Below are 230686 nucleotides of genomic sequence, written 5' to 3' on the forward strand. Positions count from 1 at the left end.
CATTTTCCAAACTAAAGTTGCTAGTATCATTGTAAAAATTAATGCTATTGGACATATCTTATGTCCAGGTATTTTAAATACCCCAAGCGCTACCATAAGTAATACTATTGGTAATAATGCAATTATAAATTTTAAATAAATATCCATTAGTTTCCCTCCTTGCAGTATACTATCCAAGTGGTATGACCAATTTCAATTTTAATTGTACTCCTATATTCTTTTAATTTCTAGTATAGTTAAATATTTAACAGGTTATTTTGAAAACGTATTCTAAAAAAATGAAGTAGATTACCATAGATAACCTACTTCACTATTAATTGTAAATAATTTATAAACAGATTTTTAAAAACTACTTTGTTATTTTTTTAACATTGCATATTCCTTTATTAAATCAAAGTGCTCTTTCATTACTTTATAAGCTTTATATCCATCTCTCTCTGATATTGCCTCATATATTCTTTCATGTAAAGTTAGTAATTTTTCTCTGTTTTCTTCACATTCTAGTATATTTTTTCTTGAATAAGTTATGAACTCATCCATTAAGTCAGAGATTATGTTAAGTAAATTTGTTATTAATGGATTATCTGCTGCCTTAACTATAGTGTAATGGAAGTCCTTATCTATTAATGCACTATTTTTTTCTTGATCAGTCTTTCTAAATTCGTCTTTTATATTCTTTAATTTTTCTAAATCTTCATCACTTATTCTTGAAGCAGAAAGCATTATAGTAGATAACTCTAATACTTCTCTTAATTCATATATATCAAGTGGTGAACCTTTCTCAAGCATAAACATTATTGATAATGGTTCTAAAAATAAATTTTCAAAATCATCTTTTATGTAATTTCCTGATCCTTGTCTGCATTCAATTAAACCAATAACCTCAAGTGATCTCATAGCCTCTCTTATTGAAGCTCTACTTACGTTTAATTTTTCTGCTAGCTTTCTCTCTGTTGGTAATCTATCACCTTTTTTTAATTCTCCGCTTTCCACCATACTTTTTATATGTTCAACTATATCTTCATAAATCTTCTTATTCTTAACTGAGTTATCCAAAAACTTTTCATCTCCTCTCTACTTACTATCTTTATTATAAGACAATATTTCTCTTTGAACTATTAATTTTCAATTTGATAAGATTAACAATTAATTATTATTAAAAAAAATTTTTCATATCTAAAAACAAGATTAATCATTTATTCTTATTTTTTCAAAATTGCACTTATTTTTTACTAATTTTTCTGTTCCATCTTTGCAAGCAATATCATAATATTCAACTTTTTTATTTATTTTTTGAAGTTCTTCTTTTAACTTAGCTATTTCATTTTCTATATTATTTTTATGTTTATTTACTATTTTTCTTCTAACTTCTAAAGTTGAATCTCCTTCTTTTTTTAACTCCATATAAGTTTTTATATCTTTTATATGCATACCTGTATTTTTTAAACAACATATTGTTAAAATCCACTCTAAATCTTCACTTGAAAAAACCCTATTTCCTGAATCATTCCTTTTAATTATCGGTAGGAGTCCTTCCTTTTCATAATACCTAATTGTATATGCCGGTAAGTTAGTTTTCTCTGATACATCTTTAATTGTATACTTCAAATCTACCCCCTCCTTAATTATAATTACTATCATAATATATTATATTACGTGTATTTATAAGTCAATTATAGCCTTTTCATTTACAATTATTTGAATTTAATTAATATATTTTTTTATAATAACTATCAATACCTGTTTTTAAATTTTATAAAAAGGATAATTCATTACCGAATTATCCTTTTTACATATTATATTTAATTCTAAAAGTTAATATAATATTATGACATCCCTATAATCATACCTATTATATAAGGTACTAACCATATAAACCATACTGCTATACTAAACTTATGGAATATTGCTTTCTTCTTTTCATCATTTTTATATAGGACCCAAGTTGCCCATACTGCATGGAATAACATTAATATTATTGCTAATGCTCCTGTTATACCATGAATAGCAAGTTGAGTTGATGAAATTGACATATTTCCTGTTCCTGCAATACTCTCCATAGTCATTGTACCTGTAGTATCAAATAATAAACCTATCCAAAATACAATTACATGCCACTTTTTTAAAGTATTAGCTTTTCTCTCTGACCATACACCTATAGTATAAAATATTAAAGCTAAGGTAATTGTAATAATTGCAAATATTAATTTTCCACTCATTTTAATTTTCTCCTTTAGTCTTACTTATTCTTTAATTTTATTTCTTAATTTTATTAAGTTACTTTTTACTTCTACAATTTCTTCTTCTGTGAAGTTTCTAAATATTTCATCAAAACTTTTATTAATATCATTTCTAAATTTTTTAGCAAATTCCATTCCTTTATCTGAGAAAGTCACATAAGTATTTCTCTTATCATCTTCATTCTTAATTTTTTTAACATAGCCGGCTTCTTCTAATCTTTTTACTATTCCTGATACCGTTCCTTTAGCTAAAAACATTTCGTCACATAACTGTGATATAGTAACTTGTCCATTATGAGCAATTAATTTTATAACCATAATTTGTTGATTAGTAAATCCACTTTCTTTTAAATTTTCACTAACTATCCCCATAGTATTTGCATATATCTCTTTTATAAGCATTGCTATCTCAAAAGAATCGTATTTCATATTTATATACCTCCAAAATTTAATTGCTATATTTAATTTTAGTATTTTCAAATTTTAATGAACTTATTAAGAAAAATACTCCTGCCATAAACAATGCAAATCCTAATCCCATATAAAATGTTCCTATATAAACAGGATTAATTAATTTTAAACTCCTTATAGTTATTCCAAAGGAAATCATAAATCCCATTATTAAATAACTCTTTATATCAAAAAATGAAAATATACAATGTTTTTCTAATTTACTATTCACAATTCTAGTAGTATGTTTTTTAAACATTTTACTAAAAATAAACTTAAAGAATATATAAAATATAACAGCTGCAAATATTAAACTAATAATCCATTTTCCATGATTACTTTGTATATCTTCACCACCTAAAGTTAATACTCTAAATCCTGCAAACATCCAAACAATTCCTGCAATCAATAATAAAGTTCTTTTATTTACCCTAAATATATATTTTTTTAAATCCATAATCTCATCTCCTAAACCTTCAAATTCGTTCGCACGCAAACAAATTAGTTTCTATGCAAACTATATTATTCCTTTTATTAGACTTTGTCAATAGAATCTTTTGTTTTTATTCAAATAAAAAAAGAACGTCTAACTCTAAATAAACGTTCTTCCTTTACTCTATATTTAATTTAATTGAACAAAATAAAAACCATAAATAGATTTTTAATTATACCTAATCTATCTATTGTCTTAATATTATCTTATTATAGTGCACCCTGTAAAATTTTACGGCTTAAATCTAAAGTTACTATTCCATCTTCTCCAATAGCACTCATTTTATGCTCTTCTAATTGCTTAACTAAATCATCTATACTACTTTCATCTACACCATAATCTGAAAGTCTAGTTTTTATACCAAGACTTTCAAAGAATTCTCTTGTTTTAGAAATAGCTAAATCTATTCTTTCTTCTTCTGTTCCTGATGTTATATTTAATACTCTTTCTCCATATTGAAGTAATTTTTCTTTCTTTTGTTCTCTCATTACATTCCAAAGAGAAGGTAATATTATTGCTAAAGTTCTACCGTGATCTATTCCAAACTTTGCAGTAAGTTCATGTCCTATCATATGAGTTGCCCAGTCTTGTGGAACTCCAGCTCCTATTAATCCATTTAGACCCATTGTAGCACACCAAACAAGATTTGCTCTTAAATCATAATCAGTTGGATTTTCTATTGTTTTTGGTCCGATTTCTATTAATGTTTTAAGTATTCCTTCTGCAGTTCTATCTTGGAATCTTCCGTCCACTGGATATGTTGCATATTGTTCTAATACGTGTATAAATGTATCTACAACACCATTAGCTACTTGTCTTTTTGGTAATGAGAATGTTAATGTTGGATCTAAGAATGAGAACTTTGGAAATACTAATGGATTTCTAAAGCCTCTTTTACCAATAGATGAGTTTATAACTCCACCACAATTCATTTCTGAACCTGTAGCTGGTAGTGTAACTACAGTACCAAGTGGTAATGCTTTAGTTAAGTCATAAGCTGCCATTCTATCTCTTAATAAATCTAATGCATTTTCCCCATCATATTGTGATGCTAATGAAACAAATTTTGTTCCATCCATTACTGATCCACCACCAACTGCTAGTAAAAAGTCTATATTTTCTTTTTTTACTACTTCTACAGCTTTCATTAAAGTTTCATATCTTGGATTTGCTTCTATTCCTGAGAATTCAATAACCTTACGGTCTTTAAGCCCATTTAATACCTTATCTAAAGTACCAAACTTTTTAACACTTCCTCCACCATAAAGAACTAAAACCTTAGCATCTTTAGGGATTAAATTATCTAATTCTTCTAAACGGTCTTTACCAAATACTATTTTAGTTGGATTATAAAAATCAAAATTATTCATTTAAAGTTCCTCCTCAGTATAAATCATCTATTTTTTCCCATAGATTATATTATTTAAAATTAGTATAGCCCTTAGAGTATACTTTAAGTCAAGTGTTTATATTTTAAATAGTATTTATATTATTTTTTATAAATTTGTATAGCTCATCCCCAATTTCATTTAAAGAACTATTTTTAGTTTTTAAAAACCATAATGCTGGACTTATTGTATCTCTATCTTCTATTGCAGGTATTAATTTTATATCTCTTAAATTATTGTAAAAATCATTTATTATTGCATATGAAGGACCAAAGGAAATTGCCATATTTTCATCTATACTATTTATTATGGATGCAAAATTATTTGTCTTAAATAATATATGAGCTGATTTACCAGTTTTATTTTCCATATGACTTATATAATTTAATAAAAACTTATCTTCATATATTGCTATAGGCTCATTTATTATAGTTTCATAATCTAAAACATTATAGTTTGCTAGTTGTGATTCTTTATTTACTGAAAAGTAAAATGACCCATCTACTATTTTTTTCATATTATAGTTTAAATTATGATTTTCTATATTATCTGAAAAAGCAAGTAATGAAAAATCGTACTTTTCTTCCCTTAATGCTGCTATTAAGTTTTGAGTATTTTGTTCATCAATTGAAACTTGTATAAATGGAAATTCTCTTTCTAAAAACTGAATTGCTTTAATTAGTAAATAATTAATACCTGGAATACACCCAATATTTATTTTAAGCTTTGGAAAACTATTTTTATTATTTACATATGTAAAAATATCTTGTTTATTTTCTAAAATTATATATGCTTTTTTTATTATATATTGACCTTTTGTAGTAGAAAATTTTCCTTTTTTTGAACGTTCAAATATTGTTACTCCAAGTTCTTTTTCTAAAGACGAAACTGCTTGACTTACTGCTGAAGTAGTTAAATGTAGTCTATTTGCTGTTCTTGAAAAGTTTTTTTCCTCAGATAATGTAGTTATAATGCTGAGTTGTTCAAAATTCATATTATATTACCTCTTTGTTAAGTTTTACTTAACTAATAGTTAAGTTATTTTAATTTTACTTAATTATATCATAGATGTAAGATTATATTATAAATTGAATTTCTTTAGGAAGTGATTAATATGTGTACAAGTTTAACTTTAAAAACAAAAGATAATAATCATCTACTTGGTCGTAATATGGATTTTGCAATTGAACTTAATCAATCAGTTCATTTTATTCCAAGAAACTATACTGTAAAAAATATTATTGATAATTCAAATAAAAAAACAAAGTATGCTTGCTTAGGAATGGGTTCTATTTTAAATAATAATCCTGTATTAGCTGATGGATTAAATGAAAAAGGATTAATGTGTGCAACACTTTACTTACCTGGATATACAGAATATGAAAAAGAACTTTTAGAAAATAAAGAAAATGTTGCGCCTTATGATATTGTTCTATGGATTTTATCAAGATTTGAATCTATAGAGGAAGTAAAATCAGCTTTAAAAAATTTAAATATTGTTGATTCTAAACTTTCACTACTTGGTATAGCACCACCTCTTCACTGGATAGTTTCAGATGGTTCATGTAAAAGTATTGTTATTGAGAAAAATTCTAATGGATTAGATGTACTTGATAATCCTGTTGGTGTTATGACAAATTCACCAAATTTTAATTGGCATCTAACAAATTTAAAACAATATATAGGCATAACTCCTAACCAACTTTCTAGTACTAAATTTGAAGATTTAACTTTAAATCCACTAAGTCAAGGAACTGGAACTTTTGGACTACCAGGAGATTTCACATCACCTTCACGTTTTGTTAGAGCTTGCTATTTAAAAGACAGTATTACAAATATAGATACTGAAATAGATGGGGTAACTGCAATGTTCCATATATTATCTAATTGTAGTATACCAAAAGGAGCTGTGAAAAAGTCTAACGGAAGTGAAGATATAACTTTATATACTTCTGTAATGTGCTGTGAAAGTGGAACTTATTATTATACTGATTATGACAATAGCCAAATTACAGCTATTAATATTTTTAAAGAAAATCTAGACTCTGAATCCATAAAAACATACCCTTATAGAAATAAACAAGCGATTTTTATGGAAAATTAAATTTTAAAGTAAAAAACAACTCATATATTCTTACATATATGAGTTGTTTTTTATTATTTATTTTGAACTATTTAATAAATCATTTAAAGCATCATAGGAGAAATCTATTATTTCACCACATCCTACTTTACTTCTCTTTAAATCTAAACAAATTTCTGAACTATATTTTTCTCTAATTCTTGTCATAAGCTCTCTTGAATATGTTCTAGCTTCATTTTCTTCAATCTTACTATTTCTCCCCTTTATATATCCAATTATTAAAACTGACGCATTTACAGCACCACATAGGCTTCCGACAGTTACGCCTGTCCCCATTCCACTTCCTAATGCAACTGGTATATCTGTACTATGCTCTTCATTATATGACTTTATTATTGCCTCAGCACATGTATAACCTTGTTTATGATATTCTGACGGTTTTGTCATCTTCTATTCTCCTCCTAGCATTCTAATATATATCTATATAATATTCTTTTTTTATTTTTCTGTAAATTTATATATACATATAATGAACTTTACGTATTATATAAAGGTTTTTTACTTATAATATAGAAGTATATTGTTAGAGTATATTTTAGGAGGTTTTTTTATGTTTTCAATTATGGTAATAAAGGTTTCAACAAGAAATAAGATTGCACCAACAGTTCAAGAGATTTTAACTAAACATGGATGTATTATAAAGACAAGACTTGGAATTCATGAAGCAACAAATGATACATGTTCTAGAGCTGGATTAATTATTTTAGATCTTCTTTCAGATAATAAAGAGGATATTGATACTTTAAAAGAAGATTTAAATTCATTAGATGGTGTATGTGCTAAAGTAGTAGAAATATAATATTTAAATAGTTTAAGGGGATGTTTTTAAACATCCCCTTTTTAAACTTATTATAAAACTGAATTTTCAGCAAATTTCCCTATTACATCTGCTGTAGGTTGAACATTAACAAACGCATCTGGATCTATATCTAATACATTCTTTTTAACAAAAAATAATTCATGTTTTGATATAACTGTAACTATTGCAGTTAACGGTTCTTTAGTATATCCACCATATAAATTTGGATTAACTGTTACACCTCTTGTATGTCCTTTTATTAAACTTTCAACTATTTCTTTTTCTTTTTTAGTGAATATTGTAACTGTTAATTTATATTGTTGAATATAAAATAAATCCATTATTTTTGTTGTTGCAAAAATAGCAACCAAACTATATAATGCAAGTTCCCATCCATACATAATTCCTGCAAGAGATACAATTACTCCATTTAATAAAAATCCAAGTTGTCCAACAGATTTTCCTGTAAGCTTTTGAACAACTAATACTATAATATCTGTTCCTCCTGTTGAAAAACCTGCCCTAAAGCAAAGTCCAACTCCAGCGCCAGTTAAAAGTCCTCCAAAGATAGCAGCTAAAAGTGAATTATCTGTAATAACTGCATTTGGAATTATTCTTATAAATAATGATGATGAAAGTATTGCAAGTAAAGTATAGAATGTGAATTTCTTTCCAAGTTTTCTCCAAGATAAATAAACAAGAGGTAAGTTAATTACTAATACCCAAGTTGATATATCTATATTAATATTTAAAAAATCAGTTCCAATTGATGATAATAACTGTGATAAACCTGTAACTCCACCTGAATAAATATGTGCAGGTGTTAAAAAGAAATTAATACCTATTCCTGCTAAAAATCCATATAGTAGTATAGCAATTATTCTGTATAATATTTTTTTATTCAAATTAGCGCCTCCTCTAAAAAACTTTTTAATTAATATATAAATATTTACTTATAATACATTAATTTCTGATATTATAACAGTATTTTCTTTATTTTGCTAATATTATTTTTTCTTTTTATTATTTTTCCTTAAAATCTTAAATATTATAAAAAAATATAATACAATTTATTTTTTACTAAATTATATATATTTATCATTCATTATAATGGTATAAGTTACAAATTATTCATGATATAATTATTTTAACATTTTATCTAAGGGGGATTTTTTTATTTATGAAAAAGAAAATAAGTATTTTTGTTATGTCTATAGTAACATTTTTAGTTATAGTGGCTTGCATAACTCAAACAATAAAATTAAATAAATTTGAGAAAACAATAAACTCTACTTTTACTAACGATTTAAAAAGGTTTATATCAATAGACTTTTCTAAGATTACTGACAATAAAAAAGCATATAATATAGCTCTTTCATCTATATCTAAAGCATATTCTATGAGCTCCTTAATAGACGATAAATTTAGTGGATATGATGATGAAACACAAGCTGAAAGTTTGAATGTATTAATATCTAGATTACATGATGCTACATTAAACTACGATACTTCATTTTTTGAAAAGCTTTCAAACAAAGAAAATATTGAGTTATTAAATAAATTAATTAAAGATCCCTTAGATAAAAATACTATAAAAACTGCTTATCATAATATATTTAAATAATACTTTATAGTAATAAAATTGATTTAACTAGCTTTTTCTAAAAAACATTATCTTAATTTAAAAATATAAAAAATATGATATAGATTAACTTCTAATTAATAAAAAAACTTGTGTATTTCTAAGTACACAAGTTTTTTATATCATCAACATTTATCATTATCTTTTTTTTTCTATATTATATATATCTTTTGAAAGTTTCGCTATTTTTTCTGGATCTTCTCCTTTACTATAAACTACTAATATGTATGGTGACTTCGTATAAACAATCCCCGTATCATGTATGTACTCCTCATTATCTCCAACCTTATGTGCAACTTTCTCATAAGGAATATATTTATCAAGCCTATCGTGGAATTCAGTATTTTTCATCCATTTAATTATCTCATTGTAAATAGGATTTTTATCTGGATTTTTATATAATCTTTCTAGTAAAAGAGCTTGAGTTCTAGCAGTCAAATAATTATTTCCCTTTTTTCTAGTTACATTGACTGTATTTTTTATATAATCATCTACTCCATTATATTTTATCCACAACATATTAGTTGCAATATTATCAGAATGTTCTATTGCTAGTTTCATTAATTCCTTACATTTTATTGGTTCTTTTAATTTCTCTCTTTCATACTGTAATACACCAGTCCCACTTTCATCACACTTTGGTGTATACATTATGCTAGCATTTTCATCTACTTTACCTGCATGCATTAAATCAGCTACTTTCATCACTAATGCTACTTTTATAGTACTTGCTGCAATATAATTTTTATTATCATTTTTCATGCTAACTTTTCCAGTACTCAAATCTTCAAAAAATACTCCCATATCCGTCCCTTTTGTATCTCTCTCAATTACATCTTGTATCTGTTTATCTATATCTTTAAATCTTTCACTATCATTATTAGTTTTATTTTCTGATTTTGTTTCTTTTGCCATTACTTTATTTGCATCAACTGATTTTTTGTTATTAATTTTTTTAATTTCATAAATAGAGCTTGTACCCAAAATTGCTAATGCTAATATAATAATTATTGTTCTTCTAGTCTTACGCTTCATATTCAAATGTTATCTTTTCCTCTCTATGTTTATTTTATTAGTATATAAAACAACATACCTTTTAAGTCTTTTATAATTATATCATTTCTATTATGTTTTTTCTAAAATCCAAATTATATTTTTCATTTTCCTAAATAACCCATATGTTTTAGCTACTCTCTAAAATACTAATTTTTCCTTATATTATTATTCATCAAAACTTCAAATAATATATATAGTAACTGTATAAGATATAATATAGAATTATTTTTAATAAATATTGAGAGGAGTAATTATATGGAAAAAGATTTTTATGAAATTCTAAAAAATAGACGTACTTACTATGGTATAGGTAAAGATTCTAAAATATCAGATGAAAGAATTGAGGAAGTTATAAATGCAGCTGTAAAATACACACCTTCTGCATTTAATTCTCAAAGTGCTACTGTAGTTATTTTATTTGGAGAAAATCACGATAAATTGTGGGATATTACTAAAGAAACTTTAAGAAAAATTGTACCTGAAGATAGCTTTTCTTCTACTGAAAATAAAATAAATTCCTTTAAAAATGGTCATGGGACAGTTTTATTTTTTGAAGACACTAGCATAACAAAATCTCTTCAATCACAATTTGAACTTTACAAAGATAATTTCCCTGTATGGGCAGAACAATCAAATGGAATGCTTCAATATGTTGTTTGGACATCACTAGAACACGAAGGACTTGGGGTATCACTTCAACACTATAACCCCCTTATAGATGAAGAAGTTAAAAAGACTTTTAATATTCCAGATGATTGGAAGTTAATTGGCGAAATGCCTTTTGGTAACCCAACAGCTGAACCTGATGGAAAGAGTTTTAGACCTTTAGAAGAACGTATAAAAGTATTTAAATAATATAAAAAGACATTTGCTATAAAATATAGTAAATGTCTTTTTATATTATCCACAATCTATTTCTAAAAAGGTTTATTTATTAACATACTTTGCTAATAACTTTATAAAATTATCTAACTATTACTGATACACCATCAGGTATTAATGCAACCTTTGCATCTCTTCCTTTAAGTTTGTAAGCTTTATCTAATGCTTCTTCAAAAGTATATGCATGATTAATGTGCATACTTTCTATCATTTTAGGATCACACATATCTGTAACTATAAATACTGTATACTTATCAAGTATTCTAGCAAGTATTTGGAACTCCCATTGATCTGGTACAGTCTCATTTCTAGGCACTTTTGCTATTCTATCTAAAAGCTCTCTAGGTGATGTAGCATTTGCTAGATTATCATAAAATGATTGTCCACCATGACCATCTTCACAAGCTGCTACCATGATTATTACTCCACCTGGATTACATGTAGCCTCAGCAGCAGTCATTCCTTTTACTGCTTGATATATATTTTGATCTAGAGGATGACCTCCATTGGTTACTATTGCAATATCACAATCTACCTTTTTAACTTCTGAAAGTTCAAGTACAAATTTACATCCTTCCTTATGTGCCTTTTCACTATCTCCTGCAAAAGCATTTATAACTTTCTTTTCACTATCTATTACAACATTTAATATGAATGCTAAATTAGCCTTTTTAGCTGCATATAACATATCCTTATGGATTGGATTATGACAAAGCTTACCTGTTCTTGCATGTGGGCTTGATATAAATTCTCCACAATGATTTGCCATTATAGTTGTTGCAGATGCTACTCCTGGTAATATGCTCTTTCTTCCTCCTGAAAAGCCTGCAAAGAAATGAGATTCTATAAATCCTTCCGCAATAAGAAGTTCAGCTTCCATTGCATACTTATTTAAAACTAAATCTCCACCTGATGGAAGTTTTCCCACATTTACTAACATATTTTCATCTGTTGATACATGAATAATTATATTTTCATTTTCTACTATTTCTTCCCCAAACTTATTTATAAGTTCTTCTCTTGTAGTAGGTCTATGGAAACCTGTAGCTATTAATATTTTTATATCTATATCTGGATTCACTTCTCTTATCCTTCTTAAAAGAATAGGCATTGTAACTTTACTTGGTACAGGTCTTGTGTGGTCACTAGTTATTATAACCATGTCCTTTTTTCCCTTTACTAAGTCTTCTAATCTTTCACTTCCAATAGGATTATCTAAAGCTTTTTCAACTATTTCTTGCTCTGTTAACTCAGTCTTATATTCATCAGCCTTAGATTCTAGAACTCCAGCAAGATTGTTATCATCCACTTCTATACTCATCATTTTAGTATGATATGGTATTTTAAAATTTGCCATATTAACAACTCCTTATCATTATGTATTTTTATATTAAATAAATTTTATGGGTATCTTATTAAAGTTTATTTATCATACTTGCAGTGTAAGCCGCACCAAAACCATTATCTATATTAACAACAGTAACTCCACTAGCACAGCTATTTAGCATTGTAAGTAATGGAGCTAGTCCATTGAAATGAGCTCCATATCCAACGCTAGTTGGTACAGCTATTATTGGTTTATCTACAAGCCCACCAACTACACTAGCTAAAGCACCTTCCATTCCTGCAATTACTATTAAAACCTTTGCACCACGCAAAATATCTAGCCTATCAAACAATCTGTGTATACCTGCAACTCCAACATCATATACTCTCTCTACTCTATTACCAAATATCTCACAAGTAACAGCTGCCTCTTCCGCTACTGGTATATCAGATGTTCCAGCAGTTACTATTGCTATATACGAATTAGTAACTTTTTTAGTGGATCTTTCTATGGTTATTGTTCTTCCAAGCTCATTAAATTTAGCATCGCTACATATTGAAAGAACTGCATTATACATATCTTCATTTGCCCTAGTTGCTAATATACTATTATTTCTTAAAAGCATATTTTCAATTATTCCAACAACTTGTTTTTTAGTCTTACCCTCACAGTAAATAACTTCTGGATAACCATTTCTTAGTTCTCTATGATTATCTATCTTTGCATATCCTAAGTCTGTAAAGGGTAATGTCGTAAGCTCTTCTAAAGCATCATTAATAGAAACTTCATCTTCTTTTACAGCTTTAAGTAAATTCTCTAAAGATTGCTTGTCCATATTTCTACCTCTATTCCTCTAATTTAAACTACCAACCTTATATCCTTCTATATCTAATGTTATATATTTATATCCAAGAGACTTTAATTCTAGTGCTATAGCTTGTAGAATCTCTTTATCTAAAATCTTTTCAATATCATTTGGTTGAACTTCAATCCTTGCAAGTTCCCCGTGATTTCTAACTCTAACTCCTTTAATTCCTAATGATGAAATAAACACTTCTGCTTTTTCTGTTTTATCTAATTTCTCTTCTGTAATTTCATCTCCAATTTGTAATCTAGTTAATAAGCAAGCATAGGCTGGCTTATTCCAAGTTGAAAGATTCAACTCTTTAGAATATTCTCTTATATCATCTTTTTTAAAATCTAACTCTAATAATGGACTTTTTATTTTTAGTTCCTTTAAAGCTACCATCCCTGGTCTATAATCACTCTCATCATCTTTATTAGTTCCATCAATTACATTATCTATTCCAAGACTACTTGCTTTTTCTATAATTTTAGAAAAAACTTTTTTCTTACACTTGTAACATCTATCCTTTGGATTAAATTTAATTTCTTCTATAATAGGCATGTCTATAATTATATGTTCAATTTCTAGTGAAGATGTTAGTTTCTTTGCCTCTTCAATTTCCCATTTTGGAGTATATGGAGATGAAATTGTTATTGCAATAGCATTTTCTTTTAAAACATCTTTGCATACTTTAACAAGAAATGTACTATCTACTCCCCCTGAAAATGCTATAGCTACTTTTCCTAATTCTTTTATATAATTCTTTAAGTTATTCATTTTATTATGAGACTCATATTTAATATTTAAAGATTTATTATCGGAATATGATTTTATTGCTTCTCTTCTAACTTCTCCTAATGAAACACATCTTGCTTTGGCTATCTTTTTACAAACATCATATTCTGGCTTTACATTTGATACTTTTCCTTTATAGAATGCCACCTTAACTGGCACATCTCCAAATTTACTTTTAATAATTTTCTCTTTTCTCTTTAACTTATCTCTTACTACTTCATATTGTCTAAGCCCTATTGTTGATGAGTTAAGAAAAATTATTTTCTTTAGCTCGTCTAAATTTTTATTGTTGCAAATAACTGATAATTTATATGCAGGTCTTCCCTTTTTCATAAATATTGGTGTATAAAATACATCTAATGCACCCTTTTGAAATAATCTTTCCATAAGAAGTTCAAATTCTTCTCCTATCATATCGTCAATGTTGCATTCTACTACATATTCTTTTGAAGAAGTTTCTTTATTCTCACCAATAATTACTCTTAAGACATTTGGCATATTTACGCCATCTTTATAGCCTAACCCGTACCCTATATTTTTTATTTCTATATCTTTTTCATATGTAAACTTAGATGCAAGTGCCTTTAATATAGCTGCACCAGTTGGAGTGGTTGCTTCAAAAGGAGCATTTTTAGCAACTATAGGAACATCTTTTAATATTTCTGCTGTAGCTGGAGCTGGAATTGGCAGTATACCATGTGCACACTTTAAAGTTCCATATCCTACTTCTATTGGAGATGATATTATTAAATCCACCTTAAAATAGTCAATACAAATAGCCGCACCTACAATATCAACTATAGAATCTACTGCTCCTACTTCATGAAAATGAACTTCATCTATATTTTTGTTATGTACCTTACCTTCAGCTATAGCTACTTGATCAAATATTCTAAATGCTAACATTTTTATATCATCATTTAGATTTGAATTTAAAATAATATCTTTTATATCTTTATAACTTCTACCATGGTGATGATTATGATGATTTTCTAAGTTATTGTGTGAAATGCTATCATCTACCATTACACTAGTTCCCGTTATCCCTTGTTTTACTGATTTCTTTATACTAATTTTAAATTCATCTTTTATACTCAGTTTACTTAACTCATTTATTAGATATTCACTAGGTACTCCTAAATCAACTAATGCTCCTAGATTCATATCTCCACTTATTCCTGAAAAGCAATCATAATATAATATTCTCATATTGGTATGACCTCCTATCATTATACCTCGATTATATACGTAATCGTTATCATTGTAAAACTTAGTAATTTATTCTAATTAGCCATTACAGACTGCTAATCACTAATATAGTAAATGTAGTAGGATTATATATATTTTTTCTATCATCTTTAAATTTAAAAAAGGACTCTTTCACTAATTGAAAAAATCCCTTTATCAAAAAAATTAAAACTATATATTTATTTTTCTCCATTAAATATATCAATAAGATTTAAGTTTTTAACTCTTTCCTTAACTTTATCTGTATCAGTAGTATATAGACCTGTTTCCTTCATTCTTTCAAAATATTCAGCACCTGAAAAAGTTGGTCTTTCATATAGATCACCTTCTTCTATTTTATCATTTGCATATGCAATAATATCACCAGTAGTTAATTCTCTTGGCAATTCTAATAATTCATTTCCCTTTAAATATTGTGCTGCATTAAATCCTGCTAAAGCTCCAGTTGTCATTGCTTCTGTGTGACCAACAAAGAATCCAGATTTTTCACCTGCACAGAATAAATTTTCTATTCCATCCACTCTCATCTTATTATCTCTTTTAGAAGCTGCAAGATATCTTATTGAATTTCCATTACCAGCTGCTATTGGATCAATGTATGTTGCATTTTCTAGCCCCTTAATTTTTCTTAATTTATCTATAGGATAATGTGAAGTCATTAACTTTATATGACCTGTATCTAATAATATAACATTTTCTCCAAAAGCTAATGTTGCATATTGCTGACATACTTTATTCTCTAACTTTTCTAAATGTATATCCTCTTTTGGTATAGGAATAATAGCCACGCCGTCTTTCTTTAAAGTTTCAAGTAAATCCTCTGATAATGAATCTCTAGATATTTCACAAGACCCACTCATTGCACCACTTAGTCCATTTTTTCTTTTTCCTACTATATCTTTTAATCCTGCTTTCTCACTTATACTTACTCTTGAACCAAAGCTTGGGCATCTAAGTGTACACATTGCACATCCATGTCCATACTTAACACAATTAGGCATTGAGCCAGTAGACCCAGTAGTTTCTATAAATACATCTCCACTTACTATACTTTTATCAGATAATATTATAGATTCTATTTTATTTTCATTCTTTTTAACATCTACAACTCTGCTTTTAAAAAATATCTTTACACCTTTATCTAAAAGATATTTTCTAACAATAGGTTCTGCCTTTCCTACATCACATAACCAAGCATGTTTATGTCCTGGAAATTCCATATTTTTATGAAGTACAATTGAATCCATAACTTTAATAAATTCACCAGCACCAAGATTTATTAATTCCTCTGCTGCTGTAAATCTACCGTTATTTCTCATAATTCCACCCACATTACCTACGCCTAATAATAAATCTGTTCTCTCATATAACTCAACATCTACTCCACATTTAACTGCCTGAAGTGCTGCTTGGCATCCAGACCATCCACCACCTATAACTATAACTTTCATACGTACTCCCTTTCACTTGAATTTTTATAATTTTATATTATTCAATTATTTTAATTAATTTCATATATTATTAAAAAATACTAAAATGGAGTGAAAAATTTGGATTATAATATTTTAATAGGTGGTAGTGCAGGTCAAGGTATGGATACTGTAAGTGACTTCCTTGAAAAAGCTTTAAAGAAAAAAGGATTATATGTATTTTCTAATAAAGATTATATGTCAAGAGTCAGAGGTGGGCATAACTATACTCAAATAAGATTTGGAGTATCAGCTCCAATATATTCTCATAAAAATGACTTAGACTTAATTTTAGCCCTAGATGAAAATACTGCTATTTCTCATATAAAAGATTTAAAAGAAGATGGAAAAATAATTGTTGATGAATCAATTAAATTTGACGATAAAAGAACACTAAAATTACCATTACTAAAAACTGCTACTACCCTTGGAATTTCACGTGGATTTACTTCTGTAGCTGCTGGAGCAATACTTAAATATTTTTCATTACATGGTGATGTTGATGAATTATTTAGTAAAAAATTAAAAGAGCCAATAAGAAGTAAAAATATAGAAGCAATACATCTAGGTTATGACTTATTAGATTCAAAATATGTACTTAAGGGAAAAGATTTATCAAATCATATATTGATAAATGGCAATAATGCAATTGCCCTTGGCGCTATTGCTGGTGGATTAGATTTTTATTCTGCATATCCTATGACTCCAGCTACAAGTGTAATGACTTATTTATCTAAAAAGCAAAAAGATGTTGGTATAGTAGTTGATCAAGCTGAAGATGAAATAAGTGCAATAAACTTTGCTATTGGTGCTTCATATGCTGGTGCTCGTGCAATGACTGGTAGTTCTGGTGGAGGTTTTTCTTTAATGGTAGAATCATTAGGATTTGCAGGGATAGCTGAAATTCCATTAGTTGTTATAGATTCTCAAAGACCAGGTCCAGCTACAGGACTTCCTACTAGAACAGAACAAAGTGATTTAAGTTTTATTTTAACAGCATCCCATGGAGAATTCCCTAGAATTGTATTATGTGCAAGAAATGCTGAAGATGCTTTTACTCAAACTATTAAAGCTTTAAACCTTGCAGATAAATATCAAACTGTAGTCTTCTTATTAACTGATCAATACACTGCAGACTCTAATGTAACAATTCCTATGTATGATTTAAATAAAGTCAAAATAGAAAGACATATTTTATCTGAAGAAGATATTGTACCTTCCGAAGAATATAAGAGATATAAAGTTACTGAAAGTGGAATATCCGAAAGATTAATACCTGGAAAATCAAAGAATCAAGTTGTTATAGTGGATAGTGATGAGCATACTGAATCAGGACATATTACAGAGGCAGCCGAAGTTAGAAATGCTCAAATGGAAAAGAGATTTAGAAAATTTACTTCAATTGAAGATGATTTAGATGAACCTGAATATTTTGGTGATGAGGATATTGATATTCTTCTTGTAGGATGGGGTTCAACTTATGGTGCATTAAAAGATGCAGTAAGACTATTAAATGATAAAGGTGTTAAAACAGGAGCTTTAAGCTTTGGAGATATTTATCCTCTTCCAAAGAAAAAGCTAATTAAATATAAAAATAAAGCAAAAAAAATAATTAATGTTGAACAAAACTTTACTGGACAATTAGGTAAATTGATAACTCAAGAAACAGGTATTTTGATGGATTCTAGTATATTGAAATACGATGGTCGTCAAATAATAGGTAGTGAAATTTCAGATAAATTAGAAAAGGAGGACTTTTAGATGATAGAATTAAAATCATTTAACAGTAATGATGAAAATACTTGGTGTCCTGGTTGTGGTAACTTTGCTATATTAGCTTGTATAAAAGAATCTTTATATGAATTAGGATTATTACCTGAAGAAGTAGTTATGGTGTCAGGTATAGGTCAAGCTGCTAAAACTCCTCATTATTTAAAAGCAAATGTTTTTAATGGCCTTCATGGTAGGGCTCTCCCTCCAGCTCAGGCTATTAAAATTGTAAATAAAAATCTTAAAGTTATTGTAACTTCTGGTGATGGGGATGCTTATGGAGAAGGGGGTAATCACTTCTTACACAATATTAGGAGAAACGTTGATATTGTTCAATTAGTTCATAATAATCAAATCTATGGATTAACAAAAGGACAAGGTTCTCCTACTACAGCAAGAGGACAAAAAACTTCAATGCAATTTGATGGTACTTACACTGATCCTCTAAACCCATTAGCATTAGCTATAAGTTTAGGTGCAACTTTTGTAGCTAGAAGCTTCTCCGGAGAAAAAGAGCATCTAAAAGAAATTTTAAAGAAAGCTATAAATCATAAAGGTTATGCTTTAATTGATATTCTTCAACCTTGTGTTTCCTTTAATAAAATAAATACTTTTAAATGGTATAAGGATAGAGTTTATAAACTAGATGAAACGTATAATCCTAAAGATAAGATTGAAGCATTTAAAAAGACACAAGAATTTGGCGATGATGGTATTCCAATAGGAATATTCTATATTGATGAAACAAAGAAAACTTATGCTGAATCTCATCCTGTATTAAAATCTGGATATAACCTTATTGATAGACAATGGAAGCCTACAGATGCACAAAAATTACTAGATGAATTTTTATAATTAACATTCTAATTTTAAATAAAGGCAGCACTTATGTGTTGCTTTTCCTTTATCCAATATTAATCATAATTTCATATTTTTCCAAAAAGTACTTTACCTGTCGTAGTAATTATGATATTATATAATTACTACGACAGATAAAGTAATCGAAAGGAGAGTTTATATTGATTAGTAGTGATATTATTCGTGGTTACAATGACACAATAATTTTAAGCATTCTTCTTGAAGGAGATTCGTATGGTTATGAGATATCAAAAAATATAAAATCTATTACTGACGATAAATATATAATAAAAGAAACTACACTCTACTCTGCTTTTACTAGGCTTGAGAAAAATGGTTATATTGTATCATTTTATGGAGATGAGACTTTTGGCAAACGTCGTAAATACTATAAGATAACTAAACTTGGAATAGAATACTATAAAGAAAAATGTAATGAATGGAGATTAACTAAAGATGTAATAAATAAATTCATAAAGGAGTTAAATTAAAATGGAAACTATAATAAATTATCTAGATACCATGTTCTTACCATTACCTAAAACATCTGAAGTTATTAAAATAAAAAATGATCTTCTATCTAATATGGAAGATAAGTATAACGAATTAAAATTAGATGGAAAAACAGAAAATGAAGCTATCGGAATTGTAATATCTGAGTTTGGTAATATAGATGAATTAATAAATGAATTAAATATCCCTATTAATAATACTAAAGATAATAATTCAAATTCTGAATATCCGATTTTAGAAATTACAGATGCTAATATGTATTTAAAAGATAGCAAATTTTCATTTTTTCTTATAAGTATAGGTGTATCCCTTTGTATAATGTCTGGTGCTTTATTGATTCTTCTTTCTACCCTTATAGAGGAAAATATTATTTTAAGTGGATTTTCCGAAAACTTCCTTGATGCAGTAATAATAGTTCCGCTATTTATTTTAATTGTTCCTGCTATTGCTCTTTTTATTTATTCTGCTTTCAAACTTGAAAAATATAAATTTATAGAAGACGGAAATTTCATGCTTTCTTCTAATAGTAAACTTATCTTGAAAAACCAATATGGAAAAATAAAGCCAAAATCAATAATCGCAATTATTATAGGAGTTTGCCTTTGTGTTATATCTCCTATTTCTATAATTTTAGGTAGTATTATTAGTGATATGGCTTCAAATTTTGGAGTAGTTATATTGCTATTTATAGTTGGAATAGCTATATTTTTATTTATTAATGCTGGTTCTTTAATTGAAACTTATAAAAAGTTATTACAAATTGATGAGTATAGTGTAGAGAAGCGTAAATCCAATAAAATTATCGGAACTGTTGCATCAGTATTTTGGCCTATTATAATATGTGTTTATCTATTTATAAGCTTTGTATATGGGAATTGGCATATATCATGGTTGATATTCCCTATAGCTGGTATTTTATTTGGTTCATTTTCTGCTGTATGTAATATATTTAGTAAAACTAAATAACTAATTTTTTTGTTTTATCAAAGTAGATATTCAATTAAAGGGTATCTACTTTTATTTATTAATACATTATTAAAAGAATCTTTATTGATATTTTTATTAAAGAGGACTGTAATAAAGGTATGGACAGAAAAAGGAGTTGTTGAACATGAGTAATTTAAAAACATTATATGCAAACTGGAGAAAAAGTCATAAAAACACTTGCTATATTGCAGCTAATGATCCAGAAATAAAAAGAGACTTTGCAAAGTTTGCTAAGCTTGAAAAAGAATTAGAAGATAATGAAATGTTAGAGCTTGAAAAAGGTTATAATAAAGAACATAAATAATAAAAAGAGTTAGGTATAAATTTTTACCTAACTCTTTTTTATTATATACCTTAATTTAAATACATATTACTATTTAATACGTTTATAACCAAACTATTTATAGTTGCAGATATTATTGCAACTACAAATACATTTTCTAAAATATACATAAGTGACGCTATAACAACTATAGATATAATAAATTCAGCTACTTCTTTTTTAAATTTACTTAATTTCATATTGAGATTAAATATATTTTTCTTCTTCGTTATATTATTCCATATGTTTGCCCCTATAAAAAATACTACTCCATAACTTATTATGAAAATTAAAAATTCCATATTCCCCTCCTTTTATTCATATTTATATTATATAGAAAATTTCATCATTTCTCCTTATTTTATCATGTATTTTTTTACATATGTGTATATATATTATAATATTAATTTTATTTTCACAGAAGTATTTTTTTAAACTTTTCTATTTTAATTTAAAAATTCTATATAAAATTATGTACTTTGTTATAACATTTAGTATATATAATATATCTTAATTAAATAAAATCTCTAAGGATTATTTATATCCTTAGAGATTTAGATATTATTTCATTTTTCTAAATTATTATTATATTTATAGTACTTCTTATATCTTGTTTTAGGTATTTCACCTATTAATACACCTATATTTCCATTCAATATTAAACTACAATCTACATCTCCAACATATATTTCATTATATTCAATTGATAAAAATGTTAGTCTACCTTCTCTATACACATCAATTACCTTAAATTCTTTTAATCCATATTCATAACTTTTTATAATTATTTTTATTCCCTTAGTCGATAACCAATCGATTTTACCATCTTTCCGTCTTGGCATATTAGTAACTATTTGACCTTTTCCCATATTTTAACCCCCATAATTTTACAATCCACTTAAACCCTTTTTATATTATACTTTATTCAAATATTTCTTTGAATAGCACAGATTTGTTTTAAGTAAGTCTCATTAAATTTTATAATATTGAACTTATATAATCTGCTGCTCTAACTACATCCTTAGTTGATTCTTCATTAAGTGAGAATCTAACTCTTATTGGGAACTTAACATCAATCATACCAGTTGTTTTTATTATTGAAGATGTACTTAAGACATTAGCGTTAGTTTCATTTAAATAGTCTTGGATTATTTCAATAGGTTCTCCACTCCATCCAAATGATCCAAAGGCACCTGCTACCTTGCCTTCTAAATTCATTTCAGATAATTTCTTCAATATATTTTCAATTGAACCTATTAAGTCACCATATTTTGTTGATGTACCAAATAGTATTGCATCTGACTTTTCAATAGATTCTAAAATTTCTTTTTCATCACTCTTATCTGCATTAAATATAGCTACTTCTATTTCTTCTGCTTCAAATTCTTCCTTTAACTTTTCAGCGATTCCTTTTGTAGCATTTCTCATTGTTGTATAAACTATTGTAGCCTTCTTACCCTTTTTAGTTTCCTTACTCTTTTCATCATATATTGAAATGTATTTATCAATATTTTCATCTAATATATATCCATGTGATGGTGCTATCATATCAATATCTAAATCTTTTACTATAGAAATCATAGGTCTTACATACTTTCTATGTGGTGACATTATAAGATCATAGTATACAGTGAATGCTTCTGTAATATCTGATTTAGTCTTGCTTACAAAGTGTTCCTTTGCAGTTAAGTGTGTACTAAATATGTCGCAAGGGAATAATATCTTATCTTGAACGCAGTAAGTAATCATTGTTTCTTCTGTATGAAGATATGGAGTCATTCTAAATAATAATGTTTTTCCTCCAATATCAAGGGTATCCCCATCATTTACAACTAAGAAATTTCTATCATGTAATTTATATAATTCCTTTAAATGATAAACAGCTTTTTCACTACAAACTATAGTTGCATTAGTAGCTTGTCTTGCTAGTCCACCTAAAGCTCCTGAATGATCTGGTTCTGTATGATTTATTACTATATATTGTATATCTTTTAAATCAATAAGTGATTTTAAGTTTTCCATGTATTCTTTTGTATATATTAAATCTACTGTATCTATAACTGTTGGCTTTTCTGTTTTTAATAAATAACTATTATATGTAGTTCCATCTTCTAATATTAATCTATGGAATGGTACCTTTCTATCATCTATAACTCCTACTGAATAAATATCGTCTTTTAATTTAATTTCTCTATTCATTACTATTCCTCCTATGTTAAGCAAAATTTATTTGCGTCTTCATCAATCTTATGTGCTTATTATATTTTAAATTTTTTCGCTTTTATGTGATTCAAAACATAATTAGGAAAATAAATTTTTTTAATCCAAATCACATAAATCTACTATTTTAATTGATAATATTTACTCATACAAAGCGAAACGAAAATATTAGGAGTTGATTTTTAATGAAGAACTTAAGATTAGAACAAAAATTAGGAGATATTGTTTCTGAATATCCAGGAGCAGCAAGAAAATTTAATGAATACGGAATAGACTACTGCTGCCACGGAAACAGAAGCTTAATAGAAGCTTTAAGTGATATAGATGTAAATAATAATGAATTTATAAATTCATTAAATAAAGATTATAATGATTTTTTAAATTCAAATGAAGTATATGTAGACTGGAGAAAAGAAGATCCAAGAGACTTAATGAACCACATTGTTGAAGTACATCATAACTTTACATTTAATATATTAAAAGAATTAGATGAATTAATTTTAAAAGTAACAAGAGTTCACTACAAACATGCACCAGAACAATTATTAGTTGTTCATAAATTATTTGGTGAATTAAAAATAGATTTAGAAGAACATTTAACAAAGGAAGAAAATGATTTATTCCCAATGATAGCTGAATATGTAGAAACTAAAGATCTAAAAACTAGAGATAAAATATTTGAATATATTGGAATAATTGAAAGCGAACATAGAGGAGCAGGCCATATATTACAAGACTTATACAGAGAAACTAATGGTTATAAATTACCTGACTGGGCATGCACAAGCTTTAAGTTAGTATATATGAAACTTCAAGAATTAGAAAAAGATTTATATGTTCATATTCATAAAGAAAATAGTATTCTATTTGAAATGATCTAATACGCACTCCCCTTAAACTTTAAATAAGTTAAAATATTAAAAAATCCAACAAATTTAATTTGTTGGATTTTTTTATTCATCATACGTATTATTTAGGTTTAATATTATTTTCATCCCAAAAACAATAATTGCTATAGTAATACAAAATGCAAGTAATACAGGCAAATTAAATATAATATTTACTCCATAAATCTATCCTTTATAAACTTAATCATCTCATCTTTATTTTTCTGTAATTGAGGAATCCTATTAACATTTGCTCCTGACGGATGTGGGAATCCTTTAAGAATTTGATTCTCATTTATAATTCCCTCTTCCTCTAATTTCACTAAAACTTCTTCAACAGCTCTACCTAATGGTACTAATAATATATCTTTAAAATTATCTAAACTTCTAAGTTCTTGTATAAAATTTTCATACACATACTTCATTAAGAAATCACTTTTTATTAATTTTGGTGTGTGTCCTGAATAATTTTGTTTCTTTACAAATACTGAGTAAGGAATTAATGATACAGTATGTAATAAATAATCCTTTTCTTTAAATAACTCTGAAGTACTATCTATTTTTAATGCCTTATTTAGTTCTATTTCATCTAACATACTTATTATATTTTTTCTTAAAGTTCCACTAAATCTTCCTGCTACTTTACATTTGTATTGAATAAGTTCTATATCATCACTTTTCTCTAATTCCTTTCTTGCAGTAGCTATTGCTGTGCTCATTTGTTGAAATCCTGGAGTTATTCCTATAATAAAAACTTTTGCCTTAGGATTAACATACTCATTATGGGGTGCATAATAAATTTCTATATTATCTTTTTTATCAACTAAAAAATCATCTACTAATAACTCATCTTTTGTATATTTATCTTTTAAAGGTAAGCTTTTAATTGATTCTTTGTAATCATATAATGTCTTTTTCATACTAACACCTCTAAATAATATTCTTATATGCTATTTATAATTACTATATAAATTTTAATCTAATATTTATTTTGTACTATTTTAATATTTGCTTTATCTAATATTATTATAATGTATTTCCAATATTAAAATATATATAAAACAGGCCCACATTAATGTAAGCCTGTTTTCCTGTTTTATAATAAAATAAATTTTATTTATTAAATTATTATACCTTCAAAATGGTCCATTTCATGTTGAATAATCTGTGCAGTAAATCCAGTAAATATTTCTTTATGCTTCTTAAACTTTCTATCAAAATATTCTACTTCTATTGTTTCATATCTCATTGTTTTTCTAAAACCTGTTAAAGATAAACAGCTTTCTTCTGTTTCATAACTATTCTCTTTCTTTAATATAACTGGATTAACCATAGGTACTATAATATTACCTACACTAAATACTAATATACGTTTTTTTATTCCTATCATATTAGCAGCCATGCCAACACAATGTTCTAAATTTGCTCTTAACGTATCTACTAAATCATCAATTACTGATATATTCTCTTTAGTTGCAATTTCTGATTTCTGTCCTAAAAATAATATATCCTTTACAACTGGTTTTATCATATTTATTCCAACCTTTCTATTTTTCTTACTATTAGTCATATAAATATTTATTTTACCTTCTTATTCTAAATAATAAAACTATTCCTTAACATATATTCAGATTATAATTTATATCCTATATATCTTCAAGCTACATACATCTTCATAAAATTATGTATCAAGCACTATAAAAAAATTTCATAAATCCACCAAATTTAAATTTCAATATTAAATCGTATAAACTCTCTCATATTTTATATAATGTTCGTCATTTTTTCTATAAATCATATTGAACACTTATATTTTATATCTAGATGAAATATAAATCTAATTAAAATTCTATTTTTTAACGTAAATCTTGCATAAACTAAACAAAATGAAAGATTGTCGTCAACCAACTTGCATGTATTTTGAAATTTTTTCAAGTTTAATTTCAAAATACATATATTAAACTATATTTTTCAAAAAATATAAGGATTTTTTTGTCGTTTTATGTTATACTGTAGTCTGTAAATTGAAATTTTACATATGTAATTCTTGCATATATTTAATCTAATAAAATTCATAGAAATAATTTTTGTAAATTACATACTACTGAAAGGGGCTATTAATCAAATGAAAAAATTAGGACTAGCATTCCAAATTATACTAGGGCTTATACTAGGTATTATAGTTGGGGCTGTTTTTTATGGTAATCCGGTTGTCACTTCATATCTACAACCATTTGGCGATATTTTTATAAGATTAATTAAAATGATTGTCGTTCCTATCGTCTTTTCATCACTTGTTGTTGGTGTTGCTGGCGTAGGAGATATTAAAAAAGTTGGAAAAATTGGTGGAAAAACAATACTTTATTTTGAAATTGTAACTACCTTTGCTATTATAGTAGGCTTACTTGTAGCTAATTTAGTTCATCCAGGAAATGGAGTAAATATTAGTAACCTTGCAACTACTAGTATTGATAAATATATGCATACAGCAGAGACTGCATCTAGTCATGGATTTATGGATACATTTATAAATATTGTTCCAACTAATATTTTTGAATCTCTTTCAAAAGGAGATTTACTTCCTATTATTTTCTTTTCAGTTATGTTTGGTTTAGGTGTAGCTGCAATTGGAGAAAAAGGAAAGCCTGTTCTTGCAATATGCCAAGGCGTAGCTGATGCAATGTTTTGGATAACTAATCAAATTATGAAACTTGCACCACTTGGTGTATTTGGTTTAATAGGTGTGACAGTTTCTAAATTTGGATTAGCATCTTTAATTCCTTTAGGGAAATTAATCATTACTGTTTATGGCGCTATGATTTTATTTGTATTTTTTGTTCTTGGATTTGTAGCAAAAATGGCAGGAACAAGCATTATATCACTTATAAGACTTTTAAAAGATGAACTTATTTTAGCTTTCACTACAGCAAGTTCAGAAGCAGTTTTACCAAAGTTAATGGAGAAGATGGAAAAGTTCGGATGCTCTAAGGCAATTACATCTTTTGTTATTCCAACAGGATATTCATTTAATTTAGATGGATCTACCTTATATCAATCTATTGCAGCACTTTTTATTGCTCAAATATATGGAATCCATCTGCCACTTTCTGCTCAAATTAACTTAGTACTTGTATTAATGCTTACTTCAAAAGGTATGGCAGGTGTTCCAGGTGCATCCTTTGTTGTATTACTCGCAACTGTTGGTTCTGTAGGAATCCCAGTAGAAGGAGTTGCTTTCATTGCAGGTATAGACCGTATTGTTGATATGGCAAGAACTGTTGTTAATGTACTTGGAAACTCATTAGCTGTTGTTGTTATATCTAAATGGGAAAAAGAATTTGATACTGAAAAAGAACAAAAACATATTGAGTCAGTTAGTAAGATAGCATAGTTTTAATAATAAAAAGATAGAAGCTAATTTTAATCAGACTTCTATCTTTTTTTATTTTTTAAATTTCATCTATTACTGAAAGATATAAATTTGCAAAATCTTCTTGTTCTATTAATTTATATTTTATTTCTGTATTTATAAGAATTTAGTGAATTACCCATTAAAAATTCTTACAAAAACAAAAAGCCCTGTACTTTACAGGGCTTTTTAATCTATATTATTTTGCTATTAATTTTCCAAATTCAATACATCTAGCTTCATCTTCACCTTCTGGTAATTCTTTAACTGTTAAGCCTTCACCTATAAGTTCTGCACCGTATGATTCAATTCTTTCTTCTAAATCTTTCATCCATGCGCCGTCACCCCAGCCCCATGAACCAAATAATGCAACCTTCTTACCATTTATATTACCTTCTAGTGATGCTACAAAAGGTTCAACTTCTGTTTCTTCAAGTTCTTCAGCCCCATATGCTGGGCTACCAAATATAATAACTTCTTCATTCTTTAAATCATCAATAGAAACTCCTGATAATTCAACTAATTCTGCACTCTTTCCGCCTTCTTCAATACCCTTTGCAATTAGTTCTGCCATCTTTTCTGTATTTCCTGTTTGACTCCAATAAATTACTTTCATCTTTCTTCTCTCCTTTTAAACATCTAATTTAAATTTATAACAACTGCTTTTGGTCTAGTCATTGATTCAATTGAGTATCTTATTCCTTGTGTTCCCATACCAGAATTCTTAACTCCTAGGAATGGGAAATGGTCTGGTCCTCTTTCAGTCTTATTATTAACTTGCACAGTACCAACTTCTAGCTTGTTAGCTATATAAAATGCATCATTTATATCTTGAGTAAATACTGAACTTTGAAGTCCATATTCTGATTCATTAGCAATTTTTATAGCTTCATCACTATCTTTAACTCTTATTATTGGTAACACTGGTCCAAATGGTTCTTCCCAAGCTACTCTCATATCTAATGTTACTTTATCTAATAAAGTTGGAGTAATTAAGTTGTCCTCTCTTTCTCCACCTTTTAATATAACTGCTCCCTTTTCTGTTGCATCTTCAATTAATCCCATAACAAAATCTGCTGATTTTGAATCTATTAGTGGTACTACATCTATGCTTCCTTCATTTGAAAGAGGATTTCCTACTTTTAAGTTTTCTATTTCTTTAGATATTTTATCTACTAACTTATCTGCTACATTATCTAAAACTAAAACTCTCTTAACTGCTGTACATCTTTGTCCTGAGTATGAGAATGCTCCTTTTACAATATTTTTAGCTGCTAAGTCTAAATCCGCATCTTCTAAAACTATTGCCGCATCTTTTCCTCCAAGTTCCATAAGAAGTGGTTTCATAGTAGTTATTTTTGATATTCTTTGTCCAACTTCTGTGCTACCAGTAAAGTTTACAAAGTTTATATTCTTATGAGATACTACATAGTCTCCTATTTCACTACCTCTTCCTGTAACTGTATTAATAACTCCTTCTGGTACACCTGCCATATGGAATATTTTTGCTAAGTATAATCCACTTAAAGCTCCTTGAGTTGCAGGCTTAAATACTACAGTATTTCCTGAAACTATAGCTGGTGCTATTTTAGAAGCTGCTAAGTTTACTGGATAATTAAATGGAGATATTGCAAGTACAACTCCAACTGGTTCTCTATTTACAACTACAACTTTATTTTTCTTATATCCTGGGAAGCCATCTCCATTAATACTTTCCCCTTTAATACTTTTAGCTGTATCTGCTGTAAACTTTATAAAATCTACTGTTCTAACAACCTCTGACTTTGCACTAGCTCTATCCTTACCAATTTCCATTACCATAAGATCAGTTAATTCTTCTTGGTTTTGAAGTAATATATCTGCTGCCTTATATAAAATTTCACATCTCTCATTTAAAGGCACATTATTCCATTCCTTTTGTGCTACTTTAGCACCTTCAATTGCTTTATCAACATCTTCCTTTGACATAGCTTTAACTTTTCCAATAACGCTGTTATCTAATGGAGAATTTATCGTAATTAAATTGTCTTTATCTAAAATCCATTTACCGTTTAGTAAATTCTTAAATGTATTATCATTATCTTTTATTGTATGTATCATATTTATCCTTCCTTTTATAATTTTCTTCTTAAGTTAAATAATTATGTTTTGCTAAAACTTAATTTATGAGTTAATTATAAATAGCTTTTAATATTAAAAATATGATTCAAAATAAAAAATGAAAAGTTATATATAATCTCTTAATCCATCTTCATCCAATATAAGTATTTGCTTTATTTTTACTATCTTTATTAATCCTTCTTCTTCAAAGCTTCTAAGTTTTCTACTTAAAGTTTCTCTAGTTACACCAACACAATTTGCCATATCTTCTCTTGATATTTGTATATTAATTTCTTTTTTATCAGAGTTTATATTGCCGCTCTTTTCTAATAAATCTATTAATAAGTATGCTACTCTTGAATCAGCATCATTTGTTGCTAAATTTTGTGCTAGATTTTCAATACTATCTAATCTTTCTCCAACACTTTGTAATAACTTTATTCCTATTTGAGGATTTTTCATTATTATATTTTTCATTTCTTCATTACTAAGACTACATATTTTACAATCTTTTATTGCCTGAGCATTAAAGTTATGTATAGAACTATTTACTAAGTTAAGCTCTCCAAAGAACTCTCCTTCTGATAAAATATGTAATATTTGTTCTTTACCTTCTTTTGTATATTTATATAATTTAACTCTTCCTTCATTAATAAAAAACATATTATTTGCTACGCTTCCTTCAGAAAATAATACTTCACCTTTTGAATAGCTATTATGATTAATACTATTTACTATTTCTGAAAGCTCATCACAATCTAAATTTTCAAATATAGGAACCTTACTTGCACAGTATTTTCCTCTACAATTATTACAACAATTAGTACAATTATTATTCATATTAATCACCTTTTCATAAGTTATTTTTGAAATCACATAAAGAGTAATTAGTTTAATTCTAATTACTCTTTACCTTTAATTATATACTTTATTTAATTTTAATTAAGTGACATATATTACGATACTATTTTGTTATATCAGTACCTGCATCAAACATCTCAAAGTTTATGTCATCTTTATTTATTCCCATAGATATTAGATTTTTATACACACTTCTCATAAATTCTGTTGGACCACAGAAATAGAACTCACTGTCTTTTTCTAAATTTTCTTCCATCCATTCTCTGCTCATTCTTCCAGATATATATTTAGAATTATCTTTTTCTTCATTTACTCTTGTATAAAATATTGTACTATTTATGTTACTATTTTCATTACATAACTTTTCTATTTCATCTTTGAAGCTGTGATTTTCTTCATTTTGAGTACTGTATATTAATTCTACTTTTTTAGATGTATTAGCTGCCTCATATGCCATAGTTAACATTGGTGTTATTCCTATTCCTCCACCAATTAAAACAACATTTTTATTATTATCTTTTAAATAGAACTTTCCAAGTGGCATAGTTATCTCAATAGTATCTCCAATTTCAACTTCATCAACTAACTTCTTGCTAACATATCCATTTTCTTCTCTCTTTATGCTAACTCTATAAAAATCATCTTTATGATTCATAGATAAAGTATATTGTCTTGGGGACGTATATGTATTATCTTTATTTTTAACTCTTATTGCTATAAACTGACCTGCTAAAAATTTGGGTAAATTTTTATTATCTATATCTTTTAAATAAAAGGAATATACATCTTTACTTTCCTTAACTTTATCTACAACTTTAACTTCTTTAAATCCCTTCCATTTTAATTGTTCCATCTTTATGTACCTCCAAAATTATATTTTATATTCACATAACTATGGCATAATTATATCTATAGGGAGAGAAATATAATGTGATTTAAAATAAAAAACTATATAAAACGCCTTGGTACATAATTCCTTTTATATAAGTTTTATTTCTAAAAAATTATATATTATTTCTTAACATAATAGGACTATAAGAAATTTTCTTAAAACATTTCTCTATTTAATTTTAAATATTATGCTTGTCCTAATTTACATACTTACATTCCTACCTTTATATAAAACTGGTATTGCTGCTGCTATAAGTATCATCCCCATAAAAGCTGGGGCAGAATGACCAAGTATTATATAAATTTGCCCTCCAATTATAGGCCCAATTATTCTTGCTAAAGCCTGAATAGATTGGCTACCTCCTTGAATTCTTCCTTGTTCACTAGAGTCCACAGACTTAGAGAGCATCCCATTAAATGAAGGACCAAAAATTGAATCGCCAAAAGCAAATATAAACATTCCGACAATAAGAAAAGGATAGAATGAAAATAAAGCAGATGATGCAATAAGACTGTAACCTATAATTTCAGAAACCATTCCAAGAATTGCTATTTGTTTATCACTAAGTTTTATCAAAAGCCTTGGCATTATGAACCCTTGTGAAATTATGTCTTGGAAGCCCATAATTGAAAACATAAGTCCGATTAGTGCCGGTTTCCAATTGAAAGTATCCATTGTAAATTGTGAAAAAATTGCCTGTAAAGATCCATTTGGTATCCAAAGTAGGAAAGCTGATACAAGTAACCTTTTTAAGTTTTTAATTAAAAGTATACTTGCAAGTTGTGTGAATGGATTTAGCCTTACAAAGGTAATCTCTTTCAATCTATCATTTTTGTTAAGACTCTCAGGCATATATAAGAATCCATAAACCACATTCACTAAAGTTACTATTGCGCCAAAGTACATTGGTACAGAATAACCAAACTTAGCAAGTAATCCACCTAGGGTTGGACCAATTATGGTTCCTACACCTACAACAGCACTTATCCATCCAAAGTATTTAGTTCTCTGATCCCTAGGAATGATATCTGCAAAATATGCAAAGATTGTACTTATACTTCCGCCTGTTATACCTTCTATTATTCTCCCAACAAATAGAACCCATAGAGCTCCTCCCGTACCAAAAATTAAGTACCCAATTGAAGATCCTAAAAGACATATTAAAAGTAATGGACGACGACCATATTTGTCGCTTAACGCTCCAAGTCCTGGAGCCGCCAAAAACACACAAACTGCATAAACAGATGTAAGCAGTGTAACAACTATAGCTTGTTCTCCTGCATTACTTGTATAAGACTGTACTAAGAATGGTACGACAGGTGTAATAATACTGAAGCCTATTCCGCAAAGGAACACAGAAATAAGACCAAATATTAAAGCATGTTTATCTACGGCTTGCTCTGAATTTTCTTTATTACATGATTTAAACTTGAACATCTAAATTCTCCTTCTAAAAATTATTTTGTTTCCTTGTTAACAAAAATATACCGTAATTTTGTTTCCTTGTCAACAAAATTATAACAATAAAAATACAGCCTACTCTTAATAAAGTTTGGCTGCATGTGTTTTAATTTTCAATATTCAAATTTATTTCAACTTAATATCTATACCCTGTTTCTTTATTTCTTCATCCAAATGTCTACTATACTTTTCCACGAAATTAATCATACTATCAAGCTGCTCTTCTGTTACTTCTTCAAATACGACTTTATCACGTTCTTGAAATTCTTTGTGCAGCTTATCATGGATTTTATTAATTTCCTTACCTTGTTTAGTAAGCCTAAAATAAATTTCTTTTTTGTTATCTGGCTTCTGATAGCTTTCAACAAATCCTTTTTCTATAAGTTTTTTAGTTATTTTACTCATGGCACTTCTAGTCATATAAAAGGACTCTGCAAGTTTTGTAACGTTAGAATCTACGTTTTTTCCGATATATTCGATACAATGTACTTCAGAAGGCTTATATTCCTTAAGACGTTCTTCCATTTTAGGCTTATTAATCCAAGCAATCTTATTAAATAAGTCTCTAAAACCTACCATTACCTGTTCTTCTTTGTTCATGGTCTGTCCTCCCATCTGTTTGTGCATTAACACTATTATATTAAACTTTTGTTTCTCTTTCAACGATATTAAAATAACGCTTTTTATCCATAAAAAATTCCAAATAAAATCCTCCTTAGATTAAAATTATATAATCTATAAGGAGGATTATATATTTGTTATCTTACATCAAACATATATAGTGATTGAGTTAAGAAATTATCTTTTTCATCTTCATATATTAAATATATACTATGAAGATATTTATCAAAGTTTGAAATATCAAAAGAAATAACTCCATTTTCATCTACTAATTCATCTAAAGATAAATCCATAGCTTCATCACTTCTATTACTTTTTATAACTATTTCTTTTGGTTTTAATTTCTCACCATTTCTGTTTAATACTTTATAATCTAAAGTTATTTTATTATCTTTTACATAAAGCATACCCTCTGTTATTATTTGAAGGTTTGCATTTAAATTAGTTAACTTTTTAAGCTCCTTAAGTGGTGATAAATCTTTTATCTCATTATATGATATATCTAATGATTCTAAGTTTTTAGCATATTCTAATCCTTCTAAACTTGAAATCCACTTATTTGAAGCTGATAGCTTTGTTAATTTATACATATCACCGATAGTTATATTATCACTTGATAGGTTAAGCTCTTTCTTTATAACATCTTTAAGGGATTTATCTTTTATAGTTATAACTTCATTTAAATCTACCCTATTTTCTAAATTGGTTATTGCTTTATTTAGTTCTCTAATCATGGAATCTATCTCATCTTGATTACTTATTTTATCTTCTAGCATAACTTCTGCTTTATTTAAAGCTTCTTCTAATACCTTAAATGATTCTTCAGTATACTTATCTTTTTCATAATTCTTAGCTTCTTTTACTAATGATTCTAATTCTTCATAATTTCCCTTTATATCATTTGCAAAATGAAGTTTAGCATCTCCCCATGTAGCATGATCTGATCCATTTCCGTTTCCACCATCTTTTACTACAAGTTTTAATTCTTTAGCTCCATTTATATCAACTTCCACATATTTTTGAGGATCTCTAGAGTTCATTATTCCACTATCAAACTTCTTTTCACCATCTATATATACTTCAAAGCTTATTGATCCAACACTTCCGTGCATTTCTCTATCCACACCAACATATGAGCTAAAGTACGCATAGTCTTTATCACTTAAATCATATACTATTGTAGAAGTAGCATGAGTACCTATTCCTCTCTCATAAGAAATAGCTTGCCCTTCTTCACCTGTTAAAGTTAATTTATTATTATCAACAGATTTATCTTTATTAACAGTTTTCCATCCTGAATTTGCAGACTTCCAATCATAATCTGTTAAGTATCTGTAATCCTTCATATCAACTACTGATATAGTTCTAGTTTTGATTACTTCATTACCATCACTATCTATAACTTTATAAGTCATTTTGTACTTTCCTGTTTTATTAAAGTTTACTTTACCAGTTACTTCAACCTTTGAAGTTATATCCCCATCCTCTGCATCTATTGCGCTATATTCTTGCTTTAAGTCTATTTGTTGTCCAACTTTAGTTGATACTGATTCTGGTATAGTTAGATTTGGCTTAGCGTTTGTTATTAAGAATTTAGCATCTGCAAAATCTCCATGATCGTATGCATTTCCATTACCACCATTATCTATAACAAGCTTTAATTCATTAACTCCTTTTAATGGAACTCTTACAAATTTAGCATCATCAGCCCACTTCATAAGGCCACTATTATATACTTCCTTACCATCCGCAAGTACTTTAAATATAATACTTGAGTTATTTTGTTTTTCGATATTTCTATCTACACCTACATAGCTTTCAAAATACTCATAATTTTCACCTTCTAAGTTATATACTATTTCAGCATTTGCATGAGTACCAATACCTTTATCAAATATCTTTTCTTCACCATTTACACTAAGTTTAATCTTAGCTCCAGTTGATGCTAGATCTTTTCTTACTTCTCCATAATCAGTTCTTGCTGACTCCCAATCTAAATCACTTATATATCTAGAATCACTGTAAACAATAATAGTTCTTTTTTCTGCTATTTCATTTCCATCACTATCAGTTACTCTATATGTTATAGTGTATTTTCCTGTTTTATTTACAGTAAAATTACCTTTATCAACTATAATCTTTTTAGTTATATCACCATCTTCTTGGTCATTAGCACTAACGCCTAACATTACATTAAAGTCACTATTTAACTTAACATATGATACTTTTTCTAAGCTTAATGTTGGGAACTTAGCTATTATAATTTCTTCAGCTTTCTTTAAATCTTCTTCAAATAACTTAGCTGCTGGATGTTCTTTAACCTCTTCTCTTAGAGCTTGTACTTTTTCTAAAGTATTATAATTTTCACTAACTTCAGTTTTAGTGCTATCAGTAAATAAATCATTATTTACCTTATCTGCTAAAGTGTCTTCTCTATAGAATGCCATTTCCCCTATACTTGCCCAATCTTGGTTAGCTTCTATAAATTTGAATTTAACTCTTCTTGCATTTGTTTTAGATATATTAAATTCAACAACATCATTAACATTTCCATTATACTGACCTTTACCTGCTAGTATAAAATCATCACCTTCTGCTTCTGTAGAAATATATATTTCAAACTTCTTAGCAAATCCTTTTCCACCATTTCTGGCTGCAAAAGCCATTCTACTTATTTCAGTTGTTTCTCCTAAATCAAATATAACTTCATTTTTAAATGAACTACTATTTGGCTTCCCAGTTTCCCAATGAGTATTACGATTATTATCTATAGCATATTCTATAAAGCTATTGAAGTATCTTCCACCATTATTAGTTACTGAAACTATTGGTATTTTAAATTGTTCATTGTACTCATTTAGATTATCAAATTGTCCATATTTTGATTTAACAACTGAAAAATCTTCATATACTGTAATATAAGCTTTCTTTTCTACTGTATTATTATCACTGTCAGTTACCTTATATACAACTTCAAATCTTCCTATTTTACCCTCTTTATATGAATTTGATATTATTTCTATATTAGAAGTTAAATCTCCATCTTCTGCATCCCTTGCACTAACCCCTTCTTTAAAATCTACAGTCTCACCAATTTTATAAATCTTATCCTTAGCAGTTATTCTAGGTTTTGCATTATTTGTAGTTAATTTAGGATTAACTATTATTCCATGGTCTGAAGTATTTCCATTTCCAGAATCAGTTACTTCTATTATTAACTCCTTAACTCCTGAAACTGGAACATCTATTCCAACTAAGTTATCAACATGCTTTAAAACTGAAGTTGATGCTAAAGTTTTACCATCACCTATAATATTGAATGTTATACTAGAGTTATTTTGTGCTGGTATTCCTACATCTACACCAACTTGTGCTACAAATCTATCATATTCTTTACCTTCTAATGAATATATGATTTTACCATTTGCATGTATACCAAATCCTTTTTCAAATTCTTTTACTTCTCCATTTACTCTACCTTTAATATTGGTATTTCTTCTTGGAGATCCCCATTGAGTTTCAGCAGAATTCCATTCAAAATCTGATAAATAATCATACTCACTTACAACTTGGACTTTAAGTTTTTTTGTCTTTGTATCACCTTCATCAATTACTTGATAAGTTACATCATACGAACCTTTTTTTGATGTATTAACATCATTTTTAACTATTTTGATTTTATTACTTATATCATTTCCTTCATAATTATAAGCTTTTACATAATCTAATGGATTAAAGCTTTCATTAAGAGCTAAAATAACATTTGATTCTACATTAATAGTTGGAGCATGTAAATTTAAATCATAAGGCTTACTAGCATTTAACTCATTATCATAAGCTACTACTGTATAATTATGGTTTTTACCTAAAGTAGCTTTTCTATCAGTAAAACTATTTGTTGATGTAAATCCTATTGTTTCACCATCTCTAAATATTTCATAACCTATAACATTATTTTTATTTGCTTCATCTATTGAAAAATTAAGCACTACCTCATTGTTATTTACTATTTTTGCATTTGCTTCATATTTAACATCATCTGTAAATACTCCACCTTTATTTAAATACATTCTATCATTTGCATACCATAATTTCTTAGATGGTTTAGGATACTTAGATGTATATTCTTTAGTTTCTTCCCACACATCCATTCCATGTCTTGCAAAATGTTCAGATAAATCTAATTTTAATACATCTGATGCTACTTTAACCCATGCATTATGCTTGTTATCCCAGTCTCCTCCACCTATATTTTTACTTCTAAATTCTTGTTCGAATTTTGGCCAGAATGTTTCATCATATAGTTGTAACTGCCATAATGGAGCTATATGAGATAATAAAGTTATATCACTTTCAGGATAATACTCATTATTAGAATAATCTTCTAGAGCTACCTTTGGTAATATATTTTTTTCCCATAAATTTTGTTTAGTTATCCTAGATGTTTCACCTTTTATTCTTTCGAAATGAAGCGGAAGTATATTATTTGTTACTTCTCCTATACTTCTATTATTAGTATCAAAGTTGTGGCCCATTTCGTGCATTAATCCCCAGCCTGTATTTACATCTAATACTGCACCTTGCTCAGCTTTATTGAAACCTGTTATTCCATTTCCAGCATTCATAAAGCCTCCATTATCTAACCATTTAACCATAGTTATATACCTAAAATTAAAGTCAGAATTAACCTCACTAGAGCCATCAAATCCCCAGAATTTCATAGTTTCTTTAATTACTTCATCACTTTTATTTGCAGTTTCACTTGGTAATTTATTATTTTTCTTAAACCAGTCTAGAGCATACGTTGCCTTCACATTTACTAATGTTTTATCACTAAATACATCAAATACATCTGGAAGATTCGGATCTTCATTTAATAGTTCTACATAATTTTCAAGATCTTTCATAACTTCTTCATCAGTGTTAACACCTTTTATATAATTAGGGTATGTTCTTGCTCCTTCTATTCTGATCTTAGGTTTTCTTCCTTGTTCTTCAGGTGTGTATGGATTATTTGTATAAAATACTCCTGCTTTTGAAGTTTCTGGTCTTAACTCTCCAGTTGGTAATTCAGGTACTGTTATTACATTTCTACCTTTATTTAAATTTATAATAACTTGTCCATTATGTTGGCTATCCATTTGCTTAAATACTAATTGCGGTGTTGGCTTTCCATCTTCCACATCAACATAAACATTTATTACTTCTCCTGATTTTGCAGCATATCCTGTTGGTTGCCAGTCTTGGAAGTTCCATACCTTTCTCTTTTGAGATTCTTTAATAGAATTCCCTCTACTTTCTAGTTCCCAAACAGATGCTTCTGCTTTTCCTGGCTCATTTACGATTTTCTTAGCTAAATTTATAATAGTTATAAGTTCATCTTCTAATGGATGCCCTTTAACTTCTTTTGCTAGACCATCTAACTTTTCTATTGTGTTATATTCATCAGATACTTTAGTCATTAAAGTGTCTTCAAACAGGTTGTGTACTTTATCATTTAATTCATCTTCTTTATATAGAGATATCTCAGCAGCAGTTGCCCAATCTTCATATCCCTTTGCATACACAAATTTGACTCTTTTAAATTCAGTTGGGTGAAATTTAAATTCTAATGTATCTTGTGTTGCACTAGTTGCACCCTTTGATACTAATTTAAAATTATCTCCCTTAGATGTATTTGATGCATATATTTCAAACTTTTCAGGAAATCCTCTATTTGTTCCTAAAGAAGCTTTAAACATTATTCTATTAAGCTTTATAATTTCTTTAAGTTCTATAATTACTTCATTTTTGAAAGTATCTGTATTTTGCTTGCCTGTATGCCATCTTGTATTTATATCACCATCTATTGCATTCTCAATAACTAAGTTAGAATAACGACCACCATTATTACTTATTTTATTTATTTTATCAGAAGGTACTTTGAACAGATTTTCATATTTTTTAAGTGTCTCAGCATCTACATTAAAACTCTTTATTTTAGCATCATTATAAATTATTTCACTACTATTTAGTATTGTGATAGCATTCTCTATATCTTCTTTGTAGTCTTCATAAAATGGATGCTTTTTTGCTTCCTCTTCTAATGCTTTTATTTTTTCAATAGTATTAAATTCTTCACTTACAGTGCCCATTGTACTATCTGTAAATAATCTATCCATTTTTTCTGCTACTTTATCTTGAGTATATAGACCAAATTCTGCTACACAAGCCCAGTCTTCATAACTTTTTTTGAATACAAACTTAACTCTCCTAAATTCTGTAGGATTAAATCTAATTTCTATAGAATCTTGTGTTACTTTTGATGATCCACTTGATACTAATTCAAAAGTATCACCTTTAGTAGTTCTTGATGCATAAATATCAAATTGTTCTGCAAACCCTCTATTAGTTCCGCGAGGTGCAGTATATACTACTCTATTTAATTTTGTTAATTCATTTAACTCTATTATTACTTCATTAGTAAAGCCTTCACTATTTTGCTTTCCAGAATGCCATTTTGTATTTATATCTCCATCCATTGCCTTAGTTATAGCTTCACTTGCATATTGACCACCATTTGTAGTTATTGATTTTACTTTACTCTTTGGCACTTTATAAATAGCATCATACTTAGGAAGTACCTCACTATTCATATCTTTAAATTTAGATACTTTTGCATCAGTATAAGTAACCTTATTATTTTCTACAATTAACTTTGCATTTTCTATATCTTCTTTAAACATGTTATATAACGGATGATTTTTCACTTCCGCATCTAAAGCATTTATCTTTTCTATACTATTAAATTCTGCACTAACTTTACTCATTGTTTCATCAGTAAATAAGTTCTTCATTTTATCACTTATTTTATCTTCTTTATAAAACATAAATTCTGACGCTGAAGCCTAATTTTCATTAGCTTTTGTAAACTTAAACTTTATTCTTTTAAATTTTGTATTATTGAATTTAATTTCTACCGTATCTCCAGTAGACCCTGTATACTCGCCACTGCATACTAATCTAAAATCATCACCATCATCAGTAAGTGATCCGTAAATTTCTAACTCCTTAGCAAAACCTTTACCTTTAGCTGATGACTGCCTTGCTGCATATACTATTCTGTTTAAAGTTGTCTCTTCCTTTAATTTAAATACTACTTCATTTGTAAATTCAGAATTATTTGGATTTCCTGTTTCCCAATGCGTACTAAAATTTCCATCTATAGATTTATCAATAGTTGAATTACTATACCTACCACCATTGTTTGTTATAGATTCAATATTAGAGTTATCCATTTTGAAAACATTATCATAAGAACCTATATTACTGTTATTTAACAGTTCAAATTTACTTATAGTTGCTTTAGTAGATTTAGTTTCTACTATTGCAGTTACCTTTTTTGATACTTCATCAGCTAAAACCTCTACTGATGGTGCTGAAAAATTAATAATTACTACTGATGCTATTAAAGCAGCTATTTTCCTTTTATTCATCTTTACCCCCTGATTTTTACTACCGTCAGAAATACATTAAAAAAAGTTACTCTTTTAGAGTAACTTTAATATTCTACTTATTAATAAGTATTTTTCATATCACTAAATATTTAATGAATGTACTAATACTAATAATTAAAAAACAAAAAGTATAATGTACTCTTTGGCAACTGGCTGACATAATTATAAACCTTAGTCCCTATAGCTTTGCGTCTTTAGGTTTCCCTAAATTTGCCTATTAAATTTATATATTTAACATATTATCACCATTTTAGTCATATATCAACACTTTTGTAAAATTATACGATTTATTATCAGAATTTGATAAAAAAAATGGCATGATTTTAATTATAAAATATTTTTTAAGCATATGACACTCTTTGCAAAGAACATCTTGTTTATTCTTTTCCTCAAAGTGGCTTTTATGTTATTGATAGTATAATAAGAGAAGAATATTTATCTTTCTCAAGGTATCCTACAAGTTCTAACTATACTTTCCAAAATCCCGTTTCTAAATGGTAATGATCCAAATCTATGAAGAAGTGCTACGCCTTGCAAAAGAATAATGAAATATCTAATAAAAAGAATAAAAAAACACATAAATAGCCATAAAACTATTTATGTGTTTTTAATATTTAAATCACCAATAATATTCTAAAAAATTATTTTTTAAATTTATTTAATCTTTCTTTAGTTTCTAATCTGTTAGCCCACATTTCTTCTTCTGTTTTATATCCTCTTACCTTTGCTTGATCTTTAGTATATTTTCTTCCAAATATAAGATCTAAAATATGAATTGAATCTTTACCAGCAGCTTGCATAGTTCCTCTACATGAACCACAGTAAGTTACTATATTATCTTGATTAAAGTCATTAGCTCTTCTAGTGTATACTCTCTCGTATAACTCTGGATTTGAGCTACATACCATTCCACCAACACCACAGCATCTAGTGTTTTTACCATTTCTTTCGACTTCTTCCCAATTGTATCCTAACTCATCTAAAATCCATCTTACACTTTCATGATGTGAAGTTACATCTCTAGTTACACATGAATCATGTATGTTAAATATAACATCTGAACCTAATCCTACTCCTTTAGCCTCTGCTGGAATTCCTATTAAATCTTTCATTAAATCCCAGTAAGCTATAACTCTTTGATTCTTAGCTGTCTCGCTGAAAACTTTGTAACATGATGGACAAACAGTTATTATAACTTCTGCTCCCATTTCATCTAATATATCTACAGCTTTTTTATTTCTTTCTTCATATCTTTCTTCTTCACCAATTAAGTAAGTTACTTTACCACAACATTGAAGTAATGCCCCAACATTTTCTTCTCCTAAAGAATCTTTTAAATGTCTTAAAACATTTTCTACGCCATCTGGAGTATAAGCTGGTACTGTACATCCTGGTACAAATACATATTTAGTTTTCTTCTTAGCTTTTTTCTCTTCTTTTACTTTGTCAACTGAAGTAGCTTCAACTGTTGTACAGTATTCTTCTGAGCACTCTTTTTCTTGAGCGTCATCACTTACCTTTAATGATTCTAATGGTGTTATTCCACCATTTTCTTCAGAAAATGCTTCTTTTATAGCTCTAAAGTTCACTTTTAAATCTAACTCTTTTGGACATTTTAATGTACATTGGTTACATTCATTACATGAATATGCTATCATATCATCCATATTCTCATAGCCTTTTTCTAAATACTCTCTAAATAAAGCTTTTGGACAATCTGTGTAGTCATTAAGCATTATACATTCTTTCATACAAAGCTTACATTGACATTGTCTACATCTATCCGCTTCTCTTGTAGCTTCTTCTTTAGTATACCCTAAAGCAACTTCATCAAATGATTTAATTCTTTCTACTGGATTTAACTCTTCCATATCTTCTCTCTTACCAGTTATTGTTGCCCAATCAGTTGGCATTTGTAACTTAGTTTCATAAGTCCAAGTATCTTTTAACTCTCTTCCTTCTGTTAAACTTTGTCCATTTAAGAATCTTATAACAGATTGAGCAGCTCTTCTACCAGTAGCCATAGCTTGGATAACTATTACTGATTCACCTGAAGCATCTCCTGCTAAGAATACTTTCTCATTTGAAGATGATTGTAATGTTTCTTTATTACATTCAAATGTAGTGTTTGGTCTTTGAACTAATATATCTTTAGCAAATCCTCCTTCAACACCTTGACCTATAGCAAATACTATCGTATCTACTTCTATTTCACTTGTAGCTTCATCATCAAATTTTGGAGCAAATCTTCCATTATCATCGAACATTGAAAGACATTTTTTTAATGTTACTCCTGAAACTCTTCCATTTTCATCTATATGTATATTTTTTATAGCTTGAGCATGATTAAATTTTATTCCTTCTGCTATAGCGTCTCCTATTTCATGGTTTGATGATGCCATGTTATCAAAGCTGTCTTCTAAGCATATTGAATAAACTTTCTCAACACCATTTATTCTTAATGAAGTTCTAGCACAGTCCATAGCAACATCTCCGCCACCTACTACTAATACTACTTTGCCAGCATTTTCTACATTTCCAGTTAAAGATGCTTCTTTTAAATATGAAGCTGCACTAAATATACCTTCAGCATCGAAATTTTCTAAACTTCTATCGACCCTTCCTTGATGTTTACCAACAGCAACAACTACACTATCAAATTCATTAACTATATCACTAAACTCTTTATCTTTTCCGATTTCACAATTTAATTTAAAGTTAACACCTAACTTATCTAAGTAGCTTATTTCATGCTCTAATACTGTTCTTGGTAATCTGTAAGCAGGAATACCTACTCTCATCATACCGCCTCTAACAGGTAGTTTTTCAAATACAGTAACTTCGCATCCTTCTTTTCTTAAATCCAAAGCTGCTTGTAATCCTGAAGGACCAGCACCTATAACGGCAACTTTCTTACCATTACTCTCTTTTATTGAAAGATCCCAATCCTCTTCTTTGTCAAAGTTATCTGCTGCATATCTTTTTAATGAAGCTATTGCCATAGGGCTTTTTCCTTCATTCCATTTACATTGCTTTTCACATGGATGTGCACATATTCTTCCTAGAGTTCCTGGTATGAATAGTTTCTCCCTTATAACTTTTATAGCTTCTTTACCTTTTTCTTCTTTTATTAATCTAACATATTCTTTAACGTCAGTATGCATAGGACAAGTTGCAACACAAGCTGCTACCTCTTCACCCATACAATTTTCAACTATCTTTTCCATATTAGCCACGATTTCTTTTTTTAACATTGCCATTCCTCCTATATCGTACTAACTCTCATCTTATGATGTTTTGTTAAAAATTCTTCAATCTCTATATATTAATCAAGGGGTAGAATTTTAATAAAAACTAACCTTCTACACCCTTATTGATTACAAATTACTTATCATATTTATTTTTTATAATTACTCTTTTTTTCTAAATGTCTTTGGATCTATTGCGAATATGAATACACCTAAGACTATTACTATTCCCCATATTGCTAATGATGGAGTTATTTTATCTCCAAATAATAATGCACTGAATATTATTGTCCATAATGCTGCGGTACTGTTTAATGCAGTACCCATTGCTGCTCCTATTAAATCAACAGCTTTATACCATGAAAGATAAGTTATAGCCCCTAATATAGCGATTCCAGCATATTTAAATACTAATCCTCTTGAAATTATTTGACCAGCTAGTGGATATCCACCTATTAATGGTAAAACTATCACTGCATATGAAACCATTGAAATAAAATATCTTAAACATAAGAACTGTTGAGGTGATGCTTGTATATGATCTTCACCTTTTATATGCTTCATAGCAAATCCTATGATAACACCTTCTAAAGCCCATCCTAATACAGCTATTACTGCAAATAATATACCTTTAAAGAATGTTGGTGGTACATTACCTGATGGATTAAATCCTAACATGAATGATCCTAATAAACTAACTGCTATACCTATTACTGCTCTTAATGATAATTTTTCTTTAAGTATGAAATAAGATAATATTGCTCCTACTCCAGGATAAATAACTGAAATACTTGATGCATATGGTGCTGTAGCATATTTAATTCCTAATAAGTAAGCACTCATACCTATTGGTGAACCAACTAAAGCTGCTATAGCTGCTGCTTTACCTTTTTTAGTTTTAAATAGTAAATAGAATACATGTTTAAATTGCTTTCCAAATATTAATACCAATGCAACCCAAACGAAACAAAAACTTTCGTGGAAGAATGCAGTTACTAATGGTGAAAACTCAAAACTTATTTCTGAAACACCTTGTGCTAAAGCGAAAACTTTGTCTGTAAATATTTTATCCATACCTACTCTACCCATTAATACTCCATCAAGACCCCAAGCAAGACCAACTAAAATACCAAACATAAGACCTTTTTGAAATTTTCTTTTGTTTACTTCCATAATTACATTCCTTTCTTCTTTGTTATAAATTTCACTTTTTAAACTTTCAACTATAATTCTTATAGCAATTATCATGCCAAATTTATCATTAGCACTCAATACATTGAATTTGTTAATTTTTTATTTTTTAAAACTGCTTTCCATACGCAAACGAGTAATCATTTTGCTCATATTTTTGTATCTTTTATGAGCATTGTCATCATTTTTGTCACTTTTAATATTCCATTTAATTTATTATTTGCCATATTTTTATCAAACATTTTTTAATTTTATCTTTTAAGTTAATGTGTTAAAATTAATCTCAAATAGTAAATTTATAAAAAAGGAGTATATTACTATGAATATAAATTTTGAAAAACTATTTTTATTAGAGAGCATAACAAATCACACTCCACTTGGATTAATTTTTATATCACCAGAAAAAAAAATAGATTTCATTAACAAAAAAGCTAAGTCTTTTTTACACAGTAACTGTAAGTCAGTTGAAACTATTGATATATTTTCATTTTTCCCTCAATTAAGTGCACTTATTGATAATTTCTTTTCAAAAAAGGATAATAAAAAAGATGTGCTTGTAACTTCTTTAAATGGTAATAAATATAACCTTGACATTTATCCTATATATAATAAAGATATCTTTATGGGTTGGCTCTTAATTCTAAAAGACTTAAAAGAAATAATAAATACAGTAAACAAATATTCTAACCAAGAAGCTGCCTACACATTTAATGATATAATAGGTGAAAGTTCACAGTTAAAAAAGGTTTTAGAAGATGCTAAACTTATCGCAAAAAGTCCATCAACTGTACTTATTACTGGTGAAAGTGGTTGTGGTAAAGAATTGCTTGCTCAATCAATTCACAATGCTAGCAATGTTTCAAATGGTCCTTTTGTCGCATTAAACTGTGGAGCTATTCCTAAAACTTTAATAGAAAGCGAACTTTTTGGTTATGAAGAAGCCTCCTTTACAGGATCTAAAAAAGGTGGGAAACCTGGAAAATTTGAATTAGCAGATGGTGGAACTATATTTCTAGATGAAATATGTGAAATGCCAATAGAGATGCAAGTAACACTTCTTAGAGTTATTCAAGAAGGAGTAGTAACAAGAATAGGCGGAAAGACTCAAATACCTATAAACGTAAGAATTATAGCTGCTACAAATAAAGTTTTAAAAGAAGAAATTAAAAAAGGGACTTTTAGAGAAGATTTGTATTATAGGTTAAATGTAATGCCACTTCACCTTCCCCCTTTAAAAGATAGATTAGGAGATGTTCCTATTTTAATAGATTATTTTTTAAATATAAAAAGTCAAAAATTGCACAAAGAAATTCCTCATATAAGTCAAAAACTTTATAAAAAAATGATTTCTTATTGTTGGCCTGGTAATATAAGAGAGCTTGAAAATTGTGTTGAAAATATAGTAAATCTAAATGGTTCTACTTCTTATGAAATTAATTTTGATGAATGTCACTGTCTTAAAACTGATAATTTAGGTAATCCTATTAAAATTAGTACATCAAATTCATCTGAAAATTATGATGAAGATTCAGTTAAACCATTAATAATTTTAGAAAAAGAAGCTATAGAAAAAGCTCTGTGTGTATTTGATGGAAATATAACCAAAGCTTCTAATGCTCTTGGAATTAGTAGAAATGCTCTATATAACAAAATGAAAAGATATGGAATAAATAATTAAGTTACTTAAGTAATATTTAATTTATATTTAAATATAGGACTTATAAATATTAAAGATATTTATAAGTCCTATATTTTTTTACCCTATATAATATTTTTATTTATCTCATCTATTTTCTTTAAAAGCTTATTTCTTACTTCTATATCATCTCCAAATAATTCTATTATAGTTCCAACTGTTCTAAATGGATCCTCTGTTAGAATTCTCTTATCTTCTATCATTCCATTTTTAACTATATAGTCTACAATTAATTTTATAAAATGTATTTGTGAACTATTTAGACTTTCATTATTTAGAAACTCTGAAAACTCCTCTAAAGCTGCATTTCTATCAAGCCCTGTTATCTTTCTTACAAGCTTTGCAACTGGGGTATCTTTAAATTCTCTTTCATAATCTGACTTTGTTCCAAGCTCATTAAACATTATATTTTCTAAGTGTTCTAAATCTTCCTTAGTTATTTTTTTGTTATTTCTAATTTTGTATATTACTAATTCATCTTGATGCTCTTTTAAATAATACTCTACTTTCTTTTTATAATTTTTTAAGTCATTTACATTATACATTGATGTATTAGTTTCTTCTGCAATTATCATATCTTTAAATTTAGTATAATATATTTGTTGCTTGTCTTTTTCGAGATATTTTATAAGTTCTCTTAGTGCTTGTCTTACTTCATCTATTTCAAATATATCTGCCTTTTCCCAAAACTCTTCTGTCATAACTTTTTCTATTATATATTTCTTTTCTTTTATTTGTGGTATTGTTCCAAGCTTTGAAAGATTTTCAGCTGTAGTTATAACTGACTTTATTCCTCTTGTTGCATTTGTTCCTTGTAAATATGCAAGTTGTATAGAATACATAACTAAATCAAATCTTTTTGCAAGTTCATCATCATTTTCTGATGGTATAACCATTGCAATGTGTTTTTTTAAATCTTGTACAGATTCTGTTGTAAGAGCTTCCCACTCTTTTTCTTCTTTATATTTATGAACATACTTTAAAACCATTTTTACAAGGAAATTATCTTCATTTAGACTTTTTATCTTTTTTAGATTTTCTTCTACTAAAGATTTTCTTAAATTAATATAATCTGTATCTGCATATTGAATACTTTGAAGTTCTTTTATTATATTTATCTTTACATTAAATAATCTTTCTGTTAATGAAGCTCCTTCACTTCCATCAAACCCTTTAGGATTCATTCTAAAAAACTCAAAGTTATTACAAAAATCCATTATTAAGAATTCCTCTTTATCTTCTCCTATTCCTAAAAGATCCGGACAAAGTCTTGTTCCTCTTCCTATCATCTGCCAGAACTTTGTTTTACTTCTTACCTTTTTAAAGAATACAAGATTTAATATTTCAGGTATATCTATACCTGTATCTAGCATATCAACCGAAACTGCTATTTGAGGCATCTTATCTTTATCTGAAAAATCATCTATTAAAGTATCAACATAATTAATACTATAATCTATAACTTTAGCAAAATTTCCTCCCTTTTCTGGATATAAAGTGTTAAATCGTTCTACAATAGCTTTTGCATGTCTACTATTTTTAGCAAAAATTATAGTTTTTCCAAGCTTATCTCCACCTTCTATTTTTAAACCTTCAGTCATAAGCTTATTTAAAACCAAATCTATAGTATCTGCATTAAATAGCCACTGATTAATGGCAGTATTTCTTATTTCTTTATCAACACTTTCATCATCATCAAAGGTATTTTCAAACTCTTCTTTTTCATCCTCTGAAAGCTCATCATACTTTATTCCATCTTCCATTATTTTAGATTTAACCTCAATAGTTGAGTAATCTACTAAATATCCATCATCAACTGCTTTTTCATACTCATAAGCATATGTCGGAACCCCATTTTCTAGTTTAAATACTTCATAAGTATTTTTATCTACTTCATCTTTTGGGGTAGCTGTAAGTCCTACTAAAAATGCATCAAAATACTCAAATATAGCTCTAAACTTTCTATATATACTTCTATGTGATTCATCTATAATAATTAAATCAAAATGTCCTGGAGTAAATAACTTTTTACCTGACTTAGATTTTGTATCATCTATAGCATTCATCATTGTAGGATAAGTAGAAAATATCATTCTTGCTTCTTCTGGATTATCTCTATTATCTAAAAGGTTACATAAAGATAAATTAGGTAATAGCTTTGAAAAATTATTCTTAGCTTGCTTTACAAGAGCTTTTCTATCTGCAAGGAATAATACATTTTTAACCCAATTATGTCTTGAAAGTACATCAACTAAAGAAATAGCAGTTCTTGTCTTTCCTGTTCCTGTTGCACAAACAAGAAGCATTCTTCTCCTCCTGTTTTCCATTGCTTCACATACATTTATTATTGCTTCTTTTTGATAATATCTATTAGATATTTCATCTTTAATATATAAATCTTTAAGTGGAAGTCTACTGTTTCTTCTATCTATTAGAAGTTGTAGTTCTTCTTTTTGATAAAAACCAAAAATTCTTCTTTCTGAATATCCATTATAGTCATCCCAAATAAATGTATCAAATCCATTAGTAAATAATATAATTGGCCTTTGTCCACTTTGTTTTTCTAAACAATCAGCATAAAGCTTTGCTTGTTGTTGTCCTACTTTAGGGTCTTTAGAAGTTCTTTTAGCCTCAACTACAGCAAGGGGCTTACCATTATCTCCATAAAGGACATAATCAACATATCCAACTTCAGATTGATTTAACATTCCAGCTACTTCTACTTCTTCTCTTATATCCTTATTAAAATCCCATCCTGCAAGTTTTAACTCAACATCTATGTATCTTTTTCTTGTTTCATATTCATTAATTTCAGTTACATTAAAATCATTTTTTCTACTATTGTCTTTTCTTTTACTAGTAAGTTCTTCTCTAAGTTCTTCGTTTTCTTTTCTAACTTCTTCTATTTTTTTATCTTTAGCACTTAATTTATCATATAGCTCTTGAAGTTCCTGTGCTCTTATTCTTTTACTTGAACCTTCATCTAATAAATCTTCATCAAATTGTTTTTCTATATATTCATCAGAATAACAATAATCTAAAAAGCTTATAAAATTGAATAAATTATTTAATGATAAAATAGCTTCTTCTCTCTTTATGTTTGAATTAGTATGAACTGCTACATTTCCAAGCTTAATAATATATTTAATCATTCTAAATAAGTCATACCCTACAATATCCATAAAACTATTATCATGAATTAATGAACTAATATTATCTTGATAAGGTATATTTAAATCATTATCAAAACTATACATCCATTTAACTGCAAGTTCTAATGCTCTTCTTGATAAAATAGCAGTTGTAGAAGGACTTATTAAAATACTTTTTTCTGCTTCTAAACATGCAAAGCTAAAACTATCAAATATCTTCTTATTTTCTAAAAACTCAAAATTTCTACACATATATAAAATCTCCTTTTGATAGAGTTGTTATCATAATTATAAAAACTTTTATCCTATAAATTCCTAATAATAAAATTATAACAACTTTAATCTCTATATGGTAGATATAAAAAAATAGATAGGTTAAATTTTACCTATCTATTTAATATAATATGAATTCATTTAATTTTACTTTGATTATTTAAATATAATTTCTAGTCCTCTATCACAAAGTCCAAAACTTTCAACTTCATATTCACTATATAATGCTCCAACATCTGATTTTATAAATACTCTAACTTTAAAATCCTTAAATCTTTCATAAAATTCCTTAGAGTATTCAATTCCATCTGCACATAATAAGGCTCTATTCTCTTTATAATAAATATAATTTAATTTTCCCCCATTTTCATTTAAAGCTTTTTCATTAATAAATAATCTAAGTTCATCTTCAATAACTCTATACCATTTCATATAGCCTTTACATCCAGCTACTTTCTCTTTCTTTAAAGGCTCTCCTATTTTTCTCATATTTTAATTCTCCTTTTATTTAATTAATCTTCTTTAAATAATTCTCCTTTAAAAGCTTTTTGCATTAAAGAATTGAAGTTATCTTCTAATTCTTTTAAACTCTTTTCCATTTTAAGTTTCAATTTGTCTATTTGCTTAACAAAGTCAGCAAATTGATTTTGAAGTTCTATTGGTGGTAAAAATATTTTTAATTCTTCTCCATACTGTTTTGCATTAATATTGGGTTGAGCTACAATCTTTCGCTTTGACTGCACCCAATTTTCATAATAATTTGTTTTAGTAAAGAAATATAAAAAGTCTGGATTTATTATTGTTATATTAGGCACAAATCTAATTAAGTACCCAGCAAATAAACACTCACCATATACTTCTTTATATCTAAAACTCTTCCCAACAGTTGCCCCTGTTCTTGCAAAAAGCATATCTCCATCTTTTAATTTATACTTTTCAAATTCATCTAAATTTTCAACTGTAACTTTATTTTCGTTTAAATATCCATTGTCATTTATATCAGTTATTCTAATATATCTCGGTTTTCCTTCAATATACTCAATTGAAGGTGAGCCAGAACCATATTCACCCTTTTTAATAGAAACTTCATTTAATGTTTTTACTTCCCATCCCATATTATTTAAATTTGGGTCACCAAACATCTCGATAAATTTCGATTTAATTACTTCATATAAAGCTTCTATTTGCTCTTTCCTTTGATCTATTAATTCTTGTGCTTTATCTAAAACATCAACTATTTTTTTTTGATTATTCACATTACAATATGGTATTTTTATTTCGTTTAATTTACTTTTATTTAAAGTTGCTCCCATTACAGCTCTATCTGTATTAGTAAAATTCAATGTCTTTAGTGCATAATATAAATATTCTGGCTTTATTATAGTTTTGTCTTTTATCGGAAAATTAGCTATAGCTTCGTTAGTAAACATATTTTCCTTTAAAATAGCTATTTTACCTATAGATAATTTAAAACTCATAATAACTGTATCTTTAGGCACTATTCTCATATTAGCTTTATCTACTGCTAACTCAGTTATTTCTTCTTTTGATGTATATAAATACTTATCTTTTAAGTCAGATATAGATAGCCATTTATAGCCTGCCCCCCAATACTCTTGCTCGATCTGTTAAGTTATATGAACATTGATTCTCTCAACCTTAGGAAATACAATAAGTTTGCAAAGACTAAATTACCCCCTAGAAAAGGAGAGAGAAAACAATGAACAAAACAAATATTAGATGCCCTCGTTGTCACTCTAATAAACTATATAAATTTGGTTTTGACAAACAGGCTAATCAAAAATATCAATGTAAAAAATGTAAGCGCCAATTCATCGCTAGCGATGGTGATGGAGTTCCTAAAATGAAGTATCCTAAGTGTCCAAAGTGTGATAAAGGAACTTATTTACATCATTCTTACAAACACTATAATAGATATAAATGTAATAATAAAAAATGTAATCATATTATTGTGCAACATCATAATTTTAATATTGATTCACCATCTAGCGAAGCTATTACCGGGGCCCTTTCTATGAAAGGAATGCGATTCCCATTACAAATTATTATTACAGCACTAACATTATATTACTTGAACAATACATCAACTAGAGCTATATCTCAATTTCTTATGAACACCTTTAATATAAAAGTGTCTCATGTAACTATCGCTAACTGGAGCAATAAATTTGCTCCATACTTTAAACTCAAAGCAGATAACTTTAAACAACAAGTAGATTTGCAATCTGACGATTGGCACGCTGATGAGACTGTTGTTTTTATTAACGGAGTAAAACATTATTTATGGTTAGTTATAGACTCTGAAACGCGATTTATAATATCTTTTCATTTAAGTAGATATAGAAATGAAAGCTCTGCTTTTTCTCTGATCAATGAAGCTAAAAAATATGGTTCACCCTCTAACCTAATTACAGATAGATGGCCAGCTTATAACGAAGCGATAGCTACGCTATTACCGGAAACAAAACATGTACCAGTTAAGCCAATGTCTAGTGATATAAATAATAATCTTATAGAATCTTTTAATAAGACTTTTAAAGCTTGGTATAAGTCCAAAAAAGGATTTAACTCATTTGAAAAAGCTAATAATCTTATTTTTATGTTTATATTTCACTATAATTTTATAAGAATTCATGGGTCGTTAAATAACCTTACTCCCGCTGAAGTCGCTGGCTTCTCTAGTGATAATTTATCTAGGCAATCTTGGTTTATAGCTGCTTAATTTATTAAGAATATCTTTGATTAACCTGCTTGAAAAATTATATTTTGCAGGTTTATTTGCCATGCGCAAATATAGTCAAACTTATATAATTTTCAAAGAACGAGAAAATCTATGATTTATTAAGCTATTTTTTCATAACAACTTAACAGATTCCTCTTGCTTATTTCTTGATGGTGTTTTTCCTATATTTATCTCACATAACTCATTTAACTTTCTATACTCCATGTTCTACACCTCAAGCATTCTTTCTAATTCTTCTAAACCTTCTTTTATTTCTTTTTCAAGTTCTCTAACTCTTCCTAATATTACTTCTGGTGCATCATAATGAACTTCTTCATATACTATTTCTTTATATTTATTTATTGATAGATCATAACTATTCTTTGCTATTTCCTCTTTAGTTACAAAGAAGCTTTGCTCAGTTCTTTTTCTCTCATCTTCATTATCAAGATTATTAAATCTTTCTACTATATCAGGTATATCATTTTCTTCTATTTCATTTCTCTTATCATCAAGTGAGAATCCATCTGCTTTCATATCATAAAACCATACTTTATCTGTTCCACCTGTTCCTGTTTTAGTAAATATCATTATAGCAGTACTTACCCCAGCATATGGCTTAAATACACCTGAAGGCATACTTATTACTGCTTCTAATTTATGATTTTCTACTATTTCTTTTCTTATATCTTTATGTCCTTTAGTTGAACCAAATAAAACTCCATCTGGAACTATTGAAGCACATCTTCCACCTGTTTTTAATATTCTTAAAAATAACGCTAAGAATAATAATTCTGTCTTTTTAGTTTTAGTTACCTTTAAAAGATCTGCTGATACTGCCTCATAATCTAAGCTTCCTTTAAATGGAGGATTCGCAAGTACAAGTGTAAATTTTTCACTGTCTGTATTAACTTCTGATAGTGAATCTTTATATTCAATGTTAGGATTATCAACTCCATGAAGCATCATATTCATAGCACCAATTCTAAGCATAGTTCTATCTATATCAAATCCATAAAACATTGCATTATTAAAATGTTCCTTTAAGCCTTGAATCAAAAATAAATCACTATGATTCTTTCTTAAATATTCCTGTGAAGATACTAAAAATCCTGCACTTCCCATAGCAGGGTCAACTATTATATCTTCCGGTGTAGGCTTCATTAATTTTACTATCATGTCTATAATGTGACGTGGTGTTCTAAACTGTCCATTAGTACCAGCTGTAGCAACCTTTGATAGTAAATATTCATAAAGGTCTCCCTTTGTATCATTTTCTTTATTAAATTTTATATTACTAATTCCATCAACTATCTTTGAAAGCATAAGTGGAGTTGGTATTTTAAATATAGCATCTCCCATATATTTAGCATAAGCTGATTCTTTATCTCCATGTAAACTCTTTATAAAAGGAAATACTTCATTTTGTACTATAGTATACATTTTCTCTGTATCACCTTCATTTGAAAACTTACTCCATCTTAAATACTGTTTATCCTCTGGAAATGTTCTATCAAAATCTATCCCTAAAATTTCCGCTTCCGCTTCTTTATTCTTTTCAATATCATCTAATCCTTTTATAAATAAAAGATAAGTAAATTGTTCTATAACTTCTAATGGATTAGTTATTCCTCCAGTCCAAAACGTTTCCCAAATCTTATCTACTTTACTTTTTAATTCACCAGTTATCATTAATTTTATTCCCCTTTACATTTTTCTTTTGATATAAAATAATTGTACATTTTTTATATTTTAAATATCCTAAAATTGCATAAACCAAAAAGAGATTCAAGTCTTTAATGTAAACTTGATATCTCTTTTAAATAATTTATTTGCTTAATTTAACTACTACTTCTCCATGAGGAGTGTTAGGGAACATATCCTTAACTCTTGTTCTTTCTATCTTATATCCATGAGCCATAAGATCCTTTAAATTATCAACTAAAGTCTTAGGATTACATGAAACATAAACAATTTCCTTAGCATTAAACTTAATAACATATTCTAAAGCTTTAGGACTTACACCACTTCTTGGTGGATCTAAAATTATAATGTCTGGCTTATCTTTAACTTCTTTTATAGTTTCAGCAACATCACCAGCTATGAAAGTGCAGTTATCAAGACCATTAAGTTTTGCATTTTCTTTAGCTGCTTCTACAGCTTCTTCTATAAGCTCAAGTCCAATAACTTTCTTAGCTTTAGGTGCAACTATTTGACCTATAGTTCCTGTACCACAATAAAGGTCAAATACAACCTTATTATCTGAATTTCCCATAAACTCTCTAACTATACTATAAAGCTCTTCTGCTCCTTTAGTATTAGTTTGGAAGAATGAAAATGGTGATATTTTAAACTTTAATCCTAGAAGTTCTTCCATTATATAATCTTTTCCGAAAAGTACATTAACCTTTTCTGGAATTACAGCATCTGAGAATGAATTGTTCTCAGTATGAAGAATAGAAACTAATTCACCTTTAAAATCTAAGCCTTTTATAATATTTGTCCATTCAGTTAAATCAAAATCTACTTGAGTTGTTGTAACTAAATTAACTAGAAGTTCTCCAGTATTTTTAGCTTTTCTTATAACTAAATGTCTTAAGTATCCTTCTCTTTTCATTACTCTATAGTAAGGAAGGTCTTTTCCTCTAAAGTACTCTACAGTAGCATTTATAACTTTTCTGAAATCTTCATCAACAAGCTTACATTCATTAACTGTTATAATACCAAAACTTTGATTTCTCATATGCATTCCAAGACAAAGTTCTCCACCTTTATATTCATCACCAAAAGTGAACTCCATCTTGTTTCTATATTCAAACTGATCTACGCTTCCTACAACACCTTCATATTCTCCAGTTGTAACTTCAGCATTTTTAAATAGTTCTAAAACTTCATCACTTAATAACTCTAATTGCTTATCATAGCTTAAGTGTTGTGATGAGCATCCACCGCATATTCCAAAATGAGGGCATTTAGCTTCAATTTCATATGGTGCTTTCTCTACAACTTCTATAAGTTTTAAATCAGCATAGTCAGCTTTCTTTTTCTTAACTCTCCCTTTCACTGTTTCACCCGGGAAAGCATTTTTAACATAAATTTTCTTACCATCAAAACTTGATATTCCAACTGATGGGAATTCAGTTTTTTCTATCTTAACTGTTATTTCATTTCCTCTTCTCACTGTATGTTTTCTCCTATCACTTCATTTTATTGTTATTAATTTGCTTATTTTATTGCTAATATTCTCTTACCAAGAGTTCTCTTATTCTTTCCTTCAAATATTGGTCTATATAATACATTTAATATACCAAAAATTATAAGAAGAATTCCTGTTGGCTCCTCTACCATGTATCCAATGAAACCTATTAAAAAGTCGAATATTACTAATAAAAGAGCTGATACACCAATTAATATTGCTTGATCTAATAAACTTGCAAGTAATTTTTTGAAAAATGATGGATTAGAATCAATTTGATCTACTTCATCTAATTCCTCTTCTAAAATTTCCTTTTCTAATTCCTCGCCATTTAATAAATCTTTTATAGTGTTTTCATCTTTTTTACTCATTATAATCCTCCTAAAATTTTACTTTATACCTTCACTAGGAGCTTTCTCAAATTCATAGATCTTAGTTGAAAGAGTATATACTATGTAATCTTTGCTTACTGCAAACTCTTCTTCTAATCCATTTATAGAATCTTTTACAACTCCTTCTGATTTCTCACCCTTAATTATATCCATGATTTTGTTATTTATATCTTTATAATCCCTATTAGGAACTTTTGTCATTATTTCTGCATATTTTGCGATTGAAGTATCCCCTAAATTAAAGTTATTATCTTTTATTGCACCTTCACCATCAAATTTTAAAGAAAGTTTCATTTGTATTCTTCCATACTCTTGTGCCTTTCCTATAAACTGTGATTGAAATTGCATACTTTCAAGTCTATTATTTTCTGGATTTTTATTATCTAAATATATTGATTTTACATTAGCTGTATTACCATTAATATCTTGAACCTTTTCATCCTTTTGGTATTCTAATCCTAAGCTCTTAGTTGTCTCTTCTACTTTACCCATTAACTCATTTGTCTCTTTATTAAAGTCATCATATGTAAAGTCTCTAATCCAATCTCCCTTTAGATCTTTAAATTGTTCTTGATCATCTATATTTAGCTCTACCTTCTTAGCTGTATCTTGTTCCTTTTTATCGTCCTTTTTACTGCCACAACCAGCTAATGAAAATACTATAGTAGTTGCAATTAATACTGCTATGGTTTTCTTAACCATCTTCATTACCTCCTAAAAATACCCCTTTTTATTTAAATTTCTTCATATTCTTTAATTATAACACTCAAACTTGTATTTTTACAATGTACATAATTATGGATATCTTTTTATACTTAATTATTATAACTAACTTATATATTTAAATTATAATAATTCCCTTACAATTTTATAAGTTGTAATTTTTTTCTAGAAGGTAACTTAATATAACTTAAATTGATATAAAATCTTTTATCTTCTCAAAAGTTGCTTCTCCAAATCCACTTACATTTTTAATATCTTCTATACTTTTAAATAATCCATTTTCTTCTCTATACTTAATTATTGCATTAGCTTTAGATGGACCTACCCCATTTAATTCATTTAGCTCATTTACATCTGCTGTATTTATGTTTACTTTAGCATCTTCCTTTTTAGAACTACTATTTGTTAAGCTATTAGTAGATGCACCTACATCATTACTCAAATCATCAACATTTGGAATGACTATACATTCGTTTTCTTTAAGTTTCTGTGCTCTATTTATAGTGTCAAGATTTGCTTTATTTGTAGTTCCACCTGCTTCATTTATTAAATCTAATATTATACTTCCATCATTAACATAATAAACTCCAGGCTTCTTAACTTCTCCTTTTATATCCACTGCTATCTTTTTATCTTTTAAAGGTATTTCCTCTTTAGCACCTTTATCTTTACTTTTCTCTTTTTCTATTTCTCCTTCATCAACAAACATACTAGATGTATCATTCTTTTTTAAAGTATCTCTACCATCTGTTATATAAATTGTAAATGCAACAGCACCAATTACTAATGCTATTAAAATTAATCCAATTCCCTTTTTATCAACTCTCATAATTATCTCTCCTAAATTTACATTATTCTGAATTATTAACAATTTTTAAATTTTTTATCCACTTTGTATAGATAATAGATGTTTTTTTTGTTAAAATAAAAAAGTCTAAATATCACTTTTAAAGGAGCGCATATGAAGAAGAATTTTAAATTTTGGGTAAAATTATTATTTCCCCTGTTTATTTTTTATAATTTAATATATATAGGTGCTAATGCAGCAACTAATAATCCACCAGACATCAATGCTGAATCAGCTATTTTAATAGATGCTAATACTGGAGATGTATTATATTCTAAAAACGGAGAAAAGACACACTTCCCTGCATCAACAACTAAAGTTTTGACCGCTCTTATTACTTTAGAGCATACTAACTTAAATGATGTTGTAACAATTGGTAAGAATCCACCATTTGCAAAAGGAAGTTCAATAGGATTAAAAGAAGGTGAAAAATTTAAAGTAGAGACTCTTTTAACTGGTCTTTTACTTGAATCTGGAAATGATTGTGCTGAAGCGCTAGCTGAGCATGTTGGAGGTTCTATAGAAAACTTTGCTAAAATGATGAATGAAAAAGCTAAAGAACTTGGCTGCACTAATTCAAACTTCGTAAATCCAAGTGGTTTACCAGATAATAATCATGTAACTACAGCTCATGATTTAGCTTTAATAATGCAGGCTGCACTAAAAAATAATGATTTTATAAGAATATCTCGTCTTATATCAGTAGAACTCCCTGCAAGTAATTTAGATGGTCAGAAAAGATGGGCTAATAACCACAATTATTTAATAAATCCTAACTCAAAATATTTTTATAAATATGCTCTTGCTGGAAAAAGTGGCTATACAGATGTAGCGAGACATACTTTTATAATATCTGGTGAAAAAGATGGTCAAAGATTAATTGCTGTTTTCTTAAAAGCAGAAGATAAGAATAAAAATTATGAAGACATGGCTAAATTATTAGATTACGGCTTTAATAATTTTGAAAATATAAAATTATTTTCAAAAGGTCAAGAAATAGATAATATTAAAATAAATAAAGATACTAATATTCCTTTACTTATAGATAGAGATGTCTTTGCAACAGTTAAGAAAAATGAAGCTAATTCTATTAAACCAACAATTAACTACGATTTACCTAAAAATATAGGTAAAATGACAATAACTAAAGGTGAAGAGTTAACTAAAGGAACTATTTTATTAAATGGAAATGAAATAGGAAAAGTAACTTTAGTAAGTGGTGCATCAAGAGAATATTCTTCAAAAGTTGCAGTTACTGAATTCTTAAAAAGTAATGCTATATTAGTTATTTGTATATCTATTTTAGTTCTTATATGTATTTTAATACTTATAAGAATATATATAGTTAGAAAAAGACGTAAAAAACTTGCCTTCAAAAAGAGATGGCAACATTTAAAAAATAGAAGAAGATATTAATACAAAGGAGATGACTTTATTAAAGTCATCTCCTTTGTATTAATAAATCTAATATATTTTATAGCAAAAATAATCTAACATAAATTTTTTACATAATTTTTTAAACTGCAAAATATAATTATAATAATTCCTTATTTAAGTAATAAGGAATTATTACGAGCTACTTATTCTATTTTTTATAGGGAGGTTATATTTTGTCTGTGATTCAATGTTATATTTTTATGCTATTTATTCTTGGAACTATGTTTTTAATAAAAAGATATATGGGAGATGACATCTTAGGTAAAATGTCTTGCATATTTTTATCAGTATTTGGATTGATATTTGCATTTTATAATCTATTTATACTTCATTTTGAATTTATACATCTTTTAGAAAAAGCTAGCAACATATTAAAATAATGTTTAACATATTAAAAAGGTTGTCAATTAGACAACCTTTTAATATGTTAAATCCTTAAATATACAAAAACTAATTCCTATTTAAATACCATAACAAAGGAAATTAACAGCATAATAGATATAGATGTACATCCAAAAATAAATATAAAATTGCTACATTTATTAATTAAAATTACTTTAGCATGTAAATTTAATGATTTAAGTATTCCTTTTATAAAAGTAAATAATCCACATACGAAAACTATCATAATTAAACACTTTAAATTTATCATATTCATAGCTATAGCAATATCTAGCTTATTCATAACATCACCTCTCCATAAAATATATGATGATATTTAATAAATTAATCCTTTTTCTTTTAAATAATTATGTAAATTATTTTACCCTATAAAATAATAAAGAGTACAATCACTTGTACTCTTTATTTAATATATTTATTTTAATTTTTCAATTAATTCTTTAAAGTCATATGGAAGGTCAGCTCTTAAACTTAATTCTTTACCACTTCTTGGTGATATAAAGTTTAATCCATAAGCATGTAATGCCTGCCTTTTTATTAGATGAAGCTCATTATCTCCATCACCGTAAATAAAGTCTCCATAGATTGGATGTCCTAAATGTGATAGGTGAACTCTTATTTGATGTGTTCTTCCTGTTTCAAGAAGACATTCAACAACATCTCCACCATTAAAGCTTTCTAGAACTTTATAGTGAGTTATACTTCTTTGTCCTCTATCATCTACAACTCTTTTTATGCTATCGAATCCATCTTCAGGTTGTGGTCTGTATATTGGAAGATCTATAGTACCTTCCTTTTCTTTTAAATGTCCATGCACAATTGCAATATATCTTTTTTCCATTTCGCTTCTTTGTAATGTCATATGTGCATATTGACTTTTTGCAATTACTATAAGACCAGATGTATTCATATCTAATCTACTAACAAGTCTTACAATATGGTTTTTACCACATTCTCTAAAATAATTTATAACACCATTTGCAAGAGTTCCTGATTGATGACTTTTTGTTGGATGAACTACCATAAAAGGCTTTTTATTTACAACTAGTATATCATCATCTTCATATACTATATCTAAATCCATCTTTTCTGGTACAATGTCTTGTTTTTCTTCTCTATCAAGTAAAACTGTAACCTTATCTCCAGTTTTAACTCTTAAGTTCATCATTGCAGCTTCACCATTTACTAAAGCTCTATTTTCCACTGCTACTCTTTTTATAAATCTTGAAGATAATTCAAATCCTTCTTTTAAATAGTGTCTAAGTTTTATTCCATCGTATTCTAATGGTACACTTTTTTCTAAGGTACTCATACTATCTTATGTCCTCCTATATAAAGATTTAATAACTCTTTGCATCACTTCCTAATATAATTATTACATCATAACTTGGAGATGCAAATTTTGATTCTATATCATCATAATTAGTTATTGAAGTGAAATCTTTCTTAAGCATACTTTTGATGTTATTATCATCAACCATAATTACACTTTTCTCTCTAAGTGAATCAGTATTACCAACATCTACATTAGTGTATCCTAGTTGCTTAAGTTGTATTTGATAAGTCGCTGCAAGTCCGCTTATCTTTGTTCCATTTAATATTTTAATTCTAACTTCTTCTGGTTTCATATTCTTTGTGCTATCTGATGACTCATGTAAACTTCTAATAAGTCCTTCATTAGCTGATTTATCAAATATGAAGTAAGATTGACCACCTATCATCTTAGCAGATCCTTTTATAGTTTCCATAGATACATTACTTGGTTTTAAAAGAGCTGCCTTTAATGCATATTCAAATATTCTTTTACCTGACATATTAGTTTCAACATTTTTCTCAACCACTTCTAATATTTTAGGCATTTTAAATATTATTGATGGACTAGTACATTTTTTAACTACTTGCTCTAAAAATGCATGTTGATTTTTTATTCTATCTATATCTCCATTTGGAAGACCAGTTCCGTCATTATTTTTTCTCCATCTGAAGAATTCTTCTGCTTTCTTACCATCAAGCTGTGCTACTTCGCCTTTCTTGAACTTAATTCTAAGATTTTGTGATTTATCTGTGTAGTCCATATTATTTTCAATTTTCATACTAACTCCACCTATAGCATCTATAAAATCTCTAAATCCAGCATAGTTTATTTTAGCTAAGTAATTTATTTTTATATTTAAAAGATTTTGTACTTCTGTTATAACTCTCTTATCTCCTCCAATTGGATAAGCAGCATTCATCTTCCAATTACGTCCGTTTATCGTAATTAAAGTATCTCTTGGTATTGAAACCATCTTAACTTTCTTAGTCTTAGGATTAAAGTTTATAACCATCATAGTATCCGTTCTCTTTTGAGACTCATCACTTGGATTATCTATATTACCAACATCCATTCCAAGTAATAATATATTTACTGTTTGATCCATTGGAACTTCAACTGGAGCTGTCATATTGTCTGTACTTATATTGTTAATAAGCTTAGCTACTCTAAATCCAAATATAACTACTATTGCTAATAAAGCTATTAATACTATTTTTAGTATTCTTTTAAAAGTACTCTTTTTCTTCTTTTTCTTCTTTTTTATATTTTTATTTGGTTTATCATTAATTCTTCTTCTTGGATCATTAATTGGTCTATCATCAATTCTTCTTCTTGAATCATTAAGAGGAATAGATTCTGAACTTAATCTTCTTCTAGATTTCCCCGTATTCATTTCTTCATTTCTTTGAGACATTCGTCTTTTTCTTCTTATACGTTCTTCTCTGTCAAGTTCGGCTCTTCTTCTCCTTGCCGAGTTGTTAGAGTTTCTATCATCAGTCATCTAACTTATACCCCCATATCCCTTAAGTATTCTAAATATTATTCTTCTCAATAATTAAATAATTTCTAGCTTCAATTGTATTTTTATCTACAATTTGTTCTTTATCTAAAAGATATCTTATTGTGTGTTCCATGCCCTTAAGAACTCCTAAATCTAAATTCTCTAAAACCGCTTTTCTTATACTATCTACTCCACTAAATACTCTTGATGGTTCAATCATATCAGAAATATAAATAATCTTTTCAAGTTTAGTCATATTTGGTCTTCCTGTTGTATGCCATCTTGCAGCCTCTAGTACTTCTTCATCATTTATATTAAACTCTTCTTTAGCAATTATTGGTGAAACAATAGCATGCCAAAGTTCTGGTGTTTTTTTCTCATCTAATGTTAATTGTATATTGTTCTTTTCTATAATATTTAATAACTGCTCTTTTGTTAAATTCTTTCCAGCATCATGGCAAAGTGCAGCAAGCTCTGCTTTTTCTTCTGATACTCCATTTAATTTAGCTAACTTTTTAGCTGTAGATACTACACCTAATACGTGCATATATCTTTTTTCTTTTAAATTCTTTTTTAAATAATCATAAATATAAGTAATTTCCATATTAGTTCCTTTCACTATAGATATTTTCCTTCTCTATTAAGTTTATCACTCTTTTAGGTACAAAAAAATCTATTCTTTTTCCTTCTGAAATTCTTTTTCTAATATCGGTTGATGAAATTTCTAAATCTAATATATTTAAAAATATAATTTCCCCATTATATTTTTTCTCTGCTTTTTTCTTCTCTTCAATTAAATCTTCTTCTTTGAAACCAGGCCTTGTAAAAACAACAAATTTACATAAAGAAAAAATTTCACTTACGTTTTTCCATTTATCTAGATCAACAAGACAATCAGCTCCTGTTATAAAATAAAGCTCTACATCATCTTCTTTAAAATGTTCTAACGTTTTATAAGTGTAACTTAATTCTTTTTTCTCAATTTCATATTTTGAAACCTCAAAATCCTCAAAATCCTTAATAGCTTCTAAAACCATTCTATACCTTAAAGAAGCCCCCGTTATATTTTTATTGTCTTTATGTGGGGGACTTCCATTTGGTATAAAAATAATCTTATCTAAACCTAGCAGTTCTTTTGCTTCATATGCTATGTAAAGATGCGCATTGTGGATAGGATCAAAGGTTCCACCTATAATCCCATACTTTTTCATGCTACTTATTTTTAATATTCTTAAATTTTCTAGGTATTTCTATTTTTGGTTTCTTTGAAGATCTTTTATATAGAACTATCTTGCTTCCTATTGCTTGAACGCCTTCACATTTTAGTTCATTGCATATATAATCTGAAGCTTCTCTTGCTTCTAATCCGCTATTTTCTAAAACTTTTATTTTTATAAGTTCTCTTTTTTCTAGAGCTTCTTTAACTTGGTTTAAGAAGCTAGCTTCTATACCATTTTTACCTATTTGAAATATTGGTTGCATATCATTAGCAAGCCCTCTTAAATATGCTCTTTGCTTTCCTATTAGCATACATTACCTCCTAAAATACATATTCGAATTCAAAGTCGTTAAGTCTAACCATATCTCCATCTTGAATTCCAAGTTCTCTTAATTCATCCATAACACCCTTGTTCTTTAATACTTTATGGAAGTATCTTAAAGAGTCCATGTCATATAAATTAACAGCATCTAATAATCTATCAACGAAGCTTCCTGAAACAACAAATACTTTATTGTTATCTTCTCCATCTTCAATGCTAATTTCATATGTGAATCTTTTCTCTTCTGGTATATATCTTTCTTCATCAGCTATTTCAAGTCCAGTTATTGGAATTTCCTTAAGCATTCTAGCTGCTTCTTTTAAAACTTCATCAACACCTTCTCTTGTTGCTGCTGACATTTTGAATACTTTGTCATATCCTAATTCATTTAATTTCTTTTTGAAATCTTCATATACTGATTCATCAAAAAGTAAATCTGTTTTATTAGCTACAACTATTTGTGGTCTATCCCAAAGTTTTACTGAGTACTTTTTAAGTTCTTCATTTATCTTTAAGAAGTCTTCAAAAGGATCTCTACCTTCTATTCCTGAGATATCAACAACATGTATAAGAAGTCTAGTTCTTTCAATGTGTCTTAAGAACTCAAGACCAAGACCTACACCCTCACTTGCACCTTCAATAATACCTGGGATATCTGCCATAACAAATGGTTCTATACCTTCTGTTGCAACAACTCCTAAGTTTGGTTTTAAAGTTGTAAAGTGATAGTTTGCTATCTTTGGTTTAGCCTTTGTTGTCATAGATAAGAATGTTGACTTACCTACATTTGGGAATCCTAAAAGCCCAACATCAGCTAATAATTTTAATTCCAAAATGATGTTCATCTCTTCACCTGGCATACCTGGTTCTGAGAAGTTTGGCGCTTGTCTTGTAGGTGTACAGAACTTGCAGTTCCCTTTACCACCTCTACCACCTTTTAAAAGAAGGTATTCATCATCTTTTTCTGAAAGGTCACAAATTATTTTGTTACTTTCAGCTTCTCTTATTATTGTTCCAAGTGGAACACTTATGTAAAGATCTTCTCCATCTCTACCATAGCACTTTGATGTACCACCATTTTCACCTGGCTGTGCTATAAATTTTCTTTTATATTTAAAATCCATTAATGTAGTTATTCCAGTGTCTACTTTAAAGATGATACTACCACCTTTTCCGCCATCTCCACCATCTGGTCCTCCAAGTGGAACATACTTTTCTCTTCTAAAAGAAACTGCTCCGCCTCCACCTTGACCAGATTTTACAAATATTTTGGCTTTATCTATAAACATATACTCACCTCTCCTTGTGCAAAATCTACATATTCATATTATTCCATATAAATGAATATTAAGTCGGTATATTCTAAAATATTTTCTTCATTATATCACAAACATATTATAATAAAACAATAAAAAAATTACAAAATACTATAATATAAGATATCCTTTAATTTTTTCCATTTAAAAAGCACCCATAAATATGGGTGCTCTTTATGCTTTATCTAATAACTATTCAGCTATTTCTTCAACGTTTATTGGATAAACAGAAGCTTTCTTCTTGTCTTTTCCAACTCTTTCGAACTTAACAACTCCATCGATTTTAGCAAATAGAGTGTCATCCTTACCTCTTCCAACGTTGTTTCCTGGGTGGATTTTAGTTCCTCTTTGTCTTACGATGATGTTTCCAGCTAAAACGAATTGTCCGTCTGCTGATTTAACACCAAGTCTCTTTGACTCAGAATCTCTACCATTCTTTGTACTACCCATTCCTTTTTTGTGGGCGAATAATTGAAGGTTCATTATCATCATGTCACTACACCTCCTCTTTCACTAATTTTATATATTCTCTACGTTTATTACATCCAAACATTTGATCCAAGCTAGAAATAACACTTTCTAAACTTTTCTCGAAGGTTTTAAGTAAAACCTGTGATTTAGCTAGTTCTTCTTCTGAAAAATCAGATAAGTCTAGCTTAAGGTATCCGTCTGCAATCTCGTAAGTACAGTTAAGTTTTAAAACTTCATCTATACCTATAAGAACACTTTGTGATAGGACTGAAACTGAGTTACAAACCATATCAAAAGCTTCCCCTACTAGTAAGACATCATTATTAAAATCTCTGTCTTCTGGCATTGCGTGACTATCAATGACGAAACCTAATATTTTATCTTCTTTGAAATTAATCTTTGCTCTAATCATATGACTATGCTTCGATCTTTTCGATAACTAACTTAGTGTAAGGTTGTCTGTGACCAGCTTTTCTTCTGTAGTCCTTTTTAGCCTTATACTTGAATACTGTTACCTTCTTAGCTTTTCCTTGTGCTAAAACTTTAGCTACAACTTTAGCTCCTTCAACCATTGGCTTTCCAACTGTTAAAGTTTCTCCATTTGATACAGCTAATACTTCTGTTAATTCAACTTGTGATTCAACAGCTGCGTCAAGCTTTTCAACGAATAATACGTCTCCTTCTTGAACTCTGTATTGCTTTCCTCCAGTTAATACTACTGCGTACATTAAAAAACACCTCCTCATAACGGTCTCGCCACTATGGGTACAGAATGTTAATTCTGTTTATAAAAAACCCTATCGTGAGCGGTTTACCTACCTATCTTATCATATCCTACATTTTTTGTAAAGAAATTTAATTAATATTTTTCTATGTTCTTAACTCTGTAGTTTTCTAGGTTTTCTTTTTGATTTTTAAAGATTAAAGGCTCTATTTTATATCCATTAATTCCATCTAAGTAATTTAAGAATATTTCCTTATCTAATCCTCCAATATTTTTTAAGAAATTAAATAAGTCACCTTTAACTCTTTCTTTATAAATGCTATCAAGTTCTATATAAAAACTTTCAATAGTATTATCTTCTACTGATCTTAAAATATCATTTTTTATTAAATCTTCTATATAAGATAATTTAAGTATATTTCCACTACCTTTACATAAATCACATTTTTCTTCTATAGAGTCATAAATACTTTTTCCTCTACGTCTTCTTGTAATTTGCACTAAATCTAGTTCAGTAAATGGATATATTTTGCTATTTCCTTTATCTATTTTAAGACTTTCTTTTAAAGCTTTCATAACTTCAAATCTATGACTTTTATCTCTCATATCAATAAAGTCAATTAAAATTATTCCGCTTAAATTTCTAAGCATTATTTGCTTTCCAATTTCTTTTGCAGCTTCAACATTAGTTTGAAGTATTGTTTTTTCAAGACTTCTTCCTTTTATATTTTTTCCGCTATTAACATCTATTACATACATAGCTTCAGTCTTTTCAATTACAATATCTCCACCACAGTTTAATGTAACTTTATTATGTCTAAGCTTTAATATCTCTTTTTCTATATTATAATAATCAAAAAGAGTTCTAAGGCCTTCATACATTACTAAGCTAACATTTTCTTCTCCATCTATACATGAAGATACAAATTCATAATCTTTTATATTATCTACATATATCTTTACATTACCTTTAGTAATGTTATCTTTTAAAACTTTATTTAAAGAAATATCTTCACCATATACTTTTCCAAGTTCTGTACTATATATAAGTTTTCTATTTGTTTCTTCATATATTTCTTTAAGTTTTTCCCTTTCTTTTTTAAGAACTTCAATTGGAACATTTGCTCCTTCAGTTCTTACAACTATATTGATACCTTCTACTTCTTCAAGTTCTGCAAGTATTAGCTTTTTCTTAACTTCGTCAGTTATTCTTTTTGAGAAAGATATATTAGTTTCTCCATGAGTAAAAACTAAATATTTTCCTGGTATGCTGTACTTATTAGTAACTTTTGCTCCCTTTTCATTTAAAGGTTCTTTTAAAACTTCAACTAAAAGCTCATCACCTTTTTTGATGTTTGTTCTTTTAAGCTCTTCACTAAAGTACATGTAGCCTTCTTTTTCAAGTCCTAAGTCTATAAATAAAGAATTTATTGCAGGAACTATATTTTTAACTCTACCTTTATATATTTCTCCAGTAGTTGGTTCATCAGTCTTTTCTTCAATAAAGCACTCTTCTAGTTCATTATTAAGTTTAACTGCAATTCTTAAAGATTTATCTCTTCTTTCAATAAAAATCTCTTTCATTAATTAAACACTTCCTATACACATTGATAAAGAGGCACAAATGTACCCTCTCTCATTAAATACATTTCTTCTCTCTTTATAGGAACAAAAGCATCTTCGTTATAGTTAGTTGTGTTATCTTTTATTGCTTTAACAAAAAGGTCTGGCGATAAATGTTCTCTACTACCTGAACTTATAAGTACATTAAATACAGCCTCATTATCCACAGTCCAATACTTAAGTTCATGTACTAAAGGTTTTATGTCAACTTCCTTTTCACCTTTTTTACTCTTTTTAAGCATTACCCATTCTTCTTTATCTAAGAAAGCTTTAAGCTCTTCTTCAAATTTTGATATATCATTATATTGGATCTTTATTGTATACCTTGCTGCATCTATAAGTGCCATAGCTTGAGGTAATCTTTTTACATTTGGAATTATTTCAATACCTTTTGCATTTATAAATTTAATCCCACTTGCTGTACATTCGTTTAATTTATTTATAATTTCTTCTGGATCTCTCTCTTCACTGAATACTACATCCATATATTCACCGCTTGAATATACTCCAACTGAAAGAGGTTGTGCTAGTGAAAGTGACATATGAGGATTGAATCCCTTTGAATATTCAACTGGTAAACCTGATCTTCTTATAACCTTTTGAATTGTTCTCATTAAATCTAAATGTGATATGAATTTTATATTTGCTTCTTTAGTAAATTTAATTAGATATCGCACCTTTAAAACACTCTCCTTCTTTAAAGTTTACGTTTATACCACAACCTGTACATCCTTTTCTACAGTTTTGAGTAAGTTCTTCATTTTTAGCTTTTTCGTTTTCTATAACTAAATAATCTCTATTTACTCCTATATCAATGAAGTCCCAAGGTAATATTTCATCATAGCTTCTTTCTCTATAAGTGTAGAAATCACCATCTACATTACATTCTTTAAGAGCTTCTTGCCATGCATCAAATTTGAAGTATTCTGACCATCCATCAAACTTACAACCTTTTTCAAATGCTTTAATTAAAACATCACAAAGTTTTCTATCTCCTCTAGCAAATACAGCTTCCATATATGAAGTTTTTTGAGCATGATAGTTATAAACTATGCTTCTTGATTTTATTGATTCTTTAACTGCTTTTATCTTTTCAGTTACAACTTCCATTCTTTCCATTGGCGCCCATTGGAATGGAGTAAATGCTTTTGGTACAAGAATTGAAGTACTTACAGTTATTCTAAGACCTTTATTTCTAACATTCTTTGGAACAGCATAATATTCATCTGCTATTTTATTTGCAAGTTCGCCTATTCCTGCACAGTCTTCTATTCTTTCATAAGGAAGACCTATCATGAAGTAAAGCTTAAGTGTACTCCATCCTGATTCAAATGCACTTCTTGAGGCTTCAAGAATTCTTTCTTCTGTTAACCCCTTATTTATTATGTCTCTCATTCTTTGAGAACCTGCTTCTGGTGCAAATGTTAAACCTGTTTTTCTAACCTTTTGAATCTCTTTTATTAAATCAACTGAGAATGCATCAATTCTTATTGAAGGTAATGCAATACCAACTTTATTCTTTTCATGCTCTTCCATTAATTCTTGTGTAAGATTTTTAATATCTGAATAGTCACATATACTTAATGAAGCAAGTGATATTTCTTGATATCCTGTTGATTTAACTAAGTTTCTTGCTTGTTCTACTAATGTTTCTCTAGTCTTTTCTCTAACTGGTCTATAAATCATACCAGCTTGACAGAATCTACATCCATTAGTACATCCTCTTGATGTTTCAAGAACTATTCTATCGTGAACAACTTCTGTATAAGGTACTATCATATCTTCTATTGGGAAATCTACCTTATCAAAATCTGCAACAATTCTCTTCTTTACAACCTTTGGAACATCATCATATTTTGGTGTAAATTCTTTTATTGTTCCATCTTCATTGTAAGTAACATCATATAATGAAGGTACATATATTCCTCTTATTTTTGATATTTCTCTTAAGAATTCCTTCTTCTTACCCTTTGTGCCTACGTACTTTTTATAAACATCAAGTACGTCATTCATCATTTCTTCTCCTTCTCCAAGTTCAAAGAAATCTACTATATCATATAAAGGCTCTGGGTTATATGCACAAGGACCACCTGCCATTACTATTGGCTCATCTTCTCCTCTTTCTGAAGCTCTTAAAGTAATACCTGACATATCAAGCATATTTAAAATATTTGTGTAACTCATTTCATATTGAAGAGTAAATCCTAATATATTAAATTCTTTTAATGAATCTTTACTTTCTAATGCATATAAAGGTACATTGTTCTTTCTCATTTCTGCTTCCATATCTGGCCATGGAGCAAACACTCTTTCACAATATGTATCTTGTCTGTTATTTATAGTATGATAAAGTATTCTTGTTCCTAAGTGAGACATTCCTACTTCATAAACATCTGGAAAACAAAAAGCAAATCTTATATCTACTTCTTTTGGATCTTTTATTATTTGGTTAAGCTCTCCCCCAACATATCTAGCTGGTTTCTCAACTTTACATAAGATGCTATCTGAAATTTTATTCATTAATCTACATCCTCCTAAAATTTAGTCTAATATATAAGGCTAAATCAAACCCGATATATACATCCCTATATTCTAGCATAAATTAAAATTTTGTTCTACTCTTATTAAAATACTAAAAAGGTAGAATAAACAAACTAAATTTTACAAATTAAATCTAAAAATTTTAACTTATAAAAAGTTTTTATTATCCTACCTTTAAAGGTTTAATTTATATTATTTTCATTAGAAATATTTATATATTCCTCAAGATTAATGTTTCCATAATTTTTAAGTGCTTCTAAAAGCTCATTTTCAGAAATGATTTTTAAAACTTTAAGCTCATCATCTAAAATATAAAATACATTAAATTTACTCTTATCAACTAGTCTCATTACATTAAGCAATTCATTTTTATAATAAACAGATACCGTTCTATTCTCAATGAAATCATATTTTTTAAGCCTTCTTCGCTTTCTTATCATATCACCCATTACTATATACATAGTAATTTTCATCTCTAGAACAGTTGAATATATTATAAGCCCACTAATTAGGATTAAACTTATATTCACTTTATGTAATAATATTGATACAAAAAACATCACAATTAAAATACTTGCTATAAAAAAACTTAAAATTTCAACTATCTTTTTACTTCTCTTATAAATAATATATTTAGAAAGTATTATTTCTAAAACTCTTGCTCCATCTAAAGGATAGGCTGGAAATAGATTGAATACAAAAAGTCCTAAGTTTATACCACATGCCATATTAAATATATCTATATTAGTTAATCTAAAAATTATATATAATATAAATGATAGAAATAAATTCATTAACGGTCCACTTAAATATAATATAAGTTTTTCATTTTCTGAAAGCTCTTCTATATCTGAAAGCTCTGCATTTGCACCTGTTATTCCAATCTTTAAGTTATATAATTTACATCCAAATCTATTTCCAAAAAATATATGTGTAAACTCATGTAATATTATCGATATAATCCCTATAAAAATTTCACTTTGAAAACTTATAGCAAGTACTAATAACATCAATTCTATTACTATCACTTTATATGACTTCATAAATATAAAACCTCAAATTCTTCTTTTTACATAATTTTATTCCCCTTTAAAATCAACATAATTACCAGGCTCTTTAAATTGCCCCATATATCTTATCTTAAATTCTATTTCATAAGTATCATTTGATACCTTACTACTTTTTCCTATACATGTTCCTTTTTCAATTTTGTCTCCAGTTTTTACTGAAGGATTGTTTATAAGTTCATAATAACTTTCCACACCATTTTCATGGTCTATTATAATTAAGTTTCCTTTGTCTAATTTTTTAACCTCTTTTACTTTTCCATCACAAGTTGCAAGTACATCTTTTTCTTCTTTAGTTTTTATAGATACACCATCTTCAATTTCTTTCACTTCCCCAGATGATAAAGGATTTATAAAACTTTTATTTTTTTTAGCTGCATCATCTGCTATGTCTTTAAAATTATTTTTTAAGTTATTAAAAACTTCTACTACATAAATATCTTTTATACTTTCTATGTTTAAATCCATTCCTAGTATAGGCTTTTCTTCATTACTCATTTCTTTAAATGTGGCATATACATCGTTTCCTTCTTTATAAGGTGCATATTTAAGACACATCATAATTAATAATAATGCTAATGCCCCTGTAGTCTGAGTTAAAAATATATAAGAAAAGCTTCCTTTATTCTTCCTCCTTCCCCCTGTATTATAGCTTCTACTATATCCACCTAAATTTGAATTTCTAGGTGGATCTTTTTTCTTACCATGTTTTTTGAGTATTCCGTCATAATAACTTTCATATTCTCTTCTATAACTTCCCATTTCTATTATCTCCTTGTTCTTTTACTATTTTATTTATATTAAAAAAACTTTAAATTTATGAGAACTTTAATAGAACACAAAAAGGTAAGTTAGATATTATATCTAACTTACCTTTTTAATTTTAGAATCTGATTTTCTTTCTTCTCATACCTACATTTAATATTAATCCAATTGACATTATTGTAGTTAAAAGAGAACTACCTCCGTAACTAATAAGTGGAAGTGTGATACCTGTTATAGGAACTAGTCCAATAGTCATACCTATATTTTGTAATAATGCAAATAGGAAATATGATATTAATCCTACGCATATTATTGAACCAAATATATCTTTTGATGTTCGGGCTATAGTTATCATTCTACTTATCAATAATCCGTACAATAAAAGTAAGAATAATACTCCTATAAGTCCAAAGTGTTCTGCAATAGCTGCAAAAATAAAGTCTGTTTGCACTTCTGGAACATGTTGAGATGCATAACCTGTACTTGCATCATTTGCTAAAGATGGAGTATTACCTAAAACTCCTCCAGAGCCTATTGCAATTAAAGACTGACTAAGATGGTAACCCGAACCTGACATATTAGCTTCTGGATTCATAAATGATGTAATTCTACCTTTTTGATAATCTTGAATTAATCCTGAATTCCAAACTATTATTATTCCAAGGAATAAGGCAAGTAATCCTCCGCCAATTACTCTTCCATCAAGTCCAGCTACATAAAATATACCAAGAACTATAAAGAATGATACCATTGTCATTCCCATATCCGGTTGAACTATTATGAAGACAACTGGTACTGCTGCATAAAATACAAGGGTAAAGAAATTTTTTAAATTATTTATTTCTAAATCCATCTCCTCGAGCTTTTTAGCGAGCATCAGTATCATACCAATCTTAGCAAGCTCTGCTGGTTGGAGCGAAACTGGACCAAAAGTAATCCATCCCTTTGCTCCCCCTCTAACTGACCCTACAAATCTAGTTAAAATAAGAAGTCCAACTCCACCCCAATAAAATATTGGTACATAGTTATAAAGAACTCTATAATCAATGGCCATAAATATATATAGAGCTACAAGTGAAACAATAAACCATATAAATTGTTTAGTAGCAAAATTTTCACCTTTTTTTGCAAGATATATGTTTAATATACCAAATAGTACTAGCAATATAGTAGAGATTAATAATACTTTATCTATATCTCTAATCTTTTTAAAGTCTAACTTATATTTGTTATAAGTACTCTGTCTATCGAACAATAAGTCACCTCGTAACAAAATCTTTCACCTCCTGAAAAACCTGTATTTTTATATTATATCTTATTATCTTTTTATTCTCTATATAAAAACATCTTATCCTAAAAAAAATAATAAAATTTTAATAAAAAATTATATAAAATAAGTAAAGGGGATGTTTTTATAACTTCCCCTTATGCATGTATGTTATATTAGATTTTTATATGTTACTGTGTCTTACTGCCCTTTTATATTCTTTATTGGAATACTAGCAACTAATGATGATGCTCCTTGACCTTCTTCTATTTCACTCTTGCTTACAGATAATTCAACATCTTCAGCTTCTATTTCTACGTACTTTGAAATAACCTCTAAAATTTCCATTCTAATCTTTTCTAAAGTTTCAGCCGGAAGATCTCCTCTATCATGAATAAGTATTAGTCTTAATCTATCCTTAGCAACATCTTTTGGCTTAGGTTTACTACTTGTAAAACTACTAAAGAACCCCATCTCAAATACCCCCTACTTACGTTTGAATAACTTCATTATAGATCCAAAAAGACCTTGTGGCTCTTCACTTAAATCCATAATAGGTACTTTTTCACCAGTTATTCTCTTTGCTATATTTCTAAAAGCTTTTCCTGATTTTGCATTTTCTTCTAGAACTATAGGTTCACCTTTGTTTGTTGAAACAGTTATTTCTCTATCATCAGGTACAACTCCAAGTAATTCAATTGATAAAGTTTCAATTATATCACTTACATCAAGCATGTCCCCTCTTTGAGTCATTTCATGATTCAATCTATTCACTATAACTGAATGATCTTCAAGACCTTTAGCATCAAGTTTTCCAATAACTCTATCAGCATCCCTAACTGATGTTATTTCAGGATTTACTACAACTATAGCTTTATCAGCTCCTATTACTGAGTTTTCAAATCCTTGTTCTATTCCTGCTGGAGAATCTATTAACACATAATCAAATTGTTCCTTTAATTCTTTAACAAGCTTTAGCATATCTTGTGCACTTATATCGTCTTTATCTTTAGTTTGAGCTGTTGGTAGAAGACATAGATTTGGGAATCTTTTATCTTTAATTAAAGCTTGCTTTAATCTACATCTACCTTCTATAGCATCAATAATTGTATATACAATTCTATTTTCTAATCCCATTAATACATCTAAATTTCTAAGTCCTGTATCTCCATCTACAACTACAACCTTTTTGCCTAGTGCAGCTAAAGCAGTACCAATATTTGCTGTTGTAGTAGTTTTACCTACACCACCTTTTCCTGATGTAATAACAATAGATACTCCCATTTAACAATCCCTCCATGTTTTAATAAATATATTTATTTGGTAAGTATGGTTCCACAATTATAGCTCCATCTTTTACTTTCGCAACTTCTGGATATTCTGGCTCTTCTGAATCATCTGGCGATAATGTTACTATATTAGATATTTTTAAAATTTCAGGTTGAAGACTAAATGCTGCAATAATAGCTTTAGTGTTTCCATTTGCACCTGCACTAACATTTCCTTTTATAGCCCCTAAGACTATAATATTTCCAGCTGCTGTTACTTCAGCACCACTATTTATATCACCTATAATAACTATATTACCATTATACCTTATACTTTGTCCGCCTCTTACTGTCTTTCTTAAAAATTTTGTTTTTCCTTCATAGACACCTGAAAAAGTCTTCTTTTCCTTTTCTTTTTCCTTCTCTTTAGCATTATCATCTTGCCATATGATATCTTCTATTTCTATCTCCTCAAACAAAACTTTTTTTAAATGTTCTATGTCTTTATCGTTTATTAAGTTTAAACTTGTATTTATAGTTAATGTTGATTTTCTATAAAAGCGCTTTCCCTTTGATAGCCTTGCTATTAAAAGATCTAGCATTTCTGTAAAATCACTAAATTTATGCATATTTATTTCAGCAATTAAACCACTTTTATTTCCTTTTATAATTATTCTCTCATCCATCATTGGTTCCCTCCACCAATATTTGTCACTGTACATTATTCTACAAAACACAATAAAATCCTTTATTATTATATCATTAATATGTAAGTATTTGTAGATTTACTTTACTTTTAATATTAAAAGCGACATAAAGTACTTATTTACTCTATGCCGCTTTTTTTCCTGTCTTCTAATAATTATATATTATTGATTTTGAGCCTTATCTTTAGCTTCTTTTGCCTTATCTTTATCTTTGGCTTGATCTTGTTTCTTTTTATCTTTGTTCTTTTCTGCTTCTTCTTTTGCCTTCTTTTCTGCTTCTTCTTGTGCTTTCTTTTGGCTTGCCTCTGAGTTATCTTTTGGTGCCTTTAGAACATATTTCTTAAAGCTATCAGATGTATAATTTTTCTTTAATAATTCATCTTTAAAGTAGGCTTCATATGTTGCCTTAGCAACTGGTGCTGTATATGAACCGTGACCACCATCATATATAACTCCAACAAATGCTATTTCAGGATTATCAACAGGAGCAAAGCTGACATATGTTGCATATGGTGCTCTACCATACTCTCTTTGTGTATTTGAGTAATCGGCTGTACCTGTTTTACCTGCTGTTTGTATTGGGAATGTGCTAAATACTGATGATGCTGTACCGCCTTCTTCGTCATTAGCTCTTCTCATACCTTCCTTTATTGCATTTAATGTTGATTTACTAATATCTATTTTATCAAGAACTTTAGGCTTAAATTGTTCAACAACATTTCCTTGTACATCTGTTACACTATCAACTAAATGAAGTGCATATCTAGTACCACCATTTGCAAGTGTTGAAATATATGCTGCAAGTTGAAGTGGAGTATAATGGTTTATACCTTGACCTATAGCTGCGAAAACAAGCTGTGCAGGTGATGTCATTTCTGAGGCTTTATCAGTTACAACATATCTCGCAATACAGTTTGCAACTATTGATGCTTGATCATTTATACTTACACTTTTATTATACTTAGCTTCATATTTTTTTACATTTTCCTTGTATTTATCAGAGTTTTCCATTATACCTTTTACATCTGGTAATATAGATGCTGCAAACTCTGTATCCTTTGACTTTGGTTTATCTGTTCCAACAGCTTCAAATCTTTCTTTTATTTTATTCTTTAAATCTATTTTTAAAGCCTTTAATTTTTCTGAGTCATCATCACTACGTGAAAAATCAAATGGTATAAATCTTTGGCTATTACCAGAATACATTGCTTGCATTGATCCACTTGGATTTTCCTTTTCTAAGAAATCAGCAAGCTCGAAGTTTGCAAGACTTATCATACTTGATTTCATAGATTCAAAGTTATATGTTTGACCTGTTGTATTTTCTTCTATTTCTATTCCAGTTGAAGGATTTGCCTTACTATTTGGATCAACACCAAGTCCTAATTTCCATGCATATTTAGCAATTGCATCTAACGCATTTATATTTGCTCCTTCTTTCATATAAAGTCTATATGCAGTTTCATAGAAATAGAAGTTACATGATACTTGAAGCGCCTTTTCAACATTAGTTGGTCCGTGAGAACCTCTGCTTTGCGTATATATCCAACAATGTGGTGCAAAACCATCACCAAACACATCCTTATGAGTATTAAATATACCTGTAGCATTTATAGGATTAGTTGGCGTTATAACACCTTCTTGAAGTCCAGCTAATGCTGTAACTGGTTTAAATATAGATCCTGGAGGTAATGTACCAAGTGTTGCATAATTATAGAATGCTCTTGGATATAAATCATATGGATCTGTTCTATAGCCATTTTTATCTTTAGGGAATAATTGATCTAAAGATTTTTTAGCTCCAGTTCTCTTTATAAATTCTTTACCAAACTCTTCAAAGTTAGGTGCGAAATATTGCTCTGTTTGTTTTTTAGTAAGTTGTCCAGGTATCGCAAAAAGATTTGGATCAAAGTCTGGATAACTTGTAAGAGCAATTATCTTACCAGTTTTTACATCAACTGCAAGGGCTGCCCCCCTTGTTGCATTAGGGAAGTTTTGTCCTTCACTATCTTGATTTTTTGTTCTAACTTGATTTATTGTATCTTTTAATGCTTCTTGCATAGCATATTGAACATTTTTATCAATTGTTAAGTTAACATTATTTCCTGGGTAAGACTCAAGTTTAAATAACTCTTCTGTTTCTTTACCTTTTGAGTTAACTTTAATAGTTTTTCCACCTTTAACACCTTTAAGTTCATCTTCAAAAGCTGATTCTATACCAGATTTACCAATAAGGTCTGTTGATGGATCATATCCTCTTAACTTATAGTCTGATTCTAATGAACTATCTATTTGTCCAACGTATCCTAAAACCGCTGATCCTAAAGTTCCATATGGATAACTTCTAACTGGTTGAAGATCAACATTAATACCAGGTAAATCATTAAGTTTTTGGTATATTATAAATGCTGTATTTTTGTTAATATTGCTTGTTACAGTTACTGATCTATAACCTTTAAAACTTTGCATTTTAATTGCATCTTTAACAACCATATAGTCTCTTATTTCTTTTTTAGAATACTTTTTAAGTATTAAATTAGTAAGTTCAGCTCCATCCATTTCATCATAAGCTTTCTTTTGATCTGTTGATGGATTTGGATCTACTAATCCAATTAATGAATAGTTTTTAACTAAATATTCAAAAGCTTGTTCTGGAGTTACAGCAAGTAACTCTTGATCTACTTGAGCTATTTGATCATCTGTTAAGTCCTTTTTCTCGTCACCAAATTTCTTTCTTTCTATTTTTTCATTCATTCCCCTGTCTCTTAAAAATCTTATCTTTTCATATTGTTGATTATCAGGAGAAGAACTTTTATATGCAAAGTATAATTCACCATTATTATCTATCTTTAATAGTAAATCATCTTGAACACTTTCTTTATTATCTTTTAAAATCTTAAATACACTTGACATTGTATTATAGAAATTCTTTTCTGCCTCATCTGTACTTGTATATGTTAATGTATAAGTTTGTTTATTTGTTGCTAATACATTACCATTCCTATCTAATATTTCTCCTCTTGGTGCTTTTTCGGCTACAAATCTAGTTGCATTTTGGTTAGCTCTATCTTTATAGTCATCATGCTTATATATTTGAAGGTATGCTAACTTAACCACTATAAGAGAAAATATAGTAAACATAACAATATAAAGTACTTTATATCTTGAGATCTTTTTCTTTTTATTTTTTGGTTTATTAACTATCATTTAAACCTCCACTTACTACTTACATTTTCAGTGTTTGAAAGCATTAATACGAATTTATATGCTACAAAAGCTATAACTGAATTGTAAATTGCAACTATAAGTATATTGTTTAATCTAACTTTATAATGTAAAAAGTAAAATATACAAAATACGGCTATATGTTTTACTATTGTAGCTCCAAAAACTGTTGAAACCGGAATTAACTTCTTCTTTTTAAATACTCCATTTCCAACATAAGCTGCTATTAAACAAATTACCATATTAGTTAAAGCATTTATACCCATGCCCCCTGAGAAAAAAATATCTTGTAGTAATCCACTAACTACTCCAATAAATAAAGCATCCTCTGCTCCATTTATTATTGAATAAAGAACTGCAAAGGTGAATAATAAGCTTGGAAAGGCCCCATATATACTTAAAAATGGCATTACAGAATTATCTAATATCAATAGAAGTATTGATATTAAAACTAATATAACCTTCTTCATATTCTCACCTCTTAATTATATTTAATATCGCGCGTATCTTTTGGTACTACAATGAATAAGCTTTCTAATTTATTAAAATCTACTGCTGGTTCAACAACAGCACTTTTCATAACTTTTACTTTATCTTCTGTAACTGATTTTACTTTACCTACCATTATATCTTTTGGATATATTTGTCCAAGTCCAGAAGTAACAATAGTATCTCCCTCTTTTATTTGAGAGTCCATTGGAAGATTTTCCACTTTACAAACTGATGTACCATTACTATCTCTATATCCTCTTAATATTCCTGTATTTTCTTTAGTACTTTCTACTTTAACACTTACAGCAATATTTTCATTTAGAATACTTTGAATAATTGACCAATTTGTTCCTACATTAGTTACTTGACCAACAAGTCCATTAGCAGCTATTACTATCATTCCTTTTTGTATACCACTATTTGAACCTTTATCAACAATATATCCATCTAATATATTTCCACCACTATATCCAATGATATTTGTAGCTATATAGTTATAATTTTTTCTTGAATCTTCAAAATCTAAAACTTTTCTAAGCTCATCATTTTGAGCTTTTAATCCTGAATACTCAAGTAGCTCTTTTTTTAGCTTAGCATTTTCTTCAGTAAGGCTTTTATTTTCTTCCTTAACAGTTGAAAAGTTTAAGCATAAATCCACAAAACTTTTAAGCTTTGTATTTACTGTATACGCAATTCTTTGTAATGGGTTTAAAGCTATTCCTGCACCACTTTCCACCATATTTTTATCTGGACTTTTGAATGTAAAAACAATTAACCCTAAAAATGCAACTGACAGCACTATTATAGTGACTGCCAGTTTGTTCTTAAGACGCTTCATGCTCTTATCTATCTTCCTTGCTTATTCTGTCGAAATCTTCTAGTGCTTTTCCTGCTCCTAGAACAACACAATCTAATGGAGATTCGGCAATATGTACAGGCATATTTGTTTCTTTCATTATTAGAACATCTAATCCTTTAAGCATTGCTCCTCCACCTGCTAACATTATTCCTTTTTCCATTATATCAGCAGCTAATTCTGGTGGTGTTTTTTCAAGTGTTGTTTTGATTGATTCTATTATTGCATATACTGGCTCTTTTAAAGCCTCTCTTATTTGAACTTCTGAAACTTCAACTACTTTTGGTAATCCAGTAACTAAGTCTCTTCCCTTAATTTCCATTTCTTTAACTTCATCATCAACCTTGTATGCTGATCCAATTTCCATCTTGATTTGTTCAGCAGTTCTTTCACCTATCATTAAGTTGAATTCTTTTTTGATGTAAGCAATTATTGATTGATCTAATTCATCACCAGCAACTCTAAGTGATCTGCTAGTAACTATTCCACCAAGTGAAATTATAGCAACTTCTGTAGTACCGCCTCCGATATCTACTATCATGCTTCCTGTTGGTTCACTAACTGGAAGTCCTGCTCCAATTGCAGCTGCCATTGGTTCTTCCATTAATATAACTTCTCTTGCTCCTGCAAGTTTTGTTGCTTCTTCTATAGCTCTCTTTTCAACTTCTGTAACTCCTGAAGGGTAACAAACTATTATTCTTGGTGCTTTAAATGCACTCTTGCTTGCTGCTTTTTCTATTAATGATTTTATCATTGTATGTGCAACATCAAAGTCAGCTATTACTCCATCTCTAAGTGGTCTTATAGCAACAATGTTTCCTGGTGTTCTACCTATCATCATTTTTGCTTCTGTACCTACTGCAAGTGGTTTTCTTGTTGTGCTATTTATTGCAACAACTGATGGTTCTCTAAGAACTACGCCTTTGCCTTTAACAAAAACAAGCGTATTAGCTGTTCCTAAATCTATTCCCATGTCTTTACTAGTTCCGAAAAATCCCATTTTTCATTCCCCTTTCGAATTATAATATTCCTTTTTCTTTTAAGCTTACATATTGTTCTCTACCTATTATAATGTGATCTATAAGATTTATTCCTATAATCTTTGATGCCTCATTAATTCTAGTAGTCACTGATATATCCTCACTACTTGGAGTTGGGTCTCCTGATGGATGATTATGACATATCACAATTGAAGCCGCACTATTTTTTATGGCCTCTTTGAAGATTTCTCTTGGATGGATTAGTGAAGAATTTAAACTTCCTTTAAAAACATCCTTTATTTTTATAATTTCATTTTTTGTATTTAATGTAATTAACTTTAATATTTCTTGGTTATATGTTACCATTTCACCATGTAATATATTAAAAATATCTCTTGGTGAATTTACCCTCTTAAACTCATTTAAAGATTTATATGTATTAAATCTTCTAAAAAGTTCGGCTATTGCAATTATTTGCGAAGCTTTTGCTTCCTTTACACCTTTTATTTTTGTCATCTCATGCATTGATGCATTAAGTATACCATTTAGTCCTTCTAGTTCTGCGATTATTCTTTGGCTTAAATTTAATACATTTTCACCTTTAGTTCCTGTTCTAAGAATTATTGCAAGTAGCTCAGAATTTGTTAAAGCCTCCTCACCGTATCTTAGTAGTTTTTCTTTAGGTCTTTCACTTTCAGGCATATCTAATATTTTAAGATTATTAATCATTAATTCTCTCCTTATATTATAATAGTACCTATCCCCCGTGAATTTATTTTATTATACTTTTAAGCATTTGATCTACTTTATTAAGTGGTAATCCAACCACATTATAGAAACATCCATTAATTCTCTCAACGAAAACTCCACCTTCATCTTGTATTCCATAAGCTCCGGCTTTGTCTAATGGACTTCCACTTTTAATATAATTAAGTTTATCTTCATCGCTTATTTCTGAAAAAGACACAATAGTCTTAAAGTTCTCATTTAGTATTTCATTTGTCTTTGTATTTATTATGCAAACTCCTGAATATACTTCATGAGTATTTCCGCTTAGCATTGTAAGCATTCTAAAAGCATCTTCTTCATCTTTAGGTTTTCCTAAAATTTTACCTTCGAATGAAACAACTGTGTCTGCTGATATTATAATGCTATCATTTCCTACATCGTTTAAGATTGCTTTTGCTTTTCCAAGTGCTATCTCTTCCACATACTTCCCTACATCTCCTTTGAATTTAACTTTATCTTCATCAAAGCAGCTTATAGTTATATCAAAATCTTTTATGATTCTCTTTAATAATTCCTGTCTTCTTGCGGAAGCTGATGCTAAAATATATTTCATAATATCTCCTTTATGGCAATATTTTATATTTTTCGTCATTTTCATAATTTTTATATAAAATATTACATATTTTGAAATAATATTAGGTGTAGCATTCTTCATAACACAAAGATTACTACACCTAATATAGTTTATCATTTTATTACATTATAAACAAGTGAAAACAAGTTATAATAATAGAATTAATTTTTTTTTAAGATTTACTTATAACCTATGTTTTATAAGGATTCCATATATAAATTCTAGTGACTTTTTCGCCCCTTCTCTTTCCAATTCTTCCGGTAATTTCTCTATATATTCTTCAATAGATTTTAGCTCATCATTATCTACATTTTCTTTATTAGAATTTTGTCTAAGTTCCTTAGTCCATTTCTTGAATTCTGTCGTATTTACACTTTTTACTTGTTCATTTTCTAATTCGTTTAAAATTTTCATAAAACCATTTATGATTTCATAACTTTTTGCTTCTTCATCTTTTGATGTTTCATATCCACACTTTATTTTTACATTATCTATTTTTTTCTTATCTAGTTCATCACTCATATTATTTGCAGATTCTTCATTATAAATACCTGCAATTATTCTATATTTATCTCCATCTTTAATTATTAATTTATTAAAGCTTGATGGAATATCTTGTAATACTTTTTTTGCATTTTCTTCTTTTCCGTAATATCCACATTGTATAATTACAAAATTCTTTAAAGATTCACTTTGACTATTGTTATTATTTTGAAGTGTATTGCCACCACTATTGCCACTATCATTTTTATTATTCTTTTGCTCTTCTACAGTCTTTTGCCCATTATTTTCTCCATTAGGTATATCACCTTTAAATAAGTATTTTGCCATAAGCATTCCTATAACTATAGCACATATTACTACTACTATTCCTATTGTGAATAAATTACCCTTCGGCTTTTTTCTTGGTCTGTAGTTATATCTTGTGTATCCCATCTTACCCCTCCTAAAAAATTACTTTAGTAAATTATATTAGAAGGTTATAATTAATATTCATTATGTAACAAAAAAATCTTCACTTACAATTTAGTGAAGATTTTTTATTTATTGTATGGAATTGTTTTAGCTAAAGTATTCAGTCTAAAATAAATTAGTTGTTAAGTACGTAATAACATCTCTTTGGAGAAATTATTTTTTCTTCTTTTTTCATTTCTTTAATTGCCTTATCAACGTCTTTTTTATCAAGACCTGTGATTTCAACAATTTCACTAACCTTTAATGGGTTCTCTGCATTTTCTAGTGCTTCAATAACTTTTCCTTCTATATCCATAGTAATAGACCTCCCAATCAGTTAATTCTCATTACAAATTAATTTTACATCATGGAAGGCCATTTTACAATATTTATTAACGAATAGTTATTATTATTTAATTTCTTTTAATACATTTAATAAATATTCCCATACATTTTGGATAGATTTTATACTAGCATGTTCTTGTGGGCTATGTGCATCAAATACTGATGGTCCAAAACTTACCATATCTAATCCTCCAAGTCTTTCTTCGAATAATCCACATTCAACACCAGCATGTATAGCTACAATTTCTGGTTCTTTTCCATACATTTCTTTAAATACATTAACACATATATCTCTTATAGGTGATTCTTTTTTATATTCCCATCCTGGATATTCTGCATGAGTTATAAATCCCCCACCTAACATTTCAGTTAAAGTTTTACTTCTTAAAACTATTTCATCTTTTAATGTTGCAACTGAACTTCTTACAGCACTATCAAATATAACTTCATCTTTATCAGTTATTACTATTCCAAGGTTAGTTGAACTTTCAACTAATCCTTCAATTGCCATACTCTTTGTATTTATTCCATTTGGATATAAATATAATGCATTTATAATATTTTCTGTGCTCTTTTTATCAAAAGTTTTGTCAATTTTCTTATTCTCATTTACAACAATTTTTAAGTTTGGTTCTTGAATACTAAATTCATTTTTAACCATATTTTCAAAACTTAAAATATCTTTCTTAACATCTTCAAGAATAGCTTTATTTACAGTCATCATAAATTCTGATTCTCTTGGAATTGCATTGTCTTTTGATCCACCAACTAAATTAGAAACTCTTATATCATGTTTTTCATAAAGACATCTTAATAATCTACCCATAAGTTTATTTGCATTAGCTCTTTCCTTATTTATGTCCATTCCTGAATGTCCACCAGTTAAACCGCCAATTATAACTTCTAATCCAACATGATTTTCTTGTGTTTCTTCAAAATTCATTTTAAATGTAGATTTAGTTCTAACTCCACCTGCACAGCTTACTAAAATCTCGCCTTCTGTTTCTGAATCTAAATTTAATATGATTTTTCCATCTAAATCATCTGGATTTACATTCATAGCACCAGTCATACCTGTTTCTTCATCTATAGTTAATAAAACTTCTATAGGTGGATGTGCTATTGTATCATCAGCTAATATTGCCATAGCATAAGCTACTGCTATTCCATCATCAGCTCCTAAAGTTGTTCCTGTTCCATAAATATAATCCCCATCGATTCTTAACTTTATAGGATCTTTTGTAAAATCATGTACTGTATCTTTATTTTTTTCACAAACCATATCCATATGACCTTGAAGTATTACTGTAGGTGCATTTTCATATCCCTTTGATGCTGGTTTCTTTATTATTATATTTAAAACTTCATCTTGTATAACTTCTAGACCTAAGTCTTTTGCAAATTTTACTAAGTAATCACTTATTCCTTTTTCGTTACCTGATCCTCTTGGTATCTTTGATATTTCTTCGAAATATTTAAATACTAATTTTGGTTCTAAATTTTCTAACACTGACATTTTTAGCCTACCTCCCGTAAATTTGTGGTAAAATTATCTTATAGATATTTTTAGTATAACACAGTCTGTTTATTTTAACTCAACTAAATAAATTAGTTTATTAAAAATTTGCATATACTACTTGTTATACCGAAGAAATCTATAATACTTTAACGGGGTGATTCTATGCAAAAAACAAAAATGATTTTTACAATTGGTCCTGCAAGTGATTCAGAAGAAATTTTAAGAGAGTTCATTAAAATAGGCATGAGTGCTGCAAGACTTAATTTTTCTCATGGAACTCACGAAACTCATAAAGAAAAAATTGATCTAATCAAAAGATTAAGGGAAGAGATGGGTTCATCAACTGCTATTATTCTTGATATTAAGGGTCCTAAGATAAGAACTCATAATTTTGAGAATGATGGTGTGGTATTAAAAGAAGGAGATGATTTTGCCTTTATTTGTGATGATGAAATTCTTGGTAATAACAAAAAATGCTCCGTCACTTATAAAGAACTTTACAAGGATGTTAAACCAGGTGGTACTATTCTTGTAGATGATGGTCTTTTAGTATTCAAAATAAAAGACGTATGTGGTAAATCAATTAATTGTACAGTTGAAGTTGGAGGTATGATTAAAAATCATAAAGGTGTTAACGTGCCAAATGTATCAATAAACTTACCTTCAATTACAGAAAAAGATAAAGAGGATATAATCTTTGGATGTGAAAATGGAGTTGACTTTATAGCTGCATCATTCATAAGAAAAGCTTCTGATATTTTAGATGTTAAAAAAATTCTTAAAGAACATAATGGAGAGCATATTAAAGTTATTGCTAAAATAGAAAGCAATGAAGGTGTTAACAACATAGACTCTATTATAGAAGTAACAGATGCTGTAATGGTAGCTAGAGGTGATATGGGAGTTGAAATTCCAATAGAACAAGTTCCAATAATCCAAAAGAAAATAATTAAAAAATGTAACTTAAAAGGTAAAGTTGTAATTACAGCTACTCAAATGCTTGATTCAATGATTAGAAATTCTATGCCAACAAGAGCTGAAGCTTGTGACATATGTAATGCAATCTTTGATGGAACTGATGGAATAATGCTTAGTGGTGAAAGTGCTTCTGGTAATTTCCCAATAGAAGCTGCAAAGATAATGTCTAAAATAGCAATGGAAACAGAAGCTAACTTAGATTACTCACATTTATCAAATAGTAATATTGACCCTAGAAGTTTATTATTTGCAGATGCAATTAGCTATTCAGCATGCAGAACTGCAACAGCTGTCGGTGCTGAAGCTATAGTTGCTGCAACTCAAAGTGGTGCAACTGCAAGATTACTTTCAAAATATAGACCAAAGGCTCCAATTATTGCAATTACTCCTAACGATTACGTTATGAGAGGACTTGCACTTAACTTTGGAGTAATTCCAGTACATTGTGAGATGTTTAATACAACTGATGAAATTCTAAACGAAGCTAAAAGAGTTGCTAAGAGTTTTGATTTTATAAATTCAGGTGATGAAATAATAGTTGCAGCTGGTATGCCAACAACTCATACTGGTGGAACTAATATGTTAAAAATAGAAAAAGTTTAATAAAAAAATTATAGGCTGTTTCTTTATGAAACAGCCTAATTTTTTAATTAGAATAAATCTTTAAATAAATCTCCTAAAGTAACTTCATCTTCATCATTATCTACATATTTAAGATATTCCTTGCTCTTTTCAGCAGCATCTTTTATGCTTAATGCTAATTTCTTTGAAGCTTTATCTACATTTAAAACTTTAACCTTAACCTTTTGTCCGATCTTTAATACTTCTTCTGGTTTAGCTATGTTTTCATCAGTTATTTCACTTATATGAACTAATCCTTCGATTCCTTTAAATACTTCTATGAATGCACCAAAGCTTGTAAGTCTTACAACAGTTCCTTCTAAAGTATCTCCTATCTTCATGCTATCACCATGAACAGCCCATGGTTCTTTATTATTATCTTTTAATATTAATGATAATTTTCTATTTTCTTTATCTACATTTCCAACATAAACTTCTACTTCATCACCTATGTTAACTACATCTGTAACTTTCTTAACTCTTTCCCAAGCTAAATCATTTATGTGTACTAAACCTTGAACTCCTCCGATATCAACGAAAGCTCCAAATTTAACTACATTTTTAACTACACCTTTTCTCTTTTCGCCTGGTTTTATACCATCCCATATAGCTTTTTGATTCTTTTCATAAATTTCATCTTCAATAACTCTTCTTGAAGCTACAACTTTATTTCTATTAAAGTCTAATTCTATTATTTTAACTTCTAATTCTTTTCCAATTAGAGATTTTAAATCTATCTTATCTCTACTTGCAAGTGAAGCTGGAATGAATACTCTTATTGATCCATAATAAGCAACTAATCCACCTTTAACTCCTTCTTTAACGTTAATTTTTATTATTTCTTCATTATTGAAAGCTTTTTTAATTTCTTCTCTTTCTTCTTTTAATAAAACTCTTTTTCTTGATAATGAAACAAATCCTTCTCCATCATTTGGTGAAAGTACAAGAACTTTAAATTCGTCTCCAACTTTTACAACATCCATTGGATTTTGATCATTAGCTGTAAGTTCTTCTCTTGTTATTATTCCATCAAAAGCATATTTAACGTCAACAGTTACACCTTTATCATTAACATCGATAACCTTTGCATTTAATATATCACCTTTATTTATTCTCTTAACATCATATGAATTTAATAATTCACCCATAGTATTTTCAGTTGTCATTTAAAAACCACTCCTTTTATTTCCACATATCCGTTCATTTTAATTTTAATCTATCCTTTACTTTAATACAAGAAAAAGGCTAATTTAAAACCATCAACATTTACTTTTCCCCTCATATACTAAATATATAACACTTATCATGATTGGAGGTACTATGCCATTCTTTGATAAATTTAGGTCCAAGAAAAAAATGGCGCTAAAACAGTATGATGAAATTAATGAAATAAAGAGCTTATTAGATGGAAGTACATTTGAAGTTCTTAGTCTATTTGAAACATTAAATTCATTAAATGATAACTTAAAAAAAGCCAAACTTGAAAGTAATGATTTAGATTCTAAAATAAAGTTATCTATTGAAAAAGGAAATGAAAGATTATCTAAAAAAGCCATTGAAAAAAAATTATATAAAGACTATGAAATAAAATCATTAAGATTATCTATATCATATATTGAAGATTCAAAATCCAACATAGAATCTTTTTTAAATGATTTAAATTCTGAATATAAAAAAATAATAACTATATATGAGGATGCAAAAGATCTTGCTTTATTTTCTAGGTTTAATAAAAATATGATTGATTCAATAAGTAATTTTAAGAAAATTTTATTTAACCTAAATATGATATTACTAGATGTAGAAGAAAAACTTAATGAAAATAATAGAAAACCTTCAATTTCAATAGATTTCAATTCTGAAATTGAAAATTATAAAAAGCTCCTTTAATCATAACCACCCGTCCAACGGGTGGTTTGCTCTGGGGCTATAAGCCCAAGTGTTACCGGCTAGCGTCTAAAGGCGCTAGCTTTCATTTTGTTCAAGCTACTTGCCTTTGCCGCTTTTGCTACCCCTAAAGGGGTGACGTATTACTTTTTTAACCCTTAAAAGGGTCTTCATACTCTCTTACACTTAACTTATCTATCGCTATATCATGTTTTTCTTGCTCTTGAATATATTTCTTTATTGTTGCTTCATTTAATCCAACCGTACTTACATAGTATCCTTCTGCCCAGAAATGTCTATTTCCAAACTTATACTTTAAATTTGCATGCTTATCAAACAACATTAGTGCGCTTTTACCTTTTAAATATCCCATAAAACTTGAAACACTTATCTTTGGAGGGATGCTCACAAGTATATGTACATGTTCCGGCATTAAATGTCCTTCTATTATTTCTACTCCTTTGTATGCACACAGTTATTTTATTATATCTCTAATACTTGCCTTGTATTGATTATATATAACTTTTCGTCTATACTTTGGAGTGAACACAATGTGATATTTACACATCCATTTTGTGTGAGATAAACTATTAGTTTTATTAGCCATTAAAATCACCTTTCCTTTCATTATATCGTAGCCTGAACAACTACATTATATCGGAAAGGTGATTTTTTTGTATAACAAACCGCTTCCGCACCCGCATAGCAGGTGGTTTAATGTTTCGTACGCTATTGCGCACTCAACAGGCTTAAAGCCAATAATAAAAAATAACTAGAATGTTAAAATTCTAGTTATTTTTATTTTATAAATAAAGTTTTGTTTCAATTCTTCTGTCATACTCTGACCAGTTACCACTTTCAGTTTTATCTTTTAATTGATTTATTTTATTCATAGTTGCATCTATAGAATCTGCATAATTTAAAATAAATGACTCTTCCATATTCATTTCTCTTGGGGAGCCATATTCAAGTTTACCGTGATGCTGAGTAATACATCCTTTTATTCTGCATACGAAATCTTCGCTATAAAATCCAGGAGTTTTTCTTATAGCTTCATCAAGCATTTGCAATGCTATTACTATATGCCCTTCAAGTTCTCCTCTTAAAGTATATTTAAACGGACCATCATAATAAAGTTCATATATTTTACCTATGTCATGAAGTTTAGCTGCAAGAACTGCAATTTCACTTCTTCTACAATCATATCTTTCACAAAGCATAGCAGTTAAATGCATAACATTTAAAGTATGTTCTGCAAGTCCTCCAATATAATTGTGATGCATTGATACTCCACCTATACCTTTTTTAAACTTCTCTAAGAACTCATCATCTTTAAAGAAATAATCATTTAATGCTTTTCCTTCTCTAGATAACACATATCTATTTGTATACTCTTCAATTTCATTCATTATGTCTTCAATTGGACATTTTACAGTTGGAAGATAGTCCTCTACTTTATAGTTAGAAATAAGTTCATATTTCTTAACATCTAAGTTTCCATCTTTACTTCCTTCTACATATAAAACTCTTCCCACTTTAAGTTCTTCATTTTTACTATGTATATTTGCTTTAACTTCTCCACTTTTATCTGCTAGTATACATACTGTTTTAGAGGCATCTTTATATATAATTTTCATTATCATCAATGATATTTTTACATTGTCTCCATTTTTTATGTCTATTAAAAATTTATCTTTTGTACTCATAGTACCCTCCAATTTATATATTTACTTAAAATAGTATATGTAAAATTACTATTATTTATAGTTATAAAAATCACCGTATTCAAACAATAGTTACTAAATACAAAAAAATAGTAGTACCACCACACTCTTAGATACTACTATTTACTATATATTATATCATATTTCTTAAATAAAGAGATGGAATCAAAGAATAAATAAAAGCCTACCTCTAAAAAGTAATATTAAATCACTCTTTAAAGATAGGCCTTTTTATAATATATTAAGCTTTTGTTATACTTTCTACATCATATCCTGCATCTTCAATTATATCTTTTAATTTAGCTTCAGTTACATCTCCTTCAACTACAGCACTTCCAAGTTCTACAGTGAAGTCTTTAACTTCTACACAATCTTCTAAAGCTTCTTGAATGTGTCCTATACAATGTGCACATCCCATACCACCAATTTTAACATTATATTTTGTCATAAAAATCACTCCTTTTATATTGCAATTTATTTAAAAATAAATTTATCTTAATTTAGAATTTTGGTTTAAATCCTTTTAATCTTAAAGCATTAAGAAGAACTGATACTGAACTTAAACTCATTGCAAATGCTCCAATCATAGGATTTAATAATGGGCCACCAAATATGTGTAGTATACCCATTGCAACTGGAATACCTAATACGTTATATCCAAATGCCCAGAATAAGTTTTCTTTTACATTTTTAATTGTTGCTCTACTTAATTGAATTGCTGTAACAACATCTAAAAGGTCACTTCTCATTAAAACTATATCAGCAGATTCTATTGCAACATCAGTACCTGATCCTATTGCTATACCAATTTCTGCTGTAACAAGTGCTGGTGCATCATTAATACCATCACCAACCATTGCAACTTTTTTGCCTTCTTTTTGAATTTCTTTAACTACATTTGCTTTACCTTCTGGTAATACATCAGATACTACTCTATCAATTCCAACTTGTTTTGCTATTGCCTTTGCAGTTCTTTCATTATCACCAGTTAACATAACTACTTCAATTCCCATTTTATGAAGAGCACTAACTGCTTTAGCACTATTTTCTTTTACAGTATCTGCAACTGCAATAATTCCTGCAAGACTTCCATCTATTCCAATAAACATTGGTGTTTTTCCTTCTCCTGATAATTCATGTGCTTTCTCATCTAATGTAGAAATATCTATATTACTTCTAACCATCATCTTTCTATTACCAATTGAAATATTTTTATTTTCAATTATTGTTTTAATACCTTCTCCTGGTATTGATTTAAATTCATGAATTTCTGGAAGAGTAATTGATTTTTCTTCTGCTTCCTTTACAATAGCTTCACCAAGTGGATGTTCTGATCCCTTTTCAGCAGCTGCTGCAAGTTTTAGTAATTCCTTATTATCAAGTGAATTACTTATAATATCAGTTACTTTTGGTTTACCTTCTGTTATTGTACCTGTTTTATCAAAAATTATTGTGTTAATTTTATGTGCTTCTTCTAAAGCTACACCACTTTTAATTAATACACCATTTTCTGCCCCTTTTCCTGTACTTACCATTATCGCAGTTGGTGTTGCTAATCCTAATGCACAAGGGCAAGCTATTACAAGTACAGAAATTAATATATTAAGAGAAAACTCTAAGTTTTCATTACCTATAAAGTACCAAGCAAGTGCTGCTAATATTGAAAGAACTATTACTATTGGTACAAAGTATCCTGAAATAATATCTGCAAGTTTAGCTATAGGAGCTTTTGTTCCTTGAGCATCTTCAACTAAGTTTATTATTTTTGAAAGTACAGTATCATTACCAACCTTTGTAGCTTTATATCTAAACATTCCGTTTTTATTGATACTGGCTCCGTATACATCTGAACCTTCATTCTTTTCAACTGGAATACTTTCACCTGTAAGCATTGATTCATCAACTGCTGATGAACCTGAAACTACAACTCCATCTACAGGAAGTCTTTCCCCTGGTTTAACGACAATTATGTCACTAACTCTTACATCTTCAATTGGTATTACTTTTTCTTTTCCATCTATAATTACTGTTGCAGTCTTTGGTGCTAATCCCATTAATTTATTTATAGCATCAGATGTCTTACCTTTTGTAAGAGCTTCTAAAAATTTACCAAGACTTATAAATGCAACAATCATACCAGCTGATTCAAAGTATAAATGATGTACAAAGTGAACTTCTCCACCGCCAATTTTAACTAATGCATATATACCATATAAAAGAGCTGCTGTACTACCTAACTCAATTAAACTGTCCATATTAGGACTTAAATGGAATATATTTTTAAATCCATGTATGAAGAATTCTCTTCCAACGTATATAATAAGCAATGTTAAAATAAGTTGTATCATAGCAAAGTTATATGGATTTACACTTGGATCTATTATACTTGGAAGTGTAAGTCCCATCATTGATCCCATAGAAATTACTATTAGTGGAATTGCAAATATTAAAGACCATATGAATCTATTTTTTGCTTTTCTTACTTTTTGTTCGCTTTCTTTTTTAGAATCTTCCTTATTTTCTTCTGTTACGTATATTGCTTCATATCCTGCTTTTTTAACTGCATTTCCAATATCATCTATTGAAACTTTTCTACCATCGTATTTAACGTTCATATCTTCTACTGCAAGATTTACAGGCGCTTCTTCTACCCCGTCTAGTTTACTAACAACTTTTTCTATTCTAGATGCGCATGATGCACAAGTCATTCCTTTTATTTTAAAGTGTGCGTGAGATAAATTATTACTTTCTTTTATTTCTTCTGCATCATATCCAGCTTTTCTAACCTTTTCTATTATTTCTTCTGGTGAAATACTACTTTTATCATAAGATACTGTAGCTTTTTCAGTTGCTAAATTAACAGTAGCATTATCTATTCCTTCTGTTTTATTTAGAACTTTTTCTATTCTAGATGCACATGATGCACAAGTCATTCCGCTTATTTTAAAACTCTCACTTGTAGCATCATTACTTTTTATTTCTGAAGCTTCATAACCTGCTTTTTTTACTTTTTCCTCTATATCCTTAGTATCTACTTTATCTTTATCATAATTAACTGTCATCTTTTCAGTTGCTAAATTAACCGTAGCATTATCTACTCCATCAATTTTATTAACAACCTTTTCCACTCTTGCGGCACATGATGCACAGGTCATCCCTTTAACTGTGAATTGTTTTTTCATTGTTTCCCCTCCTCCTGTACAAGGTTATATATGAATTAATATTTTCGATTATTTATCTATAAGCTTTGTAAGAATGCTTATTACTTCTTCTACCTTTGTATCTTTTGTTTCTTCATTATCTAATGCTTCTCTTACACAATGGTGCATGTGTTGCGTTAATATATGCTTATTTGCTTTCTTTAGCAATCCTTGTGCTGCTATTATTTGATTTGATATATCAATGCAATATCTTTCATCTTCAAGCATTTTTATAATTCCATCTATTTGTCCTCTACATGTTTTTAATACTTGTAGTGCTTTTTTCTTATCTTCATTCATGATTTTCGCCTCCTACCCCCTCCCATAGGGGGTGTATTTATCTTAATTAATATACTACTCCAATTGATAAGTAATGTCAATAAGGTTTATATTTCCTTTTTTAAAACTTTATTTTATTCATATATTCACTGCTTTTTTACACCAAATTAACAATTTATCTTTTTATAGTGCCCTAACCTAAATAACTTTATATATGAAAAGAGAGCTAAAAATAGCTCTCTTAATAATTTTCTTTCTTTATTTCGTTATAACAATAATTTATAATATCACTTCTCTTTATTATTCCAATAAAGATTCCATCATCATCTACTACTGGAACAAAATTTTGATTTACTGCAAGTGATATTAAACTTTCAATATTTGCATTTATTGAAACACTTTTGTGTTTTCTTCTCGTTTTTATATCTTTAACTCTTACACTTTCTGTGTTTTTAAAGTTAAGGTCTGGAGTGTTTTTAAGTTTCCATAAAAGGTCACCTTCCGTTAAAGTTGAAACATATCTACCATGCTTGTCTATTAACGGTATAGCCGTATAGCCATGGTGCTCCATCCTCTCCATAACTTGTCTCATAGTTGCTTCTAAATTCTCACAGATTACTTCATTTTTAGGCGTAAGGAAAAATGCTATATTCATATTTCTTCATTCCTCTTCATAATATTTTATTTAAATACCTTATACTATTTTAACATAACTAAATAATTCTATCATGTCTATAGTGCTTTCTCTTTTTTAAGAAAATATTTATCTAATTTGTAGCTATAGTCAGAATAATCAATCTCATTTATCATATTTCCTATTTCAGAATACATTATATTTCCATGTAAACTTTTTTTAACTATAACTTCATTTAGTACTGATCCATTACATTTTGAACATCTTCCAATAGATATAAATCTCCATCTATATGGCATATAATCAAATGCTAATTCTATTTTCTTTCTGCATCTAGGACATAACGATTTAATTTTATTACATTCAAGAGTAATTCCATCTAAATCTTTAACTGTAATAGCTGGCATATCATATATATTTTGAATTAAGTAATTCTTAAGTATTCTATGATTATAAAGTTTTCTAAATACTTGAACTGTAAACTCTGCATCATTTAATGCATCATGTAATAGTGAATTATCTATTTTTATATTTAACCTCTTTAGGGCATTTTTTAAACTAAGTGATTTTTTAACACCTAAAACATTACTTGTATATTCTTGTATATCTAAATAGTTTCTAATCCATTTAAGATTTTCATAGTTATGATAATGCGCATTTATTATTATTTGTGCAATATCATCTTTTGCCCAAGAACAAAGTATATCATCGCAAACAAAGCTTTTAAGCTTATCCATTCCTTCTTCAAATGAAATTCCTTTTTCTAAATCCTTATTTGTTATATTCGTGATATCTATAATTTCAGGATTTAATATAGGAAGTATAGAAGGCTTTATATATGCCTTCCACTTTCCTATAACTTTCATATATTTATCTACTTTTATTGCACCTATTTCAATTATTTCATTTTGCACTTCTAAGCTATTAATATTCTTATACTTTTCATAAAAGTCTGGATAATACTTTGTTATATTATTTAAGTTATTAAATTCTAAGTCTATTATTACATACCCCATGGTAAATTTTCCTCTCTTCTATATCCCCTTTATTTAAATTCGATTCCTGCAAGCTTCATAAGGTGTATTGCATTTTGAGTCTCACTTTTCCCTTTTCTAAGCTTATAATCAAATTTTATTTTGTTATTCTCATAGTACTCTCTAAAGTTGTAATTTTCTATTCTACTATCATGTTCTTCTAAATCACAAAGTTCTAAATCGTGTGTAGATACAAGTCCCATAGCACCACCATCAATTAATTGGTTTATAAGTTCAGTAGCTCCAGTGTGTCTATCTACTGAATTTGTACCCTTAAATATTTCATCAAGTAAGAAGAATACATCCTCACCCCTTTTAGTTGCTTCTATTAGAATCTTTATTCTAAGTATTTCTGCATAAAATGATGATATACTTTCTTCTAAGTTATCTTTAGTTCTCATACATGTATATATATTAAATATACCGCAAGTAAATTCTTCACTATAAACCGGTGCTCCAATATAGGCTAATAATAAATTAAGACCTATTGTTCTTAAGAATGTACTTTTACCTGACATATTAGAACCAGTTATTAGTGTAACTCGTTTTCCATCTGAAAGAGAATAATCATTTCTTACTGCTCTTTCTCCTATTAATGGATGACCAATTTTCTTACCTCTTATTTCTTTCTTATCTGATATTGATGGGAAGTTCCAATCTTCAAAATCGAAATAAAGATTAGATATACTTACTAGTGAATCAATTTCACTCATTACATCTAGCCAATTTTCAAGTTCCTTTGAGTTCTTTTTCTTCCAATCTTCTAAGTTTTCCATTATAAATACATCAGAAAAAATTAATATATTTAATATTAAATAATATGCATTACTTGAGCTATCTCCAACCCAATCTAAAAGGTTAGATAACTTTTTCATCTCTTCACTACAAGAAATACCTTCTGAATTATTTAATTTTTTCTTTATAGCTTTTAGATATTCTGAATTAAATTCTTCATTCTCAATCATTTTTAATATCTCAGAATAACTTTTAACAGTTCCCTTTATATCATTAATAAGTAGTATATCTTCTTTGTAATCCTTTGTTAAAAGCTTAATTACTACAAAGTTAACCATAAGGAAAAGTAACACATAACTAGGTGTTATAAACTTAAGTATTGCTGATACTATACTTGCAAAAGTTAATGCTATAAATATATATGCTATTAACTTTTTACTTTCTCTTTTCTTACTACTAGAATTACTCCATTTTAATAAAGCTTCTAGCTCATTTACTTCTCTTTTCTTACTCTTTAATTTACTTTTTCCTCTTACTAATAACTCTTGTCTCCACTCTATCTTTTTGCCAAGCTCTTCTATACCTTTTTGCTTATTATGGATTTCTTCTTTTGATGGAAGCTTTTCTAAGCTTAACGATTTAACTAATTTTTCTCTTCCACCCTTAGTTAAGGTATCATTTATTAATTGGAAAAGAGAACTTTTTCCGAATATATCTATATCTGATGAAAAAGGATGAGAATCATTTATATACTCACTTCCGTCATCTTCTATGCTTTTAAATTCACCATTTATTCTCTTAACACCTTTCTCATTTATCTCTAAAAATCTTTCTACCTTTTCTTTTTTATTTATAAGCTTATTATGATAAGTTGCTACTACAATAAAAGCAGCTATTAATAATACTTCTGATAATATAAGAGGTATTAAACTATTTTTATTATATAGAAAATATCCTAGAGCTATCATAATAATAACTATAACTAGTCTACTCCAACCTACTTTAGTTATATTACTTTCCATGTTTGAAATTTCATTTTTACTCTTTTCTATATTGCTTTTATAGTATTTTAATGCATTAATGTATACCGCCTCCTCTTCCATTATTTACATAAATTATTATACCATATTAAAATAAAAAAATTCATACATAATAATTAAGCATATAACAAATAAAAGATTTGATATAAACTATAACTTACATCAAATCTTTTACTAAAATTATATTATTTATTTTCTTCTTCTAGACTCTTATATATAACATCTAAATTATATTTCATTCCTTCTAGATAAGTTTTATCATCTTCACTTGATTCTAGACTATATATTTTTTCAACTTTAGTTCCAGCTTCTCTTGCTAAAGTTTCTGAAGTTTTTGGTTCCGCTAAGCTTTCTTGGAATATTGTTTTTATGTTGTTTTCCTTGCAGTATTTAGCAAGTTCTTCTAACTTTCTTGGAGTAGCTTCACCTTCTCCAAACACGTCTTTTATTGATTTTTGATTTAATCCAAATTCTTTACATAAGTATCCGAAAGCTGCATGACCTGTAACAAAATCTTTTCTTTTAAGTTTATCAAACTTTTCTTTATATTCATTATATAAGTCATTAAACTCTTTTTGCATTTTTTTATAGTTTTCTTCATAATAATCTTTGTTACTTGGATCTTTAGCTATTAATGCATTCTTTATGTTTTCCCCTTCTATTTCTGCATCTTTTAAACTTAACCATACATGAGGGTCAACCTTATCTCCATTTTTTATTACATTAACACCTTTACTTGCTTCTACCATATAAATATCTGTATCTTTTAATTGTGACATAGCATTATCAAGCCATGCTTCAAGACCTAATCCATTGTACACAAATATACTACTTTTAGTAAGTTTCTCAAAATCTGCTGGTTTAAAATCAAAATCATGTGGTTCTTGCCCTGGTTTAACTAATGTAGTTACATTAACCTTATCTCCACCTATCATTTTTGTTAATTGCTCTAATGGATAAATTGAAGCTGTAACTTGAAGCTTACCATTATCTTCAGTCTTTTCATCATTTTTTGAACATCCTATAAGAGCAAAAGATAGAATTAAAGCCATAACTATCCCTATAAACTTTTTCAAAAATCCGCACCTCTCTTGCATATGATTTGCATTTGCATATTGTAATTTTAATATTATTCATTATTATTGTCAATTCTATATAGAAATATAATTATTTTCTATGTTATTTTTATCTAGTATTTCCTTTTCAATAGATTGACATGTAAATATTATTGTCTGTGCAAATTTTCTATTTTTTATCATATTAATAGCTTTTTCTCTTCTAACATCATCATATTGTATGAATGCATCATCTAAAATTACTACTACTTCAGAATTTTTAAATATTAGGTCAATAAATGCAATTCTAAGCGCTAAATATAATTGATCATTTGCACCATTACTTAAATATTTCCCAGAAAATATATTAAAATTGTCCCTTACTGTCATCTCATAATTTTCACCAAGTTTAATTTCTGAGTATTTTTCACCAGTAATCTCTCTAAATATCTCTAGTATTTTATTATTAAGTGTTGGCCCAAAGCTTTCTCTTAATTCTCTTCCTGCAATTTCTAAGTTTTCTATTGCCATATTTATAGCAAGAAGTCTTTTTTCTAAAGCATTTATATTTGTTACTAAGTTTTCTAAATCTTCTTCTATTGCATTTATTGTTCTTTTTCCTAAAAAGCTAGTTTTTATTGAATTTTCTAAGTCAGCTATTTCTTTTTCTATATCTATTAAACTATTTGATTTATTTTTAATTTCCTGTTCTATTTCTTCCTCTGACTCATAACTATAATCCATATTTCCCACTAATATTTCAGAAAGTTCTTCTTTTATGCCTTCTATATCTCTATCTTTTAATAAAACATTATAAGTCTCCTCAACACTTTTTAGTGCTTTTTCTAAATAATTTTTATCTTGAATTTTCTTTCTAAAATCTTTTAGATACATTTCTAAGTCTACTAATTTTATATTATCTAAGTCCATATATTTTAGCTTTTGTTTTATTTTCTTTTCCTTCTCTTCAAGTTCAAAAATAATTCTTTCTAAAGCTTCTTTTTTAGATTGAGATTCTAAATTTAAAAGAGATATTTTTTGTTTTACCTTTTCATACTCATCAAGTTCTTTATATATTTCCTCTACAGTATCACAACCAAATAATTTCATAACTTGTGATATCATCTTTTTGTTCTGATTATATTTTTCAACATCTCTTTCAGAATATGTTTGATTAAGCTGTAATGTTCTTTCTTCTATTCTTAATTTCACTTTAGTTTCTAAAACATAGAAGTTCTCTAATGAATTTACAGCTCTTAATAAGTGCTCATAATCTTTGCATTTAATTAAATCTATATATTCATCAAGCTTATTTTCAATATTTTTTATTTTAATATTTAGTTCTTCAATCGTTTCTTCATTTTCTTTACCATAATAGAAAACTTTAATGTCTTTTTGAGTTTTGAATAAAAGCCCTCCCCCTAAAACTAAACATAGTATAGATATAATATAAAACAGTATATTTCCTTTTAACGAAACATTATATACTAATAAACAAATACCTAATATACTTAATGCTCCAAATATGTTTCTTTTAAATTCTAATGATTTTTTATCATCATTAGTACTTTCATTAAAGTTACCTTCTTCTATTTTTTCTTTTAGATTATGAAGATTTTCCTCATAATCTTTAAATAAGTCTTTTATTTTATCCATATATGGAGTTAATTTTATTATGTCACCTAAAAATCTTTTCTTTTGAGAAAGCTTTTTTTCTTCATCTTCAATTGATAACTTTAAAGCCTTGCTTCTCATAATTTTATCTTTAAGTGCTTCTTGCTCTGCATTAAGTCTTATAATTTTTTCTTTTAATCCACTTTCCATTTCTTCAAACATTTCATATCTACTTATATTTAAAGATTCAGCTTTTATCTTTTCTTCTAACTCTTTTAAATCATATTCATTTTCTTTTTTTATATCTAAAAGAGTTAAGTATTTTTTATTTTCTTCACTTAATTCATTTATATATTCTTCACTTATAAAGCCATTTTCTCTTCTTAGTTCGCTTTCTAACTCTTTTTCTTGTCTCTTTAGACTTTCACTTTTTTGAAGATAATTTGTAATTTCTCCATATTCCTTTTGAAGCTTACTTTTCTTTAAGTATTTTTTAAATAACTCTAATTTATCTATTTCTTCTCTTAAATTTTTTCTTAGCTCTTTTTTATTTATTAGTTTACTTTCATCTTCTAGATTCTCTTCGGCTATTTTATAAGCTTCATATCTTTCTTCTATAACTTTATTATATCTACTCTTTAATATATCAAGCTCTCCATTACCTCTTGGAGTAGTTAATTCTTTTTTGTTATCTTTAAGCTTTAATACAGCTTTATAAGCTGATACTTCACCTTCACCACATCCAAAGACATCAATAATTTTATCCATTATCTGTTCTTCTTTATCTTTAGATATTTCTATTCCAAGCTGAGGAATAAATAAAGTTTTTACAAATGTATTTCCGTTAATCCCTAAAAAATACGTTCCTGGTTCATCTTTATTTATATCTTTTATTTCCTCACCAGTTAATCCATCATATATAGTACAAGTATCTTCTTTTTTTGTAAGACCAAAACTTCTACTTATTATATAATCTTTACCATTATGATTTACTAAAAGTTCCCCTTGCATCTTTTCACCTGAAAAAGGCATATACTTCTTTCTTAAATTATTTTTGTTTCCCCTAACTGTAGAAAATCCAAATAACCATGCTCTAATGAAATTTTCTATTGTACTTTTTCCTTTTTCATTCTCACCATATACAAGGTTAATTCCTTCCTTTAAATCTATTTCTTTATCTTTAATTCCTCCAAATGATTTTATCCTAATCTTTTTAATAATCATCTAAGTTTACCTCCTCAGACGTTAAGCTCTGTAGTCCTATCTTTAATGCAAGTTCTATTATTTCTTTTTCTTCTTTATTTGCTGATTTCATTTTTTCGTTTAAATTATTTATAAATATTCCTTTTATTGAATGTTCATTATAAACTTCATCTAGATTAGATATTACATTAGTATTGTCTTTAATTTTTACAAAATAAAAATCATTACTAAGCTTTTCATTAAGAATATTTTCATTAATTTTAAAGTTAGCTTCTATGCTCCCTACCAAAGTTAATTTAAAGATATCTTTTCTTATATTAAAATCTTTAAGTTCTAATAAAATCTTCTCTTTTACTTCCTTATATCCAAATAGAGATGATATATCGATTTCTTTTTCTATATACTCTCTCTTACAAGTTTTTATAAACTTTAAATTAGTATATCCAATGCTTACATCCCCAACTAATACGCCTTTTTCTCCTATTTCATCAAATCCTCTTCCTTGAGGACATCCACTATATGCATAACTAGTTTTTCCTTCTTTAAAAACTCCAGTAAATTTATGTCTATGACCTAGCGCTAAGTAATCTAATTTACTATTTTCTATATCATTTAGTGTAATCGGATTATATTCATTTTTACTATTTCCATTTGCTATTTCTCCATGAATAACACCGATATTTATATACCCATCATATAAATCTATATCTTTAAGCATAGAATCATTTATATAACTTTCTGTGAATCCACAGCCATGTACACAAAGATTTAATTCATCTAACACTACTCTCTCAACAACATTTTCTTTAAATACATGTACATTTTCTGGCCAATCAATCAATTTATAAAAAGACTTAAAATTATAAGGATCATGATTACCTGGACTTATAAATACTTTAGTTATTTCTAATTTTTCTAATGCTTCTTTAATAAATGCTAAAGTACTTTTACTAACTGTATAATTATCAAATATATCTCCTGCTAAAAGCATTACTTGAATTTTTTCATTATTACATATATCTATTATTCTGCTAAAAACTTCTTTAATTTCTTCTTTACTTTTTATTGCATACTCATTTGTGAATTCCTTAAAAGGTGTGTCAAAATGTATGTCTGCACAATGAAGTATTTTTATCGTTTTCATGAAAACCCCTCTCTTTTCCGAACTTTTGTTCTCATTTTAACATATATTTCCCATAAAAAGAAAGAGGGCGATTTATTAAATCGCCCTCTCGGTTGAAAATACTTTAGTTATTTGGTGGTGTAATTTCCATTACATTCTCTGAATACACTTTTTATTAGGTGTTTACTTTAGAGAATTTTCGTATTGTTCAACCATTCTCTTAACCATTTCGCCACCTACGGAGCCACATTGTTTTGAACTTAAGTCTCCATTGTAGTCAGAGAAAGGTACTCCTAATTCTCTAGCTACTTCATTTTTAAATGCACTTAATCCTTTTTTTGCTTCTGGAACTATTACTCTGTTATATGACATAATCGATCCCTCCTAAGGCTTATGGTATTTTGTAAAGTAAATATGTTCTATTAACCTTACACTAATATTTTAACCGAATTAAGAATTTTAATTACATGTAAATTTTAAACATACATACATTTATTTCTATATTAAAGCCTTAAAAGTATAAAAGTCACTCTTTAAATCGTCTATACTTTTAAATAACTTGTCTTTATTTTCTTCATTAAATCTATTTTCTCTATTACTTAAATCTACGAAAAATGCTACATCTTGATTTTTTATATCCTTAAGTTCACATTCTTCATTTATTATTTTTACATTGTTTTCTTTTAAAATATCTTTTACATTTATATATTTAGGTATTATAGTATGTCCATTTTCTTCTATTAGCCTAAAATATGGCTTATTTTTATCAGCTATTTTTTTATTTTCAATGAATGTTAATCTTATTTTTGATTTGTTTGCTAAATCTAGTATGTTAGCTATATTACTTTCTACATTATCATTATCTAATTTCACTACTACATATGCTTTTGAACCATTTTCTTCTTTTAAAGCTGTAATAGATTGATAGTCTATTTCTGTTATAGCATTTACTACATCATTTACTTTCTTATTATTATCATATTCTTCAAAAGATGATTCCACTACTTTTTTTCATTTAAAACCTTCTTTGATACAAAAAATCCAATAATACCAATGGCAATAAGAGCTGAAATAATAATTAAAAATTTTTTATTCATTTTTCTCATCTCCACCCTCCTGTCGAATCCTCTTGTTAAATTATATCATATTTTTTAAATAAATATTAATAAATTTATGTTTTTATTAAAATTTTTCTCACTTTATTATTTTTTTTGCCATATTTCTTACTTTTATTAGTAACCATATTCTTTCTTTGACAAATTTTAGTTTTTATTATAGATATTTTTCTTTTTAATAATTAGTCAAACTTTTTTCATAGAAATATTAAAAATATTAAAGGTATTTATAAAATAGTATTAAATTTTTTAATTGCATAAAAAAAACACTTAGTATAAATACTAAGTGTTTGTGGCAGGGGCACTAGGACTTGAACCCAGAACCAATGGTTTTGGAGACCACTACTCTACCAATTGAGCCATACCCCTAAGACGTTATTTATTTTAACATGCTTATATATAGTATGTCAATAAAATTTTTTTGGTGATTTTTAAATATTGTTTATTTATAAATTTTGGATTATAATATATTAAAATATATTTTGATTATCAAAATATTTAAATTTCAAAATAAATGAGGTGTATTATATGAATTTAACCCCTTTAAAAATAGGAAATTTAGTAGCACGACTTCCTATAATTCAAGGAGGAATGGGTGTTGGAGTTTCTCTTTCAAATTTAGCATCGGCTGTTACAAATGCTGGTGGTATAGGAATTATATCATCTGCTCAAATAGGATTTAAGGAAAGTGATTTTGACAAAAATCCTCTTGAAGCTAATCTAAGAGCATTAAAAAAACATATAAAATTAGCAAAAGAGAAATGTAATAATGGAATAATAGGCGTAAATGTTATGGTAGCAACTAAAGAATACGCAGAATATATAAAAACAGCTGTAGAGAGTGGAATTGATCTTATAATATCAGGAGCTGGAATGCCAACTATGCTTCCAAAGCTTACAAAAGGATATAATGTTAAGATTGCTCCAATAGTATCATCACTAAAGGCTGCTAAAGTTATACTTAAATTATGGGATAAACATGATAATGTTACTCCTGATATGATTGTTGTTGAAGGTCCAAAAGCTGGTGGACATTTAGGTTTTAAAAAGGATGAAATAGAAACTGCTAGTGAAACCTTTGATACTACTATAGTAGATATAGTAAATCATGTTAAAGAATATGAGGAAAAATATGAAAAGAAGATACCTGTAATTGCAGCTGGTGGAATATTTGATGGTAATGATATAGCTAAATACTTAAAGCTTGGTGCATCAGGTGTTCAAATGGCTACAAGATTCGTTGCAACTTATGAATGTGATGCATCATTAGAATTTAAAAATGCTTATGTAAATGCTAGTGAAAATGAAGTTGGCATTGTAGCTAGTCCTGTTGGAATGCCTGGAAGAGCTATACTTAATCCATTTGTAAATAAAACTAAAGAAGGTCCAATAAAGGTTGATAAATGTTTTAGATGTTTAAAACCTTGCAATCCTAAAACAACACCTTACTGTATTACTAAAGCTCTTATTAATTCAGTAAATGGTGATATAGATAATGGTCTTATTTTCTGTGGAGAAAATGTAAGTAAAATTAAGGATATTACATCTGTCCAATCTTTAATGACTGAATTAGAAAATGAAATAAAAGTAATATAAATTCAACTAATAAAAAAGCTATATTGGGACTTTGAAAATCTCAATATAGCTTTTTGTATGCTTTTCTTATTTATTTTCTTACTATCTTTACCTTTATATTTATTTAGTTAAATATAAATATAATAATTTTATTGTATTTTCTAAAGCACTATAATGAGTTCTTTCCATACCATGTGATGCATTTACTCCTGGTCCTATAAGTGCTCCTCTTATATCATTTCCACCTTTTAAAGCTGCTCCGACGTCAGAACCGTATCTTGGATATATATCAATTGCATAGTTTAAGTTATTTTCTTTAGCTAAATTTACAAGGTCTGTTGTCATATTATAATCATATGGTCCACCTGAATCTTTTGCACATATTGATACATCATATTCTGTACAATTTAAATCATCTCCTATGCATCCCATATCTACAGCTATCATTTCTGTAATATCTTGAGGTATATAAGAAGAACCATGTCCAACCTCTTCATATGTTGATATGAAAAGTTTTGTCTTATAGCTTGGAACTATATTTTCCCTCTTAAATAATTCTAAAAGACTTAAAAGGCAAGCAACACTTCCTTTATCATCAATAAATCTTGATTTTAAGAAACCACTTTCTGTTACTGTTGTCTTTGGATTAATAAAAATAAAGTCTCCTGACATTATTCCTAAATTTAAAACATCTTCTTTATTTTTTACTACTTCATCAATTCTAATCTCCATATTTTCTGGAATTCTCTTCTTTGAAGATGCATCTTCATATACATGAATAGCTGCGCTATCACATAAAAATGTTCCTGTATACTCTCTTCCATCTCTTGTTCTTATAGTGCAATACTCACTATCAAGTGTTGGCACAATTGGTCCTCCAACTAAAGTAAATTTTAAAGTACCTTTACTTGTTATTGACCTTACCATAGCCCCTAAAGTATCAACATGAGATGATAATCCAATTACTTTATTATCACTTTTTCCTTCTATTGTTATTATTCCGCATCCTTTATTAGTCTTTTCAAACTTATATCCTAAATGCTTTACCTTTGCTTCTATTAGATCCATTATTTCAAAACAAAATCCACTTGGACTATTAAATTCTAATATCTCTTTTGCAGTATTTAGAACATAGTCTTTATTAACTTTAATATTCATAACTTCAATCCCTCCTATATTTTTATTATACTATTTTTTATATTAATACTTGAAGTTCAAACTCTTCCTTTGGCATTGTATATAATATTACATTTAAACATATACCTTTAGTTACTATATTATTTTCCTTAATATATTTTTTTAGCTTTTCTATAGCTTCTTTTCTCTTATTTTCTTTATATGATAGGCAAAGATATGTCCCCTTTGGAATAACAAAATTATTATATTCTTCTACATCTTTAACTATAATAAATATATTCGTGCTTTTCTTTGATACGTTATTATAATCTTTAATATATATTCCTTTTTCTATTATCCTCTTTTTCTTCACTTCTTCATTTTCTGCTCTAAATCTTCCGAATATATCTTCCCTATTTTCAACAATAAATTCAGTGCTCTTATTTACTCTTTTGCATATTGCATATCTTTCTTCTATATTTTTTATGTACACATGAGGAATATTACTTCTTTTCATACTATATTCCATATTATCTTTTAATTCGCTTATATCTTTTTTTATAACTTTTAAATTTTCTATCTCATTTTTAATTTCATTTATCTTACTATGAAGAAATAATATGAATTTTTCTGAACTTGTTTCTTCATTAATTATCATTTGTATTTCTTTTAATGGAACACCTATTTTTCTTAAATATTTTATAAATCTAAGCTTTCTAAATTGCTCACCAATATAATATCTATAACCTGTTTTTTCATCTACATACTCTGGTTTTATTAAATTTATCTTATCGTAGTTTCTAAGTCTATCTATTGATATTCCTACTATATTTGAAGTTTCTCCAATAGAATAACGTTTTTTCATAATGTATCGCCTTCTTAAAAATTCTCTCTTTACTCTAGTATTATACTATAGTTTATAATTTATTTCCTAAGAATAATTTTATCAAAGGGGGCTTGTATTTTGGATAAAAAATTAATACTTATAAGTTTAAATAAGGCTATATTTACAGTCTGTATGATAGTTTTATATAAAGTTTTATTTGGTCCTGAAAATATAAGTATAGGACTTATGGTTGCGTTTAGTGTGATAGCATTTTTAAAATTAGATTTTTCTTTATATCCATTATATAAAGGTACTGTTTTTTTAGCGCTAAGTTTCTTTTTATTAATTATGTCATTTTTAGCTGGCCTTAATCCTTTCTTAGGATTAATAATAAATATATTTACTATTTTCACAGTTTCATACTTATATATGAAAGAATCTAAAAGCATGGTGTCTTATTTATTTTTATTTATATATATCTATATGGTTAGTATAAATGTACCTGTAGAACTATTACCTAAAAGATTTTTATCTTTAATGTTTGGAGTTTTAATTATAGTTGTTAGTCAATTATTGTTTAACAAAAATAAATTTAATGAAAAATCTTCAGCACTTTTATTGAATGGACTTTCAAATATAAAAGATGGGATAAGCAATTTATTAGATAATAAAGAGTATGATGCTTTAATTTTAAATAATAAAGTGAGGGAACTTCTAAATTTAATTGATGAACAAAATTCTAGTTTTTTCTTTTCTAAAGTTTTATTCAAACATTATTTTAATATTGCAATTAGTTTAGAAAGACTAGCAATTAATATTAATAAAATTAACGTAATAGCTGATTTAAATGTTAAGTATTCATTCTTAAATGATTTAAATGCAGAAATCTCTAATTTAATAAATATGATTTCAAAGAATAATTCTGATGCTATAGCTTTTTCTTTAAAGTATAAAGATGATTTTAAGAGATATCCTGTGCTTAAGGAGTGCTCTGATTTACTAGACATATTAAATACTAATTTTCTATTTTTAAGTGATTATAAACATAAAATAAAGATCACATTAAAGGATATTAAGCTTAAAAAGAAAAATTTAAATATTAATTCTTTAGACTGTAATTTCTCAGTTAAAGTTGCACTTGCTGTTTCAATTCCACTTTTCTTTATAGAATTATTTAATATTCCTAATGGAAAATGGATTATTATAACTATTTATGTACTTTTGCAACCACTTTCAGATGATACTATTATAAAGACAAAAAAGAGAATTAAAGGAACGATAATTGCAGTATCAGTATTTATCTTGATTTTTAGAATACTTAATATTAATATTCCTGAATCTTTATTCTTATTTGTACTAATGTTCTTTTACTTCTATGCAAAAGATTATTATATTAAGGTCATCTTTACTTCTTTATTAGCTTTAAGCGTTAATTTAAGTAACTACTCTCTAGAAATTTTATCTACAACAAGATTTACTTTTATTATAGTTGGCTCTATTATAGCTCTTTTAGTTAATAAATATTTATTACCATATACTAAAGTACACCACACAAATTCTTTAAAAGATAAATATTTAATTTTATCTAATTCTTTAACTAAGGAACTTTGTAATTTAGTAGATGGAAACATTAATGAAGATAGATTAATAAAATTAGCTCTACATTCTAATTTAATTGAATCTAAATTGCTACTCCTAGCAAATAGCTTAAATGATTCATCATTGAAGAATATTATAACTTCTGAAAATAAAATTATAAGATCTATACGCTTTTCTATATTAAATATTTATTCATCGAAAATCAAAAGGAGTTTGTCCTAATCTTTTAGACAAGCTCCTTTATTTACATATAAAAACTTACTTTAATTATATTTATTAACTTATTGCTTTACAGAACCAGCTGTAAGACCACTAGCTATAAATTTTTGAGTAGCCATAAATAAAACTACAATCGGAGCTGATGCCATTATTGATGCTGCTGAATATTGACTCCAATTAGCTGAGAAGTTATTTGTTATAAATTGCTTAAGGCCTGTTGCTATAGTTTGATTAGATGCATCTTTTAAAAGTGATGATGTAAAGATAAATTCGCTATATGCTGCAATAAATGCAAATAAGAATATAACTATTAGCATATTTCTTGTAAGTGGAAGTATTATTTTTGTAAATACTTGAAATGTGCTTGCTCCATCTACATAAGCTGCTTCTATTAAGTCATTTGGTATACCATCAATAAATCCTTTTAAAAGCCAGATATTATATGCACTTCCCCCTCCAATTATAAGTATTAGAACCCATGATTTATCCATAAGTCCTAAAGTATATACAACTCCAAGTATTGCAGGTAACGCCATTATAGTTGGAAACATTTGAAGTATAAGAAGGCTCATTAAACCTTTTTTTCTACCCTTAAATTTAAGCTTAGAAAATGCAAATGCTGCTGGAACTGACATTAAAAGTTGAAGTAATGCAACAGATAAACATATCTTAAGTGAGTTTTTAACCCAAAGAATAAAATCTGTCTCCACTAAAACATCTTTATAATTTTTAAGGGTAAAGTTTTCAGGAAAGAATGTTGATTGTACAAAGGATTCACCTGGAGCCATAGAAGATGATATAACTGCAACAATTGGTATTAATGTTATTACTATCATTATCCATATAAATATTCTACTTAACCAAAGTGTCCTCTTCTCCCCTTTTCGTAATCTTTTTTTATATTTAAATTTCTCTTTATTTTTCATACTATTATTCCTCCTCAAACTGTTTTGAAGCTTTCATTTGAGTATAGGATATTGTTGCAACTATTATAAATATAATTATGCTAAGTGCTGATGCTATATCATACCTTCCAAACTGTGTTGATAATTTATAGTTTGTTGATGCTAAAATATCTGTATATCCTGCAAATTGAGTACCAACTCTTGCAGGGCCTCCTTGAGTAATTAAATATGCAGTATTAAAGTTATTAAAATTAAAAGCAAACGTAGAAATAATAAGAGGATAAGCTGTTATAGCAATTGATGGCAAAGTTATCTTAGTAAACTGTTTCCACTTACTAGCACCATCCATTTTAGCTGCTTCAAAATATGTCTCAGGTATTGATGCTATAGCTCCCATGCAAACGTTCATCATATAAGGAAATCCAAGCCATATATTAACTAAAATTAATGATGCTCTAGCTATATTAGGATCTGTAAGCCATCCTATTGGTTCTTTTATTATATGAAGATTCATAAGCAATGTATTTATAGAACCATAACTTCCATTTAAAAGTCCTTGCCATGAAAGTATTGCAACTGTAACTGGAAGAGCCCATGGTATTATAAGAAGTCCTTTATAAATTACTGATTCTTTCATATTTTTATTACTTAATATAATTGCAAGTAAAAGCCCAAGTAAAAAGCATCCCATAGTTGATATTACTGCAAAGAATATTGTCCATAATAGTACAGGAATAAATACGTCTTTAAATGGACCTGTAAATATATCTATAAAATTACTAAATCCAACTATATTAACATCACCATTGCTAAACATGGTATAGTCAGTAAAAGCAATATATATTGTGTATATTATAGGTGCTATAGTAAATACAATAATGGAGAATAAAGCTGGTGCAAGATATTTATATGCTTTTTTATTTCCTTTTTTCTTCAAAATAAGACCACCTCCTATATGTGATTTACCCATTTTATATTTTGAGGCCTATAAATAGTCTTTCTTAAAGTACTTTTATAAGCCTCTTAATTATCTTATCTATTTATTTTTGTTGATTTATTCCTTCTTTAATTTGTCTTACTATTTCTTCTCCACATTTTTCTGGAGTTAATTTATTATTAGCTAAAAGTTTTAAATTGTCTGCTGCTGGTGTCCACATAGCTTGAACTTCTGGTATATTTGGCATTGGAATAGCTTTTTCAGCTTGTTTTACGAAACCATTTATATACTCATCTTTTTTAACTTGTTCTGATTCTAATTGGGATTTTGTTGCAGGAATTCTACTTCCCTTTTCATAGAATATATTTGAACAATCTTCAGCTAAATAAGTTAAAAGTTCAAATGCTATATCTTTATTTGAAGATTTTTCTGATACAAAACCAACTTGAACTCCCATAAATGATGGAGTTTCATTTCCGTTTAGTGTAGGAAGTGGTACTACACCAAAGTTTAATCCAGCTTCTTTTGCAGCACCAACATTCCAAGGCCCTGAAATATAGAATGCTGTCTTACCTGCCATAAATTCACCTTTAGCTAAATCATCATTTATATCAGCTGACATAACTTTATCTTTTAATACTAAATCTTGAATAAATTTATATCCTTTTATAGCCCCTTCATTTCCCATTCCAATATCAGTTGGATCTAATGTTCCATTATTATTTTTATAAACATATCCTCCATTTGCTGCAACTAAACCAAATGATAAATAAAAATCTGTTAGATTATATTTAAATCCGCTTTTCTTACCTATTTCAACTACTTCTTCCATTGTTTTTGGAACTTCTTTGACTATATCTTTATTGTAGAAAAGTGCTGATGTCTCTTGTGCTAATGGTAACGCATATTTCTTTCCCTCTAAAGTTACTGCCTCAATTAAGTTCTTTGAAGCATATTTGCTTTCATCTAATTTTCCTTCTGGAATTTCAGCAACTATTCCAGCCTTTTGGAAAGTGCCAAGATTGTCATGTGGATAACCAAGCATTATATCTGGTCCAGATGGACTATTTGCAGCTTGAATTAAAGCTTGGAAATCTCCCTTATCCTCGACAACTTTTACTTCTACATTATTCTTTTCTCCCCACTCACTTGCAACTTTCTGAACTTCATCTACCTCTGCCTTTGTTAAGTGAGACCATACTGTAATACTTTTCTTATCATTTGATGCTCCACCTTCATTTCCACCACATCCAACAAATAAACTTGTTGCCATAATACCTGCAATAAGAGCTGCTAATAGTTTTCTTTTCTTCATAATAAAATTCCCCCTAAAATTATTTAACTAAATAGTCTTTAAATTAATGCTCTCTCACTTTTCTTATCAAATATATGAAGTTTATCAAAATCTATAGCTACCTTAATTTTTGTCCCATTCGGTATTCTAATATTTCCTGGAGCTTTAACAACTAAAGTTTTTTCTCCATAATGAAAATATACATAGGTTTCAGAGCCCATAAGCTCGCAAATTTCAACTGTTCCCTCAATGTTATAATCTTCATCTAAAGATACCATTTTTAAATCTTCTGGTCTTATTCCTAAAGTTACTTCTCTATTTGAAATATCTTTAGCTTTATTAATCATCTCTCCTTTAATCTCTATTTCATTATTAGAAATATTTATCTTTAATTTATCTCCATCTTTTTTAATTATCGTATCTATAAAATTCATTTGCGGGCTTCCTATAAAACCAGCAACGAATTTATTTTCTGGTTTATTATATAAATCTTCTGGAGTAGCAACTTGCTGTATAACTCCTTCTTTCATTACTACTATTCTTGTACCCATAGTCATAGCCTCTACTTGATCATGAGTAACATATATAAAAGTTGTTTTTAAATCCTCATGTAATTTTGATATTTCTCTTCTCATTTGAACTCTAAGTTTCGTATCTAAATTTGATAAAGGTTCATCCATTAAAAACACTTTAGGATTTCTAACTATGGCTCTTCCAAGAGCAACCCTTTGCCTTTGTCCTCCAGATAACTCTTTTGGTTTTCTCTTTAATAAGCTCTCAATTTCAAGTACCTTAGCTGCCTCTTTAACCTTCCTATCAATTACATCCTTTGGAATCTTCTTAAGTTTAAGAGAAAAAGCCATATTATCATAAATATTCATATGGGGATATAATGCATAGCTTTGGAACACCATTGCTATGTCTCGCTCTTTTGGATCCATTTCATTTACAAGTTTTCCATCGATATATAATTCTCCCTTTGAAATATCCTCAAGTCCGGCAATCATCCTAAGTGTAGTTGATTTTCCACATCCTGAAGGTCCAACAAATACTATAAATTCTTTATCTTTAATTTTCAAATTGAAATCCTTTACCGCAACTACGTCTCCAGGATATATCTTATAAATATTTTTAAGTTCTAATTCAGACATATTAACTTCCCCTTTAGTTGATCTCATTTATATATATTCATATGCATAAATACTTTATTACAATAAAAATCCACCAGCTTAGCTGGTGGTATTTCCTAAGCCCTATAAGGGCACCTTACTTGCAATTGCGTCTTAAGACGCTAAAAAGGTCCGCCAGCCGCATGTTTTCTGTTACTTGCTACCCTTGAAAGGGTCAATATATTCTTTTATACTTATCTGATCTGCTATCATATCTTCTCTTTCTTGGTTTCTTATATATTCTTCAATCGCTTTTTTATTTCTTCCTACTGTATCAACATAAAAACCTCTACACCAAAAATGCCTGCTTCCATATTTATATTTTAAATTAGAAAATCTCTCAAAAATCATCAAGCTACTTTTACCTTTTAAAAAACCCACAAAACTTGATACACTAATTTTAGGTGGAATCTCAACCAACATATGTATGTGATCAACGCAAGCATGCGCTTCGATTATCTCAACACCCTTCCATTCACAAAGTTGTCTTAATATCTTTCCAATCTCAACTTTCTTTTCTCCATATATCTCTTTTCTCCTGTATTTTGGCGCAAAAACTATGTGATATTTACAATTCCATTTTGTATGTGATAAACTATTACTATCCATTATGGATGCCTCCTTTTGTTATTGAATTTGGCTGCGAACCTAATTCTATTTTAACAAATGGAGGTTTTTTTGCGTAATACATCGCTAAAGCTTATCTGAACACACTTGCATAGCAAGTGGTTTTCCAAATACAAATAAAAAGAGCCTATTTAAAATAAGCTCTTTTTAATAATTTATATTTATTTATCTGCAGGGAATTTTAAACCAATCTCTTTTCTTATTTCATCCATTAACTCTATTGCACTTAATGAATTATTTAAAGAGTTTAATTTAGATTCTAGTTGTCCATTTTTTATGCATCTTATAAATTCATCAATTTCATAATACATATCATTTTTTAATGGTTCTATTGATATCCTTTCTTCTCTTCCATCCCTATAAATTATTTTTACATCTTCAAAGTGAATATTACTTATTAACATACTTCCATCTTCACCTTGAATTTCTAACGGAAGATTTGAATTACTTATTTTTGAATACATTATAATTCCATCAAAATCCTCATAATTAAATATAGCTGATCCTTCTCCATCAATTCCATTACTTAAAAATACACTATTTGAAATAACTTTATTTGGCTTACCAAATAGGTTTATCATTGGATGAATACAATAAACTCCAATATCCATAAGTGCACCGTTTGAAAGATCTTTATTAAATGCATTTAATATAACTCCTTCTTTAAAAGAATCATATCTTGATGAATATTGACAGTAACTTGCAAAATATCTTCTAATCTTTCCTATCTTATTTAAATTCTCTTTTACTTTTAAAAAGTTTGGAAGAACAGTAAGTCTCATAGCTTCCATTAACAGTACTCCATTTTCTTTTGAAGTCTTAATCATTCTACTAACTTCCTTTAAATTAGAAGCCATTGGTTTTTCACATAAAACGTGCTTTTTATTATTCATACATAATATGCTTTGAGATTCATGTAAAAAGTTTGGTGATGCTATATATACAGCATCAATTTCTTTACATTTAGAAAACTCCTCTAAATCATCAAAAAAATTTTTAGCGCCATAAGGCTTTCCAAATTCTTTTGCCTTTTTTATATCTCTTGAATATACAGCTGTTAATTCAAAATCTTTATGCTTTAAAGCAGCATCTAAAAAATTATGAACTATCTTTCCTGTCCCTATAATTCCAAATCTTATTTTTCTCATTAAAACTCCCCTTTAAATACTATATTTAATAAACTTCAGGTATTATAATTAAAGCACATTTTGCTCTCTTTGCTACGTGTGCAGTAACTGAACCTACTAATAATGTAAATTTCTTTTTTGTATTTTTAGCCATAATAATTGTATCAACTTCATTTTCTTGTGCATATGATAAAATTTCATCACCTGCATATCCAAATCTAAGTTCAGTTTTACATTCGTACTCTTTTATTTGCTCTTTAGCTTCTTTTAATACTCTCTTTCCTATAACTTCTGCATCTTTTATTTCTTCTGAAACAGCCATTCCATTAATAAATACTATTTCTCTTACATGTATTAAAGTAACTTCTACATTATCTTTATTAAAATTATCTTTTAAATAGTTTAAAGAAATTAAACTTCTATCAGTTCCATCTATTGGTATTAAAATTTTTTTCTTTTGCATAAAAACACCCTTCTTTCTCATAGCTTATATATGTTATTTTCTATATTATATATCTTTCTTCCTGCATATTTCTCTTTATATTAGTTCATTTAATATAAAATTTACTATTTATATTTATAATTGCTAAAGTATGGCTTAATACAAAGTAATGATTTTGAACATAATATATTTGAACAAACATATATTTAATTTTTATATAAGGGAGGTATTAATATGAACAGAGAACATTACATAGTTAATGGTTTAGTTAATGAAACTGTTAAAACCCAAATGAAAAATTCACTTGAAAAAATTGATGGTGTAAATAACGTATGCATTGACCTTGGACGTGGAAGTGTTGAGGTTATATATTCAGACCCAGCTACAAAATCTGAAATAGAAAATTGCATAGAAAAAACAGGACACCATATCGAAGGTTAATTTTTTAATTTAATAAATGTATATTAAAAAAAGCTAGAAACTTTAAGTTTCTAGCTTTCTCTTGTCATTATGGCAGGGGCACTAGGACTTGAACCCAGAACCAATGGTTTTGGAGACCACTACTCTACCAATTGAGCCATACCCCTTTAGGACAATAATGATTATAATATATATATTATAAAAAATCAACAATTTTATTTGTTTTATTTTTTACAATTCTTTATTTGTTTTATATTATAGGATATAAGCTCCTCATAGCTCATATTATTATCAAAAGTTTTAAGATTTAAAACTTTATAATTACCTTTATTTTTATCATCTTTATTTGATTCATTTCTTATATAAATAACAGAATCTTCTTTTAAATTATTTGATTTTATATACTCATTTACCTTTTGATTTTTATCTAATACTTTAAAGTCTATTCCTAAGCCTTTAAATAAATACTCAAAAGTACTATCTTCTGATACAAAAGTATATTTTTTTAGATTTCTAGAATCTTTATCAAAATCTTTTTTAATATCTTCAAGATTTTTAACTATTTCTTCATAGTTTTTTTCATAAAAATCCCTATTTTTAGGATCTTTTTCTTGAAGAGCAGATTTTGCATTATATAACATTACTTTATATTCTGCTATTCCAAGATAGTAATATGGATTAACTTTTTCTTTATCATCCACATTATATTTTAATTCCCTTATACCTCTAGATAAATTAACAGCTCCAACAGAACTTTTATCTACTTTATTTACTAAATCATTTATCCAATCATTTTCATTTCCAGATCCCTGATAAAAGAATAAATCCATATTTGATATATTTTTTATTGTGTTTTCATCATATTTATATTTTTTTGCTTCATCTAAATTATTAAACATATATTCTATACTATGCTTGTCCTTAGATAACTCTTTAATAATCTTATATTGTTCTTTATTTGTTGTAATAATATTTAAGTAAACATCTCTAGTATCTTTATCACTCTCTGCGGTATCTGCCATAAGTGGCTTAGAAAATCCTCCAAGGCCTAAAAAAAACGCTGCGGTTATAATTAGCATAGCAGCTGTTATTTTCTTCATGATTTCACCTCTCTAAAAACCCTTTTCCATTATTCATTATATTTAAAAATTTATTTATTATACTGTAAATATTTGTTCTTTAATTTTACACTTTTTATTTTTATAATGCAATTACTTTTATATTACTTTTCTTTTTTTTGATTTTTGGATAGAATATAAGGATAGATTATGATTTTTAAGAAAGGAGACAAATCTTATGGATTTTGAAGTTAATAGTATTTCTGAAACTACAAACATTGGTGAAGCTTTAGGTAAACTTTTAAATGCTGGAGATATTATATGTTTAACTGGTGATCTTGGAACTGGTAAAACTCATATAACAAAAGGAATTGCTAAAGGACTTAACATTACTGACAATATAACAAGTCCAACTTTTAATATTGTAAATGAATATGATTCTGGAAGACTAAAGCTAAACCACTTTGATGTTTATAGAGTTAGTGACCCTGATGAAATTTACGCAATAGGTTTTGATGATTATATCTTTTCAGATGCAGTTTCAATTATTGAATGGGCAAACTATATAGAAGAAATTTTACCTAATGATTTTTTACATATATACATTCAAAAAGATTTATCTAAAGGAGAATATTATAGAAAAATTACTTTAACTCCTTATGGTGAAAAATATCAATATATAAAGGAGTTGTCTTTATGATAGTTTTAAGTGTGGATTCATCCTCAAAGTGCGCAACTGCTGCATTACTTAAAGATGATATGCTTTTAGGAGAATATACATTAAATAATAAACGTGAACACTCTGTTCTTCTTATGGGAATTATAGAACAATTATTAAATGATACTGGTGTTTCAATAGATGATGTGGACGGTTTTGTTGTTTCTAAAGGACCTGGTTCATTTACAGGACTTCGTATAGGTATGGCTACAGTAAAAGGTCTTAGCTTTGGTTCTAACAAGCCTTACGTAAGTGTTTCAACTCTTGAAGGATTAGCGTTCTCTATTTCATCATTTGATGGAATTATATGCCCTATTATGGATGCATTAAGAGAAAATGTTTATACAGCAATATACAAAGTTATAGATGGCAAAATGGAAGCTATAGTAGATTGTACTTCAATGGATATTGAAGATCTTGTAGAAAAGCTTAATTCAATGAATGAAAAAGTATTATTTACAGGTGATGGTGTTTCAAAACATAAGGAATATTTATTAGAACATATGCAAAATATATCATTTGCACCAGTTCATTTAAATACAGTAAGAGCATCTCAAATTGGTGAAATTGGTTTAAACCTTCTAAAGAACGGAATAAAGGATGATGAAAACTCTGCTCCTTTATACTTAAAGAAACCTCAGGCTGTAAGAGAACTTGAAAATAGATTAAAGATGACTAATGGAGAAAGTAACTCTTAAACTTATGGACAATATGGATGTAGAAGGTGTCCATAATGTAAGTAAGTTAAGTCTTAAAGAAGGTTGGAGCCTTAATGAAATCTCTAAAGAACTTTCTAATGAATTTGCTAATTATATTGTACTAAAAACTTCATCTGATGAAGTTATAGGCTTTGCAGGTGCTTGGATAATTGCATCAGAAGGCCAAATTACAAGTGTAGCTATTCACCCAAGCTATAGGGGGAAAGGCTTTGGATTTAAGCTTATGGAAGCATTAATAAAACACTTAAATTCAAAAGATTGCTATGATATAACATTAGAAGTTAGAAAATCTAATATAATAGCTCAAAACCTTTATAAATCACTTGGTTTTAAAAGTGAAGGAATAAGAAAAAATTTCTATGAAGATAATAAAGAAAGCGCTGTTATAATGTGGCTTCATAAATAAGAAAATCCCCAGGACAATCAAGTAAGATCACTTTACTTGCCTCTCTTGGGGATTTTGATATTAAAATATATTATTTTTTATAATATATTATTTGCCAAGCTTTTCTTTTTCTTTTATTTCTCTAGCCATCTTTTCTTCTTCTTTTCTAACTTCAGCTAGCTTTGATTTATTATTTTTTATAATAACCTCATCATACCTCTTTTGTCCCATAAATCTCATCCCTTCCATACTACAAATCTATAAATCTCTGTCCAAATCTTGATTTAATAGTAACACTAATCTATATAACAGTAAAACTTTAACACCTTCATTTTAGACGATATATTTGAATATATAACCATATATATTCATATTTTAAATTTAAATATCATTTGCTATTGTTTTATATCAATATCTCTAATATTCTTTTAATTATTATTTATTTTACATATGATTTAATTTTGTAACAGATTATAATTTTTATTAATAATTATAAAAAGGAGACATAAAAATGCCTCCTTTTATTTTATATTAATGAATTTTTGCTGTGCTATTTTTGTGTTCTCCAAAATTAGGTTCAACTTTAAATATTGCAACTGATACCTTCTTATATAATATATATGTTAATCCAGATGCTATTATACCTTTTACTGCATTAAAAGGTACTAAACCAACAGTTACATATCTCATAAGCTCAGCTGATGACATTTGCATTCCGTAAAGTGGTAATAATATATACACATTTGCTAAAACTCCAATGATGCTCATTATAACTACACCTATTACCATTCCTATTATAGCTGTCTTTTTTGACTTCTTTCTCCAATAAATAAATGCTGCTGGGAAAACTAATGAAGCGCCTATTATAAAGTTTGCAAATTCTCCAACTCCACCTGTTTGTGTTCCAGATAATAATAGATTCATTAATACTTTTAAGAATTCTATTAATACTCCCGCTAAAGGACCAAATGCAAAGCCCCCCATAAGAGCTGGAACATCACTTAAATCTAATTTAAGCCATGGAAATACCGGAAATGGAATTTCCATAAACATAAATATAAAAGCAATTCCTGTTAGTAATGATATTTTCACCATTTTGTTTAAATTTTTGGTCATTTTAATAATTCCTCCCCCAAATAATCTTCTTTTGGTGGGTAAGTATTAATTAAATTAATTTAAAAAAATCCCTGATATACCTATAAATATATCAGGGACGTAAAAATTCTAAACCAAATTAACTAATATTTTACCTTCTTTCATCCAGACTATACTGTCGGCTTCGGAGTTTCACCGAATCATGCTAAAAATTAGCTCGCGGGCTTTACCGCCGGTGGGGAATTACGCCCCGCCCTGAAGATATATATAATATTTTATTTACAGTTTTATATTACCTCTTTGTTATATATTTGTCAATAAATTAAATTTTATTTTTACCTTGATATTACATTTTATTAGTAGTAAAATTTAATTAAGTAATTACTTAATTAAAAATAAAAATAGAGGTACCAATGAATAATATAGTTAAACTTTTTAAAGCTCTAGGTGATGAAACTAGATTAAAAATTCTATTTTTACTCGCTAGAAAAAACGTATGTGCTAAAGGTATATCTAGGCATCTTGGTATATCTGAAGCTGCTGTTTCTCAACATATTAAAGTATTAAAAGACTCTGGTATTATATTAGGTCACAAAAAAGGCTATTTTATTCACTACTCAGTTAATAATGAAATTCTAGATGATTTAAATCATTTTACAGATAGTCTTAAAGATCCTGAGGTTCTTATATTAAATGATCTTAATTTCTTAGACTTTAAATGTGAGAGAAAAGAAAATTGCTCTAAAAGATGCAATAAATCAAATTGTGAAAGGGGAAATTAAAATGAAAATTTGTATTCCTGTAAAAGAAAATAACGGCTTAGAAAGTATTCCTTATAACCACTTTGGTTCTGCACCATTTTTCTTAGTAGTAGATACTGAAACAAATGATATTACTGCTATAAATAACGGAGATTTAAACCATGAACATGGTAAATGTCAACCGATAAAAGCTATAGGTGGAGCTGATATAGATGTAGTTCTTGTCCTTGGTATTGGCGCTGGAGCTATTAATAAATTAAACTCTATGGGTGTTAAAGTATTTAAAGCAAATCCTACTTCATTAAAAGAAAACATAGATCTATTTAATGATAATAAATTACTTGAATTTAGCCCTGCAAACTCATGTACTGGTCATAACTGCGGCCATCATTAATTAAAAGTAAAAGAACGAAAATGAATCCTTTTTAAGCTTCATTTCCGTTCTTTTATTTATATTATATTAAGCTCTATTATTACTTCCACATACCATTATTTTATGCTTAACTATAGCTTTCATTGCTTCTTTACCAGGTGTCATATATTTTCTTGGATCATTAGCTGTAGGATTGTCTATAAAATATTTCTTAACAGCATCTGAGAAAGGTATTTTTAAATCAGTTGCTACATTAACTTTGCATATTCCAAGTTCTATAGCTTTTTTTACTAATTCATCAGGTACATCTGATGCACCATGTAACACTAGAGGTATATCTACCTTTTCTCTAATTTCTTTTAATCTATCAAAATCTAATTTAGCTTTTCCTTTATATAACCCATGAGCTGTTCCAATTGCAACTGCTAATGAATCTATTCCTGTCTTCTCAACAAAGTCTTTTGCTTGTTCTGGATTTGTATACATAGTATCCTTTTCATCTACAACAAGGTCATCTTCTTGTCCACCTAATCTTCCAAGTTCAGCTTCAACTGTTGCATCAAATTTGTGTGCATAGCTTACAACTTCTTTTACTATTTTTATATTATTTTCATAATTTTCATGTGATGCATCAATCATTGTTGATTTAAACCCAATATCTACATAATGTTTGATTGCATCAATATCTTCAAAGTGATCTAAATGAATAGCAATTGGTATATCATATTCTTTTGCAGCTACTTCTGCCATTGCTACTATATACTCTCCCCCAGCATATTTAATAGTTGATGGTGTTCCTGCTAATATAACTGGTGATCTAAGTTCTGCTGCTGTTTCAATAACAACTTGAAGTGTCTCTAGGTTATGAATATTAAATGCAGGTACTGCATATCCTCCCTCTTGTGCCTTCTTTAACATTTCTCTAGTTGATAATATTTTATTCATACACTTTCTCTCCCTATATTTTTAATACCACTAAATATTTCTTATCATTAGTTTTAAAAAATCTATTTATTATATGGATGTATTATTACTCCTTTAACTACCCTATTTACAGTTCCATCTGGTCTTGGATTATCTGGTGAAATACCAAGATGTAATGAACTAAATAATCCAAACATTTGTCCAAATAACATGTAATTAAATAGAGTATAAATTTCTGGTACATCTTCCCCATTAATTTCTATATATCTATCACATAATGAATTTAATTCATCATTTTTCTTGTAGCTTATAACTGCTAATTTATGATTTCCTACATCCCCATGTATTTCTTTTATTAAATCCATATCATAAAGATTTGTATATTCATTAATAGAATTCATAAATATAACTAACGTATTGTCATTTATTATAGATTTTGGACCATGTCTAAAGCCAAGAACAGATTCACAAACAGTTACTGTCTTTCCACTAGTTAGTTCTAAATTTTTAAGCGCCATTTCTTGACACAAACCTTTTAATGCTCCTGATCCTAAATAAACAACTCTCTCACAACCTAGTTCCACTAATTCTATTATTTCTTTCCAATCATTATCTAATATAAAATCAGCCTTATCTGATATTATATCTACATACTTTTTATTTTCTTCTAAGTTTTTAATATCAAATGTTAAAAGTGTTGCAAGTAACATACAACTAAAAGAGCTTGTCATAGCAAAGCTTTTATCATTAGACTCTTTTGGCATAAGTAAACAAAGAGTATTTTCATCTTCTAATGACTTTCTTGCTAACTCACCTTCTTCATTACACGTAATTACCAGTTGTGCTATATCTTTTACATTATCTCTGAATATATCATAAGCTCCTATACTTTCAGGACTATTACCTGATCTTGCATATGATACTAATATAGTTTTTGTATCTTCTTCTAAAAATTCATATGGGTTTGATACTAAATCTGTTGTAGCTATAGCTTCAACTCTTAAATTTAAAGTTTTCGCAAGATGCAGATAAAGTGAATCTCCAACATAATCAGAAGTACCTGCTCCAGTTAATATTATTCTAGTATTGCTCTTTAAATTCTTATTTAAAAATTCTTCTATTTTATTTTTATTCTGCTTTACTATATTGTATGTCTCTCTCCATAATTTTGGTTGTTGCCTAATCTCAGTTGCTGTAAACGTAGCTCCTAATTTTTTTAACATATCCTCTGAAAACCCAAAAATCATTTTATACCCTCCCCAACTGATAATGTTGTCATTACCAGTAGTTTTAAAAATTTTTATTTTTTTATTTATATTAATTATTTTTTAATTGAACTCTATACTTGAATTTATCTCCTCTAGCTATTCCTACGGTATACTCTATAAGTCTACTATTTTCATAAGTATATCTTTCTATTTTTAAGCTTGGTGCACCTTCATGTATCTTTAGATATATACTTTCAAGCTTATTTGTAAGAATCGGTTCAAAATATTCTTCTGCTGATGTTAATTTTGCATTATAAGTTTCTGTAAAAACCTCATACATAGGCTTTTCTTCTAATTGTTCTTTTGATAACCCTTCAAATCTTGTAAAAGGTAAGTATGTTATCTCATACATCATAGGTATATCATCAGCTTTTCTAATTCTTATTATTTTATATATTAAATCATCTTCATTTATTTTAAATTTTCTTGCTAATTTTTCACCTGATTGTATGATCTCAAATCCTATTATCTCTGATGAAGGCTTCTTTCCTATCTTCTTCATTTCTTCTGTAAATGAATAAAATGATACTAAGTCTTGATTAACTTTCTTTGGTGCAACAAATGTACCTTTACCATGCACTTTATATATATATCCTTCTCTTTCAAGTTCATCTAGAGCTTGTCTTACTGTTGTTCTACTTACATCATAAAGTTCACATATTTCTCTTTCTGAAAGTAATTGCTCATTCTCTTCTAGTCCATTATTAATTTTATCTATTAGTATATCCATAAGTTGCAAATATAATGGAATTCTAGAATCCTTATTTATACTACTCACTTGTAACTACCACCTTAATAATTTATATAACCCTTTAATAATCTTATTTAAAAAACAATAAAAAATATCTTTCTTATATTTAATTATAAGCAATTTCTACCATAAAAAGCAACAAAAATTTTCTATATTTTTAAAATTTGTAGTTACCAGTTAATAAAAAGGTATCTATATAATTATATAAATACCTTTTTAAAAATATTATATATTTTTATTATTCTACATCCTTCATTGAAAGAGAAATTCTATTTCTCTTCTCATCAACTTCTAGTATTTTAACCTTTACGATATCTCCTACTTTAACTATATCAAGTGGATGTTTAACAAACTTATTAGCCATTTGACTCTTATGAACAAGACCATCTTGGTGAACTCCAATATCAATAAACGCTCCAAAGTCTGAAACATTTCTTACTGTTCCCATTAAAACCATGCCAGGTTTTAAGTCTTTTATTTCTATTACTCCAGTTTTTAATATTGGCTTTGGCATATCTTCTCTTGGGTCTCTACCTGGTTTTTGAAGTTCTTTTATTATATCTTTTAAAGTAAGCTCTCCAATTTCTAATTCTTTAGAAATATTATTTAATCCAATATTCTTAACTCTGTTTTCAATATCACCTAATTTTTTATTTTTTAGATCATCCATAGTATAACCTAGCATTTCAATTAATTTTGTTGCAGCATCATAAGATTCTGGATGGACTGATGTATTATCTAGAGGGTTCTTACTTTCCATAACTCTTAAGAATCCTGCACATTGTTCAAATGCTTTTTGACCTAATCTCTTAACTTTAAGAAGTTCACGTCTACTCTTAAATTCTCCAACTTCTTCTCTATAAGCTACTATATTTTCAGCTATACTTGAATTTATACCTGATATATGAGTTAAAAGACTTGGTGTTGCTGTATTTAAATCAACTCCAACTTTGTTAACTGAATCTTCTACAACTCCATTTAAAGATTCTTCTAATCTTTTTTGAGTAACATCATGTTGATATTGCCCAACCCCAATTGCTTTTGGATCTATTTTAACAAGCTCAGCAAGTGGATCTTGAAGTCTTCTTCCTATTGATATTGCACCTCTTACTGTTACATCTAAATCTGGATATTCTTTAGTTGCAAGCTTTGATGCAGAATAAACTGATGCTCCAGCTTCTGATACTATTACATAAGATACTTCACGTCCAGTTTCATTCTTAACTTCCTTTAAAACTTCACTTATTACTTCTTCAGACTCTCTTGATGCTGTCCCATTACCAAGTGATATAACATCAACACCATATTTATTAATAAGTTCTTTAAGCTTCTTTTTAGTTCCTATAACATCATTTTTAGGTGCTGTTGGATAAACTGCTGTATTTTCTAAGAATTTACCTGTACTATCTAACACGGCAATTTTACATCCTGTTCTAAATCCAGGGTCATATCCCATAACAACTTTCCCTTTTATAGGTGCTTGTAATAATAATGCTTTAAGATTTTCTTTGAATATATTTATAGCACCTTCTTCACCTTTATCAGTAAGTTCACTTCTAATTTCTCTTTCTATTGATGGGTAAATAAGTCTCTTTAAAGAATCCTTAATACTATCTTTTAATATTTTATCAGTTTCTTCATTGCCTTTTAGAATATTTTTTTCTAAATAAGCTATTATTTTATCTTCTGATGATACAATTTTAACAGATAATATTTTCTCTTTTTCTCCTCTATTTATTGCAAGTATTCTATGTGGAGGAATCTTTTTAACTTCTTCTTTATAGTCATAATACATTTCATAAGGAGTTCTTTCCTCGCTATCCCCTTTAGTTTCTATAGTACCTTCTTTAAATACAAAGTTTCTAATCCATTTTCTATAATCAGCTTCATCTGATATAACTTCTGCAATTATATCCATAGCTCCATTTATAGCGTCTTTTTCATCTTTAACTTCTTTTTCTTCGTTTATATATTTTTTAGCCTCTTCTTCTATATTTCCTTTATAGTTACCTTCTAAAATTATTTCAGAAAGAGGTTTTAATCCTTTTTCTAAAGCTATTGTTGCTCTAGTTCTCTTCTTTTTCTTATATGGTCTATATATATCTTCTACTTCAGTTAAAGTTTCAGCTTTATTTAAAGCTAACTTAATCTCTTCTGTAAGCTTTCCTTGTTCTTCTATTGATTTTAGAACAGCTTCTTTTCTTTCATCTAAATTTCTTAAATATGTTAATCTCTCTTCTAAATTTCTTAAAATTTCATCTGACAGACCACCTGTCATCTCTTTTCTATATCTAGCTATAAATGGAACAGTGTTGCCTCCATCTAATAGTTCTATAACATTACCTATAACATTTAATTTAATGCCAAGTTCTTTTGATAATCTCTCATTTATATTCATACACTTAACCTCCAAAAAAATCATACATTTTCTATTATACCTCTCTTTGATACTTTACATAAACTTTTTTTGTATTAATTTCCTTAAATTATACGTTATATATTGTAATTATGTTAAGTTCTAGTATAATTTAATTGTAAATATTTTACAATTAGGGAGGTTCTATATGAATAAGTATATACAAAAAGTCATCTCATTATTATTAGTAATATTAATAACACTTTTAACATTTAATCATTATAAAATATTAGTTTACTCTAACAAACTACAAGATGTTTTTTCATTCCTAACCTTAGCTTTAATATTAATTTCATCTGTTAATGTCATTAATATATCTAAATCAGGGCTTAATAAATTCATCAATTATATAATACTTATAAGTGCTATAATTGGTGGCATTCTTCTTATAATTGACTATAAATCAAAGATAGTTGTATATGTTTGTCTTTTATTTACTATAGTTTATGCAATAATGGACATGCTATATAAAAAAGCTTAACTTAAGCAATCATAAAGCTTATTTTATTTTAATACACTTTAATAAAACAATTTATTATGAGGTATTAAATGAAATCGAAAATTTATAAAATCTGTACTATTATTTCTGCTATTATATTTATTTTTTTTCTATGTTTAAGATGCTCTATCAAGTACTTTGATTCTAATAATGTAAAAGAAACTATAGAATATTTAGCTTCAGATGAGTTTGAAGGACGACTTTGCGGCTCTAAAGAAAATGATTCTGTAGCTGACTACATAACTAAAACTTTTGAAAAATATAAACTTAATAAATTAGATAATAGTTATAAGCAAGGCTTTCAAGTAAATGCACCTTTTAGAAATGATAATACTCCATCACTTACTATTTCTAAGAGTAATGGAGAAACAAAATCTTTTGAATATGGAAAAGATTTCAAAGAAGATATGATCAATTTTAATTCTTCATCTGAAACATTTTCTTCTAATGATAGTGTAAACATATTTCCTTCTTCTATTTCTTTTAGAAAGGACAATAAACTTTTTTTATTTTATGTAAGTGAAGAAAAGAATTTTTCATTTCGTAGCTCATTTATTAATGACTCTCCAATTTCTTTTGCAGTAGTAATTACAAAAGATGTTTATAATACTATGGTTTCTTCTTTAAAAAATAAAGATACTATATCTATTACTCTTCCTTACTCAGTTAAGAAAACTGAAGTATTTAATGTTGTATCTAAAATAGAGGGCCGAGATAAAAAACTAAAGCCTTTAATACTTACTGCACATTATGATCACCTGGGAAAAGATGCCCTAGGAAATATTTATCACGGTGCATTAGACAATGCTTCTGGAACTTCATTTTTAATTGAACTTTCTAAATATATATCATCTCTTCCAAAACCAAATAGAGATATTATATTTGTTGCACTAAATGCTGAAGAATTTGGACTTTTAGGATCTAATGACTTTGCATCTAGGTATAAAGATGAATTAAAAGGGGCAGAAGTTATTAACTTTGATATGATCGGAGCAGAGAATTATCCTCTTACATTTATGAGTGGTGAAAGCCTTAAAGATAAGAATTCAACTATACTTAATGATTTAAAAACTATATGTACTAATAATAATTTAGTTTTTAATGTTAAATATGAAGATTCTAGTGACCATGCAAGCTTCATAAAGAATGGATTTGATTCTTTAACACTTTCTCATAGTGATGTTAGTAAAATCCATACTCCTAATGATAAAACTGATTTTATATCTGAAACTTCAATAGATAATGCTTTTTTATTAACTAATAAATATTTAATGGAAAATTGCTATGGAACTATTACAAAAATCCTTATTAATCCTGTTTTACACGCAATATCTTTTATTGTATTTTTAATATTAGTAAGTCATCCAATATTAAAAAAAATAGATGTATATAAGAAAAAATCTTAAAAATAAAAGCCTAAGATTAATCTTAGGCTTTTATTTTTATACTATATATTTAAATCACTTGAAAGATATGCGTTAATAAATGAATCAATTTCACCATCCATAACAGCTTGAACATTTGATGTTTCTTCACCTGTTCTATGGTCTTTTACCATATTATATGGATGGAATACATATGATCTTATTTGACTTCCCCATCCCATATCTTTAAGTTCTCCTGTTAAATCTTCTATTTTTTCTTTATGCGCTCTCTCTTTAAGCTCTATAAGCTTTGATTTTAACATAGCCATTGCAGTATCTCTATTTGAGAACTGGCTTCTTTCATTTTGACATTGAACAACTATTCCTGTAGGAATATGTGTTATTCTAACTGCTGATTCAGTTTTATTTACGTGCTGTCCTCCAGCCCCTCCAGCTCTATAAGTATCAATTCTTAAATCATCTGGTCTTATATCTATATCTTGATCTTTTGTAAGCTCTGGAAGTACTTCAACAGATGCAAAGGATGTTTGTCTTTTACCATTTGCATTATAAGGAGATATTCTAACTAATCTATGGATTCCTTTCTCAGCTTTTAAGTATCCATATGCAAAATCCCCTTTGATTCTTAAAGTTACACTTTTAATACCAGCTTCATCACCTTGTATTAAATCTAAAGTTTCCACAGAGAAACCATGATTTTCTGCCCATCTTGTGTACATTCTTAAAAGCATCTCAGTCCAATCATTTGCGTCAGTTCCACCAACTCCAACATGAAGGGTAAATATTACATCATTTTTATCATATTCCCCTGATAAAAGTATTTCTATTCTATATTCCTCAACTGCTTTTTCTAAAAATGCAACACTTTCAATTATTTCGTTAATTGATTCTTCATCATCTTCTTCCATGATATCATTTAAAACTTCTATATCATCAATCTTAGTTTCTAAAGTTTCAAATCTTTCAAGCTTACCTTTTAAAAACTTACTTTCCTTTGTTATTTCTTCAGCTCTTTTTATATCATCCCAAAAGCCATTTTCTTGCATCTTTAAATCAAGCTCTTGTATTTCTTTTATTAAAGCTTCTTTGTCAAAGTGAAGCCCTCATTTCATTTATTTTTTCCTTTAGGCTCGGCATTTTAACTAATGCTTTTTCAAGCTCTATTCTCATATAAAATCACCTCTATATATTTGATTTTAAAAAGCATCGTTATTTATAATAACGATGCTTTTTATTTATAATAATCTTTAAACTTCTCTTCCGCAACAGTTTTTATACTTTTTACCACTTCCACAAGGACATGGTTCATTTCTTCCAACAGTTACTGCTTTCTTAGCTGGTTCTTTTTTCTTTGGAGCATCTCCTGTTCCTTCATGAACAGCTGCTGTTTCTTTAGCAACTCTTTCTCTTTCTGGAGCTTTTTCCATTTGAACGTGGAATAGATATTTAACAGTATCAACTTTAATTGATTCTATCATTTCCTCAAACATTGCACTACCTTCCATTTGGTATGCTTGAACTGGATCTTGTTGCTTAAATGCTCTAAGTCCAATACCTTGTTTTAAGTGATCCATATTATCTATGTGATCCATCCATTTCATATCAACGTTCTTTAAAAGAACAACTCTTTCGATTTCTCTAAGTTTTTCTTCTCCAAACTCAGCTTCTTTTCCATTATATATTTCTAATGATAAGTTTATTAACTTTTCTTTTATTTCTTCGTTTGAAAGATTAACTAAGTCATCAATAGTTACTCTATTTGCTGGAAGGCAAATATCATCTAAGTAAAGAATTAAGTTTTTAAATTCTGTCTTATAATCTTCTTCCATACCAGTTATATGAGTATCAACTGCTGCACTTATAACTTCTTTAATCATTTCTTCAATTTGTTCTTTTAAGTTTTCACCTTCAAGAACTTGAGCTCTTTGTTTATAGATGATTTCTCTTTGCATGTTCATAACATCATCATATCCTAGAAGGTTCTTTCTTATATCGAAGTTATGTCCTTCAACTTTCTTTTGTGCACTTTCTATTGATTTTGTTATTATCTTACTTTCTATAGCATCATCATCTTCTAAACCTAATTTATCAACCATTGCATGAGTCTTTTCTGACATAAAGATTCTCATTAAATCATCTTCAAGTGATATAAAGAATGTTGATTCCCCAATATCTCCTTGTCTACCTGAACGTCCTCTAAGCTGATTATCTATTCTTCTTGATTCGTGTCTTTCAGTACCAATTATCTTAAGTCCACCTGCTTCTAATGCACCTTCACCTAATTTAATATCAGTACCTCTACCTGCCATGTTTGTTGCAATTGTTACTGAGTTAACTTCACCAGCATCTGCTATAATTTCAGCTTCTTGTTCATGATATTTAGCATTTAATACTTTATGCTTTATTCCTTGTTTCTTTAAAAGAGCTGATATTATTTCAGATTTTTCAATACTTGCTGTACCAACAAGGACTGGTTGACCTTTTGCATGTGCTTTCTTTATTTCTTCTACTATAGCATTGTACTTACCTTTAGCAGTTTTATATACAATATCATGATTATCTACTCTTTGAATTGGTCTATGAGTTGGTATAACTATAACATCTAGTCCGTAAATTTCTCTAAATTCATTTTCTTCTGTTAAAGCTGTACCTGTCATACCTGATAATTTATTGTACATTCTGAAGTAATTTTGGAAAGTTATTGTTGCTAAAGTTTTTGATTCTCTTGCAATCTTTACTCCTTCTTTAGCTTCAATAGCTTGGTGAAGACCATCTGAATATCTTCTACCTTCCATAAGTCTTCCTGTAAATTCATCAACAATTATAACTTCTCCATCTTTAACCATATAATCTTTATCTAGTTTCATAAAGTAGTTAGCTTTTAAGGCTTGAGTTACATAGTGTTGTAATTGCATATTTTCAGCATCTGCATAGTTTTCTACTTTAAATGCTTTTTCTGCCTTTTCTATACCTTTGTCTGTAAGCATAACAGCGTTTGCTTTTTCATCAATTGTATAATCTTCTTCTGCAATTAATGTTTTAACAAAGTAGTCTGCAACTTTATAGAATTCTGTTGATTTCTCACCTGCTCCAGAAATAATAAGTGGTGTTCTAGCTTCATCAATTAAAATTGAGTCAACCTCATCCACTATAACAAAGTTAAGTCCTCTTTGAACTCTTTCTTCCTTATATATAACCATATTATCTCTTAAGTAGTCAAAACCGAACTCATTATTTGTTCCGTAAGTTATATCAGCATTATATGCTTCTCTTCTTTGGTCATTATTTAAGTCATGAACTACAACACCTGTTGTAAGTCCTAAGTATTCATATATTTGTCCCATCCACTCTCTATCTCTAGAAGCTAGATAATCATTAACTGTTATTACGTGAACCCCTTCACCAGAAATTGCGTTTAAGTATGCTGGCAATGTTGCAACTAATGTTTTACCTTCACCTGTTTTCATTTCCGCTATTCTTCCTTGATGAAGAACTATTCCACCTATTAATTGTTCTCTATAATGCTTCATCTTAAGTACTCTCCATGAAGCCTCTCTAACAACGGCGAATGCTTCTGGTAATAAATCATCTAAGCTTTCACCATTTTTATATCTTTCTCTAAATTCTCCTGTCTTAGCCTTAAGCTCTTCCTCGCTAAGTTCTCCCATTGTTGAATCTAAACTTTCTATCTTATCAACTAATGGTTTTATCCTCTTAACCTCTCTTTCACTATATGTGCCAAATAAAGCCTTAAACATTCCCATATTTTCATCCTTTCAAATACTAAAAAAATTGTTAAGTAGTTTTACTTATATCTTAGTATACATTTATAAATTATACCATTTTTAATTAGTCTTTTTCAACTTAATAACAACTTTATTAAAATTATTTAAGTAATCCACTATCTATTATAGTAGTCTTACTTTAAATATTTTATTCAAAACCACATAAAAACCTCATAAAGTATTACTTTATGAGGCACTATAAGTCTTATTTAATTTTTATTGATATTCCGGTTCAAGTAAACCGTAATTTCCATCTTTTCTCTTATACAAAACATTAATATCGTTTGTATCAGAATCTTTATATACAAAGAAGTTATGTCCTATAAGTTCCATTTGAAGGATTGCTTCATCAACATTCATTGGTTTTACAGCAAATCTCTTTGTTTTGACAACTTCTCCTTCGTTTTCTTCTTCATCTGTTGCAATTTCTAAGAACTTAATTGCTTCTTTATGCTTTTTAGCAAGTTTAGTTCTTTGTTTTCTTATTTGTCTCATAAGTTTTTCTTCCACACGATCTATTGATTTATACATATCGTCTGTTACTTCTTCTGCTCTTAGTAATATTCCATTAAAAGGAATAGCTACTTCAATTCTATGTCTATTCTTTTGTACTGTTAATGTTGCTTTAGCACTAACATCTCCTTCGAAGTACTTGTCTAATTTTGAGATTTTCTTTTCTACGATATCTCTTAAAGCAGGAGTTAATTCAATGTTTTTTGTTACAACTGTTACTTTCATAAGTCCAGCTCCTCTCGTATGTTCTAAGTAAAACTTAGATAAAATAAAATTTATTTATTTATAAATATATTGTACACCTTTTCACATTATGTTTCAATATTATTTTCTGAATTTACTGAAAATTTATGTTGTATTAAATATTTATTTTAAAACCTATATTATTTTTCATTTTGTACTTATTTTATACATCAAAAAAGGATACTAAGAAACTTAGTATCCTTTTTTGTAAAGTTAGCTGACACTGGTTTTTGCCCCCACACTCGCCTACTGGAGATTTCGCTACCCGGAATTAACCTCTCACTACTAACCCTCTCAAGCTTTAATGCCTGGTAGGACTTACTTCTATACCGCACCATGCTCACTAGAATCTTTGCCTAGCTTAAGTGGATCGTTTTGCCTGCGACTAGCATCGACTTTCAACCACAGACCTAACTTTACATTAATATTATAAACGACTTTTCGCAATAGTCAACAATTTTATTTCTTTTGCTCCATTTTCTTTTAAAACTCTCATTCCTTCTTCTATAGTAGCACCTGTTGTTAGAACATCATCTATAAGAATAAATCTTTTATTTTTTATAATTTCTTTATCAATTACTCCAAAAGAATTTTTTATATTTTCTAATCTTTCTTTTTTAGTAAGTTGTTTTTGAGGTTTTGTTTCTTTTATTTTATTTAATGTCTTTATACATTTTAATCTGTGAATTTTTGATAATTCTTTTGCAATATATTCACATTGGTTAAAACCTCTTTTTCTCATAGATTTTTTACCTATAGGAATGTACGTAATTATATAATCTTTTTCTATTCCATTTAGCTTATCTTTTATTAAATCGACTAATATTTCTCCTGCTAGGAAATCTTTATTAAATTTAAATAAAAATATAAGTTCTTTTAATGCACCTTTATAATATCCAAAATGTTCAGGTTCTGTACATTCTGTTATTGTACTTCTACATTCTCTGCATAATCCTTCTTCTTCCGATTCGTTACAAACTATGCATTTATAAGGTGCTGGAAATATAATTTCTAAAAAACAATCTTTTAAATATTCTAATGCTTTTAATATTCTTCCCATAATAATTTATTAAAACTCCTAGCAACTTCCCTTGCTTTATCGATTTCTTCTGTTTCAGTATTACAAACTAAAAGAATTTCTTTAAATTGACCTTTACTTTTAGATACTTTTGCACACATGAAAAGTATTTTTTTAAAATCAATATTATAATTATCTGCAAATAATAATATTATTCCATCAATATTAGGAGTTTCTAATACCTCTTCTATATTATTTGTTATTAGAAATATTGACTTATCTTTAAATTTTAATACACTGTCCTTTATTTTTTCGCAATATATTTTTATCTCTTTAGCGTCACTTAATTTAACTTTTTTATTATAATAATGAAAAACATTTTCCACATCATCTTTGTAAGGAACATAAGTTATAACATTTTTTTTGTTATCTTTAAACCATAATATATATTCATAAAGTACATATGGTATATCATTTTTTAAATCTATTCTAGTTGTTATAACCCTAGGTTCAACAAAAATTTTTTTATCTATATTTAAAGCATTTATAGTACTTCCTTCATCGAATTGAATCCAAGAATATAATATTACTTTATCTGTATATCTTCTTATTTTTTTATATAAACTTTTAAAACTTTCTTTTGATAATTTTGAATAAGCAGAAATATCATCTATTATTACTAAATCATATTGCCTGTTTATATTATATAAATATTTAAAATTCATAAATACAAGATTCTTATTTGTAGTATCTTCCCTAGTATATGAATAGTACTCATTTTCTTTATTTATATAAGTTACTAATCTCTTATCAATTTTTGAATTACCCCATATATAAAGGACATTACCTCTCTTTTTTATTATATTTTTAATTGTATCGTATAATATTTCATTACTGTCTAATGGCTTTCCTAGTACAGTTATTAAATTTTCTTCACCTTGTAAGTAATTGTTTATTTTTCGTTTTATATAAACTAGTTCCTTATAAGTTGAATTCATAAATACAATCAACTCCCATTTTATTATCCATATTTTAATTTTCTATAATATCATTATTTATAATATCCTTAATTCTATATTGAAGTGCTGAATACCTCTCCATACTTTGAGTATTAGATACCATATATTTTAAAGCTTTTGGCATACCAACAACTACAACTAATTTTTTAGCTCTAGTTATTCCTGTATATAAGAGATTTCTATTCATTAAAAATGGTGATCCCATAAATGCAGGTATTATTATTACTTTAAATTCACTTCCTTGGCTCTTATGAATTGTTATTGCATATGCAAGTTCTAATTCATCTATATAAACATAATCGTAGTGTACCCTTTTTTCATCATCAAATACTACTGTTACTATTTTTTCTTCTTCGTCTATTTTTTCGATAAATCCCATATCTCCATTAAATACACCAACGCCTTCTTCATCACCTTCACCTGAAATTCTATGCCACTTTAGAGAATAGTTATTTTTTGTTTGCATAACTTTATCCCCTTCTCTAAATATCATATCTTTTATTTTCTTTTCTTTTTTGTATTTGCTTTCAGGATTTAAAACCTTTTGAATACTTTCATTTAAATTAAGTACTCCTAAAGTTCCTTTTCTCATCGGTGTAAGAACTTGTATATCTTTAAATTTATCAAAATCTTTATTAAAGTTTGGAAGTCTTCTATTTACTAAATCTATAATAGTATTTAATGTTGAATCTACATCATTTTCTCTTATAAAATAAAAGTCATTTCCCTTTTTATTAAGATATGGCATTTCTCCACTATTAATTCTATGCGCATTTACTGTTATTAGACTTTCTGCACCTTGTCTAAATATTTCTCTTAACCTAACAACTTTAATTAATCCACTATTTATTAAGTCTTTTAAGACATTTCCAGGTCCAACTGAAGGTAATTGATCAACATCTCCAACTATTATTATTCTAGTTCCAAGCTTTATAGCTTTTAAAAGGTTATGCATTAAAGTTACATCTATCATTGATGCTTCATCTATAATTATTACATCAGCTTCTAAAGGTTCTGACTCACCTTTATTAAATAATGATTTATTATTATCTTCATCATCTGATACACCCATCTCTAAAAGTCTATGTATAGTTTTAGCTTCTCTGCCTGTTGATTCACTCATTCTTTTTGCAGCTCTTCCAGTTGGTGCCCCAAGTAAAACTTTCATTCCGTTCTTTTCATATATATCAATAATACATTTTATTATTGTTGTTTTACCAGTTCCAGGTCCTCCAGTTATTATTTCTATCCCTTCAATAAAAGCATTTATTATTGCCTCTTTTTGAGACTCTGCAAGGGTTATTCCATATCTTTTTTCAAATATTTCTATTTCATGAGGTATATCTGTATTTATTGTTTGGAAGTTTTCAATCCCTAATGTAATTATTTTATTTGTTATTCCAAGTTCGCAATAATAATAAGGAAGTGTAAATACAGCATCTTCATCACAGACTTTTTCAGCTACAATTCTTCCTTCTAAAACAGAGTTATAAATATTCTCTTCTATTATCTTTCTATCTACAACTAAAGTATCACAGGCTTCTTGTATTAACTTTTCTTTTGGCATATATGTATTACCTGCTGCACAAAAACCGTTTATTACATATTCTATTCCGCTTTTTATTCTAAATGGTGAATCTGCCTTTATTCCAAGACTCATAGCTATTTTGTCCGCTGTCTTAAACCCTATACCTGAGATTTCCTTACATAGTATATATGGATTATCTGATACTATCTCCTTAGCATTTGCTCCAAATTTCTTATATATCTTTAAACACTGATTGTTACTAACTCCATGTGACTGAAAGAACATCATTATGTCTTTTAAGTCTTTTTGTTCTATGTATGATTCATATATGATAGTAAATTTTTTCTTACCAATCCCATCTACTTCCATAAGTCTTTCTATATTGTTTTCCATAACATTTAAAGTATCTTCACCAAAATGGCTAACTATCTTTTTTGCAGTTACAGGACCTATACCATATATAATTCCTGCACTTAAATATTTTTCTATAGCTTCAACTTTCGTAGGTAATATTTCCTCAAAATCTTCTATCTTAAACTGTTTTCCAAATTGTTTGTGAACTATCCATTCTCCAGTTAATTTAACTTGCTGACCATCTTTTATAAATGGGACAACACCTACAGCTGTAACAGTTTCTTTATTGACATTTATTTTAGAAACTGTATAACCTGTATCATCACTTTTAAAAACAATAGCTTCAACAACGCCAATAATGGTTTCCATATTATCTCTCCAAATCTTATCTTAATTATTTTTATTCTTGACTATATATTATATAATTATATCATACAAGATTAAACATATAATTTTATGGAGTCTTATTTAAATAAGATTGAATTTTGGGAGGTGTATTTATATGTTAATAAAAAATTGTAATATTATATATCTTGATAGAATTGAAAAAGGGTCAGTTCTTATTAAAGATGGAAAAATTAAAGAAATAAATCCTTTAGTTTGTGATGATAGCGAAGTAATTGATGCTAAAGGAATGTATCTTTCACCTGGATTTATAGATGTTCATATTCATGGTGCAGGTGGATATGATACTATGGACGGAACATTTGAAGCTATTAACGAAATAGCAAAAACAATTTCAAAATTTGGTACAACATCATTTACACCAACAACAATGACTGTTTCTATTGAAGATATAAAAAAATCAATGAAAGTTATTAAAGAAGCTAAGCTTAACGGAACTGATGGAGCAAACGTTTTAGGAGCTCACCTTGAAGGACCTTTTATAAGTCCTAATGCAATTGGTGCTCAAAATCCTAAATATGTTGAAGTTCCTTCAATAGACACTTATAACGAAATGGTTGGAGATGCTTCTGATGCAGTTGTTTCAATAACTCTTGCCCCTGAAGTTTGTGGAGCTAAAGAACTTATTAAATACTTAAGTGAAAAAGGTGTTATTTGTTCAATAGGTCATACTAAAGCAACTTACGAAGAAGCTATTGAAGGAATTGAATGTGGATGTTGCCATTCAACTCACTTATTCAATGCAATGACACCATTTACTCATAGAGCACCAGGAGTTGTTGGAGCTGTATTTGACTCTGAAATAACTACTGAAACTATTTCAGATGGAATTCATATAGCATATCCTGCACTTAGAGTTGCTTATAATCAAAAAGGATTAGACAAAGTTCTTTTAGTAACTGATGCTATGATGGCTTGTGGTATGCCAAACGGAAAATATGCTCTTGGCGGACAAGATGTATTCGTTGAAAATGGTGCTGCAAGACTTGAAAATGGATCTCTTGCAGGTTCAGTTTTAACTCTTGATAGAGCAGTTAAAAATGTATATGAAAATAGTTCTTATGCTCTTTACGATGTTGTAAAGATGGCTACATTTAATGGAGCTAAACATTGTGGAGTTTCTGATAGAAAAGGTCTAATAAAAGAAGGTTACGATGCTGATTTAATTCTTTTTGATGAAGGAATTAACGTTAAAAAGGTTATAGTAAACGGAAAATTAATTCACGATAATGAAATTTAAATTTTCTATTAATTACCAGAGGTGATTTCATGGAAGAAAAATGGTTAACCTGGGCTAAAAGATTACAATCAATAGCACAAGCTGGAATTACTTACTCTAAGGATAAATATGATATAGAAAGATTTCAAGAAATAAGAGAAATATCTTCTGAAATCTTAAGTAATTATACTGATATAAGTAAAGAAAAGGTTAAAGATCTTTTTTGTAATGAAACTGGATATCAAACTCCTAAAGTAGATGTAAGATGTGCTATATTTGTTAAAGATAAAATACTCTTAGTTAAAGAAAATTTAGATAATAAATGGTCTCTTCCTGGAGGATGGGCAGAAGTTAATTTATCAATAAAAGAGAATGCTATAAAAGAAAGCTTTGAAGAAGCAGGTATTAATGTTAAACCTAAAAAGCTTATTGCTCTTTTAGATAAAAGTAAACATTCTACTACTTTAAATCCTTATGGAATATATAAAGCATTTGTTCTTTGTGAATTTATAAATGGAGATTTTAAAGAAAATATAGAAACGGATGAAAGCAGATTATTTTCTTTAGATAATCTTCCTACTCTTTCTACAGAAAGAAATAATTACGATCAAATAAAAATGTGCTTTGATTTTAATGAAAATCAAAACTTAGATACTATATTTGATTAATAATAAAAGCGATAGGTTATTATAACCTATCGCTTTATTATATTATTTTGTATTTTCTTTTAATGGCTTTTTAAGTATTGCAAGTAATATCATACCTACAACTGCTCCAACAGCTATTGCTATTAAATATCCTAAAGGATGTTCTATAACAGGAACTACAAATATTCCACCATGTGGTGCTCTTAATTGGCATCCAAGACCCATTGAAAGGCCTCCAGCTACTGCTGAACCTATTGCACATGCTGGTATAACTCTTAGTGGATCTGATGCTGCAAAAGGTATTGCCCCTTCTGTTATAAATGAGAATCCCATAATGTAATTTGTAAGACCTGATTGTCTTTCTCTCTTTGTGAATCTATTTTTAAAGAATGTTGTACATAATGCTATTGAAAGTGGTGGAACCATACCTCCAATCATTACTGCTGCCATAATATCATATTGTCCACTTGCAAGACTTGCAGTACCAAATACATATGCTGCCTTATTAATTGGACCACCCATATCAATTGCCATCATAGCTCCAAGTATTACTCCAAGTATTATTTTACTACTTTCACCCATTGAATTTAAGAAATTTGTTAATCCAGTATTTATTGCTGCAACTGGTGGATTAATTATAAAGATTATTATCGCACCTATTAAAAGTATACCAAATAGAGGATATAATAAAACTGGTTTTAATCCTTCTAAGCTATCTGGTAACTTACTAAATATTTTCTTTAAGAATACTACTAAATATCCAGCTATAAAACCTGCAAGAAGTGCTCCTAAGAATCCTGAACCACCTTTATTTGCAAGCATACCACCAACAAAACCTACTGCAAGAGCTGGTCTGTCTCCAATACTCATAGCAATATATCCAGCAAGAACAGGTAACATAAATCCAAATGCTGTATCTCCAACATTCTTTAAGAATGCTGCAAATGGTGTATTACTACCGAAGTTTGAAGGATTTATACTATAATCATCAAATAAGAATGCTAGTGCAATTAATATACCTCCACCTATAACAAATGGTAACATGTGTGATACACCATTCATTAAATGCTTGTATATTTTATGTCCTACACCTTCATCATCAACTTTTTCATCAATGCTTCTAGCTTTTTCTTCTGCATGGTAAATTGCAGCTTTTCCACTTGTAGCTTCTTTTATAAGCTCTTCTGCTTTGTGTATACCATCGGCTACCTTTGTCTTTATAACTCTCTTACCATCAAATCTAGCCATTTCAACATTTTTATCTGCTGCTATTATTATACATTCAGCATTTTTTATTTCCTCTTCAGTTAAAACATTCTTAGCTCCACCAGAACCATTTGTTTCAACCTTTATGGAAACTCCCATTTCCTTACCTTTTTCTTCTAAACTTTCAGCTGCCATATAAGTATGAGCTATACCTGTTGGACATGCTGTAACAGCTAATACTCTATATCCCTTTTTCTCATTACTTTCTTCTTTTTCAAACTTTTCGCTTTCTTTATCATCTATAAGCTTTAAGAATTCTTTTTTATCTTTAGCGTTTATAAGTGTATTCCTAAATTCTTCGTCCATAAGTATAGTTGATAATCTTGCAAGAACTTCTAGATGCAAGTTATTAGCTTCTTCTGGTGCTGCTATCATAAAGAATAAATTCGCTTTATTTCCATCTAATGAATCAAAATCAACTCCATCTTTAACAACCATTGAACTAAGGCCAGCACATTTTACTGCTTTTGTTTTACCGTGTGGTATTGCTATTCCATCTCCTATACCTGTTGTGCTTAACTCTTCTCTTTTTAAAACTTCATTTTTATATTCTTCTTTATCATTTAAATAACCTTCTTTATCCATAAGGTCTACTAGTACTTCAATAGCTTCCTTTTTTGAGTTAACGTTTGCATTTAATAAAATTCCATCTTCTTTTAAAAGGTCAATTATACGCATGTTTTTCCCTCCTCAAGTTTTTTATAGTTTTGAAAAAATTTCTTCTATTTTTTCTTTAGTTGCTAAATCTTCTGAAAAAGCACTTGCACTTCCTGTTGCTATACCAAGTTTTAATGCTTCTTTATAATCATTATTTTTTATATATCCAGCTATAAAGCCTGCCACCATTGAATCTCCTGCTCCAACTGAATTTTTAACTTCTCCTTTTGGCGCTTTACTTTTTAATATTTCATTATTTTCGTTTATTAATATTGCTCCATCTCCAGCCATTGAAATAAGTACATTTCTTGCACCTTTTTCTTGAAGCCTTCTACCATAAGAAATTAGTTCCTCTTCACTTTCTATCTTTACTTTAAATATTTCTTCTAACTCATCTTTATTAGGCTTTATTAAAAATGGTTTATATTTCAAAACATTTAAAAGTAAATCACATGTTGCATCAACTATAAAATTTATATTTTTATGATTTAATTTACTAATTATCTTTTCATACATATCTTCTGGAAGAGTGTTTGGTATACTTCCAGCTAAAACTAATAAATCTCCATCCTTTAGTTCATCTAGCTTTTCATAAAGTTTTTCTATATCCTCTGGAGTTATCTTTGGGCCTTGAGCATTTATTTCACTTTCTTCATTACTTTTAAGTTTTACATTTATTCTTGAAATTCCATCTTGTAACTTTATAAAATCAGCACTACCTCCTGACTTTTTAACTTTCTTCTCAATTTCTTCTCCAGTAAAACCTGCAATAAATCCAAATGCTTTATTTTCTATTCCAAGATTACTTAAAACAGTTGATACATTAATCCCCTTTCCTCCTGGAAATATTTTTTCTTCATATGTTCTATTAACTGTACCTATCTTAAAATCTTTAACTCTTACTATATAATCTAATGAAGGGTTAAATGTAATTGTATATATCATTTTTAATTCGCCTCCAAAACTTCTGTGTACTTTCTGTATTTATCTTCTTCTAATTGTGTTGTTATTATTATTCCTTTATTTATTTCTCCAAATGTTACCGATGATATATGGTTAAACTTTGATTTATCTGCTAATATATATCCTTCTTTACTCCTATTTAAAGCTTCCCTTTTAATTAATGCTTCTTTTATATCTGGCGTTGTGAATCCACTTTTAATATCAACTCCATTTGTTCCAAAAAATCCTTTAGTAAAGTTATATTTTTTTAAGCTATCTATAGCTTCTATTCCAACTATTGCTTCAGTTGATAATTTGATTTCTCCACCAATTATATAAACGTTACATTTTCTTTGAAGTAATTTTTTTGCATGTACTATTCCATTAGTTATATAAATTGCTTTAGTTTCAGTTATATAATCTATCATCATTTCCGTTGTTGTTCCTGCATCTATATAAACAAAGTCATTTTCTTCTATTAAACTTGCTGCATATCTTGCTATTTTAGATTTATCATCTACATTAAGACTTTGTCTTACTAAAACCTCATCTTCTTTAGTGTCGTAAACAATATTTAATGATGTTGCACCACCATGAACCTTTTTTAATTTCTTTTCTTTATCTAAGTGATTTAAATCTCTTCTTATTGTTGATTCAGAAGTATTTAATTTTTCTACAAGTTCATTAACTGTTACCGTATTTTTTTCTTCTAATAATTTTAAAATAACTTCAAACCTTTCTTCTGATAACATTTACATCACCTCTTTGTCTATATAATATATCTTTTTTCATTCAAAGTCAATCATTTTCATTCAAAAACATTCAAAAATAATCAAAATTAATCTTAGACACTTTTTATTCTAAAACGACTTATTATTTAGCTCCTCAAGAAATAAATGTAAAATATGTTATAATAAGTATAATAGTAATAGAAGCTATTACTTAGGGGGTGTTATATGAAATAAAATCAAAAGAACTATATTTTATTAAAATGTTGCATATACTTTAAATATCATATATAGAAAGGATAATGATTTTATGAATAAGAAATTTAGATTACCTTTAATAATTTTAGCTATAATTGTAATTATTGCTCTACCTATTATTAGTAGCTATAATAATTTAGTTTCACTAGAACAAACAGTAAATACTGCTGAAGCTAATATAGATACTCAACTTCAAAGAAGATCTGATTTAATACCTAACTTAGTTAATACTGTAAAAGGATATGCAAGTCAGGAAAAAGAGATATTTACTAATATAGCTGATGCAAGAAGTAAATTAGCTGGTGCTTCAAATGTTACTGATCGTGCTAATGCAGATAATGATTTATCTAATGCTTTATCAAGGTTATTAGTTGTTGTTGAAAGATATCCTGATTTAAAATCTAATCAAAATTTTAGAGATTTAACTGTTCAATTAGAAGGAACCGAGAATAGAATTGCAGTGGCTAGACAAGATTATAATGCTGCTGTAACTAAATATAATACTAAGAGAAGAAAATTCCCAACTTCAATTATATCCTCTTTATTTGGATTCGATGAAAAACCACTTTATAAAGCTAGTGAAGGCGCAAAAGAAGTTCCTTCAGTAGATTTCAGTAAATAAAAATGTTTAAAAAGTCTAATTTTTTTAAAATAGCTTTAACTTCTCTTTTTCTTATATTTTTAGTTTTTTCTTTTCCTGCGAATGCTTCAACAAACTATCCTGATCCACTACCTTCTAAATATTTAAATGATTATACAGGTAGTATTGATTCAGAGAGTACTAAATCGATTGTTTCTATTGGTAAGGAACTAGAAGATAAAACAGGTGCTCAAGCTGTTGTAGTTGTAATTAATTCAACTAACGGTGCACCAATTGAAGATTATGCTATTAATCTTTTTAGAGGCTGGGGTATTGGTCAAAAAGATAAAAATAATGGCTTATTAATTCTTTTAGCTTTAAATGATAAAAAGTGGCGTGTTGAAGTTGGCTATGGATTAGAGGGTGCACTTCCTGATGCACTTACTAATAGAGTTATGGAGTCTATTGCAAAACCTAACTTTAAAAATAATGATTTTGGAAAAGGTCTTTCAGAAAGCTATAGTGCTTTTTCTGATACTATAGCTAAAGAATACGGTGTTACTTTAACTAAATCTTTAAATGTAGAAATTCCATCTAAGGATAAATCTTCTTATAGTTATACATTTATATTTATAGTATTAGTAATTTTATTTCTATACGATTTAATATTTAATAATGGAAGAATTTTCTCAACTATTTTAACATTTATCTTTTTAAACGGAGGAAGAAACCATAGAGGCGGAGGCCCTTCTGGAGGTGGAGGCTTCGGTGGATTTGGCGGAGGCTCTTCTGGTGGTGGAGGCTTCGGCGGTTTCGGCGGAGGTTCTTCCGGCGGTGGAGGTTCTTCTGGAGGATGGTAAAAAAAGGTGCTCTATTTAAGAGCACCTTTTATAATTACATGTATTTTTTGATTTCTTCTACTTTATCTAAGTTTTCCCATGGTAATTCAGCATCTGTTCTTCCGAAATGTCCATAAGCTGCTGTTTGTTTGTATATAGGTCTTCTAAGATCTAAGTCTCTTATTATAGCACCTGGTCTTAAATCGAATACCTTTTGTACTATTTCAACTATTTCTTCTTCTGATTTCTTTCCTGTTCCAAATGTATCTACTTGGATTGAAACTGGCTTTGCAACACCTATAGCATAAGCTAATTGTATTTCTAACTTATCAGCTATTCCTGCTGCAACTAAGTTCTTAGCAACCCATCTTGCTGCGTATGCTGCTGATCTATCAACCTTTGTTGGGTCTTTTCCTGAGAATGCTCCACCACCGTGTCTTCCCATTCCGCCGTAAGTATCAACGATGATCTTTCTTCCTGTTAATCCACTATCTCCTTGTGGTCCACCAACAACGAATCTTCCTGTTGGGTTTATGTAATACTTAGTATTTTCATCTAATAATTCAGCAGGTATTACATAATCAATAACATGTTTTCTTAAATCTGCTTGTATTTGTTCTAAAGTTACTTCTTCATCGTGTTGAGTTGAAATAACTATTGCATCTATTCTCTTTGGCTTGTCGTGTTCGTATTCAACTGTAACTTGAGTTTTTCCGTCTGGTCTTAAGTATTTTAAAGTACCATTCTTTCTTACTTCTGTAAGTCTTCTTGATAATCTGTGAGCCATTGCAATTGGAGCTGGCATAAATTCTTCTGTTTCATTTGTAGCGTATCCGAACATCATTCCTTGGTCTCCAGCACCTACTGCTTCAACATCATCTTTTTCACCTTGTCTTGATTCAAGAGCCTCGTCAACTCCCATAGCTATATCTGATGATTGTTCATCGATAGTTGTCATTACTGCACAAGTATCACAGTCAAATCCGTATTTAGCTCTATCATATCCGATTTCTCTTATTGTTTCTCTAACAACTTTTGGAATATCAACATAACAGTTAGTTGAGATTTCTCCCATAACCATTACCATACCTGTTGTTGTGCAAGTTTCACAAGCAACTCTAGCATGTGGATCCTTTTCTAAAATAGCATCTAATACTGAATCTGAGATTTGGTCACAGATTTTATCTGGATGTCCTTCAGTAACTGATTCTGATGTAAATAATCTTCTCATTCTTCTTCTCCTTATAATATATATTTTTTTAAATAAAAAAAACTCTTCGATAAGAAGAGAACTAGTTTCCTAATCTTTCTTATCTTGTAGATTACTCTACAGGAATTAGCACCACACTTTAATAATTAAATTATTTGTAGGTTGCTGGGTTTCAAAGGGCCATTTCCCTCCACCTCTCTTGATAAGAGTTATGTATTTATTTTTAAGTGAATTTCTTTGAAAATTGTAACACATAGAATTTAGCTAGTCAATACATTTTATTCATGTAAAATTCTTCTATATTTTATAAGTTCACAATTTTTTTCTCTCTATTTTTATTTAAATTTACCTATTAATTGCTATATTATTAGCTTTACCTATATAGTGTTTTTTTATAACATAATATTTTGTAAATATATAACTTAATATTTTATTGTTAATATTCACCACTTATTAAAATACTAAATATTTAGATAAATAAAAAAACATCAAGAATATTCTTGATGTTAATGGTGGTGGAGGAAGGATTCGAACCTTCGAAGTCAACTGACAACAGATTTACAGTCTGCCCCCTTTGGCCACTCGGGAACTCCACCTAAATTGGAGCTGATGATCGGACTTGAACCGATAACCTGCTGATTACAAGTCAGCTGCTCTGCCAATTGAGCCACATCAGCATATAAAGTTTTAATTATAAAATTCAAAAATGATATGGTGGGCACAACAGGGATCGAACCTGTGACCCCCTGCTTGTAAGGCAGGTGCTCTCCCAGCTGAGCTATGCGCCCATAAATGGTGGTGGAGGAAGGATTCGAACCTTCGAAGTCGACTGACAACAGATTTACAGTCTGCCCCCTTTGGCCACTCGGGAACTCCACCTAGTTTGGAGCTGATGATCGGACTTGAACCGATAACCTGCTGATTACAAGTCAGCTGCTCTGCCAATTGAGCCACATCAGCAATATATCATTTTTAAAATTTTATGGTGGGCACAACAGGGATCGAACCTGTGACCCCCTGCTTGTAAGGCAGGTGCTCTCCCAGCTGAGCTATGCGCCCATAAAATGGTGGTGGAGGAAGGATTCGAACCTTCGAAGTCAACTGACAACAGATTTACAGTCTGCCCCCTTTGGCCACTCGGGAACTCCACCAAAACTTTATTTTTTCTTGTCTGTTAGGCGTTTGCCCAACCGACAATAGTTAGTATATAGTCTCCTACCCTATATTTCAAATGACAAAACAGGTCAAATATGGAGATTATATTTTATATTCTACCTATATCTCTAAAATACTCCTATTTTTATCAATAAACATATTTTTATATTAGTTCATGCCTTCTAATAACTTTATATTTATATAAGGTGATAATATCTCCTTAATTTCTTTATAGTCTTCATCCGTAAGTCTACGTTTAATTATATTAAATGCCTCTGCTACTCCTTCTTTTCCATTCTTTTTTTCTAAACTTTCTTTTATTCTTTCAACATCAACTGCAGACATTTTGTTTGCTACTGATAATAATTTTGTCTTATCTTTAAATGATAATCTATCAAGTATCTCTTCTTTTTTTACTATAAATAAAGCTGCATTACTTTGAACTGCTTTGTTATCTTCCTTATTACTTGTATCTTTTTTTTGTGATTCTATATTTTTCTCTTCTTCATTTAATATTTTATTGCTACTTTCATCTTCTGAATTTAAACTTTGTGATGAATCATAATTATTCTCTTTATCTTCTTTATCCTCTTTAATATTTTCTTTATCATTAACTTTATCAGTAGTTTCTTTTTTATTATTTTTATTCTCATCTAAAACTATATTTTTATCTGCATTATTTCCTACATAACTATCTGGCTCCCAAATTACTATAAAATAAAATGATAATGATAATAAAATAGCTAAACAGCTAGTAATTACTATTTTTTTCATTAGCTCACCTCCTATATAAAAATACTTTCCACCATAAAAGATTTTTATTCAAGAAATTCTATTTATATATAAGTAGTCATATATATAACCATGGAGGTGCTTATATGGAAATAAAAATTCATCACACATCCCCTTTAGCATATTATGATATATCTCAATCCATTAAAAATTGCTTTTCTAAAGATACTATAATCGTATGTATTGGTACAGATAAATGTATTGGTGATTGTTTAGGGCCATTAGTTGGAAGTATTTTAAAAGATAGTCTATTTCCTATACCTGTATATGGTTCAATTGATGCACCTATTCATGCTCTTAATATAGATAACAAATTAAGTGAAATAACAAAAGCTCATCCAAATGCATACATAATAGGGATTGATGCTTGTCTTGGAGCTGAATCTTCTATAGGTGAAATTCATATTAGAAATTTTGCAATTCGTCCTGGAAAAGGTGTCGGTAAGTCACTTCCAGACGTAGGAAGTAAATCTATTGTAGGAATAATAGATTCAAATGAAAATCCAGAGTTATTTTATACTCGCTCTATAAGACTTTCTTTAGTATTATCTATGGCAAAAGTTATTGCAAAGGGGATAATTCATGGATATTATGAGTATAAAAACTCTAATAAACTGCCTCTTAAATCAGATTAAACCCATAGCATTAATGCTATGGGTTTAATTTAGTTAATTATTCAATTAATATTACTTCTCTACTATTAATATCTTTATCTAACTTATCAATATATCCTAAAACAGAGCCTGTACCTTCAGCAACTGCTTCAACAGAATTTTCTGCTATATTTACTGTAACTCCAGTTTCAGCTTCTATAAGTTTATCTAAGCCGCTAAGTAAAGCCCCTCCACCTGTCATAAGAATTCCTTTTTCTACTATATCAGATGCCAGTTCAGGTGGTGTTTTTTCAAGCACAAATTTTACAGCTTCTACTATTAAATTTACTGTTTCTTTAAGAGCTTCTCTTATCTCTTCTGAATTTATAGTAATTTCATCTGGTAGACCAGTAACTAAATTTCTTCCTTTTATATTAGTTACTTTTTCTTCTCCACAGTCATAAGCTGATCCTATTTCTACCTTTATATGCTCTGCTGTCTTTTCACCAATCATTATTTTATATTTTGATTTAATATATTTAATTATTGCCTCGTCAAACTTATCTCCAGCAACTTTGATTGACTTTCTAGCAACTATACCTCCTAATGATATTACTGCGACATCACACGTACCTCCACCTATGTCTACAATCATACTACCATCTGGTATTGTTATATCAAGTCCAGCACCAATAGCTGCCGCTAAAGGTTCTTCTATAAGCATGGCATCTTTTCCTCCAGCACTTCTTGCAGCATCAGTAACAGCTCTCTTTTCAACTTCTGTTGCTTGTGATGGAACACATATCATTATTTTTCCTGCTCTTACTTTCTTATTAGAAAAAGCTTTTTTAATAAAAGCATCAAGCATTTTTTCTGTTACATTAAAGTCTGATATAACTCCATCTTTTAAAGGTCTTACTGCAACTATATGTCCTGGTGTTCTTCCTATCATATCTCTTGCCTCTTGGCCTACTGCTAAAACCTTTCCATTCTTTGTGTTTATAGCAACAACTGACGGTTCTTTTAATACTATTCCTTTATCTTTAATATATACAAGCACTGTAGCTGTTCCTAAATCTATACCTAAATCAGTCTTTGATTTCCAAAACCACATACTAATTCCACTCCTAATTTAAAATATTTATACTTAAAATTCTACATTTTATAACCATAATTTAAATTATATATGGAATATGGATTTTATTCAACTTTTTTCTATTTTTTCTAAACTTTATAGATTATTCTGCTGATTTATATTTCATTTTAGTTGCTTTTCCGCCTCTTATATGTCTTTCTGCTTTATTAAGTTCTAATATATTATGAGTTTGTTCTGCAATTGTTGGATTTATTTTTGGAAGTCTTTCTGTCATATCTTTATGGATTGTACTTTTACTAACCCCAAAAACTTTAGCAGTTTTTCTTATTGTAGCTTTTGAATCAATAATATATTGTGCTACCTCTAAAACTCTTTCTTCAATGTAGTCTTTCAAAATGCTACCTCCTTAAATTTATAATATTTTTTTGATATTTTTAGCTAACCTTAGTTCTATTAGAGCTAAGGTTAGCTATATTGATTTTATTTTTTATAACTGAAGTATTTTAATGGGTCTACTTCTGCATTATCTTTTGAGTATACTTTGATGTGTAAGAAATCATCTTTAACACACATTTTTAATGTGCTTGATGTATTTCCTGTCTTACCAATTTCTTGTCCTTTAGTAACTTTGTCACCTTTTTTAACTTTTGTTCCGTTAGCAAGATTTGAATATGATGTTTTTATTCCATTTGAATGCTTTATTACTACAGTAACTCCATAAGTAACATCATTTTCTATAACTTTTTCTACAACACCTACTTCTGCAGCTTTAACTACTGTTCCTAATGGACATCCAACTGAGATTCCACCATATCCAAAACTTGAATCTCCTTTTTCTCCATCTTTAACTTGTTTTCCATCTTTAAAAATGTATGGTTCTTTATGTCCTTTTAAAAGCTTACCTTCTACAGGTTTTGAGAAATTCATCTTGTTATTATTTGAAACTGATTTTGCTGTAGTATTTTTATCTACTCTTTCAGAATTCTCCATAACATTTTCAGCTTTTTTCTCGTCATCTTTTGTTTTATTATCTTTATCTTCAACATTTAAAGTAACTTCATTGTTGTTAGGATTTGTAGCTTGATTATTTTTATCTAAATTACTTTTACTATTTTTTATAGCTATAGCTCCAACTATAGTAAATATGCATAAACCTACAAATAAGGCTACATAGAATCCTTCCTTCTTAAAAAAATTCTTGCTACTTTTTATCATTTGTTTGGATTTTTCTTTAAATCCGTTAGTTTTTTTGTTCATAATTAACACCTCCTTTAGTCATTTTGTCCCTTTTGGGAAAAATAATACATTTTATTTAAAAATTTCTTAGTATAAATTAAAAAAAGGTGATATTTGTTAAAAACAAATATCACCTTTAAAATTTAAGTTATTATTTTTATCTATAAACTACTTTTTTTAAATCAACACCACTATAGTAATGCTTTAATATTTCATCATATTTTTTACCTTCCTTTGCCATAACATTAGCACCCCACTGACTCATTCCAACACCATGCCCATTTCCCTTACATACTATTTTCACTTTATCCTTTAAGTACTCTATATTAAAGTTTGCAGATCTTAAATCAAATAACTTTCTAAATTCTGTTCCTTTTATCGTTACTCCACCTATCTGTATCTCTTTTACGGATCCACCTTCTGTTCTAGATTTTATAGATATCTTAGATTTTATATCTGATTCTTTTAGTGCTGCTTTTTTATAATTTGAATTTATAATATTTATAAATTCCTTATTTGATATCTCTTTTTCTGTTTGATAAACGTTTGATATTTCTTCACCTGGACTACTAGTTGATTTTAAATAAGGTATTGTATTTGAAAAAACATCCTCTGAATTTTCAGTTTTCCCTGAACTTGTTGAGAAAAATTGCGGATATTTAACTAACTCTCCTCCATAGCTAAGTACCATTCCACTAGTGTCTTGAACCGCCTTTTTTATTTTATTATAATTATCGTTTTTTTCATCATTTGACCACTTGGACATTCTTTCATTTTTGCTCATATATGCCTGACAGTGAACCCCATCACATATCTCAGCACCTTTTGATAAGTTACATTTTTTATCCCTTTTACTATAATAAAATGTTCTTGCTGCAACAGCCTGTGCCTTTAAGGCTTCAAGTTCAAATTTAGCTGGCATTTCACTTGATACAACTCCTAATATATATTCTTCAACATCCATTTCTTCAATCTTTTTTGTATTTGTTCTATATACTTTAACTTTATTATTTCCTTTTACTATTATCTCATTACTATTTGCTTCTCCTGTACCTTTAGGAGATGTAAAATCATCTATAGAAGCTCCCATAAGTATAAATGGTATTATTATCATAAATATAAATATAACACTCGTTATAAGCCCAATTCTTTTTAGATTTTCCCTTATTTCTCTTTCCCTCAAAAAAACACCCCCAAAATAAACGTACAATTATTTATATGTACAATAAAATCAAATATACTTACAGTTATAATTTTATGTAACTTTACTTTATAAAAAAAGAGCAGAAGGTTTTAAACCTTCTACTCTCTTACTCTATAAACTTCTGCACCAAGATTTCTAAATTTCTCTTCTATATTTAGATAACCTCTATCTATATGATAAATATCTCTTATTTCACTTTGCCCTTCAGCAACAAGACCTGCTAAAATCATAGCGGCTCCTGCCCTTAAATCTGTGGCTTTAACTTCACATCCTGTAAGTTTTGATGTGCCTTCTATAATTGCAGTTCTTCCATCAATTTTAATTTTAGCTCCCATTCTTACAAGTTCTGCAACATGCATAAATCTATTTTCAAATACAGTTTCTGTTATAATACTAGATCCTGGTATAACTGAAAGTAAAGCCATCATTTGAGGCTGCATATCAGTTGGAAAGCCTGGATATGGTAATGTTTTTATATCTACTGGCCTTTTATCAAATCTACCATCTACTATTATTCCATCTTCCTCTTCAGTTAATATAATTCCACATTCTTTTAACTTCTCTATTAATGGTCTTAAATGATCTTCATTTACATCATTTATTTTTATAATACTATTTGTTATAGCTGCTGCCACCATAAATGTACCAGCTTCAATTCTATCATAAATAGGTTTATATCTTACTGGTTTTAAATGATCTACACCCTGAATAACAATCTTTCCAAGTCCTGCTCCATCTATCTTTGCTCCCATTTTATTTAAGAAGTTAGCAAGATCCCATATTTCAGGCTCTTCTGCTGCATTTTCTATTATAGTTGTTCCACTTGCTAGAACAGCTGCCATCATTATATTTTCTGTAGCACCAACAGATGGAAAATCTAAATAAATTCTATTTCCTATTAACTTTTTTGCTTTTGCTTCTACAAATCCATGCCCCTGTACAATTTCTGCACCAAGCGCCTTTAATCCTTTTAAATGTAAATCTATTGGTCTGCTTCCTATGTTGCATCCTCCAGGCATTGATAACTTGCAATAGCCAAACCTTGCAAGCATAGGCCCAATTACTAAAAATGATGCTCTCATTTTCCTCACAAGTTCACTTGTCATATCAAAACATTTCATGTTTGATGAATTTATTTTAAGCTCATTATTTATCTTTGAATAATTAACATCAACATTTAACTCCTGTAGTAATTCTAATATTACTTGAACATCTTCTAACATAGGAGTATTTTCTATCACTATATCATTAGGTGATAATATCGTTGATGCTATAATTGGCAAAACTGAATTTTTAGCTGAACTTATATTCACTTCTCCTTCTAGTTTTTTAACCTCTTTTACTATTATTTTTTCCATATTTTCCTCCATAATAAATTGTTAGTATGTTGTAAATATTATAGGAGTTCCAACAATAACATATACCCCTGTATCATATTCCATAATCCCATAACTAATCTTACTTCCACTTTTTAATTTATAATTGCCTACATATCCATTGTGTACTTTAGTAAATCCCTCTTCTTCTTTAATCTCTTTTAAGCTATTAATAGAATTTAACCTTCCTTTATAATACTCAAAATATTTTACTGAATTTGTTTTTTTATTTTGCAGTTTTTTCAGATTATTTTTTAAAGAAATAATATCTATATCTTTTTTATAATTTATAGATATAGCTTCAACAAATACAATACCATCTTCACACCATAGATTAATTTCAATATTTTTATCTCCTACTATGTAAAAATGGTTATTATCTTCTGTTTCTTCTATTTTATTTTCTTTTATATAAATTTCTTTAATTCTTTCTATCTCTTTATCTAAACTACTTTCTATATTGTATTGAATTTTCACTCCATTTTCTTTAAAAGTTGTCTCTTTTACAACTTTATTTTCAATGCTTTTGTAATCCATATTCTTCACTAAACCTGTACCCATTAAAGACGATAAATTAAAGGTACAGATTAGGAAATATAATATTATACTTTTTAATTCCATATTAATCCCCTTCCCTTCCCCTTAATTATTATCCATTTTTCTAAAACTTATACATATTGCCCCTATACTACAATATATAAATTTAATATTTTTTTGTGATACATTGTCATAAATTAGCTATAACAAACATATAAAAAAAGTCCATCAGGAATATTTCCTAATGGACTTTAACGTGGGTTATATTTAACTTATTTACTTTTTAATTCTAATCTTGTTAAAGCTCTTGCTAAAGCGGCTTCTGCTCTCTTAGTATCGATATTATCGTCCTTTAAGCGCTTTTCAGCTCTTTCTTTAGCCGCCTTTGCTCTTTCAACATCAATTTCATTTTTATGTTCTGAAGAATTACAGCAGAAATTTAGCTTATTATCTTTAAAACCAATTATTCCTTTTGAAGTAAAGAATTCTTCTTTTTCTCCATTTGCTTTAACTACTTCAGTAACACATGGAATTGTATTTATAACTATATCTGCGTGATTTGCAAGTAATTCAATCTTTCCATCTATAGTTTTTACAGTTATGCTAATTGCATCCTCATCTACTTTGACACTATCTGCTGTCATAATCTTTAATTTAAAGGTATTTGCCATAATGCATCATCCCCTTATGCTAAAGTTTTAGCTTTTTCTAAAGCGTCTTCTATAGTTCCTACAAATAAGAATGCTGATTCTGGTACATCATCATGTTTACCTTCTATTATTTCTTTGAAACCTTTTATAGTTTCTTCAATAGTAACATATCTTCCCTTCATTCCTGTGAATTGTTCAGCAACAGTGAATGGTTGTGATAAGAAGTTTTGTACCTTTCTTGCTCTGCTAACTGTTAATTTATCTTCATCTGATAATTCATCAACACCTAGTATTGAGATTATATCTTGAAGTTCTCTATATCTTTCTAATATGAACTTAACTTTTGATGCAACTTCGTAATGTTCTTCTCCAACGATTCTTGGGTCTAATATTCTTGAAGTTGAATCTAATGGGTCAACAGCAGGGTAAATACCACGTTCAGATACTGCTCTTGATAAAACTGTTGTAGCATCTAAGTGTGAGAATGTTGTTGCTGGTGCTGGGTCAGTTAAGTCATCGGCTGGAACATATACAGCTTGAACAGATGTAATTGATCCGTGTGTTGTTGATGTGATTCTTTCTTGAAGAGCACCCATTTCAGTTGCAAGTGTTGGTTGGTAACCAACGGCTGATGGTATTCTACCAAGAAGGGCTGAAACTTCTGAACCAGCTTGTGAGAATCTGAATATGTTATCTATGAATAATAACACGTCTTGACCTTGATCTCTGAAGTATTCTGCCATTGTAAGTCCAGTAAGTGCAACTCTCATTCTTGCACCAGGTGGCTCATTCATTTGACCGAATACTAGAGCAGTCTTATCTATAACTCCTGATTCTTTCATTTCATAGTAAAGGTCATTACCTTCTCTTGATCTTTCTCCAACACCTGTGAATACTGATAATCCACCATGTTCTTTTGCTATGTTGTTTATAAGTTCTTGGATAAGTACTGTTTTACCAACTCCAGCACCTCCAAATAGACCTATCTTACCACCCTTTTGATAAGGTGCTATAAGGTCAACAACCTTTATTCCTGTTTCAAACATTTCAGGTTCAACTGATTGTTCTGCAAAAGTAGGTGCTGGTCTATGTATTGGATAGAACTCTTTACTTTCTATTTCTCCTGCAATTTCTTTATCAACTGGATTTCCTAAAACGTTAAATAATCTACCTAGAACGCATTCTCCTACAGGAACTGATATTGGATGTCCTGTATCAACTGCCTTCATACCTCTTCTTAATCCTTCTGTCGCTTCCATAGCTATTGTTCTTACTATATCGTCACCGACATGTTGCTCAACTTCTGTAACTAGTACTTCATCACCCATGTCTATTTCAATAGCATTATAAATGTTTGGAAGTGACTCAGTATCAAACTTTATATCAACTACTGGTCCAACAACTTGAACTACTTTTCCTATATTGTTAGGCATTACTGATACCTCCTTGCTATTTTTGAGCCGCTGCTCCTCCTACTATTTCTGCAATTTCTTGAGTAATAGCACTTTGTCTAATTCTGTTATATTTTGTATTTAATGAATCTAATAAGTCATCTGCATTTTTTGTAGCTCCGTCCATTGCAGTCATTCTTGAAGATTCTTCACTAGTTTTAGCATTTAATATGCAATTTACTAATTTTGATTGTAAATAAAAATCAAAAGTTGCCTCTACAGCGGACTCTCCATTTGGTTCTATAATAAATCCACTATCTTCTTTTACATCATCAAATTTTAATGGTAACATTCTATCTATCTTTACAACTTGAGATACTGGTGAGTTGAAATGAGTATATACAACATTAATTTCTCCAACTTCATTTGATCTATATAATCTTAATGCATGATTGTATATTGTCATTACTTCCCTTACGTCGGCAGTTTCTTTAATATCAACATATTCAGCTACTGTATTAAATCCATATCTAGTCATATATGATGAACATTTCTTTCCTATACACATAACTAAACTATCTGCTTTATCTAATCCAACGTATTGTTTTAATGCTAGTGCTACATTAACATTATATCCTCCACATAATCCAGAATCTGAAGCTATAACTATATATAATTTTCTCTTTGAATGACTACCAGTAAAGTATATACCATCTTTTATTACATCTATTGATGAATAAGCATCTTTAGCAATACTTTCAGTAGCTTCAAAGAACTTATTATTTTCATTTAGTTCCATTCTAACTCTTCTTAACTTAGAAGTGGCAACAAGTCCCATGGCTTTTGTTATTTTTTTAGTGTTTTGTACTGACTTAATTCTACGTTTTATTTCAATAAGTCCAGCTCCTGCCATACTTCCACCTCCTAAAAGATTGCATAGCTTATTTTAAGCTATGCTTGATTTAAGAATATTTTTTTAAATTCTGTAATTGCAGTTTCAAGTGATGATTTTATTTCATCATCTAAAACTTTCTTTTCTATTATTGATTTTCCAACTTCTCTATATTGAGTATTCATATATTCTAAGAATTCTTTTTCAAACTTTCTTATATCTTCAACTTTAACGTCTGATAAATAGTCGTTAATAGCAACATAAAGAATCATTATTTGATCTTGTACTGGCATTGGTGAGTATTGGTCTTGCTTTAATACTTCAACTAATCTCTTACCTTTTTCAAGTCTTCTTGATGTATCTTGATCTAAGTCTGATCCAAATTGAGCGAATGATGCTAGTTCTCTATATTGGGCAAGCTCTAATCTTAATGTACCTGAAACTTGTTTCATAGCTTTAATTTGAGCGTTACCCCCAACTCTTGATACAGAAATACCGGCATTAACCGCTGGTCTTTGTCCTGAATAGAAAAGATCTGATTCTAAGAATATTTGACCATCTGTTATTGATATAACATTTGTTGGAATATATGCAGTTACGTCTCCTGCTAATGTTTCTATTATTGGAAGTGCTGTTAAAGAACCTCCGCCATTCTTTTCTGAAAGCTTAGCTGCTCTTTCAAGTAATCTTGAATGGATATAGAATACATCTCCAGGGTAAGCTTCTCTGCCTGGTGGTCTCTTAAGTAATAGTGACATTGTTCTATAAGCAACTGCGTGCTTTGATAAGTCATCGTATATTACTAGTACATCTTTACCTTGATGCATGAAATGTTCACCAATTGAACATCCAACATAAGGTGCTAAGTATTGTAATGGTGCTGATTCTGAAGCTGTTGCTGCAACAACTATTGTGTAATCCATAGCTCCCATTTCTGTTAGTGTATTAACTATATGTGCTACTGTTGATTGTTTTTGACCGATTGCTACATATATACAAATTACATCTTTATCTTTTTGATTTAATATTGTATCTATTGTAATTGCTGTCTTACCAATTTGTCTATCTCCGATGATAAGTTCTCTTTGTCCCTTACCTATTGGTATCATTGAGTCAATTGCTTTAATTCCTGTTTGTAATGGTTCATTAACTGAGCTTCTATCTAGGATACTAGGAGCATGAACTTCTATTGGTCTATACGCTTCTGGTTTTATTGGTCCTTTACCATCAATAGGATTTCCAAGTCCGTTAACAACTCTTCCTATTAATTCAGCTCCAACTCCAACTTCAACGATTTTTCCAGTTCTCTTAACTATATCTCCTTCCTTGATTCCTTCTTCAGAACCAAGTAAAACACATCCTACATTATCTTGCTCAAGGTTTAATGCCATACCATAAACATCGTGTGGGAATTCTAGTAATTCACCTTCCATACAATCATCTAAACCATATACTCTGGCAATACCATCACCTATCTGTATGATTGTACCTGAATCGACAGTTTTGATTTGTTTATCATATTTTTCAATTTCATTCTTGATTATAGAAGTAATTTCTTCTGGTTTGATATTCATGGATTCACCTCTATTCCCTCTTAAGCATTAGTGCCCTCATATCGTCTAACTTTGATTTTATTGATCCATCAATAACATCATTGCCAACTCTTACATAAAGTCCACCTATTATACTTTTATCTATTTCATGATTTATAATTACAGTCTTGTTATACATTTTTTCTAATTTATTTTTAAGTTTAGAAGTTTGTTCATCTGTCATTTCTATAACACTCTTTACTTGTGCTATAACAATATTTTTCTTTTCTAAATTAATTTGTTCAAATTGATTTAGCTTTTCTCTTAAGTATAGAATTCTTCCTTTTTCAATAAGTATTAGTAAAAATGATAATAACTCTTCATCGATTTTTCCTTTGAATATATCGATAAATATTCTTTTCTTTTGTTTTGTGCTTATTTGTGGATATTCAATAACTGCTTTTAATTCTTTGTTATTGTCAATAATATCACAAATTTCTCTTAAGTCTTGAAGATACTCATCTACTTTATTCTTTTCTTCAGCTACCTTATATAAGGCTAAGGCATACCTACGATCTAAATATTCGTACATAGTTACATACCTACCTTGCTTATATACTCATCGATAAGTTCCTTATGCTTATTCATATCAATTGATTCTCCAAGCACTTTTTCTGAAATAGTCATTGCAAGATCAACAACTTGATTCTTTATATCATCCTCAGCCTTGCTTCTTTCTCTGTCTATTTCTACTTTAGATTTTTCAATGATAATACTTGCTTCTTTTCTAGCATCTTCAACTATTTCTTTGTAAATACTATCAGCCTTTGATTTGTATTGGCTAACAATAGTTTTACCTTCTTCTCTAGCTGATTTTATTTCTCTTTGATTTTGAAGCTTTAATACTCTTGCTTTTTCTAAATCTTCATCAGCTTTATTGATTGTATCTTCTATAAGATTTTTTCTATCTTTTAAAATTTTATTTACCCTATCGAAAGCAAAATGTTTAACAATCCAAAATAATATTAGTAAATTTACTAATGTAACTATCATTTGTGGAATGTTAATATTCATATTTATTTCCAAATTTAAAGCCTCCCTTCCAGGCTTATTAAAACCCTATTTCTTTTCATAGTATTTTTTAAAATTAGCTTATTCCAACAAATAATAAAATGAATGATATTAATAGTCCGTAAATTGCTGTTGTTTCTGCTAATGCACAACCAATGAAGTATGTTGACATAAGTTTACCACTTGCTTCTGGTTGTCTTGCGATACTCTTTAATAGGCTTGATGTTGCGTTACCTATACCTACTCCTGCACCTAATGCTGCTATAACAGCAAGTCCTGCACCTACTGCACGCATTCCTACTATAAATTCTGCTCCAGTCATAAATAATTCCTCCTTAAACTACTTAAAAGTTTTTCTTTTTCTTTTTGACTAAATTTTGATTACTCTTCAGCTGTCATCTTAATATAAATCATAGTTAAGATTGTAAAGATGAATGTTTGAAGTAATCCATCGAATAAATCGAAGTATGCCATAAATGGCACTGGGATAGCAAATTGAGCAAACCATGTAAAATTACCTAATGCTTTTAGAAGTAATTCTATAATTACAGTTGCAACTGTGATATTACCAAAAAGTCTGAAACTTAATGTTACTGGTAACATTATTCTTTCTAATATGTTTATTGGTAATAATGCAGCACTTGGGCTTGCATATCCCTTTAAATATCCTAATCCACCATTCTTTATAATTGAATTTATTTGAACCATAAAGAAGGTTGTTAAAGATAACACTAATGCAACACTGTAGTTTGCAGTTGGTGGTGTAAGTCCTATAAGGTCTGTTACGTTCATAAAGAATAAGAATAATGCTAATGATCCGATATATGCTGCAAATCCAGTATACTGATCACCCATAGTGTTTTTAACCCAGTTACTGATACCTTCAACGAAGATCTCAATAATAGATTGACTCTTTTTCTTAGGTACAACTGAAAGGTTTCTTGTTAATAATAATATTACAATAGTAATTAAAATCATTATTCCCCATTGTTGTAATGCAATAGAACCAACATCCTTGATTAATGCTTCCACTCAATCACTTCCTTTCTTCATATTTAATTGCCATAAAAAGAGAAATGAAGTTGGACATATAACCTATGATGTAAACTATTATGTTATATTGGTTTTGCAATAATAACAATCCCACTACAGCGATTAATATTATTCTCATTACAAAACTAACCATAATCATCATACTTTTGAATCCAATTTCACTTTTAACAACTTTCTCAGTAACTGTTCCACTTATTATAAAGTTTGTAACACTAATTACTGATCCTAATACAAAAGGTAAACAATATTCTGTGTTTAACAAATATGCAATTATAAGACCAGCAGTTAAAATTATTCCGCTACTTTTAAAAGTCTGTTTTAGTATTCCATTTAAATCTCCAACCATAATTTACCCCCTTGGCAATTATCTTAATTATAGTTTATATATTTTACTCGCCAAAACCTTAAATTTAAGCAAAACATTAGATTTATGTTTTTTATGCATAATTATTAAATAAATACATCAATTTACTACTAGTACCTTTATTTTTATACGTTTTTTATATTTAACGAATTAAATAATTAGTATTTATTCACTTGATAGAATTTTCTGAATTCTTTGCTTTACAATTTTTTTTTACTATTTTTAATGTATTTATATTCTTTTTTAATATATTTATATCTATTTCTTATTTTTAATAGTTTTTTTATTTATATGTAAGTAATTGAAATTTATGTTGTCAGACCAACTTTGAATTAGACAACTTTACTTTATTCAAAGCATTATCATATTATTAATATTATTCATACTTTATTCATTAATATATCCCTTATTTTTTAAATAATCTTGTAGATTTTTAAATTTTATTATATTCTTTATATTTTTTTAATGTTTACACTAATTTTAATTAAATATATTACTTTTATATTATATTTTTGGTACAAATAAATTTTATGTATTTTATTTATTTATTATACATGTTAAATTTAACACTAATTTATATACTTTCAATTATATACTTTTATTTTTAAATAGCTATAGTTATTTTGTAAACGTTTGTTGCAATTTTACCATATAAAAAAAATATTGTATAATAGCAGATTTTTTATATAGCAAAAAAAGATATACTTCTAACGAAGTATATCTTTTCTATATATAATATATGATTATCTTTCAACTATAAGAGCAGTTCCCATTCCGCCGCCTATGCAAAGTGTTGCTAAACCTTTTTTAGCGTCTCTCTTTTGCATTTCATATAATAATGTAACTAAAATTCTAGCTCCTGAAGCTCCTACTGGGTGTCCAAGTGCAATAGCTCCACCATTTACATTAACTTTTTCCATATCGAATTTTAAATCTTTAGCTACAGCTAAGCTTTGTGCAGCGAAAGCTTCGTTTGCTTCTATAAGGTCCATATCATCAACTGTTAATCCAGTTCCTTCTAAAGCTTTCTTAGTTGCATGGAATGGTCCATATCCCATTATTGCTGGATCTAATCCTTTTGAACCGTATGAAAGGATTTTAGCCATTGGTTTTAATCCTAAGCTTTCAGCTTTTTCTGCGCTCATTACTACAAATGCAGCAGCTCCATCATTTATACCTGAAGCATTACCAGCTGTTACAGTACCATCTTTAATGAATGCTGGTCTTAATTTTGATAATCCTTCTATTGTTGAACCGAATCTTGGGAATTCATCAGTATCAAATACTACTGGTTCTCCCTTTCTTTGTGGAATTACTACTGGAACTATTTCGTCTTTGAATCTTCCTTCTTTTACTGCTTTTTCAGCTTTTAATTGTGATTGAAGAGCAAATTGGTCTTGTTCTTCTCTTGTTAAGTTCCACTCTTTAGCTATGTTTTCAGCTGTTACTCCCATGTGGTAATTGTTGAAGGCGTCCCATAATGAATCGTTGATCATTGCATCAACCATTTTTCCGTCTCCCATTCTTTGACCCCATCTAGCAGTTTTTAAAAGGTATGGTGCTTGTGACATACTTTCCATTCCACCTGCTACAATTATATCAGCATCTCCAGCTTTTATCATTTGAGCAGCTAAAGCAACTGTTCTTAAACCTGAACCACAAACTTTATTAATTGTCATAGCTGGTACTTCTTCTGGTAATCCAGCTTTTATTGTTGCTTGTCTTGCAACATTTTGGCCAAGACCTGCTTGAATAACATTACCCATTAAAACTTCTTCTACCATTTCTGGCTTAATGCCAGCTCTCTTAACAGCTTCTTCTATAACTGTTGCTCCTAAATCTACTGCAGGAACGTTCTTTAAAGAACCTCCAAAAGAACCTATAGCAGTTCTTACTGCACTTACTATTACTACTTCTTTCATGAAATAAAACCTCCCGTATATATAATTAACAAATTCTTTATCTTTGTTAAAGTCTTAACATACTTTTATTATAGCATTACTGCCAAAATAATCAATAGTTTTTTGTTAAAATTTAAACAATTATTTTTTATATAATTATATTTCCCAAAAATCTTTATTTTATATTATAATTAAGTAAATAATTAAATTATTATGTAAAAAAGGAGTTTTCAGTATGAAAAGAACTGATTTTATATCTTGGGATGAATACTTTATGGGATTAGCTTTATTATCTGCTAAACGTAGTAAAGATCCAAGTACTCAAGTAGGTGCATGTATTGTAAGTCCTACTAACAGAGTACTTTCTGTTGGTTATAACGGATTTGCATTTGGCTGTTCTGATGATGATTATTCATGGGAAAGAGAAGGAGAATTTTTAGAAACTAAATATCCTTACGTAGTACATGCTGAATTAAATGCAATACTTAATAACAGAGGTGTTTCTTTAGAAAATGCTAAACTTTATGTAGCATTATTTCCCTGTAATGAATGTGCAAAAGCTATAATTCAATGTGGAATAAAAGAAGTTATATACTTAAGTAATAAATATGCTGATACTGATATTGTAAAAGCTTCAAAGAGAATGTTTGAATCTGCTGGAGTTAAACTTACTCAATTAAAACCATCTGTAGATAAAATTGAATTATCATTTGACGTAAATAATATATAATTTCTTTAATAAAAAAAATAAAAGCTCCCTTAAATAAGGAGCTTTTATTATATATTAAAATTATTTTGTTCCAAATAATCTATCTCCAGCATCTCCAAGACCTGGCATTATATATCCATTTTCATTTAATTTTTCATCTATTTCAGCAACGAATATATCAACATCTGGATGTGCATCTTTTACTGCTTTTATTCCTTCTGGTGATGAGATTAAGCACATAAGTTTTAAGTACTTAGCTCCTCTGTTTTTAAGCATAGTTAATGCATCTACAGCTGATCCACCAGTAGCAAGCATTGGATCTACAACAATAATTTCTCTTTCAGCTATATCTTGAGGTAACTTACAGAAATATTCAACTGGTTGTAGCGTTTCTTCATCTCTATATAGACCTATATGACCAACCTTAGCTGCTGGTATTAATTTTAAAACACCATCTACCATTCCAAGACCTGCTCTTAGTATTGGTACTATCGCTAGTTTCTTTCCAGCTAACACTTTACATCTTGTCTTACATACTGGTGTTTCTATTTCAACACTTTCAGTTGGAAGGTTTCTTGTAACTTCATATGCCATTAACATTGAAACTTCTGATACTAATTCTCTAAAGTCCTTTGAACCTGTATTCTTGCTTCTTATAAAAGCTAATTTGTGTAATATTAATGGGTGATTGATTTCTGTAACTTTACTCATTTTTTATTCCTCCAATTTATTTATTATATTTTTTTTCTATTTCTGAAATTTTATCTATTCTATTTTGGTGTCTTCCACCTTCAAATTCAGAATTTAAGAATGTTTTAACTATATCAATTGCAAGACCTGGTCCTACAACTCTTTCTCCTAATGCAAGTATGTTTGCATTATTGTGTTCTCTAGTTGCATGTGCACTAAATGTATCACTACATAAAGCTGCTCTTATTCCTGGAACTTTGTTTGCTGACATACTAATTCCTATTCCAGTTCCACAAACTAATATACCAAAATCGAATTCTTTATTAGCGACTGCTTCTGCTACCTTTTCTGCATATTCTGGATAATCACATGATTCCGTAGTATATGTACCGAAATCTTTTATTTCATATCCATTTTCTTTTAAATATGAAATTATTTCATTCTTTAGCTTAAATCCACCATGGTCTGAACCTAATGCTATCTTCATAACGCCACCTCCAAATATAATAATTAATTGATTTTAATTTATAAAAAAAGAAAGTAGTAGCATGTAATAAAAATATTACACACTTCCATCTTTCTTTAATTTAGCTAATAATAAGGATACTATACCTTCTAATTCTTTATAAATATTATTGTAAACAGAAATTGTGCTGCCATAAGGGTCAGTTACTTCCCCTTTAACGCCAGCATATTCACACAATGAGAATACTTTCTCTTTATATTTTGGATAATTTTCTCTTATAAAATTTTTACCAAAGTCAGTCATAGTTAAAACAATATCTGATCTATCTATCAAATTTTCGTTTAATTGGATAGCTTCTTTATATTTTACATCTATATTTAATTCTTTCTTTAATAGCTCTGCTGAATTTTCGGACACAAAGCTACCTGGAACTATTGTAATTCCAGCTGATTTTGCCACAAATCTTGGATCAGTATTTAATTTATTAAATATTTCCTCTGCCATTGGGCTTCTACATGTATTTGCTGTACATACGAAAAGCACCTTCATAAAAAAACCTCCAAACAATTATACATCTATAATATCGTAACCTGCTGCTTTGTTTAATCTATTCATTATCGCAACTCCAATACCTTCTTCATTAAATGCTTCAGCAAGTATTATGTCTACTCCTAAATCATTAAATTCTCTAAGGGCATTGAATAAATTTGATGCAATTTCTTCTAAGTTATTTTCTTCTCCTAAAATAACAACTTTTCCATTTGGATATTTGCTGCTATTTTCCTTCGTAGTTAATATTCCTACGCTTTTTTCTTCATCTATATAATTTTGTACCATTTCGTTAATTTTTTCAATAGTTTTTTTGTTATTTCCTCTTATAATTTTTAATTTTGCATTAGGAGCATAATGTCTATACTTCATTCCTGGTGCTTTAGGCTTAAATTCTTTAGAATTGTTTAATAATCCCTTGTCAATTTCAATATTTTCATCAACTTCTCTAAGCATTTCTAAAGTTATTCCACCTGGTCTTAAAACCATAGGAGGATATACTGTACAATCTACTATTGTTGATTCTAAACCAACTTCACTAATTTCTCCACCTAATATATAATCGACTCTTCCTTTTAAGTCTTCAACACATCTTTCTATATTAGTAGGACTTGGTCTTCCACTTATATTAGCAGATGGTGCTGCTATTGGAACACCTGATTCTTTTATAAGTTCCATAGCTATTTTATTAGATGGCATTCTAATTCCTATTGTATCTAAGTTTGCACTAGTTTCCATAGGTATTATATTTCTTTTTTCTAATATTAAAGTTAATGGACCTGGCCAAAACTTATCAATAAGTTTATTTGCTACATCCGGTATATTTTTCACATACTCATCAATATTTTTTGATGCAACATGTACTATTAATGGATTATCCTGTGGTCTTCCTTTTGCTACAAATATTTTTTTAACACACTCTTCTTTTAATGCATTTGCGCCTAGACCATATACTGTTTCTGTTGGAAATGCAACAACTCCACCATTTTTTATGACTTCTGCCGCTTCTTTTATACATTCTTTAATATTATCCTCATTTGTAATAGCAATTTTTGTTTCCAAGGCTATATCCTTCTTTCCTAATTTAAAGTTTGCCCTCTGGCAATTTTTATATTTTCAACACAGTTTTCTGTATAATGTGCTTTAACGCAATATGTAAATATCTCATTTAGTAATGGATATTTTTTAAGTCCACCTTTTTTTATTATTTGGAAATAATAAATTTCTTCTTCTTCTATCCTTTTTATTCTTGTATATTCTTCGTTTATTTCAGGATATCTTTTTAAGAAAGCTTTAGTCACAGGCTTCATCCCCCTGTTTCTAATTCTTCCTTTACTAACTAATATTATTCTCATGTCATCTTCCATACCCTCTGCATGAACAATGACAATTTTATCGCAAATTATTAGACATCCTCTATTAAATAACCCACTTACAAATCTTAACTTATTATTTTTATATTTGAATTCTAGTTTAGTACTATCCCACTTCTTTAAAATAGCAAGTAATATTAAACATTCTAAAACTAATAAATATATTATAAAGAAATTATTTATTATACTAGTTAGCCATAATACTGTTGGTAAGAATATTGCTAGGGTTATCATTAATATATAGAATCTTTTTATTGATTTTTTTTCTTTTTTTAATGCTTTATAAATATCCATAATTACCCCTTTATATATTCTAAAAGCCTTACATTTTTAATGCAAGGCTTTTTTAAAATTAAATTACATTTCTTCTGTATTTCCCATTTGCTTCATTTTTTCAGCTTGGTCAGCAGTTATAAGAGCATTTATAACTTCATCTATATCTCCATCTAAGAATGACTCTAATTTGTAAAGAGTTAATCCTATTCTGTGATCAGTTACTCTACCTTGTGGGTAGTTATATGTTCTTATTCTTTCACTTCTATCTCCAGTACCAACTTGAGATTTTCTATCTTCAGCTATTCCAGCTGCTCTTTCAGCTTCTGCTAATTCAAATAATCTTGCTCTTAAGACTTTCATAGCTTTTTCTTTGTTCTTAAGCTGTGATTTTTCATCTTGACATGAAATAACTATTCCAGTTGGAAGGTGAGTAAGTCTTACGGCTGAGTCTGTTGTATTAACGCATTGTCCTCCATTACCTGAAGCTCTGAATACATCAAACTTAATATCCTTGTCATTTATTTCTACTTCTACATCATCAACTTCCGGTAAAACTGCAACTGTTGCTGTTGAAGTATGAATTCTACCACTTGATTCTGTATCTGGAACTCTTTGAACTCTATGAACTCCACTTTCGTATTTAAGCTTTGAATAAGCTCCGTTACCCTTAATCATAAATACAGCTTCTTTAAATCCACCTATTCCAGTTTCATTTGTACTCATAAGTTCAACTGTCCATCTATTATTTTCAGCATATCTTGTATACATTCTGAAAAGATTTGCTGCAAATAGTGCTGCTTCTTCTCCACCTGCACCTGCTCTGATTTCAACAAATACGTTCTTATCATCATTAGGGTCTTTTGGTAATAATAATATTTGTATTTGAGTTTCTAATTCTGCTTCTCTTTCTTTTAAAGAATTTATTTCTTCATGAAGCATTTCTTTCATTTCTTTATCTGATTCAAGTTCAAGCATTTCTTTGTTATCTTGTAAATCTTCAATAACTTTTTTGTATTCTTTGTAAGCTGCTACTATAACTTCTAGATCAGCGTGTTCTTTACATAGCTTTCTCCATTCATTTTGGTTAGCCATAATTGAAGGATCACTAATCTTTACTGATAATTCATCATATTTATTTTCTATGAATGCTAATTTATCTAATAACATTTTATCACTCCGTACTATCTAATTTCATATTTAAGTATTATATCACATATTATCTTTCTTTTTCAACAATCCTTAAATTTCCTATAACAACCCTATCAAGTCCCGCTAAATCTTTTATTACCTTAACACTCTCGAAGTTGTTATCTTCCATAAGTTTTTTAACCTCTTCTCCTTGATCATATCCAATTTCAAAGGCTAATATACCTTTTCCTTTAAGGACTTCTTTACTTTCTGAAACTATTCTTCTATAGAATATAAGACCATCATCTCCACCACTTAGTGCTGTATGTGGCTCATAATCTTTTACATCATCCATTAAAGTTTTAATTTCTTCTTCCTTTATATATGGAGGATTTGAAACAACTATATCATATTTCTTTCCTAAATTTATTGCTTCCTTTAATAAATCACTTTTTATGAAAGTCATTCTATCTTCTAAGTTGCATTTTTCTATATTTTTTAAAGTAACCTTCTCAGGTGTTTCAAAGTAATCAATAGAATCTACATTTATATGTTTTCTAAAATCACAAAGTGCTATCCCAATAGCTCCACTTCCTGAGCAAAGATCGCATACATTTAAACTTTCATCTTCATTTATATGTTTAAGTACTTCTTCTACTAATACTTCCGTATCTCCCCTAGGAATTAAAACACCTTTTTCAACATAAAGTTCTATTCCCATAAATTCAACTGAATGTGTAATATATTTTATTGGCATCTTATTTTTTCTATCTTCTATTAATTGTAGATATTTTTTCTTATCATCATTACTTACTTTTTCATCTCCATGAGTTAATAAGTAAACTCTATCTTTTCCTATTACATGTTCTAATAAAATTGTAGCATCTAATCTTGCTGTATCTATATTAACTTCTTTAAGTGTCTTTGTTCCAATTTCTAAAAGTTTATCTATTGCCATTTTTTCCTCCGGTAAACCTTCTGCTGCTCTAAGGGCTGCTATTGCAACTTCTATTTGTGAATCATCTGGCTCTTTTGTTGTTAATTCTTGAAGTTTTAGTCCTGGAGCTGCAATTATTTTTGATATTTTACTATCTGATTTTCCAAGCCATTTTATAAGTTCATATGTTATACCTGATATTACAGGAATTAATATTATCCTTATTAAAAATCTTTCTAAAAAACTTCCCCATCCTGTGAATGCAAATACAATTATACTTACAAACATTATTAAAAATAAGAAGTTAGTCCCACATCTTGGATGAAATCTACTATGCTTTTTAACATTACTAACCGTTAATTCTTCTTCACTTTCATAACAGAAGATTGTCTTATGTTCTGCACCATGATATTGGAATAATCTATAAATATCTTCAAGTTTACTTATTATAACCATATATAATAGTAATATTGATATTCTTATAAAAGCTTCTATAATATTTAAAACTATATCCGATGCTCCAATATTCTTAAATAATGAAGCTACTCCAGTTGGTACTGCAATAAATAAAAATGCTGATATTATAAATGAAACAATCATAGTAAAACCTATGATTACATCATTACTTTTTTCACCAAACTTACTTCTAATCCAATCTTCAAAGGCAGATGGTTCTGTATCTTCAAAAAATGAAGCTGAATAATTAAGTGATTTTATTCCTTGAACCATTGAATCTATAAGTACTAAAAATCCTCTTATTAATGGTATATTATATATACTTTTCTTCTTAGTAATTGGTATAGTTCTTTTTACATCTATAGCAATATCTCCATTTTCTTTTCTAATTGCTGTCGCTATACCTTTAGAACCTCTCATCATTACGCCTTCAATGACGGCTTGACCTCCAACATCACGTTTCTTCAATATATACCCCACCCTTATTTTTTATTTTTGTATTTAAAGTAACACTCTCCACATAATGATTCGTATGTTACATTTCCCATATTATCTATTGCAACTTGCTCTCCTTCAAATACAAACTCATCGTTTATCTTTCTTGCATTTAATATTGCTTTATTTCCACATTTACATATAGTTTTCATTTCTTCTATACTATGTGCAATTAAAAGAAGTCTTTCGCTTCCTTCAAATCCATTCATTCTAAAATCAGTTCTTAGTCCATAACATATTATAGGTACATCTAATGTTACTGCTATTTCAAATAAATCATCAACTTGTTCTTTCTTTAAAAATTGAACTTCATCTACCAATATACAATCAAGCTTTCCATACTCTTTTATATTTTCATTAACTGTTTTGTATATATTTTCATTTTTTTCAACTAATATATCAACTTCCCTAACAACTCCTAGTCTTGAAACAAGCTTGTTTCCACCCTTCTTATCTGTAGATGGTTTTAGTAATAAGACTCTCATACCTCTCTCTTCATAGTTATGCGCCACTTGCATTAAATGCGTTGATTTTCCTGAGTTCATAGCCCCATATCTAAAATATAATTTGCTCAAATTGTCCCTCTCCTTTTTATCATTTAGCTATTACGATTATAGCATTTAAACTCATTTATAAAAAGTTTTTTTTAAGTTTGTCCATTGTTGACTCACTATATTTCATATGATATACTTTAGTAGTTATTTATTGTAGAGATACAATAAAATTTACGTTAAAAGAGGTGAAAAACATGAGACAAGGCATACATCCAGAATACCACCACGATGCAGTGGTTAAGTGTGCATGTGGAAATACTTTTACAACTGGTTCAGTTAAAGAAGAACTTAAAGTAGAAATATGCTCTAAATGCCACCCATTCTTCACTGGTAAGCAAAAAATCGTTGACGTTGGAGGAAGAGTTGACAAGTTCAACAAGAAATTCAACCTTAAGTAAGAAATTTAGGGAAAGACATTTACGTCTTTCCCATTTTCTTTTACTTATTTTAATTAAGTGAAATTAATGTTACTATATTTATATAAATTAAAAAAATTATGAAGCGAGTGAATTTAATGAAAAAGGTTCTTATATTAACCACTTCAACAGGCTTAGGCCATAATCAAGCGGCAAAATCACTTATTGATGTATTTGAAAAAAATGATTATAAATGCATTAAGTATGATTTCTTAGATAATTGCAGTAAACTTTTAAATGATTTTTTAGTTGCTGGATATGAAGTTTCAGCTATGAAGTTTCCAAAGGTTTATGGACTTTTCTATAAACTGACTAATATACCAATTATAAATGCTTTATCTATGACTATTTTTTTATTAGTGAAAAAAAGGCTTAAAAATTTAATAGACAAAGAACAGCCAGATCTAATAATAAGTACTCACCCCCTTAGTGTTAGTGTAATGAATAGTATAAAAAAGGATGGATTAAAAACTCCTTACTTTGTTGTTACAACTGACTTTAAGGCTCACTACACATACATAGGGAAAAAAGTAGATGCTTATATAACAGGCAGTGAATACACTAAGCAATCATTAATCGCAAAAGGAATAAAAGAAGATATTATATTCCCTTATGGTATACCTATAAAGGAGTCTTTCTTTGAACGCGATGAAAATATTCCACATATTAAAACACAAGATTACTTTAATATATTGCTTATGAGCGGTAGTATGGGACTTGAAGATATATCTTATGTTTTAGAGGAACTTTTAAAAAATAAAAACAAACTTAGAATTACTGTAGTTTGTGGAAATAATAAATCTTTAAAAAATAATTTAATGGAACGTTGTAATCATGAATTCCCAAATAAAAAATTACATATATTAGGTTTTTCAAATGACATAGCGTCTTTCATGGAATACTCAGATGTTATTATTTCAAAACCAGGTGGTCTTACAGTTACAGAATCAATTGCTAAGAATTTACCTTTAATAATTCCATTTGCAATTCCAGGACAGGAAAAAGAAAACACTGAATTTTTATCTAAAGAAGGTTATGCAATTTGTATTAATAATATGAAGGAAATCAATGATACTATTGATTCATTAATAGAAAATCCTGAAAAACTTAATTCTATGAGAAATAAATTAAAATCTTTAGCTTCAACTTATTCAATTTTATCAATAGTTGAATTAGCAGATAAGTTTTTAAAAAAAGACTAATGCAAAGTTAAAATAAACTTTGCACTAGTCTTTTTTATATTTCGCTTTTTTCAAACATTCTTATAAATTCTTCATTATTTTTTGTTTTTCCAAGCATTTTTATTAGATTTTCAGTTACTTTATCAGCATTTCCGTCTGTGTACATAACTTTTCTTATAGAATATGCAACTTCTCTTTCTTCATCACTTAAAAGTAAATCTTCTTTTCTTGTTCCTGATTTATATATATCAATTGCAGGGAATATTCTTCTTTCTTGAAGTTTTCTATCTAAATGAACTTCCATATTACCTGTTCCTTTAAATTCTTCAAATATCATATCATCCATTCTTGAACCAGTTTCAACTAAAGCTGTTGCAAGTATTGTTAAACTTCCACCTTCTTCAATATTTCTAGCTGCTCCAAAGAATTTTTTAGGCATTATTAATGATCCTGGATCTAAACCACCTGATAAAGTTCTTCCTGTTGGTGTTATTGTTAAGTTATAAGCTCTAGATAATCTTGTTAAACTATCTAAAAGTATAACAACATCTTGACCTTGCTCAACTCTTCTTTTTCCATGTTCTAAAATCATTTGAGCTACTCTTTCATGGTTTTGTGGCTCTTCATCAAACGTAGAATATACAACTTCTCCATTTATTGATCTTTGCATATCAGTTACTTCTTCTGGTCTTTCATCTATTAATAAAACTATTAATTTTACTTCTGGACAATTTTTTGAAATATTTTGAGCTAATTGTTTTAAGAGAGTTGTTTTACCTGCCTTTGGTGGTGCAACTATCATACCTCTTTGCCCTTTTCCAATTGGGCATATTATATCCATAAGTCTTGTTGATAAATCATTTTGTCCGTTACCTTCTAATCTAATTCTTTCTTTAGGATATATTGGAGTTAGTTTTTCAAATGGAATTCTTTTAACTGCATTTTCAGGATTTTCATCATTTACCTTTTCTAAATAGATTAAAGCCTTAAACTTTTCTCCTTCTTTTGGTTCTCTTACCTTACCTTCAAGCTTATCTCCTGTTGATAAATTAAATCTTCTTATTTGAGCTGGTGAAACATATACATCTTCGCTACTACTTAAACAGTTCTTTCCTCTTAAAAAGCCAAAGCTATTATTTTCTTGAATTTGTAATATTCCTGATATTGTTTCTGCTGAAGATAAATTTCTCTCACCTTGATTATTATTTCTATTTGAATTTTGATAATTATTTTGATTATTATAGCTAGTATTTGAACTATTATAATTATTATTTGGGTTATTGTAGTTATTATTTGAATTATTATAGCTGTTATTTTGATTATTATTGTAATTACTATAGTTATTATTTTCTCTAGTCTTTGGTGATATTTTTTCCTTTAAAATCACTCCATCTTTTTCTATAGCATTTACATTTTTATTTAATATCTCATCTATCAATTCACTTTTCTTATATTTTGATATGTTCTTTATTTCTAATTCTTTAGCAATTTCTTTAAGTTTTGCTAAAGTCATGCTTTCGTAAACTTCTTTTGTCAAAATGACACCTCCGTATTAATCAGACTTTATATAAACTAATATTTTCAAATTTAATTTGGAAATTGTTAAGGTAAGATTTTAAGACATTAACTTTAATTTTATTATCCTTCAATATTAATACTTTTGCAAGTTATATCAAATATTTATTTGAAAAAAATTGAAATAAAAGGTATCCCAAGTAAATTGAGATACCTCTTTAATTAATTTTCTTTTGTTTTTTCTGCTACTGCAGCTTCTATAAATCCAGCAAATAGTGGATGTGGTCTATTTGGTCTTGATTTTAATTCTGGATGGAATTGTGCTGCAACAAACCATGGATGATCTTCTATTTCAACTATTTCAACTAGTCTTCCATCTGGGCTTGTTCCTGCAATCGTCATTCCATTTTCTGTAATTTCTTTTTTGTATTCGTTGTTGAATTCATATCTATGTCTGTGTCTTTCATAGATAACTTCATCTTTGTAGCAATCATATGCTTTAGTTTCTTCATCTAACTTACATGGATAAACTCCAAGTCTCATTGTTCCACCTAAGTCTTCTATATCTTTTTGCTCTGGCATTATATCTATTACTGGATATTTAGTTTCAGGATTTAATTCTGAACTATGTGCACCTTCAAGTCCTAATACATTTCTAGCAAATTCTATTACTGCGCATTGCATTCCAAGACATATTCCAAGGAAAGGTACTTTGTTTTCTCTTGCCCATCTTATAGCATCAATTTTACCTTCTACTCCTCTATCTCCGAATCCACCTGGTACTAATACACCTTGAACTCCTTTTAATACTTCATTGACATCTTGGCTTTCTAATTCTTCTGAATTAACCCATTTTATGTTTACTTTAGTGTTATTTTTAAGTCCACCATGGCTTAATGCTTCAACAACTGATATATATGCATCGTGTAATTCTACATACTTACCAACTAAAGCAATTGTTACTTCATCTTTTAAGTTCTTTATTCTTTGAACCATGTCGATCCATTCGCTATTATCTATATCTTTACATCCAAGGTGTAACTTCTCACATACTAAGTTATCTAATCCTTCAGCATGTAACATTAAAGGAACTTCGTATAAGTGATCTGCATCAAGGTTTTGAATAACTGATCTTCCATCTATGTTACAGAATAATCCTATCTTATTCTTTATATCTTCTGATAATTCTTTTTCAGATCTACATACTATTATATCTGGTTGAATTCCTATAGTTCTTAATTCTTTAACTGAGTGTTGAGTTGGTTTAGTTTTAAGCTCTCCTGCTTTTCCAAGGTAAGGAACTAATGTTACGTGTATAAAGCAAACATTATCTCCACCAACTTCGCTTCTTACTTGTCTAATAGCTTCTAAGAATGGTTGTGATTCGATATCTCCAACTGTTCCACCAATTTCAGTTATAACAACATCTACGTCTCTTTCTTTAGCTGCTCTATAAACTTTATCTTTTATAGCATTTGTTATGTGAGGGATTACTTGAACTGTTCCTCCTAAGTATTCTCCTCTTCTTTCTTTTGATATAACTGACCAGTATATTCTACCAGTTGTTATATTACTATTTTGAGTTAAATTTTCATCAATGAATCTTTCATAGTGACCTAAGTCTAAATCTGTTTCTGCTCCATCGTCAGTTACGAAAACTTCTCCGTGTTGGTAAGGACTCATTGTACCTGGGTCAACATTTAAATATGGGTCAAATTTTTGTATTGATACTTTAAGACCTCTATTTTTTAGTAGTCTTCCAAGTGATGCCGCTGTAATACCTTTTCCTAATGCTGATACAACTCCGCCTGTTACGAAAATATACTTTGTTCTTTTGTTCATTATTAGCTCCTCCTATGAGAAAATTTTATTTTTAATTTCTATTTTAGTTGACACTTATTACTTTATGAAGTATAATTGATATTACCCCATAAATTTAATTTATGGGGTAGTGGTGGTTATCGCGTTTTCATTCAATAACATAGATACTATAGTACCACAATTATTTTTTAATATCTAGTCATATTTTATTCATTTTTTATTTACATCTAAATAATCTCGTCTATTTTCTTTTCTATCTCTAAATATTTGTCTCTAAAGTTTCTGTTTATGAGAAATTTTTCTTCTGCTTTTTCATAATTATAATTAATACTTCTTTTTGTTCTAACATTAAGTAATTCCTTTAATTCTTCCTCAGAACAACAATTATATTTCTTTAAAAATAAAACTAATAAATATTTTGATTCTCTTTTCTTAAGTATTTCAACAAGCTCATCATTTGATATGTGGTTAACTTCACAAATTTTGCTTATAATTTTGAAATATTTTTCTTCATTTATCATAAAAAAATTCCTCCTATAGCCTAAGTATCTCCAAACTATACTTTTTTAGACAAGGTAAATAAAAAAAGTGAAACAATACTTTTTAATATTTATTAAGTATCATTCCACTTAAATCTTAATTATGCTTTTATTTCTAGCTTTAATTCTGTTTTTATTGGTGGTTGACCTGCAACTTGCATATCATATTTTATTCTTACATTTCCACCATTCTCATTCATTTCAATATCTAATTCTCTAGTATTTACAGTTAATTCTAGCATTCCATAAGGTGTATTATATAAAGATACTGTTTGCTTATTTTTTTCAAAATGCATCTTTGTTGTTGTACTTCCTTCTCTCTCAAGAATTATGTAATCTTTTCCGATTTTAAGTTTAGTATCAGTACCTTGCATTCCTGAGATTTCTGTTTCCTTATAATTTGCAATAAATTCATCATTTTCTATAAGAAAATTACCTGGAGTAACAACTTCTATAAGTTCATTTTTTTCCATAGTAGCATTGCTAATTATTTTAATAATTGCTTTTTTCTCCAAAAAATCACCCCTTATTTACCTTGTATTATGTATTTATTAATTTCCTCTTCTGTTGCTGGTTTAACTTTTAAGATTCCACTAAATTTAGCCCCAAAGTTTCCATATGATATTTCAACTTCATCTAAATCTTTTCCCTTGCAATATCTTCCTGTTATCTTTGCAGCTAATTCTTTATCTTCTTCATTATACTTTCCAGTTATAATTCCCATAGCTCCATTGTGGCTTTTTGGATATAATATTATATCTTCTTTAGTTAATAAAGTCTTTACTATATCCCCCTCATCTTTAGTTCTAGTAACTATTATCTTGCATCCATTATCACTTACAAAATGTCTTCCATATCTTAATAATTCTATTTCCTTTGGTGTTGCATCACCATTTCTATCTAAAGATTCTTTAAGTCTCACTGAATAGTTTGGTTCAGTTAATCTACAACCTCCAGCAGGTGATGGATAATCTTTTATTCCCCACTTATCAGCAAGTTCCATTTGAACTTTTCTACTTCTACCTGATATGTTAAGTAATTTTTCTCTATCTACTAATCCGTCTTTTTCCATTTGAGTTTCATCTAGATTTTTAGCACATAAAGGTCTTAATATTTTTTCCTTAAATCCTGATTCTTTTGTTACTTTATTTAATGCTTGTCTATTTTGAGACATTGGTCTTTGATTTAATACTTCCCCTGTAATTATAAAGTCTGCATTAAATTTCTTTAAAAGTTCACCTGAATATCTCATCATCATAGCATGACAATCTATGCATGGGTTCATATTCTTTCCCCATCCATTCTTAGGATCTTTAACCATTTCAAAATGTTCTTTTGAAAAATCAACTACTTCTAATGGTATATCTATTTGTTTAGTCATTCTTTTCGCATTTTCTTCATTGAAAAAATATGATCTAAAACATATCCCTATTACCTCTATACCTTGATCCTTTATCAACTTTGCTGCTAATATACTATCTAATCCGCCTGAAATCATAGCTAGTGCTCTAGTCATTAAAATTTCCTCCTAAAATCAATTTATTTAAACTAAATTCTTAATTTCAAATTACGTTACAAATTATAGTTTAAAAGTCTTCTTTAGTTTTATCAAGTTAAAATTTATACTAATTATTAAAATGCATCTTTTAAAACTTCAACAATTTTAAATTTAAGCTCATACTCTTCATCAGTATTTTCTTGAGTTTCCTTAACTTTACTTACTTCATCCATCATTCTTTCAGTTTCATTGTAAGCAACCGAACCTTTAGTTACATCAACAAAGCATAATGGCGGAAACATAACGCACCACCAGTTTTGACCTGATGCATTACCTATTAGTATTCTATAAGCTTCATACTCTCCTTGTGGTAATACTATCTTTCCATACACCTTTTCAGGGAAATTTTCTCTTGATAATTCTGTTTGAACATTATAACTGTATCCATTATCTTTTACAACCTTTTTAGCTATATTAATTACCTTTTTATTGTTTTGTTTAATTATTTTTCTTGATTCCTCAATGCTTTTAGAATTTTTTAATAATGGTTCTAAATGCTTTATTACTTCATCTCTTACTTTAAGTTTTAACTCTTGATCTTCCTTACTGTCACTATTTGCAATTACATGAAATCTAATTAATTCATCCTTTACACTATCATAGTCATAAACTACTTCCTCATTATTACTATTTTCATTTAATTCACTACTTGTACATCCTGAAAGAAAAGTTAAACCTACAAAAATCATTAATATATAAATAAATTTTTTCATACTAAAAACCCCCTTAATAGTAATGATTATTACCATTTAAGAGAGTTTTATACATTTCTTTAAATTGTTCTTGTTATAAATACATCTTTGTACTTTTTCTTCATTGCTTCATAACACTTTTGAGCCTTTAGCATATCTTCAAAGAAAGCAAATACAGTTGGTCCGCTACCACTCATCATGCTGCCTAATGCACCATGTTCCATCATTGATTGCTTTATTCCAATTATCTCTTTATACTTTAAAAGAGTAACATTTTCAAGAAGATTTTTCATATTCTTAGCGACAAGTTTTATATTATCATTCTCCATATTTTTGATTAATGATTCTGTATTTGGATGGAATACAACTTTTGATAAATCAAATTCTTGATATACTCCTTTAGTTGATACTCCAAAAGGTGGCTTTACAAGAACTAATATCTTATCTTTGAAAGGTTTAAGTGGAGTTATTATTTCTCCAACACCCTCACAAAGTGCAGTCCCTCCATTTATACAATATGGTACATCCGCGCCTAGTTTTACACCAAGTTCCATAAGTTCTTTATCACTTAAGTTTTTATTAAATATTTTATTCATAAGTTTTAATACAGCAGCGCAGTCTGTACTCCCCCCTGCAAGACCTGCTGAAACAGGTATATTCTTATTAATCACTATTTTTACACCTGATTTTATATTAAACGTATCTATAAAAAGCTTTGCCGCCTTATAAGCTAAATTTCTCTCATCATTAGGTACATATGGTTTGTTACATGAAATACTTATACCTGAACTTATTTTCTCTACAGTTATTTCATCATATAAATCTATACCTTGCATTATCATTCTTAATAAATGATATCCGTCTTCCCTTTTTCCAATAACATCTAATGATATATTGATTTTAGCATATGCTTTTATTTTCATTATATTTCCCTTCCCTTTGTTAAAGTCATTTTAATATTTTATCATAGCATATTAAATTCTGTCTAATTTTATTGTAATATAAAATCTTCTCATATTTCCATCTTAAATCTATTAAAGTAATTATCAGTTTGTAAATTTTTAAAATAAAAAAGTCAGTCTATCCCTATACAGATTAGAACTGACTTTTTATCTTACATATTAACTATATTTTCATTCATTCCGTTATGACTTATATCTTTTATAACCTTTACTAAAGGTGCTAATTGTTCAAAAAACATAATTATTATATCACCTTTATTACTTATTTTTAACGCCTCTATAAGAGCTTCACTTTCATCTAATATTATTTTACACTCTTTTTCTTTATCTATTCCTTCTTTTATAAGATTACAAATCTCACCTTTTTCTCTTCCTCTTCTATCTTTATCTTCTTTTATTATAATCTTGTCTAAATTAGCACTACTAATCTTACCAATCTCTTTAGCCATATCATCACTTCTATCTCCAGGAATTCCAATAACACCTATCAAATTGTTATGATCCATTCCCTTTAACGCTTCAAATATAGCTCTATACCCATCAGTATTATGACCATAATCTAGTATAACTTTTCTTTCATTTACTTCATAAAGATTGAATCTTCCGGAATTATGGTTTGCATCTAACATAAATTTAGAAAAACCTCTAGCTATCATACAATAGTCTATTCCTATACCAACTAATGCTGCACATGCTGCTAAAGCATTTTCTACATTGAAAGATAATTTACCATCTAATGTTATTGGTACATCACTTAATTTAATAACATTATATTTTTTATTATTATTAACAACACAAATCATATCATCTTCTATAAAAACTGATATATTTCCATTATTAATGTTTTCTTTAATTAATTCATTATCCTTATATTTTGAAAAATAAATAGCATTTCCTTTAATTCTATCTATTATTTTTCTTGACCAAGGATCATCAACATTAATCACTGCATACCCCTCTGGTTTTACAGCCTCTATTATTAATGATTTTACAAAACTTAATTCTTCTAAATCATTTATATCATCTATACCTAAATGATCACCTGTTATATTAGTTATAACCCCAACATCCGCTAAGTCATAAGCTAATCCTTTTTTAATTATTCCACCTCTTGCCGTTTCTAAAACAGCTGTATCTACATCTTTATTTAACAATATAGCTTTTGCACTTTCATACCCCGTATCATCACCAATATCTATACATTCATCTCCTATATAAATCCCATCAGTAGATGTCATGCCTACAGTGTTCCCCATAAGTTTTAGTACGTAAGATATTAATCTCGTTGTTGTAGTCTTTCCATTAGTTCCTGTTATAGATATAACAGGAATATTTTTAACATTATCTTTATATAAATGTTTAACTATTTTTTCTCCAACATTACGAGCTTTTCCTTCTGATGGATGGTGATGCATTCTTATTCCAGGCGCTGCATTTATCTCCATGATAACACCTTGATCATAAAGGGGCTTATTAATAGTATTAGCTGTTATATCTACTCCACATATGTCTAATCCAATGGCCTTTGCAGCTCTTATACAAATCTTTTTATTTTCTTCACATATATCATCTGTACAATCTATAGCCTTTCCACCGGTAGATAAATTTGCATTATGTCTAAGTATTATCTTCTCATTAATACTCGGTATACTTTCTAGAGTATATCCACTTTCTTTTAATGTATTTTTCATTTCATCATCTATCTTTACTTTAGTTAAAGGTTTCTCGTGGTCATCCCCTCTTAACGGGTCAGTATTTAAAATAGATATAAGTTCTTCTATTGTGCTTTTTCCATCTCCATATACAGTTGGTGGAATTCTTAAAGAAGCTGCAACAACTTCATTATCTACGATACAAACTCTATAATCATTTCCTACTATATATTTTTCAATAATTATGTCTTTAAATTCTTTTATTAATTTGTTGTAAGCTTCAACCAATTCTTTATCATTTTTTATATTTAATATTACACCTTTACCTTGGTTTCCACACTGTGGTTTTAATACAACTGGATATCCAATGTATTCTGCTTCTTGTAATAAATCTATTACGTTACATACTTTTTCTCCATAGGCAACAGGTATACTTTGATTTTTAAGAAGTTGTTTTGTTAACATTTTATCGCAAGCAATATCTGCACCAATACAACTAGTATCACATCCTATTGTTGCTTCAATAATTTTTCCTTGCTTTCCATAACCTATTTGATAATATCCTGAGTTTTCAATTTCAAACACTGGCATTTTAAGTTCTTCTGCAGCGTTTTTTATTGCTTCCGTGCTAGGACCTATAGTCTCTTTACTTAATACTTCTTTTATTACTTTTATTCTCTCATCAAGATTGAATTTTTTCTGTGCTATTAATGAATTTATTATATCAACCGCTAATTTTCCTATCTCAATTGCTGTTTTCTCATATATATATTCATAAATTATATAATAATGATCCCCTTCGCACTCTCTAGCTTTTCCATAGGCAATATCAATACCTAGCATATTTTGAAGTCCAATTATCATATGCTCACATATATGTGCTAAGTATGTTCCTTCTCTTAATCTTATAGCAAAACCTCCAGGAACATCTATCCCACATCTATGTTCTTTTAATATAGGTAATAGTTCTAATAGTGTATCATTAAAATCTTCTATTTTATTACTTGGTGTTTCACAATATCCTTCAAGATCTACATCCATTCTGATACATCTTTTATGAGAATATATATTACGTCCCTTAAATATTCTCATTCCTGTTATCTTCATCTCTTAATACTTCCTCCTCAAAAGGTATCTTCTTAACTAAGTCAAATTTATTCCCTTCAATAAGCACATGTAATTTTACATTGAATATACTTAATGGTTTATCTCTATGCTGTTCTGAAACATTTGAATGAATTATTGAATTTCCATCTAATATGTATACAGCACCGCTTCCAATTACAGTTATAAGTTTTCTTTCATCTACAATTATTGCTGTATCTTCATCTATACCAATCCCTAAATTTTCTGGATTTTCAGCAACACCTGTTAATAATCTTCCTATTCTTCCTCTTTGTATAAAATGTTGATCTATTATTGCATTTCTTATAAGCCCTAGACCTGGAGACATATTTATACTATGTTTATTAGGAGATTCTTCATCATCGCCTTCAAGTATCATAGTACCACTCATAACGGATGCTCCTGCTGAAGTTCCAACTATTATTTTTCCTTCATACATTCCATCTATAAGTTTTTTATTAAGTGGGGTACCTCCTATTAAGCTTGTAATTTTAAGCTGGTCTCCCCCTGTAAAAAATATTAATTTAGCTTCCTTAACTAATTCTAAATTACTTTGTAAGTATGCTTCTTCTCTCTCTTCTATACTTAAAAACTTTAAATTCTTAACCCCAATATTATTAAAAACTTTTCTATATATATCTTCCATTTCGCCTTGTACTTCTGATGCTATAGTTGCAACTAAAAGTGTATCTTTATCTTTATTTATTAAATTACATACTTCGTTTAATATTTTCTTTCTGCCTTTTTTATCTTCAGCTCCCCCAATTACAACTAATTTATAATTTAATCTAGATTTCATAATATTCACCTCTAATCTTGCGTTTATTAGTATTTCCCCGAGCATTATTATTTATTCAAAAACAAGAAAAATCCTACCAATTATTTTAATTGATAGGATTTTTTATTAATTTTTATAATTACATAGCTCTTCCAGGTATTAATAATTTTTGTCCTAGAACTAAATAATCAGGATCTTCTAATTCATTTAATCTTATTATATCGTCCATTGTTGTCCTATATCTCTTTGCTAATTCCCATAAAGTATCACCTTTTCCAACAACATATATTGTAATACTAGATTTCTTTTTAACTTCTTCTTCATCTCCAACTACAATATCATTTACAAAGTTTTTTTCAACTTCATATAATACTTTAGCAATTGTTACTAGCGTACATCTAACTGCAATAGTATTTGCTTCTATTGAAACATCTAAGTTTTCCATTGTAGCTTTTACTAATGCTTTCATTCTTTCATTTGCACCATTTGCATCAATACTTATATTAAATGGAATATCACCTGATACTTTATCTAAATATTTTGCTTCATCGTTAGTCTTGTATATAACATCAACCCTTATATATCCACCAACAATAATTTTATTTTCTTCAACTGATTTTTCAGTAATCATTACAGCTCCTGCTGATGTTATTATTTTATCTGGCATCATGTTGTTTTCATTTATATATATATTATCCTTAACTATAGATTCATTATTATATACCCCTTCAAGTATTCCGAGTCTAGAAGGATTTTTAGAAAGTTCTAAATTAACTTTAGGTGAATACGCATCTGTCACAACATCTATACTCTTTTTAGAAAATGCTTTAACATTGCATGCTATAGTTATTTCTGTATTTACTAATCTTGCTTCGCCTAAATCGTCTTCTTCTACAGTTACATCTTTACCCTTTATATCATAATCTCCAGTAACTATCATATCTGATGTCACATTTGGCATTTCTACTTCTTTAGAAATATATACATTATCTTCTAAACATTGTATATCTTTTCCTTCATTACTTAAATATAATACAAAAACTTTACAATAACATCCGCAATATATTTTTTCTTCTAAAACTTTAATTTCCTTCTTTTGAAGTTCTAATTTACTTTTTAATATTCTTGATACTTGTGGTTTATCCATACTTACTCTTATTAATGATTTACCTGAAAGTTCAACATTTTCATTAACATCTGTACTATTTATTATTTCATTCTTTTTAAGAACTTCTATTTCATCAGTTCCATCAACATCTTTTATAAGTTCTACTTCTTTGTTTTTGTACATTTCCCAATTGAAATTAAGAACACCATCAATTGATACCTTTCTTTCATTGATTATCTTTGTTTCAATATGTTCTACGTTACAGCAAACTTCACAGGTTATTTTATGTTCACTTTCATCTAAATCTAAATTACTTGAAAATTTTTGTGTATAATTTACTGATGAAACTACAAGCTCGTCTTCTTTTGCTAAGTACAATAAATTATAATCTACTGTACCATCAACTATAACTTTGTCTCCTGAAATTTCTTTTGATAATATTGTAGGTTTCGCATCTACCATAAGTATTTCATGAACATCAGGATGAGTATCTGGTATAAGATATTCTTCGTTTAACATAGTTGTAGTGTCGCTTTCTCTTAAAAGTTGCTCAAATTGAATATTTTCTTTTATAACATCTATATTTGACATTTTAATCCCTCCTATATTCTACCTACTAATATATATATAAAGAGATTTATTTTTTATTACTACTTTTTGGATATTTTTATTATTTATTTTTTTAATCTTTATTATTTATGTTTTCACTTTATCCATTTACTTCTAATAATATGGACTTTTTTAATTTTTTTTAATTTTTTTGTTGACAAAAGTAATTTAATGTCGTAATATAGTAAATGGTTATTGACCATATAACCTCTCATAAATTCTCAATACCCTTTTATACCATAGTTGAAAGATGGAAACCCACCATCTTTCTTTTTTTTTACTTAATTTAAAAAAAGAAAAATAAAAAAACTTCGATAAGATCGAAGTTTTTTTATTCTATCCTGGAAAATGTAATTGCACTGTTTGAGTTAATACATCTGAATAACTATATGTCACGGTTCTTTGGGTGTCGTTGTCTAATCTAATTACGAAAATGCTAGGATAAGCACTTTCTAAAACTCCATCGTTAACCAGAATCTTTTTTCTTCCTCCGTTAGCTTTTAAAGTTACTTTTTCTCCAAGGTGCCCTTCAATACTCTTTTTTATTGAAGAGATAGTTCTAATAGTTTCCATAAAAACACCCTCTTTCCTAAAGAAATTATACCATTTTTTTGAAGATACGTCAAGCAAAAACTTAATTTTATCATTTACATATTCCATTGTCAATATTTTTCCTAAATTTTCTTTACATTTTTTATTATTTGTAAAAAGGATTCTAATTATACATATTATTTATAATTAGTATTATTTATCTATAAAATGTAAGAAGACTTAGGATATCCTTCTCTATATTTGCCTCTAGTTTGTAAGCCACCTATTCCTTTTAAACCTGTTATTGTATTTTCTATAACATCTTGAATTGAAACAACTTCGTCTATTTTTGTGTATGCTATTTTTTCACATACAAATACAGGATCTAAGCAGTGTATTAAAACCCTATTTGGTGATGATGCAAAATTTGCACCTGCATCTAACATACACTCATAACAACTTTGACACGCACCTGCAAATATAACAAGCTCATCATAACTCGAATTATAATCTCTAAGCGCTCTTACAGCATCTCTATAAAATTTTGAATTTCTATAGTTATCTAAGTCTAAATAATTTCTAGTATTTTTAATAACACTATCATGTCCTGTTAAAACTACTATATCAGGTTTTATTTCTTTAACTAACTCAACTATTTTTTGTGGTTGTTCTTCTTCTTTTATAGAAACTCCAACTGCATCAAGAGATAATTGCTTATAAACTTTAAGACATGTATCCATATACTCTTTATCTCCATCTACATGAAGTATCTTACCCGGTCTTCCAAAAAATAATTCTTTAGTATTTATATCTTTTTGATTTTTTAAAGCTTTATTTTCTTTTGAATTTCCTTTTCTTATATCTATATTTCTGCTTGCTATAGCATTTTTTATAGATCTACTAACTCTACTATTTAATATCCTATCTTGCTCTCCATAATAATCATCTCTTACCTCTTCTAAATCTTCTTTATCTGAATCGGCAATTATTCTTATATTTATTCCTTTTAATATATATATCTTTTTACCATTTTCATCTTTTATATCTATTACTTTAAAAGTAACATCTTTATCGTATGACTTTCTTACAACTACGTCTCCAATTTCCATAATTATCACCTAATAAATTTTGCTCTATTTTATTCTATGTAGAAAAACTTGTATATGATAATTAAATAAAATAAAACTCTATTTAAATAGAGTTTTATTTTAACTAGAGTTTTATTTTAGTTTATGTTATATTCTTTCTTAAAATCATCTAAAAATTTTAAATAATTTTCTCTTTCATCAATTATATTTTGTAATTTACTTGCAAAGGTATTTTGCCCCCAATTAACTTCATTGTAATAGTATCTATTTGCAAGTCTCCAATATCTTTGTGGGAACTGTAAGTAAGATAATAATACTTTATATTCTCCATCTTCTAATTTTGATACACTATTATATGAATCTATTATTGCCTTAGCATATTCAAAATCCCAATCTACTCTCTTTAAAACTTTAGTTATGAAATTTGATATATCAAATGTTCTTATTTCTCTCTTACAATAATCAAAATCTATTACATTAACTTCTTCATTCTTATCAATTATTATATTATGATAAGTAAAATCATGATGACAGAAACCTTTTTCTTCTTCTGCTATATCACAAAGTTTATTGTACTCTGAATTAATTAAAGTCTCATGAGCCTTCTTTCCCATTTCTTTATAAAATTCCATTGATTTAATATATAATAAATCAAAGTCACTTTTATTATTTTTCTTTCTAACCATATCTCTCATTTTATCTAATGATTTAATTCTTTTAGCCATTAAATTTGGCCATCTGCCTAAATCACTCTTAAGCTTTGAGTTTTCTGGTGGATCATACCCTTTAGATGCTTCATGTAATTTAGCCAATGCTTCAGCTGCAAGTTTTACCTCTGATATTTTATGAAAATCACATTCTCTTCCTTCTAACCACATTGAAAGAGTATATAAGTCTTCATTTACTAATGCATAAGGTTCACCTTCTATGTTTAAAAAATATCTATCTACTTTATCAAAACCATTATTTATTAAATGTTCTTTAGCGCCGTATACAAATAATAATTTTTGTGGTCCATAGTTTATTTTCTTTAAACACCTTTCCCCTTTATTTGTTTTTAAATAATATATTCCTTTGTTTGCTTTTAATGTTTCGATTTCAATTCCAAATTGTCTTTCTATTTCAAACTCTCTCATCATTGTAACCACCCCCTTAATATCTATATGTATGTATTATTTCTTTTATTAACATTTTTTAACTTTATTAAATATAATAGTATTAATAATACTTTGAAAGGATTAAATCATGAAAATTGGCATTGATGGAAGAGCCGCAAAATGGTACAGAGGAACAGGTATTGGCACATACACATATCAATTAATAACTAGCCTAAATAGTGTTGATGCGATTAATGATTATTTAATTTTTACACCAGATAATAAAAATCTTAAAGATTTAAATGACAATTTTACTATCCAAAAAGTAGATACAATAGTTAAGGAGAATTTTTGGGATAATGTTAATGTTCCAAACATTCTTTCAAATAGCAATATGGATTTATATCACGTTCCTCAAAATGGTGTAGGACTTTCTAACAATGTAAACTGTAAGAAAGTTATTACATTACATGATATAATCCCCCTTAGAATGCCTGAAACAGTTAGTGATAGGTATCTTAGAATATTTAATGATGAAATGCCAGGTATTTTAAAAAATTGTGATGGAATAATAACAGTTTCAGAATTCTCAAAGAAAGATATTTCAGAAGAATTTAACTATCCTTTAGATAAAATTTTTGTAACACCTCTAGCTGCAGAACCAATTTATAAACCAATGAGTAAATGTTCATGTAAGCAAAAACTTAAAGTTAAATATGGATTAACTTCAGATTTTATTTTATATGTTGGAGGATTTAGTCCAAGAAAAAATATACTTGGTCTAATAGATGCATTTGCTTTAATACCTAAAATCGAGAGAAGAACTACAAAACTTGTAATTGTAGGAAAAAAAGGTCCTTCTTACGATATTTATTTAAAGAGAGCTCGTCAACTTAAAATTGAAAAGGATATTATTTTTACTGGTTTTATACCACTTGAAGATTTGCCTATATTTTACAATGCATCTGAGATGCTAGTTTATCCTTCTTTCTATGAAGGCTTTGGACTTCCACCTATTGAAGCTATGGCCTGTGGAACACCAGTAATAACATCTAACGTAACTTCAATACCAGAAGTATGTTACGACTCTTCACTACTAGTAGATCCAAAAAATATTGATGAACTTGCTTTTGCAATGAAGCGGGTATTAAATGATAGCTTATTAGTTCTTACTATGGTAAAAAAAGCCATTGTAAGAAGTAGGTCCTTCTCTTGGAGGAAGACTGCAATAAATACTGTTAAAGCTTATGAAAGCATTTTAAGATAGTATAAAAATAACTATTAATAAAAGAGTCATAGAGAAATTCTCTATGACTCTTTTTTTATAAATTTATTATCTTTTACCTTTATCAAATGGTTCTCCAACCGCTTTAGGAGCCCTTGAGCTCTTTGAAAATATTATAAGTGCAATTATTGTCATTATATATGGGAAAGTTTTTAATATTACTGGTGGAAATGATGCAAGTTCTGGTATAACTTGTGAAACATTAGCTATAGTACTTGCAAATCCAAAGAAGAATGTTGCTCCTAATATTCCTATTGGCTTCCACTGTCCAAATATTAAAGCAGCAAGTGCTAAGAATCCAAGCCCTCCAACATTTCCATTAAATTCTCCAGCATAAGTTGCAATTATTATTGCTCCTCCAAGTGCTGAAAATCCTCCAGATACCATAACCCCTACATATCTCATCTTATATACATTTATACCAGCTGCATCTGCTGCCTGTGGATGTTCTCCACACGCTCTAAGTCTCATGCCAAATGGAGTTTTGTAAAGTATAAATGTTGCTACTATAAGAATTCCTATTACAAGCCATGTTGATGCATAAGTCTTTGTAAAGAATAGGCTACCTATTAGTGGTATTTTACTTAATACTGGTATATCCTCTGGTATAAATCCCTGCATTATTCTTATATTACCACTACCTGTAATATTTCTAGCTAAAAATACAGTAAGCGCTCCTGCTATCATATTTATTGCGGTACCACTTATTATCTGATCTGCATTTAAATGAATACTTGCAAATGCATGTAATAGAGAAAATAATATGCCAGCTATAGTTGCAACTAGAAGTCCAATCCATATTGGTAAATTACCCTCTAACTTCTCTTGAAGTGTTACTATAGTAAAAGCTCCTATAAATGATCCAACTATCATAAGACCATCAAGTCCTATATTTGTTACCCCACTTCTTTCACTATAAAGTGCTCCAAGTGCTGTTATTAAAAGTGGCATTGTAAACGCAATAGCATATGGAAATAATTGTTGTAATGTATCTAGCATATTACTTCACCTTCCCTTCATTAACTCTATCATCTACTGGAGGTATTGGTTCTTTTTGCTTTTTCTTAAGTTTTATTTTATTAATTAATCTTTCTATTATAATACTAGTTGCTGCAAAATATATTATTGTTGCCATAATAGTATTTGCAATCTCTGGTGGTATTTCTGTCATAGCACTCATAAATCCACTTCCTGTATATAATAAACCAAAGAAAAGCGCTGCAAATAAAACTCCAATCGGTGAATTTGCACCAAGTAATGATACTGCTATTCCATCAAATCCTTGATTTGGAAGCACTCCTATCTGAATTATATTTGTGTTTCCAGCATACTCAATAGCACCTGCAAGTCCAGCAAGTCCACCTGCTATCATCATTGAAAGAACTATATTTTTGTTTACAGGTATTCCTGCATACTCTGCAGCATGTCTATTAAATCCAACAGCTTTAAGTTCATAGCCTAGAGTTGTTTTATTTAATATAAAACTAACTAAAATTATTCCTACTATAGCTAAAATTATTCCTAAATTTATATATGATCCTTCAAATAAATTTGAAAGCCAATCTAATTTAAATAAAGCTTCATCTTTAAGAGGTCTTGATTCTGTTTCATATTGTCCTTTAAAATACTTCGGAACCATATAATAAACAAACCAAAAGACTGTCCAGTTCATCATAATTGTTGATACAACTTCATGAACATTAAACTTAGCTTTTAATATACCTGGAATTATTGCAACTGCTGCTCCTCCAAGTATACCTGAAGCTACCATTAATACTAAAAGTAATGGTCTAGGTGCATTAACTGTTAGTCCTACAGCTGTAGCACAAAATCCACCAAATAACATTTGTCCAGCTGCTCCAATATTGAAAAGTCCTGTTCTAAAAGCAAATGCTACAGATAACCCAGTAAGTATTAAAGGTGTAGCTGTTGCTATTGTATTACCTATTCTTTCTACATTTTTAAGTCCACCTTGGAATAAGTATGTAAACCCTTCTATAGGATTACTGTTTATTGCAAGCATTAATAATGCTCCTGTTAAAAGACCTAAGATGATTGCTAATATAGATACTATCCCCTTATTAGTTTTCATTATCTTCCCCTCCTTTAACTCCAGCCATCATTAATCCGATTTTATTTTCATCTATTTCTTTAGTATTTACAATTCCAATTAATTCTCCACCATTTACAACTGCAACTCTATCTGAAAGATTTAAAACTTCATCAAGTTCTAATGAAACAAGAAGAACTGCCTTTCCTTTATCTCTTTGTTCTACTAATCTTTTATGAATATATTCAATTGAACCAACATCAAGACCCCTAGTTGGTTGAACTGCTATTAATAAATCAGGATTTAATTCTATCTCACGCCCAATAATAGCTTTTTGTTGATTACCTCCTGATAATGTTCTCGCTTTTGATATTGCACCTTCTCCAGATCTTACATCAAATTCTCCTAATATTTTTTCTGCATATTTTCTTATAGCAGATTTGTTAAGTATCCCTCTTTTTGAGAAAGGTTCTTTATTATATACCTCTATTATCATATTTTCTTCTAGAGTATAATCAAGCACAAGTCCTCTCTTATGTCTATCTTCTGGTATATGTGCTATTCCTTTATCAATTCTTTTTCTAGTCTTTTCGTTTGTTATATCTTCACCTTTGTATATAACACTTCCACTTTCAACTTTTCTAAGTCCTGTAATTGCTTCCACTAATTCTGTTTGTCCATTTCCTTCAACACCAGCAACTCCAAGAATTTCTCCTCCCCTTATAGATAATGAAAAATTCTTAAGACCTAATACTTTCTTATTGTTTTTAACTGAAATATTTTCAACTCTTAATACTTCACCTTTTAACTTTGCTTCTTTTTTTTCTACTTTAAAAGATACATCTCTTCCAACCATCATTTTAGCCATCTTAGCTTCTGTAGTATCTTTAGTATCAACTGTACCTATATATTTACCTTTTCTTATTACTGTACATCTATCAGATACTTCTTTAATTTCTTTTAACTTATGCGTTATTAAAATAATCGATTTTCCTTCTTTTGTTAACCCTTTAATTATTTTAATTAAATCATCTATTTCCTGAGGCGTTAAAACTGCTGTTGGTTCATCAAGTATTAATATATCTGCATTTTTATAAAGCATCTTTAATATTTCAACTCTTTGTTGCATACCAACAGAAATATCTTCTATCTTTGCATATGGATCTACATTTAATCCATAACTTTTTGAAAGCTCTTCTATCTTTTTAGCTGCACTTTTTATATCTACAACTAATCCTTTCTTAGGCTCACACCCTAAAATTATATTTTCTGTTACAGTAAAGTTTTCAACTAATTTAAAGTGTTGATGAACCATACCTATCCCTAAATCGTTTGCCTTATTAGGATTTGTAATCTTAACTTCTTTTCCATTTATCTTAATAGTTCCTCTGTCTGGCTGGTACATTCCAAAAAGCATTCCCATAAGTGTTGATTTACCAGCACCATTTTCTCCTAGCAGTGCATGTACTTCACCTTTTCTTAATTGAAGAGTAACATTGTCGTTTGCAACAATACCTGGAAATTCTTTTCGAATATTAAGCATTTCTACTGCATATTCCATTTATATCCTCCCCCACAACTTGTGTATACTTAAAAGGGGCGATTTACCGCCCCCAATTTTTTATTTTATAAAATCTACTTAATTAAATCCCCTTTTTCTTGTGAAACTTTAATTTCACCTGATTTAATTTTTGCCAATACATCATTTGCTGCCTTAGTTGCTTCATCACTTAAATTAGGATTTTCTTCTGGTATACCAACACCGTCATTTTTAGCATCATACATTAAAGTCTTTCCACCTTGGAATTTACCATCTAATTCTTCTTTGATCATATCAAAAGTAGCTTTCTTTATTTTCTTAGTTGCTGAAGTTAAGATAATTGATTTTTCTTTTCCATCTTTATCTTTATATAATCCTTCTGAATATTGGTCAACGTCAACACCTATAACCCAAGCTTCTTCACCTTTTTGTGCTCTAGATTTTGCTTCTGTAATAGCACCTGCTCCAGTACCACCTGCTGCTGTAAAGATTACATTAACTCCTCTATCATACATCTTAGCTGCAATTTGTTGTCCACCTGCTGTATTATTGAATGTTCCTTCATATATAACATCTTCTTTATTAATAGTAATCTTAGTTCCTAAATTCTCATTAGCATACTTAACCCCTTGTTGGAATCCCCAGTTAAACTTTTGAACTGATGGTATTTCCAATCCACCTATAAATCCAAACTTAGCTTCTTTCATTTGAACTGCTGATGCAACCCCAGCTAAGAATCCTGATTCATGTTCAGCAAAGAATATTGATACAGTATTTTCTTTAACTACTGGCTTAGCACCCTTTTCTCCACTATTTGGACTTCCATCAATAATTACAAACTTTGCATCTTTATACTTATCTTGTGCTTCAAATACAGCTGTTTCAAACTTATATCCTGGTGTAACTATAAATTTATTTCCTGCATCATATTGATCTCCTATTGACTTTAAATAGTCTGCTGGCTTTTCACCTGCTGGTTGTAAGTATTTCTTTGATACTCCAAGTTCTTTTTCAGCTTGAACTATACCTTCCCAAGTTCCTTGGTTAAATGACTTATCATCAATTGTACCTGAGTCTGTTACCATACCTACTTTTAAATCTGACTTTTTAGCTGCTGAATCCCCTTTGTCTTCACCACTTCCACATGCTACTAATCCAGTTGCCATAACTAACGTTAGTGCTAATGCAATAAATTTTTTTTTCATATTTTCCCCTCCTGAATCTCCCTCTTGCATTGAAATTTTTGCAATTTACCACATAATTATACAATAAACACTATGCTAACCTCAATACTTTTTGTAACCTTTATTAATTTTTAATTAATTTTCAATAAATAATTCTTAATAATTTTAAAACGTGTAGATTTAATAATTAAAGTGCATAAAACATAAAAAGGACTTTTTCTTTTATGAAAAAGTCCTTTTGTCTACAGACTAAAGTATAGAAATTTCCTATTATACTTTTTAACCTTTTTTATTGCAAATATTTTTCCTTAAACTGCTCTATAAATTTTTTTCTAAATACCTCATTTTCTAACTTAATTTTAAACCTATGAAGAAATACTTCTTCATCCCATTCCTTTGCTTTATGATAATATGAAGATATAGTAGAATAAATATCTCTTGGGAAAGTCATTATTGCATATATTAATTCATATTCATCATCTTTTAATTTAAATATATTATTATAACTATCTAAGAACATATCCCCTTTAGTTATATCAAATACACTATTTTTTATCCATTTAAGTAAAAAGTCTGCCACATCTAGTGTTCTAAGTCCTATAGTTGCATAATCAAAATCGATTATATTAATTCTTTCGTCTTCTATTAAAAAATTATGATTAGCTAAATCATTATGACATAAACAAATTAGTTCTTTATCATTTATAAGATTTTTATAATTGCTTAAGTCAAGTAACTTTCTAGATAGTCTTATATCCTCTAAACATTTATCACAGTTTTCTAAGAAAAGTTTATCAAACTCATTTTTATATTTATAATTTAAAACCCACTCTTTTATCTTTTTTATATCTTCTTCACATTCCTTATATTTATTAACTAAATCAGGATTTTTAATAATAGTTTTTACTTTAGAACTTAAATAATTTTCTATTCCTATAGAAGACTTATGCATTAATGCAACTGCTTCTCCACATAGTTCAAGTTCGATTGGATTTGTAACACAAGCTTCCCTGCCTTCAATTAAATCCATTAAAATATAATTATCATTATTCCATTTAACAAATGTATCATTATCTCTTAATTTATTCATTTTCATAATGTATGGGAAGTTTTTGTTTACATAAGTAAGAGAATTATAAATAAATTCTATTTTGTTTTCATCATAATCTACTTTCTTTAAAACTTTCTTACCCTTATCTGGAGTTTTTAATACATATACTTTTCTCACTGGAGTTATATCTTCTATTTCTATACCTAAATTATCAAAGAACTCTTTACTTAAGTCATATCTACAAAGAAATTTTTTTTCAACATATCTATTTTTCCTCATAATTACCTCCATTAAAACTCCAATTCATTTTCTGCAATGCTTTTAAATTCGCTATAATCTATATTCTCCTCTCCCCTAAATTTGTATAAGTATCTTAAACTTTCTTGTGGAATATCTAATATTATATTTATATAATTTAAACTACTTTTTTCTAGGTTAGACTTTTCTACATATTGCTTAACATAATCATCTATAATATTTTTCTTGTCTAATTTTTTTCTTTTCATCATATAATTTATAAAATCTTCTTCAACAGTATTAAAAGTAATTTTTTTTATTTTTCCAACTTGAATTTTATTATCTACTCTTAAATTAGAAGGATCTACTCTATCTATAGCAAACTCATTATTTAACATACCTCTTTTTAATATTTCTCTATAATTTATCTCTTTTATCTTTTTTAGTCCTAAATTGCACTTTTTTATTATTTCTTTCTCATATATATTTTTATCTTTATAAATAACCTCAAGCTTTTTAGTCATAACATATATCCTATCTATTCTTTTGCCAAACTCACTTCTTATACACCCCTTATCTTTTGGAGTGTATCCTTTAAGTATTTTTTGAAAATTTATAATTAAATCTATTTGCTTTTCTATATCTATAAATTTTTTTCCATCTTTAAAATATTCATCTTTAATATACACATCTTTATCTAAAAGATAGTTCTTTAAATCCAGCATATCTAAAGTAATCCCTCCTTAGAACTTAAAAAAAGTTATTTATAAACCTAGTTCTGTCTTCTATACTATTTAAATATTTATTTAGCTTCTTTATAAAAAACTCTTCTCCCCAAGGTTGTTGCTCCCAATAAACTTGTAATCCTATTTGCCAAAATTCCTGTGGAAATCTAATAAATTCTTTCATAATATTTAGCTCATCTTCACACACAGTTATATTTTTAGAATATCCATCTAATACTATATTGGCTATATTAGTATCCCATCCATTGCTTTTCATACTTCTTATAATTAAAGATGATAAATCATGAAGATTACTATCTAATATACAGTAATCAAAATCTATGATTTTAATATTTTCATCCTCATCTATTAAAATATTATGATTTGCAAAATCATGATGGCAAAAGCCTCTTTTCATAATTTGTTCTTCCATAACATCTTTATATTTACTATTTTCTAATCCATTTACACTTTTAAATCCTCTTTCTACTTCTTTATCTACATTACTTAAAAATAACTTATCAAATTCATTTTTATGAGCTTTTTGATTTATCCTATTTTCGAAATCTTTTATTTCATTTATTCTTGTCTTAAATGTATTTATCCATGAAAACCAGTATATCCTTGGATTCATCATAGGAGTAATTGTAAAATCCCTACTGTAGACATGCAATTCAGATAACTTACTTGAAACTTTACTTAATTCATCTAAGTTTTCAAAATCACTTTGCCTTGCTTTTATCCATTTTGTTAAGTACGCATACTTTCCTTCAACCTCTATATACTTTACTTTATTTTTAGTTTCAATTATGTCTAATACTTCATCAAATCCTTTATTTAAAAGATGATTTATTGAAGATAATATAAAATAAAAATGAGGGAATTTATATTGTGAAACTTTTAAACAATATCCCTCATCTCCATTTATCTTATAAGTATTCTTAACTTTTTCAACCGTTTTTACCTTTATCTCATATTCTTCTTCTATCTTTAACTTTATTTTTTCTTTATCCATACAAAAGCTCCCTTTCCCATAAATCCATTATTTCTTTTTATTATATGAATTCTAATAATTTAATGTGATTTCATTCACAAAAATTACCATATATAATATTTTATAATATAGATCGTATTTCGAGGTGTTATTATGAAAGTCTGTATAGATGCTAGAAGCGTAAATTTACATGAAGGTACAGGTATAGGTACTTATACGAAAAATGTTATCTCAGAAATGATAAACATAGATAAAGAGGATAGTTTTGATTTAATTTGGACTGGAAAATCAAAAAAGGAATTTTTAAAAGATAATACTAAGTTAACTTTATGTTCTGGAAGGCGTGGAAGTTTCTTTGAAACTTACTATATTCCAAAATTAATTGAAGATAAAAATATAGATCTTTATCATATTCCCCAAAACGGTATTGGCTTTCCTTTTGAATATGATATAAATACAGTTGTTACAATACATGATTTAATACCTTATATAATGCCTGAAACTGTTGGAGCTGGTTACTTAAAAAGATTTCTAAGAGATATGCCTAATATAATTGAAAACTCAAAAGGTATACTTACAGTTTCTGAGTATTCAAAAAAAGATATTTTAAAATTCTTTAGAGGATATCCTGAAGATAAAGTATTTGTAACCCCACTTTCTGCAAATTATGATTTTAAACCTATGGATAAAAAACTATGCAAAGAAATTATAAATAAGAGATTTTCTTTTGACTCTCCATATATTTTATATATAGGAGGATTTAGTGCTAGAAAAAATGTTAAAGGAATAATCGATGCATTTTCTTCTGTTTATAAGAGCCTTAATAAAAAATATAAATTATTACTTAGTGGTTCATTAAAAGATGAAGGATTAAGCTTAAAAGAATATGCAAAAAGTCTTAACTTAGAAGATGATATTATTTTTACAGGATTTTTAGAAAATAGTGACTTACCTATACTTTATAATGGAGCTGATTTATTTGTATATCCATCTTATTATGAAGGCTTTGGTCTTCCACCACTAGAGGCTATGAGCTGTAAGACTGCTGTTATAACATCAAATCTTACATCTATTCCTGAAGTTACAGGTGATTCTGCTATTTTAATTAATCCTTATAATAGTAGTGAATTAAATAACTCTTTATTTAAAGTTTTAAATGATGATACTTTTAGAAATGAATTAAGTGAAAAAGGATATAAAAGAAGCCTCCAATTTTCATGGAGGCAAACAGCAGAAAATACATTAAAAGCTTATAATGATGTATTAAACTCAATTACTTAATATGTCTTGTCTTAGTGATAAATAATCATTATACTCTTTGATTTTAGGAGCTTTCTTGTAAATGTTACTCATTACAACAAGAGGGCTCTTTCCTTCAAAATTTTTAACTTCCTTTTCTATTTCTTTATTTTTATATGTGTAAAGATAACTTGAGAAAACTCTTCCTTCTCTAACATACTTTAATGCTAAATCAGTATCATTTGTTATATATTCTAAAAATGCATTTATTAAACCTATGTTATTTTCATCACTATTTAAAACAGCAAAATTTTCTCCTTCAGCATTAAAGAATCTATTATCTGCAGTTTTTGCTGCTGGTACATTATTAGCTGTCCAAATACACTTTTCATTAATAGCCATAAGCTCTTTCATTCCATTAATTGATGATATTCTTCCAAAGAAACCGTCCTTTTCATTCTTTCCTAAAATATTATCATCTTTTAATTTTTTTATAGTATTTTTAACATTGTTTTTTATATCACTATTACTAACGTTATACTCCATGTTTTGCATTATAAGTAATGATTCTAGATCTTTTATGTCCTCATTATATCCGCTTAATCCTTTGTATTTACCTTTACTCTTTTTATAAATATCTTTTGATACGTTTATAAGATCATCCCATGTATTAATCTCTGAATTAGTATGTCCATATTGTTTTAATACATCTTCCCTTAAATAAAGTACTAATGGTCTACTAGTAAATGGAACACCTACTATTTGATCATTTACAACTACTTGTTGAATTCTATTATCTGGAAAATTCATCTTATAAGTATTGACTAAATTACCTTCATCAGAAACTGATATAGTATGCTTATTAGATAGCTCGCTTAACTTATTACTATTTAGTTCCACTATATTAGGCAAATCTTTTTTATTAGCATTTATTAAATTATTATAGTAATTCTTACTATTTACATTAGAAACATTAATAGTAACTCTTTTATGAGCCTCTTCAAATTTCTTTGCAGCTTCCTCAATATAAGGATATGTATTTTCATTTGCCCATATCGTTATTTTTCCACTTAAATTTGTATTCTTATTTTGACTAAAATGATTTATAGTAAGTATTGATAAAAATACAGCTACTATAAATATTAGTATAGCTTTAAAATTTAACTTCATCTAATCAATCCCTTTTTCTTTTATCCATACATTTTTTATCCTTATATAAATTATACATACTATTACTGCTAAAAATCCACATATTAATTTTGTTGTAATATATATTGCTATTAATTCCTTTGCTTCGCTAGCTATAAAACCAAGTTGTCCACCAAGTACATAGGCTCCCCCGACAGAAAAAGCTGTACATAATATTTTTCCCTTACTATCTAGATCTTCAAATTTTGAAAAAACTACTATTGCTGATGCTAAGCTACCTAAAAATGCTACAATTGAGTTCTCACTTAAATTAAACTTCTTGCTTAAAAAATTTAATTTACTATTTAATGCTCTTTTTATAACTTCAAGTAGTACATAAGCGCCCCCTAAAAAGACTGCTATTTTCCAAACAACATATAAAACTTCATCTAGAGGCATTAAGTTTTTAAATATAACTATACCACTTATAGATTGAACACCTTGAATTGTAATTCCAATAATACTTATAAAAAAGATTACTTTACTAAAAATATTTAGTATTTTTATAGTTATATCATTAAAATAAAATATTCCAATAGATAGAATTATAGCTATAAAAATTATAGGTAATAGATTAATTATAAGAATTGTAAAACTTATATTAAGCATAAGACCACCTATTAATAATCCTATTGGTAGTGTTATAATTCCAAATACTATTCCTATAAATAATTCCTTTTTACTTTCCTTTTTTATTATTCCAATTGCTAATGGTAATGTAAAACTTAATGTACACCCAAGAGTTGATGCCATTAATATTCCAGAAAACTGTGACATTTCATTAGTCATTGCAATACTTTGGGATATATTAAACCCTCCCATATCAACAGCTATTAAACTTGATATAAAAATTGATGGATCAATACCTATTTTATATGATAAAGGAATTAGAAATAATTCTAATCCCTTTGTAATTACTGGTGTTAGTGATAATATTCCAACCATTGATATAGCAAGTGGTCCCATTGTTTTTATACCATCTTCGAAATATTTTCCAAGTTTAAGTTTATTCCCAATTATATAGTCAATAGCTCCAATTAAAAAGAATATAGAAATACTATATAATATTAAATTTTCCATAACCCCTCCATACCATAAACCTTAATTTATGAAACTAAATTTTTTATCCATTTATTTGACCTTAGTCTCTTTAAACAAGCTACTGCTTTAGTTAGCTCTTCAAAAGTACATAATGCATAAACTAAATAAACAGGAAGTTTTAATACGAATGCACCAATTAAAGCAATAGGTACTCCTATACACCACATTGTTATTCCTTCTATCATAAAGGAAACTTTAACGTCTCCTCCGCCTCTTAATACACCAACTATGGCTATAATATTATAAACTCTCACTATCATTATAAGAGATGTTACATATAATATTAGCTTAGACCATAACTTAACTTGCTCTGAAACATCATATATAGATATGATTAAATTAGCAGAAAGAGATAGGGAAATTGCTATAATAATTCCTACTATAGTTCCAAGCACAAGAAAATTCTTTCCATAAGTTTTAGCTTCATCATTTTCGCCTTTTCCAACCTTTGCCCCAACCATAACTAGAGCTGCATTACCTATACCAAATATAACAACCATAAATAAATTATTAATAGTAGTTGCTATTTGAACTGATGCTATTGCTTGAGTTCCTATTCGTCCATAAATAACATTGTACATAACAGAGCCAAGTCCCCAACAAGCTTCATTTAACAATACAGGTATTATAGTAAACCATACCTTCTTAACGAATGAAAAATCAAAAGAAAATAACTCTTTAAAGTTTCCTGCTAGCATATTCTTTTTATAATATACATATAAGATCATTATTAAAAATTCTATTATTCTAGCAATTAATGTTGCTACTCCTGCGCCTTTTACTCCAAGTCTTGGCATATTAAAGTTACCAAAGATAAGGCAGTAATTTAATATTGTATTTGTTATTAATGCAATTGAACTTGCAACCATTGGAATAGCAGTTTTTTCAATACATCTTGAGGCTACCCCATAATTAAAAGCTATAGCCGTAAATATATAACTTAAAGAAACTATAACTAAATAATCAGCACCAAGTTTTATTACTTTTAAATCCTCATTGAAAATCCCGATTATTTCTTCTGGAAAGACTTGGGCTATTATTGTAAATATTCCTCCAACTATTATTGCTGCTATAAGACCTATTCCAACTAACTTTTTGATATTTTTTTCGTCCTTCTTACCAAAGTATTGGGATATAAATATCCCAATACCACTAAATAAACCCATTATTAAAATATTTAAAAGAAAGAAATATTGATTTGCTATCCCAACTGCTGCTATCTCATTCTCTCCAAGTTTTCCAATCATCATTGTATCCACTATATTAAGTGATGATGTTATAAAATTTTGTATTACAATAGGTAATGCAATTATCCCTACCTTCTTGTAAAAACTTTTGTCCATTTTAAAAATCTTTGTCATTATTACCTCGCTACTTTATTAAATTTTATTAATTTTTAGTATAATATACCACTCCTATACTACCAGGCCCTACATGTAATCCTATTATAGGTCCTATTGATTCTAATAATATTGGAACTTCATATCCTTCTTCTTTAAGTCTTAATTGAAGTTCATTTTTAAGATTTATACCTTCTTTTTCACAATTTATATGATGTACAGTTACTCCTAAGACTCCCTTATTTTTAACGTCTGAAATAACACTATCAATAACAGTATTTATAGCTCTTTTTCTGGTCCTAACTTTATTAAATACAGTTGTCTTTCCATCCTTAACTGTAAGTATTGGTACTATTTTTAAGATTCCCCCTAGTAATGCAGCTGCATTTCCTATTCTGCCACCTTTTTTTAAATACTTTAATGTCTCAGGCATAAATAGGAACTTACTATTTTCAATTACATTGTTAGCTCTTTTTATTACTTCTTCTATACTTAGAGATTCTTTTGCAGCTCTTGCAGCTTCAATTACTGCATAACCAGTTTGCATACAGTTACTTCTTGAATCTAAAATATAAATTTCACTATCTTCATATTCTTCTAATATCATATTCTTAATCATATTAGCTGTTTGATATGTTCCACTCATATCAGATGATATAAAAATCCCAACTACTGTATCTCCATTTTTAACTATTTCTTCAAATGCATTTTTAACTTCTTCTATACTAGGTTGTGATGATGTTGGTATCTCTCCTAACCTTTCCATTTCTTCATAAAATTCTTTATTACTAAGTTCAACTTCCCTATAACTTTTTTCTCCCATAATTACATTTAAAGAAACTACCTTTATATCTAACTCTTTAGCTATATTCTTTGGAATATAGCTTGTACTATCTGTAACTATTTTTATTCCCATATTTCCCTCCATAATTCCCTTTTTGAATAATTATATTATATTTATTACTATTTTTCACCACCTTAAAAATAACTCTTTATCTACATAAATAAAAAGGCCTCTAAACTTGCAAATTAAAAGTTTAGAGACTTTCTATTCTTCTATAATAGTTCTCTTCTAAGTTCTTCTGCTGATTTAGGTGAAAGATAACTAAATGGAACATCTAAAACTGTAATTGCACCTTTTTTCCCTTCTTTTGAAAGTCTATAATTTGCTCTAGCATATGCAACTAATACACTTGATGTAAATTCAGGATTACTATCTAACTTTAATGAAAATTCCATTCTTTGTTTATTTCCATCAGAAGTGCTTCCTGTCCTTATAACAAAGCCTCCATGTGGCATTTTATTATGTTTTCTTTCTAATTCTTCTTCTGTTATAAAATGTACAAATGTATCATAATCCTTAAAGTAATTTTCCATATTCTTTATATCATTTTCTATTTTTTCTTTATCAGTGCCATCTTCTGCTACAACATAGCAAACTCTCTTATGTTTATCTCTAGTTTCAAGTTTTGGATTTTCCCCACTTCTTACTCTATCTAGTGCCTCTTCTTTAGGAACTGTATATTGAATTGCATTTTTAACCCCGTTAACTCTTCTTATTGCATCTGAATGTCCTTGGCTTACACCTTTTCCCCAGAAAGTATAATCTACACCATTTGGAAGTATAGCCTGCCCTAATACTCTGTTTAGTGAAAATAATCCTGGGTCCCAACCAACTGATATAATGCTTAATTTATCTCCTTTTCTTGATACATCATCCATCTTCTTGAAATATTCTGGAATTCTTGCATGAGTATCAAAACTATCTATAGTATTGAACATTTCACAAAGCATAGGTCCTTGTTCTGGTAGATCTGTTCTAGAACCTCCACAAAGTATCATGACATCTATTTCATCTTTAAAATCTGAAATTTTTTGAATATTCATCATAGGTAAATTTTCTGTTCCTTCTATAATACCTTCTCTTCTTGTAAAGATAGCTTTTAACTCTATATCATTATTTTTTTCTATTGCCTCTATTACACCTTTTCCTAAATTGCCATATCCGACAACCCCAATTCTAATCTTCTCCATCATAAACAACCCCCACTTTAAATTTTATCCATATTTTACATTATATCACTTGAGGAAATAAAAAAATACCTATAATATATACACTTTTAGTATATTTCTTATAGGTACTTCTTTTATATTTAACTATAACTATTATTAAATAATTTCAGTAATATTAAAACCAAGCTTAATTAAATCTTCTTTATCTATATTTTCATCAAGATGCATACAATATACTGATTTTCTAATTTCTTTTTTAAATGCATCACATAATTTATTAATTGATGTGTGAGGTGAATCTTTACCATCTATACTACTTACCTCATGATATATTTCATATATTTTTCCCTTTTGAAGCATTTCTACAGCTTCTTTATTTACTTCGCTTGTGTCTCCGCTATAGAAGAACTTTTCAGTTTCCATTCTAAATATAAAGCTATATGAAGGAATTTCTTGAACATGTTTTGCGTTAGAAAATTCTATTTCTATTCCTTTAAATTCTTTATCATAAAATTCATTTACATATCTACTTTCAAGATTATAAAGATCTTTACTAACTCCCATGTATGAAAGTAAATCTTCTATTGTCTTTCTATGTGGAAAAAATATTTTTGGTTTAACTCCTTTTTTATAATGTGAATAAAAAATTAAATTGCCAAGACTTCCTATATGATCTGGATGAGTATGTGTAATTATTATGTAAAGTCTCTTATAATCTAATAAATCTTTTTCTTTTAACTTCGTAAAAGTGTCTCCTCCACAATCTATAAGTATTAGGCTTTCTTCCCCTTTAATAAAAGCACAATTATCTCCTCTATTTGTATTAAAAGCACTTCCATTGCCGATAAATTGAATCATTATTTAACTCCCCTTATTTTCCATTATATATAAATATATTGATATAATAGCATATTAATCATTTATAAAGAAGTATTCTAACATTCCTATTATTAAACATTATATAAAATTTATACTCTCTTAATAATTTAATAAAAAAAAGGTGCATTTTCATGCACCTTTTTATAAACTATTTACTTTCAAAATGACCTTTAAATTGTGGTAGATATTCTTTATGAGCTTCTAATAACTCATCTAATAATATTTTAGCTATTTTTTCTGAAGGTATTAATGGATTTATGCAAAGAGCCATTAATGCAGTATGATAATCACCTGTTACAGCGGCATCAACAACTAATTTCTCAAATGATTTAATGGTTTGAATTAGTCCATTTACTGCTACTGGAATTTTACCCATAGCAATTGGTTTTGGACCATCTTTTGTTATAATACATGAAATTTCAACCGCTGAATTATCATCTATTCCTTCAATAGCACCATTATTTCTAACATCTACTGGTTGAATATCTCCCTTATCATTATAGATTGAGTATATTAATCTACATGCAGCATCTGAGTAGTAAGCTCCTCCTCTTTTTTCTAATTGAGGTGGTTTTATATCTAGATTTGGATCTTTATATAATTCAAATAGATCCTTTTCTAATTTCTTAACTACTTCAGCTCTTGTTTCTCCTTTAGAGAATTCTTTTAATTCATCTTCTAACATATCTGCTGTTTGGAAGTAATATCTATGATATGGGCATGGCATCATTCCTAAAGCTTTAATGAAATCTGCATCCCATCCAAAATCTTTAATATTTTTAACTATTGATCCAAGCTTACCTTCTGCTATTGCATTTATAACTTTATCAGTTTTATTTACTCCATCAACATATATGTTTTTACCAAATACCATATGATTTAATCCAAAGAAATCAAATCTTACTCTTGAATGGTCAACATCTAGCATATTAGCTGCTGCTTTTTCCATTCCTATTGGTACATTACAAAGTCCTATAACTTTATTATTGATACCATATTTTAAAAGTGCTTCTGTTACCATTCCAGCTGGATTTGAAAAATTTATAAGCCATGCATCAGGGCAAAGTTCTGCCATATCTTTATCAATATCTAATATTACAGGAATTGTTCTAAATGCTTTAAACATTCCACCAGCACCATTAGTTTCTTGACCGATTACTCCATGACTTAACGGAATTCTTTCATCCTTAATTCTTGCATCTAATTGTCCAACTCTTATTTGTGTTGTAACGAAATCAGCATCTTTTAAGGCTTCTCTTCTATCTAAAGTTAAATGAACTTCCATTGGTATTCCTGCTTTTTTAACCATTCTCTTTGCAAGGTTACCAACAATCTCAAGCTTTTCTTTTCCTTCTTCTATATCTACAAGCCAAAGTTCTCTAACTGGTAATTTATCATATCTTTTAATAAAGCCTTCTACAAGTTCTGGTGTATAGCTTGATCCTCCACCAATTGTTACTATCTTTATACCTTTTTTACTCATTACTACACCTTCTTTTCTCTGTATTTATCTTAAGTCTAAATCTAATTTTTAAAATTCATTTTCTACTTTTTTAATTTGAATCCAAATTTGCTCCATGGTTCAATATAATCTAATAAGAATTGTTCCTCTTCTACAACTCTTCCAACTACATTTGTCTTACCACTATTTTTCATTTCTTTTCTTGCAACTTGAAGTTCTCCTGCATATCTTGTGTATAGATCCGATTCTATTAAGATATCACCTTTGTTCATGTCCTTAGTGTTAAATGGAACAAAGCTTTCTCCTTTATATTTAACTCTTGATTGAGTTGATCTTATAACATAGTCTGAAACGTCTCCTCTATTAAAGTGGAATTCATCTAAAACTATTGTTTTTTGAAGTTCTGGTATTCGCTCTTCTAATTCAACAGAAAGTTCTAACATTTCTTTATTTATTTCACTTAATGCTTTAAGTTCTTCTTCTGATGCAAAGCAATTTGCTATTATTACATCATCAATTAAACCTGTAGCAAATAAATGTTTAGCTTGTACTTCTATTGGCATATCCCTATGCATTTCTAATGTACAAAGCCCTTCTGATACTGGCCATGGACCAAATTCTGCACTAGGAGAATTTACAAATGCAGCAGTCTTTATTCCTAAGTCTTTAAATTGTTTGCTACATTTTATAAAGTGGTCATATGCAAGACCTGTGTAAACATGAGGATAGAAGTTATGGCATCCATATAAATTATTTAAATTTGGTTTATATGAAACTATGTTATCAACATATTTAGTACCATTACTCATATTAAGTTCTACTTTTAATCCATATTTATTAAAAGTCATTATAGCTTCTTCATTTCCTGCAAATCCCATATCTAATCTTATTCCACTAAGTCCCATTTCCTTAAATATTTTAAGGTCTGTTATACTAGCTCCTAAGTTATTAAATACAGTAGGATCTAAATCTGCTATTACTTCCATATTATGCTTATTTGCTACATCAAGCATAACTTTAAATTCTTTAACTACTTCTTCAGTTGTTTTTCCTTCTACTGATAGAAGACAAGTAAATATTCTTTCAAAGCCGTATTTTGCTGCAAGGTCGATATAATTTACTATATCCTCCATTGAACTATGACCTGGATATACTGAAATCCCTAATCTCTTCATTTAATGTATCCTCCAATACTCTCTCAATACAATTATTTATTATTTTTGTAAATATAATATGCTCCCTTTGATGCTGAAACATCGTCATCTACAAATTCAATAACATTTATGTTCTCATTTAAATACTTTTCAAATGTCTCTCTTACTATTTTAGATTTTCTTATTACACCGCCAACTAGACCTATTTTGCATTTTTCAAAACCTAAACAATTAAATACCCTCTCAGCATCTTTAGCAAGTAAAATACCTTCGTTTACAAGTATTTCTTTTGCCTTATCATAACCAGCTTCTGCATATTTTGATACAAGTCCTGCAAAGCTTGCAATTTCGTCCTTTGTTGCTGAATAAATAAATGCTATTATTTCATCAACTTGTTTCATATTAAGCTCATTAAGTATAGATTTTGAAAGTTCACTCATTTCTAATCCAAAGTCATATTCGTAAATCATATTTTTAAATGCTTCAATAGATATTTTATAAGCACTACCTTCATCTCCTAATAGGTGTCCCCATCCACCACATCTAGCTTCTTTGTCACCTTTTATTCCGAATGCTGTTGATCCAGTACCTGCAATAACTAATATTCCGTCCTCACCTTTTAATAATGCCTTTAAGGCTAAATCTCCATCATTCATAATAACTGAATCTAGACCGAATTTATTCTTTATTTCGTCTTTTACAATTTTAGCATTATCTCCAACTTCAGAACCTGCAAGTCCAAGATATAACCCCTGTAAATCTTCTTTTCCAAGCTTATTTAATATAACTTCAAGTGAATCTATTATGTTCTTTAAAGCTTCCTTCTCATCGTTTACTAAATTTCCAAAACCTGTTAAGCTCTTTTCTAATACATTTCCGTTTAAATCATAAGCTACAGCTTCAGTTTTAGTACCTCCACCATCAACGCCAATTACATATTTCATAACATTTATCTCCTTAACATATAATCAATGAACTCTAATGATATACATTAGAGTTCATATTTAAGTCTTTTAATTATAATCTTGCATATATGTCAATTATTTCATTAGCTAAGTCTTTTAATGTCATAGTTGTCATTAAATGATCTTGAGCGTGCATTAATAATAATGAGAATTCTGCTTTTTCTCCCCCAGCTTCACCTTGTATAAGTTTTGTTTGTGAGTGGTGAGCTTCTACTAATTCTTGACTAGATTTTTCAATTAAAGCTTTAGCTTCATCAATATTTCCTTTTTTAGCTTTTTCCATAGCTTCCATTGCATAACTTCTAGCTTCTCCACTATGCGCAATTAAATTTAAAATGATTTCTTCCATATCTCTAACTCCCTTTCAAAATGCTCTAATTTTTAGTAGCATTCCCTTTAAACTCTGTGTATTTTTTGCGTTTACTATTTTCTATTTTTCGTCAATTAATTTTAATGCATGTGCTAATACTTTAGCTCCATTCATTGTTCCATAATCTACTGTGTTTATTACTTCAACTGGGATTCCCATTGGTTCATATTTTGATTTCATTTTGTTAAGTAAGAATCTTACTTGTGGTCCAAGTAATAATACATCCATTTCATCTTCATGATTTTTAACATCTGCTTCTGAGTAAGCGTTGATCATACATTCTACTCCTTGTTCTTTTGCAGCTGCTTCCATTTTAGTTACTAAAAGACTTGTTGACATTCCTGCTGAACAGCATAATAATATTTTTTTCATATTGAATTCCCCCTCAATGGTTATTTATATTTTTTATTTTATTAATTAAATAATTTATTTTTTACTTTACACTATTTATATATAGCAAATTACATGCCAAAATATGATTGCATAATTACATTTTTTTATACTTTTTTTATTTTTTTAAAATGGCTTATTTACTAGGTTTTTAATAATTACAAAAAAATATAGTGTGCAAACTTTATTTACACACTATATATTAAAAACTTTACACACACTTTACACTCTACACAGAGATTACATTCTCTAAAAACATTCTTACAATGTAGGCTAAATCATCGTCTGTAATCTTTATATCATAATTTAATTCTAGCTTTCTAAGGCTTTGACTTATAAGAATAAACTCTCTTCCATTTTCACTTCTAAACTCATTTAATTTATCGAATTTTTTTCTATTTTCACCTTTTAATATTTTTTCTATTAAGAAACATATATGAATAACCATTCCAACAAAAACCTCATGAGATATTTTTACTCCTAAGCTCTCTTGCATTTCACCTATAGCATCCCTTATAAGTTTTACTAAATATTCACCATCAATATCATCAATCTGTGAATCTATTGATATTGATATTTTTTGAAAATCTTCTTCTCTGCTTATAATATTTTCTAATTCACTTAATCCATTACCTGCAAAAAGATCTGTTACTGATATAAATGGTATTCCATTAACATTTAAATTTATAGTACCAACAATGGCTAATATTATATAATCTTTAGATAATACTTCTATTTCTTTTATGAATGCTTCCTTTTCTAGAATGTTTAAAGATTTCACTTTTACATTTTTATTATTTATTCCATTCACTATGAATTCTCTTATTTTCTTCGCAGAACCTTCACCAGTAAAGCATGTTGTTAAAATTAGTTTCTCTTTTTGTATTTTTACTGGTTTCTCTGATTTAACTCCGAATCTACTTATTTCTTGGCAAGCTTTATAAATTTCATCTAATCCTCTTCCGTTTAATGCTTTTCTTCCAGCTTCAATAACAGTTAAAGTACTTACCATATCTATTGTTTTAACATTTATATATGTTTCATCTTTTATCATTTGTCCAAAGTTTGTTAAAGAACCCATATCAACTAGAAGAAGAACTCCTTTACCTTTATTTAATTCTTTAACTTTATTCTTTGCAACTTCATACATTTTCTCAGCCTTCATGCTAAGAGGCATATCAAGTCCTACTACATGTTCCTCACCAATTAACTTATTTGCAACTTCTACCATGCTAGAGGCAGTTGCATGACCGTGCATTATAACTAATACTCCTACCTTTTCATCTTTTTTCTCATCAAGTTCATAAGGCTTTGCTGCTAAAAACATTGTTAAATATCCAATTTCATCTAATGGTACTTGAACTTTAAACTTATCATCTAACTTTTTAGCTATTTCCATCGCAACCATAAATTCATCTGCATATTGCACTCTTATGAAATTTAATTTTGGATGATATATTTCATTTCCTTGCCTTATTCTCTCTAAACTTCCTTGAAGGTGAAGTGCTAATCCAAAATAAACTTTTTCATCATAGTGTCTTTTTAATTTTTTTGATGCTATATCTAATATTTCTTCTACCATATTAGCTATATCTTCACTTACTATTTTAGTTATTTCTTCTTTTCTAACTTCCTCTGGAAGATCTCTTATATACTTTTTAAAATAACTTTCTATATCTATATTAATTATTTGATTTATTTCTTGTTCTTCCATACCTTTTCTTTTTAGGTATTCAAGTTTATTTTCTATAATGTCATAAAAGTATTCCCCTTTAACATTTTCTTCTTCCTCTATTAAATTAATAAGATTATCATCATTGTATGAGAATCTTAAAACATCTCCAACATTACCTAAGATTTCATTCATTTCTTTTCTATGTTCTTGAAGTTTCATAAGTCCTTTACTTACTCTTTGATGTATATCACTTAATTCTACTATTATAAATTCTTTCTTATTTGCTTTATAATTTAAAAATGCTTTTGCACAAGCTAATTGAATATCACTTTTTAATTGACCTATATTATTTGGACAATCATATAAAAGGAATGATATTAGTGCATTTTTATTAAAATATATACTTTCTCCAAGTCTATGTGATTCAGCCTTAATAAATTGTTCTAATAAGTGATATCTTTCAGATGCACTTCTTTCTTTAAGAGATGGTAATGTTATAGTCATTGGAATTCTTCTTGTAAATGTCTTTAAAAGATATGATTTTGGATCCTCTGTTGTTGCTGCTATTATTTGAGCATCAGAAAATACTGGATTATCAGTATCACCAAGCGGTCTAAAATATCCTTTATCTATATATGTAAATAACATTTCTTGACCTTGTGGTGTAAGTCTATGTATTTCATCTAGGAACATTATTCCACCATTAGCCTTTTTTAATAATCCATCCTTATCTTTATCAGCTCCTGTATATGCTCCTTTTTTAACACCAAATATTTGTGCAATTACAAGTTGAGGATTATCAGCGTAATCTGCACAGTTAAATCTTATAAATGGTGCATCTTTACTAATTAAATTGTCTTCTTTTGCAAATTGATACATAAGCTCTGCAAACATTGATTTACCAACTCCAGTTTCACCAAGTATCAATGTGTGTAATCCTCTTGGTGGATACATCATTGCCGCCTTCGCTTGCTGAATTGGGACTTGAAGACTATGGTTTGCTCCAACCATCATATCTAAGCTATTCTCTGATTGATTTTCCTTAGATTTATTTTCTAAACGTATTATTTCTTTTTCTTTTATTATATCTATGTTAGCTGCGTATTTTACCGGTCTGCCTTCTTCTTTAGTAACTTTACCTTCATTAAATAATTTATTTAAATATCTAGAAATATTTGCTCTATCTAACTTCATATAGTTACTTAGTTCACTGGCTGTTATACCTTTACCTTCTTCCTTTTGAAGGCTTAATAAAGCTTCATAAACCTCATTAATTTTACTCATATAGCCCTCCTTAAATTCTCAATAATTAAATCAATTATACTATATATGTAATTGTTTTGATACACAAATAAAAAGAATACACACTAATTTCTCTATTTCTTAAAATTAGTGTGCATTTATTCATTCTTTTTATTTTAAAGACACATCAGTAGTTTTTGTCTTATCATCTCTTATAAATGTTACTTTTATAGTATCACCTGATGTCTTAGTATTTAATACAGCTGACAATTTATCATATGTCTTAGTATCTTTTCCATCAATTTTTACTATTACATCTCCAGGCTTTAATCCTGCTTTTTCAGCAGCTGAAAATTCATCTACTTCTGCTATATATACTCCTTCTGGTATATCATATTCTTTAGATAATGCTTTATCTACATTTTTAACCTTAACTCCAAGGCTTACTTTTTGTTTTGATAATATATCTAACTTAGCTTTAACTTCATCTATTGGAATTGCAAATCCTATTCCTTCTGCACCACCTGCAAGTTTTAAAGTATTTATTCCAATAACCTTTCCTTCTGCATTTACTAAAGGTCCACCACTATTACCTGGATTTATAGCTGTATCTGTTTGAATTAAGTTTACTTGATTTCCTGTTTTAGTAGTTACAGTTCTTCCAACTGCACTTACAACACCCTTTGTAACAGTTTGTGCAAAGTCTTTTGATAATGGAGTTCCTATTGCTATAACTTCTTCCCCTGGTGACACTTTTGCTGAATCTCCAAGTTCTGCAACTGCTGGAACTTTAAAATCTCCTTGCATTCTTATAAGAGCAACGTCTTGGTTTTGATCATAGTTTACTACTTTTGCCTTATATTCTTTTCCTGTACTTAAAGTTACTGTAACTTCTTGTGCTCCTTCTACAACATGGTAATTAGTTAAAATATTTCCATCTTCATTTATAATAAATCCTGAACCTATTCCTTCTACTTCTTGAGGAATATATCCATTTTGCATTAATCCTTTAGTTGATACTATAACTACTGAAGGTGCAACCTTTTTAAATACTTCTTGAGTTGTCATTTTAGAATCTGATTTAAAACTTTGAGTTGAATAGTTATTTTGATTTGTTCCTTCGTTTTGATTATCTTGTTTGCCAACCATATAATAAGTTATTCCACTTCCAGCCATACCTGATAATAATGCAATAACTATTACTATTACAACTGTAATTGCAGTTTTTCCGCTCTTCTTTTTCTTTTTTACCTGCTTATTATCATTCTCATCTTGCATATACCCATTATACCCAATGTTTTCATTATTAAATTCATTATTGTTATTCTCAGTATTCATTCGATACCTCCCATTTTATAACTTCGATCTGTTAAGTTATATGAACATTGATTCTCTCAACCTTAGGAAATACAATAAGTTTGCAAAGACTAAATTACCCCCTAGAAAAGGAGAGAGAAAACAATGAACAAAACAAATATTAGATGCCCTCGTTGTCACTCTAATAAACTATATAAATTTGGTTTTGACAAACAGGCTAATCAAAAATATCAATGTAAAAAATGTAAGCGCCAATTCATCGCTAGCGATGGTGATGGAGTTCCTAAAATGAAGTATCCTAAGTGTCCAAAGTGTGATAAAGGAACTTATTTACATCATTCTTACAAACACTATAATAGATATAAATGTAATAATAAAAAATGTAATCATATTATTGTGCAACATCATAATTTTAATATTGATTCACCATCTAGCGAAGCTATTACCGGGGCCCTTTCTATGAAAGGAATGCGATTCCCATTACAAATTATTATTACAGCACTAACATTATATTACTTGAACAATACATCAACTAGAGCTATATCTCAATTTCTTATGAACACCTTTAATATAAAAGTGTCTCATGTAACTATCGCTAACTGGAGCAATAAATTTGCTCCATACTTTAAACTCAAAGCAGATAACTTTAAACAACAAGTAGATTTGCAATCTGACGATTGGCACGCTGATGAGACTGTTGTTTTTATTAACGGAGTAAAACATTATTTATGGTTAGTTATAGACTCTGAAACGCGATTTATAATATCTTTTCATTTAAGTAGATATAGAAATGAAAGCTCTGCTTTTTCTCTGATCAATGAAGCTAAAAAATATGGTTCACCCTCTAACCTAATTACAGATAGATGGCCAGCTTATAACGAAGCGATAGCTACGCTATTACCGGAAACAAAACATGTACCAGTTAAGCCAATGTCTAGTGATATAAATAATAATCTTATAGAATCTTTTAATAAGACTTTTAAAGCTTGGTATAAGTCCAAAAAAGGATTTAACTCATTTGAAAAAGCTAATAATCTTATTTTTATGTTTATATTTCACTATAATTTTATAAGAATTCATGGGTCGTTAAATAACCTTACTCCCGCTGAAGTCGCTGGCTTCTCTAGTGATAATTTATCTAGGCAATCTTGGTTTATAGCTGCTTAATTTATTAAGAATATCTTTGATTAACCTGCTTGAAAAATTATATTTTGCAGGTTTATTTGCCATGCGCAAATATAGTCAAACTTATATAATTTTCAAAGAACGAGAAAATCTATGATTTATTAAGCTATTTTTTCATAACAACTTAACAGATTCTATAACTTTATATTTTTAGTATAAAAACCTTTTGTGACAATGATATGACATTCTATAAAAGATTTAATTAATATTAAAAAATAATACTGAAGGAGTTTTTACTCTTTCAGTATTATTCTAACCATATACTATAAATATTAAGCTTTTTAATATACATTAATTATTTTTAGTATCTTTTTTCTTTTCTATTTTTCTAGCTGTTTCAACAACTTTTTTAATAGCTCCATAAACATTTTGACTATCATTTAAAGAATATACTGTTCCATCATATCCACTATTATATTGGAAAGTTAAATCACTACTTCCAAGTCTTTTTAATGGATTGTCTTCATTTTTGCTAAGAATATAATATGGTATATCTTTAAACATTCCATCAGTTTGACTATCACTTACTCTATCATATATATTTTTTGTTTCATTATAAACAGCATCTCTATAATTACTCTTATTTATATTAAAATCAAATTGTTCTTTAGCATATCCTGATATATTGTTGCTAAAATCTTTATTCATACTAGCTATACCTAGCTTATCTAAAAGTAATGTAAGTGAGCAATTTGATCCTACTGCCTCTATTTTTTTTCTTAATAAATCAAAGGTACTAGCTATAGTATTTTTTTGACTTTTCATTTCCGCTTCATCATATGGATTTATTAAAACTACACCTTTTACATCTTCTGGATAAAGCTTTGCAAAATTTGTCATTACAAGACTTCCATATCCTTCTCCAACTAATATATATGGACCATTTGCAGCAGCTTTTCTAAGTAATATTTTTAAATCACTAGCCTGATCTTTTGGTGCAATAGCACTTCCTCCATCACTTAATCCATAGCCTCTTCTATTATATATAAAAGTTTTTACTCCAAGTTCTTTACTAACTTCACTAGCTAGATCTTTCCATTCATCTGCACTAGCTCCAGTTGTTCCATCAAATATAACTGTAAAATCGCCACTTCCGCCTGTCTTATACTCTAGTTTCTTTTCATTTACTCTTGTATAATCCATTCTTTGATTAGCTTTTTCCCCAGAATAAAAATTATATCCCCATTGGAACACCATCCCAACTCCAATAACGATTAAAATAGCTATTACTATTCTTTTAAATAATGTCATTCTAGGTACTTTTTCTTTCATATCAACTTTATGTAAGCTGTTAGATTCAGGTAATAATCTCATATTCATCCCCCTGTCATACTATAGCTTTAAATTTGGTTTAGCATTTAAATCTAATGATGATTCTTCACCTTTTATTAATTTAAAATATGCTGCACTTCCAATCATTGCTGCATTATCTGTACATAATATTGGTGCTGGGAATAGAATCTTTATTCCTCTCTTTTCACCTTCTGTCATTAAAGCTTCTCTAAGTGCTGAATTTGAAGCAACTCCTCCTGCTATAGCTATCTTATCTAGTTTTTTCTTTTCGCATGTCTTAAATACATTATCTTTTAAAACTTCAACAACTGCATATTGGAATGATGCAGCAACGTCAGCCTTGTTTACTTCAATATCTTTCATTTTAGCTTTATTTAAATAATTTAATACAGCTGATTTAACACCACTAAATGAGAAGTCTAATGTTTCGTCATGGAATTTAGCTCTTGGGAACTCAATTGCATGTTTATTTCCTTCTTTAGCTAACTTATCAACTTTAGGTCCACCTGGATATCCAAGACCTATAGCTCTAGCTACTTTATCATATGCTTCCCCTGCAGCATCATCTCTAGTTTGACCTATTACTTCATAAACTCCATAATCTTTTACGTGAACTATGAAAGTATGTCCTCCTGAAACTACAAGTGAAACAAAAGGTGGTTTTAAATCCTTAGTTTGTATGTAATTTGCTGATATATGTCCTTCTATATGATTAACCCCTATTAATGGTTTCTTTGACGCCATTGCAAGCCCTTTAGCATATTGAAGACCAACTAATAAAGCTCCAACAAGTCCTGGGCCATAAGTAACCCCTATTGCATCTATATCATCTAAAGTTACGTTAGCTTCTTTTAATGCTTCTTTAACTACTCCATCAATTACTTCTATATGCATTCTTGATGCAACTTCTGGAACTACTCCTCCAAATTTAGTATGAGTATCTATCTGTGAAGCTATTATATTAGATAAAACTTCTCTTCCATTTAACACAACAGCAGCTGATGTTTCATCACAGCTTGATTCAATTGCTAAAATTAATTTTCTATCCATTTAAAATACCTCTTCTATATAAATTTAGTATAAAATCAACTATTTGTAATTATACTTCATTACAAATTCATTATCAATTAAACGTCCACTTGTTAAGTATTTTTTAATAATGTATATTTAAATTATATATTTTAAGCTATATAATTTCAGTAAATTTATATTTCAATAAATGTAAATAAATATATAAAAGGAGAATTTTTATGTCATCTTATGCAAAAGTTATTGTTAAAGGATCTCCTATAACAAAATCTAATTTTAAATTACATAATAAAGATGGAAGAGCTATACTTCCTTACAACTCAGGACAATATCATGATAGATATGCTCTTTATGAGCAAGAAATAGCATATACTGCAAGAGTTCAAAATCCAGGTATTGTTTTTACTGAAAGTTTAATTGCTATATTAAAAGTTTATTATAAAAGTGAAAAAAGACATCCTGATACAATAAATATTACAAAAAGTATATTTGATGGTATTGAAAAAAGCGGACTTATTATTAATGATGCCCAAATTGTAAAAATATTTACAGAAGAATACTATGATAAAGAAAATCCAAGGTTTGAACTTGAATTATATCCAAATAGCGAGTTTGAAGTTTCTTATTCAATTAAAAAGCGTGAAAAACAATTAGAGAAAAAAACTTATAATCCTATAAAAAAATCTAAAACTACAACTGAACTAAAACCTAAAGAAATAAAAAAAGAAACTTCTAGTGATGTTTGTGAAATATGCAATAAAAAAGTTTCAGCGAAGGATTATATAAAAGCAAATAAAGGTAAAACATTAATATGTAAGAATTGCTTTAATAAATTATTTTAATATAAAAGAAGGTGTTTTAATGGATTCAAAAGAAAACTGCATTGTTTTATTAGGTGATAGCTTAACTTTTGGATATGGTGTTCCTAAAAAAGAATCTTGGAGCTATAAATTAAAAGAAGCTTTAAAAGATTATACTGTTTTAAATAAAGGAATAAATGGTGATACTACTTCTTCTATGCTAACACGATATTATAAAGATGTAATTAGTAATAATCCTAAAACTATATTTATTATGGGTGGAACAAATGATTTATTAAGTGGTAGAAATGTTGATTATATTATAGGTAACATTAGTCTCTTAATTAAAGAAGGTTTAGAATGCGGAGCTAATATAATAGTCGGTATTCCCCCTATAATTATAAAAGATATGGCTGAAAAGTTATTTATGGAATCAGAACATTATAAACAATGTGACGAAGGTCTTCCTATATTAAGAGAGAAAATTATTTCACTTAATAAAAAATATCCTTTCAAATATGTTGATCTTTATAAGTTAACTAAAAATCATATAAATGAAAAGATATTCTTAGATGGTATACATTTAAATAAAAAAGGAAATAATTTAATAATTAATTCTATTTTGGATGTATTTTGATGCAAATTTACCTGCATCAGTTCCATCTACATCCTCAAAATCCATACATGAATTTCCATATATTACGTTACCACATGCAAATATTCCGTCTACTGAAGTTTCATACTCTTTAAGATTTAAAGTATTATCTACTTCATTAAGTTCTAAGTTCAATTCTTTAACTATCCCAAGCTCTGGATAATAACCTACTGATAAAAATACAGAGTCACATTTTATATTTTTTATCTCATCTGTTTCAACATCTAATAATTTAACGTTATTTACTCTCTTGCTTCCTTGAAGTTCTAATATTTTTCCTCTCTCTATAACGTTTATATCAAAATCTTCTATTATTTCTCTACATTCTTTATTAAGTACAAATCCACTTTCTTCATTTACAACAAGTGCTTCAACTTTTCCACCTTCAATTTCTAATCTTCTAGCTAAAATTAAAGCCCACTTATTATTTGCTACTATTACTGGATTTTTTCCAGGTAATATTCCTTCAAGATTTATAAATCTATGAGCATTACCTATTGTAAATATTCCAGTATACTTACTTGTTGGAATAGATATATTTCCAGTATATCTCTCTCGACATCCTGTAGCTAATATTATACATCCTGCTTTTATATCTTTTATTCCTTCTTTTTCATTAACATAAGTTATTACTTTATCTTCTGAAATTTTAAGTACATTAGTTTTATTTTTAATATCAAACTCATATTTTGATAATCTTATTTTAATAAATTCAATAAACTCAGGTCCTGTAATCTCTTCTTCTAAGTATGCTCTCCCAAATCCGTTATGAATGCATTGATTAATTATTCCCCCAAGTTCCTCTTCTCTTTCTATTAAAAGTACATTAGTTATTCCATTTTTTAATGCTTCTAAAATAGCTGTCATACCTGCTATTCCACCACCAACAACTACTAAATCGTATTTTTTCATTATTTATGCACTCCCTTACCCTATGATTTTGGAACTATAACTTTTATGTGCTTTCCATTTATTTAAAAAGTTATATTACTTAATTTTATCAATTGTTTTAATTATTGAAAATGTATTTTTCTATCTTTTCTTTATTTACCTATATATTATAACACTATCCATACTTTCCACCCCCTATTTGTTGCGATTTTAAAGTGTATATACTATAATTTAAATTGATTATTTATATTACTTAGGGGGGAACTTATGAAAAATTTCTTAGTAAGTCTAAAAAATCGTTTAGACAAAGATACCGTTTTCAGGATTATATTGTTTTTAATTCCTCTATTTTCAATAGTGTTTAAAGGAATATTATTTCAATGTTTCGTAACAAATACTAATCCTTATCAATTAAACCTTTCATCTGGATTTGCTAGTGCTAGATATTTCTTAGATTATTATTACGCATTTGCACTAGTTTTTTTAAGTTTCGCATTACTTTTTAAAGGAAGAGGAAGAGTTATTTATCTATTTATAATTGATGCTTTAATAACAGCATTAATTTTAACAGATATAACTTACTTTAGAGGATTTTTAACGGTCCCTTCAGTACTTATTTTAACTCAAACTGCGAATCTTGATAATCTTTCAGGTAGCATAATGTCAATGTTTAGTCCATATGATATATTATTTTTACTAGACTTTGTAATTATGGGGGTTTATGTTTTCTTTACAAGAAAATCATATGTTAAGGTTCAAAGAAGAGCTATTAAAACATTCTTATTAACATTTATAATTCCAATAATTTTTATTGCTTATGTACCATTTAATATTTACGTATTACATAACAAAGATGTAAAAAATGCATATCTATTTGAGAACTATGATCCAACTAATACAGTTCAATACTTCTCATCAACTGGATATCATATAATGGACATAATAAATGTAATTAAGGATTCTAAGCCTTATGAATTAACTTCAGAAGACAAAACTCAAATAAATGATTACTATAAGTTTAAAAACGAAAACTTATCTAATAATAAATATTTTGGTGAATTTAAAGGTAAGAACCTTATAGTAATACAAGTTGAATCTCTTGAGAGCTTCCTTATTGGTCATGAGATTAATGGACAAAAAATAACTCCAGTTCTAGATAGCTTAATAAAGAAAGGTATTTATTTCCCTAATATCTATGAACAAGTTAATGAAGGTACAAGCTCTGATTCAGATTTAATGGTAAATACATCAATGCTACCATTAAGAAGAGGATCAACATTCTTTAGATATCCAAATAGAGCTTATAACTCAATGCCATTAATTTTAGAGCATAACGGATATAGTACAATTGCAATACATCCTGATAAAGGATCATTCTGGAACTATAAACAAGGGTTAACTGGAATCGGATTCCAAACATTTACTGACTTCCACTCATTTAATCCTGATGAGATAGTTGGAATGGGATTAAGTGATAGAACATACTTTAAACAAGTTGTTCCTATGCTTGAAAAATTAAAGCAACCATTCTATTCATTTAATGTAACATTAACAAGCCATGGTCCATTTGACCTACCAAAGGATATGAGAAAGCTTAAGCTTGATCCTGAATTAGACAATAGTGAACTTGGAGGATACTTCCAAAGTATTCATTACACAGATGCTCAAATAGGATATTTCCTAGAGCTTCTTGATAAAGCTCACCTATTAGATAATACTCTAATAGCAATTGAAGGTGACCATACTGGTGTTCATAAATACTATCAACATTCTATAGATAGTTTATCTAAGAAAGAAGATTGGTATTCAGATAACGGAAATCCTAGAATACCTCTTATAATGTATAATAAAAACACTGATATAGGTAAAACTTTCGAAACAGTAGGTGGTCAAATTGACATTATGCCAACATTATTATATTCTCTTGGTGTTCCATCAAAAGAATATGAAAATACTGCTTTAGGTAGAAATCTTCTAAATACTAATAGAAATTACGCTATTCTTACTAATGGAAGACTTGTTGGAGACTTAAAGGCTCTTTCAGATAAAGATAAGAAACTTATTGAAGGAACTCTTGAAATGTCTGATAAAATGATTCGTGCAGATTACTTCAATATGAGTAAAAACTAAATAATATGTAATTAGATATTAAAGCCTATAATAAAAGAGAAAGAATGAGGCAATTTAAATAGCCTTGTTCTTTCTCTTTTTTAATATAATGAATATAGTTATTCCTATAGCTACAATTATTGTAATAATAATTGAGTATTTTGTTATAAAATAAGATATTAACTCAATATTATCTCCAACATAAAAACCTACTGTTACCATTGCAGTTGTCCATAAAAAAATTCCAATTGCTGAAAAAATAGTATATTGAATTTTATTAATTCTTTCAGCTCCTGCAAAGAAGGATACATATATACGTGTTAGTGGTAATATTCTTCCTAAAAATACTGCTGCCCTTCCATACTTATCAAATAATTTATGCAAAACATCAAAACCTTTTTTACTTGCTTTAAATTTTCCTTCTATCCATTTTATAACTATATTTCCTCCATAGCTTCCAATTGTATAACTAATTAAAGCTCCTATTGTACCTCCAATTGATGCAAAGAGAATTGCATATAAAAATCCATACTCTCCATCAGAAACTCCACATCCTATAAGTGGTATTATTACTTCTGTTGGAATTGGAATACAAGAATAATCTAATAACATAACTAACAATATTCCTATATATCCAAATTTATCGGTAATACTTATAGCTATATGAAATATTATATCTACCATATTCATATAAAAACCTTCTTTTACGTGTTATTTTTTAATATTATACCTTTTAGTTTTTATATTATACCATTTAGTTATTATAAATTTATTAATACAAACAAAAAGAAATGAGAACTTCAAAACACATTAAAGTTCTCATATATATTATAAATATTTTATTTACCTGCTACTGATAACTCTTTTACTAATACAGATGGTGAACCAAAACTACTCATTGGGAATTTAATATCTGTACATACGTCTTCTATATCCTTTAAAAGAGTAAAGAAGTTTCCTGCAACGGTTATTTGCTCAATTGGGTATGACTTCTTACCATCTTCTATCATAAAGCCTTTTGCAGCTAATGAGAAATCTCCAGTTATTGAGTTAGCTCCTGCATGAAGTCCTGAAAATTCAGTTATGATAACTCCTTCTTTAACCTCTTCTATAAGATCATTTAATTCTTTATTTCCTTTTTCTATATAGAAGTTTGTAGGACCAACTGCAACTGGTGATGCATATGAAGCCTTAAATCCACTTCCTGTTGATTTAATATTAGCTTTATTAGCTGTTTTTAAATTATGAAGTAATGTCTTAAGTTCTCCATCTTTAACTAATTCTTTTTTGAATGTCTTAACTCCTTCATCATCAAAAGCAACTGATGCTAATCCATCTTCTAAAAGAGGATTATCTATAATTGTTACTTTAGAAGATGCAATCATTTCTCCTTCTTTATCTTTTAAAAGTGATATACCCTTTTGCGCTGAATCACCATCAAATACTGACCAGAAAGCTTGAAGTAATGATACCATAGCTTCATTTCTTATAATTGTCTTATATTTATTAGAAGGTGCTATTTTACTTCCTACCTTCTCCAGTGCTTCATCTATAGCTTGCTTCGCAATTTTATGTGGAACTATATCAGTCACCTTTTTAGCTACTCCATAACCAAATCCATCATACTTTTTACCTTCTATATCAAGAACAGGTACAACATATGCTGTTAAAAGATTTGATTTATCACTAAGGTCTAATCCTTTTGAATTTATAATTCCATACTTTACATTTACATAGCTTATTCCACAGCCTATAAAGTTAGTAACTTTGTCAGAAATTACTTTACATTCCTTTTCCATATTTAATGCTAAATTTATTAACTGTTGTGGATCTATATTTTCAAGTTCTTTATGATAATTATTTACATATTCGTAGTCTTTATCTCCTTCATATATAAATTGTATATCATCATCTTCTATTGATTTAGCTGATTGTATTACATTATTGATTAACATTGGTATTGAATATTCATCAATTATCTCTGTATATGAATAACCCATCTTTCCATCAACCATTGCCCTAAAAGATACACCTGAAGATTTTGTTAAGTTATATTTTTCTACTTCTTCTTTATATATATTTATACTTAAACTTTCTTTATCTGAATAATATATTTCGAATTCTTTTAAGCCTTTTTTATAAGCTTCTTCAAATAACTTATCTTTAAACTCTTTAAATTCCATTATATTTCCTCCTATCTTCCACCTACAGTCATTTCTTTAACTCTAATCATTGGCTGACCAACATTAACTGGAATACTACCTGAAGATGAACCACACATTCCTTGTGCTTGGCTTAAATTATCTGAAACCATATCTATATCCATTAAAATTTCGCTACCTTTTCCTATAAGGCTAGCCCCTCTTACTGGCTCTACAATCACTCCATTTTTAACTAAATATCCTTCTGCAACTGCGAAATTAAATTCACCTGTTACTGGATTTACAGAGCCACCACCAAGTTTTTTAGCATATAATCCATCTTGTACTGATTTTATTATATCTTCGCTCTTATCAGTACCAGCTGCTATATATGTGTTTGTCATTCTAGAAGTTGGAGCAAATTTATAACTTTGTCTTCTAGCACTTCCTGTAGGCTTCATACCCATTCTTCTACCATTTAATTTATCAATCATATATCCTTTAAGAATACCATTTTCAATTAATACATTTTTAGCTGATTTAGTTCCCTCATCATCTATGTTAATAGAACCCCATGCATTTTTAATAGTTCCATCATCAATTGCAGTAACTTTAGTTGATGCTATTTGCTGACCAATTTTATCTGCAAATTCTGAATTACCTTTTGCAACAGCTGTTGCTTCTAATGAATGACCACAAGCTTCATGGAATAATACTCCACCAAAGCCATTATCAATTATAACTGGCATTCTACCTGCAGGACATTCTTTAGCATGTAGCATAGTAACTGCTGTTTTTGCAGCTTCTAATCCATAAAATGCTGGGTCAATTTCATTAAACATTTCAAATCCCATTGAACGTCCTGGGCCTTCAAATCCCATTTGATTTTCTCCATCTTTTGATGCAACAGCACTTATACCAAGTCTTGTTCTAACTCTTCTATCTTGAACTATAAGTCCATCAGTATTAGCAATTAATATCTTCTGATCTTTATCACTGTAGCTAACACTTACTTTTGTTATATCACTACTATATTCTTTTGCACTTTTATATGCATTTTTCATTACTCCAATTTTTTTACTATACTCTATGTCCGCTGGGTAGTATTGTATAGTATGATTATTTGGAACTATTATTTTATCATTTAAAAATATCTCTTTTTCTTCTTTTAATGAACCAAGTGCTAATGCAGCTTTATATGCAGTGTCTAAAAGACTTTCTAATGAATTATTATTTGTATATGCATATACACTCTTAAGCCCTTTAAAAATTCTAATACCAACCCCATAACTTCTTCCACCTAAGGCATTTTCAACTTTATTATCTAAAATTCCTATTGAATTACTTATTGAATCTTCTTCATATATTTCTGCAAAGTCTCCTCCTGTAATCATACATTTAGATAAGACTTTACCTATAACATCTTTTGATAACATTTAATCACTCCTTAATTAACTTCCTTTTGAAACTCTTTAAAAAATACATCCCAAAGATCAACATAATCTCTCTCGCACCATTCAGCCATTATTACTTGTTCACCATCTTTTAATTTAATTCTTTCTACTGGCTTCTCGGAAATATTAGTTCCATTTATTTCATAGACTAAAAGCTCATCTTCTAAAATAACAATAAGCATTCTACCATCTGGAGATGTATATGCATCTTTTATAAATGGTATTTCATTTCTAAGTGTACTCCAAGGTATCATTAATGCATCATATTTAACTAAGTTATCATTTGGTTTTATAGATAACGTATAATCATATGATCTATTATTCTTATTAAGTGGTGAAATTTTTCCTTGTAGTATCCACTTACCTGTTTCTCGTTTTAATGTAAAATTACTATAATCTATATATCTTTTATGACTTTGTTTTTGAGCATTTGTAAAGTTAGAATATACTCTCTCGTAATCACTTTTATATATTGAATTAACATCTTTAGGGTATATATCTTGAATTACTAAACCTTTTTCTACATACAAATTATCAACTGGTAACACTTCATATTGCGGAAAATTATTTTTAAAATTATTACCTTCGTATACTTCAGTTGCAATATAATTGTTTCCTATGAAATTAATATTTCTATATATATTGCTATCACTTTTTATATTCACAGCCTCTTCTTTTGTTTTTCTATCTATAGTATTTGCTACAAAATATTCCTGGTGCTTACCTTTATCTGTTTTAACCTTTTTTTGAAGAGTCCATATTCCACTCATCCTTGGGAATATTATACCATTTGCAGTTTCAATATCTTGATACTTATTATCTTTATAACTAACCCATAGTGTTCTATACTTTTCATCTGAATATGTTCCATCTTCTTGTAATTTTCTAGGCTGCTTTAAACCTATATAAACACCTTTATCTTCACTTTTTATAGCATTATTGTCTTTTGATTCAATATATTTACTTTGTATAAATGTATCCTCATCTACACTTCCAACTTTCTTAACTGTTAAAAACACACCTTGATAATAGACATAGCTTTTACTATCACTTATATTAAAAAAATCTAATACAGCATTATCTTTATCACTTGCTACAATAACATTGACCTCATCTTTATCTAAATTTAGATCTTTTATTTTAAAGTCTGATTGATATGATATATAGTAATCAGATTCTGCAACCTTTAATTTATAGGATACTTTATTATAAGCTTTTCCATCTATGTTTATATTTTTTTCTCCTATATCAATAACTTTACCTTTTAAATTCTTTAAATCTTTTGCTGGATAAATATTTTTATCTAGCACTTTATAATCTGTTATTTCCCATTTTCCCTCTATTGCTAAATGATTATTTGTTGGTGATTTTATTTCAATAATCTCGTTAGTATCAGAACCTCCGCAACCAGTAAGAGAAAATAAGGTAATAATCATAAATATAAATATCACTATCTTACTTCTCATCTATTTGTTTCAACCCCTTTGATTTAGGAATATTAATTATTATTTCAGTTCCAACATTTACTGTACTTTTTACTTTTAATTCTCCTCCATGAAGCCTTACTATTTCGTCTGCAATTGAAAGACCAATTCCCGCATTAGAGTTTGCATTGCTTCCTTTATAGAATTTTTCTTTAACCCTTTCTAGTTCATCTTCATGTATCCCACATCCATTATCTTTTATGTTTATTATTAAATCTTTTTCTGTCTCATTAAAAGTAACATCTATATTTCCCTGTTCACTAGTAAATTTAAATGAATTATCTAAGACATTAATTAAAACTTGTTTCATTCTATCTAAATCCATTAAAACAACACAATTCTTTGTATTATTATAAACATAGAAGTTTATATTTTCTCTTTCAGCTCTTGGTGTCATATAAAGTTCTATATAGTCTGAGAATTTGTCTACACTCATTCTTACTTTATTTAAAGTTATCTTATTATTTATAAGTCTTGAGAAATCTAATAATTCTTCCACCATATTTGATAATCTATCTGTTTCTTTTTCGATTATATTAAAACCTAACTTTAATGTTTCTCTATCAGTATTCTCATCATTTAATGTAATAACCCATCCTTTTATAGCTGTAAGAGGTGTTCTTAATTCATGAGATATAGATGATATAAAATCGTTTTTCATCTGTTCTCTCTCTGCAAGTTCTTCTGCCATATAATCTAAAGTATCTGCAAGCTGACCGATTTCGTCTTTAGTTGTAAAATTACTTCTTTGATTTAAATCACCATTTGCCATTTTTTCAGCTGTATCTTTAAGCTTTAAAATAGGATTAACTATTTTCTTTGCCATAAGTAAACTTAATATAACACCTATAACTAAAACTCCTATAGATATTCCTATGAAAAATGTTGTTATGGACCTAATTGATTCATCGATAGTCTTAAGTGATGTAATAAATCTAATTACACCAACTATCTTTCCATTAACTTCTAAAGGTTTAGTTACAGCCATTACTTTGTAATCCGAATAAGAGACCTTCCCAACCCAAGTACTTGACTCACCTTTTAATGCTTTTTTTATTTCTATATTGTTATCTAATGATACTTCACTAGCAGCTATTGAGTCCATAAGTAGCTTTCCCTTATCATCAAATATTTGAACTTGTGCTGTCGTTTGATTCCAAAATGCATCAACATTATCATAAACATTCCATACTAATGATGATGTTGAATAATATCTATTATAAAAATTATTTGCTAAGTCTATTTGATTAGTTAATATAGTTTGAGTATTATCATAATAATATTGCCTTACAAAGGCTATTAATAATACGTCTAATATAATTATTGTTGAAAGAATTACTGTTATAAAGTTTCTTATTATCCTAGTCTTTATACTTTTCATATTCTAACCTTTCCATCTATATCCAATACCCCATACTGTTTCAATAAATTGTGGTGTTGAGGCATTTTCCTCTATTTTAGATCTAAGTCTTCTAATATTTACATCAATTATTTTAGGATCCCCAAAATAATTGTATCCCCATACTTTATTTAAAAGCTCATCTCTTGAAAAAGCCTTATTAGGATTTTCTATAAATGTCTTCATTATTAAATATTCTTTAGGGGTTAATTCAATTTCTACATTATTTTTAGTTATTTTTTGTGAATATAAATTTATAACAAATGGTCCATTTACTAATTCATTTAATTTGTTTTCTGTATTATTTTCTAATCTTCTAAGTAATGCTTTTATTCTAAGTACTACTTCTAATGGATTAAATGGTTTAACTATATAATCATCTGCTCCATATTCTAATCCCATTATTTTGTCCATATCTTGCCCTTTTGCTGTGAGCATTATAATACCCATATTAGGAAATTCGCTTCTTAATTTATTACATACTTGAAATCCATCTATTCCAGGTAACATAACATCTAATATAGCTACATCAGGCTTTTCAACCATAGCCTTACTTATACCATCTTCACCATTGCTTGCTTCTATTATCTCAAAATCATTTCTCGCTAAGTTTATTTTTAAGAAACCTCTTATACTAACTTCATCTTCTACTAATAATATTTTAGCCAAAACTATAACACCTCTCTTTATTCATTCTAAAAAAGAAGCTTAAATATTAAGCTTCTTCTTTATATTATAATCCATAATTTTAATTATTAATAATAGAAATATTATTTCATTGTTCTAAATTCAAATCCTTTGCTCTTAAAGTATTCAATTATTTGTGGTAATGCTTTTACTGTATTTTCTTTATTATAAGTATCATGCATTAAGAAAACAACATTGTCTGCATTTGGTCCTAAAGCTTCAACAGTTTTCTTAGTTTTTGCAACTAACTGTTCTGGCGTGCTCTTTCCTGAACCTTCTGCATCTCCATTTAACGCATTCCATTCAACTATTTCTATTCCATTCTTATCAAGAACTGGTCTAGCATTCTCTCTACCATTCCAAGACCAATATCCACCTGGAAATCTAACAGTTCTTGTTGAGAAATCTTTTCCTAATATTTCTTTCATTAAATCATTTGTTTTATTGTACTCTTCCATAAAATTATTAATATTTATAACTCTATTTGGATATAAATATTCGTATTTGTGACTATAACTATGATTTGCTATAGCATGTCCTTCTCTTGCTTCTCTCTTTAATAATTCTTTTGCACCTGGATGATCTGCAAGACTTTTTCCCATAACAAAGAATGTTGCTTTAACATCATATTTTTTTAATATATCTAATACTTCTGGTGTATTAGTTGTTGATGGTCCATCATCAAAAGTTAAATAGACAACCTTTTTCCCATCATCTCTAACAGGATAATGTAATTTTCCTTTTAAAAGACCTGATAAACGTTCTGCAACTACTTTAGCATCATCTGCATTTTTATCATCTTTAAGTGGTATGTATCCTGAATTATCTAATTTACTTGCTTCAGTGTTAACAGAATTATTATTATTTTCAGCTTGTCCAGGTTTTTGAGAAGAAGAACTTTGAGAAGCTGTAGCTTCTTTATTTTCTCCATTTGATGATACCGCAGAATAAATTCCAAATCCCCCAATTATTAAAACTATAACTAGTCCAACTAATGCAACAACTTTTTTTCTGCGACCCTTTTGTTGTCTTTCAAAATTTCTTCTAACATTCATATTGTAATTATGTACTTTCCCCTTTTTATTTTTCATTATCGCCTATCCTCCTATTAAGTCTATATCTATATAATAATATATTTATAAATTTTTGGTATTACAAATAGCTTAATATTTATTACAAAAGAGTAATAATTTCTTAACGCAAAAAAAAATAAGCTATTATTAGCTTATAAAAAAAATGGCTCCGCGAAGAGGACTCGAACCTCCAACCTGTCGGTTAACAGCCGAATGCTCCACCATTGAGCTATCGCGGAATATTTTATTCAGATTTTATGTTCTCTGAAAATTGCATATGAATTTTTGTTGATCGTCTGTTTTTATTGGTCAAGCCCTCGACCTATTAGTATCAGTCAGCTGAACATGTTACCATGCTTACACCTCTGACCTATCAACCTTGTGTTCTTCAAGGGGTCTTACTAGCTTATGCTATGGGAAATCTCATCTTGAGGTGGGCTTCACGCTTAGATGCTTTCAGCGTTTATCCCTTCCCGACTTAGCTACCCAGCTATGCTCTTGGCAGAACAACTGGTACACCAGAGGTCAGTCCATCCCGGTCCTCTCGTACTAAGGACAGCTCCTCTCAAATTTCCTACGCCCGCGACGGATAGGGACCGAACTGTCTCACGACGTTCTGAACCCAGCTCGCGTGCCGCTTTAATGGGCGAACAGCCCAACCCTTGGGACCTACTTCAGCCCCAGGATGCGACGAGCCGACATCGAGGTGCCAAACCTCCCCGTCGATGTGAACTCTTGGGGGAGATCAGCCTGTTATCCCCGAGGTAGCTTTTATCCGTTGAGCGATGGCCCTCCCACGAGGTACCACCGGATCACTAAGCCCGACTTTCGTCCCTGCTCCACTTGTGGGTGTCGCAGTCAGGCTCCCTTCTGCCTTTGCACTCTACGAACGATTTCCGACCGTTCTGAGGGAACCTTTGGGCGCCTCCGTTACTTTTTAGGAGGCGACCGCCCCAGTCAAACTGCCCACCTAACAATGTCCTGTCACCAGATTCATGGCGTCCAGTTAGAATTCCAGTAATATCAGGGTGGTATCCCAAGGACGACTCCATTAGGACTGACGTCCTAATTTCCCAGTCTCCCACCTATCCTGTACAGATAATACCGAAATTCAATGCTAAGCTACAGTAAAGCTCTACGGGGTCTTTCCGTCCAATCGCGGGTAGCGAGCATCTTCACTCGCACTACAACTTCGCCGGATTTGCAGTTGAGACAGTGCCCAAGTCATTACGCCATTCGTGCGGGTCAGAACTTACCTGACAAGGAATTTCGCTACCTTAGGACCGTTATAGTTACGGCCGCCGTTTACTGGGGCTTAAGTTCACACCTTCGCTTACGCTAAGTGTTCCCCTTAACCTTCCAGCACCGGGCAGGCGTCAGCCCCTATACATCAGCTTTCGCTTTAGCAGAGACCTGTGTTTTTGCTAAACAGTTGCTTGGGCCTATTCTCTGCGACCTACTCTCGTAGGCACCCCTTCTCCCGAAGTTACGGGGTCAATTTGCCTAGTTCCTTAACTGCAATTCTTCCGCCGGCCTTAGGATTCTCTCCTCATCTACCTG

214 protein-coding genes, 10 tRNA genes, 1 rRNA gene, 2 pseudogenes and 3 riboswitches (2 of these 230 running past the window's edge) are annotated in these 230686 nt (G+C 28.6%); of the genes and pseudogenes, 41 read left to right on the plus strand and 186 right to left on the minus strand.

Going from position 1 to position 230686, the window contains the following annotated elements; genetic code table 11:
• The 8 genes from ACZ5TJ_RS11955 to ACZ5TJ_RS11990 form a co-directional block, all read right to left on the minus strand.
• Nucleotides 1-147 carry the start of an L-lactate permease gene (locus tag ACZ5TJ_RS11955; RefSeq protein ID WP_464200001.1) on the minus strand. It extends 1380 nt beyond the left edge of the window, so only the first 147 of its 1527 coding nucleotides appear in the window; its start codon is at nt 145-147; its stop codon lies off the left edge, out of view.
• Between the two features lie 210 nt (nt 148-357).
• The gene (locus ACZ5TJ_RS11960) at nt 358-1056 is read right to left on the minus strand and encodes a FadR/GntR family transcriptional regulator (RefSeq protein ID WP_464200003.1); all 699 of its coding nucleotides are present in this window, start codon (nt 1054-1056) and stop codon (nt 358-360) included.
• A gap of 132 nt (nt 1057-1188) precedes the next feature.
• Nucleotides 1189-1608, minus strand: a complete 420-nt coding sequence (locus ACZ5TJ_RS11965) for a MerR family transcriptional regulator (RefSeq protein WP_464200005.1) — start codon at nt 1606-1608, stop codon at nt 1189-1191.
• Nucleotides 1609-1826: 218 nt separating this feature from the next.
• Nucleotides 1827-2219: an HsmA family protein gene (locus ACZ5TJ_RS11970; RefSeq protein WP_464200007.1), complete on the minus strand. Its 393-nt coding sequence runs from the start codon at nt 2217-2219 to the stop codon at nt 1827-1829.
• A gap of 24 nt (nt 2220-2243) precedes the next feature.
• Entirely contained in the window at nt 2244-2669 is a 426-nt protein-coding gene (locus ACZ5TJ_RS11975; RefSeq protein ID WP_464200009.1) for a MarR family winged helix-turn-helix transcriptional regulator, read from the minus strand.
• Nucleotides 2670-2688: 19 nt separating this feature from the next.
• Nucleotides 2689-3147: a hypothetical protein gene (locus ACZ5TJ_RS11980; RefSeq protein WP_045725314.1), complete on the minus strand. Its 459-nt coding sequence runs from the start codon at nt 3145-3147 to the stop codon at nt 2689-2691.
• Between the two features lie 245 nt (nt 3148-3392).
• Complete coding sequence (locus tag ACZ5TJ_RS11985; RefSeq protein WP_464200013.1) at nt 3393-4553, minus strand: iron-containing alcohol dehydrogenase; 1161 nt, start codon at nt 4551-4553, stop codon at nt 3393-3395.
• 103 nt (nt 4554-4656) lie between these two features.
• Nucleotides 4657-5565: a LysR family transcriptional regulator gene (locus ACZ5TJ_RS11990; RefSeq protein WP_464200015.1), complete on the minus strand. Its 909-nt coding sequence runs from the start codon at nt 5563-5565 to the stop codon at nt 4657-4659.
• A gap of 120 nt (nt 5566-5685) precedes the next feature.
• On the opposite strand from ACZ5TJ_RS11990, the gene bsh reads away from it, so the two are divergent.
• A complete protein-coding gene (gene bsh / locus ACZ5TJ_RS11995) occupies nt 5686-6675 on the plus strand; it encodes a choloylglycine hydrolase (RefSeq protein WP_464200017.1) in 990 nt (329 codons plus the stop codon).
• A 57-nt stretch (nt 6676-6732) separates the two neighbouring features.
• On the opposite strand, the gene ACZ5TJ_RS12000 is transcribed toward bsh, so the two are convergent.
• Nucleotides 6733-7101: a C-GCAxxG-C-C family (seleno)protein gene (locus ACZ5TJ_RS12000; protein WP_464200019.1), complete on the minus strand. Its 369-nt coding sequence runs from the start codon at nt 7099-7101 to the stop codon at nt 6733-6735.
• Between the two features lie 163 nt (nt 7102-7264).
• On the opposite strand from ACZ5TJ_RS12000, the gene ACZ5TJ_RS12005 reads away from it, so the two are divergent.
• The gene (locus tag ACZ5TJ_RS12005) at nt 7265-7513 is read left to right on the plus strand and encodes a CPF_0552 family protein (protein ID WP_464200021.1); all 249 of its coding nucleotides are present in this window, start codon (nt 7265-7267) and stop codon (nt 7511-7513) included.
• A gap of 50 nt (nt 7514-7563) precedes the next feature.
• Here the strand turns inward: ACZ5TJ_RS12005 and ACZ5TJ_RS12010 are convergent, their stop codons facing one another.
• Nucleotides 7564-8418 carry a YitT family protein gene (locus ACZ5TJ_RS12010; protein ID WP_464200022.1) on the minus strand — a complete coding sequence of 285 codons (855 nt, stop codon included), beginning with the start codon at nt 8416-8418 and terminating at the stop codon, nt 7564-7566.
• 275 nt (nt 8419-8693) lie between these two features.
• On the opposite strand from ACZ5TJ_RS12010, the gene ACZ5TJ_RS12015 reads away from it, so the two are divergent.
• Complete coding sequence (locus tag ACZ5TJ_RS12015) at nt 8694-9137, plus strand: hypothetical protein (protein ID WP_464200023.1); 444 nt, start codon at nt 8694-8696, stop codon at nt 9135-9137.
• 156 nt (nt 9138-9293) lie between these two features.
• Here ACZ5TJ_RS12015 and ACZ5TJ_RS12020 read toward each other — a convergent pair whose 3' ends face one another.
• A complete protein-coding gene (locus ACZ5TJ_RS12020; protein ID WP_464202329.1) occupies nt 9294-10190 on the minus strand; it encodes a serine hydrolase in 897 nt (298 codons plus the stop codon).
• 276 nt (nt 10191-10466) lie between these two features.
• Here ACZ5TJ_RS12020 and ACZ5TJ_RS12025 point away from each other — a divergent pair, with 276 nt between their 5' ends.
• A complete protein-coding gene (locus tag ACZ5TJ_RS12025) occupies nt 10467-11066 on the plus strand; it encodes a nitroreductase family protein (RefSeq protein WP_464200025.1) in 600 nt (199 codons plus the stop codon).
• Between the two features lie 109 nt (nt 11067-11175).
• Here ACZ5TJ_RS12025 and larA read toward each other — a convergent pair whose 3' ends face one another.
• The 5 genes and pseudogenes from larA to ACZ5TJ_RS12050 form a co-directional block, all read right to left on the minus strand.
• Nucleotides 11176-12450, minus strand: a complete 1275-nt coding sequence (gene larA / locus ACZ5TJ_RS12030) for a nickel-dependent lactate racemase (protein ID WP_464200027.1) — start codon at nt 12448-12450, stop codon at nt 11176-11178.
• A 58-nt stretch (nt 12451-12508) separates the two neighbouring features.
• Entirely contained in the window at nt 12509-13255 is a 747-nt protein-coding gene (larB, locus tag ACZ5TJ_RS12035) for a nickel pincer cofactor biosynthesis protein LarB (RefSeq protein WP_464200029.1), read from the minus strand.
• Nucleotides 13256-13273: 18 nt separating this feature from the next.
• Nucleotides 13274-14044 (minus strand): ATP-dependent sacrificial sulfur transferase LarE, encoded by a 771-nt coding sequence (larE, locus tag ACZ5TJ_RS12040; protein WP_464202331.1) that lies wholly within the window; start codon nt 14042-14044, stop codon nt 13274-13276.
• Nucleotides 14045-14173: 129 nt separating this feature from the next.
• Nucleotides 14174-15292, minus strand: a pseudogene (larC, locus tag ACZ5TJ_RS12045) (nickel pincer cofactor biosynthesis protein LarC); the annotation flags it as partial.
• A 197-nt stretch (nt 15293-15489) separates the two neighbouring features.
• Nucleotides 15490-16761 carry an FAD-dependent oxidoreductase gene (locus ACZ5TJ_RS12050; protein ID WP_464200031.1) on the minus strand — a complete coding sequence of 424 codons (1272 nt, stop codon included), beginning with the start codon at nt 16759-16761 and terminating at the stop codon, nt 15490-15492.
• Between the two features lie 99 nt (nt 16762-16860).
• Here ACZ5TJ_RS12050 and ACZ5TJ_RS12055 point away from each other — a divergent pair, with 99 nt between their 5' ends.
• From ACZ5TJ_RS12055 to ACZ5TJ_RS12075, 5 genes are all read left to right on the plus strand, one after another.
• A complete protein-coding gene (locus ACZ5TJ_RS12055) occupies nt 16861-18540 on the plus strand; it encodes a 2-oxoacid:acceptor oxidoreductase subunit alpha (RefSeq protein WP_464200033.1) in 1680 nt (559 codons plus the stop codon).
• Nucleotides 18541-19404, plus strand: coding sequence for a thiamine pyrophosphate-dependent enzyme (locus ACZ5TJ_RS12060; RefSeq protein WP_464200035.1), 864 nt, complete (start codon nt 18541-18543; stop codon nt 19402-19404).
• Nucleotides 19405-19568: 164 nt separating this feature from the next.
• Nucleotides 19569-19898: a PadR family transcriptional regulator gene (locus ACZ5TJ_RS12065; RefSeq protein WP_464200037.1), complete on the plus strand. Its 330-nt coding sequence runs from the start codon at nt 19569-19571 to the stop codon at nt 19896-19898.
• Nucleotide 19899: 1 nt separating this feature from the next.
• The gene (locus ACZ5TJ_RS12070) at nt 19900-20886 is read left to right on the plus strand and encodes a permease prefix domain 1-containing protein (RefSeq protein WP_464200039.1); all 987 of its coding nucleotides are present in this window, start codon (nt 19900-19902) and stop codon (nt 20884-20886) included.
• Nucleotides 20887-21031: 145 nt separating this feature from the next.
• A complete protein-coding gene (locus tag ACZ5TJ_RS12075; RefSeq protein ID WP_079286310.1) occupies nt 21032-21211 on the plus strand; it encodes a hypothetical protein in 180 nt (59 codons plus the stop codon).
• A gap of 50 nt (nt 21212-21261) precedes the next feature.
• Here ACZ5TJ_RS12075 and ACZ5TJ_RS12080 read toward each other — a convergent pair whose 3' ends face one another.
• The 3 genes from ACZ5TJ_RS12080 to ACZ5TJ_RS12090 form a co-directional block, all read right to left on the minus strand.
• Nucleotides 21262-21531 (minus strand): hypothetical protein, encoded by a 270-nt coding sequence (locus ACZ5TJ_RS12080; RefSeq protein ID WP_464200042.1) that lies wholly within the window; start codon nt 21529-21531, stop codon nt 21262-21264.
• 264 nt (nt 21532-21795) lie between these two features.
• Nucleotides 21796-22098: a hypothetical protein gene (locus ACZ5TJ_RS12085; RefSeq protein ID WP_464200044.1), complete on the minus strand. Its 303-nt coding sequence runs from the start codon at nt 22096-22098 to the stop codon at nt 21796-21798.
• Nucleotides 22099-22207: 109 nt separating this feature from the next.
• Nucleotides 22208-23428, minus strand: a complete 1221-nt coding sequence (locus tag ACZ5TJ_RS12090) for an FprA family A-type flavoprotein (RefSeq protein ID WP_055207869.1) — start codon at nt 23426-23428, stop codon at nt 22208-22210.
• Nucleotides 23429-23634: 206 nt separating this feature from the next.
• Between ACZ5TJ_RS12090 and ric the strand changes: the two genes are divergently transcribed.
• Entirely contained in the window at nt 23635-24330 is a 696-nt protein-coding gene (gene ric / locus ACZ5TJ_RS12095) for an iron-sulfur cluster repair di-iron protein (protein ID WP_055207868.1), read from the plus strand.
• A 179-nt stretch (nt 24331-24509) separates the two neighbouring features.
• On the opposite strand, the gene ACZ5TJ_RS12100 is transcribed toward ric, so the two are convergent.
• Together ACZ5TJ_RS12100 and ACZ5TJ_RS12105 are read right to left on the minus strand one after the other, a co-directional pair.
• On the minus strand, nt 24510-25256 hold the full coding sequence (locus tag ACZ5TJ_RS12100) for a hypothetical protein (RefSeq protein ID WP_055207867.1): 747 nt from the start codon (nt 25254-25256) through the stop codon (nt 24510-24512).
• 200 nt (nt 25257-25456) lie between these two features.
• The gene (locus ACZ5TJ_RS12105; RefSeq protein ID WP_055207913.1) at nt 25457-25867 is read right to left on the minus strand and encodes a peptide deformylase; all 411 of its coding nucleotides are present in this window, start codon (nt 25865-25867) and stop codon (nt 25457-25459) included.
• Between the two features lie 594 nt (nt 25868-26461).
• On the opposite strand from ACZ5TJ_RS12105, the gene ACZ5TJ_RS12110 reads away from it, so the two are divergent.
• Nucleotides 26462-27727, plus strand: coding sequence for a cation:dicarboxylate symporter family transporter (locus ACZ5TJ_RS12110; protein ID WP_055207866.1), 1266 nt, complete (start codon nt 26462-26464; stop codon nt 27725-27727).
• Between the two features lie 217 nt (nt 27728-27944).
• Here ACZ5TJ_RS12110 and ACZ5TJ_RS12115 read toward each other — a convergent pair whose 3' ends face one another.
• The 10 genes from ACZ5TJ_RS12115 to ACZ5TJ_RS12160 form a co-directional block, all read right to left on the minus strand.
• Complete coding sequence (locus ACZ5TJ_RS12115) at nt 27945-28361, minus strand: flavodoxin (protein ID WP_055207865.1); 417 nt, start codon at nt 28359-28361, stop codon at nt 27945-27947.
• A gap of 23 nt (nt 28362-28384) precedes the next feature.
• The gene (locus tag ACZ5TJ_RS12120; protein WP_055207864.1) at nt 28385-29845 is read right to left on the minus strand and encodes an NADP-dependent glyceraldehyde-3-phosphate dehydrogenase; all 1461 of its coding nucleotides are present in this window, start codon (nt 29843-29845) and stop codon (nt 28385-28387) included.
• 126 nt (nt 29846-29971) lie between these two features.
• Nucleotides 29972-30685: a Crp/Fnr family transcriptional regulator gene (locus tag ACZ5TJ_RS12125; protein ID WP_055207863.1), complete on the minus strand. Its 714-nt coding sequence runs from the start codon at nt 30683-30685 to the stop codon at nt 29972-29974.
• 124 nt (nt 30686-30809) lie between these two features.
• Entirely contained in the window at nt 30810-31559 is a 750-nt protein-coding gene (locus ACZ5TJ_RS12130) for an FAD-binding oxidoreductase (RefSeq protein ID WP_055207862.1), read from the minus strand.
• A 240-nt stretch (nt 31560-31799) separates the two neighbouring features.
• A complete protein-coding gene (locus ACZ5TJ_RS12135; RefSeq protein WP_055207861.1) occupies nt 31800-33035 on the minus strand; it encodes an MFS transporter in 1236 nt (411 codons plus the stop codon).
• Between the two features lie 150 nt (nt 33036-33185).
• On the minus strand, nt 33186-33659 hold the full coding sequence (locus ACZ5TJ_RS12140; RefSeq protein WP_055207860.1) for a MarR family transcriptional regulator: 474 nt from the start codon (nt 33657-33659) through the stop codon (nt 33186-33188).
• A gap of 158 nt (nt 33660-33817) precedes the next feature.
• Complete coding sequence (locus ACZ5TJ_RS12145) at nt 33818-40516, minus strand: NPCBM/NEW2 domain-containing protein (protein WP_464200052.1); 6699 nt, start codon at nt 40514-40516, stop codon at nt 33818-33820.
• Nucleotides 40517-40567: 51 nt separating this feature from the next.
• Nucleotides 40568-41155 carry a discoidin domain-containing protein gene (locus tag ACZ5TJ_RS12150; RefSeq protein WP_464200054.1) on the minus strand — a complete coding sequence of 196 codons (588 nt, stop codon included), beginning with the start codon at nt 41153-41155 and terminating at the stop codon, nt 40568-40570.
• A 162-nt stretch (nt 41156-41317) separates the two neighbouring features.
• Nucleotides 41318-41401, minus strand: a riboswitch (cyclic di-GMP riboswitch).
• A gap of 416 nt (nt 41402-41817) precedes the next feature.
• On the minus strand, nt 41818-44430 hold the full coding sequence (locus tag ACZ5TJ_RS12155) for an FAD-dependent oxidoreductase (RefSeq protein ID WP_055207858.1): 2613 nt from the start codon (nt 44428-44430) through the stop codon (nt 41818-41820).
• A gap of 156 nt (nt 44431-44586) precedes the next feature.
• The gene (locus ACZ5TJ_RS12160) at nt 44587-45672 is read right to left on the minus strand and encodes a DMT family transporter (protein WP_242852408.1); all 1086 of its coding nucleotides are present in this window, start codon (nt 45670-45672) and stop codon (nt 44587-44589) included.
• A 262-nt stretch (nt 45673-45934) separates the two neighbouring features.
• On the opposite strand from ACZ5TJ_RS12160, the gene ACZ5TJ_RS12165 reads away from it, so the two are divergent.
• The gene (locus tag ACZ5TJ_RS12165) at nt 45935-47293 is read left to right on the plus strand and encodes a sigma-54 interaction domain-containing protein (protein ID WP_242852407.1); all 1359 of its coding nucleotides are present in this window, start codon (nt 45935-45937) and stop codon (nt 47291-47293) included.
• A gap of 83 nt (nt 47294-47376) precedes the next feature.
• Here ACZ5TJ_RS12165 and ACZ5TJ_RS12170 read toward each other — a convergent pair whose 3' ends face one another.
• From ACZ5TJ_RS12170 to ACZ5TJ_RS12180, 3 genes are all read right to left on the minus strand, one after another.
• A complete protein-coding gene (locus ACZ5TJ_RS12170; protein WP_390481319.1) occupies nt 47377-50715 on the minus strand; it encodes a DEAD/DEAH box helicase family protein in 3339 nt (1112 codons plus the stop codon).
• 177 nt (nt 50716-50892) lie between these two features.
• Nucleotides 50893-51225 (minus strand): hypothetical protein, encoded by a 333-nt coding sequence (locus ACZ5TJ_RS12175; RefSeq protein WP_242852406.1) that lies wholly within the window; start codon nt 51223-51225, stop codon nt 50893-50895.
• A gap of 23 nt (nt 51226-51248) precedes the next feature.
• The gene (locus ACZ5TJ_RS12180) at nt 51249-52361 is read right to left on the minus strand and encodes a restriction endonuclease subunit S (RefSeq protein ID WP_464202333.1); all 1113 of its coding nucleotides are present in this window, start codon (nt 52359-52361) and stop codon (nt 51249-51251) included.
• 95 nt (nt 52362-52456) lie between these two features.
• Between ACZ5TJ_RS12180 and ACZ5TJ_RS12185 the strand changes: the two genes are divergently transcribed.
• On the plus strand, nt 52457-53479 hold the full coding sequence (locus ACZ5TJ_RS12185; protein ID WP_464198879.1) for an IS6 family transposase: 1023 nt from the start codon (nt 52457-52459) through the stop codon (nt 53477-53479).
• 228 nt (nt 53480-53707) lie between these two features.
• Here the strand turns inward: ACZ5TJ_RS12185 and ACZ5TJ_RS12190 are convergent, their stop codons facing one another.
• The 5 genes from ACZ5TJ_RS12190 to ACZ5TJ_RS12210 all read right to left on the minus strand — a co-directional run bounded on the left by ACZ5TJ_RS12190 (nt 53708) and on the right by ACZ5TJ_RS12210 (nt 58619).
• Nucleotides 53708-55171 (minus strand): type I restriction-modification system subunit M, encoded by a 1464-nt coding sequence (locus tag ACZ5TJ_RS12190; protein ID WP_464200060.1) that lies wholly within the window; start codon nt 55169-55171, stop codon nt 53708-53710.
• 136 nt (nt 55172-55307) lie between these two features.
• Entirely contained in the window at nt 55308-56660 is a 1353-nt protein-coding gene (rlmD, locus tag ACZ5TJ_RS12195) for a 23S rRNA (uracil(1939)-C(5))-methyltransferase RlmD (RefSeq protein WP_390481313.1), read from the minus strand.
• A 44-nt stretch (nt 56661-56704) separates the two neighbouring features.
• Entirely contained in the window at nt 56705-57046 is a 342-nt protein-coding gene (locus tag ACZ5TJ_RS12200; protein WP_055207854.1) for an RDD family protein, read from the minus strand.
• Between the two features lie 18 nt (nt 57047-57064).
• Complete coding sequence (locus ACZ5TJ_RS12205; protein WP_464200064.1) at nt 57065-57769, minus strand: LptM family lipoprotein; 705 nt, start codon at nt 57767-57769, stop codon at nt 57065-57067.
• Between the two features lie 208 nt (nt 57770-57977).
• Nucleotides 57978-58619: a helix-hairpin-helix domain-containing protein gene (locus ACZ5TJ_RS12210; protein ID WP_464200066.1), complete on the minus strand. Its 642-nt coding sequence runs from the start codon at nt 58617-58619 to the stop codon at nt 57978-57980.
• A 132-nt stretch (nt 58620-58751) separates the two neighbouring features.
• On the opposite strand from ACZ5TJ_RS12210, the gene ACZ5TJ_RS12215 reads away from it, so the two are divergent.
• The gene (locus ACZ5TJ_RS12215; RefSeq protein WP_464200068.1) at nt 58752-60053 is read left to right on the plus strand and encodes a serine hydrolase; all 1302 of its coding nucleotides are present in this window, start codon (nt 58752-58754) and stop codon (nt 60051-60053) included.
• A gap of 194 nt (nt 60054-60247) precedes the next feature.
• Nucleotides 60248-60454 (plus strand): hypothetical protein, encoded by a 207-nt coding sequence (locus ACZ5TJ_RS12220; RefSeq protein ID WP_055207850.1) that lies wholly within the window; start codon nt 60248-60250, stop codon nt 60452-60454.
• A gap of 77 nt (nt 60455-60531) precedes the next feature.
• Here the strand turns inward: ACZ5TJ_RS12220 and ACZ5TJ_RS12225 are convergent, their stop codons facing one another.
• The 28 genes from ACZ5TJ_RS12225 to ACZ5TJ_RS12360 form a co-directional block, all read right to left on the minus strand.
• Nucleotides 60532-60759: a hypothetical protein gene (locus tag ACZ5TJ_RS12225; RefSeq protein WP_464200071.1), complete on the minus strand. Its 228-nt coding sequence runs from the start codon at nt 60757-60759 to the stop codon at nt 60532-60534.
• A gap of 132 nt (nt 60760-60891) precedes the next feature.
• Nucleotides 60892-61788 carry an RluA family pseudouridine synthase gene (locus ACZ5TJ_RS12230; protein WP_039313695.1) on the minus strand — a complete coding sequence of 299 codons (897 nt, stop codon included), beginning with the start codon at nt 61786-61788 and terminating at the stop codon, nt 60892-60894.
• A gap of 28 nt (nt 61789-61816) precedes the next feature.
• Complete coding sequence (locus ACZ5TJ_RS12235; RefSeq protein ID WP_464200073.1) at nt 61817-63292, minus strand: LCP family protein; 1476 nt, start codon at nt 63290-63292, stop codon at nt 61817-61819.
• A 31-nt stretch (nt 63293-63323) separates the two neighbouring features.
• Nucleotides 63324-63896, minus strand: coding sequence for a bis(5'-nucleosyl)-tetraphosphatase (symmetrical) YqeK (yqeK, locus tag ACZ5TJ_RS12240; protein ID WP_055207910.1), 573 nt, complete (start codon nt 63894-63896; stop codon nt 63324-63326).
• Between the two features lies 1 nt (nt 63897).
• Nucleotides 63898-64503: a nicotinate-nucleotide adenylyltransferase gene (gene nadD / locus ACZ5TJ_RS12245; protein ID WP_079286279.1), complete on the minus strand. Its 606-nt coding sequence runs from the start codon at nt 64501-64503 to the stop codon at nt 63898-63900.
• 1 nt (nt 64504) lies between these two features.
• Nucleotides 64505-64822 (minus strand): YhbY family RNA-binding protein, encoded by a 318-nt coding sequence (locus ACZ5TJ_RS12250; RefSeq protein ID WP_039313689.1) that lies wholly within the window; start codon nt 64820-64822, stop codon nt 64505-64507.
• Nucleotides 64823-64832: 10 nt separating this feature from the next.
• Nucleotides 64833-66122 (minus strand): GTPase ObgE, encoded by a 1290-nt coding sequence (gene obgE / locus ACZ5TJ_RS12255; protein WP_079286278.1) that lies wholly within the window; start codon nt 66120-66122, stop codon nt 64833-64835.
• 219 nt (nt 66123-66341) lie between these two features.
• Nucleotides 66342-66641: a 50S ribosomal protein L27 gene (gene rpmA, locus ACZ5TJ_RS12260; RefSeq protein ID WP_039313684.1), complete on the minus strand. Its 300-nt coding sequence runs from the start codon at nt 66639-66641 to the stop codon at nt 66342-66344.
• Nucleotides 66642-66645: 4 nt separating this feature from the next.
• On the minus strand, nt 66646-67032 hold the full coding sequence (locus ACZ5TJ_RS12265) for a ribosomal-processing cysteine protease Prp (protein WP_055207845.1): 387 nt from the start codon (nt 67030-67032) through the stop codon (nt 66646-66648).
• A 4-nt stretch (nt 67033-67036) separates the two neighbouring features.
• Nucleotides 67037-67348 (minus strand): 50S ribosomal protein L21, encoded by a 312-nt coding sequence (gene rplU, locus ACZ5TJ_RS12270; protein ID WP_055207844.1) that lies wholly within the window; start codon nt 67346-67348, stop codon nt 67037-67039.
• A gap of 131 nt (nt 67349-67479) precedes the next feature.
• Entirely contained in the window at nt 67480-68928 is a 1449-nt protein-coding gene (locus ACZ5TJ_RS12275) for a ribonuclease E/G (RefSeq protein ID WP_055207843.1), read from the minus strand.
• A gap of 14 nt (nt 68929-68942) precedes the next feature.
• Entirely contained in the window at nt 68943-69644 is a 702-nt protein-coding gene (locus ACZ5TJ_RS12280) for a TIGR03936 family radical SAM-associated protein (RefSeq protein WP_464200079.1), read from the minus strand.
• The gene (locus ACZ5TJ_RS12285) at nt 69628-71487 is read right to left on the minus strand and encodes a TIGR03960 family B12-binding radical SAM protein (RefSeq protein WP_464200081.1); all 1860 of its coding nucleotides are present in this window, start codon (nt 71485-71487) and stop codon (nt 69628-69630) included. The genes ACZ5TJ_RS12280 and ACZ5TJ_RS12285 overlap by 17 nt, the downstream gene beginning before the upstream one ends.
• A gap of 203 nt (nt 71488-71690) precedes the next feature.
• Nucleotides 71691-72551 (minus strand): site-2 protease family protein, encoded by an 861-nt coding sequence (locus tag ACZ5TJ_RS12290; protein WP_464200083.1) that lies wholly within the window; start codon nt 72549-72551, stop codon nt 71691-71693.
• Nucleotides 72552-72587: 36 nt separating this feature from the next.
• A complete protein-coding gene (locus tag ACZ5TJ_RS12295; protein ID WP_464200085.1) occupies nt 72588-73337 on the minus strand; it encodes a M23 family metallopeptidase in 750 nt (249 codons plus the stop codon).
• Nucleotides 73338-73458: 121 nt separating this feature from the next.
• Complete coding sequence (rodA, locus tag ACZ5TJ_RS12300) at nt 73459-74595, minus strand: rod shape-determining protein RodA (RefSeq protein ID WP_464200087.1); 1137 nt, start codon at nt 74593-74595, stop codon at nt 73459-73461.
• 213 nt (nt 74596-74808) lie between these two features.
• Nucleotides 74809-75081 carry a cell division topological specificity factor MinE gene (gene minE, locus ACZ5TJ_RS12305; RefSeq protein WP_464200089.1) on the minus strand — a complete coding sequence of 91 codons (273 nt, stop codon included), beginning with the start codon at nt 75079-75081 and terminating at the stop codon, nt 74809-74811.
• Nucleotides 75082-75093: 12 nt separating this feature from the next.
• Nucleotides 75094-75891 (minus strand): septum site-determining protein MinD, encoded by a 798-nt coding sequence (gene minD, locus ACZ5TJ_RS12310; protein ID WP_054200342.1) that lies wholly within the window; start codon nt 75889-75891, stop codon nt 75094-75096.
• Nucleotides 75892-75910: 19 nt separating this feature from the next.
• Nucleotides 75911-76561 carry a septum site-determining protein MinC gene (minC, locus tag ACZ5TJ_RS12315; RefSeq protein ID WP_464202335.1) on the minus strand — a complete coding sequence of 217 codons (651 nt, stop codon included), beginning with the start codon at nt 76559-76561 and terminating at the stop codon, nt 75911-75913.
• 183 nt (nt 76562-76744) lie between these two features.
• Complete coding sequence (locus tag ACZ5TJ_RS12320) at nt 76745-79789, minus strand: penicillin-binding transpeptidase domain-containing protein (protein WP_464200092.1); 3045 nt, start codon at nt 79787-79789, stop codon at nt 76745-76747.
• Nucleotides 79786-80277: a rod shape-determining protein MreD gene (mreD, locus tag ACZ5TJ_RS12325; RefSeq protein ID WP_464200094.1), complete on the minus strand. Its 492-nt coding sequence runs from the start codon at nt 80275-80277 to the stop codon at nt 79786-79788. Before mreD ends, ACZ5TJ_RS12320 begins: the two co-directional genes overlap by 4 nt.
• Before the next feature lie 11 nt (nt 80278-80288).
• Complete coding sequence (gene mreC, locus ACZ5TJ_RS12330) at nt 80289-81137, minus strand: rod shape-determining protein MreC (protein ID WP_464200096.1); 849 nt, start codon at nt 81135-81137, stop codon at nt 80289-80291.
• A gap of 4 nt (nt 81138-81141) precedes the next feature.
• Nucleotides 81142-82155, minus strand: a complete 1014-nt coding sequence (locus ACZ5TJ_RS12335; RefSeq protein ID WP_039313648.1) for a rod shape-determining protein — start codon at nt 82153-82155, stop codon at nt 81142-81144.
• Between the two features lie 19 nt (nt 82156-82174).
• On the minus strand, nt 82175-82864 hold the full coding sequence (gene radC, locus ACZ5TJ_RS12340) for a RadC family protein (protein WP_464200098.1): 690 nt from the start codon (nt 82862-82864) through the stop codon (nt 82175-82177).
• 43 nt (nt 82865-82907) lie between these two features.
• Complete coding sequence (locus ACZ5TJ_RS12345; protein WP_464200100.1) at nt 82908-83477, minus strand: Maf-like protein; 570 nt, start codon at nt 83475-83477, stop codon at nt 82908-82910.
• Nucleotides 83478-83681: 204 nt separating this feature from the next.
• Entirely contained in the window at nt 83682-84434 is a 753-nt protein-coding gene (locus ACZ5TJ_RS12350) for an SPOR domain-containing protein (RefSeq protein WP_464200102.1), read from the minus strand.
• A gap of 154 nt (nt 84435-84588) precedes the next feature.
• On the minus strand, nt 84589-84768 hold the full coding sequence (locus ACZ5TJ_RS12355) for a hypothetical protein (protein ID WP_055207831.1): 180 nt from the start codon (nt 84766-84768) through the stop codon (nt 84589-84591).
• Between the two features lie 93 nt (nt 84769-84861).
• A complete protein-coding gene (locus ACZ5TJ_RS12360; RefSeq protein WP_464200105.1) occupies nt 84862-86313 on the minus strand; it encodes an aminoacyl-histidine dipeptidase in 1452 nt (483 codons plus the stop codon).
• A 165-nt stretch (nt 86314-86478) separates the two neighbouring features.
• On the opposite strand from ACZ5TJ_RS12360, the gene pyk reads away from it, so the two are divergent.
• Complete coding sequence (gene pyk / locus ACZ5TJ_RS12365) at nt 86479-87897, plus strand: pyruvate kinase (RefSeq protein WP_464200107.1); 1419 nt, start codon at nt 86479-86481, stop codon at nt 87895-87897.
• Between the two features lie 47 nt (nt 87898-87944).
• On the opposite strand, the gene rpsA is transcribed toward pyk, so the two are convergent.
• On the minus strand, nt 87945-89081 hold the full coding sequence (rpsA, locus tag ACZ5TJ_RS12370; protein WP_464200109.1) for a 30S ribosomal protein S1: 1137 nt from the start codon (nt 89079-89081) through the stop codon (nt 87945-87947).
• Nucleotides 89082-89235: 154 nt separating this feature from the next.
• On the opposite strand from rpsA, the gene ACZ5TJ_RS12375 reads away from it, so the two are divergent.
• Complete coding sequence (locus ACZ5TJ_RS12375; RefSeq protein WP_464200111.1) at nt 89236-89805, plus strand: hypothetical protein; 570 nt, start codon at nt 89236-89238, stop codon at nt 89803-89805.
• Nucleotides 89806-89953: 148 nt separating this feature from the next.
• On the opposite strand, the pseudogene tnpA (ACZ5TJ_RS12380) reads toward ACZ5TJ_RS12375, so the two are convergent.
• From tnpA (ACZ5TJ_RS12380) to ACZ5TJ_RS12445, 14 genes and pseudogenes are all read right to left on the minus strand, one after another.
• Nucleotides 89954-90409: pseudogene (gene tnpA, locus ACZ5TJ_RS12380) on the minus strand (IS200/IS605 family transposase).
• Nucleotides 90410-90605: 196 nt separating this feature from the next.
• A complete protein-coding gene (locus ACZ5TJ_RS12385; RefSeq protein WP_464200113.1) occupies nt 90606-91508 on the minus strand; it encodes an HD domain-containing protein in 903 nt (300 codons plus the stop codon).
• Between the two features lie 259 nt (nt 91509-91767).
• The gene (locus ACZ5TJ_RS12390) at nt 91768-91974 is read right to left on the minus strand and encodes a heavy-metal-associated domain-containing protein (protein ID WP_054200351.1); all 207 of its coding nucleotides are present in this window, start codon (nt 91972-91974) and stop codon (nt 91768-91770) included.
• Between the two features lie 52 nt (nt 91975-92026).
• Nucleotides 92027-94708 (minus strand): heavy metal translocating P-type ATPase, encoded by a 2682-nt coding sequence (locus tag ACZ5TJ_RS12395; protein WP_464200116.1) that lies wholly within the window; start codon nt 94706-94708, stop codon nt 92027-92029.
• A 48-nt stretch (nt 94709-94756) separates the two neighbouring features.
• Nucleotides 94757-95026 carry a metal-sensing transcriptional repressor gene (locus tag ACZ5TJ_RS12400; protein WP_464200118.1) on the minus strand — a complete coding sequence of 90 codons (270 nt, stop codon included), beginning with the start codon at nt 95024-95026 and terminating at the stop codon, nt 94757-94759.
• Nucleotides 95027-95246: 220 nt separating this feature from the next.
• On the minus strand, nt 95247-95660 hold the full coding sequence (locus tag ACZ5TJ_RS12405) for a CBS domain-containing protein (RefSeq protein ID WP_045723957.1): 414 nt from the start codon (nt 95658-95660) through the stop codon (nt 95247-95249).
• Between the two features lie 77 nt (nt 95661-95737).
• Nucleotides 95738-96655 carry a 3'-5' exonuclease gene (locus ACZ5TJ_RS12410; protein WP_464200120.1) on the minus strand — a complete coding sequence of 306 codons (918 nt, stop codon included), beginning with the start codon at nt 96653-96655 and terminating at the stop codon, nt 95738-95740.
• 29 nt (nt 96656-96684) lie between these two features.
• On the minus strand, nt 96685-98511 hold the full coding sequence (locus tag ACZ5TJ_RS12415; protein WP_464200122.1) for a MutS-related protein: 1827 nt from the start codon (nt 98509-98511) through the stop codon (nt 96685-96687).
• 122 nt (nt 98512-98633) lie between these two features.
• Nucleotides 98634-99500, minus strand: coding sequence for a metal ABC transporter substrate-binding protein (locus ACZ5TJ_RS12420; RefSeq protein WP_464202336.1), 867 nt, complete (start codon nt 99498-99500; stop codon nt 98634-98636).
• 99 nt (nt 99501-99599) lie between these two features.
• Nucleotides 99600-102341, minus strand: coding sequence for an ATP-binding protein (locus tag ACZ5TJ_RS12425; RefSeq protein WP_464200124.1), 2742 nt, complete (start codon nt 102339-102341; stop codon nt 99600-99602).
• The gene (locus tag ACZ5TJ_RS12430) at nt 102331-103464 is read right to left on the minus strand and encodes a metallophosphoesterase family protein (protein WP_464200126.1); all 1134 of its coding nucleotides are present in this window, start codon (nt 103462-103464) and stop codon (nt 102331-102333) included. The genes ACZ5TJ_RS12425 and ACZ5TJ_RS12430 overlap by 11 nt, the downstream gene beginning before the upstream one ends.
• 162 nt (nt 103465-103626) lie before the next feature.
• Nucleotides 103627-103815 (minus strand): alpha/beta-type small acid-soluble spore protein, encoded by a 189-nt coding sequence (locus tag ACZ5TJ_RS12435; protein ID WP_039313594.1) that lies wholly within the window; start codon nt 103813-103815, stop codon nt 103627-103629.
• Between the two features lie 126 nt (nt 103816-103941).
• A complete protein-coding gene (locus ACZ5TJ_RS12440; protein WP_464200128.1) occupies nt 103942-104445 on the minus strand; it encodes a hypothetical protein in 504 nt (167 codons plus the stop codon).
• A 406-nt stretch (nt 104446-104851) separates the two neighbouring features.
• Nucleotides 104852-104927, minus strand: a tRNA-Trp gene (locus ACZ5TJ_RS12445).
• A 159-nt stretch (nt 104928-105086) separates the two neighbouring features.
• Between ACZ5TJ_RS12445 and ACZ5TJ_RS12450 the strand changes: the two genes are divergently transcribed.
• Nucleotides 105087-106154 carry an NAD(P)H-dependent flavin oxidoreductase gene (locus ACZ5TJ_RS12450; protein ID WP_464200129.1) on the plus strand — a complete coding sequence of 356 codons (1068 nt, stop codon included), beginning with the start codon at nt 105087-105089 and terminating at the stop codon, nt 106152-106154.
• Between the two features lie 99 nt (nt 106155-106253).
• On the opposite strand, the gene ACZ5TJ_RS12455 is transcribed toward ACZ5TJ_RS12450, so the two are convergent.
• On the minus strand, nt 106254-107291 hold the full coding sequence (locus ACZ5TJ_RS12455; RefSeq protein WP_464200131.1) for a M42 family metallopeptidase: 1038 nt from the start codon (nt 107289-107291) through the stop codon (nt 106254-106256).
• A gap of 37 nt (nt 107292-107328) precedes the next feature.
• Nucleotides 107329-108114 carry a MerR family transcriptional regulator gene (locus tag ACZ5TJ_RS12460; RefSeq protein ID WP_464200133.1) on the minus strand — a complete coding sequence of 262 codons (786 nt, stop codon included), beginning with the start codon at nt 108112-108114 and terminating at the stop codon, nt 107329-107331.
• Nucleotides 108115-108213: 99 nt separating this feature from the next.
• Here ACZ5TJ_RS12460 and ACZ5TJ_RS12465 point away from each other — a divergent pair, with 99 nt between their 5' ends.
• Nucleotides 108214-109896 (plus strand): FUSC family protein, encoded by a 1683-nt coding sequence (locus ACZ5TJ_RS12465; protein WP_464200135.1) that lies wholly within the window; start codon nt 108214-108216, stop codon nt 109894-109896.
• Between the two features lie 59 nt (nt 109897-109955).
• On the opposite strand, the gene ACZ5TJ_RS12470 is transcribed toward ACZ5TJ_RS12465, so the two are convergent.
• The 7 genes from ACZ5TJ_RS12470 to ACZ5TJ_RS12500 form a co-directional block, all read right to left on the minus strand.
• Nucleotides 109956-110819: a sugar ABC transporter permease gene (locus ACZ5TJ_RS12470; RefSeq protein WP_464200137.1), complete on the minus strand. Its 864-nt coding sequence runs from the start codon at nt 110817-110819 to the stop codon at nt 109956-109958.
• Between the two features lie 4 nt (nt 110820-110823).
• Complete coding sequence (locus tag ACZ5TJ_RS12475; RefSeq protein WP_464200140.1) at nt 110824-111768, minus strand: carbohydrate ABC transporter permease; 945 nt, start codon at nt 111766-111768, stop codon at nt 110824-110826.
• 70 nt (nt 111769-111838) lie between these two features.
• Nucleotides 111839-113050: a sugar ABC transporter substrate-binding protein gene (locus ACZ5TJ_RS12480; RefSeq protein ID WP_464200142.1), complete on the minus strand. Its 1212-nt coding sequence runs from the start codon at nt 113048-113050 to the stop codon at nt 111839-111841.
• A gap of 38 nt (nt 113051-113088) precedes the next feature.
• Nucleotides 113089-114180: an ABC transporter ATP-binding protein gene (locus ACZ5TJ_RS12485; protein ID WP_464200144.1), complete on the minus strand. Its 1092-nt coding sequence runs from the start codon at nt 114178-114180 to the stop codon at nt 113089-113091.
• Nucleotides 114181-114351: 171 nt separating this feature from the next.
• Nucleotides 114352-114807: an IS200/IS605 family transposase gene (gene tnpA, locus ACZ5TJ_RS12490; RefSeq protein ID WP_464200147.1), complete on the minus strand. Its 456-nt coding sequence runs from the start codon at nt 114805-114807 to the stop codon at nt 114352-114354.
• 179 nt (nt 114808-114986) lie between these two features.
• Nucleotides 114987-115973: a Gfo/Idh/MocA family protein gene (locus ACZ5TJ_RS12495; protein ID WP_464200149.1), complete on the minus strand. Its 987-nt coding sequence runs from the start codon at nt 115971-115973 to the stop codon at nt 114987-114989.
• 25 nt (nt 115974-115998) lie between these two features.
• The gene (locus ACZ5TJ_RS12500) at nt 115999-116415 is read right to left on the minus strand and encodes a universal stress protein (RefSeq protein WP_464200151.1); all 417 of its coding nucleotides are present in this window, start codon (nt 116413-116415) and stop codon (nt 115999-116001) included.
• Nucleotides 116416-116628: 213 nt separating this feature from the next.
• Between ACZ5TJ_RS12500 and ACZ5TJ_RS12505 the strand changes: the two genes are divergently transcribed.
• Entirely contained in the window at nt 116629-116835 is a 207-nt protein-coding gene (locus tag ACZ5TJ_RS12505; RefSeq protein WP_055207806.1) for a heavy-metal-associated domain-containing protein, read from the plus strand.
• Between the two features lie 70 nt (nt 116836-116905).
• Here ACZ5TJ_RS12505 and ACZ5TJ_RS12510 read toward each other — a convergent pair.
• Together ACZ5TJ_RS12510 and ACZ5TJ_RS12515 are read right to left on the minus strand one after the other, a co-directional pair.
• A tRNA-Trp gene (locus ACZ5TJ_RS12510) sits at nt 116906-116981 on the minus strand.
• A gap of 57 nt (nt 116982-117038) precedes the next feature.
• The gene (locus ACZ5TJ_RS12515; RefSeq protein ID WP_464200154.1) at nt 117039-117914 is read right to left on the minus strand and encodes a metal ABC transporter substrate-binding protein; all 876 of its coding nucleotides are present in this window, start codon (nt 117912-117914) and stop codon (nt 117039-117041) included.
• A gap of 196 nt (nt 117915-118110) precedes the next feature.
• Here ACZ5TJ_RS12515 and tsaE point away from each other — a divergent pair, with 196 nt between their 5' ends.
• The 3 genes from tsaE to rimI are packed head-to-tail and all read left to right on the plus strand — an operon-like array spanning nt 118111 to nt 119715.
• Nucleotides 118111-118572 (plus strand): tRNA (adenosine(37)-N6)-threonylcarbamoyltransferase complex ATPase subunit type 1 TsaE, encoded by a 462-nt coding sequence (tsaE, locus tag ACZ5TJ_RS12520; RefSeq protein ID WP_464200156.1) that lies wholly within the window; start codon nt 118111-118113, stop codon nt 118570-118572.
• Nucleotides 118569-119288, plus strand: coding sequence for a tRNA (adenosine(37)-N6)-threonylcarbamoyltransferase complex dimerization subunit type 1 TsaB (gene tsaB / locus ACZ5TJ_RS12525; protein ID WP_055226513.1), 720 nt, complete (start codon nt 118569-118571; stop codon nt 119286-119288). Before tsaE ends, tsaB begins: the two co-directional genes overlap by 4 nt.
• A complete protein-coding gene (gene rimI, locus ACZ5TJ_RS12530; RefSeq protein ID WP_464200159.1) occupies nt 119269-119715 on the plus strand; it encodes a ribosomal protein S18-alanine N-acetyltransferase in 447 nt (148 codons plus the stop codon). Before tsaB ends, rimI begins: the two co-directional genes overlap by 20 nt.
• An 87-nt stretch (nt 119716-119802) precedes the next feature.
• On the opposite strand, the gene ACZ5TJ_RS12535 is transcribed toward rimI, so the two are convergent.
• Both ACZ5TJ_RS12535 and ACZ5TJ_RS12540 read right to left on the minus strand, forming a co-directional pair.
• Nucleotides 119803-119925 (minus strand): hypothetical protein, encoded by a 123-nt coding sequence (locus tag ACZ5TJ_RS12535; RefSeq protein WP_464200161.1) that lies wholly within the window; start codon nt 119923-119925, stop codon nt 119803-119805.
• 300 nt (nt 119926-120225) lie between these two features.
• Nucleotides 120226-120810: an ECF transporter S component gene (locus ACZ5TJ_RS12540; protein ID WP_464200163.1), complete on the minus strand. Its 585-nt coding sequence runs from the start codon at nt 120808-120810 to the stop codon at nt 120226-120228.
• Between the two features lie 128 nt (nt 120811-120938).
• Nucleotides 120939-121056, minus strand: a riboswitch (FMN riboswitch).
• Between the two features lie 146 nt (nt 121057-121202).
• On the opposite strand from ACZ5TJ_RS12540, the gene ACZ5TJ_RS12545 reads away from it, so the two are divergent.
• Both ACZ5TJ_RS12545 and ACZ5TJ_RS12550 read left to right on the plus strand, forming a co-directional pair.
• Entirely contained in the window at nt 121203-121571 is a 369-nt protein-coding gene (locus tag ACZ5TJ_RS12545) for an ArsR/SmtB family transcription factor (protein ID WP_464200165.1), read from the plus strand.
• Between the two features lies 1 nt (nt 121572).
• Nucleotides 121573-121944 carry a NifB/NifX family molybdenum-iron cluster-binding protein gene (locus ACZ5TJ_RS12550; protein WP_464200167.1) on the plus strand — a complete coding sequence of 124 codons (372 nt, stop codon included), beginning with the start codon at nt 121573-121575 and terminating at the stop codon, nt 121942-121944.
• Nucleotides 121945-122010: 66 nt separating this feature from the next.
• On the opposite strand, the gene ACZ5TJ_RS12555 is transcribed toward ACZ5TJ_RS12550, so the two are convergent.
• From ACZ5TJ_RS12555 to ACZ5TJ_RS12570, 4 genes are all read right to left on the minus strand, one after another.
• Nucleotides 122011-122868, minus strand: coding sequence for a tagatose bisphosphate family class II aldolase (locus ACZ5TJ_RS12555; RefSeq protein ID WP_464200169.1), 858 nt, complete (start codon nt 122866-122868; stop codon nt 122011-122013).
• Between the two features lie 62 nt (nt 122869-122930).
• Nucleotides 122931-124094, minus strand: coding sequence for an SIS domain-containing protein (locus ACZ5TJ_RS12560; RefSeq protein ID WP_464200171.1), 1164 nt, complete (start codon nt 124092-124094; stop codon nt 122931-122933).
• Nucleotides 124095-124164: 70 nt separating this feature from the next.
• Nucleotides 124165-124893 (minus strand): GntR family transcriptional regulator, encoded by a 729-nt coding sequence (locus tag ACZ5TJ_RS12565; RefSeq protein ID WP_464200173.1) that lies wholly within the window; start codon nt 124891-124893, stop codon nt 124165-124167.
• Nucleotides 124894-125104: 211 nt separating this feature from the next.
• Nucleotides 125105-127264 (minus strand): Tex family protein, encoded by a 2160-nt coding sequence (locus ACZ5TJ_RS12570; RefSeq protein WP_464200175.1) that lies wholly within the window; start codon nt 127262-127264, stop codon nt 125105-125107.
• 166 nt (nt 127265-127430) lie between these two features.
• Between ACZ5TJ_RS12570 and ACZ5TJ_RS12575 the strand changes: the two genes are divergently transcribed.
• Nucleotides 127431-127763 carry a hypothetical protein gene (locus ACZ5TJ_RS12575; RefSeq protein WP_464200177.1) on the plus strand — a complete coding sequence of 111 codons (333 nt, stop codon included), beginning with the start codon at nt 127431-127433 and terminating at the stop codon, nt 127761-127763.
• Between the two features lie 68 nt (nt 127764-127831).
• Complete coding sequence (locus ACZ5TJ_RS12580; protein WP_464200179.1) at nt 127832-129187, plus strand: M28 family metallopeptidase; 1356 nt, start codon at nt 127832-127834, stop codon at nt 129185-129187.
• A 41-nt stretch (nt 129188-129228) separates the two neighbouring features.
• On the opposite strand, the gene prfB is transcribed toward ACZ5TJ_RS12580, so the two are convergent.
• The 6 genes from prfB to recD2 all read right to left on the minus strand — a co-directional run bounded on the left by prfB (nt 129229) and on the right by recD2 (nt 137995).
• A protein-coding gene (prfB, locus tag ACZ5TJ_RS12585; protein WP_464200181.1) for a peptide chain release factor 2 occupies nt 129229-130336 on the minus strand; the annotation gives its coding sequence in 2 pieces (ribosomal slippage) (nt 129229-130269 and nt 130271-130336; 1107 coding nt in all).
• Nucleotides 130337-130413: 77 nt separating this feature from the next.
• Nucleotides 130414-132930 carry a preprotein translocase subunit SecA gene (gene secA / locus ACZ5TJ_RS12590; protein WP_464200183.1) on the minus strand — a complete coding sequence of 839 codons (2517 nt, stop codon included), beginning with the start codon at nt 132928-132930 and terminating at the stop codon, nt 130414-130416.
• Nucleotides 132931-133167: 237 nt separating this feature from the next.
• Nucleotides 133168-133689, minus strand: a complete 522-nt coding sequence (gene hpf, locus ACZ5TJ_RS12595; RefSeq protein WP_464200185.1) for a ribosome hibernation-promoting factor, HPF/YfiA family — start codon at nt 133687-133689, stop codon at nt 133168-133170.
• A gap of 445 nt (nt 133690-134134) precedes the next feature.
• On the minus strand, nt 134135-134767 hold the full coding sequence (locus ACZ5TJ_RS12600; protein WP_464200187.1) for a ComF family protein: 633 nt from the start codon (nt 134765-134767) through the stop codon (nt 134135-134137).
• Nucleotides 134752-135723 carry a hypothetical protein gene (locus ACZ5TJ_RS12605; protein WP_464200189.1) on the minus strand — a complete coding sequence of 324 codons (972 nt, stop codon included), beginning with the start codon at nt 135721-135723 and terminating at the stop codon, nt 134752-134754. The genes ACZ5TJ_RS12600 and ACZ5TJ_RS12605 overlap by 16 nt, the downstream gene beginning before the upstream one ends.
• Nucleotides 135724-135757: 34 nt before the next feature.
• Nucleotides 135758-137995 (minus strand): SF1B family DNA helicase RecD2, encoded by a 2238-nt coding sequence (gene recD2 / locus ACZ5TJ_RS12610; protein ID WP_045723925.1) that lies wholly within the window; start codon nt 137993-137995, stop codon nt 135758-135760.
• 133 nt (nt 137996-138128) lie between these two features.
• On the opposite strand from recD2, the gene nagA reads away from it, so the two are divergent.
• Both nagA and ACZ5TJ_RS12620 read left to right on the plus strand, forming a co-directional pair.
• Nucleotides 138129-139271: an N-acetylglucosamine-6-phosphate deacetylase gene (gene nagA, locus ACZ5TJ_RS12615; RefSeq protein WP_464200192.1), complete on the plus strand. Its 1143-nt coding sequence runs from the start codon at nt 138129-138131 to the stop codon at nt 139269-139271.
• 29 nt (nt 139272-139300) lie between these two features.
• A complete protein-coding gene (locus ACZ5TJ_RS12620) occupies nt 139301-139918 on the plus strand; it encodes an NUDIX hydrolase (protein ID WP_464200194.1) in 618 nt (205 codons plus the stop codon).
• 42 nt (nt 139919-139960) lie between these two features.
• Here the strand turns inward: ACZ5TJ_RS12620 and ACZ5TJ_RS12625 are convergent, their stop codons facing one another.
• From ACZ5TJ_RS12625 to ACZ5TJ_RS12635, 3 genes are read right to left on the minus strand one after another with little or no spacing between them, the layout of a single operon-like run.
• Nucleotides 139961-141841, minus strand: coding sequence for a PTS fructose transporter subunit IIABC (locus tag ACZ5TJ_RS12625; protein ID WP_464200196.1), 1881 nt, complete (start codon nt 141839-141841; stop codon nt 139961-139963).
• A 21-nt stretch (nt 141842-141862) separates the two neighbouring features.
• The gene (gene pfkB, locus ACZ5TJ_RS12630) at nt 141863-142765 is read right to left on the minus strand and encodes a 1-phosphofructokinase (RefSeq protein ID WP_464200198.1); all 903 of its coding nucleotides are present in this window, start codon (nt 142763-142765) and stop codon (nt 141863-141865) included.
• 2 nt (nt 142766-142767) lie between these two features.
• Nucleotides 142768-143514 carry a DeoR/GlpR family DNA-binding transcription regulator gene (locus tag ACZ5TJ_RS12635; RefSeq protein ID WP_464200200.1) on the minus strand — a complete coding sequence of 249 codons (747 nt, stop codon included), beginning with the start codon at nt 143512-143514 and terminating at the stop codon, nt 142768-142770.
• 286 nt (nt 143515-143800) lie between these two features.
• Here ACZ5TJ_RS12635 and ACZ5TJ_RS12640 point away from each other — a divergent pair, with 286 nt between their 5' ends.
• Together ACZ5TJ_RS12640 and ACZ5TJ_RS12645 are read left to right on the plus strand one after the other, a co-directional pair.
• Nucleotides 143801-144370, plus strand: a complete 570-nt coding sequence (locus tag ACZ5TJ_RS12640) for a LemA family protein (RefSeq protein ID WP_039313510.1) — start codon at nt 143801-143803, stop codon at nt 144368-144370.
• The gene (locus ACZ5TJ_RS12645; RefSeq protein WP_464202338.1) at nt 144367-145188 is read left to right on the plus strand and encodes a TPM domain-containing protein; all 822 of its coding nucleotides are present in this window, start codon (nt 144367-144369) and stop codon (nt 145186-145188) included. The genes ACZ5TJ_RS12640 and ACZ5TJ_RS12645 overlap by 4 nt, the downstream gene beginning before the upstream one ends.
• Before the next feature lie 34 nt (nt 145189-145222).
• On the opposite strand, the gene metK is transcribed toward ACZ5TJ_RS12645, so the two are convergent.
• The 9 genes from metK to ACZ5TJ_RS12690 form a co-directional block, all read right to left on the minus strand.
• Nucleotides 145223-146398: a methionine adenosyltransferase gene (gene metK, locus ACZ5TJ_RS12650; protein ID WP_464200204.1), complete on the minus strand. Its 1176-nt coding sequence runs from the start codon at nt 146396-146398 to the stop codon at nt 145223-145225.
• Between the two features lie 76 nt (nt 146399-146474).
• Nucleotides 146475-146586: riboswitch (SAM riboswitch) on the minus strand.
• Between the two features lie 301 nt (nt 146587-146887).
• Nucleotides 146888-146973: transfer RNA gene (locus ACZ5TJ_RS12655), tRNA-Tyr, on the minus strand.
• Nucleotides 146974-146978: 5 nt separating this feature from the next.
• Nucleotides 146979-147054: transfer RNA gene (locus ACZ5TJ_RS12660), tRNA-Thr, on the minus strand.
• A gap of 35 nt (nt 147055-147089) precedes the next feature.
• A tRNA-Val gene (locus ACZ5TJ_RS12665) sits at nt 147090-147165 on the minus strand.
• Between the two features lie 5 nt (nt 147166-147170).
• Nucleotides 147171-147256, minus strand: a tRNA-Tyr gene (locus ACZ5TJ_RS12670).
• Between the two features lie 5 nt (nt 147257-147261).
• Nucleotides 147262-147337 (minus strand) — tRNA-Thr (locus ACZ5TJ_RS12675).
• Nucleotides 147338-147360: 23 nt separating this feature from the next.
• Nucleotides 147361-147436 (minus strand) — tRNA-Val (locus tag ACZ5TJ_RS12680).
• A gap of 6 nt (nt 147437-147442) precedes the next feature.
• Nucleotides 147443-147528: transfer RNA gene (locus ACZ5TJ_RS12685), tRNA-Tyr, on the minus strand.
• A 172-nt stretch (nt 147529-147700) separates the two neighbouring features.
• Entirely contained in the window at nt 147701-148306 is a 606-nt protein-coding gene (locus tag ACZ5TJ_RS12690) for a hypothetical protein (protein WP_464200206.1), read from the minus strand.
• Between the two features lie 104 nt (nt 148307-148410).
• On the opposite strand from ACZ5TJ_RS12690, the gene yyaC reads away from it, so the two are divergent.
• The gene (gene yyaC / locus ACZ5TJ_RS12695) at nt 148411-148959 is read left to right on the plus strand and encodes a spore protease YyaC (protein ID WP_464200208.1); all 549 of its coding nucleotides are present in this window, start codon (nt 148411-148413) and stop codon (nt 148957-148959) included.
• A 37-nt stretch (nt 148960-148996) separates the two neighbouring features.
• On the opposite strand, the gene mreB is transcribed toward yyaC, so the two are convergent.
• The 16 genes from mreB to ACZ5TJ_RS12775 all read right to left on the minus strand — a co-directional run bounded on the left by mreB (nt 148997) and on the right by ACZ5TJ_RS12775 (nt 163241).
• Nucleotides 148997-150031, minus strand: coding sequence for a rod shape-determining protein MreB (mreB, locus tag ACZ5TJ_RS12700; RefSeq protein ID WP_464200210.1), 1035 nt, complete (start codon nt 150029-150031; stop codon nt 148997-148999).
• 124 nt (nt 150032-150155) lie between these two features.
• Nucleotides 150156-150407: a sporulation transcriptional regulator SpoIIID gene (spoIIID, locus tag ACZ5TJ_RS12705; RefSeq protein WP_039313493.1), complete on the minus strand. Its 252-nt coding sequence runs from the start codon at nt 150405-150407 to the stop codon at nt 150156-150158.
• 86 nt (nt 150408-150493) lie between these two features.
• Nucleotides 150494-151270, minus strand: a complete 777-nt coding sequence (locus ACZ5TJ_RS12710; protein ID WP_464200213.1) for a peptidoglycan DD-metalloendopeptidase family protein — start codon at nt 151268-151270, stop codon at nt 150494-150496.
• A 136-nt stretch (nt 151271-151406) separates the two neighbouring features.
• A complete protein-coding gene (gene spoIID, locus ACZ5TJ_RS12715; protein WP_464200215.1) occupies nt 151407-152432 on the minus strand; it encodes a stage II sporulation protein D in 1026 nt (341 codons plus the stop codon).
• A gap of 119 nt (nt 152433-152551) precedes the next feature.
• A complete protein-coding gene (gene murA, locus ACZ5TJ_RS12720; protein WP_464200217.1) occupies nt 152552-153811 on the minus strand; it encodes a UDP-N-acetylglucosamine 1-carboxyvinyltransferase in 1260 nt (419 codons plus the stop codon).
• A 21-nt stretch (nt 153812-153832) separates the two neighbouring features.
• Nucleotides 153833-154450, minus strand: coding sequence for a hypothetical protein (locus tag ACZ5TJ_RS12725; protein ID WP_464200219.1), 618 nt, complete (start codon nt 154448-154450; stop codon nt 153833-153835).
• Nucleotides 154451-154638: 188 nt separating this feature from the next.
• The gene (locus ACZ5TJ_RS12730) at nt 154639-155037 is read right to left on the minus strand and encodes an ATP synthase delta/epsilon chain alpha-helix domain-containing protein (protein WP_464200221.1); all 399 of its coding nucleotides are present in this window, start codon (nt 155035-155037) and stop codon (nt 154639-154641) included.
• A 14-nt stretch (nt 155038-155051) separates the two neighbouring features.
• Nucleotides 155052-156449 (minus strand): F0F1 ATP synthase subunit beta, encoded by a 1398-nt coding sequence (gene atpD, locus ACZ5TJ_RS12735; protein ID WP_039313483.1) that lies wholly within the window; start codon nt 156447-156449, stop codon nt 155052-155054.
• A 16-nt stretch (nt 156450-156465) separates the two neighbouring features.
• On the minus strand, nt 156466-157320 hold the full coding sequence (gene atpG, locus ACZ5TJ_RS12740; RefSeq protein ID WP_464200223.1) for an ATP synthase F1 subunit gamma: 855 nt from the start codon (nt 157318-157320) through the stop codon (nt 156466-156468).
• 38 nt (nt 157321-157358) lie between these two features.
• Complete coding sequence (atpA, locus tag ACZ5TJ_RS12745; protein ID WP_464200226.1) at nt 157359-158873, minus strand: F0F1 ATP synthase subunit alpha; 1515 nt, start codon at nt 158871-158873, stop codon at nt 157359-157361.
• Nucleotides 158874-158883: 10 nt separating this feature from the next.
• Nucleotides 158884-159423 carry a F0F1 ATP synthase subunit delta gene (locus ACZ5TJ_RS12750; RefSeq protein ID WP_464200228.1) on the minus strand — a complete coding sequence of 180 codons (540 nt, stop codon included), beginning with the start codon at nt 159421-159423 and terminating at the stop codon, nt 158884-158886.
• A 2-nt stretch (nt 159424-159425) separates the two neighbouring features.
• On the minus strand, nt 159426-159917 hold the full coding sequence (locus ACZ5TJ_RS12755) for a F0F1 ATP synthase subunit B (protein ID WP_052139499.1): 492 nt from the start codon (nt 159915-159917) through the stop codon (nt 159426-159428).
• 61 nt (nt 159918-159978) lie between these two features.
• Entirely contained in the window at nt 159979-160224 is a 246-nt protein-coding gene (gene atpE / locus ACZ5TJ_RS12760; protein WP_039313472.1) for an ATP synthase F0 subunit C, read from the minus strand.
• 59 nt (nt 160225-160283) lie between these two features.
• Nucleotides 160284-160934, minus strand: coding sequence for a F0F1 ATP synthase subunit A (locus ACZ5TJ_RS12765; RefSeq protein ID WP_045723908.1), 651 nt, complete (start codon nt 160932-160934; stop codon nt 160284-160286).
• A 4-nt stretch (nt 160935-160938) separates the two neighbouring features.
• The gene (locus ACZ5TJ_RS12770; RefSeq protein ID WP_464200232.1) at nt 160939-161301 is read right to left on the minus strand and encodes an ATP synthase subunit I; all 363 of its coding nucleotides are present in this window, start codon (nt 161299-161301) and stop codon (nt 160939-160941) included.
• Between the two features lie 761 nt (nt 161302-162062).
• A complete protein-coding gene (locus ACZ5TJ_RS12775) occupies nt 162063-163241 on the minus strand; it encodes an acetyl-CoA C-acetyltransferase (RefSeq protein WP_464200234.1) in 1179 nt (392 codons plus the stop codon).
• Between the two features lie 214 nt (nt 163242-163455).
• On the opposite strand from ACZ5TJ_RS12775, the gene ACZ5TJ_RS12780 reads away from it, so the two are divergent.
• Nucleotides 163456-163950, plus strand: coding sequence for a deoxycytidylate deaminase (locus ACZ5TJ_RS12780; protein ID WP_039313462.1), 495 nt, complete (start codon nt 163456-163458; stop codon nt 163948-163950).
• A 60-nt stretch (nt 163951-164010) separates the two neighbouring features.
• Here the strand turns inward: ACZ5TJ_RS12780 and upp are convergent, their stop codons facing one another.
• The 8 genes from upp to ACZ5TJ_RS12820 all read right to left on the minus strand — a co-directional run bounded on the left by upp (nt 164011) and on the right by ACZ5TJ_RS12820 (nt 170874).
• Entirely contained in the window at nt 164011-164640 is a 630-nt protein-coding gene (gene upp / locus ACZ5TJ_RS12785) for a uracil phosphoribosyltransferase (RefSeq protein ID WP_464200237.1), read from the minus strand.
• Between the two features lie 16 nt (nt 164641-164656).
• Nucleotides 164657-165106: a ribose 5-phosphate isomerase B gene (rpiB, locus tag ACZ5TJ_RS12790; protein WP_464200239.1), complete on the minus strand. Its 450-nt coding sequence runs from the start codon at nt 165104-165106 to the stop codon at nt 164657-164659.
• A gap of 75 nt (nt 165107-165181) precedes the next feature.
• The gene (locus ACZ5TJ_RS12795; RefSeq protein WP_464200241.1) at nt 165182-165634 is read right to left on the minus strand and encodes a low molecular weight protein arginine phosphatase; all 453 of its coding nucleotides are present in this window, start codon (nt 165632-165634) and stop codon (nt 165182-165184) included.
• A gap of 18 nt (nt 165635-165652) precedes the next feature.
• Nucleotides 165653-166696 carry an L-threonylcarbamoyladenylate synthase gene (locus ACZ5TJ_RS12800; RefSeq protein ID WP_464200243.1) on the minus strand — a complete coding sequence of 348 codons (1044 nt, stop codon included), beginning with the start codon at nt 166694-166696 and terminating at the stop codon, nt 165653-165655.
• Nucleotides 166697-166713: 17 nt separating this feature from the next.
• Nucleotides 166714-167301 carry a hypothetical protein gene (locus ACZ5TJ_RS12805; RefSeq protein WP_464200245.1) on the minus strand — a complete coding sequence of 196 codons (588 nt, stop codon included), beginning with the start codon at nt 167299-167301 and terminating at the stop codon, nt 166714-166716.
• A 63-nt stretch (nt 167302-167364) separates the two neighbouring features.
• The gene (gene prfA / locus ACZ5TJ_RS12810) at nt 167365-168450 is read right to left on the minus strand and encodes a peptide chain release factor 1 (protein WP_464200247.1); all 1086 of its coding nucleotides are present in this window, start codon (nt 168448-168450) and stop codon (nt 167365-167367) included.
• Between the two features lie 49 nt (nt 168451-168499).
• Nucleotides 168500-170272, minus strand: a complete 1773-nt coding sequence (gene prmC / locus ACZ5TJ_RS12815) for a peptide chain release factor N(5)-glutamine methyltransferase (RefSeq protein WP_464200249.1) — start codon at nt 170270-170272, stop codon at nt 168500-168502.
• A gap of 14 nt (nt 170273-170286) precedes the next feature.
• On the minus strand, nt 170287-170874 hold the full coding sequence (locus ACZ5TJ_RS12820; RefSeq protein ID WP_464200251.1) for a thymidine kinase: 588 nt from the start codon (nt 170872-170874) through the stop codon (nt 170287-170289).
• 173 nt (nt 170875-171047) lie between these two features.
• Between ACZ5TJ_RS12820 and rpmE the strand changes: the two genes are divergently transcribed.
• Together rpmE and ACZ5TJ_RS12830 are read left to right on the plus strand one after the other, a co-directional pair.
• Nucleotides 171048-171251, plus strand: coding sequence for a 50S ribosomal protein L31 (rpmE, locus tag ACZ5TJ_RS12825; RefSeq protein WP_039313436.1), 204 nt, complete (start codon nt 171048-171050; stop codon nt 171249-171251).
• A gap of 116 nt (nt 171252-171367) precedes the next feature.
• Nucleotides 171368-172471: an MGDG synthase family glycosyltransferase gene (locus tag ACZ5TJ_RS12830; protein ID WP_464200253.1), complete on the plus strand. Its 1104-nt coding sequence runs from the start codon at nt 171368-171370 to the stop codon at nt 172469-172471.
• A 34-nt stretch (nt 172472-172505) separates the two neighbouring features.
• Here ACZ5TJ_RS12830 and rho read toward each other — a convergent pair whose 3' ends face one another.
• The 13 genes from rho to ACZ5TJ_RS12895 all read right to left on the minus strand — a co-directional run bounded on the left by rho (nt 172506) and on the right by ACZ5TJ_RS12895 (nt 187567).
• Complete coding sequence (rho, locus tag ACZ5TJ_RS12835; RefSeq protein ID WP_464200254.1) at nt 172506-173987, minus strand: transcription termination factor Rho; 1482 nt, start codon at nt 173985-173987, stop codon at nt 172506-172508.
• Between the two features lie 200 nt (nt 173988-174187).
• Nucleotides 174188-175807 (minus strand): CTP synthase, encoded by a 1620-nt coding sequence (locus ACZ5TJ_RS12840; RefSeq protein ID WP_464200256.1) that lies wholly within the window; start codon nt 175805-175807, stop codon nt 174188-174190.
• A gap of 206 nt (nt 175808-176013) precedes the next feature.
• A complete protein-coding gene (locus ACZ5TJ_RS12845) occupies nt 176014-176307 on the minus strand; it encodes a hypothetical protein (RefSeq protein ID WP_039313424.1) in 294 nt (97 codons plus the stop codon).
• 119 nt (nt 176308-176426) lie between these two features.
• Nucleotides 176427-176840 (minus strand): YwiB family protein, encoded by a 414-nt coding sequence (locus ACZ5TJ_RS12850; RefSeq protein ID WP_464200259.1) that lies wholly within the window; start codon nt 176838-176840, stop codon nt 176427-176429.
• An 11-nt stretch (nt 176841-176851) separates the two neighbouring features.
• Nucleotides 176852-177841 carry a tRNA 4-thiouridine(8) synthase ThiI gene (locus ACZ5TJ_RS12855; protein ID WP_464200261.1) on the minus strand — a complete coding sequence of 330 codons (990 nt, stop codon included), beginning with the start codon at nt 177839-177841 and terminating at the stop codon, nt 176852-176854.
• A 116-nt stretch (nt 177842-177957) separates the two neighbouring features.
• Nucleotides 177958-178596, minus strand: a complete 639-nt coding sequence (gene spoIIR / locus ACZ5TJ_RS12860; protein WP_464200263.1) for a stage II sporulation protein R — start codon at nt 178594-178596, stop codon at nt 177958-177960.
• A 59-nt stretch (nt 178597-178655) separates the two neighbouring features.
• Nucleotides 178656-179498 carry a 4-(cytidine 5'-diphospho)-2-C-methyl-D-erythritol kinase gene (ispE, locus tag ACZ5TJ_RS12865; protein WP_464200265.1) on the minus strand — a complete coding sequence of 281 codons (843 nt, stop codon included), beginning with the start codon at nt 179496-179498 and terminating at the stop codon, nt 178656-178658.
• Nucleotides 179499-179689: 191 nt separating this feature from the next.
• Nucleotides 179690-182296, minus strand: a complete 2607-nt coding sequence (gene cphA / locus ACZ5TJ_RS12870) for a cyanophycin synthetase (protein WP_464200267.1) — start codon at nt 182294-182296, stop codon at nt 179690-179692.
• Entirely contained in the window at nt 182268-183113 is an 846-nt protein-coding gene (locus ACZ5TJ_RS12875; protein WP_464200269.1) for a cyanophycinase, read from the minus strand. Before ACZ5TJ_RS12875 ends, cphA begins: the two co-directional genes overlap by 29 nt.
• Nucleotides 183114-183231: 118 nt before the next feature.
• Nucleotides 183232-184791 (minus strand): DUF3794 and LysM peptidoglycan-binding domain-containing protein, encoded by a 1560-nt coding sequence (locus ACZ5TJ_RS12880; RefSeq protein ID WP_464200271.1) that lies wholly within the window; start codon nt 184789-184791, stop codon nt 183232-183234.
• A gap of 354 nt (nt 184792-185145) precedes the next feature.
• The gene (locus ACZ5TJ_RS12885; RefSeq protein WP_039316789.1) at nt 185146-185382 is read right to left on the minus strand and encodes a Veg family protein; all 237 of its coding nucleotides are present in this window, start codon (nt 185380-185382) and stop codon (nt 185146-185148) included.
• 179 nt (nt 185383-185561) lie between these two features.
• Entirely contained in the window at nt 185562-186449 is an 888-nt protein-coding gene (gene yabG / locus ACZ5TJ_RS12890) for a sporulation peptidase YabG (RefSeq protein WP_464200275.1), read from the minus strand.
• Nucleotides 186450-186565: 116 nt separating this feature from the next.
• Nucleotides 186566-187567, minus strand: coding sequence for a CotS family spore coat protein (locus tag ACZ5TJ_RS12895; protein WP_464200277.1), 1002 nt, complete (start codon nt 187565-187567; stop codon nt 186566-186568).
• Nucleotides 187568-187673: 106 nt separating this feature from the next.
• Here ACZ5TJ_RS12895 and ACZ5TJ_RS12900 point away from each other — a divergent pair, with 106 nt between their 5' ends.
• Nucleotides 187674-188792 carry a glycosyltransferase family 4 protein gene (locus tag ACZ5TJ_RS12900; RefSeq protein ID WP_464200279.1) on the plus strand — a complete coding sequence of 373 codons (1119 nt, stop codon included), beginning with the start codon at nt 187674-187676 and terminating at the stop codon, nt 188790-188792.
• A gap of 66 nt (nt 188793-188858) precedes the next feature.
• On the opposite strand, the gene ACZ5TJ_RS12905 is transcribed toward ACZ5TJ_RS12900, so the two are convergent.
• The 7 genes from ACZ5TJ_RS12905 to ACZ5TJ_RS12935 all read right to left on the minus strand — a co-directional run bounded on the left by ACZ5TJ_RS12905 (nt 188859) and on the right by ACZ5TJ_RS12935 (nt 196612).
• A complete protein-coding gene (locus ACZ5TJ_RS12905; protein WP_464200281.1) occupies nt 188859-189809 on the minus strand; it encodes an ABC transporter permease in 951 nt (316 codons plus the stop codon).
• 1 nt (nt 189810) lies between these two features.
• Nucleotides 189811-190902, minus strand: a complete 1092-nt coding sequence (locus tag ACZ5TJ_RS12910; RefSeq protein WP_464200283.1) for an ABC transporter permease — start codon at nt 190900-190902, stop codon at nt 189811-189813.
• Nucleotides 190892-192421 (minus strand): ABC transporter ATP-binding protein, encoded by a 1530-nt coding sequence (locus ACZ5TJ_RS12915; RefSeq protein WP_464200285.1) that lies wholly within the window; start codon nt 192419-192421, stop codon nt 190892-190894. The genes ACZ5TJ_RS12910 and ACZ5TJ_RS12915 overlap by 11 nt, the downstream gene beginning before the upstream one ends.
• Nucleotides 192422-192495: 74 nt before the next feature.
• The gene (locus ACZ5TJ_RS12920; protein ID WP_464200287.1) at nt 192496-193605 is read right to left on the minus strand and encodes a BMP family lipoprotein; all 1110 of its coding nucleotides are present in this window, start codon (nt 193603-193605) and stop codon (nt 192496-192498) included.
• A gap of 268 nt (nt 193606-193873) precedes the next feature.
• On the minus strand, nt 193874-194914 hold the full coding sequence (locus ACZ5TJ_RS12925; protein ID WP_464200289.1) for a CotS family spore coat protein: 1041 nt from the start codon (nt 194912-194914) through the stop codon (nt 193874-193876).
• Between the two features lie 11 nt (nt 194915-194925).
• The gene (locus ACZ5TJ_RS12930; protein ID WP_464200291.1) at nt 194926-195597 is read right to left on the minus strand and encodes a hypothetical protein; all 672 of its coding nucleotides are present in this window, start codon (nt 195595-195597) and stop codon (nt 194926-194928) included.
• A gap of 25 nt (nt 195598-195622) precedes the next feature.
• Nucleotides 195623-196612 carry a CotS family spore coat protein gene (locus ACZ5TJ_RS12935; RefSeq protein ID WP_464200293.1) on the minus strand — a complete coding sequence of 330 codons (990 nt, stop codon included), beginning with the start codon at nt 196610-196612 and terminating at the stop codon, nt 195623-195625.
• 132 nt (nt 196613-196744) lie between these two features.
• Here ACZ5TJ_RS12935 and ACZ5TJ_RS12940 point away from each other — a divergent pair, with 132 nt between their 5' ends.
• Nucleotides 196745-197872: a glycosyltransferase family 4 protein gene (locus ACZ5TJ_RS12940; RefSeq protein ID WP_464200295.1), complete on the plus strand. Its 1128-nt coding sequence runs from the start codon at nt 196745-196747 to the stop codon at nt 197870-197872.
• Here the strand turns inward: ACZ5TJ_RS12940 and ACZ5TJ_RS12945 are convergent.
• The 13 genes from ACZ5TJ_RS12945 to ACZ5TJ_RS13005 all read right to left on the minus strand — a co-directional run bounded on the left by ACZ5TJ_RS12945 (nt 197861) and on the right by ACZ5TJ_RS13005 (nt 212947).
• The gene (locus ACZ5TJ_RS12945) at nt 197861-199000 is read right to left on the minus strand and encodes an extracellular solute-binding protein (RefSeq protein WP_464200296.1); all 1140 of its coding nucleotides are present in this window, start codon (nt 198998-199000) and stop codon (nt 197861-197863) included. The genes ACZ5TJ_RS12940 and ACZ5TJ_RS12945 overlap by 12 nt on opposite strands.
• On the minus strand, nt 199001-200098 hold the full coding sequence (gene eutH / locus ACZ5TJ_RS12950) for an ethanolamine utilization protein EutH (protein ID WP_464200297.1): 1098 nt from the start codon (nt 200096-200098) through the stop codon (nt 199001-199003).
• A gap of 26 nt (nt 200099-200124) precedes the next feature.
• On the minus strand, nt 200125-201480 hold the full coding sequence (locus ACZ5TJ_RS12955; protein WP_464200298.1) for an MATE family efflux transporter: 1356 nt from the start codon (nt 201478-201480) through the stop codon (nt 200125-200127).
• 28 nt (nt 201481-201508) lie between these two features.
• Nucleotides 201509-202375, minus strand: coding sequence for a DegV family protein (locus tag ACZ5TJ_RS12960; RefSeq protein ID WP_464200300.1), 867 nt, complete (start codon nt 202373-202375; stop codon nt 201509-201511).
• Between the two features lie 140 nt (nt 202376-202515).
• A complete protein-coding gene (locus tag ACZ5TJ_RS12965; protein WP_464200302.1) occupies nt 202516-203496 on the minus strand; it encodes a diaminopimelate dehydrogenase in 981 nt (326 codons plus the stop codon).
• Nucleotides 203497-203628: 132 nt separating this feature from the next.
• The gene (locus ACZ5TJ_RS12970) at nt 203629-204330 is read right to left on the minus strand and encodes an MBL fold metallo-hydrolase (RefSeq protein WP_464200304.1); all 702 of its coding nucleotides are present in this window, start codon (nt 204328-204330) and stop codon (nt 203629-203631) included.
• A 169-nt stretch (nt 204331-204499) separates the two neighbouring features.
• The gene (locus ACZ5TJ_RS12975; protein ID WP_464200306.1) at nt 204500-205834 is read right to left on the minus strand and encodes a 6-phospho-beta-glucosidase; all 1335 of its coding nucleotides are present in this window, start codon (nt 205832-205834) and stop codon (nt 204500-204502) included.
• A 62-nt stretch (nt 205835-205896) separates the two neighbouring features.
• Entirely contained in the window at nt 205897-206988 is a 1092-nt protein-coding gene (locus ACZ5TJ_RS12980; protein ID WP_464200308.1) for a DUF871 domain-containing protein, read from the minus strand.
• 32 nt (nt 206989-207020) lie between these two features.
• Entirely contained in the window at nt 207021-207911 is an 891-nt protein-coding gene (locus ACZ5TJ_RS12985; RefSeq protein WP_464200310.1) for an N-acetylglucosamine kinase, read from the minus strand.
• A gap of 73 nt (nt 207912-207984) precedes the next feature.
• Nucleotides 207985-208281, minus strand: a complete 297-nt coding sequence (locus ACZ5TJ_RS12990) for a PTS lactose/cellobiose transporter subunit IIA (RefSeq protein WP_464200312.1) — start codon at nt 208279-208281, stop codon at nt 207985-207987.
• An 81-nt stretch (nt 208282-208362) separates the two neighbouring features.
• Complete coding sequence (locus ACZ5TJ_RS12995) at nt 208363-208674, minus strand: PTS sugar transporter subunit IIB (protein WP_039313339.1); 312 nt, start codon at nt 208672-208674, stop codon at nt 208363-208365.
• A gap of 247 nt (nt 208675-208921) precedes the next feature.
• Nucleotides 208922-211651, minus strand: coding sequence for a sigma-54-dependent transcriptional regulator (locus tag ACZ5TJ_RS13000; RefSeq protein WP_464200315.1), 2730 nt, complete (start codon nt 211649-211651; stop codon nt 208922-208924).
• A gap of 129 nt (nt 211652-211780) precedes the next feature.
• The gene (locus tag ACZ5TJ_RS13005; RefSeq protein ID WP_464200317.1) at nt 211781-212947 is read right to left on the minus strand and encodes a S1C family serine protease; all 1167 of its coding nucleotides are present in this window, start codon (nt 212945-212947) and stop codon (nt 211781-211783) included.
• Nucleotides 212948-213070: 123 nt separating this feature from the next.
• Between ACZ5TJ_RS13005 and ACZ5TJ_RS13010 the strand changes: the two genes are divergently transcribed.
• Complete coding sequence (locus ACZ5TJ_RS13010; RefSeq protein ID WP_464198879.1) at nt 213071-214093, plus strand: IS6 family transposase; 1023 nt, start codon at nt 213071-213073, stop codon at nt 214091-214093.
• A gap of 309 nt (nt 214094-214402) precedes the next feature.
• Here ACZ5TJ_RS13010 and ACZ5TJ_RS13015 read toward each other — a convergent pair whose 3' ends face one another.
• Nucleotides 214403-215425: an alpha/beta hydrolase gene (locus ACZ5TJ_RS13015; protein WP_464200319.1), complete on the minus strand. Its 1023-nt coding sequence runs from the start codon at nt 215423-215425 to the stop codon at nt 214403-214405.
• An 18-nt stretch (nt 215426-215443) separates the two neighbouring features.
• Complete coding sequence (gene tsaD / locus ACZ5TJ_RS13020; protein WP_464200321.1) at nt 215444-216454, minus strand: tRNA (adenosine(37)-N6)-threonylcarbamoyltransferase complex transferase subunit TsaD; 1011 nt, start codon at nt 216452-216454, stop codon at nt 215444-215446.
• A gap of 200 nt (nt 216455-216654) precedes the next feature.
• On the opposite strand from tsaD, the gene ACZ5TJ_RS13025 reads away from it, so the two are divergent.
• Both ACZ5TJ_RS13025 and ACZ5TJ_RS13030 read left to right on the plus strand, forming a co-directional pair.
• Nucleotides 216655-217275 carry a RusA family crossover junction endodeoxyribonuclease gene (locus tag ACZ5TJ_RS13025; protein ID WP_464200323.1) on the plus strand — a complete coding sequence of 207 codons (621 nt, stop codon included), beginning with the start codon at nt 216655-216657 and terminating at the stop codon, nt 217273-217275.
• 19 nt (nt 217276-217294) lie between these two features.
• Nucleotides 217295-217870, plus strand: coding sequence for a GDSL-type esterase/lipase family protein (locus tag ACZ5TJ_RS13030; protein WP_464200326.1), 576 nt, complete (start codon nt 217295-217297; stop codon nt 217868-217870).
• Here the strand turns inward: ACZ5TJ_RS13030 and ACZ5TJ_RS13035 are convergent.
• Nucleotides 217838-218800: an NAD(P)/FAD-dependent oxidoreductase gene (locus tag ACZ5TJ_RS13035; protein WP_464200328.1), complete on the minus strand. Its 963-nt coding sequence runs from the start codon at nt 218798-218800 to the stop codon at nt 217838-217840. The two genes, ACZ5TJ_RS13030 and ACZ5TJ_RS13035, sit on opposite strands and share 33 nt — an antisense overlap.
• 246 nt (nt 218801-219046) lie before the next feature.
• Between ACZ5TJ_RS13035 and ACZ5TJ_RS13040 the strand changes: the two genes are divergently transcribed.
• The gene (locus ACZ5TJ_RS13040; RefSeq protein WP_464200330.1) at nt 219047-220909 is read left to right on the plus strand and encodes an LTA synthase family protein; all 1863 of its coding nucleotides are present in this window, start codon (nt 219047-219049) and stop codon (nt 220907-220909) included.
• Nucleotides 220910-220963: 54 nt separating this feature from the next.
• Here ACZ5TJ_RS13040 and ACZ5TJ_RS13045 read toward each other — a convergent pair whose 3' ends face one another.
• The 9 genes from ACZ5TJ_RS13045 to ACZ5TJ_RS13085 all read right to left on the minus strand — a co-directional run.
• Nucleotides 220964-221578, minus strand: a complete 615-nt coding sequence (locus ACZ5TJ_RS13045) for a DedA family protein (protein ID WP_464200332.1) — start codon at nt 221576-221578, stop codon at nt 220964-220966.
• Nucleotides 221579-221727: 149 nt separating this feature from the next.
• Nucleotides 221728-223071 carry a TldD/PmbA family protein gene (locus ACZ5TJ_RS13050; RefSeq protein ID WP_464200333.1) on the minus strand — a complete coding sequence of 448 codons (1344 nt, stop codon included), beginning with the start codon at nt 223069-223071 and terminating at the stop codon, nt 221728-221730.
• Nucleotides 223072-223082: 11 nt separating this feature from the next.
• Nucleotides 223083-224465, minus strand: a complete 1383-nt coding sequence (locus ACZ5TJ_RS13055; protein WP_464200334.1) for a TldD/PmbA family protein — start codon at nt 224463-224465, stop codon at nt 223083-223085.
• An 11-nt stretch (nt 224466-224476) separates the two neighbouring features.
• Nucleotides 224477-225949 (minus strand): hypothetical protein, encoded by a 1473-nt coding sequence (locus tag ACZ5TJ_RS13060; protein WP_464200335.1) that lies wholly within the window; start codon nt 225947-225949, stop codon nt 224477-224479.
• Nucleotides 225939-227348, minus strand: a complete 1410-nt coding sequence (locus ACZ5TJ_RS13065; RefSeq protein WP_464200336.1) for a sensor histidine kinase — start codon at nt 227346-227348, stop codon at nt 225939-225941. The genes ACZ5TJ_RS13060 and ACZ5TJ_RS13065 overlap by 11 nt, the downstream gene beginning before the upstream one ends.
• 3 nt (nt 227349-227351) lie before the next feature.
• Nucleotides 227352-228035, minus strand: a complete 684-nt coding sequence (locus ACZ5TJ_RS13070; RefSeq protein WP_055208811.1) for a response regulator transcription factor — start codon at nt 228033-228035, stop codon at nt 227352-227354.
• Nucleotides 228036-228136: 101 nt separating this feature from the next.
• Entirely contained in the window at nt 228137-229144 is a 1008-nt protein-coding gene (locus ACZ5TJ_RS13075) for a polysaccharide deacetylase family protein (RefSeq protein ID WP_464200337.1), read from the minus strand.
• Nucleotides 229145-229290: 146 nt separating this feature from the next.
• Nucleotides 229291-229365: transfer RNA gene (locus ACZ5TJ_RS13080), tRNA-Asn, on the minus strand.
• Between the two features lie 66 nt (nt 229366-229431).
• A 23S ribosomal RNA gene (locus tag ACZ5TJ_RS13085) occupies nt 229432-230686 on the minus strand; it runs 1655 nt beyond the window's last position.

Source organism: Clostridium budayi, assembly GCF_055396605.1.

What these genes read in the sequence shown, in the direction of transcription:
- ACZ5TJ_RS12320 (WP_464200092.1), bottom strand. Translation starts at nt 79,789, where the DNA reads ATGATAGTTAATAAACCAAAAAATAAAAAGAAAAAGATCTCAAGATAT.
- ACZ5TJ_RS12125 (WP_055207863.1), bottom strand. Translation starts at nt 30,685, where the DNA reads ATGAATAATAATTGTACTAATTGTTGTAATAATTGTAGAGGAAAATAC.
- ACZ5TJ_RS12545 (WP_464200165.1), top strand. Translation starts at nt 121,203, where the DNA reads ATGAATAATATAGTTAAACTTTTTAAAGCTCTAGGTGATGAAACTAGA.
- ACZ5TJ_RS12640 (WP_039313510.1), top strand. Translation starts at nt 143,801, where the DNA reads ATGAATAAGAAATTTAGATTACCTTTAATAATTTTAGCTATAATTGTA.
- ACZ5TJ_RS12450 (WP_464200129.1), top strand. Translation starts at nt 105,087, where the DNA reads ATGAATTTAACCCCTTTAAAAATAGGAAATTTAGTAGCACGACTTCCT.
- ACZ5TJ_RS12175 (WP_242852406.1), bottom strand. Translation starts at nt 51,225, where the DNA reads ATGAGAAAAATAGGAGAGCCTTTAAAGAAAGAGAAAGTAGCTGGATGT.
- ACZ5TJ_RS12910 (WP_464200283.1), bottom strand. Translation starts at nt 190,902, where the DNA reads ATGAAAACTAATAAGGGGATAGTATCTATATTAGCAATCATCTTAGGT.
- ACZ5TJ_RS12275 (WP_055207843.1), bottom strand. Translation starts at nt 68,928, where the DNA reads ATGAAAGAGATTTTTATTGAAAGAAGAGATAAATCTTTAAGAATTGCA.
- ACZ5TJ_RS12580 (WP_464200179.1), top strand. Translation starts at nt 127,832, where the DNA reads ATGAAATCGAAAATTTATAAAATCTGTACTATTATTTCTGCTATTATA.
- ACZ5TJ_RS12285 (WP_464200081.1), bottom strand. Translation starts at nt 71,487, where the DNA reads ATGAATAAAATTTCAGATAGCATCTTATGTAAAGTTGAGAAACCAGCT.
- ACZ5TJ_RS12770 (WP_464200232.1), bottom strand. Translation starts at nt 161,301, where the DNA reads ATGGTTGGAGATTTAAATGGAATACTAAAACAGACTTTTAAAAGTAGC.
- ACZ5TJ_RS12575 (WP_464200177.1), top strand. Translation starts at nt 127,431, where the DNA reads ATGAATAAGTATATACAAAAAGTCATCTCATTATTATTAGTAATATTA.
- ACZ5TJ_RS12915 (WP_464200285.1), bottom strand. Translation starts at nt 192,421, where the DNA reads ATGGAATATGCAGTAGAAATGCTTAATATTCGAAAAGAATTTCCAGGT.
- rplU (WP_055207844.1), bottom strand. Translation starts at nt 67,348, where the DNA reads ATGTACGCAGTAGTATTAACTGGAGGAAAGCAATACAGAGTTCAAGAA.
- upp (WP_464200237.1), bottom strand. Translation starts at nt 164,640, where the DNA reads ATGAGTAAAGTTACAGAAATCAATCACCCATTAATATTACACAAATTA.
- ACZ5TJ_RS12100 (WP_055207867.1), bottom strand. Translation starts at nt 25,256, where the DNA reads ATGAAAAAGACATTATATGATTACAAAGAATCAATTAAAAGCTTACCT.
- ACZ5TJ_RS12430 (WP_464200126.1), bottom strand. Translation starts at nt 103,464, where the DNA reads ATGAAAACGATAAAAATACTTCATTGTGCAGACATACATTTTGACACA.
- nadD (WP_079286279.1), bottom strand. Translation starts at nt 64,503, where the DNA reads ATGAAAAAGTATGGGATTATAGGTGGAACCTTTGATCCTATCCACAAT.
- ACZ5TJ_RS12335 (WP_039313648.1), bottom strand. Translation starts at nt 82,155, where the DNA reads ATGGGATTTTTCGGAACTAGTAAAGACATGGGAATAGATTTAGGAACA.
- ACZ5TJ_RS12710 (WP_464200213.1), bottom strand. Translation starts at nt 151,270, where the DNA reads ATGAACAAAAAAACTAACGGATTTAAAGAAAAATCCAAACAAATGATA.
- ACZ5TJ_RS12005 (WP_464200021.1), top strand. Translation starts at nt 7,265, where the DNA reads ATGTTTTCAATTATGGTAATAAAGGTTTCAACAAGAAATAAGATTGCA.
- ACZ5TJ_RS12625 (WP_464200196.1), bottom strand. Translation starts at nt 141,841, where the DNA reads ATGCGTATAATTGACCTTTTAAAAGAAGATGGAATTTTATTAAATGCA.
- nagA (WP_464200192.1), top strand. Translation starts at nt 138,129, where the DNA reads ATGTTAATAAAAAATTGTAATATTATATATCTTGATAGAATTGAAAAA.
- ACZ5TJ_RS12690 (WP_464200206.1), bottom strand. Translation starts at nt 148,306, where the DNA reads ATGAAAAAAATAGTAATTACTAGCTGTTTAGCTATTTTATTATCATTA.
- pyk (WP_464200107.1), top strand. Translation starts at nt 86,479, where the DNA reads ATGCAAAAAACAAAAATGATTTTTACAATTGGTCCTGCAAGTGATTCA.
- ACZ5TJ_RS12020 (WP_464202329.1), bottom strand. Translation starts at nt 10,190, where the DNA reads ATGAAGCGTAAGACTAGAAGAACAATAATTATTATATTAGCATTAGCA.
- ACZ5TJ_RS12935 (WP_464200293.1), bottom strand. Translation starts at nt 196,612, where the DNA reads ATGGATAAAGAAAAAATAAAGTTAAAGATAGAAGAAGAATATGAGATA.
- ACZ5TJ_RS12085 (WP_464200044.1), bottom strand. Translation starts at nt 22,098, where the DNA reads ATGGGAAAAGGTCAAATAGTTACTAATATGCCAAGACGGAAAGATGGT.
- ACZ5TJ_RS12925 (WP_464200289.1), bottom strand. Translation starts at nt 194,914, where the DNA reads ATGAGGAAAAATAGATATGTTGAAAAAAAATTTCTTTGTAGATATGAC.
- ACZ5TJ_RS13030 (WP_464200326.1), top strand. Translation starts at nt 217,295, where the DNA reads ATGGATTCAAAAGAAAACTGCATTGTTTTATTAGGTGATAGCTTAACT.
- ACZ5TJ_RS11980 (WP_045725314.1), bottom strand. Translation starts at nt 3,147, where the DNA reads ATGGATTTAAAAAAATATATATTTAGGGTAAATAAAAGAACTTTATTA.
- ACZ5TJ_RS12605 (WP_464200189.1), bottom strand. Translation starts at nt 135,723, where the DNA reads ATGAATTCAACTTATAAGGAACTAGTTTATATAAAACGAAAAATAAAC.
- ACZ5TJ_RS12805 (WP_464200245.1), bottom strand. Translation starts at nt 167,301, where the DNA reads ATGGATATTTATAAAGCATTAAAAAAAGAAAAAAAATCAATAAAAAGA.
- ACZ5TJ_RS11970 (WP_464200007.1), bottom strand. Translation starts at nt 2,219, where the DNA reads ATGAGTGGAAAATTAATATTTGCAATTATTACAATTACCTTAGCTTTA.
- ACZ5TJ_RS12570 (WP_464200175.1), bottom strand. Translation starts at nt 127,264, where the DNA reads ATGAATATAAATGAGAGATTATCAAAAGAACTTGGCATTAAATTAAAT.
- rimI (WP_464200159.1), top strand. Translation starts at nt 119,269, where the DNA reads ATGGAGAAAGTAACTCTTAAACTTATGGACAATATGGATGTAGAAGGT.
- ACZ5TJ_RS12955 (WP_464200298.1), bottom strand. Translation starts at nt 201,480, where the DNA reads ATGACAAAGATTTTTAAAATGGACAAAAGTTTTTACAAGAAGGTAGGG.
- ACZ5TJ_RS12360 (WP_464200105.1), bottom strand. Translation starts at nt 86,313, where the DNA reads ATGTCAGTGTTAGAAAATTTAGAACCAAAATTAGTATTTAAATATTTC.
- rpmA (WP_039313684.1), bottom strand. Translation starts at nt 66,641, where the DNA reads ATGATGATAATGAACCTTCAATTATTCGCCCACAAAAAAGGAATGGGT.
- ACZ5TJ_RS12015 (WP_464200023.1), top strand. Translation starts at nt 8,694, where the DNA reads ATGAAAAAGAAAATAAGTATTTTTGTTATGTCTATAGTAACATTTTTA.
- ACZ5TJ_RS12840 (WP_464200256.1), bottom strand. Translation starts at nt 175,807, where the DNA reads ATGAACAAAAGAACAAAGTATATTTTCGTAACAGGCGGAGTTGTATCA.
- ACZ5TJ_RS12945 (WP_464200296.1), bottom strand. Translation starts at nt 199,000, where the DNA reads ATGAAGTTAAATTTTAAAGCTATACTAATATTTATAGTAGCTGTATTT.
- ACZ5TJ_RS12750 (WP_464200228.1), bottom strand. Translation starts at nt 159,423, where the DNA reads ATGTACGAATATTTAGATCGTAGGTATGCCTTAGCCTTATATAAGGTA.
- ACZ5TJ_RS12265 (WP_055207845.1), bottom strand. Translation starts at nt 67,032, where the DNA reads ATGATTAGAGCAAAGATTAATTTCAAAGAAGATAAAATATTAGGTTTC.
- ACZ5TJ_RS13050 (WP_464200333.1), bottom strand. Translation starts at nt 223,071, where the DNA reads ATGGAATTTAAAGAGTTTAAAGATAAGTTATTTGAAGAAGCTTATAAA.
- ACZ5TJ_RS12895 (WP_464200277.1), bottom strand. Translation starts at nt 187,567, where the DNA reads ATGATGAGAGAGTTTGAAATAGAAAGACAATTTGGAATTGAAATCGAA.
- ACZ5TJ_RS12885 (WP_039316789.1), bottom strand. Translation starts at nt 185,382, where the DNA reads ATGGAAACTATTAGAACTATCTCTTCAATAAAAAAGAGTATTGAAGGG.
- ACZ5TJ_RS12515 (WP_464200154.1), bottom strand. Translation starts at nt 117,914, where the DNA reads ATGAAGAAAATAACAGCTGCTATGCTAATTATAACCGCAGCGTTTTTT.
- ACZ5TJ_RS13015 (WP_464200319.1), bottom strand. Translation starts at nt 215,425, where the DNA reads ATGAGATTATTACCTGAATCTAACAGCTTACATAAAGTTGATATGAAA.
- ACZ5TJ_RS12160 (WP_242852408.1), bottom strand. Translation starts at nt 45,672, where the DNA reads ATGATAATTGCTATAAGAATTATAGTTGAAAGTTTAAAAAGTGAAATT.
- ACZ5TJ_RS12550 (WP_464200167.1), top strand. Translation starts at nt 121,573, where the DNA reads ATGAAAATTTGTATTCCTGTAAAAGAAAATAACGGCTTAGAAAGTATT.
- ACZ5TJ_RS12375 (WP_464200111.1), top strand. Translation starts at nt 89,236, where the DNA reads ATGCCATTCTTTGATAAATTTAGGTCCAAGAAAAAAATGGCGCTAAAA.
- ACZ5TJ_RS11975 (WP_464200009.1), bottom strand. Translation starts at nt 2,669, where the DNA reads ATGAAATACGATTCTTTTGAGATAGCAATGCTTATAAAAGAGATATAT.
- ACZ5TJ_RS12455 (WP_464200131.1), bottom strand. Translation starts at nt 107,291, where the DNA reads ATGAATATTAAAGTTAATAAAGACTATGTTCTAAATACTGCAAAAGAG.
- ACZ5TJ_RS13045 (WP_464200332.1), bottom strand. Translation starts at nt 221,578, where the DNA reads ATGAATATGGTAGATATAATATTTCATATAGCTATAAGTATTACCGAT.
- ACZ5TJ_RS12155 (WP_055207858.1), bottom strand. Translation starts at nt 44,430, where the DNA reads ATGTTAAAAAAAGAAATCGTGGCTAATATGGAAAAGATAGTTGAAAAT.
- ACZ5TJ_RS12420 (WP_464202336.1), bottom strand. Translation starts at nt 99,500, where the DNA reads ATGGCTTTAATTCTATCTTTTGCTCTTATAGGATGTTCAAAAAATGAT.
- ACZ5TJ_RS13010 (WP_464198879.1), top strand. Translation starts at nt 213,071, where the DNA reads ATGAACAAAACAAATATTAGATGCCCTCGTTGTCACTCTAATAAACTA.
- ACZ5TJ_RS12940 (WP_464200295.1), top strand. Translation starts at nt 196,745, where the DNA reads ATGAAAGTCTGTATAGATGCTAGAAGCGTAAATTTACATGAAGGTACA.
- ACZ5TJ_RS12000 (WP_464200019.1), bottom strand. Translation starts at nt 7,101, where the DNA reads ATGACAAAACCGTCAGAATATCATAAACAAGGTTATACATGTGCTGAG.
- tsaB (WP_055226513.1), top strand. Translation starts at nt 118,569, where the DNA reads ATGATAGTTTTAAGTGTGGATTCATCCTCAAAGTGCGCAACTGCTGCA.
- ACZ5TJ_RS12165 (WP_242852407.1), top strand. Translation starts at nt 45,935, where the DNA reads ATGAATATAAATTTTGAAAAACTATTTTTATTAGAGAGCATAACAAAT.
- ACZ5TJ_RS12795 (WP_464200241.1), bottom strand. Translation starts at nt 165,634, where the DNA reads ATGAAGGTGCTTTTCGTATGTACAGCAAATACATGTAGAAGCCCAATG.
- ACZ5TJ_RS12920 (WP_464200287.1), bottom strand. Translation starts at nt 193,605, where the DNA reads ATGAAAAAAAAATTTATTGCATTAGCACTAACGTTAGTTATGGCAACT.
- murA (WP_464200217.1), bottom strand. Translation starts at nt 153,811, where the DNA reads ATGGAAAAAATAATAGTAAAAGAGGTTAAAAAACTAGAAGGAGAAGTG.
- ACZ5TJ_RS12415 (WP_464200122.1), bottom strand. Translation starts at nt 98,511, where the DNA reads ATGGAAGAGGAGGCGGTATACATTAATGCATTAAAATACTATAAAAGC.
- ACZ5TJ_RS12495 (WP_464200149.1), bottom strand. Translation starts at nt 115,973, where the DNA reads ATGAGAAAAATAAGATTTGGAATTATAGGGACAGGAAAGATAGTTCAT.
- ACZ5TJ_RS12115 (WP_055207865.1), bottom strand. Translation starts at nt 28,361, where the DNA reads ATGAAAGTAATTTATTGGAGTCAAACAGGAAATACAGAAAAGATGGCA.
- ACZ5TJ_RS12385 (WP_464200113.1), bottom strand. Translation starts at nt 91,508, where the DNA reads ATGAGTACAAAAGATAAATTTTTAATAGACATAAAAAATGGAGACAAT.
- ACZ5TJ_RS12635 (WP_464200200.1), bottom strand. Translation starts at nt 143,514, where the DNA reads ATGTTATCAGAAGAAAGGTTTGAAGTTATTTTAAAATTATTAGAAGAA.
- tsaE (WP_464200156.1), top strand. Translation starts at nt 118,111, where the DNA reads ATGGATTTTGAAGTTAATAGTATTTCTGAAACTACAAACATTGGTGAA.
- obgE (WP_079286278.1), bottom strand. Translation starts at nt 66,122, where the DNA reads ATGTTTATAGATAAAGCCAAAATATTTGTAAAATCTGGTCAAGGTGGA.
- ACZ5TJ_RS12985 (WP_464200310.1), bottom strand. Translation starts at nt 207,911, where the DNA reads ATGAAATATGTAATTGGCGTTGATGGTGGAGGTACTAAAACTGAAGCT.
- ACZ5TJ_RS12405 (WP_045723957.1), bottom strand. Translation starts at nt 95,660, where the DNA reads ATGAATATAGCATTTTTCCTTACGCCTAAAAATGAAGTAATCTGTGAG.
- ACZ5TJ_RS12475 (WP_464200140.1), bottom strand. Translation starts at nt 111,768, where the DNA reads ATGGGTAAATCACATATAGGAGGTGGTCTTATTTTGAAGAAAAAAGGA.
- ACZ5TJ_RS12075 (WP_079286310.1), top strand. Translation starts at nt 21,032, where the DNA reads ATGAGTAATTTAAAAACATTATATGCAAACTGGAGAAAAAGTCATAAA.
- ACZ5TJ_RS12200 (WP_055207854.1), bottom strand. Translation starts at nt 57,046, where the DNA reads ATGAGTAAAAAAGATGAAAACACTATAAAAGATTTATTAAATGGCGAG.
- rpmE (WP_039313436.1), top strand. Translation starts at nt 171,048, where the DNA reads ATGAGACAAGGCATACATCCAGAATACCACCACGATGCAGTGGTTAAG.
- mreD (WP_464200094.1), bottom strand. Translation starts at nt 80,277, where the DNA reads ATGAAGAAGGTTATATTAGTTTTAATATCAATACTTCTATTGATATTA.
- ACZ5TJ_RS12230 (WP_039313695.1), bottom strand. Translation starts at nt 61,788, where the DNA reads ATGAGTACCTTAGAAAAAAGTGTACCATTAGAATACGATGGAATAAAA.
- yqeK (WP_055207910.1), bottom strand. Translation starts at nt 63,896, where the DNA reads ATGGAAATTACTTATATTTATGATTATTTAAAAAAGAATTTAAAAGAA.
- ACZ5TJ_RS12485 (WP_464200144.1), bottom strand. Translation starts at nt 114,180, where the DNA reads ATGTCTGAATTAGAACTTAAAAATATTTATAAGATATATCCTGGAGAC.
- ACZ5TJ_RS12620 (WP_464200194.1), top strand. Translation starts at nt 139,301, where the DNA reads ATGGAAGAAAAATGGTTAACCTGGGCTAAAAGATTACAATCAATAGCA.
- yyaC (WP_464200208.1), top strand. Translation starts at nt 148,411, where the DNA reads ATGGAAATAAAAATTCATCACACATCCCCTTTAGCATATTATGATATA.
- ACZ5TJ_RS12350 (WP_464200102.1), bottom strand. Translation starts at nt 84,434, where the DNA reads ATGGGATACACAAGATATAACTACAGACCAAGAAAAAAGCCGAAGGGT.
- secA (WP_464200183.1), bottom strand. Translation starts at nt 132,930, where the DNA reads ATGGGAATGTTTAAGGCTTTATTTGGCACATATAGTGAAAGAGAGGTT.
- ACZ5TJ_RS13000 (WP_464200315.1), bottom strand. Translation starts at nt 211,651, where the DNA reads ATGAGTAAAATTAATGAGGTTTATGAAGCTTTATTAAGCCTTCAAAAG.
- ACZ5TJ_RS13060 (WP_464200335.1), bottom strand. Translation starts at nt 225,949, where the DNA reads ATGAGAAGTAAGATAGTGATATTTATATTTATGATTATTACCTTATTT.
- ACZ5TJ_RS12560 (WP_464200171.1), bottom strand. Translation starts at nt 124,094, where the DNA reads ATGATTTTTGGGTTTTCAGAGGATATGTTAAAAAAATTAGGAGCTACG.
- metK (WP_464200204.1), bottom strand. Translation starts at nt 146,398, where the DNA reads ATGAGAAGATTATTTACATCAGAATCAGTTACTGAAGGACATCCAGAT.
- hpf (WP_464200185.1), bottom strand. Translation starts at nt 133,689, where the DNA reads ATGAAAGTAACAGTTGTAACAAAAAACATTGAATTAACTCCTGCTTTA.
- ACZ5TJ_RS12555 (WP_464200169.1), bottom strand. Translation starts at nt 122,868, where the DNA reads ATGAATAAAATATTATCAACTAGAGAAATGTTAAAGAAGGCACAAGAG.
- ACZ5TJ_RS12185 (WP_464198879.1), top strand. Translation starts at nt 52,457, where the DNA reads ATGAACAAAACAAATATTAGATGCCCTCGTTGTCACTCTAATAAACTA.
- ACZ5TJ_RS12775 (WP_464200234.1), bottom strand. Translation starts at nt 163,241, where the DNA reads ATGAAAGAAGTAGTAATAGTAAGTGCAGTAAGAACTGCTATAGGTTCT.
- ACZ5TJ_RS11990 (WP_464200015.1), bottom strand. Translation starts at nt 5,565, where the DNA reads ATGAATTTTGAACAACTCAGCATTATAACTACATTATCTGAGGAAAAA.
- ACZ5TJ_RS12120 (WP_055207864.1), bottom strand. Translation starts at nt 29,845, where the DNA reads ATGATACATACAATAAAAGATAATGATAATACATTTAAGAATTTACTA.
- ACZ5TJ_RS12470 (WP_464200137.1), bottom strand. Translation starts at nt 110,819, where the DNA reads ATGAAAAATAAAGAGAAATTTAAATATAAAAAAAGATTACGAAAAGGG.
- larA (WP_464200027.1), bottom strand. Translation starts at nt 12,450, where the DNA reads ATGGCAAATTTTAAAATACCATATCATACTAAAATGATGAGTATAGAA.
- ACZ5TJ_RS12480 (WP_464200142.1), bottom strand. Translation starts at nt 113,050, where the DNA reads ATGAAGAAAAGAAAACTATTAGCAGCTCTTATTGCAGGTATTATGGCA.
- ACZ5TJ_RS12725 (WP_464200219.1), bottom strand. Translation starts at nt 154,450, where the DNA reads ATGGAATTAAAAAGTATAATATTATATTTCCTAATCTGTACCTTTAAT.
- ACZ5TJ_RS12290 (WP_464200083.1), bottom strand. Translation starts at nt 72,551, where the DNA reads ATGAAGTCATATAAAGTGATAGTAATAGAATTGATGTTATTAGTACTT.
- ACZ5TJ_RS12150 (WP_464200054.1), bottom strand. Translation starts at nt 41,155, where the DNA reads ATGAATAAAAGGAAAATAGCTGCTTTAATAGCATCAGTAGTAATTATT.
- ACZ5TJ_RS12110 (WP_055207866.1), top strand. Translation starts at nt 26,462, where the DNA reads ATGAAAAAATTAGGACTAGCATTCCAAATTATACTAGGGCTTATACTA.
- ACZ5TJ_RS12960 (WP_464200300.1), bottom strand. Translation starts at nt 202,375, where the DNA reads ATGGGAATAAAAATAGTTACAGATAGTACAAGCTATATTCCAAAGAAT.
- radC (WP_464200098.1), bottom strand. Translation starts at nt 82,864, where the DNA reads ATGATTAATAATCTTAAAATATTAGATATGCCTGAAAGTGAAAGACCT.
- ACZ5TJ_RS12905 (WP_464200281.1), bottom strand. Translation starts at nt 189,809, where the DNA reads ATGCTAGATACATTACAACAATTATTTCCATATGCTATTGCGTTTACA.
- tnpA (WP_464200147.1), bottom strand. Translation starts at nt 114,807, where the DNA reads ATGGATAGTAATAGTTTATCACATACAAAATGGAATTGTAAATATCAC.
- minC (WP_464202335.1), bottom strand. Translation starts at nt 76,561, where the DNA reads ATGGATGAGAGAATAATTATAAAAGGAAATAAAAGTGGTTTAATTGCT.
- ACZ5TJ_RS12355 (WP_055207831.1), bottom strand. Translation starts at nt 84,768, where the DNA reads ATGGATATAGAAGGAAAAGTTATTGAAGCACTAGAAAATGCAGAGAAC.
- minD (WP_054200342.1), bottom strand. Translation starts at nt 75,891, where the DNA reads ATGGGAGTATCTATTGTTATTACATCAGGAAAAGGTGGTGTAGGTAAA.
- atpA (WP_464200226.1), bottom strand. Translation starts at nt 158,873, where the DNA reads ATGAATATCAAACCAGAAGAAATTACTTCTATAATCAAGAATGAAATT.
- ACZ5TJ_RS12070 (WP_464200039.1), top strand. Translation starts at nt 19,900, where the DNA reads ATGGAAACTATAATAAATTATCTAGATACCATGTTCTTACCATTACCT.
- cphA (WP_464200267.1), bottom strand. Translation starts at nt 182,296, where the DNA reads ATGAAGATAACAGGAATGAGAATATTTAAGGGACGTAATATATATTCT.
- ACZ5TJ_RS12425 (WP_464200124.1), bottom strand. Translation starts at nt 102,341, where the DNA reads ATGATTATTAAAAAGATTAGGATAAAATCATTTGGAGGAATTAAAGAT.
- atpD (WP_039313483.1), bottom strand. Translation starts at nt 156,449, where the DNA reads ATGCCTAACAATATAGGAAAAGTAGTTCAAGTTGTTGGACCAGTAGTT.
- ACZ5TJ_RS12130 (WP_055207862.1), bottom strand. Translation starts at nt 31,559, where the DNA reads ATGGAACAATTAAAATGGAAGGGATTTAAAGAAGTTAAAGTTGTAGAT.
- ACZ5TJ_RS12170 (WP_390481319.1), bottom strand. Translation starts at nt 50,715, where the DNA reads ATGTGTAGAAATTTTGAGTTTTTAGAAAATAAGAAGATATTTGATAGT.
- ACZ5TJ_RS12500 (WP_464200151.1), bottom strand. Translation starts at nt 116,415, where the DNA reads ATGCAAAAGAAAAAAATTTTAATACCAATAGATGGAACTGATAGAAGT.
- bsh (WP_464200017.1), top strand. Translation starts at nt 5,686, where the DNA reads ATGTGTACAAGTTTAACTTTAAAAACAAAAGATAATAATCATCTACTT.
- ACZ5TJ_RS12435 (WP_039313594.1), bottom strand. Translation starts at nt 103,815, where the DNA reads ATGTCATATAACAGAGTAATAGTTCCAGAAGCAAAAAAAGGATTAAGT.
- ACZ5TJ_RS12140 (WP_055207860.1), bottom strand. Translation starts at nt 33,659, where the DNA reads ATGAACAAAGAAGAACAGGTAATGGTAGGTTTTAGAGACTTATTTAAT.
- prfA (WP_464200247.1), bottom strand. Translation starts at nt 168,450, where the DNA reads ATGTTATTAGATAAATTAGCATTCATAGAAAATAAATATGATGAATTA.
- recD2 (WP_045723925.1), bottom strand. Translation starts at nt 137,995, where the DNA reads ATGGAAACCATTATTGGCGTTGTTGAAGCTATTGTTTTTAAAAGTGAT.
- ACZ5TJ_RS12225 (WP_464200071.1), bottom strand. Translation starts at nt 60,759, where the DNA reads ATGAATAAGCTAGATATTGCTATAGCTATGAATATGATAAATTTAAAG.
- ACZ5TJ_RS12900 (WP_464200279.1), top strand. Translation starts at nt 187,674, where the DNA reads ATGAAAATTGGCATTGATGGAAGAGCCGCAAAATGGTACAGAGGAACA.
- yabG (WP_464200275.1), bottom strand. Translation starts at nt 186,449, where the DNA reads ATGGAAATTGGAGACGTAGTTGTAAGAAAGTCATACGATAAAGATGTT.
- spoIIR (WP_464200263.1), bottom strand. Translation starts at nt 178,596, where the DNA reads ATGAAAAAATTTATTTATATATTAATGATTTTTGTAGGTTTAACTTTT.
- ACZ5TJ_RS12880 (WP_464200271.1), bottom strand. Translation starts at nt 184,791, where the DNA reads ATGTCAAATATAGATGTTATAAAAGAAAATATTCAATTTGAGCAACTT.
- ACZ5TJ_RS12995 (WP_039313339.1), bottom strand. Translation starts at nt 208,674, where the DNA reads ATGAAAAAAATATTATTATGCTGTTCAGCAGGAATGTCAACAAGTCTT.
- rpiB (WP_464200239.1), bottom strand. Translation starts at nt 165,106, where the DNA reads ATGAAGATAGCATTAGGTTCAGACCATGGTGGATTTAAGCTAAAGAAT.
- ACZ5TJ_RS13035 (WP_464200328.1), bottom strand. Translation starts at nt 218,800, where the DNA reads ATGAAAAAATACGATTTAGTAGTTGTTGGTGGTGGAATAGCAGGTATG.
- ACZ5TJ_RS13025 (WP_464200323.1), top strand. Translation starts at nt 216,655, where the DNA reads ATGTCATCTTATGCAAAAGTTATTGTTAAAGGATCTCCTATAACAAAA.
- ACZ5TJ_RS13075 (WP_464200337.1), bottom strand. Translation starts at nt 229,144, where the DNA reads ATGAAAAATAAAAAGGGGAAAGTACATAATTACAATATGAATGTTAGA.
- ACZ5TJ_RS12830 (WP_464200253.1), top strand. Translation starts at nt 171,368, where the DNA reads ATGAAAAAGGTTCTTATATTAACCACTTCAACAGGCTTAGGCCATAAT.
- ACZ5TJ_RS12395 (WP_464200116.1), bottom strand. Translation starts at nt 94,708, where the DNA reads ATGAAAAAACAATTCACAGTTAAAGGGATGACCTGTGCATCATGTGCC.
- eutH (WP_464200297.1), bottom strand. Translation starts at nt 200,098, where the DNA reads ATGGAAAATTTAATATTATATAGTATTTCTATATTCTTTTTAATTGGA.
- ACZ5TJ_RS12970 (WP_464200304.1), bottom strand. Translation starts at nt 204,330, where the DNA reads ATGATTCAATTTATCGGCAATGGAAGTGCTTTTAATACAAATAGAGGA.
- larE (WP_464202331.1), bottom strand. Translation starts at nt 14,044, where the DNA reads ATGAATAACTTAAAGAATTATATAAAAGAATTAGGAAAAGTAGCTATA.
- ACZ5TJ_RS12080 (WP_464200042.1), bottom strand. Translation starts at nt 21,531, where the DNA reads ATGGAATTTTTAATTTTCATAATAAGTTATGGAGTAGTATTTTTTATA.
- ACZ5TJ_RS12410 (WP_464200120.1), bottom strand. Translation starts at nt 96,655, where the DNA reads ATGGGGTATGTAATAATAGACTTAGAATTTAATAACTTAAATAATATA.
- ACZ5TJ_RS12025 (WP_464200025.1), top strand. Translation starts at nt 10,467, where the DNA reads ATGGAAAAAGATTTTTATGAAATTCTAAAAAATAGACGTACTTACTAT.
- ACZ5TJ_RS13055 (WP_464200334.1), bottom strand. Translation starts at nt 224,465, where the DNA reads ATGTTATCAAAAGATGTTATAGGTAAAGTCTTATCTAAATGTATGATT.
- ACZ5TJ_RS12060 (WP_464200035.1), top strand. Translation starts at nt 18,541, where the DNA reads ATGATAGAATTAAAATCATTTAACAGTAATGATGAAAATACTTGGTGT.
- larB (WP_464200029.1), bottom strand. Translation starts at nt 13,255, where the DNA reads ATGGACAAGCAATCTTTAGAGAATTTACTTAAAGCTGTAAAAGAAGAT.
- ACZ5TJ_RS12965 (WP_464200302.1), bottom strand. Translation starts at nt 203,496, where the DNA reads ATGATGGAGAAGATTAGAATTGGGGTTGTCGGATATGGCAATTTAGGA.
- ACZ5TJ_RS11985 (WP_464200013.1), bottom strand. Translation starts at nt 4,553, where the DNA reads ATGAATAATTTTGATTTTTATAATCCAACTAAAATAGTATTTGGTAAA.
- ACZ5TJ_RS12190 (WP_464200060.1), bottom strand. Translation starts at nt 55,171, where the DNA reads ATGATAACTGGTGAATTAAAAAGTAAAGTAGATAAGATTTGGGAAACG.
- pfkB (WP_464200198.1), bottom strand. Translation starts at nt 142,765, where the DNA reads ATGATATATACAATTACATTTAACCCTTCATTAGATTATATAGTAAGA.
- ispE (WP_464200265.1), bottom strand. Translation starts at nt 179,498, where the DNA reads ATGAAAATAAAAGCATATGCTAAAATCAATATATCATTAGATGTTATT.
- ACZ5TJ_RS12875 (WP_464200269.1), bottom strand. Translation starts at nt 183,113, where the DNA reads ATGAAATCTAGATTAAATTATAAATTAGTTGTAATTGGGGGAGCTGAA.
- minE (WP_464200089.1), bottom strand. Translation starts at nt 75,081, where the DNA reads ATGGGGTTCTTTAGTAGTTTTACAAGTAGTAAACCTAAGCCAAAAGAT.
- ACZ5TJ_RS12540 (WP_464200163.1), bottom strand. Translation starts at nt 120,810, where the DNA reads ATGACCAAAAATTTAAACAAAATGGTGAAAATATCATTACTAACAGGA.
- ACZ5TJ_RS12345 (WP_464200100.1), bottom strand. Translation starts at nt 83,477, where the DNA reads ATGAAATATATTTTAGCATCAGCTTCCGCAAGAAGACAGGAATTATTA.
- ACZ5TJ_RS12930 (WP_464200291.1), bottom strand. Translation starts at nt 195,597, where the DNA reads ATGCTGGATTTAAAGAACTATCTTTTAGATAAAGATGTGTATATTAAA.
- tsaD (WP_464200321.1), bottom strand. Translation starts at nt 216,454, where the DNA reads ATGGATAGAAAATTAATTTTAGCAATTGAATCAAGCTGTGATGAAACA.
- ACZ5TJ_RS12390 (WP_054200351.1), bottom strand. Translation starts at nt 91,974, where the DNA reads ATGACAAAATATAATGTTAAAATTGGTGGTATGGGATGTGCACATTGT.
- ACZ5TJ_RS12215 (WP_464200068.1), top strand. Translation starts at nt 58,752, where the DNA reads ATGAAGAAGAATTTTAAATTTTGGGTAAAATTATTATTTCCCCTGTTT.
- ACZ5TJ_RS12990 (WP_464200312.1), bottom strand. Translation starts at nt 208,281, where the DNA reads ATGGAAGAAATCATTTTAAATTTAATTGCGCATAGTGGAGAAGCTAGA.
- ACZ5TJ_RS13040 (WP_464200330.1), top strand. Translation starts at nt 219,047, where the DNA reads ATGAAAAATTTCTTAGTAAGTCTAAAAAATCGTTTAGACAAAGATACC.
- ACZ5TJ_RS12845 (WP_039313424.1), bottom strand. Translation starts at nt 176,307, where the DNA reads ATGATAAATGAAGAAAAATATTTCAAAATTATAAGCAAAATTTGTGAA.
- ACZ5TJ_RS12730 (WP_464200221.1), bottom strand. Translation starts at nt 155,037, where the DNA reads ATGGCAAATACCTTTAAATTAAAGATTATGACAGCAGATAGTGTCAAA.
- ACZ5TJ_RS12505 (WP_055207806.1), top strand. Translation starts at nt 116,629, where the DNA reads ATGAACAGAGAACATTACATAGTTAATGGTTTAGTTAATGAAACTGTT.
- atpE (WP_039313472.1), bottom strand. Translation starts at nt 160,224, where the DNA reads ATGACTGGAGCAGAATTTATAGTAGGAATGCGTGCAGTAGGTGCAGGA.
- ACZ5TJ_RS12400 (WP_464200118.1), bottom strand. Translation starts at nt 95,026, where the DNA reads ATGAATGAAGATAAGAAAAAAGCACTACAAGTATTAAAAACATGTAGA.
- mreC (WP_464200096.1), bottom strand. Translation starts at nt 81,137, where the DNA reads ATGAAGCGTCTTAAGAACAAACTGGCAGTCACTATAATAGTGCTGTCA.
- ACZ5TJ_RS12780 (WP_039313462.1), top strand. Translation starts at nt 163,456, where the DNA reads ATGAAAAGAACTGATTTTATATCTTGGGATGAATACTTTATGGGATTA.
- ACZ5TJ_RS12135 (WP_055207861.1), bottom strand. Translation starts at nt 33,035, where the DNA reads ATGTTCAAGTTTAAATCATGTAATAAAGAAAATTCAGAGCAAGCCGTA.
- ACZ5TJ_RS12050 (WP_464200031.1), bottom strand. Translation starts at nt 16,761, where the DNA reads ATGAAAGTTATAGTTATAGGTGGTGGATGGTCTGGATGCCAAGCAGCA.
- ACZ5TJ_RS13065 (WP_464200336.1), bottom strand. Translation starts at nt 227,348, where the DNA reads ATGAAAAGTATAAAGACTAGGATAATAAGAAACTTTATAACAGTAATT.
- ACZ5TJ_RS12600 (WP_464200187.1), bottom strand. Translation starts at nt 134,767, where the DNA reads ATGGGAAGAATATTAAAAGCATTAGAATATTTAAAAGATTGTTTTTTA.
- ACZ5TJ_RS12090 (WP_055207869.1), bottom strand. Translation starts at nt 23,428, where the DNA reads ATGAATAGAGAAATTAAATTAAAAGACGATATTTATTCAGTAGGAGTT.
- ACZ5TJ_RS12145 (WP_464200052.1), bottom strand. Translation starts at nt 40,516, where the DNA reads ATGAAGAACTTATTTACTGATGAAACAATGAGTAAAGTTAGTGCAGAA.
- ACZ5TJ_RS12250 (WP_039313689.1), bottom strand. Translation starts at nt 64,822, where the DNA reads ATGCTAATAGGAAAGCAAAGAGCATATTTAAGAGGGCTTGCTAATGAT.
- ACZ5TJ_RS12205 (WP_464200064.1), bottom strand. Translation starts at nt 57,769, where the DNA reads ATGGTTAAGAAAACCATAGCAGTATTAATTGCAACTACTATAGTATTT.
- ACZ5TJ_RS12980 (WP_464200308.1), bottom strand. Translation starts at nt 206,988, where the DNA reads ATGAAGAGATTAGGGATTTCAGTATATCCAGGTCATAGTTCAATGGAG.
- ACZ5TJ_RS12210 (WP_464200066.1), bottom strand. Translation starts at nt 58,619, where the DNA reads ATGAGAGTTGATAAAAAGGGAATTGGATTAATTTTAATAGCATTAGTA.
- ACZ5TJ_RS13005 (WP_464200317.1), bottom strand. Translation starts at nt 212,947, where the DNA reads ATGAATACTGAGAATAACAATAATGAATTTAATAATGAAAACATTGGG.
- ACZ5TJ_RS12295 (WP_464200085.1), bottom strand. Translation starts at nt 73,337, where the DNA reads ATGGGAAGTTATAGAAGAGAATATGAAAGTTATTATGACGGAATACTC.
- ACZ5TJ_RS12855 (WP_464200261.1), bottom strand. Translation starts at nt 177,841, where the DNA reads ATGACTAGAGCACTAGCTATGATTTCAGGCGGATTAGATAGTATATTA.
- ACZ5TJ_RS12105 (WP_055207913.1), bottom strand. Translation starts at nt 25,867, where the DNA reads ATGATAAAACCAGTTGTAAAGGATATATTATTTTTAGGACAGAAATCA.
- rpsA (WP_464200109.1), bottom strand. Translation starts at nt 89,081, where the DNA reads ATGACAACTGAAAATACTATGGGTGAATTATTAAATTCATATGATGTT.
- ACZ5TJ_RS12235 (WP_464200073.1), bottom strand. Translation starts at nt 63,292, where the DNA reads ATGACTGATGATAGAAACTCTAACAACTCGGCAAGGAGAAGAAGAGCC.
- ACZ5TJ_RS12535 (WP_464200161.1), bottom strand. Translation starts at nt 119,925, where the DNA reads ATGGGACAAAAGAGGTATGATGAGGTTATTATAAAAAATAATAAATCA.
- mreB (WP_464200210.1), bottom strand. Translation starts at nt 150,031, where the DNA reads ATGTGGTTTTGGAAATCAAAGACTGATTTAGGTATAGATTTAGGAACA.
- ACZ5TJ_RS12460 (WP_464200133.1), bottom strand. Translation starts at nt 108,114, where the DNA reads ATGAAAAAACGTTATTCTATTGGAGAAACTTCAAATATAGTAGGAATA.
- atpG (WP_464200223.1), bottom strand. Translation starts at nt 157,320, where the DNA reads ATGGCAGGAGCTGGACTTATTGAAATAAAACGTAGAATTAAGTCAGTA.
- ACZ5TJ_RS12975 (WP_464200306.1), bottom strand. Translation starts at nt 205,834, where the DNA reads ATGAGTAAAAAAGGTATAAAGATAGTAACAATTGGTGGAGGATCAAGC.
- ric (WP_055207868.1), top strand. Translation starts at nt 23,635, where the DNA reads ATGAAGAACTTAAGATTAGAACAAAAATTAGGAGATATTGTTTCTGAA.